Below are 229020 nucleotides of genomic sequence, written 5' to 3' on the forward strand. Positions count from 1 at the left end.
GGCTGCACATGCGCTGGGCATCGGTGCCGCGCGACCCCTCCAACGGCATGCCAGTGCCGACGGCGCGCACGCCGGATGATTTTGCCGAACGCTGGTTCGCCGAACAGAACGATTTTCTCGGTGACCCGTTTTCATCGCATGTGAACCCGGTGTTCTGGCACTTTCATGGCTGGATCGACGACCGCATCGAGGACTGGTTCCACGCTCACGAGCGGCTGCACCCGGGCGAGGTACGGCGCCTGGAAGTCAATGGTGTGCCATGGTTTGCGCCAGGGCGCTGGGTGGAGGTGGCTGACCCGTGGCTGGGGCCGGATACCCATGGCTGCTCGACGGTGCCGGGTTTGCGGCCCGGGCGCAGTGTAGAGATGGACCCGGAGACCATGAAGCTGGCCTTGCGCATCATCTACAGCGATGACGATGTGCTCGACAAGCTGCGGCCCAAGGTACCGCAGCGGCCGTGGTATGCGCGCAACCTGAAGGTGGCGCAGCGCTCGCGTTGATTGGGGGCGCTCTGCGCCCCTTTCGCGACACAAGGCCGCTCCCACATGACGGCGCATGGCTTGAACCTGTGGGAGCGGCCTTGCGTCGCGATGGGCTGCGCAGCAGCCCCGGAAGGCAACGCGATTTACTGCCCGACCTGCCACCCACCCCCCAATGCCTTGTACAACGCCACGCTACCCTGCAACCGGGCCAGGCGCAGTTGTGCCTGCTGGTCCTGCGCCACATACAAGGTGCGCTGGGTCTCCAGCACGCTCAACAGCGTCTCCGCTCCCGCGCCATAACGCTGCTGCGCCAGGTCGAACGCCAGCCGCGCCTGCTCCACCTCTTCATCCTGCCACTGCCGCTGGCGGTCCACGCCCTGGATCGCATTGAGCGCTTTCTCGACATCGGCAAAAGCGGCCAGGATGCTGCTTCGGTAGGTCTCCAGCAACTCCATCTGTTCAGCCTCGGCCAGTTCACGCGCGGCACGCAGCCGGCCGTTGTTGAAGATGGGCGCGACCAGGCCGCTGGTGAGGGTGTAGTAGGAGCTGTCGAACAAATGGGCAAAGGTATTGGCGCCAGCCCCCAGGCTGGCCCCGAGGGTGAGCTTGGGCAGCATGGCGGCGCGGGCGACCTGCACGTTGGCGCTGGCGGCGGCCAGCCGTGCTTCTGCCGCGGCAATGTCCGGGCGGCGGGTGAGCAGCTCGCTGGGCACACCGCTGCCAATGGCGGGCCATTGCAGGGTGTTGATCGCGTCCTGGCTGGTGGGTAGCGACTGCACCGGGTCGCCGAGCAGGGTAGCCAAGGTGACCCGGCTGTCTTGCCACTTCTGTTCCAGTAACGGCAGCTGGCGTTGCTGCGCGGCCACCAGGCTGCGCTGCTGGGCCAGTTCCAGGCGCGTGGCGGACCCGCTGCGCTGGCGTGCCTCGACCAGGCCCAGCACGTCCTGGGCATTGCGCAGGTTGAGGCGGGCAATGCGCAACTGTTCCTGCAAAGTCAGGCCCTGCAGGTAACTGTCGGCCACCGCGCTGACCAGGGTCAGCGCCACGGTCTGGCGGTCGAAGCGGCTGGCATCCAGGCTGCGCAGGGCGCTGTCACGGGTCGCCCGCAGGCCGCCCCAGAAGTCGATTTCGTAGCTGGCGCTGAGCTGCATGTCGAACGAGGTGCTGGTGGGCTCGCTGCGGCTGACATCCAGCTGGTCATAGCCGTCACCGTGCAGCAGGCGTTGGCGGCTGCCGTCCAGGCCCAGCTTCAACTCCGGCAACAGCGGCGCGCCGGCAATGACCGCGCGGGCCTGGGCCTGGCGTACCCGCGCCGTGGCGGCAGCCAGGTCATGGGCATTGTGCAGGGCGTGCTGTACCAGGCGGTCGAGCTCGCTGCTGGCGAAGGCTTGCCACCACTGTGTCGTTGGCAGTTGTACCGAGGGTGATGCGGCCTCGCCTTGCCAGGCGGATGGCGCGGCGATGCCGCTGGCGGGTGTTGGCGGCGTGCTGCAGGCGGCGAGGCATACGCATAAGGTCAACAGGCTGATGCGGCTAGGCAGAGTCATGGGTTATTCGCTGGTAAGGGCTTTGACCGGGTCGAGGCGGGCGGCCTTGCGCGCTGGCATGAAGCCGAACACGATGCCGGTGACGACGGCGCAGGCGAAGGCGCCGAGCATGGCGGGCAGGGCAAAGGCCACCGCCACTTCGGCCAGCATCAGGCCGCCACCGATGGCCAGGGCCAGGACGATGCCGGCCAGGCCGCCGACCATCGACAGCATTACCGCCTCGCTGAGGAATTGCCGCAGGATGTCGCGCTGGCGCGCACCAGTGGCCATGCGGATGCCGATTTCACGGGTGCGCTCGCGCACCGTCATCAACATGATGTTCATCACGCCGATGCCGCCCACCAGCAGCGAGATCGCGGCGATCGCCCCCAGCATCAGCGACAGGCTGTTCTGCGTGCGCGCCTCGGCCTGGATCAGCGCCGCGTCATTGGTCAGCTCGAAGTCCTGGCGGCCGTTGTGGCGCTGGCGCAGCAGCTTGTCGATGGCCGCTTCGGCCTCGTTGACCCGCGTGGAGTCCAGGGCGGCAACGGCGATGTAGTCTGGGTCGCGCTGGCCGAACAGGCGGATGGCTGCGGCGGAGTAGGGCACCACGATGCGCCCGTCGCTGTCCTGGTCGCCAGAGCTGGCGCCCTTGCTGGCCAGGATGCCGACCACCTGGAACGGCACATTGCCGATCAGCAGGTACTGCCCCAGCGGGTCGCGCCCAGGGTCGAGCATCTTTTCCCGCACTTTCTGGCCGATCACCGCCACCGCGGCAGCATTGGCTTCATCGGCATCGGTGTAGAAGCTGCCTTGCACCGCCGGCCAGTTGAAAATCTCGGGGAACCCGGTGTTGTTGCCACCCACATAGAACCGCTGGCTGTTGTTGCCGTGGCGCACCATCATCTTTTCGCCGATCACCGGCATCACGTGCTTGACCTGCGGCAGTTGGCCGATGGCAGCGACATCGTCGAGGGTGATGGTGCCGGCCTGCTCGCCCAGGCTCGCCGGCTTGCCGTTCAGGTAGAGGACGTTCGAGCCGAAGGCTGCCATCTGCGCCATGACCTGGCGCTTGCTGCCTTCGCCCACTGCCAGCATCACCACCACCGAGGCCACGCCGATGACGATGCCCAGCAGGGTCAGGGCGGTGCGGAAGCGGTTGACCCACATCACCCGCCAGGCCGCCTGCAGGGCTTCGAGCAATTCGCCTTTCCACGCCCCGTGCAAGGTCGCGCCACGGTCCAGGCGCTGGCGCAGCTGGTCGGCCTGCAGCCCGCGGCCGTTGTCGACCGTGGGCTTTTCGGCGGCCGAATCGCTGATGATCAGGCCGTCGCGAATTTCGATCACGCGCTGCGCCCGCGCCGCGACGTTGCGGTCATGGGTGATCAGGATGATCACGTGGCCCTGGCTGGCCAGCTCGTCGAGCAACGCCATCACTTCGGTGCCGCTGTGGCTGTCGAGGGCGCCGGTGGGTTCGTCGGCGAGAATGATATGGCCGCCATTCATCAACGCCCGGGCAATCGACACCCGTTGTTGCTGGCCGCCAGACAACTGGTGCGGGCGGTTGCCGGTGCGGCTGGCCAGACCCAGGCGACCGAGCAGGGCGCTGGCACGGGCGTGGCGTTCGCTGGCGGCAAGGCCGGCATAGATGGCCGGCATTTCGACGTTTTCCTGGGCCGAGCCCGAGGGGATCAGGTGGTAGCCCTGGAACACGAAGCCGAACGCCTCGCGGCGCAGCCAGGCCAGTTCGTCGCTGCCCAGTTCGGCCACATCCTTGCCGGCGAAGCGGTAGCTGCCGGAAGTGGGGCGGTCGAGGCAGCCGAGGATATTCATCAAGGTCGACTTGCCGGAGCCGGAGGCGCCGACGATGGCGACGAACTCGCCGGGATGGATGCGCAGGCTGATGCCATGGAGGATATCGACCTTGGGCGTTTCGACGCCGCCGTAGGATTTACGGATGTCGACCAGCTCGATCAGGGGTGTGCTCATTCAACCTCCGCTGACGCCAGGGGCGCCGATCACCAGGCGTTCGCCTTCGTTGAGGCCGTCCAGCACCTGCACGCGCAGGCGGTCGCTGAGGCCGGTGCGTACCTGGCGCTGTTCCACCTTGCCGTCGCGGGTCAGCACATGCGCCAGGCGCAGGCCATCGCCGTCGTCCAGCGCGGCCAGTGGCACGGTCAGCACCTGGCTGGCTTTGCCTGCGACAAAGAACACCTGCGTGGTCATCTCGGCCATCAGTGCGCCGTCCGGGTTGTCGACATCCAGCAGCACGCTGTACTGCACCACCTGGCTGCCGGCACTGCCATTGCTGACGCTGGCCGGGCTGCCGCCACCCTGACTGGCCTGCTCCAGGGGCTTGGGCGGGATCGGCAGCACTTGCCGCACGGTGCTGGTCCAGCGGCGCTTGCCGCCGGCCAGGGTGGTGAAGTAGGCGGTCATGCCCGGGGTGACCTTGCCGATGTCGGCCTCCGACACCTGGGCCCACACGGTCATCGGCGAGAGCTTGGCGATGCGCAGGATCAACGGGGTTTGCTGTTGGGCATTGAGGGTTTGCCCCTCACGGGCATCCACCGCCACTACCGTGCCGTCCATCGGCGCGTAGATGCGCGTGTAGCCCAGCTCGGCCTCGTCGCTGCGCAGGCTGGCCTGGGCCTGGCGGATCTGCGCCTGGAACATGTCGATGCGCGCCTGGGTGACCTTCAGCTGTGCGGCGGCCGTTTGCACGTCCTCGTCGCGGGTGGCACCGGCGGCGGCCAGGTCCCGTTGGCGTTTGAGCTGCTGCCGGGCCAGTTGGAACTGTGCGCGTTGTTCTGCCAGCTGGGCCTTGAGGTTGTCGATCGAGTAGCGGCCGGCATCCAGCCGGGCCTGCTGGGTCGAAGGGTCGATCTCGACCAGCAGCTGGCCTTTGCGCACCGTGTCGCCGACCTCCACATGCAGGGTGTGGATCTGCCCCGACGCCTGGGCACCGACGTCCACGTAGCGCCTTGGTTGCAGGGTGCCCAGTGCGGTGACGCTGCTTTCGATGTCGGCGCGGGTCACGGCAACCGTGCTGAGCGGCTGTGCGCCGTAGGGCAGGGCCTTCCAGGCCAGCAGGCAGCCCAGGCCGAGCAGGCCCAGGCTGCTGAGCAGGAGCCGGCGACGGGTGTTGGTTAAAGGTCTCATGCAGACATCCAGCCGAGGGGGTGCCAGATAGACGAAAGCGGCAGAAGGGGATTTAGCGCAGTGAGTTTGGCGCGGTCTGTGTAGGAGCGGCCTTGTGTCGCGAAAGGGGTGCGAAGCGCCCCCAGGATCTTCGCATCACTGCAGATTGCCGGGGCCGCTTTGCGGCCCTTTCGCGACACAAGGCCGCTCCCACAGACGGGCGCATACACTTGGGGTGGTGGCGGTGTTGCTCCATGCACCTTGTTGCTGAGAATAATTATAATTTGTAAGATCGCACGCTGACATCACTCGGTCCCGCGTTGCTGCCTGAAAGGGCTTTCTGGCATAGGCTGGCAGGACGATCTCAGGTAACGTCGTGGAACATTACTATCGCGAACTGGTGGGCTTCCTTTCCGCGCGCCTGGGCAATCGTCAGGCCGCCGAAGACGTGGCGCACGATGCCTACCTGCGGGTGCTGGAACGCACCGACGCCGAGCGCATCGAGCACCCGCGTGCCTTCCTTTACCGCACCGCGCTCAACCTGGTGGTCGACCGCCACCGGCGGCATCAGGTACGCCAGGCCGAGCCGCTGGAGGTGCTGGACAGCGACGAGCGCTGGCATACCCCGGCGCCGACCCACGACATGCAGCTCGACCAGCGCCTGGCAATGATGCAGCGCGCGCTGGATGAGCTGAGCAAGGTCTGCCGCGACTGCTTCCTGCTGCGCAAGCTCGAAGGCCTGTCACACCAGCAGATTGCCGAGCACCTGGGTATTTCCCGCAGCCTGGTGGAGAAGCACATCGTCAATGCCATGAAGCACTGCCGGGTGCGCATGCGCGAGTGGGAATCCTGATCGCCGGGTTGAATGCAGATGAAAATTCCGTCAGTCGATCACTTGATTTCCACGGTTTTCCAGACTTCTATCAAATAAGACCCCTGCCAGGCGTAGCCTTGGCAGCAGCCGTTACTGGCGCAGTATGGTCATGGAGCCTACCCATTACCCAACTGCCCAGGTCCCGCCATGGCCAACAAGACCCTGCGCATCCTCATCGCCGACGCACACCCCTGCCAGCGCCTGCAACTGGAGCGGCTGCTCAACGGCCTGGGCTACTACCGGATAGCGCCAGTGGACAGCTTCGAGGAGCTGCAGCGCCTGGTGCTGAGTGCCTTGCAGCCTTTCCACCTGCTGTTGGGCAATATCGAGCTGGCCAGCCATGTCGGGGTCGACCTGGCGCGCTTCTGTCGCGTCAGCACGCAGATCCAGCACGCCCTTCTTTATCACTCTACCCAGTTGCAAGTGCCCTTGGTGCCGCAGACCGAGCGCCAGGCCGTCAGCCTGAGCCTGCCCCAGGTGCCCGACAACGAGGCACTGGAGGCGTTCATGGCGATCATCGATACGCCGCTGCTGGTCGGCAAGCTGCCGCTGCCGGGCGCCATGCCGGCTGCCACGGTGCGGCCACGGCCGAAGGCCAATTTCGTCAACACCATGTTCAACCGCTAAAGCCGCAGCGGGCAGGGCAAGGGGGCAGCTATTTGCTATCCTCTTGCCCTTTGCCGATTTGCGGACCCTGCCATGACTGCCATCGATACCGCTCGCCCGCCCCGGTTCAGCCGCGGCGACCACCGGACCCTGGGACTGGCGGCGTTGGGCGGCGCGCTGGAAATCTACGATTTCATCATCTTCGTATTCTTTGCGCTGACCCTCAGCCAGCTGTTCTTCCCGCCCGAGATGCCCGAATGGCTGCGCCTGCTGCAAAGCTTCGGAATCTTCGTCACCGGCTACCTGGCGCGGCCGCTGGGCGGCATCCTGATGGCGCACTTCGCCGACCACCTGGGGCGCAAGCGGGTCTTCAGCCTGAGCATCCTGATGATGGCCCTGCCGTGCCTGTTGATCGGGGTGATGCCGACCTACGCCGACATCGGCTATGCCGCGCCGCTGATCCTGCTGGCACTGCGTATCCTGCAGGGCGCGGCGGTGGGTGGCGAGGTGCCGAGCGCTTGGACTTTCGTCGCCGAGCACGCGCCAGCCGGGCGGCGCGGTTATGCCTTGGGCTTCCTGCAGGCCGGCCTGACCTTTGGCTATCTGCTGGGGGCACTGACCGCGACCTTGCTGGCGCAAGTGTTCACCCAGCAGGAAATCCTCGACTACGCCTGGCGCTACCCGTTCCTGCTCGGCGGGGTATTCGGCGTGATCGGCGTGTGGCTGCGTCGTTGGCTCAGCGAAACACCGGTGTTCCTTGCCCTGCGCGCGCGCCAGGAGCAGCCGGTGAGCTTCCCGCTGCGGCGGGTGCTGGGCGAACACCGTCGGGCGTTGATCCCGGCGGCGCTGCTGACCTGCGTGCTGACTTCCGCCGTGGTGGTGCTGGTGGTGATTACCCCGACAGTGATGCAGCAGCGCTTCGGCATGAGTGCCGGGCACACCTTTGCCCTTAGCAGCGTGGGCATCGTCTTCCTCAACATCGGCTGCGTACTGGCCGGGCTGCTGGTCGACCGTGCAGGCGCCTGGCGCGCACTGATGTTCTACAGCCTGTTGCTGCCGGTGGGCATCGGCGCGTTGTATGCCAGCCTGGTGGGGCAGTGGGGCATGACCTGGCTGGCCTATGCGCTGGCGGGCCTGTCCTGCGGCGTGGTGGGCGTGGTGCCGTCAGTGATGGTCGGGTTGTTCCCGGCCGAGATCCGCGTGTCGGGCATCTCCTTTACCTATAACGTGGCCTACGCGCTTTGGGCCAGCACCACACCGCTGGCGCTGATTGCGCTGATGCCGTGGAGCCCGTGGGTGTGTGTCGGCTTTTGTCTGGTCATGGGCACGGTGGGTTTGCTGACGGCCTTGTATTTCGGGCGTCGGGAGCCATTGGCGTTTGTGGCAGAGCCGATGCCGATCATGTGCGGTGACAAATGAGCCGGTAACGGCCGTAGGGCATTGAGGCAGACTTCCGGGCGGGGGTTATTGGAATAACCTATTAGCCAAATTTAACCTGGAAGGTTAATTTCTCATGGAAAAGAGAACGCCTCATTGCCCGCTGGAGCGGGTAAAAGCCCTGGCTGCGGCAAGGCGCATCAGCCCTACGGGCGCTGCATTGAGAGGCGCCAAGGCGCTGGGAATGGATTTTCCGTGCATGCTTGAGGTGATCACCAGCTTGAAGCGCACTGATTTCTACAAGAGCATGACCAGCCATATCGATCATCGGGTTTGGCAGGACGTGTATCGCCCGCTTACAGCAATTGGGTACGTTTATCTGAAAGTGTCCGTGGTAGACGACGTGCTCATCGTGTCTTTCAAGGAGTTGTAATCATGAGATGTCCAATATGCGGCGGCTCGGAGCTTGCACCTGACATTCAGGGCATGCCCTATAGCTACAAAGGAGAGATGACCGTCATCCCTGACGTAAGTGGCGATTACTGTTCTGCATGTGGGGAATGTGTGCTGAGCCATGATGAAGCCATGCGTGTCAGTCACCTGATGACGGCATTCGAGCGCCAAGTCAACGCAACCGTTGTGGATCCTTCCTTTATTGCCTCCATACGCAGGAAGTTCGACCTCGACCAGCGTGAAGCGGGGGAAATTTTCGGTGGTGGGGTCAATGCGTTCTCCCGTTATGAAAACGGCAAGACCACGCCGCCAGTGGCGCTGGTGAAACTGCTCAAGCTGCTGGACCGACACCCTGAACTGTTCGAGGAAGTCAGGACTGCATAATACGATTGCCTTGCCCTGTCTCGTTTCCGGAATGACGCGGACTTTGTAGGAGCGGCCTTGTGTCGCGATGGGCTGCGCAGCAGCCCCGACGGTTTGCGCTGGAGCATAGGTCGTGGGGCTGCTGCGCAGCCCATAGCGACACGAGGTCGCTCCTACACGGGCCAGTACAGCCAGAACAGGTAAAACAAAAAGCCCCCGGCTCGTGAGAACGGGGGCTTTTCGTTAGCGCAGGGGCCTTACATGTTCGGGTAGTTCGGCCCGCCTGCGCCTTCAGGGGTGACCCAGGTGATGTTCTGGGCCGGGTCCTTGATGTCGCAGGTCTTGCAGTGCACGCAGTTCTGCGCGTTGATCTGGAAGCGCTTGCTGCCGTCTTCCTGAGTGACCACTTCGTACACGCCCGCCGGGCAGTAGCGCTGGGCCGGCTCGTCGTACAGCGGCAGGTTGCTGGCGATCGGCACGTTCGGGTCGGTCAGCTTCAGGTGGCAGGGTTGTTCCTCTTCGTGGTTGGTGCTGGAGAGGAATACCGAGCTGAGCTTGTCGAAGCTGAGCTTGCCGTCCGGTTTCGGGTAGTCGATCTTCTGCGACTCGGCCGCCAGCTTCAGGCAGGCGTAGTCCGGCTTGGTGTCGTGCAGGGTGAACGGCAGCTTGCCGCCGAACCAGTTCTGGTCCACATAGTTGAACGCAGCGCCCAGCAGCGGGCCGAACTTGTGCATGGCCGGGCCGAAGTTGCGGCTGGCGAACAGCTCCTCGTACAGCCAGCTGGCCTTGAAGGCGCTGACGTAACCGTTCAACTGGTCACCGCCTTCGCTGCCGGCGATCAGTGCGTCAGCCACCGCTTCGGCGGCGAGCATGCCGGACTTCATCGCGGTGTGGCTGCCCTTGATCTTGGCGAAGTTCAGGGTGCCCAGGTCGCAGCCGATCAGCGCGCCGCCGTTGAAGACCATCTTCGGCAGCGAGTTGAAGCCGCCCTTGCAGATGGCACGGGCACCGTAGCTGATGCGCTTGCCGCCTTCGAGATATTGCGCCATCACCGGGTGGTGCTTGAGGCGCTGGAATTCGTCGAACGGCGACAGGTACGGGTTGGCGTAGGACAGGTCGACGATCAGGCCGACCACCACCTGGTTGTTTTCCAGGTGATAGAGGAACGAACCACCGGTGTTGTCCTTGGCCATCACGTCCAGCGGCCAGCCGGCGGTGTGCACCACCAGGCCTTGCTCGTGCTTGGCCGGGTCGATTTCCCAGATTTCCTTCAGGCCGATGCCGTAGTGCTGCACATCGGCTTCGCTATCCAGGTTGAAGCGCTTGATCAGCTGCTTGCCGATGTGGCCACGGCAGCCTTCGGCGAACAGGGTGTACTTGCCACGCAGCTCCATGCCAGGGGTGTACATGCCGTCTTTCGGGTTGCCTTCGCGGTCGACGCCCATGTCGCCGGTGACAATGCCGCGCACCACGCCGTTTTCATCGAACAGCGCTTCCTGGGCGGCGAAGCCCGGGTAGACTTCCACGCCCAGGTTCTCGGCCTGCTGGGCCAGCCAGCGGCACAGGTTGCCCAGCGAGATGATGTAGTTGCCCTGGTTGTGCATGGTCTTGGGCACGAACAGGTCAGGCACCTTGGTCGAACTGCCGGCATCCTTGAGCACGTAGATGTCGTCACGCTTCACTTCGGTGTTCAGCGGCGCGCCGAGCTCTTTCCAGTCTGGGAACAGCTCGTTCAGGGCACGGGGTTCGAACACCGCGCCGGAGAGGATGTGGGCGCCGACTTCAGAGCCTTTTTCCACCACGCAGACGCTGATTTCGCTACCGGCTTCGGCGGCCTTCTGCTTCAGGCGGCAGGCGGCGGACAGGCCCGCCGGGCCGGCGCCGACGATGACCACGTCGAATTCCATGTATTCGCGTTCCACTGGTTCTCTCCTACTCATCAAGGCTCGTGCTGTTGCTTTGTCTTATGGGTGCGCGGGGCATTCGCAGCGGTTCTACGCAACGGCGGAACTGTAGCTGGGCAAATGACGGACTACACCGTTTTGTCTTGGCCGCGCATTATATCTACACCACTTGGCGGGTCCAATACAAACGTTTGTTTGAATTTGCCGCAGGCCAGTAAAATCACAGGAACGCGGCTGGAGGGTGACCGATTTGCCGTATTGACCGGATTGGGTGTTACGGTCAAGATACGAGCGGTTTTACGTTCGCCGTAGGCTTGCAGCCGGGCGCAGGTACACCTCTAAAGACCAGGTGTGGAGCAGGGTTTTGCGGCCTTGGGCCGGTTTGTAGTGGAGTTTACACGCCACGACAGAAAATGACCCGTGAGTATTTGTCGCAAGAGTCCGGACAAGACTGTTCGGTCACTGTGAAGTTACCGCCTCCCGGTACGTTTTTAGAGGTGCCCTTGTACCCACGCGCATCGCAGGGCTCTGCCCCTGGCGACTATCTATTCACCGGAGAGTAACGAGGAATCCATGAAGGTTCTTGTAGCTGTCAAACGAGTGGTCGACTACAACGTCAAGGTTCGCGTCAAGGCGGACAACTCCGGCGTCGACCTTGCTAACGTCAAGATGTCCATGAACCCCTTCTGCGAAATCGCCGTGGAAGAAGCCGTACGCCTGAAGGAAAAGGGCGTCGCGTCCGAGATCGTCGTCGTTTCCGTCGGCCCGACCACTGCCCAGGAGCAACTGCGTACCGCCCTGGCCCTGGGTGCCGACCGTGCCATCCTGGTCGAAGCCGCTGACGAACTGAATTCCCTGGCTGTGGCCAAGGCGCTGAAAGCCGTTGTCGACAAAGAGCAGCCTCAGCTGGTCATCCTCGGCAAGCAGGCCATCGACAGCGACAACAACCAGACCGGCCAGATGCTGGCTGCGCTGACCGGCTTCGCCCAGGGCACCTTCGCCTCCAAGGTGGAAGTGGCTGGCGACAAGCTGAACGTCACCCGTGAAATCGACGGCGGCCTGCAGACCGTTGCACTGAACCTGCCGGCCATCGTCACCACCGACCTGCGCCTGAACGAGCCACGCTACGCGTCGCTGCCGAACATCATGAAGGCCAAGAAGAAGCCGCTGGAGACCGTTACTCCAGACGCGCTGGGCGTTTCCCTCGCCTCCACCAACAAGACCCTGAAGGTTGAAGCCCCGGCTGCCCGCAGCGCTGGCATCAAGGTCAAATCGGTGGCCGAACTGGTCGAGAAGCTGAAGAACGAAGCGAAGGTAATCTAAATGACTATCCTGGTTGTCGCTGAATACGAAAACGGTGCCGTAGCCCCGGCCACCCTGAACACTGTTGCCGCTGCCGCCAAGATCGGTGGTGATGTGCACGTGCTGGTCGCAGGCCAGAACGTGGGCGGCGTTGCCGAGTCCGCAGCCAAGATCGCTGGCGTTGCCAAGGTGCTGGTTGCCGATAACGCTGCCTACGCCCACGCCCTGCCAGAAAACGTTGCGCCGCTGATCGTCGAGCTGGCCCAGGGCTACAGCCACGTGCTGGCCCCGGCCACCACCAACGGCAAGAACATCCTGCCGCGCGTTGCCGCGCTGCTGGACGTGGACCAGATCTCCGAGATCATCTCGGTCGAGTCCGCCGACACCTTCAAGCGCCCGATCTATGCCGGTAACGCCATTGCCACCGTGCAATCGAGCGCTGCCATCAAGGTCATCACCGTGCGTACCACCGGCTTCGACGCCGTGGCCGCCGAAGGTGGTTCGGCTGCCATCGAAGCCGTTGGCGCTGCGCACAACGCCGGCATCTCGGCCTTCGTTGGTGAAGAGCTGGCCAAGTCCGACCGCCCAGAGCTGACCGCTGCCAAGATCGTCGTTTCCGGCGGCCGTGGCATGGGCAACGGTGACAACTTCAAGCACCTGTACAGCCTGGCCGACAAGCTCGGCGCTGCCGTCGGTGCCTCGCGCGCCGCGGTCGACGCCGGCTTCGTGCCGAACGACATGCAGGTCGGCCAGACCGGCAAGATCGTTGCGCCACAGCTGTACATCGCCGTCGGTATCTCCGGCGCGATCCAGCACCTGGCCGGCATGAAGGACTCCAAGGTGATCGTGGCGATCAACAAGGACGAAGAAGCGCCGATCTTCCAGGTAGCCGACTACGGCCTGGTCGCTGACCTGTTCGAAGCGGTTCCGGAGCTGGAAAAGCTGGTCTGATCCGCTTGCTTCACTTATAAAGAACCCGGCCCTCGTACAGGGGGCCGGGTTTTTTTGTGGTCAGTTCCGACCCAATCGCCGGCAAGCCAGCTCCCACAGGTACAGCGCAGTTCTCAAGGGCGTTGCTGTAACGGTGGGAGCTGGCTTGCCGAAAGCAATACAAGGAGTGAGCAATGGTGCTGCGTAAAGCAGGCAGGGTGCTGGCTTGCATGGCGGTGCTGGTTTCGCCGCTGGCCATGGCGGCAGGCAAGTGCGAACGCCTGGTGGCAACCGGCAGCCCTGATGCGCCGCCCTATTCGTGGCAGGACCCGAACGACCCGAAACACCTGATCGGCGCCAACGTCGATCTGCTGCGCCAGGTGGCTGGCGAGCTGGGCGTGAAGGTGGAGGTGCTGAGCGCCGGTCGTCGTGACCAGGCGCTGGAAGAAGTACGTAGCGGGCGCATGGACCTGCTGCTCGACACCCCCATGCAGGTGGAGCAACTGACTGCGCTGGACTACATCCACCCACCCCTGCAGCTCAACGAATACCTGGTGTGGACGCGTCACGACGCCACGCTGGCATTCGAGGGCCCGGCGGACCTGGCCCAGTACCAGGGCAGTTTGTCCGAGCGTGCGCGGCTGACCCCGGCCTTTACCGCTTTCGCCAAGGCGCAGCTGAAACTGGTGCCGGCACAGAACCTGACCCAGGCATTCCAGAAGCTGGTGCTCGGCCAGGTGGATTATGTGCTCGCTGGCCGCTATTCGGGCATGGCCATGGCCCAGAGCCTGGGCATGAGCAATGACCTGATCGCCCGCGGCCTGCCGGTGGATCGGCCGGGCCTGTACCTGGCCCTGTCGCACAATTCGGCTTGCAATGACAGCTGGTTGCGTGGGCAATTGGCGAAAAAACTGACAGAATTGCCGATCTCCGGAGCATCCGAGGCCGTGCTGCAACGTAATGTCGAGCGCTGGAAAGCGCAGCTGCAGGTGCCGTCGGACGCCCCCAAACACTAGGAAGATTGCGTGAGAACCCAACCACTAATCCTTGCCCTGGCCGTGCTCGGCCTGGCTGGCTGCGCCAACGATCCGGCCCCTAACGAGCAGATGCGCATTTCCGAACAGGCACTGGAGCAGGCCAGGGCCGTCGGTGCCACCGAGCAGGTCGATGCGCTCAAGCTGGCTGAAGACAAGCTGGCCCGGGCCAAGGCCAACATGCTCACCGAAGACTACCGCGATGCGCGCATGCGTGCCGAGCAGGCCGAACTGGATGCGCGCCTGGCCGAGGCCCAGGTTCTGAACCAGAAGAGTGAAGAGCAGCTGCAACTGCTGCAGTCGCGGGTTCAGCGCCTGCGCAAGCAGTTGGAGGTGCAGCCATGATCCGTCGTGTGCCATTGGCCGCGCTGGCAGTGCTGGCGCTGGCGGCCGGTTTGCAAGGTTGCGCCAGCCAGCGCAGCAGCGCAGCGCTGGATGATGCCACTGCAGCTTTCCAGAAGGTCAAGGATGATTCCAATGTGTTGCGCAGCGCGCCGCGTGACGTGATTCGCGCAGGCGAGTCGCTGGCCCGTGCCGAGCGCCTGTCCAGCTACATCGGCACCGGTGCCGACGTGCGCCATTACGCCTACCTGAGCCAGCGCTACAGCGAAATTGCCAGCGAGCATGCCAAGCTGGCGCTGAACCAGGAACGCCAGGCCAAGCTCGACCTGGAGCGCCAGCGCCTGCAGCTGGCCCTGCGCGAGGCCAAGCTGGCCAGTGTTCAGCAGCAGGGCAAGTGGGTCGAGTCGCAGATCGCCGCGCTGGCCTCGGAGCAGGCCGACCGAGGTCTGGTGATGACCCTGGGGGACGTGCTGTTCGACACCGGCCGGGCCGACCTGAAGAATTCGGCCAGCCGTACCGTGCTCAAGCTGGTGCAGTTCCTCCAGCTCAACCCGCGCCGGGTGGTGCGGATCGAGGGCTATACCGACAGCACCGGCCCGGCGGAGGACAACCTGAAGCTGTCGCGTGATCGGGCGCAGGCCGTGGCCGACATGCTGGTAGACCTGGGCATCGACGAGAAGCGCCTGCAGGTCGAGGGCTATGGCGACCAGTACCCGATCGAGGCCAATGCCTCGGAGCGGGGCAGGGCGCAGAACCGTCGGGTGGAGATCGTGTTCTCCGATGACAAGGGCAAGCTGGCGCCAGCACGCTGACTGCTTGGCGGCGCGGGGGATGGCACCGGCTTTGCCGGTGTTCGCGGCTAAAGCCGCTCCCACAGGTACAGTGTTAACTTCAAGGTATGCACAGTACCTGTAGGAGCGGCCTTGTGTCGCGAAAGGGGCGCAAAGCGCCCCCGGCTTTTCGTCGGCATACCCAGGCTTGATCGTTTCCATGGCTGTCACGCAACTGTATTGTTGACTATCCTGCGATCTGTCCCAGTACACTTTGCAACTGTTACGGTATCCTCTACCGTCAGTGAGCGACACAAGAACAACGAGCCCGTCCGCGCGTCGAGAGCCAGCCATGACCAACCTGCTGTTGTACCAGCGTATCGCCCAGCAACTGGCCGATGACATCCGTCGTGGTGTCTACCAGCCAGGCGAGCGGGTACCCTCCGTGCGCAAGATGAGCGCCCAGCTCAATGTCAGCCATGCCACGGTGCTGCAGGCCTATGCCAATCTCGAAGACCAGGGGCTGATCCGTGCGCGGCCGCAGTCCGGCTACTACGTGCACCAGACCCCGGCCCTGACCGCGCAGACCCCGGACATCGCCCGGGTCGAGCGCCCCGGCCTGGTCACCCGCGCCAGTATCATCCAGCAGGTACTGACCGAGGCGCGCCGTGATGGCGTGTTCCCGTTCGGCGCCGCGGTGCCGCACGTCGACTACCTGCCGGTCCGTGCCTTGCACCAGCAGATTGCCAAGGTCACACGCTTCCACAGCCCGCGTGCCTTCAGCTACATGTTCAGCCCCGGTTTCGAGCCGCTGCGCCGGCAGATCGCCATTCGCATGCGTGATGCCGGTGTGCTGGTCGACCCGCGTGAAGTGATCGTGACCCATGGCTGTGTCGATGCGCTGCAGATGTCGCTGCGCGTGCTGACCCGCCCCGGCGACCTGATCGCCGCCGAATCGCCCACCTATTACGGGCTGCTGCAACTGGCCGACCTGCTGGGCCTGAAGGTGATCGAGATCCCCAGCGACCCGTCCACTGGTATCAGCCTCGAAGCGCTGCAGCTGGCGGCCAACCAGTGGTCGATCAAGGCCCTGGTTCTGACTGCGCGCCTCAGCAACCCGCTGGGTGGCACTGTCCCGGAAGAGCGGCAGAAGCAGTTGCTGCGCCTGGCGTCGGACTTCGATATCCAGATCGTCGAGGATGACATCTATGGCGAGCTGATGTTCGAGCAGGGCAAGACCAAGGCGCTCAAGGCATTCGACCGGCTGGACCGGGTGATCTATTGCTCGAGTTTTTCCAAGACCCTGTCCCCCGGCGTGCGCGTTGGCTGGATGATCGCCGGGCGCTATCAGGACGAGATCCAGCGCCTGCAAACCTTCACCACCCACTCGGCCTGCAGCGTGACGCAGATGGGTGTGGCGGCCTACCTGGAAAATGGCGGCTACGACCGGCACCTGCGTTACATCCGCCAGGAGTACCGCAAGAACCTCAGTGCCTACCAGCTGGCGGTGCAGCAGCACTTCCCCGAGGGTACCCAGATGACCCGGCCGACGGGCGGTTTCATCCTGTGGGTGAGCCTGCCGGGGCGGGTCAATACCCAGGAGCTGCATGTGCGCGCGCTGGAGCAGGGCATCAGTATTGCGCCGGGGCTGATCTTCAGCAACACCGAGCAGTTCAACCACTGTATCCGGCTTAATTGCGGTATACCCTGGAACAAGGAAGCCGAGCGCGCGGTGATCACGCTCGGTTTGCTGGCCCAGCAATTGTGCCGGGAGCCAGCAGCGGCACTTTTGTAGGCTTGCCACGCGCCCGTGGAACAGGGAGCATACGCACTTTTCCTGCCAGTCTGTCTATTTGCCATGAATGCTTTGCGCCGTTTTGCCCTGATCTTGTGCCTTGTACCGCTCGGCAGTCTGGCTGGTGTTGCCCAGGCTGCGCAGCCGGCAGGCCAGGCGCAGGCGGCGCCGGTGCAGAAAGCCAAGCCGGTGCAGAAAGCCGCAGCCAGGCCAGCGCACAAGCAGCCTGCAAAAAAAGCCGGTAACAGCAAGGCCAGGCCGGCGCGCAAGCAGGTGAGCAAGGAGGTTGCCAAGCCGCTACCCAAGGCGAAGCTGGACCTCAGCCTGCCGGCCGATATGGTCGATGACCTTGAGCCGAATGTGGGCAGCCCTTCGCCGATACAGCGACGCAAGCCTTTGCTGCCACCCATGTTCACTGAAAAGCCGGAGGCCAGCGATAGCCCGTTCCAGCTCAATGGCCGGTTGATCAGCAACGAAATGCAGCTGCAGCTGCGCAATGACAGCCGTCGCGACGTGGAAGGGGCGGCCATCGATTTCGAGTACCGCCAGTAGCAGGTGAACTGACTGCCGGGTCACGGCAGATTTCATCATGCCAGCAATTTCAAACGCCTGTTTGAGCGGTTACTATCCAGGGACGTTCGTCCCGTTTTGTTCCAGGGAGTCCTGATTTTGGTGAATAGCCATGAATTGCCGTGAGGGCTGTGGTGCCTGCTGCATCGCCCCGTCCATCACCTCTGCGATGCCGCGCATGCCCAATGGCAAGCCGGCTGGCGAGCGCTGCCTGCACCTGACCGTCGACAACCTCTGCGACCTGTTCGGCAAGCCCGAGCGGCCGGCAGTGTGTGGCGGTTTCAAGGCGGATGTGGAGGTATGCGGCAGTGATCGTGACGAGGCCATCAGGATTCTTGGTTGGTGGGAGCAGATGACGGCGGCGTGACAGGCTGGATCTTCGACAACAAGGATAAACATGATGAGATCGTTCAAGCGTATTGCTCTGCTGTGTGGCATGGGTGTTCTGCTGTCGCCCGCGGCCTGGGCCGAAAACTGGCAGGTGGCCAAGGACGAGGAGGGGATCAAGGTTTCCCTCAGTGAAGTGGCCGGTTCCAAGTACAAGGCCTATCAAGGCGTCACCGTGATCAAGGCGCCGCTGGCCAAGGTGCAGGCGTTGCAGGAGGACGTGGTCGGGGCTTGTGCATGGATTCACGAATGCAAGTCGCAGAAGCTGCTCAAGCACGAAGGTGACCAGAGCTGGACCTACACCCAGTTCAATACGCCATGGCCGGTCACGCCGCGGGACTCGGTATTGCATGTGACCACGGTGAAGGGGGCTGATGGCAGCCTGGTGCGCAACCTGAAGGAAGAGCCGACCTACGTCCCGGAAGAGAAGGGCTTTGTGCGGGTGGCGAAGGTCGAAGGCTTCTGGAGGCTGGTGCCCAAGGGTGACAGCACGGAAGTGACCTATCAGGTGCACACCGAGCCGGGTGGTAGCGTGCCGGCGATGGTGGCCAACAAGTTCGTGGTGGATGCGCCGTTCAATACCCTGAAAGGGTTGCGAGAGCGGGCTGAGAAAAACTGAGGCATTGTGTCACTTGTGCCGGCCTCTTCGCGGGTAAACCCGCTCCCACAGGTATCCCGCAAACTTTCGGGCCTGTGGGGTCCCTGTGGGAGCGGGTTTACCCGCGAAGAGGCCAGCACAGGACGAATAAAAAAGGCTGCCCGAGGGCAGCCTTTTTGCGTTCGGCTATGGAAGCTTACTTGCGGTCCTGCAGCGCAACGATGTCGCGCTTCTGCTCGCCGGTGTACAGCTGGCGCGGGCGGCCGATCTTGTACGGGCTGGAGAGCATTTCTTTCCAGTGCGAGATCCAGCCCACGGTACGGGCCAGGGCGAAGATCACGGTGAACATGCTGGTCGGAATGCCGATCGCCTTGAGGATGATCCCCGAGTAGAAGTCGACGTTCGGGTACAGCGAGCGCTCGATGAAGTACGGATCGGTCAGGGCGATCTCTTCCAGGCGCATGGCCAGTTCCAGCTGCGGGTCGTTCTTGATGCCCAGCTCGCGCAGGACTTCGTCGCAGGTCTGCTTCATCACGGTGGCGCGCGGGTCGCGGTTCTTGTACACGCGGTGACCGAAGCCCATGAGCTTGAACGGGTCGTTCTTGTCCTTGGCCTTGGCGATGAACTTGTCGATGTTCGAGACATCGCCGATTTCATCGAGCATGGTCAGTACCGCTTCGTTCGCACCGCCGTGGGCCGGGCCCCACAGTGCGGCGATACCGGCGGCGATACAGGCGAACGGGTTGGCACCCGACGAACCGGCCAGACGAACGGTAGAGGTGGAGGCGTTCTGCTCGTGGTCGGCGTGGAGGATGAAGATCCGGTCCATCGCCTTGGCCAGCACCGGGCTGATCGGTTTGATCTCGCACGGGGTGTTGAACATCATGTGCAGGAAGTTTTCCGCGTACGACAGGTCGTTGCGCGGGTACATCATCGGCTGGCCCATGGAGTACTTGTAAACCATCGCGGCCAGGGTCGGCATCTTGGCGACCAGGCGCACCGCGGAAATTTCGCGGTGTTGCGGGTTATTGATGTCCAGGGAGTCGTGATAGAACGCCGACAGGGCGCCGACCACGCCGCACATCACCGCCATCGGGTGGGCGTCGCGGCGGAAGCCGTTGAAGAAGGACTTCAGCTGCTCGTGAACCATGGTGTGGTTCTTCACGGTGCTGACGAACTGGGCCTTCTGCTCGGCATTCGGCAGTTCGCCGTTGAGCAGCAGGTAGCAGGTTTCGAGGTAGTCGGACTTTTCGGCGAGCTGCTCGATCGGGTAGCCGCGGTGCAGCAGGATACCTTTGTCGCCGTCAATGTAGGTGATCTTCGACTCGCACGAGGCAGTCGCCATGAAACCAGGGTCGAAGGTGAAGTGACCAGTGGCCCCCAACCCGCGGACGTCGATTACATCAGGACCAACGGTGCCGGTTAAAATGGGCAGCTCGACGGGGGCAGCGCCCTCGATGACCAACTGCGCTTTTTTGTCAGCCATGTGGCCTCCTATTAATGCTTGAAATCATCAGACAGACCCCCCACGCAGGGCCCGCACCACTATAGAGGGATAAATTCAGATGTCAATTTGCCTAAAGGCTTGTTGAAACAGGCATTGAGGCCTGATTTTTCGCGAAATTCTCGCCCATTTACGCCTTTTGTGCGTTAAAGGCAATGCGCTATTTGGGCTACCCCGTCACGTTGTCATAAGCAGCCTAACTGTCTATACTCGCAACCCGACCGCCAGGGGCTTGCAAGCCCGAACTGCTGGGGGTCGCCGTTCCCTGGGTGGTGGGTACCTGACCAGTACACTTACCAACAACTTTGCCCTGATTCGCTAGGGGCTCTTCAGTGTGAAAAAAGCCGTGAAAAGCCAACGACCTGTAAACCTAGACCTAAGGACCATCAAGCTCCCCGTCACTGCGTACACGTCCATCCTGCATCGTATCTCCGGCGTCATCCTGTTCCTTGGCCTTGCCATCATGCTTTATGCACTGGGCAAGTCGCTGGGTTCCGAGGAAGGCTTTGGTGAGGTGAAGGCGTGTCTGACCAGCCCGCTGGCCAAATTCGTGACCTGGGGCCTGCTATCCGCCCTGCTTTATCACCTCGTGGCAGGTGTACGTCACCTGATCATGGACATGGGCATCGGTGAGACGCTGGAAGGCGGCAAGCTGGGCTCGAAAATCGTGATCGTCATCTCCGTGGTGCTGATCGTTCTGGTGGGAGTTTGGGTATGGTAACCAATGTCACGAACCTGTCGCGTTCGGGCCTCTATGACTGGATGGCGCAGCGCGTTTCTGCGGTCGTTCTCGCGGCTTACTTCCTCTTCCTGATCGGCTACGTGGTCGCCCACCCAGGCATCGACTACACCCAGTGGCATGGTCTGTTCTCCAACAACGCGATGCGGATCTTCAGTCTGCTGGCCCTCGTTGCCCTGGGCGCTCACGCCTGGGTCGGCATGTGGACCATTGCAACCGACTACCTGACGCCAATGTCGTTCGGCAAGTCGGCAACTGCGATTCGTTTCCTGTTCCAGGCGGTATGCGGCGTTGCGATGTTCGCTTACTTCGTCTGGGGTGTGCAGATTCTCTGGGGTATCTGATCCATGGCTAGCATTCCAACCATTTCCTTCGACGCCATCATCATCGGTGGCGGCGGCGCCGGCATGCGCGCAGCGCTGCAGCTGGCTCAAGGCGGCCACAAGACTGCCGTGGTCACCAAGGTCTTCCCGACCCGTTCGCACACTGTATCCGCCCAGGGCGGCATCACCTGCGCCATCGCTTCGGCCGACCCGAACGACGACTGGCGCTGGCACATGTACGATACCGTCAAAGGCTCCGACTACATCGGTGACCAGGACGCTATCGAATACATGTGTCAGGAAGGCCCGGCTGCGGTCTTCGAGCTGGACCACATGGGCCTGCCGTTCTCGCGTACCGAAACCGGCCGCATCTACCAGCGTCCGTTCGGTGGCCAGTCCAAGGACTTCGGTAAAGGTGGCCAGGCCGCCCGTACCTGTGCTGCTTCCGACCGTACCGGTCACGCGCTGCTGCACACCCTGTACCAGGGCAACCTGAAGGCAGGCACTACCTTCCTCAACGAGTACTACGCTGTTGACCTGGTGAAGAACCAGGACGGCGCGTTCGTCGGTGTGATCGCAATCTGCATCGAAACCGGCGAAACCATGTACATCAAGTCCAAGGCCACCGTTCTGGCCACTGGCGGTGCCGGTCGTATCTACGCCTCCACCACCAACGCCCTGATCAACACCGGTGACGGTATCGGCATGGCGCTGCGTGCAGGCGTGCCGGTGCAGGACATCGAGATGTGGCAGTTCCACCCGACCGGCATCGCCGGCGCCGGTGTACTGGTTACCGAAGGTTGCCGCGGTGAAGGTGGCTACCTGATCAACGCCCACGGCGAGCGCTTCATGGAGCGTTACGCGCCGAACGCGAAAGACCTGGCCGGCCGCGACGTGGTTGCCCGTTCCATGGTCAAGGAAATCATCGCCGGCAACGGCGTGGGCCCGAACAAGGACCACGTGCTGCTGAAGCTGGACCACCTGGGCGAGGAAGTGCTGCACAGCCGCCTGCCAGGTATCTGCGAGCTGTCCAAGACCTTCGCCCACGTCGACCCAGTCGTCGCGCCGGTCCCGGTCGTACCGACCTGCCACTACATGATGGGCGGCGTTGCCACCAATATTCATGGCCAGGCCATCACCATGGACGCCGAAGGCAAGGACCAAATCATCCCGGGTCTGTTCGCAGTGGGTGAAGTGGCGTGCGTATCGGTCCACGGTGCCAACCGCCTGGGCGGCAACTCGCTGCTCGACCTGGTGGTATTCGGTCGTGCCGCTGGCCTGCACCTGGAAAAATCGCTGTCCGACGGCGTGGAATACCGCGACGCCAGCGACACCGATATCGATGTTGCCCTGAACCGCCTGAACAAGCTCAACGAGCGTACCACTGGCGAAGACGTTGCCAGCCTCAAGCGCGAGCTGCAGAGCTGCATGCAGAACTACTTCGGTGTATTCCGTACTGGCGAATACATGCAGAAGGGTATCGAGCAGCTGGCCGGCCTGCGTGACCGTATCGCCAACGTCAAGATCAACGACAAGTCCCAGGCCTTCAACACCGCGCGTATCGAAGCGCTGGAGCTGCAGAACCTGCTGGAAGTCGCCGAAGCTACCGCCATCGCGGCCGAAGCCCGTAAAGAGTCCCGCGGCGCCCACGCCCGTGAAGACTTCGAAGACCGTGACGACGAAAACTGGCTGTGCCACACCCTGTACTACCCGGGTGAGAAGCGCGTTGCCAAGCGCGGCGTCAACTTTGCGCCGAAGACTGTTCCAGCCTTCGAACCAAAAGTCCGGACTTACTAAGGGTGGCTGCTATGTTGAAAGTCGAAGTTTATCGTTACAACCCGGACACCGACTCGGCGCCCAAAATGGAGTCGTTCGACGTCGATACCGGCGGCAAGGACCTGATGGTTCTCGATGTATTGGCGCTGATCAAGGAAAAGGACGAAGGTTTCTCGTACCGTCGCTCCTGCCGTGAAGGCGTTTGCGGTTCCGACGGCATGAACATGAACGGCAAGAACGGCCTGGCCTGCATCACCCCGCTGTCGGCGGTGGTGAAGGGCAACAAGCTGGTTCTGCGCCCGCTGCCGGGTCTGCCGGTCATTCGTGACCTGGTCGTCGACATGAGCATCTTCTACAAGCAGTACGAGAAGGTGAAGCCGTTCCTGCAGAACGACACTCCTGCGCCGGCCATCGAGCGTCTGCAGTCGCCGGAAGACCGCGACAAGCTGGACGGCCTGTACGAGTGCATCCTGTGCGCTTGCTGCTCGACTTCCTGCCCATCGTTCTGGTGGAACCCGGACAAGTTCCTGGGCCCGGCCGCACTGCTGCAAGCCTATCGCTTCCTGGCCGACAGCCGTGACACCAAGACCCAGGAGCGCCTGGCGTCCCTGGATGACCCGTTCAGCGTATTCCGCTGCCGCGGGATCATGAACTGCGTCAACGTTTGCCCGAAAGGTCTGAACCCGACCAAGGCAATCGGCCACGTACGTAACATGCTGCTGCAAAGCGGCACCTGATACAAAGTGTTGTACCTGCAGTAAGCCGAGGTGCGGGTGGTGAGCCCGCACTGAGGTAAAACCCGAACAAGGGCCCACAAAGCCCGCGTTCATTACCTATGAAGATATGAGACCAGCAGGGGCTTTCCGGGCTGGTACCCGGAAAATCAGCAGGATCCAAGTGGCGTGGTTCAGTCGCTGTATTCGGACTTTTCCAGGTTTGCTGTGGCTCTCGCCGATCAGTCCCCTAACCGAGGGTGACCAAGCATGCAAGAAAGCGTGATGCAGCGCATGTGGGAAAGCGCCCACCTTTCAGGTGGTAACGCTGCATATGTGGAAGAGCTTTATGAGCTCTACCTGCACGACCCTAACGCTGTGCCAGAAGAGTGGCGCACCTACTTCCAGAAGTTGCCCGCCGACGGCAGCACCGCTACCGATGTATCGCACTCGACAATCCGCGACCATTTCGTACTGCTGGCAAAGAACCAGCGCCGCGCCCAACCGGTATCCGCCGGGAGCGTGAGCAGTGAACACGAGAAGAAGCAGGTTGAAGTTCTGCGACTGATCCAGGCCTATCGTATGCGCGGCCATCAGGCTGCCAAGCTCGACCCGTTGGGGTTGTGGCAGCGTCCTGCGCCCGTAGACCTGTCGATCAATCACTACGGCTTGACCAATGCCGATCTTGATACGACCTTCCGTGCCGGCGACCTGTTCATCGGCAAAGAGGAGGCGAGCCTACGCGAGATCTTCGAGGCGCTCCAGAAGACATATTGTCGCACCATTGGCGCCGAGTTCACCCACATCGTCGATTCCGAGCAGCGCAGCTGGTTCCAGCAGCGCCTGGAAAGCGTGCGCGGCCGTCCGGAGTTTTCCGCTGACGTGCAGGCCCACCTGCTCGAGCGCGTGACCGCCGGTGAAGGCCTTGAGAAATACCTGGGCACCAAGTACCCGGGCACCAAGCGTTTCGGCCTCGAGGGCGGCGAAAGCCTGATCCCGATGCTGGACGAGATGATCCAGCGTTCCGGTTCCTACGGCACCAAGGAAGTCGTGATCGGCATGGCCCACCGTGGCCGCCTGAACGTTCTGGTCAACACCTTCGGCAAGAACCCGCGCGAGCTGTTCGACGAGTTCGAAGGCAAGAAGATGAACGAGCTGGGCTCCGGTGACGTGAAGTATCACCAGGGCTTCTCCTCGAACGTGATGACCCCGGGTGGCGAAGTGCACCTGGCCATGGCGTTCAACCCGTCCCACCTGGAAATCGTCTCGCCAGTGGTCGAGGGTTCGGTGCGCGCCCGTCAGGACCGCCGCAACGACACCGTTGGCGACAAGGTACTGCCGATCTCGATCCACGGCGACGCAGCATTCGCCGGCCAGGGCGTGGTCATGGAAACCTTCCAGATGTCGCAGACCCGCGGTTTCAAGACCGGCGGTACCGTGCACATCGTGATCAACAACCAGGTTGGTTTCACCATCAGCAACCCGCTGGACGCGCGCTCCACCGAGTACGCCACCGACGTTGCCAAGATGATCCAGGCGCCGATCCTGCACGTGAACGGGGACGACCCGGAAGCCGTGCTGTTCGTGACCCAGCTGGCCATCGACTACCGCATGCAGTTCAAGCGTGACGTGGTCATCGACCTGGTCTGCTACCGCCGCCGCGGCCACAACGAGGCCGACGAGCCGAACGGCACCCAGCCTTTGATGTACCAGCAGATCAGCAAGCAGCGCACCACGCGTGAACTGTACGCTGAGGCGCTGATCCAGGCCGGCCGCATCGATTCCGAGCGCGCCCAGGCCAAGATCGACGAGTACCGCAACGCGCTGGACAACGGCCTGCACGTGGTGAAGAGCCTGGTCAAGGAGCCGAACCGCGAGCTGTTCGTCGACTGGCGTCCGTACCTGGGCCATGCCTGGACCGCGCGTCACGACACCCGCTTCGACCTCAAGACCCTGCAGGAACTGTCGGCCAAGCTGCTGGAGATCCCGGAAGGTTTCGTCGTCCAGCGCCAGGTCGCCAAGATCTACGAAGACCGTCAGAAGATGCAGGCCGGTGGCTTGCCGATCAACTGGGGTTATGCAGAGACCATGGCCTACGCCACCCTGCAGTTCGAAGGTCACCCGATCCGCATGACCGGCCAGGACATCGGCCGTGGCACCTTCTCGCACCGTCACGCGGTGCTGCACAACCAGAAGGACGCCAGCACCTACGTACCGCTGAAGAACCTGTTCCCGGGCCAGCCTCAGTTCGAACTGTACGACTCCTTCCTGTCGGAAGAAGCGGTACTGGCCTTCGAATACGGCTACTCGACCACCACGCCGAACGCGCTGGTGATCTGGGAAGCCCAGTTCGGTGACTTCGCCAACGGTGCGCAAGTGGTGATCGACCAGTTCATCACCAGCGGCGAGCACAAGTGGGGCCGTCTGTGCGGTCTGACCATGCTGCTGCCACACGGTTATGAAGGGCAGGGCCCGGAGCACTCCTCTGCGCGCCTGGAGCGTTACCTGCAGCTGTGCGCCGAGCACAACATCCAGGTCTGCGTACCGACCACCCCGGCCCAGATCTACCACCTGCTGCGTCGCCAGGTCATCCGTCCGCTGCGCAAGCCGCTGATCGTGCTGACGCCGAAGTCGCTGCTGCGCCACAAACTGGCCATCTCGACCCTGGAAGACCTGGCAGAAGGCTCGTTCCAGACCGTGATCCCGGAAATCGACAGCCTCGATCCGGCCAAGGTCGAACGCCTGGTCCTGTGCGGCGGCAAGGTTTACTACGACCTGCTGGAAAAACGCCGTGCCGAAGGCCGCGACGACATCGCCATCGTGCGTATCGAGCAGCTGTATCCGTTCCCTGAGGACGACCTGGTCGAAATCCTGGCGCCTTACACCAACCTCAAGCATGCGGTCTGGTGTCAGGAAGAGCCGATGAACCAGGGCGCCTGGTACAGCAGCCAGCACCACATGCGCCGTATCCTGGGTCGCCACAACAAGGCACTGGTCCTGGAATACGCCGGCCGCGACGCTTCCGCCGCGCCAGCCTGTGGTTACGCATCGAAGCACGCCGAACAGCAGGAAAAACTGCTGCAAGACGCCTTCACTGTTTAATGCCTTCGCGCACCTGAAACCGAATTTAAGGAAACACAGATAATGGCTATCGAGATCAAAGCCCCAACCTTCCCGGAATCGGTTGCCGATGGCACCGTTGCCACCTGGCACAAGCAGCCGGGCGATGCCGTCAAGCGTGACGAGCTGATCGTCGACATCGAGACCGACAAGGTCGTCCTGGAAGTACTGGCCACCGCCGACGGCGTGCTGGGTGCCATCGTCAAGGGCGAGGGCGACACCGTCCTGTCCGACGAAGTACTGGGTTCGATCGTTGAAGGCGGTGCTGCCGCTGCTGCACCAGCTGCCGCCCCGGCCGCTGCAGCCCCGGCTGCCGCTGCTGCCGACGCTGGCGAAGAAGACCCGGTTGCCGCCCCGGCCGCGCGCAAGCTGGCTGAAGAGAACGGCATCGACCTGGCTACCGTTGCCGGCACCGGCAAAGGTGGTCGCATCACCAAGGAAGACGTCGTCGCTGCCGTCGCCAACAAGAAGTCGGCGCCTGCTGCAGCTGCCAAGCCTGCCGCCGCTGCCGCTGCTGCCCCGGTTGTCGTTGCCGCTGGCGACCGCACCGAGAAGCGCGTGCCGATGACCCGCCTGCGCGCCAAGATCGCCGAGCGTCTGGTCGAAGCCCAGTCGAGCATGGCCATGCTGACCACCTTCAACGAAGTCGACATGACCGAAGTCATGGCCCTGCGTTCGAAGTACAAGGACCTGTTCGAGAAGACCCACAATGGCGTACGCCTGGGCTTCATGTCGTTCTTCGTCAAGGCCGCCACCGAAGCCCTGAAGCGCTTCCCGGCTGTCAACGCCTCGATCGACGGCAACGACATCGTCTACCACGGCTACGCCGACGTCGGCGTTGCCGTGTCCAGCGACCGTGGCCTGGTGGTACCGGTACTGCGTAACGCCGAGTCGATGAGCCTGGCGGAAATCGAGAACGGCATCGCCACCTTCGGCAAGAAGGCCCGTGACGGCAAGCTGGCCATCGAAGAGATGACCGGCGGCACCTTCACCATCACCAACGGTGGTACCTTCGGTTCGATGATGTCGACCCCGATCGTCAACCCGCCGCAGGCCGCCATTCTCGGTATGCACAACATCATCCAGCGCCCTATGGCCATCAATGGCCAGGTGGTGATTCGCCCGATGATGTACCTGGCGCTGTCGTACGATCACCGCCTGATCGACGGCAAGGAAGCGGTAACCTTCCTGGTCACCATCAAGAACCTGCTGGAAGATCCGTCTCGCCTGCTGCTGGACATCTAACCCTCTGGCTGCGTACCGTGCCGGCCCTGGCTTCGCAGGAAGCCATGCCGCGCGGTCCGCGGCTTGTAGCTTGTAGCTGATAAGGAATCTTTTATGACCCAGAAATTCGACGTAGTGGTGATTGGTGCAGGTCCTGGCGGCTATGTGGCTGCCATCAAGGCCGCACAACTTGGTCTGAAGACTGCCTGTATCGAGAAGTACACCGACGCCGAGGGCAAGCTGGCCCTGGGCGGCACCTGCCTGAACGTAGGTTGCATTCCTTCCAAGGCGCTGCTGGACAGCTCCTGGAAGTACAAGGAAGCCAAAGAGAGCTTCAACGTCCACGGTATCTCCACTGGTGAAGTGAAGATGGACGTCGCCGCGATGGTTGGCCGCAAGGCTGGCATCGTCAAGAACCTGACCGGTGGCGTTGCCACCCTGTTCAAGGCCAACGGCGTTACTTCGATCCAGGGCCACGGCAAGCTGCTGGCCGGCAAGAAAGTCGAAGTCACCAAGGCTGACGGCACCACCGAAGTCATCGAAGCCGAGAACGTGATCCTGGCTTCCGGCTCGCGCCCGATCGACATTCCGCCGGCTCCGGTCGACCAGAACGTCATCGTCGACTCCACCGGCGCCCTGGAATTCCAGGCCGTGCCGAAGCGCCTGGGCGTTATCGGTGCTGGCGTGATCGGCCTGGAGCTGGGCTCGGTATGGGCTCGCCTGGGTGCTGAAGTCACCGTTCTGGAAGCCCTGGACACCTTCCTGATGGCTGCCGACACCGCCGTGTCGAAAGAAGCCCAGAAGACCCTGACCAAGCAAGGCCTGGACATCAAGCTGGGCGCGCGCGTCACCGGCTCGAAAGTCAACGGCAACGAAGTCGAAGTGACCTACACCGACGCCAACGGCGAGCAGAAGATCACCTTCGACAAGCTGATCGTCGCGGTCGGCCGTCGCCCGGTGACCACTGATCTGCTGGCCGCCGACAGCGGCGTGACCATCGACGAGCGTGGCTACATCTTCGTCGACGACTACTGCGCTACCAGCGTGCCGGGCGTGTATGCCATCGGTGACGTGGTACGCGGCATGATGCTGGCCCACAAGGCCTCGGAAGAGGGCATCATGGTGGTTGAGCGCATCAAGGGCCACAAGGCCCAGATGAACTACGACCTGATCCCGTCGGTCATCTACACCCACCCGGAAATCGCGTGGGTCGGCAAGACCGAACAGGCCTTGAAGGCCGAGGGCGTTGAGGTTAACGTGGGCACCTTCCCGTTCGCGGCCAGCGGCCGTGCGATGGCTGCCAACGACACCGGTGGTTTCGTCAAGGTCATCGCCGATGCCAAGACCGACCGCGTCCTGGGTGTACACGTGATTGGCCCATCGGCTGCCGAACTGGTGCAGCAGGGCGCAATCGCAATGGAATTCGGCACCAGTGCCGAGGATCTGGGCATGATGGTCTTCAGCCATCCGACCCTGTCCGAAGCGTTGCATGAAGCAGCGCTGGCAGTGAATGGCGGCGCCATTCACGTGGCCAACCGTAAGAAGCGTTAATTATAAGAAACCACGGCGGGCTGCCCGTCGTGAGTCTTGCGTGCATGACTCACCGCGGAAAGTCCGCCGGACCGGATCACACGGGAAAACCCGGGGTCAACGGTCACAGGTGGTGCGGCGCCAGTGATGGCGCAGCGCCGAAGCGCAGTACCTAACGAAGACGGTAAAAAGCATGAATCTTCACGAGTATCAGGGTAAGCAGCTGTTCGCTGAATACGGCCTGCCAGTTTCCAAGGGTTTCGCTGTCGATACCCCTGAGCAAGCTGCAGAAGCCTGCGACAAGATCGGCGGGAACGAGTGGGTGGTAAAAGCCCAGGTTCACGCGGGTGGTCGCGGTAAAGCGGGCGGCGTCAAGCTGGTTCGCAGCAAAGAAGACGCCAAGGCGTTCGCTGCACAGTGGTTGGGCAAGAATCTGGTCACCTACCAGACCGATGCCAACGGTCAACCCGTCTCCAAGATTCTGGTCGAATCCTGCACTGACATCGCCAAAGAGCTGTATCTGGGCGCTGTAGTCGATCGTTCGAGCCGCCGTATCGTGTTCATGGCTTCCACCGAAGGTGGCGTGGACATCGAGAAAGTCGCTCACGAAACGCCTGAGAAGATCCTCAAGGCCACCATCGACCCGCTGGTCGGCGCTCAGCCGTTCCAGGGTCGCGAGCTGGCATTCCAGCTGGGCCTGGAAGGCAAGCAAGTTCAACAGTTCGCCAAGATCTTCGTTGGTCTGGCCAAGCTGTTCAAGGATCACGACCTGGCCCTGCTGGAAGTGAACCCGCTGGTGATCAAGGCCGACGGCGACCTGCACTGCCTCGATGCCAAGATCAACATCGACGCCAACGCCATGTACCGTCAGCCTAAGCTGAAAACCTTCCACGACCCGTCGCAGGACGACGCCCGTGAAGCCCACGCTGCCAAGTTCGAACTGAACTACGTTGCCCTCGAAGGCAACATCGGCTGCATGGTCAACGGTGCTGGCCTGGCCATGGGTACCATGGACATCGTCAACCTGCACGGCGGCAAGCCGGCCAACTTCCTCGACGTTGGCGGTGGTGCTACCAAAGAGCGCGTTACCGAAGCGTTCAAGATCATTCTGTCCGACAGCAATGTCGCGGCCGTTCTGGTCAACATCTTCGGCGGCATCGTTCGCTGCGACATGATTGCCGAAGGCATCATCGGTGCAGTGAAAGAAGTCGGCGTGAAAGTTCCGGTCGTCGTTCGCCTTGAAGGCAACAACGCCGAACTGGGCGCTAAAGTACTGGCAGAAAGCGGTTTGAACATCATTGCGGCAACCAGCCTGACCGACGCTGCTCAACAAGTTGTCAAAGCTGCGGAGGGCAAGTAATGAGCGTCCTGATCAATAAAGACACCAAAGTCATCTGCCAGGGCTTCACCGGCTCGCAGGGTACTTTCCACTCCGAACAGGCCATCGCCTACGGCACCAAGATGGTCGGCGGCGTAACCCCAGGCAAGGGTGGCACCACCCACCTGGGCCTGCCAGTGTTCAACACTGTGAAAGAAGCTGTGGAAGCTACCGGCGCTGACGCTTCGGTCATCTACGTTCCGGCTCCTTTCTGCAAGGACTCGATCCTGGAAGCTGCCTTCGGCGGCATCAAGCTGATCGTGTGCATCACCGAAGGCATTCCTACCCTGGACATGCTGGATGCCAAGGTCAAGTGCGACGAGCTGGGCGTGACCCTGATCGGCCCTAACTGCCCAGGTGTCATCACCCCGGGCGAGTGCAAGATCGGCATCATGCCAGGCCACATCCACCTGCCAGGCAAGGTCGGTATCGTTTCGCGTTCCGGCACCCTGACCTACGAAGCTGTGAAGCAGACCACCGACGCCGGCTTCGGCCAGTCGACCTGCGTCGGCATCGGCGGTGACCCGATCCCGGGCTCCAACTTCATCGACATCCTGAAGCTGTTCCAGGAAGACCCGAAGACCGAAGCGATCGTCATGATCGGCGAGATCGGCGGTTCGGCTGAAGAAGAAGCTGCGGCCTACATCAAGGCCAACGTCACCAAGCCTGTCGTTTCCTACATCGCTGGTGTTACCGCACCTGCGGGCAAGCGCATGGGCCACGCTGGCGCCATCATCTCCGGCGGCAAGGGCACTGCGGACGAGAAGTTCGCCGCCCTGCAGGACGCTGGTGTGAAGACCGTGCGTTCCCTGGCTGACATCGGCAAGGCCCTGGCCGAGCTGACTGGCTGGGAAGTCAAAAAGTAATACTGCTACACCCCCCACGCGCACAGAGGCCACCTTCGGGTGGCCTTTGTCGTTTCTGGGGGGGGGTATTCCTGTGCCGGCCTCTTCGCGGGCTTGCCTGCTCCCACAGGAGATCTCCACATTCCGGGCCTGTGGTGATCCCCTGTGGGAGCGGGCAAGCCCGCGAAGAGGCCGGTACAGGCAACATGGATTTTTCGATGAGTTTGATAGGAATTTTCACGCAGACGAATGTTTCAATCCGAGGATAATTCTCGCTGTCCTCGGTCGCACAGACGACAAACATGTACGCACATCGGACAAGCAGCACTGTGCCAGTGCGTTTGACTGACAAAACAGTTACATTACGCGTTCACTCTGTGCCCGTACCCCAAAAGGGAACGACACGCTAAACGGGTCTGGCCTATCAAGCCGGGCAGCATTTCCCCTCATCCAAAGGGAAATCCCCTCTCGAATCCCGATTTCAGCAGTGTGGTACTACCTTAAATGAAAGTTCTCAAAGGCCAGGATATCCTGGCGCTTGGCTTTATGACGTTTGCGCTTTTCGTGGGCGCTGGCAACATCATCTTCCCGCCTATCGTCGGTCTGCAGTCTGGCCCGCACGTATGGATGGCGGCCTTGGGCTTCCTGGTTACCGCCGTGGGCCTGCCGGTCATCACCGTGGTCGCCCTGGCCAAGGTCGGCGGCGGCATGGATGCCCTGAGCAGCCCGATCGGCAAGTTCTTCGGTGGCCTGCTGGCGGCCGTGTGCTATCTGTCGGTTGGCCCGCTGTTCGCCACCCCGCGCACCGCGACCGTATCGTTCGAAGTGGGTGTTGCGCCGCTGACCGGTGAAAGCCCGTTGGCGCTGTTCATCTACAGCCTGGTGTACTTCCTCGTGGTACTGGCCGTGTCCATGTACCCAGGCAAGCTGCTCGACACCGTGGGCCGCTTCCTGGCGCCGTTGAAGATCATCGCCCTGGCGGTGCTGGGCATCGCCGCCTTCGCGCTGCCTGCCGGCACCATTGGTGACGCGCAGCCGGCCTATGCCGCCGCAGCGTTCTCCAAGGGCTTCTCCGATGGTTACCTGACCATGGACACCCTGGGTGCCCTGGTGTTCGGTATCGTCATCGTCAACGCCATCCGCTCGCGCGGTGTCGAGTCGCCGAAGCTGATCACCCGCTATGCCATCATCGCCGGCCTGATCGCCGGTGTCGGCCTGGCCCTGGTGTACATCAGCCTGTTCCGCCTGGGTGCAACCAGCCACGATATCGCAGCTGACGCCACCAACGGCGCGGCGGTACTGCATGCCTATGTGCAGCACACCTTCGGTTCGCTGGGCAGCGGCTTCCTCGCTGTGCTGATCGCGCTGGCTTGCCTGGTGACCGCGGTTGGCCTGACCTGCGCCTGCGCCGAGTACTTCAGCCAGATGCTGCCGCTGTCGTACCGCGCCCTGGTGGTGATCCTGGCGGGCTTCTCGCTGCTGATCTCCAACCTCGGCCTGACCAAGCTGATCATGTTCTCGATCCCGGTGCTCACCGCGATCTACCCACCGTGCATCGTGGTGGTCGGGCTCAGCTTCGTGAAGGACCTGTGGAACTCGCCAACCCGCATCCTGGCGCCAGTGATGCTGGTGTCGCTGCTGTTCGGCATGGTCGATGCGATCAAAGGCAGCGGCATTGCCCACGTGCTGCCGGACTTCATGGCCCACCTGCCGTTGAGCGACCAGGGCCTGGCCTGGCTGGTGCCTTCGGTGGTGACCCTGGTTGGCGCCGTGGCCTGCGACCGCATGCTCGGCAAGCCGCGCGAAGCGCTGGCCTGATAGTCGAAGCCTGAGGGCGGCACCGGCCACAAGCCAAAGGGTGCTCGCCAAGGGTGGAAACTCAAAAGCCCCGCATCCGAAAGGATGCGGGGCTTTTTGTTTGCATGTTCGGCCACCTGGCACAAGTTTCTCGGCTGACGCGATCAGTTGTAGGAGCGGCCTTGTGTCGCGATGGGGTGCGAAGCGCCCCCATGATTTCAGCTTCGCAGCATGTATTGCCGGGGCTGCTTCGCACCCCATCGCGACACAAGGCCGCTCCTACAACCGATCGCGTCTGGTTTCACTGTTCAGGTGTGCCTTTTGCCGCTTGCCAGCGTCGAAATCCGGTCCCTATCCTTCAGGTATCTGGCCCTCCCGGGAACCCTGCATGAACTTCATCCAAAGCAACTTCAACAACCTGTTGGCCATCGCCTGGTTCGCCCTGTGCTGGGGCGGTTACACCCGTTATGCCATCTGGAAGGGCCGCGACACCGCGTGCCTGGCCAGCGTGCTGCACCTGTACCGCGAAGACTGGATGCGCCGCATGCTGCTGCGCGACAACCGCATTGCCGATGCCAGCGTGATCGGCAATCTCGAGCGCAACGCCTCGTTCTTCGCCTCCAGCACCCTGATCATCCTTGCCGGTATCCTCACCGTGCTTGGGGCCTCCGACCGGGCGCTGTCGCTGCTGGCCGACCTGCCGCTGGTGCAGCAGACGTCCCAGGGCATGTCGGAGATCAAGCTGCTGTGCCTGGCCATGGTCTTCGTCTATGCCTTTTTCACCTTCAGCTGGTGCATGCGCCAATACAACTTCGCCGCAGTGCTGGTGGGTTCGGCGCCGATGATTGGTGAACGGCTGGTCAATGAACTTGAACGCAAGGCATTCGCCTCGCGGGCGGCGCGGGTGCTGTCGCTTGCCGCCAACCAGTTCAACCTGGGCCTGCGTTCCTATTACTTCGGCATGGCCATGTTGAGCTGGTTCATCAGCCCATGGTTGTTCATGGTCATGAGTGTCGGGGTAGTGCTGATTCTGTACCGCCGCGAGTTCCATTCGGATGTGTTGGATGTGATGGTGTTCACACCTACCGAAAGTGTTTCGATCGAACCCGCCAAGGAAAACACCGTTTCTGGAACCTGAAACGTTTAATCCATAAGTTTCAGGCACAAAAAAACCCGACAATGTCGGGTTTTCTTGTTTTAGCCGATTACTGCTTGGCAGGTTCGGCTGGAGCAGCTGGGGTAGCTGGAGCGGCTTCCGGAGCCGGAGTAGCCGGAGCGGCTTCTTCGGCGGCCTTCTGCTCGGCTTCGGCCTGATCTTTGGCGGCTTCGGCGTTTTCCTTGGCAGCCTCGTTCATTTTATCCTGAGCTTCGCCCGCTTTTTCCTGGGCTTGCTCGGCGTGTTGCTGTGCGTCCTGGGCTTTGTCTTCGCTCGCTTTATCGCAAGCGGCCAGGCCCATGGCAGCGGCCAGCATCAGAGCAAAAGCAAAAGGTTTACGCATGGGGGTGTTTCTCCTTGGTGGAATAAGTGACTTGTTCCTTCGAGTGCAACTACGCGGAATAAGTTCCGCGAAGATTACACATATATAACGCCCCGTTCTATATAGACTTTTTAACGATTTTATGCCGCTGCGGCAATGCGCAGGGAAACAGCCAATGAGCGATTCAACCTTGATGGCCATGGCCGAGCGTTTTCTCTCGGCCCTGAAACATTGTCAGTTGTTGCAAATGCGCGTGGCGCAAACCAATGCCGATGGCATGACCCTGGTGCTGCCCTGGTCACCGGCGATCGTCGGCAACCCGCAGACCGGCGCCGTGCATGGCGGCGCGCTGACCACGCTGATGGACACCACCTGCGGCATGGCCACATTGTGCGTGCTGCCGCGCTTCGAGGTGTGTCCGACACTGGACCTGCGCATCGACTACATGCACCCGGCAGAGGCCGGCAAGGACATCTACGGCCATGCCCAGTGCTACCGGGTCACCCGCGATGTGATCTTCACCCGTGGCACGGCCTACCAGGACGACCCCGCCCAGCCGATCTGCCAGGTGGTGGGCACGTTCATGCGCCTGGGCCAGGAGATCAAGGGTGGCATCCGTTTCGGCAACAGCCTGAAGGAGGGCGGGGCATGATTCCGCACGAGGTTCGTCAACAGCTCAACGCCGCCCACGCAGTGGGAGACTATCGGCCTTTGCTGGCACTGATCCCCTATGCCGGCCTGATCGGCATCGAATGCGAGCGCGAGGGCGATGACCTGCTGTTCCGCCTGCCGGCCAGCCAGGACAACATCGGCAACCCGCTGCTGCCGGCCATCCACGGCGGGGTGATCGCGGGCTTCATGGAGCTGTCGGCAGCGCTGTACCTGCTGATCTTCAGCGAGAGCGCGAGCATTCCGAAGATCATCGACTTTTCCATCGATTACCTGCGCGCCGGGCACTTTCGCGATACCTACGCCCAGTGCCAACTGTGGCGCCAGGGCCGGCGGGTGACCAATGTGGCCATCACCGCCTGGCAGGGTGACAGGCAGTCGCCGATCGCTACGGCTCGCGCGCATTTCAAGATCGAACCGGAAAAGCCCTTGAAATCATCCGGGCAGCCCCCATCTGCATGACATCCGCCGCTAACGCAGGCCAACCTGGCCGCGAGGCGTCAACTGCCATCAGATCGGAGTTTTGAAGACCATGAGTGTGGAGACTCAAAAAGAAACGCTGGGCTTCCAGACCGAGGTAAAGCAGCTGCTGCACCTCATGATCCATTCCTTGTATTCGAACAAGGAGATCTTCCTGCGTGAATTGATCTCCAACGCCTCCGACGCCGCCGACAAGCTGCGTTTCGAGGCCCTGGCCAAGCCAGAGCTGTTCGAAGGCGACGCCGACCTGAAGATTCGCCTGAGCTTCGACAAGGACGCCGGTACCGTGACCCTCGAGGACAACGGCATCGGCATGAGCCGCGAAGACGTCATCGCCCACCTGGGTACCATCGCCAAGTCCGGCACCGCCGACTTCATGAAGAACCTCACTGGTGACCAGAAGAAGGACTCGCACCTGATCGGTCAGTTCGGTGTGGGCTTCTACTCCGCGTTCATCGTTGCCGACAAGGTCGACGTATACAGCCGCCGTGCTGGCCAGCCGGCCGCCGAAGGCGTGCACTGGTCGTCGAAAGGCGAGGGCGAGTTCGAAGTCGCCACCATCGACAAGCCACAGCGCGGCACCCGCATCGTCCTGCACCTGAAGAAGGACGAGCAGGAGTTCGCCGATGGCTGGCGCCTGCGCAACGTGGTCAAGAAGTACTCCGACCACATCGCCATGCCGATCCAGCTGCCGAAGGAGCAAGCTGCCGCCGAAGGCGAAGAACAGCCGGCCGAAGAGTGGGAAACCGTCAACCGTGCCAGCGCCCTGTGGACCCGTCCGCGTACCGAGATCAAGGACGAGGAGTACCAGGAGTTCTACAAGCACATCGGCCATGACTTCGAAAACCCGCTGGCCTGGAGCCACAACAAGGTCGAAGGCAAGCTCGAATACAACTCGCTGCTGTACGTGCCGGCCCGCGCGCCGTTCGACCTGTACCAGCGCGAAGCGCCACGCGGCCTGAAGCTGTACGTGCAGCGCGTGTTCATCATGGACCAGGCCGAGTCGTTCCTGCCGCTGTACCTGCGCTTCATCAAGGGTGTGGTCGATTCCAACGACCTGTCGCTGAACGTGTCGCGTGAAATCCTGCAGAAGGACCCGATCATCGACTCGATGAAGACCGCGCTGACCAAGCGCGTGCTGGACATGCTGGAGAAGCTGGCGAAGAACGAGCCCGAGCAGTACAAGGGCTTCTGGAAGAACTTCGGCCAGGTGCTGAAGGAAGGCCCGGCCGAAGACTTCGCCAACAAGGAAAAGATCGCCGGCCTGCTGCGCTTCGCTTCCACCCAGGACGACAGCGGCGAGCAGAGCGTCGCCCTGGCCGACTACCTGGCACGCGCCAAGGAAGGCCAGGACAAGATCTACTACCTCACCGGCGAGTCGTATGCGCAGGTCAAGAACAGCCCGCACCTGGAAGTCTTCCGCAAGAAAGGCATCGAAGTGCTGCTGCTGACCGACCGTATCGACGAGTGGCTGATGAGCTACCTCAACGAGTTCGACGGCAAGGCCTTCGTCGACGTCGCCCGTGGCGACCTGGACCTGGGCAAGCTGGATTCGGAAGAAGACAAGAAGGCCCAGGAAGAAGTCGCCAAGGACAAGGAAGGCCTGGTCGAGCGCCTGAAGGGCGCGCTGGGTGACAGCGTGGCCGAGGTGCGCGTGTCGCACCGCCTGACCGACTCGCCGGCGATCCTGGCCATTGGTGAGCAGGACCTGGGCCTGCAGATGCGCCAGATCCTCGAAGCCAGCGGGCAGAAGGTGCCGGAGTCCAAGCCGATCTTCGAGTTCAACCCGACCCACCCGCTGATCGAGAAACTGGACAACGAGCAGAGCGAAGACCGCTTCGCCGAGCTGTCGCACATCTTGTTCGATCAGGCGGCCCTGGCGGCCGGTGACAGCTTGAAGGACCCGGCGGCTTACGTTCGTCGCCTGAACAAGCTGCTGGTCGAGCTGTCTGCTTGAGTTGATGCATAGGAAAGCCCGCTTCGGCGGGCTTTTTTCATGGCGAGCATATTGATGACGAGTGCCAAAGGAGTGCTTGATGAGCAAAGTAATCGTCGAATCGCTGGTCTATCACCTGTCCGGCAAGGCGTATGAAAGCCGCCTGGTCTACGAGCCGGGCGCGCTGGGGCGGCCAGGCCTGGTGATGGCGCCGAACTGGATGGGTATCGGCGAAGGTGCCGAGCGCATCGCCAAGGAGGTGGCCGAGAAGGGCTATGTGGTGCTGATTGCCGACCTGTACGGGCAATCGGTGCGTCCGTCCAACGCCGACGAGGCCGGCGCGGCGATGATGCCGTTGAAGAACGACCGTGGCGAGCTGCGCAAGCGCATGCAGGAAGCCCTGGCGCAACTGGTGGGGCAGTCGAAGGCGCTGCTGGAGCCGGGCAAGGTCGGCACGTTTGGTTTCTGCTTTGGTGGCTGCTGTGCACTGGAGCTGGCCCGTACTGGCGCCGATTTGCGTGCGGCGGTGTCGTTCCATGGCACGTTGGACACGCCGAACCCGGAAGATGCCAAGCGCATCAAGGGTTCGGTGCTGGTGCTGCACGGCGCTTCCGACCCACTGGTGCCGAAGGAGCAGTTGCCGGCGTTCGAGGAGGAGATGAACGCGGCCAAGGTTGACTGGCAATTGCTCAGCTATGGCGGCGCGGTGCACTCGTTTACCGACCCGAGTGCCAATGTGCCGGGCAAGATGCAGTATGACCGGCGTACCTCGGAGCGGGCGTTCCGCTCGATGCATAACCTGCTGACCGAAGTGTTCCAGCGCTGAGATTGCACGGGGCTGCTTTGCAGCCCATTCGCGGCACAAGGCCGCTCCTACAAAGGTCGCGCAAGCCATGAGTTACGCGATTCCCTGTAGGAGCGGCCTTGTGCCGCGAATGGGCCGCAGAGCGGCCCCAAAATCACCTAGGCAATTCGATCCTCGAGGTTTCCCCCGGCACCACCGGCCAATCCCCCGCAGCCCACTTGGCCCGGGCCTGTTCGATCAGTTCCACATCACTGGCGACAAAGTTCCAGTTCATCCGCCGCGGCCCATCCAGAGGCGCGCCACCAATCAGCACCAGCTGGCACTCACCTTCCGCATACAGTGTCACCTCTTCGCCCTCCGGCAGCACCACCAGGCTGCACGCCTCCACCTCCTCATCGTTCATCAGCAATTCGCCATCCAGTACGTATAGCGCCCGTTGCGCATGCTCATTCGGCACCTGCAGGGTAGTCGCCGGCTGCATCTGCACATGCGCGTAAAGGGTAGGGGAGAGCACCGGCACCGGCGACTCCAGGCAGAACCCGCTGCCGGCAATCATGCAGATGCGCACCCCCAGGCTGTCGCTGACCGGCAGGCTTGCCGCCGGGTGGTGGCTGTAGCTTGCCGGGCCTTGTTCATGTTCGCGTGGCGACGCCAGCCATACCTGCAGCCCGTGCAGGCGTGAGCCATGGGCCAGGGCATCTTCAGGCGTGCGCTCGACATGGGCCACGCCGCTGCCTGCGGTCATCCAGCTGACGTCGCCCGGCAGCACCCGCTGTGCCGAACCGAGGCTGTCCTTGTGCAGGATTGCCCCTTCGAACAGGTAGGTAAGGGTCGACAGGCCGATATGCGGGTGCTGGCGGATATCCATGCCATGCCCCGGGGCATAGTCTGTTTCGAGCATGTGGTCGAAAAACACGAACGGGCCGACGCTGCGGCACTGGGCCGACGGCAGCGGGCGCAGGATCGGCTGGCCCTCGACCGATTCGGCACGTGGGCGGATGACCAGGGGGCTGCTCATGGGAAGGCTCCAGGCAAGGTGGAAATGCCCCAAGCATAGCGGTTTGCCCGCTGCGGCTGAACCGTCTCGTTGGCTGGCCGGTCTAGAGGTGTGGTACCCGGAAAAGGAAGCTTCATCATGATCGTCAGAGCGCTGGCCTGCGTGCTGTTATCCACCTGGCTGTGCCAAGCGGCGCAGGCGCGCGACTACCGCTACAGTGATGCCCACCTGCACTACGTCGACTTCTTCCAGGAAAGCGAAGGCATGCCCGCGCTGATCAAGGCCATGGATGCCGCCGGTATCGAGCAGTCGATGATTTCCGGCGTGCCGGTGGCCAAGAAGTGGCACGAAGACGAGCCCAAGCGCCCGCGCTATTACGCTGGGGATGACGCCGAAGCCTACTGGTACAGCGCCACCGACACCTACGTGGCCGCGGCGTTGCAGCAATTGCCCGACGAACAGCGCAAGCGCTTTCATCCGTTCCTGGCCGGCTTCAATCCGGTGGACAAGAACGCCGCCAGCCATATCGAGCGCATGCTCGATCTGTATCCGGGGCTGTGGCAGGGCATTGGCGAGGTGTTCACCCGCCACGATGACCTGACGGCACTGACCAGCGGTGACACGCCGCGCGCCAACAACGAAGCCATGACGCGTATCTACCACCTGGCGGCCGAGCGCGACCTGCCGGTGCTGCTGCATTCCAACATCACCTCCAAGCGCGAGCGCAACCCGCTGTACCTGGCGGAGATCGAAGAGCCGCTGCGCAATCACCCGCACACGCGGTTTATCTGGGCGCACGCCGGCAGCAGCATGGAGATTCACCGGCACCAGACGCAGATGGACTTTCTGCTGCCGGTGCTGACGCGGTTACTGGAGGATTACCCGAATCTGTATGTCGATTTGTCGTGGAGCGTGCTGGAGCCTTATCTGCTGGATGACCGGGGTGTGCCGCGCAAGGAGTGGTTGGCACTGGTCGAAAGGTTCCCGGAGCGGTTCATGCTGGGTTCGGATGTGGTGGGGCAGTTTGGTAGCCTTGGGGAGCAGATGCATGGGTTCAGGCCGTTTCTGGATGCATTGCCGGAACAAGTTGCCAACAAGGTGGCCAGGGAGAATTTTCTGGCTGTGTTGCCTAAGCAATAGTATCTCGCCTGTGCCGGCCCTTTCGCGGGTAAACCCGCTCCCACAGGTACAGCGCCAGTTTCAAGAGCAGCGCGGTCCCTGTGGGAGCGGGTTTACCCGCGAAAGGGCCGGTACAGACGATACAAATGAAAACGCCCCGAACCAGTCGGGGCGTTTTCGTTTACCGCAGCAGCGTCTTACTTGCCTTCCCAGCGCTTGAGCACCAGGGTGGCGTTGGTGCCGCCGAAGCCGAAGCTGTTGCTCATGACCGTGTCGATCTTGGCGTTTTCTTCGGTCTTGCGCAGGATCGGCAGGTCTGCGACCTCCGGGTCCAGCTCGTCGATGTTGGCGGAGCCGGCGATGAAGTTGTTTTCCATCATCAGCAGGCAGTAGATCGCCTCGTGTACGCCGGCAGCGCCCAGCGAGTGGCCCGACAGGCTCTTGGTCGAGCTGATCTTCGGTGCCTTGTCGCCGAACACGGCGCGAACGCCCTTGATCTCGGCAACGTCACCGACCGGGGTCGAGGTGCCGTGGGTGTTCAGGTAGTCGATCGGGGTGTCGACGGTCGACAGCGCCTGCTGCATGCAGCGGATGGCACCTTCGCCGCTCGGGGCAACCATGTCGTAGCCGTCGGAAGTGGCGCCGTAGCCGACGATTTCCGCGTAGATCTTGGCGCCACGGGCCAGGGCGTGTTCCAGCTCCTCGACCACCACCATGCCGCCACCGCCAGCGATGACGAAGCCATCACGGTCGGCGTCGTAGGCGCGCGAGGCCTGCTCCGGGGTTTCGTTGCGCTTGGTCGACAGGGCGCCCATGGCATCGAACAGGAACGACTGGCTCCAGTGCTCTTCTTCACCGCCACCGGCGAAGACGATGTCCTGCTTGCCCCACTGGATCTGCTCCAGGGCGGTGCCGATGCAGTGTGCCGAAGTGGCGCAGGCCGACGAGATCGAGTAGTTGATGCCCTTGATCTTGAACGGGGTGGCCAGGCACGCCGAAACGGTGCTGCCCATGGTGCGGGTAACGCGGTACGGGCCGACGCGCTTGACGCCTTTCTCGCGCAGGGTGTCCAGTGCTTCCATCTGGTTCAGGGTCGAGGCGCCGCCGGAGCCAGCCACCAGGCCGGTACGCGGGTTGGAAACCTGCTCTTCGGTCAGGCCGGCGTCCTTGATCGCGTCCTGCATCGCCAGGTAGGCGTAGGCAGCAGCGTGGCCGACGAAGCGGTAGACCTTGCGGTCGATCAGTTCTTCGAGGTTGAGGTCGATGGACCCGGAAACCTGGCTACGCAGCCCCATTTCCTTGTATTCCGGGTTGTAACGGATACCCGGACGGCTGTTGCGCAGGTTTTCGGTGACGGTAGCTTTGTCATTGCCCAGGCACGATACGATGCCCAGACCAGTGATAACGACGCGGCGCATGCGAATAACCCTTAGAAATTGTCAGTGGAGGTGAACACGCCGACCCGCAGGCCTTCGGCAGTGTAGATCTCGCGGCCGTCGACGCTGACCGAGCCATCGGCGATGGCCATGTTCAGCTTGCCCTTCAGGACGCGCTTGATGTGAATGTTGTAAGTGACTTTCTTGGCTTCCGGCAGTACCTGGCCAAAGAACTTCACCTCGCCCGAACCCAGGGCGCGACCGCGGCCCGGCAGGCCCTGCCAGCCGAGGAAGAAACCTACCAGCTGCCACATGGCGTCGAGGCCCAGGCAGCCCGGCATTACCGGGTCGCCTTCGAAGTGGCAGGCGAAGAACCACAGGTCCGGATTGATATCCAGCTCGGCGACCAATTCACCTTTGCCGTACTTGCCGCCTTCTTCGCTGATATGGGTGATGCGATCGACCATCAGCATGTTCGGCGCGGGCAGTTGCGCATTACCTGGGCCGAACAGCTCACCGCGACTGCAGCGCAGCAGGTCTTCCCGAGTAAAGGCGTGTTGTTTGGTCATGCGAGCTCCTCAATAACCCCCTGCGGCAGGGGATGAATCTTCCCGGCCGGCCCGATACGCATCGCGTCCGAGACGGCAGCCTACAGGTAGACTATTGCGTTGTGGTGAAAGTCACAGTGCACCCGGTGAAAGAAGTACAGGTGTGCACTGAAACGTCTATTTTCAGGTCCGATGAAGGTCCTGTCCAGTGTTTAAGACTGCCGCACTTTAGCATTTATCGCCAGTCGCGGTTGTCTGACCAGGTAGCCAGCGCTGCAGCACACGCTGCAGTTCGGTGCGGCGCAAGGGTTTGCTCAGGTAGTCGTCCATGCCGGCTGCCATGCAACGCTCGCGGTCGCCCTGCAAGGCGTTGGCGGTCAGGGCGATGATCGGTAGCCTGGCGCCGTTGGGCAGTTGGCGGATACGCCGGGTGGCTTCATAGCCGTCCAGGTGCGGCAGGCGGCAGTCCATCAGCACGGCGGCAAAACGCTGCCGGCTGACCCGTTCGACCGCCTCCAGGCCGTCCTCGGCCGTGCATACCGCCAGCCCCAGGCTACGCAGCATGGCCTCGATGACACTTTGGTTGACCGGATTGTCCTCTACCAGCAGCACCTGATCATTGTCGGCCACCGCCGGCGGCGCAGCGCTTGGCAGCGTCAGCGATACCGGGGCAGGGCTGGCCAGGGCCAGCGGCATCTCAAGGGTAAAGGTCGAGCCCAGGCCTTCACGGCTTTCGCCGCGGAGCTTGCCGCCCATGCGTTCGGCCAGGGTGCGGGCAATCGACAGCCCCAGCCCGGTGCCGCCATAGCGGCGGGAAATCGAGCTGTCGGCCTGCTGGAAGGCGACGAACATCATTTCCAGGCGCTCGTTGTCGATGCCGATACCGGTGTCGCGCACGCTGCAGGTCAGCCAGATCAGCTGGCGGTCGAGCACCTGCCAGTGCGCCTCGACCTGTACCTGGCCGCGTTCGGTGAATTTCAGCGCATTGCCGACCAGGTTCAGCAGGATCTGGCGGATGCGCGTGGGGTCACCGTTCACCTGCAGCTGCTCGATACCCGCCGGCAGTTGCAGGTGCAGGGCAAGGCCGCGCTGCTGGGCGCTGTGCTGGAACGACTGGACGCTGCTGGTGATCAGCTCGCCCAGGTTGAAGTCGATGTGTTCCAGTTGCAGCGCGGCGCGTTCGATGCGCGAGAAGTCGAGGATGTCGTTGATGACCTTGAGCAGGTGCCCGGTAGACTCGCTGGCCACAGCGGTGTACTCGGCCTGTTCGCTGTTCAGCTGGGTGGTTTCCAGCAACTGCAGCATGCCCAGCACGCCATTCATCGGCGTGCGCAGCTCGTGGCTCATCATCGCCAGGAAGTCCGATTTGGCGCGGTTGGCCTGTTCGGCCTCCTCGCGGGCCTGGATCAGCTCGGCAATGGCCTGCTTCTGTTCATTGCTGGCCTGCTCCAGGGCGTGGGCCAGGTTGTTGATGTGGCGTGCCAGGTGGCCCAGTTCGCTGTCATCGACCACCGGCAACAGGGTGTGGTACTCGCCCTGCTGGATGGCCTTTACCGCATGCCCCATGTCGCTGATCGGCTTGGCCAGGCTCAGGGCCAGGCGGCGCGCCAGCAGGAAGGTGAACAGCAGGGCGAACAGCGCGAGGATACCGGCCTTGATCACGATTTCCTGCTGGCGCTGGCTGAAGGCGTCATCGGACATGCCGACGATGACCCGGCCCAGGTAATCGTCGCCGATGGCCGGGGTGGTGGCCTTGCCCTGTTGCAGGAAGTCGCTGTCCAGGCGGATCTGCTGCAGGCGGATGGGCGCCTGGAACACTTCGACACGTTGCGCGCGGTTGGCGCTTTCGTCGGACTGCTCCACGTACACCAGGATGTGGTTGCGGCTGTCCTGCACCTCGAGGAAGCGCACGTGGGGGATGCTGAGCGTGGCGCGCATCAGGCCCTCGAGCACTTCGTTGTTGCCCGAGATCACCCCGTATTCCGAGGCTGGCGCCAGCTGGTTGGCGATCAGTTGCCCGGTGTGGTTCAGTTCCTGGCGCAGGTCCTGGATACGCACGAAGGTGAAGAAGCTGATCAGCAGCAAGGTCAGCAGCAGGGCAGGGCCGAGGCTGATGATCTGGGTGCGGGTGTGGATGTCCCAGCTCAGGCGCTTGCTCATGGGGTGGGTTCTCCTTCGGCCAGGGCCTTGGCGGCGGCGTTCGGATCGATCGGTTCAAGGCCCAGGGCGCGCGCCACCTGCTGGTTGCCGCTGACGCCGAAGCGTACCGGGTACAGGCTGCGCGGCCAGCGCGCCGGTGGCTGGTCGAGCAACTGGTCGAGCACCGCCAGCCAATCGTCCTGGTCACTGAAGGTGCTGGCCAGGGCGCCGGCGCGGACAAACCCGGCGTTCGGGCCGATCAGCGCCATCTGCCGGCCATAGCTGCTCAACAGCAGGTTCTTCGCAGTCTTGGAGTTGAACAGGTCGGCATCGTCCAGGCCCAGCAGCACGTCACTGTTGGCCAACAAATGTTGCAGAGGGCGGCTGTCGCGCGGGTCTGGCCAATCCTGGGCAATGATCTCCAGGCCCAGCGCGCGGGCGGCATGGCGCAGCTCTTCGAGCAGAAAGCTGCTGTGCTCGCCGTACAGCACACCAATGCGCTGGGCCTGCGGCAGCAGGTAGCGCGCCAGGCGCAGCTGCCGGCCCAGCGGCGGGTCGCTCCACAGCAGCGTGAGGAACGCGGGCCGCGACTTTCCCAGGCGCTGTTCAGCCTGTACCCGGCTGACCCTCATGGCCAGGGCCGGCGGGCCGGCGGTTTCCCCAAGGCGCCATTCCAGTGCGGCGTTGTCCAGCAAGATCAGGCGCTGGTCAGCCTTGAGCTTGCCCGGGGGTGGCAAGTCGGCGGTGGTCTGGAAATGCACGTGATCGTGCGGCCGTCGGCTTTCCAGCGCAGCGACGAAACTGCGAATGCCGGGCTGGTCTTCCGCGCCTACCAACACGATTTCGCTGGCGGACAGCGGCCCCATCGGCCACAGGCACAACAGCAACAGGCGCAGCAGCAGGGCCATCAGAACTCCAGCTCCGCGCTGACGCTCAGGCGGTGGCGGCTGTCGTAGCGGTTCTGGATTGCCGTGGTCGGCTCATCGTCCAGGCGCTGTTGCCACAGCGCCGCCAGCTCCAGGTTGCTGCCATGCACCCGGAAGCGCTTGGCCAGGCGCAGGTCCAGGCGCTCGTAGCGGTAATGGTTGAGCGCATCGTCGCCGTAATAGAACAGCGCACTGGACCAGCCGTCGCCCCACTCGCGCATCCACCCGGCCGAGCCGCTGTTGCGCGCGCTGAGGCGGCGGTCGGCGGGGTTGCTGGCCCAGGCATCCACGTAGGCGTAGGTAAGGCGCAGGCGGTCGCGCAGGGTCGGGCGCCAGTCCAGTTGCGCCTCGCTGCCGCTGAAACGGGCCTTGTTGGCGTTGCTGGCGATGTACTGGTTGTTCTTCAGGGGCTCGCTGATCATTCCGGTGATCTCGTCGTAGAACAGCTTCACATCCATGTTCAGGTCGATGTCGCTGAAGTAGCCGTTGTAGCCCAGCTCGCGCGAGCGCATGCGTTCCTGGTCGAGGTCGCCCGGGCCACGGGTCTTGACGAAGTATTCGCCGTTTTGCAGGCCGAACGCGTCCGGGGTCAGGTTCTTGACCGTGTAGCTCCAGTTGACGTTGTTCTCGAACATGTCTGGCGAGCGTACGGCCTCGGAATACACCGCACGCAGGCCGTGGCGCGGGGTGATCAGGTAGTTGATCGCCACGCGCGGGGTCAGCGAGCTGCCGGACAGGCGCGAGTCCTCGAACATGGCACCGCCCTGCAGGATCCAGTGCTCGTCGGCGCGCCACTCCAACTGGCCGAACAGGCGCCAGGTCTGGTCGTCGATGCTGCCGTTGAAGTAGGTCTGCGAGTCGGCACGATCATAGCGGTAGTTCATGCCGCTGAGCAGACGCAGGCTGTCGGTCAGGCTCAGTGTGTCCTGGATTTCCAGGTCGTAGCGGGTTTCGCGGGTGCTCTGGTCGACGTCGCCGCAGACCACGTTCTTGCCGCCCTTATAGTTCCACTGGTCCTTGATTACATCGACCAGAGCCTGCTCCTCGGGGTTACTGCTGGGGGGCGGGTTGTTGGCGCCGCGTGCCACCAGCTCGGCGTAGTTGGGGTTCATCTGCCATAGACGGGTAAGTTCGGGGCTGAACGACAGAGCCGCATCGCAGGCGCGCCAGACCTGCTTGCGGTCGAAATGCTGGGCCGAGCCCTGGACGTACAGGCTATGCTCGGGATTTAAGTCAATGTTCCAGCGTATGGAGCCGGCATAATCCTTAGCATTGACGTCGGCGTTGTCGCCCCGCTCGGTTACATAGGGGAACACCGGCTGATAGGTATAGGGCCGCTGATTACTGCCTTCCTTTGCCGCCAGTTGCCATTCCAGGGTCTGGTCGATCGCCAGGCTGTGGCTGGCGTTGATATTGAAGCGGGTCAGCCGGCGGCTGTCGCGGTAGTCCTGGCCGAACTGGTTCTCGTCGAAGCCATCGTCCTGCTGGCCGGACAGCGACAGGCGCATGTCGCCGCCATCCCAGCCGAAGCCGTGGCTGGCGTAGAAATCGTTGATGCCGTCCTGGCCGCGGGTCATCTTCAGCCGCGTGCCATGGCTGTCGGCAGGGTTGCGGGTAAGGATGTTGACCACCGCCATCAGCGCGTTGGCGCCATAGCTGACCGTGTTGGGGCCGCGGAACACCTCGATGCGCTCGATATCCTCCATGGCCAGGGGGATGTCGCTCCAGTCCACCGTGGCCAGGCCGGCGCGGTACACCGAACGGCCATCGATCAGCACCTGCATGCGCCGGGCATCGTTGACGTTGCTGCCGTGGTAGTTGACCGTGGGTTGGTTGCCGGCGTTGTAGCCCACCATCATGCCCGGCACCAGGCGCAGCAGCTCGGGGATGTCGCGGGCACCGCTGGCGCGAATCAGCTCGCTGTCGAGCACGGTCATGCTGCCCGGGACTGCGGCGGGGGATTGTTTCAGGCGTGTGGCGGTCAGAACCTGCGGCAGGTCCGTGTTGTCGATGAACAGGTCATCGGCCACGGCCGGGCCACCGAGCAGGGCAGTCAGTATGAGCAGGCGCGGGTACGGGGGCGTGCCAGGGAACACAAAGCGGCCTTGTATCAGGATTGAAACAGGCATGGTAACCGACCGTGGGGGTTTTGCCAGTGATCTGCTCTACCTGTCGGGCCCTTTCGCGGGCACGCCCGCTCCCACAGCCGCTCTGAAGGACTGCGCTATCCCTGTGGGAGCGGGCGTGCCCGCGAAAGGGCCGGTACTGACACTGGTTCTGTAGCAGGCGAGCCGTATAATGGCCGGGTCGCCACTTAACTTTTGGCTTTAACGGATTGGATATGACTGAACAGCAACCTGTTGCAGTTCTGGGAGGCGGCAGCTTCGGCACCGCCGTGGCGAACCTGCTGGCAGAAAACGGTGTGCCGGTGCGCCAATGGATGCGCGACCCGGAACAGGCCGAGGCCATGCGCGTCAATCGCGAGAATCCGCGCTACCTCAAGGGCATCCGCCTGCACGACGGCGTCGAGCCGGTCAGCGACCTGCTGGCCACCCTGCAGGCCAGCGAGCTGATTTTCGTCGCCCTGCCATCGAGCGCCTTGCGCAGCGTGCTGGCCCCGCATGCCGAGCTGCTGCGCGGCAAGGGCCTGGTCAGCCTGACCAAGGGCATCGAAGCGCAAAGCTTCAAGCTGATGAGCCAGATCCTCGAGGAAATCGCCCCCGAGGCTCGCATCGGCGTGCTGTCCGGCCCCAACCTGGCCCGTGAAATCGCCGAGCATGCGCTGACCGCCACGGTGGTTGCCAGCGAGGACGAAAAACTGTGCCAGCAGGTGCAGGCCGTGCTGCATGGGCGTACCTTCCGCGTCTATGCCAGTGCCGACCGCTTTGGCGTCGAGCTGGGCGGGGCGCTGAAGAACGTCTACGCCATCATCGCCGGCATGGCGGTGGCCCTGGGCATGGGCGAGAACACCAAGAGCATGCTGATTACCCGCGCCCTGGCCGAGATGACCCGCTTCGCCGTCAGCCAGGGTGCCAACCCCATGACCTTCCTCGGCCTGGCCGGTGTCGGTGACCTGATCGTCACCTGCTCCTCGCCCAAGAGCCGCAACTACCAGGTCGGCCACGCCCTGGGCCAGGGCCTGAGCCTGGAGCAGGCGGTCAACCGCCTGGGCGAAGTGGCCGAAGGCGTCAACACCCTCAAGGTGCTCAAGGCCAAGGCGCAGGAAGTGCAGGTGTACATGCCGCTGGTGGCTGGTCTGCATGCCATCCTGTTCGAAGGCCGCACGCTGAACCAGGTGATCGAGCACCTGATGCGTGCCGAGCCGAAGACCGATGTCGATTTCATTTCCATCAGCGGTTTCAACTGAGCCTTCAGCGGCTCTGACAACAGCAAGGAGCAACACATGAACGATACGCCCGAACGCGCCCAGCGCGAGTCGATCATCCTGCGGGTCCTGTGGATGGTGGTGTTCCTGGTGGTCTGGCAGCTGGCCGAGCTGCTGCTCGGTGGCCTGGTGCTGGTACAACTGATCTACCGCCTGGTGTACGGCGCCCCCAGCGCCAGCCTGATGAACTTCGGCGACAGCCTGAGCCAGTACCTGGCGCAGATCGGCCGCTTCGGCAGCTTCCACAGCGACCAGAAGCCCTGGCCGTTCGCCGACTGGCCGGCACCGCGTGCCCCGGAAGGCGAGGTGCCGCACGCGGTGGCTCCGGCCCCGCACCCGGTGCGTGACGAGGAGCCCAAGCTGTGAAGCTGTGGGTGCTGCGCCACGGTGAAGCGGAGCCGCGGGCCAACAGCGATGCCGAGCGCCGACTGACCGCCCATGGTCGCGAGCAGGTGCTGCACAGCGCCGCCCGCCTGCTGGGCCAGCCACTGCAGGCGATCATCGCCAGCCCTTACGTACGCGCCCAGCAAACGGCCGCCCTGGTGCATGACACCCTGGGCTTCGCCGAGCCGGTGCGCACCGTGCCCTGGCTGACGCCGGACAGTGATTTGCAGCAGGTTATCGGCGAAATCGAGCGCCTGGGCCTGGAGCATGTGCTGTTGGTCAGCCACCAGCCGCTGGTGGGTACCCTGGTCGGGGCGTTGCAGCATGGCCACCAGCAGCAACCGGCAGGCATGAGCACTGCAAGCCTGGCGGAGCTGGAAGGGGACTGGCCGCTGGCTGGGTTGATGACCCTTCAGGCGATCAACTCGCCGGCCTGAGCACAACATTGCTCAGGCTACCTCAGTCTCTTGTAGGAGCAGCCTTGTGCTGCGAAGAGGCCGGCAGGGCAAAAGCTCTTCTCCGGCAGTAATGGCCTCTTCGCAGCGCAAGGCTGCTCCTACAGGCCCTATGCATGGCTTGAAGGCGGTGCCGGCTCCCGCAAGCCTGACCTGATAGCCCTCGCCGATGACCTTTCCGGACGTTGCCGAACTGCCCCGCGATACCGACAATGGGCCATCATCCCCCATCCGGACCCGGCGCCATGTCGCAGCAGATCTTCTTCGCCCATGCCAACGGTTTCCCCTCGGCCACCTACGGCAAGCTGTTCGCCGCCCTGGCACCGGACTACCAGGTGCAGCACCTGGCCCAGCACGGCCACGATCCGCGCTTTCCGGTGGACGACAACTGGCAGAGCCTGGTCGATGAACTGCTGCATCACCTGGCCCGGCAGGACCAGCCGGTATGGGGCGTCGGCCATTCGCTGGGCGGGGTATTGCACCTGCACGCAGCCTTGCGCTGCCCCGAGTACTACCGCGGCGTGGTGATGCTCGACTCGCCGGTGCTCACCCGCGCCGACCAGTGGCTGCTGCGCACCGCCAAGCGCTTCGGCTTCATTGACCGTATCACCCCGGCTGGCCGCACCCTGGGGCGCCGCGAAACCTTCAATGACCGCGACAGTGCCCGGGACTATTTCGCCGGCAAGTCACTGTTCCGCCATTTCGATCCCGAATGCCTCGATGCCTACATAGAGCACGGCCTGCAGGCGATGGAGCAGGGGCTGCAGCTGCGCTTCGACCCAGCCACGGAAATCAGCATCTACCGCAGCATCCCGCATACCAGCCCTGCGCCCGCGCGGCAATTGCAGGTGCCGCTGGCCATGGTCCGTGGCGACCGCAGCAACGTCATTCGCCGCCACCACACACTGGCTGTGCGCGGCATGCCCAGGGGCGAGTTCCACAGCGTGCCGGGTGGCCACATGTTCCCGCTGGAGCGGCCAACCGACACCGCCAGCCTGATCAAGGGGCTGTTCGACCGCTGGAGCCAGGCATGAGCGCGCAGGTCGAGGAAATCCGCCTGAGCCTGGGCCATATCGAACTGGCGGCGCACCTGTTCGGCCCCGAGGACGGGCTGCCGGTAATCGCCCTGCATGGCTGGCTGGACAACGCCAACAGCTTCGCCCGCCTGGCGCCGCAGCTGAAAGGCCTGCGCATCGTCGCCCTGGACCTGGCCGGGCATGGTTACTCCGAGCACCGGCCGCTCGGCGCCGGCTATGCCCTGGCCGACTACGCCCATGACGTGCTGCGGGTGGCCGAGCAGCTGGGTTGGCAACGTTTCGCCCTGCTGGGCCATTCGCTGGGGGCAATCATTTCCGTGCAACTGGCTGGCGCGCTGCCGGAGCGGGTCAGCCATCTGGCCCTGATTGACGGCGTCATCCCGCCGACCGGCGCCGAGCAGGACGCCGGCGAGCGGTTGGGCATGGCACTGCAGGCCCAGTTGCGCCTGGATGGCAAGCGCAAGTCGGTGTACACCACACTGGAGCAGGGCGTGCAGGCGCGCATGAAAGGCATGGTCGCGGTCAGCCGCGAGGCAGCCGAGCTGCTGGCCCAGCGTGGCCTGATGCCGGTGCCCGGCGGTTACAGCTGGCGCAGCGACAGCCGCCTGACCCTGCCTTCGCCAGTGCGCCTGAGCGAGGCCCAGGCCATGGCCTACGTGCGCCGGGTAAGTTGCCCGGCGCGCCTGGTGGTGGCTGCCGACGGCATGCTGGCCCGCCACACAGGGTTGCTGGAGCAGCTACCCTTCGAGCAGGTGGCGCTGCCCGGTGGCCATCACCTGCACCTGAACGATGAGCAGGGCGCGGCCCTTGTCGCAGACTGTTTCAATCGCTTCTTTGGCTTTGCTTGACTTGCACCGGACAAGTGTCGAGGCTTGGCGGGTTGAACAGGGAGACAACCATGCAACTGCCAGACATCCTGGAGCTTCACCTCGGCGCTGAGCGCCGCCTGGTTCGCCAATGAGCGCGCCTGTTGCCATCCGTAATGCCTTCGCTGCCTGCCTGGTGTTCGCCAGCCCCGTTTTGTGGGCCGGCAGCCTGCCGGTACCGGTGGACGCCAAGGTGGTCGACCAGCGCCCGGCCGTGGAGCAGGAGCGTGTCTACCCCATGGGCCCGCTGCGCAAGATCAGCGGCCGCCTGCGGGTCGAGGACAAGGTCGAAAGCCGTGGCCAGGTCAGCTCGGTAACCTACGAACTGCCGGTCGAGCGTACCGCCCGCGAAGCCTTCACCAGCGCTCGCGAAGCACTGCAGCGCGACGGCGGCTACCCGCTGTTCTGGTGCCAGGGCCGCGATTGCGGCGAGGCCAGCCTGTGGGCCAATGATGTGTTCGCCAATGCCCGCCTCAACGGCGGCGACGAGCAGCAGGCGTTCATCCTGCTGCGCCGCTCGGCGGAGCAGGCCGATACCCTGGTCGCGCTGTACAGCGTCACCCGCGGCAACCGCCGCGCCTACCTGCACGTGGAAGAGTTCGTCGCCGGCAGCCCGCTGGGCGAACTGCTGCCGACCGCCGCCACGGTGCTGCGCGAAATGCGCGACACCGGCAAGCTCGACTACCCTGACCTGGCCGCACCGCAAGACGCCTGGGCGAACCTGTTGGCCCGCAGCCTGAACCTCGACAGCACCCTGCGTGCCAGCCTCAGTGGCGCCCAGGCTGAAGCCTGGCGCGAGGCCTTGGTCAAGGCGGGGGTGCGCAATGGCCGCCTCGAAGTCGGTAGCGCGCCTACCGACGGCCTGCACCTTGAACTGATCCGTTGAACGGGCACCACCATGGCTAACAATGACCGCTTGCTGGTCCAGATTCTGCTGCTGGCGCTGCTGGGTGCCGGCCTGTGGGTAATGGCACCTTTCATTTCAGCGCTGTTGTGGGGGGCCATCCTGGCCTTTGCCAGCTGGCCGTTGATGCGCTTGCTGACGCGTGCGCTGGGCGGGCGCGAAACCCTGGCGGCCAGCCTGCTGACCACTGCCTGGATCCTGATCGTGGCGCTGCCGCTGGTGTGGCTGGGGTTCAACCTGGCCGACCACATTCGCGATGCGACGGCGTTCGTGCGTGACGTGCAGGTGGACGGCCTGCCCGATGCTCCGGCGTGGCTGGGTGGCATCCCGTTGGTTGGCGAGCGCCTGGTCAGCTGGTGGCAATCGCTGGACCAGCAGGGCGCGGCCTTGCTGGCCTCGGTCAAGCCGCACCTGGGGCAGGTGGGCAACTGGTTGCTGGCGCGCAGCGCGCAGATCGGCAGCGGCGTGCTGGAGCTGACCCTCAGCCTGGTATTCGTGTTCTTCTTCTACCGCGATGGCCCGCGCTTGTCGGCGTTCGTCCTGCGCTTGCTGCACCGCCTGATGGGCGACCGTGCCGAGTACTACCTGGAGCTGGTCGCCGGTACGGTGCAGCGGGTGGTCAACGGGGTGATCGGTACAGCCGCCGCGCAGGGCGTGCTTGCATTGATCGGCTTCCTGATTGCCGGTGTGCCCGGGGCCATTGTGCTGGGCCTGGTGACCTTCATGCTCAGCCTGATTCCCATGGGCCCGCCACTAGCATGGATTCCGGCCACCGGCTGGCTGGTATGGAAAGGCGAATACGGCATGGCGGTGTTCCTGGGAGCCTGGGGCACCTTCATCATCAGTGGCGTGGACAACGTACTCAAACCGTACCTGATCAGCCGTGGCGGCAACCTGCCGTTGGTGATCGTGCTTCTGGGCGTGTTCGGCGGCCTGATCGCCTTTGGCTTCATTGGCCTGTTCATCGGGCCGACCTTGCTGGCGGTCGGCTACAGCCTGCTGCTGGACTGGAGCCGCAACGCCGTCCCGCAGCCGCCTCAGCAGTAAACCTGTACTGGCCTCTTCGCGGGTGAACCCGCTCCCACAAGGATCTCCACAGCCCGGGAGAGCGGTGCGGTCCCTGTAGGAGCGGGTTTACCCGCGAAGAGGCCGGTTCAGGCAACCTCAACTCCCGATCTTTACGCCTTCTTTATCGCCATCCCCACCTCCCAGTCTCGCCCCTTTACGCCCCTCGCTCGGACAATTTCCCCAAAGCGGCCCAAGCCGCACTACGGGGAGAACCACACATGAACATGCTCGACGGGCTGTCACTGCTGCTGGCAGTGGCATTGGCGTTTTATCTGCTGGTGGCGCTGCTGCGCGCCGATCGCAGCTAGGGAGTGGCCATGCACAGTTACGACTTCGCCTTGCTGTTGGCATTTTTCGCCATCGTGCTGCTGCCGGCACCCTGGCTCGGGCGGTTCTACTTCAAGGTCATGGAAGGCCAGCGCACCTGGCTGTCGCCCCTGCTGGGCCCGGTCGAGCAAACCTGCTACCGGCTGGCGGGCGTGCGCGCCGACCAGGAACAGAACTGGCAGCAGTACACCCTGGCCCTGCTGGCCTTCAACCTGGCCGGGTTCCTGCTGCTGTTCGCCGTGCTGCTGTTGCAGGGCTACCTGCCATTCAACCCGCAGCATCTGCCCGGCCAGGAATGGTCGCTGGCGTTCAATACCGCGGTCAGCTTCGTCACTAACACCAACTGGCAGACCTACAGCGGTGAGGCGTCGGTCAGCTACCTGAGCCAGATGCTCGGCCTGACCGTGCAGAACTTCGTCAGCGCCGCCACCGGCCTGGCCGTGCTGGTCGCCCTGTGCCGCGGCATCGCCCGGCGCAGCGCCACGACGCTGGGCAACTTCTGGGTCGACATTACCCGCGCCACCCTCTACGGCCTGCTGCCGCTGTGCCTGCTGCTGGCGTTGCTGCTGGTATGGCAGGGCGTACCGCAAACCTTGGCCGACTACGCCCACGCGGTCACCCTGCAAGGCACCGAGCAGACCATCCCGCTGGGCCCGGCCGCCAGCCAGATCGCCATCAAGCAGCTGGGTACCAACGGCGGTGGCTTCTTCGGGGTCAACTCGGCGCACCCGTTCGAGAACCCCACGGCCTGGAGCAACCTGTTCGAGGTGACTTCGATCATCCTCATTCCGGTGGCGCTGGTGTTCACCTTTGGTCACTACGTGAAGGACCTGCGCCAGAGCCGCGCCATCCTCGCCTGCATGCTTGCCCTGTTCCTGATCGGGGGCAGCACGGCGTTGTGGTCCGAGTACCAGCCCAACCCGGCCCTCGAGGGCGCGCAGGTACAGCAAAGCGCCCCCATGGAGGGCAAGGAAAGCCGCTTCGGCACCACCGGTTCGGTGCTGTGGACAGTGACTACCACCTCTGCCTCCAACGGTTCGGTCAATGCCATGCACGATAGCCTCAACCCGCTGACCGGCATGGTGGCGATGGTCAACATGATGGTCGGTGAGGTGATCTTTGGCGGCGTCGGTGCAGGGCTGTACGGCATGCTGCTGTTCGTGCTGATCGCGGTGTTCCTGGCCGGGCTGATGATCGGCCGCACCCCGGAATACCTGGGCAAGAAGCTGCAGGCCCGCGAGGTGCAGTTGCTGGTGGCGACCCTGCTGGTGATGCCGGTCGGCGTGCTGGTGCTCGGCGCCATCGCCGCCAGCCTGCCGGGCCCGGCGGGTGCGGTCAGCAACCCGGGTGCGCATGGCTTCAGCCAACTGCTGTACGCCTACACCTCGGGCACGGCCAACAACGGCTCGGCCTTTGCCGGCTTCGGTGCCAACACGGTGTTCCACAACCTGATGATCGGCCTGGCCATGCTTGTCGGCCGCTTCGGCTACATCCTGCCGGTGCTGGCGCTGGCCGGCTGCCTGGCGGCGAAGAAAAGCGCGCCCCAGGGGCTGAACAGCTTCCCCACCCATGGCCCGCTGTTCACCGGCCTGCTGCTGGTCACCATCCTGCTGGTCGGTGGCCTGACCTTCCTGCCGACCCTGGCCCTTGGGCCGATCGCCGAACACTTGAGCCTGGGTTTTTGAGGACCGACCATGAACATGCCCATTCCTGAAGTACAAACTCGGCATAGTGCCAAGGACCAGACCCGCTTCGCCGCGTTGTGGCGCCCGGCGCTGGTGCAGGCATTCGTCAAGCTCGACCCGCGCCAGCTCAAGCGCTCGCCGGTGATGCTGGTAGTCGCCCTGACCGCTGTGCTGACCACCGTCTTGTGCTTCGCCCCCGGCAGTGGCGTGAGCACCGGCGTTGCCGTGCAGATCGCCCTGTGGCTGTGGTTCACCGTGCTGTTCGCCAACTTCGCCGAGGCCCTTGCCGAAGGCCGTGGCAAGGCCCGCGCCGACAGCCTCAAGGCCGGTAGCCAGGGCCTGACCGCCCAGCGTCGCAAGCGCGATGGCAGCTACGAGACCGTCGCGGCCAGCGCGCTGCGCAAGGACGATGTGGTGCGCGTGGTGGCCGGCGAAATGATCCCCGGTGACGGCGAGGTGCTCGAAGGTATCGCTGCGGTCAACGAGGCCGCCATTACCGGCGAGTCCGCGCCGGTGATCCGCGAGTCCGGCGGCGACCGCTCGGCGGTGACCGGCAATACCCGGCTGGTCTCCGACTGGTTGTTGATCCGCATCACCAGCAACCCGGGCGAATCGACCCTCGACCGCATGATTGCCCTGGTCGAAGGCGCCAAGCGGCAGAAGACCCCGAACGAGATCGCCCTCGACATCCTGCTGATCGGCCTGACCCTGATCTTCCTGATCGTGGTGGTGACCCTGCAGCCGTTCGCCCACTTTGTCGGTGGCAGCCTGCCGCTGATCTTTCTCGCCGCATTGCTGGTAACGCTGATCCCCACCACCATTGGCGGCCTGCTGTCGGCCATCGGCATTGCCGGCATGGACCGGCTGGTGCGGCTGAACGTCATCGCCCGCTCGGGCCGGGCGGTGGAGGCGGCCGGTGACGTGCATACGCTGATGCTCGACAAGACTGGCACCATTACCTTCGGCAACCGCCGCTGCAGTGCGCTGCACGCGGCACCGGGCATCACCGCCCGCGAGCTGGGGGAGGGCGCCTTGCTGGCCTCGCTGGCGGACGACACCGCCGAGGGCAAGTCGATCGTCGAGTACCTGCGCCAGTTGCATGACTTCGTCGAACCGGCCGCCGGGCAGTTCGAGGCGGTGGCGTTCAGCGCCGAGACGCGCCTGTCGGGTATCGACTTGCAGCAGCACCGCTACCGCAAGGGCGCCGTCGACGCCGTGCTGGCATTCGTTGGCATGCAACGCCTGGAAATGCCCCTGGCGCTGGCCCGTGAAGTGGAGCGCATTGCCCAGAGCGGCGGCACACCGTTACTGGTGTGCATCGACAAGCGCCTGCTCGGCGTGATCCACCTCAAGGACGTGGTCAAGCCCGGCATCCGCGAGCGCTTTGCCGAGCTGCGCAAGCTGGGCATCCGCACGGTGATGGTGACCGGCGACAACCCGCTGACCGCTGCTGCCATCGCTGCCGAGGCCGGCGTGGATGACGTGCTGGCCGAGGCCACGCCAGAGAAGAAGCTGGCGCGCATCCGCCAGGAGCAGAACGACGGCCGCCTGGTGGCCATGTGCGGCGACGGCGCCAACGACGCCCCGGCCCTGGCCCAGGCGGACGTGGGCATGGCCATGAACGACGGCACCCAGGCCGCGCGCGAGGCGGCCAACATGGTCGACCTGGACAGCGACCCGACCAAGTTGCTGGATGTGGTGCAGGTCGGCAAGGAGCTGCTGGTGACCCGCGGCGCGTTGACCACCTTCTCCATCGCCAACGATGTGGCCAAGTACTTCGCCATCCTGCCGGCGCTGTTCGCTGCCATCTACCCGCAGCTGGGCGTGCTCAACCTGATGCACCTGGCCAGCCCGCAGAGTGCGATTCTGTCGGCCATCGTGTTCAACGCGCTGATCATCATCGTGCTGATCCCGCTGGCGCTGCGCGGCGTGCGGGTGCAGGCGGCCAGTGCGGCGCACCTGCTGCGGCGCAACCTGCTGATCTACGGGTTGGGCGGCATTGTCGTGCCGTTTGCCGGGATCAAGCTGATCGACCTGCTGCTCAATGCCCTGCACCTGGTCTGAGGAGGCCACCATGAATGCTTATGTACGCCCGGCATTGAGCCTGGCCCTGTTGATGACCCTGGTGACCGGCGCGATGTATCCGCTGGCGGTGACCGGTATTGCCCAGGTGGCTTTCCCCAGCCAGGCCAATGGCAGCCTGGTACGCGATGACTGGGGCCAGGTGCGCGGTTCGGCGCTGATTGCCCAGGATTTCCAGGGCGATGGCTGGTTCCACGCGCGGCCATCGGCAGGCGCATACGCCACCGTGGCCAGCAGCGCCAGCAACCTGTCGCCGAGCAACCCGGCGCTGGCCGAGCGGGTCAAGGGCGATGCGGCTGCGTTGTACCAGGCGCAGCAGGGGCCGGTGCCCCAGGCGCTGCTCACCACCTCGGGCAGCGGCCTCGACCCGCACCTGCCGCCGGAGGCCGTGGCCTACCAGATCCCGCGGGTGGCGGCGGCACGGCAGTTGCCGGTGGAGCGCTTGCAAGGCTTGCTGGAAGAGGCCACCCTCCACCCATTGATCGGCCCGCCGGTGGTCAATGTGCTGGCCTTGAACCAGGCACTTGAGCATCTGGGCCACTGATATCGGGGCCGCTTTGCGGCCCTTCGCGGGCTTGCCCGCTCCCACAGGTACAGCGCAGCTTCCGAGTATTGCGATCACCCTGTGGGAGCGGGCAAGCCCGCGAAGGCCTGCAAAGCAGGCCCAAAAGAGGCTGCAGGACGCCGCCACACCAAAGGATGAAAGATGAGTGACTCCGCCCGCGCAGACGCGCTGTTGGCTACCCTCCCGCGAAGCGGCCGGGGGCGGTTGAAGGTGTTCCTTGGCGCCGCCCCGGGCGTCGGCAAGACCTTCGCCATGCTCCAGGCCGCCCACGCCCAGCAACGCCAGGGCGTGCAGGTGCTGGCCGGGGTGGTCGAAACCCATGGCCGTGCCGAAACCGAGGTATTGCTCGCTGGCCTTCAGCAGCAGCCCCTGCTGCGCAGCCAGTACCGCGGCGTCACCCTCGAGGAAATGGACCTCGACGGCTTGCTCAAGGCCGCGCCGGCCCTGGTACTGGTCGACGAACTGGCCCACACCAATGCGCCCGGCAGCCGCCACGCCAAACGCTGGCAGGACGTACAGGAACTGCTGGCCGCCGGCATCGATGTGTACACCACGGTCAACGTCCAGCACCTGGAAAGCCTCAACGACAAGGTCCGCGACATTACCGGCGTGCAAGTGCGCGAAACCCTGCCGGACTGGGTACTGCAGGAAGCCTTCGAGCTGGTGCTGATCGACCTGCCACCCCGTGAGCTGCTCGAACGCCTGCGCGAAGGCAAGGTGTACGTGCCCGAGCAGGCGCGGGCCGCCATCGATGCGTTCTTCTCGCAAACCAACCTTACCGCCCTGCGCGAACTGGCCATGCAGACCGCCGCTGCCCAGGTGGATGCCGACCTGGCCCACGGTTATCGCCAACGCGGCCAGGAAGCCCCGGCCCTGCGTGGGCGCTTGCTGGTGGGCGTGGATGGCGACGACCAGGCGGAACGTTTGGTGCGCCATGCCAGCCGCGTGGCGCAACGCCGCCACCTGCCCTGGAGCCTGGTGCACGTGGACAACGGCCGCCTGCGCGACGAAACCGCACGCCAGCGTCTGCAAGCTGCCCAGCAACTGGCCGAACGCCTGGGCGGGGAGGTGGTACTGCTGCGTGCCGGCGAAGTGGTGCGCACGCTGATCCAGCATGCCGCCGAACGGCGGGCCAGCCTGGTGCTGGTCGGGCAGTCCCGCGACCGCCTGCGCCGGCGCCTGTTCGGTGCCGGTGTGGCCGCGCGGCTGCTGCGCGAAAGCCACGGCCTGGAAATCAACGTGCTGGACCGCGACGCGCAGCCGCAAGCGCCGCGTTCGGCGGTGCGGCGGGTGTGGGTCTGGCGCCATTACCTGCTGGCGCTGCTGGCAACGGTCATGGCCGCGGGCCTGGCCTGGGCGGTGTCGAGCGTGCTGGCCCTGCCCAACATCTCGCTGGTGTTTTTGGCCGCGGTGTTGCTGGTGGCGGTGCGCAGCAGCCTGGGGCCTGCGCTGGCCTGCGCGGTGCTGTCGTTCCTGACCTACGACTTCCTGTTCATCCCGCCCAACCTGTCGTTCAGGATCCAGCGCGAAGAGGACGTGCTGACCCTGGTGTTCTTCCTGTTGATGGCAGCACTCACCGGCAACCTGGCTGCCCGTCAGCGCCGCCAGTTGCAGGCGCTGCGCGAGACCCAGGCGCAGACCAGCCAGTTGCTCGACCTGTCGCGCCGGCTGACCGTGGCCACCGACCGCCAGGCGGTGTTCAACGCCGCCGGCCAGCACCTGGACGGTTGGCAGGACATGCAGGTGTGCCTGCTGGAGCGCAATGTCGAAGGCCAGTTGCAGGTGGCCAGCGGCGAAGCTCATGCCTTCAGCGATAACGAACGCGCCGCCGCAGAATGGGCCTGGCAGCACGGCCAGGCCGCCGGTCATGGCAGCGACACCCTGCCCAATGGCCGCTGGTGGTGGTGGCCGCTGGCGGTGGATGAACAGCCCCTGGCATTGCTCGGGGTGCGCCCACGTTCCGGCCAGCCGCTCAGCGACCCGCGCCGGCGCCTGCTCACCGCCCTTGGTCAGCCACTGGCCCAGGCCCTGGCCCGCGCGCGCCTGGCCGAACAGCTGGAGGCCGCGCGCCTGCATGGTGAAACCGAGCAGCTGCGCAGCGCCTTGCTCGCGTCCGTTTCCCATGATTTGCGCACCCCGCTGACCGCCATGCGCGGCAGCATCGACAGCCTGCTGGCGCTGGGCGAGGCGATCCCCACCGCCGACCGCCGCGAACTGCTGGAGGGTACCCGCAACGAGGCCGAACGCCTCGACCGCTACATCCAGAACCTGCTCGACATGACCCGCCTGGGCCACGGCGGCCTCAAGCTGGCCCGCGACTGGGTGGCCCCGGCCGACATCGTCGGCAGCGCGCTCAACCGCCTTCGCGCGATGCTGGCGCCGCTGCGGGTACACACTGATGTGCCGGCCGAGCTGCCGTTGCTGTTCGTGCATGCGGCGTTGATCGAGCAGGCCCTGGTCAACGTGCTGGAAAACGCCGCGCGCTTCTCGCCAGCCAATGGCCGGCTGGAGCTGCAGGTGTCGGTGCAGGACGCCCGGTTATGCTTTGCCGTCAGCGACCAGGGCCCCGGCATTCCCGTGGAAGACCGCGAGAAGATCTTCGACATGTTCTACACCGCCGCTCGCGGCGACCGCGGCGGGCAGGGCACCGGCCTGGGCCTGGCGATCTGCCAGGGCATGATCGGCGCCCATGGCGGGCAAATCCTGGTGGGTGAAGGCATCGATGGCCAGGGCACCAGCATCACTTTATGCTTGCCGCTGCCTCCTCAACCTGAAACCGAAAGCGAAACCCCATGAGTCAGTCCGCCACCCTTCTGGTCATCGACGATGAACCGCAGATCCGCAAGTTCCTGCGTATCAGCCTGGCCTCGCAAGGCTACAAGGTGCTCGAGGCCGCCACCGGCACGGAAGGGCTGGCCCAGGCGGCCTTGGGCAAGCCGGACCTGGTGGTGCTTGACCTGGGCCTTCCGGACATGGACGGCCAGCAGGTACTGCGTGACTTGCGCGAATGGAGCGCGGTGCCGGTGCTGGTGTTGTCGGTGCGCGCCAGTGAAGTGCAGAAGGTCGATGCGCTGGATGGTGGCGCCAATGACTATGTGACCAAGCCGTTCGGCATCCAGGAGTTTCTGGCGCGGGTGCGCGCCTTGCTGCGCCAGGTGCCGCAGGCCGGTGGCTCGGAAGTGGCGGCCAGTTTTGGGCCGTTGATGGTGGACTTTGCCTTTCGCCGGGTGACCCTGGATGGCGTGGAAGTGGCGCTGACCCGCAAGGAGTATGCGCTGCTGGCGCAGCTGGCCGGGCACCCGGGGCGGGTGATTACCCAGCAGCAACTGCTCAAGGATATCTGGGGGCCTACCCATGTGGATGACACCCATTACCTGCGGATCGTGGTCGGGCATCTGCGGCAGAAGCTGGGCGATGACCCCACGGCACCGCGGTTCATCATCACCGAGCCAGGGGTGGGATACAGGTTGGTGGCGCCGACCATGTAACCCCTGAGGGAGCGGGCGTGCCCGCGAAGAATCCAGCGCGATGCATGGCACCGGCTGCGCCGGTGTTCGCGGGCATGCCCGCTCCCACAGGGTCCCTGCTAATTCAATGAGTCATGTGCAGTCCAAGAGAGATTGCCCAGCCCTTTGGGCTGCGCTGTCGCGTAGAAAACTGAATTCGCAAGCGGCCCGCGTACCCTGTGGGAGCGGCTTTAGCCGCGAAGAATCCAACGCGGTGCATGGCACCGGCTGCGCCGGTGTTCGCGGCTGAAGCCGCTCCCACAGAGTCCCTGCTAATTCAATGAGTCATGTGCAGTTCTATGAGAGCTGGCATGCCGGCGATGGGGCCAGAGCAAGCAGCGCAAGACAGTAAGCTCAGGGGGCGGTTCTCGACTCCAGATCCATTTCCGCTGGCCACGCTACTCGGGGTGCCAGGCGCAGGGCGAACTCACACCAGAGCACATCGTTGTGATCCTTGGGGGGGCCGGGTGGTGGCAGGGCTGAGGGGCCTTCCTGCATGTAGGTGCAGATGTAGGCCCAGGCATGCTGGTCGGCACCCATCGTACTCAGGTGAAAACGGTCGATGACGTTGTTCGTGCCCGGCGCGACGATGGGCAACATGACACCCCATTTGAAAATGACCCCACCGTTTGGCAGGGCGCCGGTTTGTGACCAGCGCTCGGCGCGGACTTGGGACCAGTCGTAACTGACCGGCACGACCTTGCCTTTGTCGAAGGGGTTCCACCATTGGCGTTTGAAGTTGTAGGCGTAGATTTTCTGGCGTGCACGGTTGAACCTGATGGGTAGGTCGCGAGGGGGGCATATATCAACTTGGTATCCAAAAAATGTACACCAGACGCCAAGGAGCAGTACAAGAATTCCAATGATGACTAGCTCTATGCTGCCAATACTCCAGCTTTTGAAGATCATGTGAGGAACCTGCAGCGTAAATATGGCCGCAGGTACGGAGAGTGCCGAGAGGATACCTCTAGGTGAAATAGGAGACCGAGGCACTTCAAGGTAAATCGTATCTTGATGGTTTGGTATCTGCCTGCCCAAATTCCTGTCAACGGCTGGAGGAGTGGCTGGGCCAGGCAGATCCTCCTTCCAGCCAGCGCAAGGAGGGACTAGTAATGGGGAGGCCAATTGAGGTGCTCCAAAGATCTGATGTTGTTCTCTGTCATTGTTATCTGTGCTCGAGCTGACTTGTAATCAGGACCAGGCCAATAAACAAGGCAAGTCCAGCTTCCATTGATAAGCGTTCAGTAGAAAGCCTACGGCCACCGTACTGCTATCACTGATGACTGTTTCACTTTCCCTCTGTTCCAACCTCAGGGGGCGGTTCTCGACTCCAGATCCATTTCCGTTGGCCACGCTACTCGGGGGGCCAAGCGCAGGGCGAACTCACACCAGAGAATATCGTCATGGTCTTTAGGTGTGCCGGGCGGGGGTAGTGCCGAGGGGCCTTCTTGCATGTAGGTGCAGATATAGGCCCACGTAAGCTCATCGGTACCCATCATACTCAGGTGGAAACGATCGATAACATTGTTCGTGCCCGGTGCGACGATTGAAAGCATGACGCCCCATCTGACAATGAGCCCACTTCTGGTTTGTGCCCACAATTCAGCTCGGACTTGCGACCAGTCGTAACTCACGGCTGCGATTTTGCCCATGTCGAAAGGATTCCACCACTGGCGCATAAAGTTGTAGGCGTAGATTTTTTGGCGGAGGCGGTTGAATCTGATAGGTTCGTCGAGTGGTGGCGTAGTATCAATAAGAATTCCTGTGGCAACTCCCCAGGTTATCAGCATGAGCTCAAGGGTCGAATATATTATGGATTCTGGATTTTTGATGTCGAGTGAGGAGAGCATTAAATAAATATTGAGCGTGAGTGGAATGCATAGTATCACGGTAAGTATTGAGCTTGCACATCGCGGTGTAGTGCTTTGTCGGGCGATCTCTAAGTAGATTGCACACTGATGATTCGGTGCTTGTTTTTTCATGAGGGGTTCTACAGTAGGCGACTCACAAGGTGTGGGTAGGTCCTTTATCCAGCGTGGGCTAGGTGGATTTAATAGTGGGCGATTCATATTGTCAGAGGTCCTTGATTTTTATTTTATTTTCTTTGATCTCCAGGCGTGCATTACCTGTATCGTCATTTTTATTCGGGCGATAATCTAAGATGAATTTGATGTCGCGAATGTGGTGGTTGTCATGCAGCGGTAAGGAATATTGGGTGGTAAATACTCCTCGTTCGCTGTCGAATTTGCTCAGGTGTCGTTTGCCATTGTCAAGTGGAAAAATATTTACATTGCTGGGTTGTGTGATCGTTAGTGCGGAGTTTGGTGCGCTCTCGCCTGAGAGGATTATTGTGTTTTCGTGTAACCCGGATTGATAAAGATGTAATTCCCAGCGGTAGTAAGATCGGTTGGTTTGATAGTTTGGTAAGGTAAAGTGGAAGTCGAGCATGAAAACTGCAGGTACCGCGTGACCATCGCTAATGATCGTTCCTTCCGGAGCGGCAGTATCAAGATGAACATTCGATGCCAAGCTAAGGTTGACTCTAGCATCTGCCTGGACACCAAGAGTTGCGGCATTGAGAGCTCCAATCGCAGCGTCAAGATGCTCGGCTTCGGACCACGCACGTTGCGCTGTTGGAATGCCCCATCTACAGCGCCTTGACCATAGCTCCGTAGGCGTTGACTCTTTCCGTTTTGCTATTGTGGCTAATGTGTATGTGGCCAGTACTAGCACTATCGTAATGCCAAGGGGGCCGAGCAGAGCGGCTTTTCCGAATGCCACAGCTACTCCAGAAAGTGTCGATAGAAACGCTGTTGCGCTGGCAATACGATATTTTGATGAGGCCGTATTGTCGCCATTTTCAATTGTGCGGAAAGTTGCAAAGGCATACTGGGCTCCATCCATGAGGCCTGCCATAGCTGTGATGGCACCACCATACCTGGCTAATTTGCTTGCCAACGATGAATTGGTGATTGTTCCAGGCCATTCTGGATTGGGACGTACCAGCGCTATGGTGAAACCTGCTGTTTCAACACTTGCCCCAAGTACCCCAAGCGATGATGACCAGATTGTTGCGAGCACCTCCGGGTTGTTTGTATTTGTTTCATGCAGCGCTCGATAGTTCTTGCCCAGGCTGTCCTGCTGAAACCATATACTGCCCAAGGTAAGGAGCAGGCCTACACTTCCGGTACTAGTCGCCGCATCCCGCATGCTGCGCATAGCATCACTCGCCATGTTTTGTGCGGCTATCGAGCTGATTTTCAAACCATCGGAAACCTGCGCACGCAGCGTACCCGCACCAATCGCAACATTGCGTACCAGCGCCCCGACGCCGCCGGCTGCACCCTCGCGCAACTGCACCAACCGCGCCTGCAAACTCTCGGCGCTTTCCAACGTCCAGAGCATCACCTCGATCATCTGGCTACGGTTACCCGCTGCCGCAATATTGATCGCGCCACTCAGCACCATGGCCCGCACCTTGCGGCCCAGTGGGTCACGGAACTGCTTGTCTACCTGCTGCAGAAACGCATCGGTCCGCGCCTCCAGGGCTTCATTGAGCAGGCTCATGTATTCGCCCACTGTCAGCGACACCCGCAGCGGCGTTACCTGCTGCCCCGCAAACAGGGCAAACGCCGAGCGATGCACATGGCCGATCAGGGTCTTGGTCCGTTCACTCAGGTGCTGGCTGAGCGCATTCCCGGCGCTGTTGGTCGCGGCCAGCAACTGGCCAACGGCATCCTGTATCGGCTTGATCATCAGCAACTGGCCATCGGCGGTACCGGCGATGCCCTTGATGATGTCGTACACCTTGCCGAAGTCGTCCCCGGACAGCGCGCTGGCCACCTGCTGCATCAGCTTCTGGTTCTTGGCCAGTAGTGCCTGGTAAAGCAGGCTGCGGTCGTCTTCCAGCAGCTGCTGCCAGATATGCTGGGTGATCCCGAGCGGCTGACCCTCCTGCGGCAGGGTTTCAGTGGGCCCGCCGGCCAGGCAGGCGGCCATCATCTGGATGAAGTACTCCACCGAAACAGGGGAGGTCGCGTCATAGTCGTAGTAGCCGATCTGCTGAAACGCCCGCTTGGCATAGTGCCGCGCATACAGATCGCCAACCTGGTCGATCATCGACTGCCAGTTTTTCAGTTCGCGGTCGTAATCGGCCTGGAACGCGGCGCGGGCGCTTTCGTCGTAACGCTCTTCCAGCCGCTCGCGGGCGTCCTGCTGCTTGCGCGCGGTGTTGCGTTCGGTCTGCGCGTCGATGTCCATCGGCGGCAGATAAGCCTTGGCCGCGATCGGGCTGTCGTTCCATTGCTCGACCTGCCGGGCTTCCCGCTGCGCGTCCTCGGCACCCTGCACGGCCGCCATGGCAGCGTGCAATTCGCGGATGCCCAGTAGTGCTTGCGAGGTGAAGTATTCGAAGTGCCGCTGCGGCTGCGCCCGCCATTCCTGCAGGGCCTGCACCCAGCCAGTGCGTTGCGCGTTGAGCTCCATGACCATGCCGACCGGGTCGGGCAGCGTCAGCGCCAGCAGGCCATTGGGCAGTTGTTCCTGCTGGATGACATTGCGCACATGCGTGCGGGTTTCATGCCAGCGGCCCAGGCGGCTGTAAAAGCCATGAACGCTGGTAAACCTGGCAGAGGAAAAGGTGGAAAACTCCAGCACCTGTTCCAGGCCGAAGCGGAAGCTGTCGGTCATGGCGATGCCGAGGCTGGCAGGGTCGTTGCGTGCGGTGTTCAGGTCCACCTCGACGAAGCGGGCGAGGGTGCCCGGGTCACTGTCGGCGATGCCTTGCCGATAGCGGTCGAGTACCGCACGGGGCCAGGGGTCGTTGGCGAAGGCGATCCAGGCCTTGCGGTAGAGCAGGGTATCGATGTTGATGAACGAGGCGATTACATCGTGGCCTTCGGTGGCGCATGCCTTGGGTAACGACCTGGGTGGCCCGAAGGGCATCTGCGATACCGGAAAGCGCTGCAAGGTACCTTCCGCCGCTACCTCGTAGGCCTGCCAGATTTCCTGGTCGAGCAGTACGTAGACATAACCCTGGCGCAGGAGGCGCAACTGGTCGGTGTGCATCGGGTGGAAGATGATTTCGCTATCGTCTGCCAGGCGATAGGGGCGCCCTGTATCCGGGCGCGGGGCGTAGGCCTCGCGCAGCAGCAGAATTGGCAGGCCGGAGCGTTCGCAGGCATTACAGGTGCCGTAGGTGTTGGGGATCTCTTCCTGCATGGCGATGTGGATGGCTTTGCTGATGCTCATGAGTAACTCCTTGCCTTCGGCAGGCCGGCGACGATGTGCGACCAGGTGCAGTCGTCGTAGCTGGCGAAGCGGTCCGCCAGGCGTTGCTCGCCGGCCGCTGCCTTTTCCACCTCGTGCTGGATGGTCGGGTGCTGAAGGAGCAGTGGGTGGATCATGAGCATGTGCAGGCTCATGCACTGGATATCGGCGCGGTCGCGCAGGCCCTGCTTGAACGCCTTGAGGATCAGGTTCATGGCATGGGTGGGGGCGTTTTCCGGCAAGCCTGAGGAACCTGCGAAGTGCCAGGGTGCATGGGGATGCTGCACGGCACTCAGGCGATGCCAGGCGCCGAGCAGTTGAATGATCTGTGGTGCGACGTGCTGGGTCGCCCTTACGGCCTCGGGGACGGCCAGTTCGCCAGCCATGGGTTCTCGCTCGAATACCTCGCAACTGCCACAACCATCGGGATGTAGCCAGCTGCGAACAGGCCCGAGGACTTCGCCTGCGTTTTTCAGAGTCGCGCGCAGCAGCGCCAGCCGCACGGGTTCGAACCAGCCGGTGATACCGTGCGGTTCTGGTTGACGCAGCACCTGACACTGCTGGCTGATGTGCTGGGCGATGAGGTCGGCGGGTTGATCGCTGATCAGCCAGCCACACACGTAGTGCCAGGTAGCTGCCGATTCACGAGCGGCGCAGGTCGCGCTTAATGGGGCAAGGGCTGTGGGCGCATCGCCGGGTTTGGCGAGCCGCACCAGAGCTGGCCAGCACTCAGGATCCTGCACCAGCCCGCTGCAGTCGACGCGCGTTACGGCATCACTACCCAGCGCTTCGCTGAGGGCAGCGATGGCCAGCGGGTGCTCAGGCGGGCAGCCGGCGAATGGGTCCAGTAAAAGGTAGAGGGCCTCTTCTGGTTGGCGCTGCTGGTTGGCGAAGTGATCGACCGACTGCACGTAGCCCTGCGCGGACTGGCTCGACATGAGAAGTTCCTTTTCTTCTTGATGGCGAGCAGAAACCTAACGGGGAATCAATGCCGCAGGTAGTTATTGGCTTCCTAACCAGTTGTAGGATTTTTCGCTTTCGGACGAGGCAGTCGTATTGCTCAGGACCTCGGGGATTCTGTTTCAAAGCATTGGCGCATCACGTCAAGGTAACGCCGGGCGCCCAGGCCCAACGGGCGCGACTTGACCCAGATGATGTCCACCCACAAGCGCAACCGGCTGGCCATGTTGTCGAAGCGCACCTCCGCCAGCGCGCCCGAAGCAATCAATGGCTCGACCAACGGCTGCGGCAGGTAGGCCCAACCGAGCCCCGATTGCACCAGGTCCAGCGTGGCCAGGTAGCTGTCGGTCAGCCAGATGCGCCGCGACAGCACCATGCGCGGGTCCGACCCGGTGGCCTTGCCCGAAGCCACGATGATTTGCCGCTGTTCGGCGAAAGCCTCTTCCGGCAATGGCATGCCGTTGTTCTGCCCGGCTGGATGGCGGGGGGAGGCGACGGCCACCAGCAACTGGCTGCCGGCTTCCAGGAATGACTCGCGCTCGTCGATGCCAGGCCGTTCGAAGACCAGTGCCAGTTGCACGCTGCCGTCATGCAGCAGGCGGATGGCTTCTGCCTGGGTGGCCGAGCGCACTTCGATTTCCAGGCTGGGAAATTCCTGGGCGAGGGTTTCCAGCGGCTGGCTCCAGCGGCCGGTCTGCAGTTCGGGGGCCATGGCGATGGTCAGGCGCTTTTCCAGGCCCTTGTGCAGTTGCAGGGCCTGGGCGTCGAGCAGGTTGAGCTGGCAGATCACCTGCCTGGCCTGGGGTTCCAGGGCCAGGGCGGCACTGGTGGGCAAGGCTTTGCGCGTGGCCCGGTCGAACAGCACCAGGTCCAGCTCAGCCTCCAGTTGGGCGATGGCCATGCTCACGGCCGAAGGCACACGCCCCAGCTTGCGCGCGGCGGCAGAGAATGAGCCTGCCTCCAGCACCGCGAGGAAGATTGCCAGGGAGTCGCTGGTAAAGGCCATTGTCAGTAAACCTGATGACGAGGGAGTGTTATGGAAGAAAATTATGGGGCTTTTATTTGAGAATGCACCAGGGTGCCGAGCGGTTCGGCGGGGGATTGTCAGCGCCTGTGAGATCGAGCGCCGCCCGCGCGGCGCTTCGCAGCACAAGGCTGCTCCTACATTTGTTTCGGGCCAGTAATGCCTGTACCAGTGCACGCGACCGCCTTGTTTGCCCGACACGATATCGAGGTGGACACCAAGGGGCCGCGCGCCCTCGCCTCAGGATTTATTGGCCCGAAACAAATGTAGGAGCAGCCTTGTGCTGCGAAGCGCCGCGCGGGCGGCGCTCGATCTCACAGGCGCTGAAAAACCAAAGCCAAGCACCTACAGCCCTTCACCCAGCACCCGATCAATGCTGTCGACAAAGTAGTCCACGCTCGCCCGGGTGGTGCACATCGGCGGCTTGATCTTGAGGATGTTCAGGTAATCACCGGTCGGCTGCATGAAGATGCCCAGGTCACGCAGGCGGTTGCACAGGGCCATGGTTTCCTCGGTTGCCGGTTCCAGCGTTGCGCGGTCGCGCACCAGTTCCAGCCCCAGGTAGAAGCCCGAACCATGTGCCGCGCCGGCCAGCGGATGCTTGTCCACCAGTGCCTGCAGGCGCGCCTTGAAATAGCGCCCGGTGTCGCGGGCGTTGTCCCACAGGCCTTCTTCCTGCATCACATCCAGCACCGCCATGCCGATGCGGCAGCTGACCGGGCTGCCGCCGGCCGAGGAGAAGAAGTAGCCCTCGGCCTCCAGCGCTTCGGCGATCTCGCGGCGGGTGATGACTACGCCCAGTGGCTGGCCGTTGCCCATGCCCTTGGCCATGGTGATGATGTCGGGCACCACGCCCTGTTCCTCGAAGCCCCAGAAGTACTCGCCCAGGCGGCCATAGCCGACCTGCACTTCGTCGGCGATGCACACGCCGCCCCGGGCGCGGACCTTGGCATAGGCCTCGCGCAGGTAACCCGCCGGCAACGAAATACCACCGGCATTGCCGTACACCGGCTCGCAGATGATGCCCGCCAACTGGCGGCCACGGGCGTCGAGGTCGGCCAGCTTGGCGTCGACGTCGCGCAGGTAGTCGGTGGCGCTGTCGGCGCCACGGAAGCGGCCGCGGAAGGTGTTCGGCGCCTCGACCGGGTGCACCCAGTCCGGGCGGGTTTCCAGGGCCAGCGGGTTGTCGGCGATGGAAGTGGAAATGGCATCGGTGGCCACCGACCAGCCGTGGTAGGCCTCCAGCACGCTGAGCAGGTCGCGCCCGCCGCTGTAGGCCCAGGCCAGGCGAATCGCCAGGTCGTTGGCTTCGGTGCCGCTGTTGACCATGAACACCCGGTCGAAGCCTTCGGGTGCCAGCTCCAGCAGGCGTTCGGAGAACTCGGTGATGGCCGCGTAGTGGAAGCGCGAGTTAGTGTTCAGCAGCGACCACTGCCGTGCCGACTCGGCGACCATGCGCGGGTGGCCGTGGCCCAGCACCGCGACGTTGTTGAGCATGTCCAGGTACGAGCGGCCCTGCATGTCGATCAGGTAGTTGCGCCAGCCGCGTTCGATGTGAGGCGGTTGCGCGTAGTAGTGCTTCTGCGAGCGGGCGAAGCTGGCATCGCGGCGGGCCAGCAGGGCCTGTGGGTCGGGCAGCGGCTCGGCATTGCAGTCGAAGCCCAGCAACGCAGCTGGCGACGGGCACAGGGCCAGCCAGGCGGTCGCCTGGGATGGGGTGGCGAAGAACGGCGGCTGAATGCCGCTATCCAGGCACAGCTGCACGCTGAGGAAGCCACAACTGCTGCCCAGCGACTGGCCTTTTTCCACGGCCTGGCCATCTGCAGGCGCGTCTTCCAGGCCTTGCAGCCACAATGCCCAGTGCGCGCTGCGCAGGCAGCCTCGGCCGTCGCCATGGCGCTGCCAGGTGCCGGCATCTGGCGCTTGCACCAGGCTGCCGTTGGGTACATGCAGCTCGACGCCCAGGGCACAGGTGGCGGGCTCTTCGGGGCGGTCGATATGGGTTTGCGACAGGCGATACTGCCCGTGCAGGCTGCAGGCGGGGGCCGGTTGCGTGGTCAGCAGGTGCTGGTCGAAGCCTGGTTGCTCCCAGTTGCCCGCCTCGCAATGCTCGCTGAGCACGCCCAGGTCGATGCGCGTCACAACTTGCCCATCCAGTTCCGGGAGCAGGGGGGCGCAGCCGCTCAGGTCCGGCGTGGCAGGCTGCAAGCCCGCAGCCTGCAGGATGGCCGCTTCCATCAATGCGAAAGGTACGGCGGTGGCCGTGTCGAAGATTTCCCATTCATGGGCGATGTTGTCGCGGGTGTACTGGTTGCCAGGGTCGACGGCGAGCTGTTGCTCGCTGCTCAGCACCAGCACGGCGGCGCGGTTGAGCACCAGTGGCCACAGCGCCCGCAGTTCGGCTTCGCTCAGAGGGTAGAGCGCTTGGTAGGCACGCACGGCCGGCAGGATGCGCAGCGGGTCGCCCTCAGCGTGGTGCAACAGCGCCGCGCAGGTCACCGACAGGTCGGCGATGCGCCAGGTGCGCAACAGGTCGCCGAAATCGATCACCCCTTGCAGCTGCCACTGGCGCTCGCCATCGCGGGCCCAGACGGCGTTGTCGTCGGTGATGTCCAGGTGCACGGCCTGGCTTGGCAGCTGGTCGACCAGCGGCGCCAGGTGCTCGGCGGCCAGCTGGGTGGCCTGCTCGATGCGGGCGCGTTGCTCGGCGTTGCCCAGCACGGGCAGCAGGTGCTGGATCAGTGCCTGGGCATGTTGCGGGTCCCATTGCAGGGTGCGCGTCAGGCCCGGGTGGTCGAAAGTGGCCAAGGCCTTGTCCAGCCGCGCGCAGAGCCCGCCGAGCTCGGCCATCAGGCGTGGTTCCATGTGCTTGAGGCGGGTCAGTGGCTGGCCGTCGATGTAGTCGAGCAGGCGCATGCGCAGCGGTTGCCCGTCTATTTCCAACGCCAGCAGCATCTGGCCATCGCTGGCCGGGCGCACGGCGGGCACTGGCAAGCCCTGTTCGCGCAGGTAGGCCAGGGCCGCGTGCTGGGCCTCGAGCTCCAGCTGGGCGTAGCTGCCGTGGCAGGCCTTGAGCACGAAACGGCCTTGTGGTGCGTCTACACGGAAGTTCAGGTCCTGTTGGCTGCCCAGTGCCGTCAGGTTGCCGGCAATGCCGTAATGCGTTTGCAGCACGGCATGTGCCTGGGCTTCGCCGAGTGCAGGGCTGGGCAGGCCGGAGCGCTGGATCAGCGTGGTCAGGGCAGGGGAGGCGGGCTGGTGTTGTGGGCTGGACATGGGGCTCTACCGTTGCTGCTGGGGTTGACGGTGGAGAATTTATGCCCGATCTGGCTGATGATGGAAGACGATTGTTGTCAGAAAATTTGATGATGGCTTTCGAACCGACCTGCCTGTACGCCTTTACATTAAATTATTCTCTGCCAATAATTATTGGTATTCAATAATTTCGGATAAAGCCATGATCGACATCTTCCCGCGCCGTGAACTGGCTGCCGACATGGCCAGGCAGCTGTTGAAACCGTCCGCCCTGGATATCGGCTTGAGATCAGGGCTGTTTTTCTCCGGGCTGCGCAGGACTGGCAAAACCACCTTTTTAAAGAACGACTTGATCCCTGCCCTGGAGGAAATGGGTGCATTGGTGATCTATGTCGACCTCTGGAGTGATACCCAGACCAGCCCGGTCGTGCTAGTCCTCGCCGCAGTGCGTAAAGCCCTTGCTGATCTTCAAAAACCTACCTCGGCTTTCTTGCAGAAACTCAAGGCCCTGCGTGGCGCGGAGGTCGAAGTGGCTGGGCTGAAGTTTGGTTTCAACCTGGAAACCTTGGGCACAGAGGGCGGTGTCACACTTGCGGAAGCGCTGACCGAGGTCGTGGACCAGGCCAGGACTGACGTCGTGCTGGTCGTCGACGAGGTGCAGCAGGCAATCACAACCGAGGACGGCCAACAGATGATGCTGGCGCTCAAGGCTGCGCGCGATGCCATCAATCCGCGCCCGAACACGCCAGGGCACTTCCTGTTCATCGGTACCGGCTCTCACCGGGCGATGGTCAACGAGTTGACCGCGCGGCGTAACCAGGCTTTTGCCGGTGCCACAAACGTGCCGTATCCGGTGCTGGACAGGGACTATGTCGAATTCTGGCTCAAGCGGCTCGCAAAAGATGGCCTGGGCAACTTGCCGTCGCTGGATGTCGCGGCACAGGCATTCAAAACGCTGGGCAGCAGGCCCGAGGAGTTCATTCGTGCACTTCGGCAGTTGGTTCACTCACCTGCGTCCGGGATGGGGCCGGATGAGGTGCTGCCGGTAATCGCATCAACGCTGCGTTCGGCGGCTGCTGACCTGGAACTGATGAAAGTAGAGGAGCTGGGCGTCCTGGCTGAGGCGATTTTTGCCCGGATCGCATCGGTCGAAGGCGATGCGCGTGGGGTGTTCTCCAACGAAGCGGCGGCCGAGTATTCGAAGTCTGTGGGGCGTGAAGTGCGTGTCGAAGAGATACAGCCGGTTGCCAACGAACTGCTGGCCGCTAACCTGATCATGCGTCGGGGGCATGGGCTGTATGGGGTGACCGACCCCTTTGTACAGGAGATCTGGCGCGAGCGGCAGGAGTTGTTGGGCCGGCTCTGAGCTGCATCAGCCTAGGCCTGCTGGCGTCGGATCCATCAGCGCCTTGGCTATCGCACTCAGGTAGTGGGCAGCCCAGATCATCATCGGCTTCTCGACAGTGAATTGGGTGTATTCCGTGGTCATTTTGAATCCCCTGAAAATTCTCGACTACCTGGACCGGCCTCTTCGCGGGCACGCCCGCTCCCACAGGTACTGCGCAAGTCTTGAAGCCTGTGGTGGCCCTGTGGGAGCGGGCGTGCCCGCGAAAGGGCCGGCCCTGGCTAAAACTGTCCAACTTTTCGGTGGCAGTCCAGGGATAGCGCATGGCTTGAAGCCGGCGCGGTCGGGGTGGGAGCTGGCTTGCCGGCGATGGGCTGCGCAGCAGCCCCTAAAAGTTAACTAGCCGCATCCACTTCCAAGAACGCCGCCTCCAGCAACTGCCGGGTATATGGATGCTGCGGCGCATGGAAGATCGCCTGTGCATCCCCTTGTTCCACCACATGCCCATGCTTGATCACCATCAACTGGTGGCTCAACGCCTTGACCACCGCCAGGTCATGGCTGATGAACAGGTAGGTCAGGTTGTATTTCTGCTGCAGATTGCGCAGCAATTCCACCACTTGCCGCTGCACCGTGCGGTCCAGCGCCGACGTAGGTTCATCCAGCAGGATCAGCGCCGGCTTCAATACCAACGCCCGGGCAATGGCAATGCGCTGGCGCTGCCCACCGGAAAACTCATGCGGATAGCGATGCCGCGTGCGTGGGTCCAGCCCCACTTCCTCCAGGGCCGCAATAATCGCTGCCTCCTGTTCCTGCGCCGTGCCGATGCGGTGAATGCGCAACCCTTCGCCGACAATGTCCTCCACGCACATGCGCGGGCTCAGGCTGCCGAACGGGTCCTGGAACACCACCTGCATTTCCCGGCGCAGCGGGCGCACGGCCTTCTGGTTCAGCCCTTCCAGATCCTGCCCATGAAAGCGAATGCCGCCCTGGCTGGAGATCAACCGCAAGATCGCCAACCCCAAAGTCGACTTGCCCGACCCGGACTCGCCGACAATCCCCAGCGTCTGCCCTTGCGGCAAGCTGAAGTTGATCCCGTCCACCGCCTTCACATGGTCGACCGTGCGCCGCAGCAGCCCCTTCTTGATCGGGAACCACACCTTGAGGTCATCCACCTCCAGCAATGGCGCGCCCACCGGGTTGTGCGCCGGCAGCCCGCTGGGCTCGGCATTGATCAGCATCTGTGTGTAGTGGTGCTGCGGGGCGCTGAACAGCCTGGCGCATTCGGCCTGCTCGACAATCTGCCCGTGCTGCATCACGCACACACGGTGGGCGATGCGCCGCACCAGGTTCAGGTCATGGCTGATCAGCAGCAGGGCCATGCCCAGACGCGCCTGCAGTTCCTTGAGCAGTTCGAGAATCTTCAACTGCACGGTCACGTCCAGCGCCGTGGTCGGCTCGTCCGCAATCAGCAGTTCCGGCTCGTTGGCCAGGGCCATGGCGATCATCACCCGCTGGCGCTGCCCGCCAGACAATTCATGTGGCAGGGCCTTCAGGCGCTTGCGTGGCTCGGGAATGCCGACCATCTCCAGCAGCTCCAGGGTGCGCGCCGTGGCCTCCTTGCCGGTCAGGCCCTTGTGCAGCAGGAGGATTTCGTTGATCTGCTTCTCGATGCAATGCAACGGGTTCAGCGAGGTCATCGGCTCCTGGAAGATCATCGCAATGCGGTTGCCGCGAATGCGCTGCATGGTCTTCTCGTTCTGCTGCAGCAGGTCCTTGCCCTCGTAGCGGATGCTGCCGCTGGGGTGGCGGGCCAGGGGGTAGGGCAGCAGGCGCAGGAGCGAGTGCGCGGTAACCGATTTGCCCGAGCCACTCTCGCCCACCAGTGCCAGCGTCTCACCCTTGCGGATGTCGAAGCTGATGCCGTTCACAACGCGGTGGGCCTGGTCCCCGGTGACGAACTCCACCGCCAGGTCGCGCACTTCGATCAGGTTCTGTTCACTCATGTCACTTCCTCGGGTCGAAGGCATCGCGGGCGGATTCGCCGATGAACACCAGCAGGCTCAGCATCAGCGCCAGCACGGCGAAGGCGCTGATGCCCAGCCATGGGGCCTGCAGGTTGGACTTGCCCTGGGCCACCAGCTCGCCCAGCGACGGTGCGCCCGGCGGCAGGCCGAAGCCGAGGAAGTCCAGGGCGGTGAGGGTGCCGATGGCGCCGGTGAGAATGAACGGCATGAAGGTCATGGTCGAGATCATGGCGTTCGGCAGGATGTGCCGGTACATGATCGCGCCGTTGCGCATCCCCAGGGCGCGGGCTGCGCGCACGTATTCCAGGTTGCGCCCGCGCAGGAACTCGGCGCGTACCACGTCCACCAGGCTCATCCACGAGAACAGCAGCATGATGCCCAGCAACCACCAGAAGTTGGGCTGCACGAAGCTGGCGAGAATGATCAGCAGGTACAGCACCGGCAGGCCCGACCAGACTTCCAGGAAGCGTTGCCCGGCCAGGTCGACCCAGCCGCCATAGAAGCCCTGCAAGGCGCCGGCGATCACACCGACGATGGAACTGAGCAGGGTCAGCGTCAGGGCGAACAGCACCGAAATGCGGAAGCCGTAGATCACCCGCGCCAGCACGTCGCGACCCTGGTCGTCGGTGCCCAGCCAGTTGTCCGCCGACGGTGGGGCCGGGGCGGGTACGCGCAAGTCGTAGTTGATGCTCTGGTAGCTGAACGGGATCGGTGCCCACAGCACGAAGCTGTCTTTCTTCTCCAGCAGTTCGCGGATGTACGGGCTCTTGTAGTTGGCTTCCAGCGGGAATTCGCCGCCGAAGGTGGTTTCCGGGTAGCGCTTGAACGCCGGGAAGTACCATTCGCCGTCGTAGCGCACGGCAATCGGCTTGTCGTTGGCGATCAGCTCGGCGCCCAGGCTCAGGCCGAACAGGGTCAGGAACAGCCACAGCGACCACCAGCCACGGCGGTTGGCCTTGAAGCGCTCGAAGCGCCGGCGGTTGAGGGGGGACAAGGCCATTTCAGTGCTCCCGGCTGGCGAAGTCGATGCGCGGATCGACCAGGGTGTAGGTCAGGTCGCCGATCAGTTTCACCACCAGCCCCAGCAGGGTGAAGATGAACAGGGTGCCGAAGACCACCGGGTAGTCACGGTTGATGGCTGCCTCGAAACTCATCAGGCCGAGGCCGTCGAGGCTGAAGATTACCTCGATCAGCAAGGAACCGGTGAAGAAGATGCCGATGAACGCCGAAGGGAAACCGGCAATCACCAGCAGCATGGCATTGCGGAACACATGGCCGTACAGCACCCGTGGCCGGCTCAGGCCCTTGGCCTTGGCGGTGACCACGTATTGCTTGTTGATCTCGTCGAGGAAGCTGTTCTTGGTCAGCAAGGTCATGGTGGCGAAGTTGCCGATGACCAGCGCGGTGATCGGCAGCACCAGGTGCCAGAAGTAGTCCAGCACCTTGCCGGTGGTGCTCAGCTCGTCGAAGTTGTTGGAGGTGAGGCCGCGCAGCGGGAACCAGTCGAAGTAGCTGCCGCCGGCGAACAGCACGATCAGCAGGATGGCGAACAGGAACGCCGGGATGGCATAGCCGACGATGATCGCCGAACTGGTCCACACGTCGAAATGGCTGCCGTGGCGCACGGCCTTGGCAATGCCCAGCGGGATCGACACCAGGTACATGATCAGCGTGCTCCACAGCCCCAGCGAAATCGACACAGGCATCTTCTCGATGATCAGGTCGATGACCTTGGCATCGCGGAAGAAGCTGTCGCCGAAGTCCAGCCGGGCGTAGTTCTTGATCATGATCCACAGGCGCTCGGGCGGCGACTTGTCGAAGCCGTACATGCGTTCGATCTCGGCGATCAGTGCCGGGTCCAGGCCCTGGGCGCCACGGTAGTTGGAGCCGGCCACGGACACTTCGGCACCGCCACCGGCAATGCGGCTGGTGGCGCCTTCGAAACCTTCGAGCTTGGCGATCATCTGCTCGACCGGGCCGCCGGGGGCGGCCTGGACGATGATGAAGTTGATGATCAGGATGCCGAACAGGGTCGGGATGATCAGCAGCAGGCGGCGCAGGATGTAGGCCAGCATGTTATTCGGCCTCGTCCGCAGTGGTTTCGCTGACGGCCGGGGTTACGCCGGGCTTGATCCACCAGGTGTCGATGCCGATGTCGTACTTGGGCGAGACGTCCGGGTGGCCGATGTGGTTCCAGTAGGCCACGCGCCAGGTCTTGATGTGCCAGTTGGGGATCACGTAGTAGCCCCACAGCAGTACGCGGTCGAGGGCCCGGCAGTGGTCGATCAGGCTCTGCCGCGAATCGGCATTGATCAGCTGTTCCACCAGCTGGTCGATGGCTGGGTCGCGCAGGCCGATGAAGTTGCGGCTGCCGGGGTTGTCGGCGGCGGCACTGGACCAGAACTCGCGCTGCTCGTTGCCCGGCGAGTTGGACTGCGGGTAGCCACCGACGATCATGTCGTAGTCGCGCGAACGCAAGCGGGTGATGTACTGGGACACGTCCACCCGGCGGATGTTCAGTTCGATGCCAAGGTCGGCGAGGTTGCGCTTGAACGGCAGCAGGATGCGTTCGAACTCGGTCTGTGCCAGCAGGAACTCGATGCTCACCGGCTTGCCCTGGGCGTCGACCATCTTGTCGTCGACGATTTTCCAGCCGGCTTCCTGCAGCAGCTTGTAGGCCTGGCGCTGCTGTTCGCGGATCATGCCGCTGCCGTCACTGACCGGGTTGCGGAAGGCTTCGCTGAATACTTGCTCGGGGACCTTGCCACGCAGCGGTTCGAGGATTCTCAGCTCGTTGGGGCCGGGCAGGCCGCGGGCGGCCATTTCCGAGTTTTCGAAGTAGCTGCCGGTGCGGGTGTAGGCGCCGTTGAACAGCTGCTTGTTGGTCCACTCGTAGTCCAGCAGCAGGCTCAGCGCCTGGCGCACGCGCACGTCCTGGAACACCGGGCGGCGGATGTTGAAGATGAAGCCCTGCATGCCGGTGGGGTTGCCGTTGGGCAACTCTTCCTTGATCAGGCGACCATCGCGTACGGCGGGTACGTTGTAGGCGGTGGCCCAGTTCTTCGCGCTGACTTCCAGCGCATAGTCGAACGCACCAGCCTTGAGTGCTTCCAGGGCGACGGTGGTGTCGCGGTAGGAGTCGAAGGTCATGACGTCGAAGTTGTAGAAGCCGCGGTTGATCGGCAGGTCCTTGGCCCAGTAGTCCTTGACCCGCTCGTAGCGCACCGAGCGCCCGGCCTTGACCTCGGCGACCTTGTACGGGCCGCTGCCCAGCGGGATTTCCAGGTTGCCGCGGTTGAACTCGCGGCTTTCGTACCAGTGCTTGGGCAGTACCGGCAGTTGGCCGAGAATCAGCGGCAGCTCGCGGTTGTTCTTGTGCTTGAAGGTGAACAGCACCGTCAGCGGGTCTTCGGCGACCACTTCAGCGACGTCGGCGTAGTACTGGCGGTACAGCGGCGCGCCGTCCTTGATCAGGGCATTGAAGGTGAACACCACGTCGTCGGCGCGCATCGGGTGGCCGTCGTGGAAGCGTGCCTCGGGGCGCAGGTAGAAGCGCACCCAGCTGTTGTCCGGGGCCTTTTCGATCTTGCCGGCCACCAGGCCGTACTCGGTGAACGGCTCGTCCTGGCTCTGGCGCATCAGGGTGTCGTAGATGCTGCCGATGTTCTCGGCCGGCACGCCCTTGTTGATGAACGGGTTGAGGCTGTCGAAACCGCCGAAGCTGGACTGGCGGAAGGTGCCACCCTTGGGTGCGTCAGGGTTGACGTAGGCGAAGTGCTTGAAGTCGGCGGGGTACTTGGGTGGCTCGTCGTACAGGGTGAGCGCATGTTGCGGCGCGGCCAGGGCGGGAAGGCTCAGGCAGGCAAGCAACAGGCTGCCGGCCAGCCGGCGCAGTCGGTGCGTTGGCGTCATTGGGCTTTCTCCGAAGTCTTGATCCACCAGCTGTTCAGCCCAAGGGTGTAGGGCGGCGTGGTGACGAAGGCGAACCGGTTGCGGTAGGCCAGGCGATGATTGTCGAGGTACCAGTTGGGGATCATGTAGTACTGCCATGAGAGCACGCGGTCCAGGGCGCGGGCGGCGGCGACCTGGTCATCGCGGGTACGGGCGGCGAGCAGGGTGTCGAGCAGATGGTCGACCACCGGGTCCTTGACCCCAGCATAGTTCTTGCTGCCCTTGGTGGTTGCCTGGCTGGAGTGGAAGTACAGCCACTGTTCGAGGCCCGGGCTCAGGGTCTGGTTCAGGGTCATCAGAATCATGTCGAAATCGAACTGGTCCAGGCGTTGTTTGTACTGGGCGCGGTCCACGGTACGCAAGCGCGCATCGATGCCGATGCTGGCCAGGTTTTCGACATACGGTTGCAGGATGCGTTCAAGGTTGGGGTTTACCAGCAGCAGCTCCATGCGCAGCTGCTGGCCCTTGCTGTCGACCAGGCGCTGGCCGTTCAGCTTCCAACCGGCCTCGGCGAGCAGGCCGAGGGCCTGGCGCAGGGTCTGGCGGCTGATGCCGCGGCCATCGGTCTGGCTGACCTTGTAGGGTTCGCTGAACAAGCTGGCCGGCAACTGGTCACGGAACGGCGCCAGCAGCAGCCACTCCTTGCCGGTGGGCAGGCCGGTAGCGGCGAATTCGCTGTTGGGGTAGTAGCTGGTCGAGCGGCGGTAGGCGCCGCTGAACAGCGCGCGGTTGGTCCACTCGAAGTCGAGCATCAGCCCCAGCGCCTGGCGTACCCGTGGGTCACTGAAGGTGGCCCGGCGGCTGTTCATGAACAGGCCCTGGGTTTGCGTGGGGATGCGGTGCGGGATCTGCGCCTTGATCACCTCGCCCCGGCGCACGGCCGGGAAGTTGTAGCCGTTGGCCCAGTTCTTCGCCTGGTGCTCGATATAGATGTCGAACTCGCCGGCCTTGAACGCTTCGAAGGCGACCGTGGCGTCGCGGTAGAACTCGTATTCCACGCGGTTGAAGTTGTATTTGCCACGGTTTACCGCCAGGTCCTTGCCCCAGTAGTTCTTCACCCGTTCGAACACCAGCCGGCGCCCAGGCTGGACCTGGGTGATGCGGTAGGGGCCGCTGCCCAGCGGGGGCTCGAAGGTGGTGGCCTTGAAGTCGCGCTTTTGCCAGTAGTGCTTGGGCAGCACCGGCATTTCGCCCAGGCGCAGGATCAGCAGCGGGTTGCCGGCGCGCTTGAACACGAAGCGAATGCGCAGCGGGCCGAGGATGTCAACCCGCTGCACTTCCTGCAGGTTGGTGCGGTAGATCGGGTGGCCATCCTTGAGCAGCGTGCGGAAGGAGAAGGCCACGTCTGCCGAGGTGATCGGCTTGCCGTCATGCCAGTGGGCTTCCGGGCGCAGGTTGAACACTACCCAGCTGCGGTCCTCGCTGTACTCCACCGAGCGGGCGATCAGGCCGTAGCTGGAGGTCGGCTCGTCGCCGGACGGGTCGTACTGGCCGGTGCCGACCATCAGCGGCTCGTTCAGCTCGCTGATGCCGTATTGCTGGAAATTGGGCGTGGTAATCGGGCTCGACCCCTTGAAGGTGTAGGGGTTGAGGGTGTCGAAGGTACCGAAAGCCATGGCCCGCAAGGTGCCGCCCTTGGGCGCTTGCGGGTTGACCCAGTCGAAATGGGTGAATGTGGCTGGGTACTTGAGCGTGCCGAACTGCGCGTATCCGTGGCTTTCGCTCACCATCGCGGCTGCGGGAAAGCTCAAGGCCAGGCTGAGTGACAGCAGGAGGGGACGTATCAAGTCGGCATCCGATCCAGAGGCGTTGGGCTTTGATCGGGGTACAGTAACAGCTTGGTGGGGTTGGAAAAAGAGAGGTTTTGAAGGTGGGGTTGGCGGGCGTGCCTGCTTCTGTCCAATGGGAATGACGCGGTAGCTGTAGGAGCGGCCTTGTGTCGCGATCGGGCTGCGTAGCAGCCCCAGCGATATCGGCATCACCTTCAATAATCTGGGGCTGCTGCGCAGCCCGATCGCGACACAAGGCCGCTCCTACAGCCACCGCGTCAATGCGGCAGGCGGGGATCAATGCGAGAGGTAGACGGTGAGGGTCTGGCCTGGCTTCAGGGCATGGCCGCTGCGCGGGTTCCAGCGTTTGAGGTGCTTCATTTCCACGTTGAAGCGCTTGGCCACCAGGTACAGCGAATCGCCCTTGCGTACCTTGTACTGCGTGGAGCGCTGCCCGGAGGCGGCTACCCGATTGCCAGCAGCGCTTGGCGCGCTGCCACCGCGCAGGGCCAGGACCTGGCCAGCGCGCACGCTGTTGCCGGAGAGACGGTTCCAGCGCTTGATGTCCTTGACCGAAACGCGGTTGGCCTTGGCGATGGCGCCCAGGTTGTCGCCGCGCTTGACCCGGTAGCTGCGCGCCGCCACCGGGGCCTTGGCTTCGGCCACGGCGCGGGCGAACACCGCCTTGTTCGGCTGCAGGCTGACCAGTTGCTCGGGCTTGAGGTTGGACAGGCTGTCGCTCAGCAGCTGCGCCTTGGCGGTGGGTACCAGCAGCTGCTGCGGGCCATCCACGGTCATGCGCTTCTTGAATGCCGGGTTGAGCTGGATCAGCTCGTCTTCGTCGATGTTGGCGAAGGCCGCTACCCGCGACAGGTCGAGGCGGTCGTTGATGGCCACCGCCTCGAAGTAGGGTTCGTTGGCGATCGGGTTCAGGTTCACGCCATAGGCTTCCGGCGTGAGTACCACCTGCGACAGGGCCAGCAGCTTGGGCACGTAGTCGCGGGTTTCCTGCGGCAGCGGCAGGTTCCAGTAGTCGGTGGGCAGGCCGAGCCGTTCGTTGCGCTCGATGGCGCGGCTGACCGTGCCTTCGCCGGCGTTGTAGGCAGCCAGGGCCAGCAGCCAGTCGCCGTTGAACATGTCGTGCAGGCGGCTGAGGTAGTCGAGCGCGGCGTTGGTCGAGGCGGTGACGTCGCGACGGCCATCGTAGAAGTTGGTCTGGCGCAGGTTGAAGTGGCGGCCGGTGGACGGAATGAACTGCCACATCCCCGCGGCATGGGCGCGCGAGTAGGCCATCGGGTTGTAGGCGCTTTCGATGGCTGGCAGCAGGGCCAGCTCCAGTGGCATGTCACGTTCTTCGAGGCGCTCGACGATGTAGTGCAGGTAGAGGCTGCCACGCTCGCCGGCGCTTTCGATGAAGCTTGGGTTGCTGGCGAACCACAGGCGCTGCTGCTCGATGCGCGGGTTGACGTCGATGTTGTCCTGCAGGGCAAAGCCCTGGCGCATGCGTTCCCACACGTCCTGTGGTGCCTGCTCGGCCGGCTTGACCAGCAGTGGTGAAGGCTTGTGCTTGATCCGCGCCTGGTAGTTGTGCGCGCGAACGCTATCGGATTCGTCGAGCTGACGGGTGCTCTGGCAGCCCACCAAAGTGGCGGCCAGGGCCAGCGCACTGATTTGGGCCAGGCGCGTCAGGGCGACGGAATGAGAGGTTCTGCGGCTACGGGAAGACATCGGCTGACACAGGTTTCCGGGCGAAAAATTTCGGCGATTCTAGAAACCGCTCCGGGCCTGGTCAACCTTTGACCATCGCTTGCGATATATCTTGAGGTTATCAGAAGGTGTCCTTCCAAGACCTCAAGGCAGCAAAAACAGCGACATGCGAGGGGTTTGAATGTCCCTTCCATTCGTCTGCTTTTTGTTTAACTAATGTTTCAGAGGTGCGCAGGAAGGGGTTGGTCAGGCGCTCCAAACCGATCGTTGATGGCAATGTGATGCGATTGTCGGCACGCAAACGGGTAACGTCCTCGAACCGCTGCTGAACGTGCGGGTTGCCAGGTTCCACTGCCTTGGCGAAACGCAGGTTGCTCAGGGTGTATTCGTGGGCGCAGTACACCTCGGTCTGCTCTGGCAGGGCTGCCAGGCGGGCGAGGGCTGGCTGCATCTGTTCGGGGGTGCCTTCGAACATGCGCCCGCAACCGGCGGCGAATAGCGTGTCGCCACTGAACAGCACCGGCGTTGCCGGCTGGTCGCTGAACAGGGCGATATGCCCCAGGGTATGGCCGGGCACGGCCAGCACCTGGAAGGTCACGCCAAGCACGGTCACCTGGTCACCTTCGTCCAGCGCCAGGTCACGGCAGGGAATGCGCTCGTGGGCCGGGCCGCAGACCCGCGCGCCGGTCAGTTGCTTGAGCCGTTCCACGCCGCCGACGTGGTCGTTGTGGTGGTGGGTGACCAAGATGTCGCTCAGTACCCAGCCGGGGTTGGCCGACAGCCAGCGTTCCACTGGGCCGGCGTCACCCGGATCGACCACCGCGCAGCGGCGTTTGGCAGTATCCTGTAACAACCAGATGTAATTGTCGGAGAAAGCGGGGAGAGCATCGATCTGTATCATGGTGCGGATCCGATTCGCCTAGCGTGGCACATGAAGGCATCTTATCCGCGATGGCGCGGTGCGAGAACCTTCGAGGGAGAGCGCAATGACCGACCAAGCCTTTGCCCAGGCCGACCCGGACTGGGTCAAGCTGATCAGCCTGGCCCGTGAGTGGTTCAACGGCCCACTCGGCCAACTGATGCTCAAGGAGGAGGAAAAACTGCTGGAAGAAGAGCTCGGGCGCTTCTTCGGGGGTTACCTTGTGCACTACGGGCCCTGCGCCGAGCCACCGCCCAGCGCGCCCCAGGTGCAGCGCAACGTGCGCCTCGGTGCGCCGCTGCCGGGGGTGGAGATTGTCTGCGAGGAGCAGGCCTGGCCGCTGAGCGAGCACGCCGCCGACGTGGTGGTGCTGCAGCATGGCCTGGATTTCTGCCTTTCGCCCCACGGCCTGCTGCGCGAGGCGGCCAGCGCGGTGCGCCCTGGCGGGCACCTGCTGATCGTCGGGATCAACCCCTGGAGCAGCTGGGGCATGCGCCATTTCTTCAGCCACGGCGCCTTGCGCAAGGCCCGTTGCATCTCGCCGTCACGGGTGGGCGACTGGCTCAACCTGCTGGGCTTCGCGCTGGAGAAACGCCGCTTCGGGTGCTATCGTCCGCCGCTTGCCTCACCGGCCTGGCAGCAGCGCCTGGCGGGCTGGGAACGGGTGGCCGGCGGTTGGCAGGGCTCCGGTGGCGGGGTGTACCTGCTGGTAGCGCGCAAGATGGTGGTGGGCCTGCGGCCGTTGCGCCAGGAGCGTCGCGAGCCGATGGGCAAGCTGCTGCCGCTGCCACTGGCCAAGGTGAACCGCGCGGCGGCCAACCCGGATACTGAAAAGCACTGAACATGAGTGGTACATGAGCGAAAGCGTCGAGATGTTTACCGATGGTGCCTGCAAGGGCAACCCTGGCCCTGGCGGCTGGGGCGTCCTTATGATCTACAAGGGCGTCGAGAAGGAACTGTGGGGCGGCGAACGCGAAACCACGAACAACCGCATGGAACTGATGGCCGCGATCCAGGGCTTGATGGCGCTGAAGCGCGAATGCGAAGTGGTGCTGACCACCGACTCGCAGTACGTGATGAAGGGCATCAACGAATGGATGACCAACTGGAAGAAGCGCGGCTGGAAAACCGCGGCCAAGGAGCCGGTGAAGAACGCCGACCTGTGGCAGCAGCTGGATGAGCAGGTCAACCGCCACAAGGTGACCTGGAAGTGGGTACGCGGGCATATCGGCCACCCCGGCAACGAACGCGCCGACCAGCTGGCCAACCGTGGGGTCGATGAGGTGCGCGCCAAGCGCTGAGCTGGGGTACAATTCCGGCCTTTGTAACTGATGCAAGTTGGAGCGCCCCGCGTGGAGCAGCAGCAAGATAAACGGTTCGTCATTCTCGATACCGAAACCACGGGTATGCCGGTCAGCGAAGGCCACCGGATCATCGAGATCGGCTGTGTCGAGGTCATCGGCCGGCGCCTGACCGGGCGGCACTTCCACGTCTACCTGCAGCCGGACCGTGAGAGTGACGAGGGCGCCATCAACGTCCACGGCATCACCGATGCCTTCCTGGTCGGCAAGCCACGCTTTGGCGATGTTGCCGAGGAGTTCTTCGAGTTCATCCAGGGCGCCACGCTGGTCATCCACAACGCGGCGTTCGACGTTGGCTTCATCAACAACGAATTTGCCTTGCTGGGCCAGCAGGACCGCGCGGACATTTCGCAGCACTGCACCATCCTCGACACCCTGCTGCTGGCGCGCTCGCGCCACCCGGGGCAGCGCAACAGCCTGGATGCGCTGTGCAAACGCTACGACATCGACAACTCGGGCCGTGAGCTGCACGGCGCATTGCTCGACTCGGAACTGCTGGCTGACGTCTACCTGGCAATGACGGGTGGCCAGACCAGCCTGTCGCTGGCCGGGCATGGTGCAGAGGCCGGGGATGAAGGGGCGGGTGCTGGTGGCAGCGAGATTCGCCGTATTACCGGGCGGGCGCCCGGGCGGGTGATCATGGCCAGTGCCGAGGAGCTGGAGGCGCATGCCGAGCGCCTGGCGGCCATTGCCAAGTCGGCGGGTGGGCCATCCATGTGGCAGGCTCTGACCGAGACACCTGCTGGCTGATCTTCCGCCTGCTCCGGCCTCTTCGCGGGCTCGCCCGCTCCCACAGGTACTGCACAGGCCTTGAGCCTGTTGGAAATCCTGTGGGAGCGGGCAAGCCCGCGAAGAGGCCGGTCCTGGCCACACAGGTTCTACTACCCTGAAATGGACGCCATGTCCTTCGGAGGTAGCCACCTGATGTACAAGGACCTCAAGTTCCCCATCCTCATCGTGCACCGCGCCATCAAGGCCGACAGCGTCGCTGGCGAGCGTGTGCGGGGCATCGCCGAGGAACTGCGCCAGGACGGCTTTGCCATCCTCGCCGCCGCCGACCATGCCGAGGCCTGCCTGGTCGCTGCCACCCACCACGGCCTGGCCTGCATGCTGATTGCCGCCGAGGGCGTCGGCGAGAATACCCACCTGCTGCAGAACATGGCTGAGCTGATCCGCCTGGCCCGCCTGCGTGCTCCCAACCTGCCAATTTTCGCCTTGGGCGAACAGGTGACCCTGGAAAACGCCCCCGCCGAAGCCATGAGCGAGCTCAACCAGCTGCGCGGCATCCTCTACCTGTTCGAAGACACCGTGCCGTTTCTTGCGCGCCAGGTGGCGCGTGCCGCACATATCTACCTCGACGGCCTGCTGCCGCCGTTCTTCAAGGCCTTGGTGCAGCACACCGCGCAGTCCAATTATTCCTGGCATACCCCGGGCCACGGCGGCGGCGTGGCCTATCGCAAAAGCCCGGTGGGCCAGGCCTTTCACCAGTTCTTCGGGGAAAACACCCTGCGCTCGGACCTGTCCGTTTCCGTGCCGGAGCTGGGCTCGCTGCTCGATCACACCGGCCCCTTGGCCGAAGCCGAAGCCAGGGCCGCGCGCAACTTTGGCGCCGACCACACCTTTTTCGTCATCAATGGCACCTCCACGGCCAACAAGATCGTCTGGCACGCCATGGTCGGCCGCGACGACCTGGTGCTGGTGGACCGCAACTGCCACAAGTCGGTGGTGCACGCGATCATCATGACCGGTGCCATTCCCCTCTATCTGTGCCCCGAGCGCAACGAACTCGGGATCATCGGCCCGATCCCGCTCAGCGAGTTCAGCCCCGAGGCGATCCAGGCGAAGATCCAGGCCAACCCTCTCGCCCGTGATCGCGGGCAGCGCATCAAGCTGGCGGTGGTGACCAACTCCACCTACGACGGCCTGTGCTACCACGCCGGCTTGATCAAGCAGACCCTGGGCGCCAGTGTCGAGGTGCTGCACTTCGACGAGGCCTGGTTCGCCTATGCGGCGTTCCACGAGTTCTTCACCGGGCGCTATGCCATGGGCACGGCCTGCGCGGCAGACAGCCCGCTGGTGTTCAGCACCCATTCCACCCACAAGCTGTTGGCCGCGTTCAGCCAGGCCTCGATGATTCATGTGCAGGACGGGGCCAGGCGCCAGCTGGACCGTGACCGCTTCAACGAAGCGTTCATGATGCACATCTCGACCTCGCCGCAGTACAGCATTCTCGCTTCGCTGGACGTGGCCTCGACCATGATGGAAGGGCCGGCCGGGCGTTCGCTGCTGCAAGAAATGTTCGACGAGGCGCTGAGCTTTCGCCGTGCCCTGGCCAACCTGCGCGAGCACATCGCCGCCGACGACTGGTGGTTCAGCATCTGGCAGCCGCCGAGCGCCGAAGGCATCCACCGCCTGGCCGCGCAGGACTGGCTGCTGCAGCCGGGGGCGGAGTGGCATGGCTTTGGCGAAGTGGCGGACGACTATGTGCTGCTCGACCCGCTGAAGGTGACCCTGGTAATGCCAGGCCTGAGCGCGGGCGGTGCGCTGGGCGAGCATGGCATCCCGGCCGCAGTGGTCAGCAAGTTCCTCTGGGAGCGAGGGCTGGTGGTGGAGAAAACCGGCCTGTACAGCTTCCTGGTGCTGTTCTCCATGGGTATCACCAAGGGCAAGTGGAGCACCCTGCTCACCGAGTTGCTGGAGTTCAAGCGCCACTATGACGGCAATACCGCCCTGAGCAACTGCCTGCCGAGTGTGGTGGCTGCCGATGCCTCACGCTACCAGGGCATGGGCCTGCGCGACCTGTGCGACCAGTTGCATGGCTGCTACCGCGCCAATGCCACGGCCAAGCAGCTGAAGCGGCTGTTCACGCGCTTGCCGGAGGTAGCTGTGAGCCCGGCCCGGGCCTATGACCAGATGGTGCGCGGTGAGGTGGAGGCGGTGCCGATCGAGGCGCTGCTGGGGCGGGTGGCGGCGGTGATGCTGGTGCCGTACCCGCCTGGTATTCCGTTGATCATGCCGGGGGAGCGGTTCACCGAGGCGACCCGCTCGATTGTCGATTACCTGGCGTTCGCCCGGGCGTTCAACCAGGGCTTCCCAGGTTTCGTCGCCGATGTGCACGGCCTGCAGAACGAAAGCGGCCGCTACACGGTGGATTGCATCAGGGAATGCGAATGATCTCGACGCCGCTGCGCGCCAGTTCGAAGCGGTTTTCACCCAGGTGGTTCACCTTGTCGCCGATGGCCAGGCGATAGGTGGTGATGGGGGCGCCCAGCGTGCTGCCGTCGGTTTGCAGGGTCGATTCCTGGAACTCGTGCACGGGGTAGATGCGGCCTTCGGCGTCACGGGCGTGGAATTGGCCGACCATTACTGCTGCCATTTGGGTGGAAACCTCTGAATTACGTGGGAAATGTCTGCAGGCATAGACCGTGGAACAGCGTCGGAAGTTTTCGCCCCGCGGAAAAAAAACCAAAGCGCCGAGGAACGGTCATCTATAACTACAACGTCCCTTTACCCAGCAGAGGTTGGAAATTGCCATGAGCCAGGTGTATTCGGTAGCAGTGGTCGTCGGTAGCTTGCGCAAGGACTCCTACAACCGCAAGATCGCCCGCGCACTCTCGGAGCTGGCGCCGTCCAGCCTTGCCCTGAAGATCGTCGAGATTGGCGATTTGCCGTTGTACAACGAGGATGTCGAGGCCGAAGCACCGCCGGAAGCGTGGAAGCGTTTTCGCGACGAGATCCGCCGCAGTGATGCGGTGCTGTTCGTTACCCCGGAGTACAACCGCTCGGTACCTGGCGGCCTGAAGAATGCCATCGATGTGGGCTCGCGGCCCTACGGGCAAAGCGCCTGGAGTGGCAAGCCGGCGGCAGTGGTCAGTGTGTCGCCTGGGGCCATTGGTGGCTTTGGTGCCAACCATGCCGTGCGCCAGTCGCTGGTGTTTCTGGACATGCCGTGCATGCAGATGCCCGAGGCCTACATTGGCGGCGCGGCTAGCCTGTTCGAGGATTCGGGCAAGCTCAATGACAAGACCCGACCGTTCTTGCAGGCGTTTATCGACAAGTTCGCTTCCTGGGTGAAGTTGAACAGGGCGGTTTGACCTGCCTTGAGCAATCATCGCTGAGCGCACGAACCCTGTAGGAGCGGCCTTGTGTCGCGAAAGGGCTGCGCAGCAGCCCCAGGATTTCAGCTTCGCAACATAAATTGCCGGGGCTGCTGCGCAGCCCTTTCGCGACACAAGGCCGCTCCTACAAAAAGCTGTGCGCAGCGGATTAGCGGAAGCTGTAGGAAACCCCGGCATACACGCCAAAGCCTTCGCCCGGCGTCGAACGGGCCTCATCCTTTCCAGCATCGTTGTAGCCAGGTGTCACCGTCGCCGCATAACGCTTGTTGGTCAGGTTGCGCAGGTCCAGCCAGGTCTGCCAGTCCTGCTTCGGTGAATCCCAGCCCAGGCGTGCGCCGAGCAGGGCATATTCATCGGCGTGGTAACTGTTGGCGTAGTCCACCTGCACCTTCGACGCCATCTGCGTATTCACCCCGGCGTAGAAACCGCTCGGCCAGTCATAGCGCAGCTCGGCCTGGTAGTAGTGCATCGGAATGCCCGGCAGGCGGTTGTCGCCGAACTTGTCGTCATCGCGGTAGTGGAAGTCACTGAAGGTGTAGGCCTGGCGCAGGCTCAGCTTGCCAGTACCGGCACGCTCCCAAAGGGTGCTGTCGAGGCCGGCTTCCACGCCCTGGTGCACGGTCGGGCTGGCGTTGAATTCCGAAGTGAAGTTGGGCACCACTTCCACGGCCAGCAGTTCATGGCGCACCTGCGAGTAGTACCAGGCCAGGTCCCAGCGGCCAAGCGCCGAATCGCCACGCGCGCCCAGCTCCAGGGTCGTGGCGGTCTGGTTCTGCATCTCGATCGGCTGGATCTGCTTGCCGCCTACTTTGGGCGAGCTCCAGATCAGCGACCACGGGTGAGGTGGCTCTACCGAGCGGCTCAAGTTGCCATACACCTGCAGGTCCGGGCTGATGTCATAGCGCAGCCCCACGCGTGGCGCATAGTCCCAGTCGTGCATGCTCACCTTGCCACCCTCGGCAGGGTAAGTGACATCACTTTCACGACGGGTATAGATCATCGCCAGGCCTGTGGTCAGCCACAGGTTCGGTACCAGCTCCAGGTCATTGCCCACATGCAGCACGGTGTCCGAGCCCTGGTAGGTGAAGTCGCGGGTGCGCTCACCGAACACGTCGCCCGTGCGTTCGAACTGTGAAGCACCGCTGTTGGGCAGGTGCTTGGTGGTGCGCCAGCCGACGGTGGTCTTGCTCTCGTGGCCGAACAGGGTATCGCGGCGGAAGTAGTTCAAGGTGCCGCTCACATCGGTATAGGCCACCTTCAGGCGCATCGGGCCTTCGCGCAGGTCCATCGGGTAGTCGTGGTAGACCAGGCCAGCTTCCAGGCGCGCATCGTCGTCGAGGTAGAAGGTGGTCTTGTTGCCCACCCAGGTACTGCCCGGTTGCGGGCGGCTGTCGTCGCGGGCCAGGTAGGCTGGGTTCGCGGCGCGGGGGTGGTGCTTGATCTGCTCCTTGGTCAGGCGCCCGGCCAACTCGTTCTCGGTTTCCCGGTAGCGCAGGTAGAAGCGGGTTTCCAGGTTCGGGTTGAAGCGGTAGCCGACGTTGGCGGCAACCCCCTTGGCGCTGCCGCTGCTGTGCGCCTGGTAGCCGTCATATTCCGAATCGGTCAGGGCCACGTAGTAGTCGAGGTTGCCCAGCACCTGCCCCGAGCTGATGTGCCGGTGCTGGTAGCCGCGGCTGCCGACTTCGTAGCGCACCTGCAGCGGCGCGGCGTCGTAGCCGGTGTGGGTGACGTAGTTGATTGCACCGCCAAGGGCGAGCGACCCGTGGTCGAAGCCGTTGGCGCCGCGCAGCACTTCGGCACGGCTCAGCCACAGCGGTTCGAACAGCTCGTAGGGTGTACCGCCCGGGCCGGTCAGGGGCAGGCCGTCGAACATCGTGTACACCCCGGAACCGTGGGCCCCCGGTGCGCGGTTGATGCCCGAACCGCGGATCGACAGCTTGATGCCATCGTTGCCCGCTGATTGGGCGAATACCCCGGGCTGGTAGGCAAGTACATCCTGGTTGCTGGCAACCCGGCCTTGCCCTACACGCTGCATGTCCACCAGGTTGCTGGCGCCCAGCACTTGGTGCAGGCGTTCGCTGGCGGCGGTCAGGTCGTTCTGCTCCTCATCGGTGATCAGCACCTGGCCCAACTCGACCGAAGGTGCCGCCAGGGCGGGCTGGGAGGCAGCGAAAGCAGCCAGCAGGCCGAGGCAGGATGGTGGGGGCAAAACGCAACGCATTGTACGACTCCAGGCGAAAGGCGAATGGACAACGGCGTTGAGACGAGCGAAATGCCGCTTGGAGCACGAGGAAAGTCGACAAATATCGCGCAACCTTCGTCAGACGGTTTTGTACGAAAGTTCTTTACAAGCCGTAGCGATGGAGCAGGGCGACCTGCGCTTCGTAAGGTGATTGCAGACCGGCAGCGATGCCTCGCTCAATCACCCGTGGAGTTCAAACATGACTGACAACGCACGACACTCGCAGCAACCCCTGGCGGACGCCCCGGTTCGCCTGACGCCACGTGAACGGCAAGTGCTGTTGTGGTGTGCCTACGGCAAGAGCTCGTGGGAGATTGGCCAGATCCTGGAATGCAAGGAATCGACGGTGAACTTCCATGTGTCGAACATCCTGCGCAAGTTCGATGTGCCCACGCGGGTGGCTGCGGTGATCAAGGCCATTCGCTACGGCATGCTGGCCGAGCAGTGAGGGGGTGAAGCATGGGCAACGATCCTCGGTTACCGCGTTTTGCCGACTGCCATGACCCGTTCTGGCCACGGGTGGACCTGGGCAGGCTGCGTGAGCGCCTGAACCTGCAGCGGCCTGTCAGTGAGGCTGCGCTGGAGGTGGCCGCACGCTGCGCCGCCATCGACGCGGCACGCGAATTCGCGTGCTGGCGCGCGGTGTTGCGAGAACGTGGCTACAAGCGCCTCGAGGATGTGGCCGGGCATGACCACGGGCGTGCATTGCGGGTGTGCTACATCCGCTTTGTCGAAGCCGCGGTCATGCATAACCTGGACTCGACCGCCTACCTGCCCGCTGCACACCGAGGGGCTGCCCATGACTGAAGAAACTGTTTTCGACAGCCTGGCCCCGGCGCTGGTGGAGTTGCTGGGCGTGGATGGCAATGTACTGTTCGCCGCGCTGTTGGGGGCTTTGCTGGTGAGCGCGGCGCGCGACCGGTTGATCACCAACAAGGCCAGGCGCCTGACGCTGGGCAAGAAACTGTTGCTGGTGTTCGTGACCGTAGGGGTGGGCCACCTGTTCGAGCCGCTGGTCTCGTCACTGGTGCCCCTGCTGAGCCGTGGCATGGCGGGTTTCGTGGCAGCCGTGGTGGTGATCCCCATCAGCCTCAAGGTGATGGTCTGGCTGGATACCCTGGACCCGCGCGAACTCATCCAGCGCTGGCGCCGCCGGGGTTAGCCGCTGGCGGCATTGGGCGAGCGACTGGTCAGCGCGCTCAATTGCCGTTCCAGCTGCTGGATGCGTTGCTTGTCCTGGACCAGCAGGAGAACAGCCTGACGATCGGCAAGCGACAAGGTGCGCAGGCGCGCGAGCATGTCCTGTTCCCAGCCTTCTTCGTCCAGGCCTGCGCGATGTCGTTCGGGTTCACCCAGCAGAAGCCAGTCCAGTGAGCATGCGTATTGCCTGGCGATGTCTATGCAAAGTGAATAAGGAATGCTGTCGCGCACCTTCCAGCTGCTCAATGTCTGCGGGCTGATCGAAAGCGCTCTGGACAGCTCGGCGTCAGATTCCGTAGCGGTCAGAAGCTTCAGCCTGGCCAGCACCGAAGCAAGTACGTGGGTACTCATAACAAATATCCATGACTGGTTTAATGATATTCCATGGGCTTAAACTACTCGTTATGAATACAGCCCTGCGTTTTAAGGAGCGTTCCTGCAATGAGAAGCATCAAACTGAAGAATACACCTATATATGCAGCCAATACTGACAAAACCGGACGACTATTCTCACAGAAGGTAAGCCTGAACAATGCTTGCAGGTACTTGCCGTGAGTACATACAAGCTGGTTTGCCCGCATTGCCACAGCCGGATGCGCATACGCACCAGCGAAGGGCGTCATATTTTCCTGCGGATCGCCTATTTGCAATGCACCAACGAGGCATGTGGCTGGTCGGTGCGCGCCGAGTTCGAAATGACCCATGAACTCTCGCCCAGCGGCATGCCCAACCCGGAAGTGTACCTGCCTTCGGCCAATGGTGATTTACGCAAGGCAGCGCTGCCGGGGGCCGCCCAGGACAACTCTGGTGAATGAGCCTTAATGCTCACGGATAAAAAGCGCGCAGATAAAAAAACACCCCGCATGAGCGGGGTGTCTTGTTTTGCCGGGGCGATCAGCCGATCAGTTGCAGGCCGGCTTGCTGGACCATTTCCAGCAGCGGTTGCGGGTACACACCCAGCACGAAGGCAAGAATGGCGATGGCCAGCAGCATGACGCCGCCGGTGCGCTGTTCCCACTTCAGGGGGGCGTCGTGGCGACGCAGGTTTGGCTCGACCAGGTACAGGGTGACCATGACGCGCAGGTAGTAGTAGACACCGATGGCGCTACCGATCACCAGCGCACCGACCAGCCACCACAGGTGCGACTCGACGCCAGTGGCAATGATGTAGAACTTGCCGATGAAGCCGGCGGTGAGCGGGATGCCCGCCAGCGACAGCATCATCACCGTCAGTACCGCAGTCAGGTACGGACGGCGCCAGAACAGGCCGCGGTACTCGTACAGTGCATCGGCGTCACGGCCGCCGTAAGGCGAGGACATCAGGGTGATGACGCCGAAGGCGCCCAGGCTGGTGATCACGTAGGTGACCAGGTACACGCCCATGGCTTCCAGGGCCAGGCCCTTGCTGGCGACCAGGGCGATGACCAGGTAACCGAAGTGGGCGATGGACGAGTAACCGAGCAGGCGCTTGAGGTTGCTCTGGGTCAGTGCCAGCAGGTTGCCGATCAGGATCGAGGCCACGGCAATCACCGCCAGCACGGTGCTCAGCACGCCGCTGCTGGCAGCAGGGGAGAGCATGAACAGGCGCACGACCACGGCGAACACCGCAACCTTGCTGGCGGTGGCCAGGAAGGCGGCGACCGGTGCCGGGGCGCCTTCGTACACGTCTGGGGTCCACAGGTGGAACGGTACCAGCGACAGCTTGAAGGCCAGGCCGACCAGCATCATGCCCAGGCCCAGCTGGGCCACCAGGCTTGGCATGCTGGTGGCGGCCAGGGCCTTGCCGATCTGGTCGAAGCTCAGGCTGCCGGCGTCGGCGTACAGCAGGGCCATGCCGAACAGCAGGAAGGCCGAGCCTGCGGCCGACAGCACCATGTACTTGATGCCGGCTTCCAGCGAGCGCTTGTTGAAGAAGGCATACGCCACCAGGCCGTAGACCGGTACCGACAGCAGCTCCAGGCCGATGAACAGGCCGGCCAGGTGGTTGGCGCTGACCAGCACCAGGCCACCGAGGGCCGACATCAGCAGCAGCAGGTACAGTTCTTCACGGTTGCCCGGGAAGCCCTTGGAGCCTTCGCCGAGGTAGGCGTGGGCGAGGGTGACGCAGGCCAGCGTCGCCACCAGGATGATCGCCATGTACAGGCAGGCGAACTTGTCGATGGTGATCAGCGGGGTGACCGCCAGCGGCGCAACCTTCAGCGCCGGCAGGATCGACAGCAGGGCCAGGTTGAGGCCCACGGTGGACAGCAGGAAGGTCTGCGAGTGGTTGCGCTTCCAGGCGATCGCCAGCATCACCACCACCGTGGTGATGGTGGTGATCAGCATCGGCGCCAATGCGATGAAGTGTTGAGTGGTGAATTCCATAGCGCTCTTACCGGGCCGAAGCGAGTTGAGTGAAAGCGGAACCGAGCCACTGCTGCACACCACTCATGGTGGCGGCAGAGGTGTCGAGGAACGGCTGCGGATACACGCCCAGCAGGATCAGCAGTACCGCCAGACCCAGGACCATGATCAGCTCGCGACCGTCCATGCCGGCCAGCACGGTGTCGGTCTTGGCCGGGCCGAAGTAGGCGCGGTGGATCATGATCAGCGAGTACACCGAACCGAACACCAGGCCAGTGGTGGCGATCACGGTGATCCACGGCACGCTGGCGAAGCTGCCGATCAGGATCAGGAACTCGCCGACGAAGTTGCCGGTACCGGGCAGGCCCAGGGAGGCGGCGGCGAAGAACAGGCTGATGGCTGGCAGGTAGGCGATGCGGTGCCACAGGCCACCCATCTGGCGCATGTCACGGGTGTGCAGGCGCTCGTACAGCTGGCCGGCCAGGATGAACAGCGCGGCAGCGGACAGGCCGTGGGCCAGCATCTGGATCACCGCGCCTTGCAGGGCCTGCTGGCTGCCGGAGTAGATACCGATCAGCACGAAGCCCATGTGCGAGACGCTGGAGAAGGCGACCAGGCGCTTGATGTCGGTTTGCGCGAAGGCCAGGAAGGCACCGTAGAAGATACCGATCAGGCCCAGGGTCATGGCGATTGGCGCGAACTCGGCCGAGGCGTTCGGGAACAGCGGCAGGGCGAAGCGCAGCAGGCCGTAGGCCGCAGTCTTCAGCAAGATACCGGCCAGGTCCACGGAGCCTGCGGTCGGTGCCTGGGCGTGAGCGTCAGGCAGCCAGGAGTGGAACGGCACCACCGGCAGCTTCACCGCGAAGGCGATGAAGAAGCCCAGCATCAGCAGGTACTCGGTACCGGCTGGCAGTTCGGCCTTGAGCAGGTCGCTGTAGTTGAAGGTGATCACGCCGGTGTTGGTGTAGTTGACCAGCACCAGGCCGAGGATCGCCACCAGCATGATCAGGCCGCTGGCCTGGGTGAAGATGAAGAACTTGGTCGCCGCGTAGATCCGGGTCTTCTTGCCGTCCGACGAGCTGTGACCCCAGAGCGCGATGAGGAAGTACATCGGCACCAGCATCATTTCCCAGAAGAAGAAGAACAGGAACAGGTCCAGGGCCAGGAACACACCGACCACGCCGCCGAGGATCCACATCAGGTTGAGGTGGAAGAAGCCGACGTGACGCTGGATCTCTTTCCAGGAGCACAGTACCGACAGCACACCGAGCAGGCCGGTGAGCAGGATCATCAGCAGCGACAGGCCGTCGAGGGCCAGGTGGATGCTGATGCCGAAGCGCTGGATCCACTGGACTTTGTATTCCAGGGCCCAGGCAGGCTCGGCGCCCGGTGCGGGGGCCAGGGTGTAGTCGCCGTTACCCCACAGCCACAGGCCGATGCCGAGCAGCAGGGACATGGTCAGCAGCGCGATCCAGCGCGGCAGGGTGGCGCCGAAGCGCTCACCCAGCCAGCACAGGAAGCCGCCGATGAAGGGGATCAGGATCAGCCAAGGCAAAATCATGACGGGTTCGTTTCCTTTTGCAGGGTCGCAAGGTTCACAAGGTTCATGGTCATACCGCGGCCACTACCACAGCGCCGAGTACCAGCACTGCGCCAACGGCGATCGAAGCGGTGTACCAGCGCAGCTGGCCGGTCTCGGTCTTGCTCATGGCGACGTGGCCGCCGCGAGCCAGGCGAGGGATCAGGCCGATGCTGCGGTCAACCGGGTCCTTGCGCAGGATGTGGCTGATCAGCAGGTAAGGTTTGACGAACAGCTTGTCGTAGATCCAGTCGAAGCCCCAGGCGGCGAACCACCAGGCCGACAGGACACGACCGATACCGCTGTTGGCGACGGCGCTGACGAAGCGGCGCTTGCCCAGGAACAGCAGGGCCGACAGCAGGATACCGGCGATGGCGATGGCGCCCGAAGTGAGCTCCAGCGCGTGCTTGGCTTCGCCACCTGCGTGGCCGGCGCTTTCAGGCAGCACGCCTGCCAGCGGCGGGGTGATCCAGGCGCCGACGAAGGTCGACAGCACGATCAGCACGCCCAGCGGCAGCCAGTGGCTGATACCGTGGCCAGCGTGGGCTTCGGTCTTGGCTTCGCCGTGGAAGGCGATGAAGATCAGGCGGAAGGTGTACAGCGAGGTCATGAACGCACCGACCAGGCCGGCGTACAGCAGGCCGGTGTTGCCGCTGGCGAAGGCTTCCCAGAGGATCTCGTCCTTGGAGTAGAAGCCCACGGTCACGATAGGCAGTGCAGCCAGGGCAGCGCCACCGACCACGAAGCTGGCGTAGGCCAGCGGCAGTTTCTTCCACAGGCCGCCCATTTTGAAGATGTCCTGCTCGTGGTGGCAGGCAACGATCACCGCACCGGAGGCAAGGAACAGCAGGGCCTTGAAGAAGGCGTGGGTCATCAGGTGGAAGATCGCCGCGTCCCAGGCGCCAACGCCCAGGGCCAGGAACATGTAGCCGATCTGGCTCATGGTCGAGTAGGCGAGGATACGCTTGATGTCGGTCTGCACCAGCGCGGCGAAGCCGGCCAGTACCAGGGTCACGCCACCGACCACGCCTACCAGGTGCAGGATGTCCGGCGCCAGCAGGAACAGGCCGTTGGTACGGGCGATCAGGTACACGCCCGCGGTCACCATGGTTGCCGCGTGGATCAGTGCGGAGACCGGAGTAGGGCCGGCCATCGCGTCGGCCAGCCAGGTCTGCAGTGGCAGCTGGGCCGATTTACCGACCGCACCACCCAGCAGCATCAGGGTTGCCAGCACCATCCAGGTGTCGCCAGCCTGGAACTTCTGCGGGGCCAGCACCAGCAGTTCCTGCACGTTCAGGGTACCCAGCTGGACGAACAGGATGAACAGGCCGATGGCCATGAACACGTCGCCGATACGGGTGACGATGAATGCCTTGAGTGCCGCGTTACCGTTGTTGCGGTTGCTGTAGTAGAAACCGATCAACAGGTACGAGCACAGGCCCACGCCTTCCCAGCCGAAGTAGATGAACAGCAGGTTGTCGCCCAGCACCAGGAACAGCATGCTGGCGATGAACAGGTTGGTGTACGCGAAGAAGCGCGAGTAGCCGGCTTCGCCACGCATGTACCAGGAGGCGAACAGGTGGATCAGGAAGCCGACACCGGTGACCACGCCGAGCATGGTGACCGACAGGCCGTCCAGGTACAGGGTGAAGTTCGGCGCGAAGCCGTCCACCGACATCCACTGCCACAGCAGCTGGCTGTACGCGCCGCCTTCAGGCGGGGCGACGTTGAATTGCCAGATGACGTAGGCGGCGGTGGCGGCCGAAAGGCCTACCGAGCCGACGCCGATCAGGGCGGACAGGTTCTCCGAGAACCGCCCGCGCGAGAACGACAGCAGCAGGAAGCCGACGAGGGGGAAGACGAAAGTCAGGAAGAGAAGGTTCATCCGCGCATCTCACTGGCAGCATCGATGTCGAGAGTGTGGAAGCGGCGATACAGCTGCAGCAGGATGGCCAGGCCAATGCTGGCCTCGGCGGCTGCCAGGCTGATCACCAGAATGAACATCACCTGGCCGTCGGGCTGGACCCAACGGGCACCGGCGACGACGAACGCCAGGGCAGAGGCGTTCATCATGACTTCCAGGCTCATGAGCACGAAGAGGATGTTGCGGCGGACCATCAGGCCAACCAGACCTAAGCAGAACAGGATGCCGGCGACTGCCAGACCATGCTCGAGAGGGATAGCACCCATGATTTACTCCTTCGCCTCGTTGCGGCCCAGGTGGAAGGCGGTGACGGCCGCGGCCAGCAGCAGCATCGAAGCCAGTTCGACCACCAGCAGGTAGGGGCCGAACAGGCTGATGCCGACTTCTTTCGGGCCCACGGTGGTACCGCTGATGCCGGCGCCGCTCGGGGTGACGAACAGCACGTACAGCAGCTCCAGCAGCAGCAGGGCGGCGAGGATCACCGGCCCGGCCCAGATACCAGGCTTGAGCCAGCCCCGTTCCTGGGCGACCGAAGCCGGCCCGAGGTTGAGCATCATCACCACGAACACGAACAGCACCATGATGGCGCCAGCGTAGGCGATCACTTCCAGGGCGCCGGCGAACGGCGCACCCAGGGCGAAGAAGATCATGGCCACGGAAATCAGCGAAATGATCAGGTAAAGCAAGGCGTGCACGGGGTTGGTGCCGGTCACCACCCGAAGGGTGGAGACCACGGCGATCCCGGATGCGAAGTAGAAAGCGAATTCCATCTTTCTGTCCTTATGGGAGCAAGCTCTTCACGTTGATCGGCTCGGCTTCGTTCTGTGCAGAGCCCTTCGGCTTGCCAGCGATTGCCATGCCGGCAACACGGTAGAAGTTGTAGTCAGGGTTCTTGCCGGGGCCGGAGATCAGCAGATCTTCTTTCTCGTACACCAGGTCCTGACGCTTGAACTCGGCCATTTCGAAATCCGGAGTCAGCTGGATCGCGGTGGTCGGGCACGCTTCTTCACACAGGCCGCAGAAGATGCAGCGCGAGAAGTTGATGCGGAAGAACTCCGGGTACCAGCGGCCGTCCTCGGTCTCGGCCTTCTGCAGCGAGATGCAGCCGACCGGGCAGGCCACCGCGCAGAGGTTGCACGCTACGCAGCGCTCCTCGCCATCGGGGTCGCGGGTGAGGACGATGCGGCCGCGGTAGCGCGGCGGCAGGTACACGGGCTCTTCGGGGTACTGCAGGGTGTCGCGCTTGCGGAACCCGTGGGAGAACACCATTGCCAGGCTGCGCAGCTGGGTGCCGGTGCCCTTAACGATGTCGCCGATATACTTGAACATGGGTCAAATCCTCACTGGGCCGCGACGGCTGGCGTGTTGTAGAGCACGATCGCAGCGGTCACCAGCAAATTGATCAGGGTCAGCGGCAGGCAGAACTTCCAGCTGAAGTCCATCACCTGGTCATAGCGTGGGCGCGGGATCGAGGCGCGCAGCAGGATGAACAGCATGATGAAGAACGCGGTCTTCAGCGCGAACCACAGGAACGACAGTTGCGGCAGGATGCCGAACGGGCCGTGCCAGCCGCCGAAGAACAGGGTTACCAGCAGCGCCGAGATGAGGATGATGCCGATGTACTCACCGACGAAGAACATGCCCCATTTCATGCCGGCATACTCGATGTGGTAGCCGTCGGCCAGTTCCTGTTCCGCTTCTGGCTGGTCGAACGGGTGACGGTGAGTCACGGCGACGCCAGCGATGAAGAAGGTGCAGAAGCCGAAGAACTGCGGAATGATGAACCACAGGTTCTGGGCCTGGTATTCAACGATGTCGCGCATGTTGAACGAACCCACCTGCACCACCACGCCCATCAGCGCCAGGCCCAGGAACACTTCGTACGACACGGTCTGTGCCGAGGCACGCAAGCTGCCCAGCAGGGCGTACTTGTTGTTCGACGACCAGCCGGCGAACAGCACCGCGTAGACAGACAGGCCGGCCATGGCGAAGAAGAACAGCAGGCCGATGTTCAGGTCGGCGACGCCCCAGGTCGGGGTGATCGGGATGACCACGAAAGCGATCAGCAGGGCGCTCATGGCCACTACCGGTGCCAGGGTGAAGATCACGCGGTCGACGAAGGGCGGGTTCCAGTCTTCCTTGAAGAACATCTTCAGCATGTCGGCAGCGATCTGGAACATGCCGAACGGGCCGACGCGGTTCGGACCGTAACGGTCCTGCCACCAGCCCAGCAGGCGGCGCTCGACGAAGCTGAGCAGCGCGCCGCAGACCACCACCGCCAGCAGGACCACGATGGCCCGCAGTACGGTCAGGATCACATCGATCACTTCGGGGGTGAACCAGCTCATTGTGCTGCCTCCTGCAGACCTTCGACGGATGCACCGAAGATGGCAGGCGGAATGCCGGCCAGGCCTTTCGGCAACGCGACCAGGCCAGCGCCCAGCTCTTCATTGATACGCAGCGGCAGGCGCAGGGCCACACCGGCAACGTTCAGGCTCAGCAGGGCACCGTCGTTGACGCCCAGGCGGTCGGCTTCGGACTTGGCCAGGGCCACGTAGGCTGCCGGGATGCGCTCTTGTACCGGGGCGGCGCGCGAGGAGCTTTCTTCGCTGCCGAACAGGTGGAAGAACGGCACGGCAGTCCAGGTGCCACGGGCCGGGTTGAAGGCGCCCGGAATGGCGTTGAACCAGTGCAGGCGGTCGCCTTGCGATTCGATCAGGCGAACGCCCGGGTCACCGGCACGCAGGTGGCCACCGACCTCGTCCTGGAACTTGTTCCAGGCTTGCGGCGAGTTCCAGCCCGGCGACCAGGCGAACGGCACCTGCTGGCGCGGTTCGGCCGAACCCGAGTAGCCTTCCATGGAGAAGGCGAACGCGGTGTCCCTGTCTTGCGGGGTACGCGGCTCGTGCACGCTGATGTTGGCGCGCATGGCGGTACGGCCGGAGTAGCGCAGCGGCTCACGGGCCAGTTTCATGCCCTTGATGCGGAACGCGGCGCTTGGCGCGGCGTTGACGATGCCGGCCAGTTGCGGGGCGGCTTCGGCGCAGGCGCTGGTGACGTGGTCCAGCTGGGTCCAGTCGACCGGCTTGTTCAGCAGGGTGGCACGCAGGGCGTGCATCCAGCGCCAGCCTTCGTGGATCTGGATGCTGCTGTCCAGGTATTGCGGGTCGAATACCTGGAAGAAGCGCTGGGCACGGCCTTCCTGGCTGACCAGGGTACCGTCGCCTTCGGCGAACGAGGCGGCCGGCAGCACCAGGTGGGCGCGGTCGACAGTCGGGGTTTTCGAGTGGTCGGCAACGATCACTACCTTGGCCGCGGCCAGGGCTGCATCGACCTTGGCGGCCGGTACGCGGGCGTACAGGTCGTTTTCCAGCACGACGATGGCGTCGGCCTTGCCGCTGATGACCGCGTCCAGCGCGGCATCGACCGACTCGCCACCGAGCATGGCCAGGCCGAGGCTGTTGGCTTCAGGCACCACCAGGCTCAGCGAGCCGTTCTTCTCGCGCAGTTTCAGCGCCTTGGCGATGTTGGCGGCGGCTTCGATCAGCGCCGGGTCGGCCAGCGAGGTACCGGCCACGACCAGTGGGCGCTTGGCCGCGACCAGGGCGTCGGCGATGCGCTGGGCCAGGGCTTTCGCTTCGGCGTCCAGGCCTTCTACGGCAGGGGCGCTCGGGTCGATGGCGTGGGCCACTGCGAAACCGATGCGGGCCAGGTCGGCCGGGGCGGCGTGCACGCATTCTTCGGCAACGTCGTCCAGCTTGGTTTCAGCCAGCGAAGCGATGAACAGCGGGTACAGCGCGTGCTGGCCGATGTTCTTCACGGCGGCGTCGAGCCACGGCTGCACCTTCATCGCTTCGGCCATGGCCTCGGCCTTGCCCTTGGTGGCCTGGCGCACGGCCAGGGCGACGCGGGCAGCGGTCTGGGTCAGGTCTTCACCGAGCACGAACACGGCGTCGTGGTCTTCGATGTCGCGCAGGGTCGGCACCGGCAGCGGGCTGTTGTTCAGCACGTTCAGGGCCAGGCGTACGCGGGCCAGTTCACCGGCTTCCATGCCCGAGTAGAAGTACTCGGCACCGACCAGCTCACGCAGGCCGTAGTTGCTTTCCAGGCTGGCGCGTGGCGAGCCGATACCGACGATGGTACGGCCGCGCAGCAGGTCGGCGGCCTTGTCCAGGGCGGCGTCCAGGCCCAGCTTGGTGCCGTCGGCCAGGTGTGGCTGGCGTGGGCGATCCTTGCGGTTGACGTAGCCATAGCCGAAGCGGCCGCGGTCGCACAGGAAGTACTGGTTGACCGAACCGTTGAAGCGGTTTTCCACCCGACGCAGTTCGCCGTAGCGCTCGCCCGGGCTGATGTTGCAGCCGCTGGAGCAGCCGTGGCAGATGCTCGGGGCGAACTGCATGTCCCACTTGCGGTTGTAGCGCTCGGAGTGGGTCTTGTCGGTGAACACGCCGGTCGGGCAGACCTCGGTCAGGTTGCCGGAGAATTCGCTTTCCAGCACGCCGTCTTCGACGCGGCCGAAGTACACGTTGTCGTGGGCGCCGTAAACGCCCAGGTCGGTACCACCGGCATAGTCCTTGTAGTAGCGCACGCAGCGGTAGCAGGCAATGCAGCGGTTCATCTCATGGGCGATGAACGGGCCGAGGTCCTGGTTCTGGTGGGTACGCTTGGTGAAACGGTAGCGGCGCTCGTTGTGGCCGGTCATTACCGTCATGTCCTGCAGGTGGCAGTGACCGCCTTCCTCGCACACCGGGCAGTCGTGCGGGTGGTTGGTCATCAGCCATTCGACGACGCTGGCGCGGAACGCCTTGGACTCTTCATCGTCGATGGAGATCCAGGTGCCGTCGGAGGCAGGGGTCATGCAGGACATGACGATACGACCGCGGGTGTCGTTCTCGTCGGTGTATTGCTTGACCGCGCACTGCCGGCAGGCGCCAACGCTACCAAGCGCCGGGTGCCAGCAGAAATAAGGGATGTCGAGGCCGAGCGACAGACAGGCCTGTAACAGGTTGTCTGCACCGTTGACTTCGAGCGCTTTGCCGTCTACGTGGATAGTGGCCATTGTTCAAAGTTCTTCGTTGGCCCGCGTGAGCGGGCGTGGCTAATGGAAATCGGTGAGCTTGTGACACGCCACGATTTCTCGGGCCTGCCGGCAAGCTGGCGAGTGGCACGGACCACCCGCCTTAATCATCTTGTTATGCGCCGACCACGATCGGCTTCGCCAGGTTCGGACGCAGTGCATCGCCAGCACCAACTGGAGCGACACCTGCCTCGAATTCCGAGCGGAAGTATTTGATGGCACTGCCCAGCGGCTCGACGGCACCTGGTGCGTGAGCACAGAAGGTACGGCCAGGGCCGAGGAAGTTGACCAGGCCCAGCAGCGTCTCGATGTCTTCGGCGCGGCCCTGGCCTTTTTCCAGTGCGCGCAGCATCTTCACGCTCCACGGCAGGCCGTCACGGCATGGAGTGCACCAGCCGCACGACTCGCGGGCGAAGAACTCTTCCATGTTGCGCAGCAGCGAAACCATGTTGATGCTGTCGTCCACCGCCATGGCCAGACCGGTACCCATACGGGTGCCGACCTTGGCGATGCCGCCGGCGTACATCTGCGCGTCAAGGTGCTCGGGCAGCAGGAAGCCGGTACCGGCGCCGCCTGGCTGCCAGCACTTGAGCTTGAAGCCGTCGCGCATGCCGCCGGCATAGTCTTCGAACAGTTCGCGGGCGGTGACGCCGAACGGCAGTTCCCACAGGCCCGGGTTCTTCACCTTGCCGGAGAAGCCCATCAGCTTGGTGCCGTGGTCTTCGCTGCCTTCGCGGGCCAGCGACTTGTACCAGTCGTTGCCGTTGGCGACGATGGCCGGGACGTTGCACAGGGTTTCGACGTTGTTCACGCAAGTCGGCTTGCCCCACACGCCAACGGCCGCAGGGAAGGGCGGCTTGGAGCGCGGGTTGGCGCGGCGGCCTTCCAGCGAGTTGATCAGTGCGGTTTCTTCACCACAGATGTAGCGGCCGGCACCGGTGTGCACGAACAGCTCGAAATCGAAACCGCTGCCGAGGATGTTCTTGCCCAGCAGGCCGGCGGCCTTGGCTTCCTCGATGGCGCGGTTGAGGTTTTTCGCTGCGGTGGTGTATTCGCCACGCAGGAAGATGTAGCCACGGTAGGCCTTCAGGGCGCGGGCGCTGATCAGCATGCCCTCGACCAGCAGATGGGGCTGTTGCTCCATCAGCATGCGGTCCTTCCAGGTGTTCGGCTCCATTTCGTCCGCGTTGCACAGCAGGTAGCGGATGTTCATGGATTCGTCTTTGGGCATCAGGCCCCACTTCACGCCAGTGGGGAAGCCTGCACCACCGCGGCCCTTGAGGCCGGAGTCCTTGACGCTTTGCACGATGTCGTCGGCCGACATCTGCGCCAGCGCCTTGCGGGCGGCAGCGTAGCCGTTCTTCGATTCGTACTCGGCAAGCCAGACCGGCTCGCCGTCGTCACGCAGGCGCCAGGTCAGCGGGTGGGTTTCGGCCGTGCGCGCGATGCGGTTGGCCGGGCCGAAGGAAGTAATGGTCATACGTAACCCTCCAGCAGTTTGGAAACGCCAGCCGGCTGCACGTCACCGAAGGTGTCGTCGTCGATCATCAGCGCCGGGGCCTTGTCGCAGTTGCCCAGGCAGCACACCGGCAGCAGGGTGAAGCGCCCGTCGGCGGTGGTCTGGCCCAGGCCGATGCCCAGTTCGCTTTGAATCTGGCTGACCACGGATTCATGGCCGCCGATGTAGCAGACCATGCTGTCGCACACACGGATGATGTGGCGGCCGACCGGCTGACGGAAGATCTGGCTGTAGAAGGTGGCGACACCTTCGACGTCGCTGGCCGGGATGCCCAGTACTTCGCCGATGGCGTGGATGGCGCCGTCCGGCACCCAGCCACGTTCCTTCTGGACGATCTTCAGGGCTTCGATGGACGCCGCGCGCGGGTCCTCGTAGTGATGCATTTCGTGCTCGATGGCCGAGCGCTCGGTTTCGCTCAGGGCGAAACGGTCTGTCTGGATAAGCGTGCTGTTCATGCTTAGCGGTCCACGTCAGCCATAACGAAGTCGATACTGCCCAGGTACGCAATGAGGTCGGCGACCATGCTGCCTTTGATCACCGAAGGGATCTGCTGCAGGTGCGGGTAGCTCGGGGTACGGATCCGGGTGCGGTAGCTCATGGTGCCGCCATCGCTCGTCAGGTAGTAACTGTTGATGCCCTTGGTCGCCTCGATCATCTGGAACGACTCGTTGGCCGGCATGACCGGGCCCCACGAGACTTGCAGGAAGTGCGTGATCAGGGTTTCGATGTGCTGCAGGGTGCGCTCTTTCGGCGGCGGCGTGGTCAGCGGGTGATCCGCCTTGTACGGGCCTTCCGGCATGTTGCGCAGGCACTGGTCGATGATGCGGATACTCTGGCGCATCTCCTCGACACGGACCATGCAGCGATCGTAGGCATCGCCGTTGTGGGCCAGCGGTACTTCGAACTCGAAGTTCTCGTAGCCGGAGTAGGGGCGGGCTTTACGCAGGTCGAAGTCGCAACCGGTGGCACGCAGGCCGGCACCGGTGGTACCCCAGGCCAGGGCTTCCTTGGTGTTGTACGCGGCAACGCCGATGGTACGGCCCTTGAGGATGCTGTTCTGCAGGGCCGCCTTTTCGTACTCGTCGAGGCGCTTGGGCAGCCATTCGACGAAGTCCTTGACCAGCTTGTCCCAGCCGCGCGGCAGGTCGTGGGCGACGCCACCGATGCGGTACCAGGCCGGGTGCAGGCGGAAACCGGTGATCGCTTCGATCACGGTGTACGCGCGCTGGCGGTCGGTGAAGGTGAAGAACACCGGGGTCATGGCGCCGACGTCCTGGATGTAGGTACCCAGGAACAGCAGGTGGCTGGTGATACGGAAGAACTCGGCCAGCATCACGCGGATGGTGTCGACCTTCTGTGGCACCTTGATGCCGGCCAGCTTTTCGACCGCGAGCACGTACGGCAGGTTGTTCATTACCCCGCCGAGGTAGTCGATACGGTCGGTGTAGGGGATGAAGCTGTGCCAGGACTGGCGCTCGGCCATTTTCTCGGCGCCACGGTGGTGGTAGCCGATGTCCGGTACGCAGTCGACGATCTCTTCACCGTCCAGCTGCAGGACGATACGGAAGGCACCGTGCGCGGAAGGGTGGTTGGGGCCGAGGTTGAGGAACATGTAGTCCTCGTTGGCGCCTTGGCGCTTCATGCCCCAGGCTTCCGGGTTGAAGCGTGCCGATTCCTCTTCAAGCTGCTGCTTGGCCAGGGTCAGGCTGTAGGGGTCGAACTCGGTGGCGCGGGCCGGATAGTCCTTGCGCAGCGGGTGGCCTTCCCAGGTGGGCGGCATCATGATGCGGCTGAGGTGCGGGTGGCCGGCAAAGTCGATGCCGAACATGTCCCAGACTTCGCGCTCGTACCAGTTGGCGTTCGGCCAGATACCGGTCACGGTCGGCAGGTTCAGGTCGCCTTCGCTGAGCGACACCTTGATCATCACATCGCTGTTACGCTCGATCGACAGCAGGTGGTAGAACACGCTGAAGTCGGCAGCTGGCAGGCCGCGGCGCTGGGTGCGCAGGCGCTCGTCGACGCCGTGCAGGTCGTACAGCATGCTGTACGGTTTGGCCACGCCGCGCAGGAAGCTGAGCACTTCCTTGAGCTGCTCGCGCTTGACCCACAGCACGGGCATGCCGGTGCGGGTTTCCTGGGCGACGAATGCTTCGGCGCCAAAACGGTTGTGCAGTTCGACGACCACATCCTGGTCGTCAGCCTTGTAGGGCGGAATGAAAATAGCGTTGTCCGCTGTCATGGTCTCGGTCGCTTTGGGTCAACGTTAAGAATGAAGCCAGGCCGCCGGCTCCAGGGGAGCGGGCGGCAGGTCGCTGGATCAGACTTCGTCGGGGCTGCGCAGGTTGGTTACTGCAATGCGCTGCTCACGACGCAGGTCTTTCTGGGCTGGCATCTCGGCACGGTAAATACCTTGATCACCAACAACCCAGGAAAGCGGGCGTCGTTCTTGGCCGATCGACTCCTGCAGCAGCATCAAGCCTTGCAGGAAAGCCTCAGGGCGTGGCGGGCAGCCAGGCACATAGACGTCCACGGGGAGGAACTTGTCGACCCCCTGAACGACCGAGTAGATGTCGTACATGCCGCCGGAGTTGGCGCACGAACCCATGGAGATGACCCATTTCGGCTCGAGCATCTGCTCGTACAGGCGCTGGATGATCGGCGCCATCTTGACGAAGCAGGTACCGGCGATGACCATGAAGTCGGCCTGACGCGGCGATGCCCGGATGACTTCGGCGCCGAAGCGGGCGATGTCGTGGGGTGCCGTGAAGGCCGTGGTCATTTCCACGTAGCAGCAGGACAGGCCGAAGTTGTACGGCCAGAGGGAGTTCTTGCGGCCCCAGTTGACCGCGCCACGCAGCACATCTTCAAGCTTGCCCATGAAGATGTTCTTGTGGACCTGGTCCTCCAGCAGTTGATCGGTGACGGTTTCCCGTTCACCGACCGGGTACTGCTCGTTGGGCGCATCCGGATCGATTCTGGTGAGATTGTATTGCATGCCAAAGCCTCATTGTTTCAGCTTCGCTTGCCGCTTGCGGCGACCTTCGGGAGCCCAATCAAGTGCCCCGACGCGCCATAGGTAGACAAGACCAGCCAACAGAATTGCTATGAAAACGAGTGCTTCGACGAATCCGGTCCAGCCGCTTTCGCGGACGGACACAGACCATGCAAAGAGAAAGAGGGCTTCGATATCGAAGATCACGAACAGCATCGCGACCAGATAGAATTTGGCGGACAGGCGCAGGCGGGCGCTGCCGACGGGCAGCATGCCGGATTCGAAGGGTTCGTTCTTGGCGCGGCCCCAGGCCTTGCTACCGAGCAGGCTGGACAGGCCGAGCATGAAGGCGCACAGGCCGACGACACCCAGGAGGAAGATGGCAAAGCCCCAGTTGTGGGCGATGAGTCCTGCCGAATCGGACATGCTAGAGATCCTTATACAGAGACCCAGCTCTGCAGTCTGAAATAAGTGTAGAGCGGCGACTTGGTGTCGCACATGCAGTGACCAAATGTCGCAGCTGAATCAATCGCGCTGATTTTATGGGTAAACCCCGTGCAAGTAAAATTTCTGTCGCAAATTTATTCGTAGGATTAAGTACAAAAGCCGCTTGTAACTGGCTGAAAGCCTTGAGATTCGGGCATTGCGTGCGGTTTTGTTAATTATGTTTCTTGCGACGGGTAACGAATTGCAAGTTTCGTAATGATAATTGATATCATTTGACCTGATGCCTGATATTTCCCCTGTTCTGCGTCTTGTAAAGTTCATCTGGCGATTCCCCCTACTTGCAAATGCGAAAAACGCCTGTTCTAGCAGCTTTCGACACCGCTTGCCCCGCTCTGGGTCAATACTTTATCGATTGAGCGATGACTGGCTGATGAAGCGATCGCCCACTGGCCGAGCCAGTAGGTGAGGATGATCAGGTACGGCGCGGCGGCGAACGGGCTGACGAAGCGGTCGATACCGATCAGGCTGTCGGAGAGCACGAACAGGCAGGCGCCGAGCGCGGCGAGCCCGCCACAGGCCAGGGCGCGCCAGAGCATGGCGCTGATGGCCAAGGCATAGAGCACGACCGGGATCAGTAGCGGGCCGAGGCCGTGGCTGGCCAATACGCCGAGCAAAGTGATGCCGGTGATGGCGCTCAGCAGCAGTGCGGGCAGGGCTGGGCGGAGGGTCTGGCTGCAATAGGCGCGCAGGTAGGCCAGGTGAGCGCAGAGGAAGGCAGCCAGGCCGAACACGAACAGGTCGGTGGGGATGGCCAGCAGGATGTCGCCGAGTACCGAGAATGCCAGGCCGAGGGTTATCCAGCGGCGATAAGGTGTGGCGGGAGCACTGCGCAGCCAGGCGATCAGGGCCAGTACCGGGATCGGTTTGGCCAGCAGGGCGAGCAGGGTGTTGTCGCTGGCCAGTGCATATATATAGAGGGCGGCGGCGACCAGGGCGAGAATCATCAGGTGGCTTGGACGAAGCATGGGCGGTCCTTGCGGCTGTGCTGCCTCAAGCATAGACCTGATCGTGGGTTTTGCCGGTGATGCCTTTGGATTGTGTTGGGGCTGTCATGGGCTTGATGAAAGGAATGTGGCGCCTGTGAGACCGAGCGCCGCCCGCGCGGCGCTCGATCTATGCAACACCGCAAAAACCAAGGCAGGCACCTCGCCGCCCTGACGCAACCGGGCGCAGAACACCTGAGATGTCGGATTTCGAAGATACCCTGATCCAGGCCACCGACTACGCACTGTGCGCGGCGACCGTGGTGCATCAGGCCTTGCTGCTGCAGCCCAAATCACCGGCATCGATCCTGATGATGACCTCGATGCATGAGCTTGAGGCGCTGCGGGCTTTGCTTGAGTCGGCATTGATCCAGGTGCAGATGCCTGCTGAGCCTCGGACTTTGCACTGAGGCTTGAGTGATGTGTTGTCTGGGCGGGCCTCTTCGCGGGTGAACCCGCTCCCACAGGATCACCACAGTCTTCAAGGCTTGCACAGTCCCTGTGGGAGCGGGTTTACCCGCGAAAGGGCCCGTCCAGGCAGTCGAGAATTTTCAGGGGATTCAAAAATGACCACAGAAGACACCCAATTCACTGTCGGCAAGACCACGTTCTACCAAGGCGAAAACGGCACCCACCCACTGTTCCGCATCGAGCCAGGCATTCCCTGTCGAGACGCCCGCGAGCAGTCCTCGGCGGAACTGGGCATGAAGCACTGAGGTAGTGCAGGGCTTCGCGATTGCTTTGTAGGAGCGGCCTTGTGTCGCGAAAGGGCCGCAGAGCGGCCCCGGGATTTAAGCATCGAGGCAAAAAATGCTGGGGCTGCTTTGCAGCCCTTTCGCGACACAAGGCCGCTCCTACAGGGTTCGTGTATTTCTGGGTACAGACCAAAAAGAAAGGCCCGGGGCTTCAACAAGCCTCGGGCCTTTCTTCAACAGCAACCCACTATCAGTGGAATTGCTCTTCCTCGGTCGAACCGGTCAGTGCAGTCACCGACGATGCGCCACCCTGGATCACGGTGGTCATGTCGTCGAAGTAGCCAGTGCCCACTTCCTGCTGGTGCGCCACGAAGGTGTAGCCTTTGTTGGCGTCAGCGAACTCCTGCTCCTGCAGCTTCACGTAGGCGGTCATGTCGTTGCGGGCGTAGTCGTGCGCCAGGTTGAACATGCCGTGCCACATGTTGTGAATGCCGGCCAGGGTGATGAACTGGTGCTTGTAGCCCATGGCCGACAGCTCGCGCTGGAACTTGGCGATGGTCGCGTCGTCCAGGTTCTTCTTCCAGTTGAAGGACGGCGAGCAGTTGTACGACAGGATCTGGTCCGGGTACTCCTTCTTGATCGCTTCTGCGAAGCGGCGGGCTTCGTCCAGGTCCGGCTTGGCGGTTTCGCACCAGATCAGGTCGGCGTACGGTGCGTAGGCCAGGCCGCGGGCGATGGCCTGGTCGAGGCCGGCGCGTACCTTGTAGAAGCCTTCACGGGTGCGCTCGCCAATCACGAACGGCTGGTCGTACGGGTCGCAGTCGCTGGTCAGCAGGTCGGCGGCGTTGGCGTCGGTACGGGCCAGGATGATGGTCGGCACGCCCGATACGTCAGCTGCCAGGCGCGCGGCCACCAGCTTTTGCACGGCTTCCTGGGTCGGTACCAGCACCTTGCCACCCATGTGGCCGCATTTTTTCACCGAGGCCAGCTGGTCTTCGAAGTGCACGCCGGCGGCGCCTGCTTCGATCATGTTCTTCATCAGCTCGTAGGCGTTCAGTACGCCACCGAAACCGGCTTCGGCGTCGGCCACGATCGGTGCGAAGTAGTCGATGTAGCCATCGTCGCCCGGGTTCTTGCCAGCTTTCCACTGGATCTGGTCGGCGCGGCGGAAGGCGTTGTTGATGCGCTTGACCACGGTCGGTACCGAGTCGACCGGGTACAGCGACTGGTCAGGGTACATGGACTCGGCGGAGTTGTTGTCGGCGGCAACCTGCCAGCCGGACAGGTAGATGGCCTGGATGCCGGCCTTGACCTGCTGCACTGCCTGGCCGCCGGTCAGGGCGCCCATGCAGTTGACGAAATCTTTTTCTGGGCGGAAGGACGGGTGGGCACCTTCGGTGACCAGCTTCCATAGTTTTTCTGCACCCAGGCGGGCCAGGGTGTGCTCCGGCTGCAGGGAGCCACGCAGGCGAACGACATCAGCGGCGGTGTAGGTACGGGTCACGCCTTTCCAGCGCGGGTTCTCGGCCCAGTCTTTCTCGAGGGCTGCAATTTGCTGTTCGCGTGTCAGTGCCATGGAAATAAACCTCGTCGCATCGATCTTGGGGTAATTGTGCTGATGCTCGGAGCAGATCAGGAGCTGGCGGCTGTCCTGTTCGCAGGAGTGCGGCGGCGAACGCGAAGGCTCGAAGGGGAAGGGTGTGCAGGCCAGGCGAAAGGGTGCTCCGGCAGGTTGGCTCGTGGTTGCCTTGCTGCGGTGCTACGCGGTTGCCAGTACTGCGGTGATGCGCTTCCGTCCCTCGGGACAACTTCTTCGTTGCAGTCGCAATCCCGTCGAACCGCCTTGTGGGCCGTATAGACACGAGACGCCTCCAGGGGTGGGAGGAGTGCGCCTCGAAGGCCCTTGCCAGGGCCCCTGATTAGCGGGAGCGAGGCCATCATGCCCTTGGGAAAAAGACCCTGTCAAATGTTTTGTAGTGGTTTTTTTCACTTACTACATCTTTGGTCTAATGCGACTTGGCAGTCAGTTTCAAGGCCTTTGGTCGAGGCCTTGAATTGCCTGGGATCAGTCGAGAAGGTCGACTTTGACACGCAAAGTCATGTTTTCACCCCGTTGGGTGCTGTAACTGTGGCTTGACGCGCTACGGTCGGCTTGGCTCTGCTGGTTGTAGCCGGCCAGGGTGATCCATTCTCCGAGCTTGCCGGTGATTGTCGTGTCGGTGCTTTGCACTTTCACTACATCAGTACGTTCCTGGCTGATGCGATCATTATTGGTGCTTATTTGCAGACGAACCGTATCGCCACTCAAGCTGGGCGTGACGTAGAAACCCTGGGTCACGTTGCGGTATTCGGTATTGCTCTGGATGCGCCCGTACCCGTCGGTGCTGGTGCTGGTGATCGGGATGCTCTGGCCGACCTGGATCAGCGCCGGCTGGCCTTCGCTGGCCTGAATCTGCTGCATGCCGCCGTCACGGTTGCTGGTGCCGTAGTGGATGACACGTGCGTTGCCACGGTTGTCCTGGAAGTTGCTGTCGTTGTTGTCGACGCTGATCAGCAGGCGCTTGGGTGCGGTGTCCAGCTGTTGCAGCAGGGTGCGCAGGTCGTCGATGCGCTCGGGGCTGGCGTTGACGATCAGCTTGTTCTCGAAGGCGCTGACCGTGCCATCCTTGGCGATGAATGCCTGGGCGGCAGGTAGCAGTTCGGCGCTGCTGCGGTGTTGTAGCGGCAATACCTCGGTGGCGGCCTGGGCGGTGAGGCTGGCGGCCAGCAGCAAGGCGGCGAATAGGGGGCGTAGCGGCATGTCCATGATCTCCGCAGGTGGAATGGACATGATGGCAAATTTACTGACTTCCTGCCGGGTCTGGATCATGTCGATGATGGGGAAGTGGCTACGAAAGCACCTGGGGCGAGACGGCTGTCCGCCATAGCTGAACCTTTGATCTTTCCCGTCAGTCGCATTCACAGGGAGTGAGTGGGGCTGATGGCATGAAGCGTGGTCTGATCCTGTTGTTATGGCTTTGCAGCCTTGGTGCCGAGGCTGCAGCTGATTCGTTGCGCATCAAACAGCTGCAGCGTTGTGGCGACCTGTTTGGCGATGGCCAGCAGCAATGGTGCCTGCGCGCCGAGGGGCTCGGGGCGCAGCTGCCGACGGTCTGGCTCGGTGGTGCGCGGCTGCCGACAGCCGATTTCGAGCGGCAAGGTGACCGGCTTACGCTGAAATTGGCCAAACAAGCCCTGCGCAGTGCTCCGCTGTGGCTGGAGGACGGCGAGCGCACCAGCAACCCGGTTTGGCTGACCCGCCAGCGCAGCCATGTTGTGGCCGCCGGGCCTGATGAAGTGGCGAAGAACATGGATGGCCTCACCACCTATGTGGACCTGGTAAGCCTTTTGATCGAGGAAAAACATGATGGCCTCGGCGAAGCCCGACGGATCGCCGGGAAGTACGGCGCCCAGGTCGTGGGTGCCATACCGCCGCTGAATGTCTACCAGTTGCGCTTGCCGGTGGGTGACCTGGTGCAGCGCGACGCGATGATCCTGCGCATGGGCAGTGAAGTCAGCGTGGATGCAGTGATTGTCGAGGAGTCTGCCCCGGAGCGTGGCGAGGAAGGCAGCGGGCGTGACGCCCTGGCCATCGATCAGGCGGATGAGTGGGCCGCCAACCGCTTCATGGACGCGCTGTACTACTACCAGCGGCGAGTTGCCGCTTCCAGCTTGCCGGTGCAACCGGTGCGGGTCGGGGTAATCGAGCGAGAGGTGGACTTTGACGCGCCAGGCTTCAGCCATTATCGAGGGCGCTGCGAGCAGGCGCAGACATGCCTGTATGCGCGCGACGGTGATCGCCCAGGCAGTCACGGCAGCCATGTGGCCGGTATCCTGGCGAATCAGGATGAAGGCTTTTTGCCAAAGCTGGGCAAGCACAGTCCTGGCTTCGAGGTGATTGTCGAGCGCAACTCGGATGCTGGTATCACCGCCAACATCGCTGCATCGGTGAACCTGGTCGAGGATGGGGTGCGGGTGTTGAACTGGAGCTGGGGCATCCATCGGGTAGGCGCGCGCGATGTCAAAGGTGACGAAGTCGATTCGCTGGTGCGTTCCGGGCTGGCCATGAGTGGCTATGAGGAACTGCTCGAGGAGTTCTTCCTGTGGCTGCGCGCCGAGCACCCTGATGTGGTGGTGGTCAACTCGGCGGGTAATGGTGCGTCCTGGTCGGGTACCGATGAATATCGCCTGCCATCGTCGTTCATCACCGAACAATTGCTGGTGGTGGGCGGGCACCAGCGCAGTGACAAGTCAGTGGCGGTCGAACACCCTGGCCATGTGCGCAAGCGCCATAGCTCCAACATCGACATGCGCGTGGATGTCAGTGCGGCGGCCTGCATTCGCCCGGGTGCGGGCACTGCGCATTGTGGCACGTCGTACGCAACGCCGCTGGTGACTGCAACCGTGGCGACGATGCTGTCGATCAACCCGGCGCTGACCCCCGAGCAGGTGCGCATGCTGTTGCGGTGCAGCGCCTTGACCCTGGGCACCGAGCAGGATTTCGAAGCGATGGACGCCGAGGACCTGACGGCGCCGATCCTGCCGTCTGAGCGTGGCGGCCAACTGAACCACCCCGACCTGGGGCGTTCGGCGCGCCTGGACATGCAGCGCGCTCTGGACCTGGCCGTGCAAAGCCGGGAGCGGGTGCGCTGAACGGTGGCCGCTGCCAGACAAATTCCGTAACATCGCGCCCGCTTGTTTTCGATCCGTCCATCCGGACTGCACCACAGGATGCCCATGAAACCCGCCCGACTTCGCGCCGACGTGCTCGCCGGCCTGACCACCTCATTCGCCCTGGTGCCCGAGTGCATCGCCTTTGCCCTGGTGGCTCACCTCAACCCGCTGATGGGCCTGTATGGCGCCTTCATCATCTGCACCCTGACGGCGCTGTTCGGTGGTCGGCCGGGGATGATTTCCGGTGCCGCCGGCTCGATGGCGGTGGTGATCGTTGCGCTGGTGGTGCAGCACGGTGCGCAGTACCTGCTGGCCACGGTTTTGCTGGGCGGCGTGGTGATGATCCTGTTCGGCTTGCTACGCCTGGGCAAGCTGGTGCGGTTGGTGCCGTACCCGGTGATGCTCGGCTTCGTCAACGGCCTGGCGATCGTCATTGCCATGGCCCAGCTGGAGCACTTCAAAGAGGGCGGGCACTGGCTCGGCGGTACGCCGCTGTACCTGATGATCGGCCTGGTGGCGCTGACCATGGCGGTGGTCTACGTGCTGCCGAAGTTGACCCGTGCGGTGCCGCCAGCGCTGGTGGCGATCCTTGGCGTTGGTTTGCTGGTGTACCTGCTCGGCCTGCCCACGCGCACCCTGGGCGACATGGCGCGCATCGCCGGTGGCCTGCCGCAGCTGGCCCTGCCGGACGTGCCGTGGAACCTCGAGACCCTGAAGATCATCGCCCCCTACGCGGTGCTGATGGCCATGGTCGGCCTGCTGGAAACCCTGCTCACGCTCAACCTGACCGATGAAATCACCGAGAGCCGTGGCTACCCGGACCGCGAGTGCGTGGCACTGGGCGCGGCCAACATGGTTTCCGGCCTGTGCGGTGGCATGGGTGGTTGCGCGATGATCGGCCAGACGGTGATCAACCTCAGCTCCAATGGCCGTGGCCGGCTGTCAGGTGTGGTGGCCGGGGTGATGGTCTTGCTGTTCGTGCTGTTCCTGTCGCCGCTGATCGAGCGTATTCCGCTGGCGGCGCTGGTCGGGGTGATGTTCGTGGTGGCGCAGCAGACCTTTGCCTGGGCGTCGTTGCGGGTGCTGCACAAGGTGCCGCTGAGCGATGTGCTGGCGATCATTGCCGTGACCGTGGTAACGGTGCTCACCGACCTGGCGGTGGCGGTGCTGTTCGGCATCGTCATCGCGGCGGTGAACTTTGCCTGGCAGCATGCGCGGGAGCTGTATGCCGACAGCCATGAGGATGCGGAGGAGGGCAAGCATTACCAGGTGCATGGCACGCTGTTCTTTGCCTCGACTACGGTTTTCCTGAACCAGTTCGACCCGGCTAACGACCCGGCCAAGGTGACCCTGGATTGCCAGCATTTGAGCTTTGTCGATTATTCGGCTATTGCGGCGTTGAAGACCTTGCGGGAGCGGTATGCGAGGGCGGGCAAGCAGTTGCGGGTGGTGCATCTGTCCGAGCGCTGCAAGAAGCTGCTGAAGCGGGCTGGGGAGCAGCACTGAGAAGGGTTGTTGCCTGTGCCGGCCTCTTCGCGGGCGCGCCCGCTCCCACAGGGATCGCATAACCCTTGTGGGAGCGGGCATGCCCGCGAAGAGGCCGGTGCAGGAGAAGGTTTTATTCCCCGCGGTTCTTCTTGACGATGGCATCGGCAATGCTCGCCGGTGCCTCGGCATAACGGGTGAACTCCATCGAGAAGCTGGCCCGGCCCTGGGTCATGGAGCGCATCGAGGTGGCGTAGCCGAACATCTCGCCCAGCGGCACCTCGGCACGGATCACCTTGCCGGCCGGCGTTTCGTCACCGTCCTGGATCATCCCGCGGCGCCGGCTCAGGTCGCCGAGGATGTCACCCTGGTACTCCTCCGGGGTCACCACCTCCACCTTCATCACCGGCTCCAGCAACACCGCCCCACCTTTCTGCGACAGCTGCTTGGTGGCCATCGAGGCGGCGATCTTGTAGGCCATTTCGTTCGAGTCGACATCGTGGTACGAGCCGTCGAACACCGCTGCCTTCAGGTTAATCAGCGGGTAGCCGGCCAGCACGCCGTTCTTCATCTGCTCCTCGATGCCTTTCTGGATAGCCGGGATGTATTCGCGTGGTACCACGCCGCCAACGATCTCGTTGATGAACTCCAGGCCTTCCTTGCCCTCGTCGCCGGGGGCGAAGCGGATCCAGCAGTGGCCGTACTGGCCTCGGCCGCCGGACTGGCGGACGAAGCGGCCCTCGATCTCGCAGGTGTTGCGGATTTTCTCGCGGTAGGCCACCTGCGGCTTGCCGATGTTGGCCTCGACGTTGAACTCGCGGCGCATGCGGTCGACGATGATGTCCAGGTGCAACTCACCCATGCCCGAGATAATGGTCTGGCCGGTCTCCTCGTCGGTGCGCACACGGAATGACGGGTCCTCCTGGGCCAGCTTGCCCAGGGCGATGCCCATTTTTTCCTGGTCGGCCTTGGTCTTGGGCTCCACTGCCACGGAAATTACCGGGTCGGGGAAGTCCATGCGTTCGAGGATGATCGGCTTGTCCATGTCGCACAGGGTGTCGCCGGTGGTCACGTCCTTCATGCCGATCAGCGCGGCGATGTCGCCGGCGCACACATCCTTGATTTCAGCCCGCTGGTTGGCATGCATCTGCACCATGCGGCCGATGCGTTCCTTCTTGCCCTTTACCGAGTTGAGTACCGCGTTGCCGGAGCTGAGCACGCCGGAGTAGACCCGGGCGAAGGTCAGGGTGCCGACGAACGGGTCGGTGGCGATCTTGAATGCCAGGGCCGAGAACGGCTCGCTGTCGTCGGCGTGTCGCTCCAGGTGCTTTTCTTCGTCATCCGGGTCGGTGCCCTTGATGGCCGGGATCTCCGACGGGGCGGGCAGGTAGTCGATGACCGCGTCGAGCATCAGCGGCACGCCCTTGTTCTTGAACGACGAGCCGAGGATGGTCGGCACGATTTCATTGGCGATGGTGCGTTGGCGCAGTGCGGCCTTGATCTCGTCGATGCTCAGTTCCTCGCCATCGAGAAACTTCATGGTGAGCTCGTCATTGGCTTCGGCGGCGGCCTCGACCATGTGCGCGCGCCATTCGTCGGCAAGCGGCTGCAGCTCGGCGGGTATGTCTTCTTCGCGGTAGCTGGTGCCCTGGTCGGCATCGTTCCAGTAGATGGCCTTCATCTTCACCAGGTCGATCTGGCCGATGAAGTTCTCTTCGCTGCCGATGGCCAGCTGGATCGGCACCGGGTGGTGGCCCAGGCGCTGGTCGATCTGCTTGACCACGCGCAGGAAGTCGGCGCCCTGGCGGTCCATCTTGTTGATGTAGGCCAGGCGCGGCACATGGTACTTGTTGGCCTGGCGCCATACGGTCTCGGACTGCGGTTCGACCCCGTCCGCGCCGCTGAACACCACTACCGCGCCATCGAGCACGCGCAGCGAGCGTTCCACCTCGATGGTGAAGTCGACGTGGCCCGGGGTGTCGATGATGTTGAAGCGGTACTTGTGGGCGAACTGCTTGGTCGAGCCCTGCCAGAAGGCAGTGGTCGCCGCCGAGGTGATGGTAATGCCGCGCTCCTGCTCCTGGGCCATCCAGTCCATGGTCGCGGCACCATCGTGCACTTCGCCCATCTTGTGGTTGACCCCGGTGTAGAACAGGATCCGCTCGGTGGTCGTGGTCTTGCCGGCGTCCACGTGGGCGACGATACCGATATTGCGGTACAGCTCGATGGGCGTTGTACGGGCCATGGCGGACTACCTGCGGATGAGCGGATTCTCCCACGGTAGCAGAACGGGAGAATCCTGCTTTACCGCCGGGCCGTCAGTCGGCCTGGGCTTGCAGCAGCCACTGGCCATCCACTTCGCGGGCCAGGCCGCTGGCAGGCAGCAGGGCCAGCAGGCGCGTGTGCAGGGCGGCCTCGGTGAAGGTCTTGAGGGTGGCCAGGTCCAGTGCGCCGATCAGGTTGAGATCGGCCTTGGTGTACGACAGCCAGGCCTTTTTCAGGGCCTGGGCGACGTCGCTGCCGGAGGTGCTGGCAAAGCGGCGGTGCCATTGGCGGCCGTCGAAGGTGAAGGTGTGGGCGTAGCTGTAGGTGCCTTGGTCGCCACCTTCGGTACAGCGATGGCAACGGCACGGGCCTTCGCCGAAGGCGTTGCGCAGGTAGCTGTTGAAGTCCACCACGGGCTTGAGGGACAGGCGTTTGTCGACCTCGAACAGGTCGGCGATCAGGGGTTCTTCGGCGCTCACTCGGGATCCTCGTGTGGTGTGGCGTGCATCGGCGGGCACCCTAACAGATCGGGGCATTCAGATCACCTTTTGCAGGCCCGGCCTCTTCGCGGGCTCGCCCGCTCCCACAGGGACCGCACATTGCCCAAGGCGTGCGCAGTACCTGTGGGAGCGGGCGTGCCCGCGAAGAGGCCGGTAGAGACAATGGAGATCACCTGCCGTACTCTACGCGCCCATACGCCTACACACCCACAGAGGTAACCCGCTTGAGCACCAAGTACCCGTACATCGCCACCATCACCGTCAGCGCCGAAGACCGCGGCGGCGACGCCGAGGCCTCGGAAAACCCCAACATGCGCGTTGGCCTGGAAGCGGTGACCGAAACGCTGAAGAAGGTGCATTTCGTCGGTACGCTCGCAGCCCCCGAAAAGAACGCCACGCACATCTGCGTGACCCTGGAGAACGGCCTGACCTACTACGGCCCGATCGTCAACGGCCACGCCGAACTCGAAGGCGGCTGGATTGCCTTCGAGTCCGACATGCTCACCCCGCAGGAACTGGGTCTTTAAGCCCCCGTTCTTCTCAGGCGCCCAGCTCCGCCAGGCACTGCTCGAGGATATCCAGGCCCTCCTCGAGCACTTCGGCCTCGATGGTCAGCGGTGCCAGCAGGCGGATGATGTGCCGCGCCTTGCCGCTGGGCATCAGCAACAGGCCCTTGGCCCGCGCCGCGTCCATCACCTTGGCCAGTTGCGCCGGTGCCGGGCTGCCGTCGGCATTGACGAACTCGATCCCGCGCATGGCGCCGACGCCGGTCAGGCGGCCGAGGAACGGGCTCAGGCCCGAGGCCTTCCAATGCTCGAAGCGGTGCACGATTGCCTGCTCCTGGCGTTCACCCCAGGTAGCGACGTTCTCGTCGGTCATCTGCGCCAGGCTGGCCAGGGCCGCTGCGCAGGCGATCGGGTTGCCTGAATAGGTGCCACCCAGGCCGCCCTTTGGCAGCGCTGCCATCAACTCCTTGCGCCCGACCACCGCACCCAGCGGCATGCCGCCGGCAATGCTCTTGGCCAACAGCAGCAGGTCGGGCTCGATGCCCAGACGCGGGAAGGCGAAGCGCTGGCCGGTGCGGCCGAAGCCCGACTGGATCTCGTCGATGATGATCAGGATGCCGCGCTCGTCGCAGAAGCGGCGCAGGGCCTGGGCGAAGGCTGGGTCAAGGGCGAGGAAGCCGCCTTCGCCTTGCACCGGCTCGAAAATGAACGCCGCGACGTCCTCCACTGCCAGCTCGACGCTGAACAGGCGGTCCATGGCCTTGAGGGCCTGTTCGCAGGTAACCCCGGTGTCGGCGCTGGGGTAGGGCAAGTGGTACACCGGCCCCGGCAGCTCACCGACCCGCTGCTTGTACGGGGCGACCTTGCCGTTGAGGTTCAGGGTGGCCAGGGTGCGACCGTGGAAGCCGCCGTCGAAGGCGATGATGGCGCGTTTGCCGGTGGCACCACGGGCCACTTTCAGGGCGTTCTCCGCAGCTTCCGCGCCGCTGTTGGTGAGCATGCCGGCCAATGGGTAGCTGACCGGTACGAATTGGCTCAGTTGTTCCATCAGCGCCAGGTATGGGCCGTGGGGGGCTGCGTTGAAGGCGTAGTGGGTAAGGCGAGCGGCCTGGGCCTGGATCGCCTCGACCACGGCCGGGTTGCAGTGGCCCAGGTTGAGTACACCGATACCGCCGACGAAGTCGATGTAACGTTTGCCGTCAGTGTCCCAGACTTCGGCATTACGGCCATGGGAAAGTGTGATCGGGTGAACGATGGCAATGGATTGGCTGATACTTTCCTGGTTCATGGGCACGCGGACCTTTGTTCGAATTTCTTATTATCCAAGCGTGTTGGCAGGTTATTCCGCAAACGAATTATTCGATTGCGGTCATTCCATGGATTCTTGATCTTGGCTGATTTTGTATTGCTAGCACGGGCCTCTTCGCGGGTGAACCCGCTCCCACAGGTACGGCGCCACGCTTGAAAGCGTGCGATCCCTGTGGGAGCGGGTTTACCCGCGAAGAGGCCCGCCCAGGTGATATCACTCCCCCTCGGCCACCCGCTCCCGAATCCACTGCACGAAGTCCCTGACCTTGGGCACTTCGGCCGCATGCTCGGCATGGGCGATGAAGTGCCGGCCATTGCTCGCCACCGGGTGGTCCCAGGCCACCACCAGTTTGCCCTCGCTCAGCTCTTCGGCCACCAGGTAGCGCGGAATCAGGGCGATGCCGCAGCCGGCAATGGCCGCGCGGATGCACAGGTAGAACGTGTCGAAGCGGGGCCCGTGGTAGCTGTTCTGGCTATGCAGTCCCAGCCCCAGGAACCATTCGTGCCAGGCCTCCGGGCGCGACACGCACTGCAGCAGGCGGTGTTCGGTCAGCGCCTGGGCGCTGTCGAACCGGTGGTTGGCCAGCAGCTGCGGGCTGCACACCGGCACCACTTCCTCGCTGAACAGTTCGATGCAGGTTGCCCCGGGCCAGGTGCCCTGGCCGAAGAAAAACGCAATGTCGGCCTTGGCCTGCACCAGGTCGAACGGCTCCAGCTCATTGCGGATATCCAGGTGAATGCGCGGGTAGCGGTCGCCAAAACCCTTCAGCCGGGGTACCAGCCAGCGCGCGCCGAAGGTGGGCTGGGTGGCGATGCGCAGCACTTCGGTCTCGTCGCCATAGCTGAGGATGTAGCGGCTGGAAATGTCGATCTGGGTGAGGATCTTGTTCACTTCGGTGAGGTACAGCGCGCCGGCCGGGGTCAGGTGCAGGCGCCGGCGAATGCGCTGGAACAGCGAGTGCGACAGCATGTCCTCGAGCTGCGCCACCTGCTTGCTGACGGCGCTCTGGGTCAGGTGCAGTTCCTGGGCCGCGCGGGTGAAGCTGAGGTGGCGGGCGGCCGCTTCGAAGCACTGAAGGGCGGTGGTCGAAGGCATCAGGCGTTTGGACATGACGGGCAAATACCGAGCAAAAAAGGAAGGAGTTCATTCCATAACGGAATCATGTGTTTCGAAAAGGTCGTTTGTTGACCCCGGCCTATAGATTAATACTGACCTGGATCAACGATTACAACCGGTCGTGTGAAGAGGAGGTCAGTACCCGCTTCCGGCATCTGCAAAACAACAACAACGAACATCAGAAATTTATAAGAATTCTGCTCCAGTCTTCAGCCGCCCCGCTGCGGCCGACCCATTCGAGGGTTCTTCATGGCTTCGCTACACAACAACAAACAGCGCTCCCTGCAGCACGGTCTGACGTCCCGTCAGGTATCCATGATCTCCATCGCCGGCATCATCGGTGCCGGCCTGTTCATCGGTTCCTCCAACGCCATCGCCACCGCCGGCCCGGCCATCCTCATCTCCTACGCCATGACCGGCCTGCTGGTCCTGCTGGTGATGCGCATGCTGGGCGAAATGGCCATCGCCAACCCCAACAGCGGCTCGTTTTCCACCTATGCCTCCGAAGCCATCGGCCCTTGGGCGGGCTTTACCATCGGCTGGTTGTACTGGTGGTTCTGGGTACTGATCATTCCGGTCGAGGCCATTGCCGGCGCCGACATCCTGCATGCCTACTTCCCTGGCGTGCCGTCGTGGCTGTTCGCCTTCCTGATCATGCTGGTGCTGTCGGGTACCAACCTGATCAGCGTGAAGAACTTCGGTGCCTTCGAGTACTGGTTCGCGCTGGTCAAGGTGGTGGCGATCATCGCCTTCATCGTGGTCTGCAGCCTGGCGGTGTTTGGCGTCTGGCCGCTGGCCGAGGTGTCCGGGGTCAGCCGGTTGTGGGATAACGGCGGCTTCATGCCCAACGGTTTCGGCACCGTGCTCGGTGGCGTGCTGATCACCATCTTCTCGTTCTTCGGTGCCGAAATCGTCACCATTGCCGCTGACGAAACCGCCAACCCGAAAGACAAGATCCGCCGCGCTACCAACCTGGTGGTGTACCGCATCGCCATCTTCTACCTGGCGTCGATCTTCCTGGTGGTATCGCTGGTGGCGTGGAACGACCCGGGCCTGAAAGCGGTAGGTTCGTTCCAGCGCGTGCTGGAAGTGCTGAACGTGCCGGGCGCCAAGCTGCTGGTGGATATCGTGGTGCTGGTGGCCGTGACCAGCTGCATGAACTCGGGCCTGTACACCGCGTCGCGCATGCTCTATTCGCTGGGTGCCCGCGGCCAGGCGCTGAGCGTTACCAAGCGTATTTCCGGCTCTGGCGTACCGACCGTGGCGGTCATCTTCTCGACCTTGGCCGGCTTTGCCGGGTGCTTCGTCAACTATGTGTTCCCGGGCAAGGTATTCGGCTTCCTGCTGTCCACCACCGGCGCCATCGCCTTGCTGGTGTACCTGGTGATTGCCGTGTCGCAGCTGCGCATGCGGGCCCGTGCCGAGCGTGAAGGGCGGCCGCTGGAGCTGAAGATGTGGTTGTTCCCATGGCTGACCTGGCTGGTGATCGGCACCATCGTCATGGTGCTGGGCTACATGCTGTTCAGCGATGCCTACCGCTACGAGACGCTGATGACCGCCGGGGTGACCGCGTTCATCCTGCTGGTTTCGCTGACCCAGCGGCGCGCCAGGGTGGTCGCCCAGACGGCCTGATGTTTCTGCTTTAATGTGGGGGCGTTGCGCGCCCCCCATATCAATAAGCACAGGAAGCGTATGAACGACCACTCCCTTTCCCTCCAGGCCCTCGCCGCCCCCGACGGCACTTGCTACGGCTGCGGTTGCTCCCACCCCAGCGGCCTGCACCTGCAAAGCCACTGGGACGACGACGGCATCCACCTGGTGTGCCGGCACGCGCCCGACAGCACCTTCATCGGCTGGCCCGGCCTGGTCTACGGCGGGCTGCTGGCGATGCTGGTCGACTGCCACTCCAACTGGACGGCAATAGCTTACCACTACCGCAACGAAGGTCGCGAAGCGGGCAGCCTGCCGCGCATCGACTGTGTCACTGGCAGCCTTGGCCTGAACTACCTCAAGCCCACGCCCATGGGCGTCGAATTGTTGCTCAAGGCGCGTGTGGAAGGTGAAGTAGGGCGCAAGACCCGGGTGCTCTGCGAAGTCTGGGCCGACGATGTGCTGACAGTGACTGCCGACTCGGTGTTCGTTCGCGTCGATACCGAAAAGCTCAAGCTCAAGGCCCACGGCCAGGCCTGAGCCGCCGGTGCTGATGAGTGGTCGGTGATGGTCAGCGGCCGGGGATGTCTCTAGAGTGAGAGGTTCATTCCCTAGGCAAGGTTGATCATGACCGATCTCAGTGCTTTCCCCATTACCCGCAAGTGGCCCGCCAGACACCCCGAGCGCCTGCAGCTGTATTCGCTGCCGACGCCCAACGGCGTCAAGGTGTCGATCATGCTCGAAGAGATTGGCCTGGCCTATGAGCCGCACAAGGTCAGCTTCGACAACGATGACCAGCTGAGCCCCGAGTTCATCTCGCTCAGCGCCAACAACAAGATCCCCGCCATCCTCGACCCCAATGGCCCGGGCGGCCAGCCGCTGCCGCTGTTCGAGTCGGGGGCGATCCTGCAGTACCTGGCGGAGAAGAGCGGCCAGTTGCTCAGCCAGGACCCGGCCCAGCGTTACCAGACCTTGCAGTGGCTGATGTTCCAGATGGGTGGCATCGGGCCGATGTTTGGCCAGGTCGGGTTCTTTCATTTCTTTGCTGGCAAGGAATACGAGGACAAGCGCCCGCGGGACCGTTATGTCAACGAGTCCAAGCGCCTGCTCGGTGTTCTGGACCGGCATCTGAAAGGCCGGGAATGGATAGTCGACGAGTACAGCATCGCCGATATCGCGATCTTCCCGTGGGTGCGTAACCTGGTTGAGCGTTACAACGCCCGAGATTTGGTCGGCTTCGATCAGTTCAAGGAAGTGCAGCGGGTGCTGGCGGCGTTCCTCGAGCGGCCGGCCGTGCAGCGGGGCCTGAGAATCCCAGGCTGATCAGGCAACACTGGCCTTATGTGCATGCACCGGCCATTGTAGGAGCGGCCTTGTGTCGCGAAAGGGCCGCAAGGCGGCCCCGGGATTTCAGCACTGATGCATAAATCGACGGGGCTGCCTTGCAGCCCTTTCGCGACACAAGGCCGCTCCTACAAGGGGCGTATCCCAGCTTTTCAGAAAATGTGGTGCAGCAGCCAGTACAGGCTGCCGGCCAACAGCATCGCTGCCGGCAAGGTCAGCACCCACGCCATCAGCAGGTTGACCAGCGTGCGCTTCTGTATCCCCGACCCGTTGGCCACCATGGTTCCGGCCACCCCGGAACTCAGCACGTGGGTGGTCGACACCGGCAACCCGAACATATCCGCCGCACCAATGGTGCACATTGCCACCACTTCGGCCGAAGCCCCTTGGGCATAGCTGAGGTGGGTCTTGCCGATCTTCTCGCCTACCGTCACCACGATGCGCCGCCAGCCGACCATGGTGCCAAGCCCCAGTGCGATGGCCACGGCCACTTTCACCCACAGCGGGATGTAGCGGGTGGCGTCGTCCAGCTGGGCCTTGAACAGCAGCACCTGGCTGCGCGTGCCTGCGTCGAACACTACCAGCTGGCTCTTCTCGATCAGGCGGATGGCTTCGCTGGTCAGGTACATGTCGTTGCGCACGTTGGCCATGGCTTCGGCCGGTACCCGCTTGAGAGAGCCATAACCTTTGACCTCTTCGCCGATCATGCCGGTCAGTGCCGCCAGCGCCGGTATCAGTTGCGGGTTGGCCCTGGGCTCGGCAATGAACGTGGTCAGCACTTGGCGTGGGTCGGCCGGTGCTGCTTGCGGGGCGCCGCGCACCAGTGCCTGGCGGGTTACCTCGGCGACCGCGGAAAACTGCAAGGCCTGTTCATTGGGCATGGTCTTGTTCAATGCGTAAGCCATCGGCAGGGTGCCAACCAGAATCAGCATGATCAGGCCCATGCCTTTCTGGCCGTCGTTGGAGCCGTGGGCAAAGGACACCCCGGTGCAGGTCAGGATCAGTACGCCGCGAATCCACCACGGTGGTGGTGTCTGGCCTTCCGGCGCCTGGTACAGCGCCTTGCGCTTGACCAGCGCGCGCAGGGCCAGCAGCAACAGGGCGGCACAGGCAAAGCCGATCAGTGGCGAGAACAGCAGGGCATAACCGACCTTGCTGGCCTGGGCCCAGTCCACGCCGCTGGTACCGTCGCGCCCGTGCATCAGCGCATTGGCCACGCCCACGCCGATGATCGAACCGATCAGGGTGTGCGAGGATGAGGCCGGCAGGCCCAGCCACCAGGTGCCGAGGTTCCAGATGATCGCCGCCAGCAGCAGGGCGAAGACCATGGCGAAGCCGGCCGAGGAGCCGACCTGCAGAATCAGCTCCACCGGCAGCAGGGCGATGATGCCGAACGCCACCGCGCCACTGGAAAGCAGCACGCCGAGGAAGTTGCACAGCCCGGACCAGACCACGGCGACGGGGGCAGGCAACGAGTGGGTGTAGATGACGGTGGCCACTGCGTTGGCGGTGTCATGGAAGCCATTGACGAACTCGAAGCCCAGGGCAATCAGCAACGCCAGGCCCAGCAGCAGGAATGGCGTGACCGTGGTGATTACCGTGCCGCTGGCCGTCACATCCTGCTTCAGGCTCCAGGCGGTGTAGGCGATACCGGCCAGCAGCAGGCCGAAGAACAACACCAGGGTGGCTCGCCCGGGCTTGTGGGCAAGTTGCGGGCGGGCATCGCGTTGGGCCAGTTGCGGCAGGCTGGCCAGTGAAGGGGTTGCCATGGTGGCTCCGGTCGGGGTGGGGCAAGGGTGCCGAAGGCCTTGAGCATAGAAACAATTCGTAACCAGGCCGTGACCTCGATCAATGATTTATCTAGGCTCAAGACGGACGGTAGTGGCAGGAGAAACCCATGATTCGCTGCAAGCGTGTCTACGATGCGGTTGAGCAAGACGACGGTCAGCGCGTGCTGGTCGATCGCCTGTGGCCGCGTAACAAGCGCAAGGACGACCTGCACGGGCAGTGGTTGCGCGAAGTTGCACCCTCGGATGAGTTGCGCAAGGCGTTTCACCAGGGTGAAGTGGATTTCGCCGGCTTCACCAAGCGTTACCAGCAGGAGCTGGCAGCCCACCCCGAGCACTGGTACCCGCTGCTGGACCTGGCCGGAAAGGGCACGCTGACATTGCTTTATGCGGGCAAGGATACCGAGCACAACAATGCCCGGGTGTTGGCTGAATGGCTGGAGGACGAACTGGATCGCCGTGGGCCCGGCAGTTCGCCCGTGTGCTATGCCCAATGAGCGATAATGATTTATCGGGACTGTGCTGACCCCTGTAGGAGCGGCCTTGTGTCGCGAAAGGGCCGCAAAGCGGCCCCAGCAATTTTGCAGGAATGCGAAGACCCTGGGGGCGCTTCGCACCCCTTTCGCGACACAAGGCCGCTCCTACAAACGACAGTGCAAGAGCTGCCAGACCAGAGAACCCATGCCTCTACAACTGACCCCCGCCAACGACTCCCACCGCACCTTCGCCCGCGACCTCACGCGCCGCGCCATGCTGCCGTACTACCGCGAATACGACCTGCTGTGGCTAGAGGAAGCCTTCGACGAAGCCTGGGGCTGGCGCGAGCAGTGGCTGGTGACCGAAGGCGACGCGGTACTCGGCTTCTGCAGCCTCAGCCAGGACCGCCAGGCGCTGTTCATCCGCGAGTTGCACCTGCTACCCGAACACCGTGGGCGTGGGGTCGGCAGCTGGGTGCTGGAGCAGTTGGCACTGTGGGCCCGCCAGCGGCACCTGCCGCTGCTGCGGTTGATGGTGTTTCGCAGCAACCCGGCGCGTGTGCTCTACCAGCGCCACGGCTTCGTCGAAATGGGTGAGGACGAATGCTTTGTGCGCATGCAGCGCACGATCGACTAATAGCTCAATGATGGCTTGTCGCGACTGGTGAGCATCGGCATAGTGAACCCAGGCGTTCACGGCCGCCTGCAGGTGGGTAGGCCGTACATGAGTGTGATCAGGGATAAGGAGCCCCCCATGAATGGAATCGGTCCGCGGCTGCGGGAAGAGCGTGAGCGTCTGGGGATGACCCAGCGCGTGTTTGGCGATATCGGCGGGGTCGAACCCAATGCCCAGGGCAAATACGAGAGTGGTGAACGCTCGCCGCGGGTCGATTACCTGGCGGCATTGGCAACCCGGGGCGTGGATGCACTCTATGTGCTCAGCGGTATCCGCACCCCGGCACCGCTCGAGGGGCTGAGCGCCGATGAGTCCGGTTTGCTGGGGGCTTTCCGGCAGTTGTCGTGCGACGATCAGGCGGCACTCTGGCACTTGTTGCGGCGTTTGACCAACAACGACAAATCCCGGCAGACAGTGAGGCCGCTTACGGTTGAACGTCAGGTGTTTCTGACAGAAGGAATGCGTTAGGTCCGCCGTGAAAAATTTTGTTAAGGTGGCGGGATCCAATCGCCCTGCTGACGAGGTGTGTGCTTGATTAGGGTCTTAGTGGTCGACGATCACGATCTGGTACGAACCGGTATTACACGCATGCTGGCCGACATCGATGGCCTGCAGGTGGTGGGTGAGGGCGATTCGGGCGAGTCGGCGCTCAGGCTGGCCCGTGAACTGAAGCCGGATGTGGTGCTGATGGACGTGAAAATGCCCGGCATCGGCGGCCTGGAGGCCACCCGCAAGCTGCTGCGCAGCCACCCGGACATCAAGGTGGTTGCCGTGACCGTGTGCGAGGAAGACCCGTTCCCCACGCGCCTGCTGCAGGCAGGCGCTGCTGGCTACCTGACCAAGGGTGCCGGCCTTGACGAAATGGTCCAGGCCATCCGCCTGGCCTTCGCCGGCCAGCGCTACATCAGCCCCCAGATTGCCCAGCAGATGGCGCTGAAGCCATTCCAGCCACAGGGTTCGCCGTTCGATGCCTTGTCGGAGCGGGAAATCCAGATTGCCCTGATGATCGTCGGCTGCCAGAAAGTGCAGATCATCTCCGACAAGTTGTGCCTCTCACCCAAGACCGTCAATACTTACCGTTATCGGATCTTTGAAAAACTCTCGGTCACCAGCGACGTCGAACTGACCTTGCTGGCCGTTCGCCACGGTATGGTCGACGCAAGCCTGTAAAACCTCATGTCCCAAGTTTTCGATGCCAGCGCATTCCTGGCTACCTGCAGTGGTCGCCCGGGCGTCTACCGGATGTTCGACGGCGAAGCCCGGCTGCTTTACGTGGGCAAGGCCAAGAACCTCAAGAAGCGCCTGGCCAGCTATTTCCGCAAGACCGGCCTGGCGCCCAAGACCGCCGCGCTGGTGGCCCGCATCGCCCAGGTCGAAACCACCATCACCGCCAACGAAACCGAGGCGCTGCTGCTGGAGCAGAACCTGATCAAGGAGTGGCGGCCGCCGTACAACATCCTGCTGCGCGATGACAAATCCTACCCCTACGTGTTCCTTTCCGACGGCGAGTTCCCGCGGCTGGGCATTCACCGTGGGGCGAAGAAGGCCAAGGGCCGCTACTTTGGCCCGTACCCCAGCGCCGGCGCCATTCGCGAAAGCCTCAGCCTGCTGCAAAAGGCCTTTTCGGTGCGCCAGTGCGAAGACAGCTACTACGCCAACCGCACCCGGCCATGCCTGCAGTACCAGATCAAACGCTGCAAAGGGCCCTGCACGGGCCTGGTGACCGCTGAGGAATATGCCGAGGACGTGCGCCACTCGGTGATGTTCCTCGAAGGGCGTAGCCAGCAACTGGGCAACGAGCTCAATGCCGAGATGGAGAAGGCCGCCATGGCCCTCAATTTCGAGAAGGCCGCCGAATTGCGCGACCAGATCGCCTTGCTGCGGCGCGTTCAGGACCAGCAGTACATCGAAGGCGGCAGCGGCGACGTCGACGTTATCGCCGCCTTCGTCAACCCTGGTGGCGCCTGCGTACACCTGATCAGCGTGCGCGGCGGGCGGGTGCTGGGCAGCAAGAATTTCTTCCCGCAGGTGGGCATCGAGGAGGAGGTGGCCGAAGTGATGGCCGCGTTCCTTTCCCAGTACTACCTGGGCAATGCCGAGCGCGAATTGCCGGGTGAACTGATCGTCAACGTGGTGCACGAAGACTTCGCCGCCATCAGCGAAGCCCTGCAGACCTTGCGCGGTCGCGAGCTGACCATCAGCCACCGGGTACGCGGTACCCGCGCCCGCTGGCAGCAGCTGGCGGTGACCAACGCCGAGCAGGCGCTCAATGCCCGCCTGGCCAACCGCCAGCACATGGCCGCACGTTTCGAGGCCCTGGCCGAGGTGCTGGGCCTGGACGAGGTGCCGCAGCGCCTGGAGTGTTACGACATCAGCCATTCCAGCGGCGAAGCCACCGTGGCCAGCTGCGTGGTGTTCGGCCCCGAAGGCCCGCTCAAGTCCGACTACCGCCGCTTCAACATCGAAGGCGTCACCGCTGGTGACGACTACGCCGCCATGCACCAGGCCCTGACCCGCCGTTACGGTCGCATCAAGGATGGCGAGGGCAAGCTGCCCGACGTGCTGCTGGTGGACGGCGGCAAAGGCCAGCTGAACATGGCCCGTGACGTGATGCAGGAGCTGGGCTTCAGCGACTTGACCCTGCTTGGCGTGGCCAAGGGCGTGACGCGCAAGGCCGGTTTCGAAACCCTGTACCTGAACGACGTGCACCATGAGTTCACCCTCAAGGGCGACTCACCGGCCTTGCACCTGATCCAGCAGATCCGCGACGAGGCCCACCGTTTCGCCATCACCGGCCACCGCGCCCGCCGCGGCAAGGCCCGCCGGGTGTCCAGCCTGGAGGATGTGGCCGGGGTAGGGCCCAAGCGCCGGCGCGACCTGCTGAAACATTTCGGCGGCCTGCAGGAGCTCAACCGCGCCAGTGTCGATGAAATCGCCAAAGCACCCGGCATCAGTAAAAAGCTTGCCGAGTCGATTTATGCCAGCCTGCATAGCGAGTAGAATGCGGGCTCAACTTGCGGCCAGTCGTACCGATGAATATTCCAAACCTGCTCACCGTTCTACGCGTCCTGCTCATCCCGATCTTCATCCTGCTGTTCTATGTGCCCTATCACTGGAGCTACATGGCCGCCAGCAGCGTGTTCGCCGTTGCCGCCGCCACCGACTGGCTGGACGGCTACCTGGCGCGCCGCCTGCAGCAGAGCACGCCGTTCGGTGCCTTCCTCGACCCTGTGGCCGACAAGCTGATGGTGGCGGTGGCCCTGGTGCTGCTGGTGCAGACCCACGCCAACTTCTGGCTGACCCTGCCGGCCGCGGTGATCATCGGCCGCGAGATCGTGGTTTCGGCGCTGCGCGAGTGGATGGCCGAGCTGGGCGCGCGGGCGCATGTGGCGGTGTCCAACCTCGGCAAGTGGAAAACCGCGGCACAGATGCTGGCGCTGGTGATCCTGCTGGGCAACCCGCCAGCGGTGACCTTCTGGGTAATCCTCGGTTACGCGCTGCTGCTGGTGGCGGCGGGGCTGACCCTGTGGTCGATGGTGCACTACCTGCTGGCCGCCTGGCCGCACCTGCGCGAAGGCTCTGAGCAGAAATAAAAGTTTTTTTGAATCAAGGGGTTGACGCTGTTTTAGAAATCGCTAGAATGGCACCCATCACGACGCGGGAATAGCTCAGTTGGTAGAGCACGACCTTGCCAAGGTCGGGGTCGCGAGTTCGAGTCTCGTTTCCCGCTCCAAATATAGATTTACAGGGTTCCATGGGAATCTGTAAATCATTGAAAAAAGACGCTTCGGCGTCTTTTTTCGTTTCAGTCAGATCCATCAGGATCCGTGGGCATTCGGGCCTTTCCAGGCTTTGTACGAAATCCCAAATAACCCAATCACCGCCCCTCGAACGCTGAAACTTTGCAGAGTCCCCCCGCATCGACGGAAAGGCATTCTGTGATGGCTAAGCGTTACGAATACTCGGACGAGGTGTGGGGTGTGGTCTCCGAGCTCTTCATCAAGCCCCAGCTGCCACTGGCCCAGCTGTTAAGAGGAGTGTGATGCCTGCTTGAAGTACGCAACCCGCTCATCGGTCCTGGACTGACTGAAAGAATTATATTTGTTGCCTCTGTTGTTGGATGTTGACTCGCCGATTACCCTGTTCGTGTTTAAAAGTTCTCTATGAAGTACCGCTTTTTGTCCCCGAGCGTGTCCATATGTGAGATCTCTAGTTGTGCTTGTTATAGTGATTGGTAGAGCTTTATTCTCGAGTCATCCAGCGGAAAAAATTCTTCTGATAACTCATAGAGGCGCATGACCCAAAAGTTGTCCTCCTTGGCCATGGCTTTGCTGTCTATTTCGGAATAAAATTTTTGAAGTGTGGCGATCTGCTTGTTGGTATCTAATATTTCAATGCTCATTATTCTGGTTGTTAGGTTTATAAATAGGTTGTGAAAGGTTGTGAAGAGGTTTATTGTTGAGTTGCAATATGTGGTGTTGGTCAGTTCGTCGTTTTCAAACATGTATCCGATGGAGGAGTCCTCTGTATTGACAAAAAAACATCCGGTGAAGTCGTGTCCAAAGAATGCAAGGTGCTTATGCAGGGTTGGGATGTGGTATAGCGTATTGTAGAACTCTGCTTTGTTGTTTTTGTAGGGTGGCAATAAGCAGGTTTTGCTTCGTACGTCGGAAAGTACGGGGGATTTATTAATTGCACCACTTTGCATCTTGGTGTATTGGGCTTGGAATTTTGCGAAAGGAAGTTCCATGTTTTTCTCCTGCGGACAGGTGGTTTTATTTGGCGGTAACAGACATACTGCTGGATGTCTGTTGATCGCCCTTTCGCTTAGTGGGAGGTTTCCCAAAATTTGGCGCCCTCTGCGTCGGCTATTTTCTCCATAAACTCCGATAATGATCCCGCTGCTTTTATCCATTCGTGTCTGTGGTCAAGAGGTGTGCAGGCCAAAATTTCACCATTTTTGGTAAGTATTAATAATTCGGAGTCGCCATAAAATCGGCCGACGACGAAGTCGCCTGCTAGTGTTTCATCGCTTCGGGTATGTCGCAGTTTTTCAGTTTCGGTGATGGATTCTTCCGGGGTGAGCATTTCGATCCCCCATTGTCCATATAGGTTATCTTTAAAGAGTTCGGATTTTTTGCTGAGTCGCCATAGTGCTAAGAGTTCATTGGGGAAACTGTGTGCAAGGTCAGAAATTTCTCTATCGCTGAGTCCGCTTGAAAAAGTGCAGGCTAGAAGGAATGGGCACTTTTCTTTATGATGGTAGGCTATTTGTGGTGATGACCATTTGATTTTTAGTCTGCTAATTACAGTGGTTAATTTGTTAGAGCTCATTGTAGTTTCGCCAGAATGTGTTGAAGAGTTCTTGGTGCGTCTTGCGCTGTACGGGTACTAAATTCCAGAAAGTATTGTCACCACCGTATTCTCTTGGCTTGATATGGTGAATGTCGTACTCTGCCCACCCGCCTCTTGGTGTTGCATATCCTTTATCATACCAGTCTTTGATGAATGCGCCACGTTCGGTTGCGCCCCATGAGACTCGATCAGCGGTTGGAATCTTGCCGCCAATTTGGGTGGGGAATGGTATGCTGCGACCAGTCCTGGGGTCAGTAACTTTCGGGTAAAGCCTAAGTGTCGCTCGGAGGCGGGCGACCAAGCTCGATATTGAGATTCCAGATCTATTGCAAGAGAGACCTAACGGGTCAATCCAGTTTATTGAGTTTGGGGCGTATTTATAGAGGTTTAATCCGCCGAGCAGGCCTAGTGGGTCTGCTTGCGTGAAGCTTCCAGTTGAAGGGTCGTAGAACCTATAGGTGTTGTAGTGAAGATTGATTTCACGATCGAAATATTGCCCTTGGTAGCGTAGATTCTGCTCTCTTGTTTGCCTTTCAGCTGTCCATTCGCTGCGTGATTCACCCCATCCGAAAAAATCACCTCGCCATATAACGTTGCCCTTGGTGTCGGTGAGCTGTGCTGGTAGTCCATTCTGATTGGTGTGGAAGTACTCTAGCTCTGCGTTGCCAGACTTGCCGTTAATTCTGGCTATAGGTTCGTAGCTACTTGAATTGGCATAGACATACAAGCTGATAAGGCCGTTTTGCGCCTCTTGCAGCATGCGTAACCCCTGCCAGTGAAACAAGACCCGTCGCAGTGGTTCTGAGTGGCCTCTTTGATAAACATCCTTACTGATTCGCCTTCCCAGAGGATCGTAGCGGAACACAATACGTTCGCGCTCACCGCTGCGGTACTGGTCTACGGATATCAGGCGTTGTTCGGCGTCGTACTCGAAGTATTGTACCCAGTTACTTCCTATCTTTTTTTCGCACAATCGCCCAAATCGGTCATAGCGGTAGCGCTTGTCCTGATAGACCAGCACACGGTTGTGCTTGATCAGGCCGTGGAGCTTCGGTCCGTCGAATAGGTTGCCAGCCTTGTCGTACTTGAAATCCTCAACCTGTGTCGCTCGCCAGTTGGGGCGAGACTGGTGAGTACTCTGTAGCTGCTCGTTCGGGTCGTAGCCATAACGGTTGCTACCGGTGTAGCTCTTGCCTGTGTTAGGTGAACGATGAAAATGGCCAATAATCTGCTCAAGATGCGCGATGTCATCAGCTGCAATGTCGCCAAAGCTACTACGTTGGGTCTGGGTCAATACCTCAGCAATCAGGTTGTCTCTGTTGTCATAGCGGTAACTCTTCTCCAGCAACGGCAGCACTTCAACCGAAGCATCGCGATAGTGAATGGCCTTGCTGCTCAGTCGCCCGCTCTGGTCATAGCGGGTACGTGTGATCAGGCTTCCCTGGGTGCGCAATACTTCGTCGTGCACCGCATCGCGCTCGAAGTCACTGATGACCCGGCCGTTCAGGTTGATCTGATGAAGGTGCCCACTGCCGTAGTGCAGGTAGTTCAGTTGTCGCTGGTCAGGCAGTGTCAACGTCTGCAGATTGCCCAGTTCGTCATAGCGGTATTGCAGCAGCCCGGCACTGTTGGTTTCGCTGAGCAACTGCCCGTTCGCGTCATAGGTGTAATCAAGCTGCTGTTGCTCACCCTGGTTGTCCGTGAACGTGATGGACAACAGGTTGTCGGCGGTGTCGTAGCTGTAGTCGGTGATGCCATCCTCGGTGCGTTTGCTCAGCAGGCGGCCAACGGCATCACGTTGGAAATCATGGCGAATCGAAGTGGCCCGTGTCGGCGGGGCGTTGTCGGAGAGGGGTGGCTGTTCGTATGAAGAGGGGACATGGGTTAGGCTGGTGACACCGTCGAGTGTGTCGTACTCGTATATCCGGCCACTTCCATCCAGATCTTGTTGTGCCACCAGGCGGTCAAGTTTGTCCCAGCCAAACGTGTAGGACTCTTCATTCTCGTTGGTGAGTTGCAGCAGGCGACCATAGGCGTCGTAGCGAAACTTCACGCTGTACCCCATGGCATCGGTGCGCTTGACCAGGCGGCCGCTGCGGTCATAGCGAAACTGCAAGATCTTTTGCGCAGGATCGATGTAGCGCGTCAGCTGGCCGGCGGTATCAACTTCGTAGCGGTCGATACGACCATCGGGTCGTTCGCTTTCTATGAGATAGCCGCGAGCGTCATAGCGGAAGTGGGTCTGCTCTCCCCGGGCATTGATGCTTTCGCTCAGGCGGCCATGCAAGTCGTAGTGGTACAGCGTCTGGTTGTTGCTGCAGTCGCGATAGCTGAGCAACTGGCCACGGGTGTTCCAACCCAGGTGCTTGGTCTTTTCGAGGGCATCGGTGACGCGGGTAACACGACCTTCCGGGTTGTATTGATACTGCGTGCTCCGGCCCAGTGGGTCCTGCTCCCACAGCAAATTGCCATGAGCATCGTAGCCGTAGCGCCGGGTACGTCCTGCTCCGTCTGTGACCTGAACGGGCAAGGCCCAGTGGCGCAGATAGCTTATGCGTTCGCTTCGCCCAAGCGGGTCACGTGTCTCGATCAGACGCCCGATATCGTCATAGCTGTATCCCCACTCGCCGCCCTGCGGATCAGTTCGTTTGACCAACTGGCCGGCGACGATCTCTGCTTGCCAGCAGTTCCCAAGTGCATCGACATGCTTGTAAACGTCGTACAGCGGGCCCCAGAAATAGTGGTCTATACGTCCCAGTCCGTCTGTTACGAGGGTTTCGCCTTCTTCGAGGTTATACTCGAACTTGTACTCCTCCCCATCGCTACCCCAGTGGCGAACCACCCGCCATTCGTGGTCAGGTTGCGGCTCAAGCAAAGGCGGCAGGCGATAGGGTGTTCCGTCCGCCCGTCTTGGTGTAGGACGTTTTTCAGGAATGGTGTAGCGTGCCCATGCGTACTCGCGGACGGCGCCGCTGGCCAGTTGGTGACGCTTCAGATAGCCCTCTTCGGTATAACCGAAGTTACGCACCACCTGGCCCGTTGCATCCAGAACCTCTTGCAACTGCCCACTGTCGGTATAGCCGTAGCTGACCAGCAGCTCGTTCCGCTCGATAGCGGGCTCACCGTTATTTGACAGGAAGAGCCGCGACACCTTGCATACGCGCCTTGTATGCGCAGCATCATAGTGAAGCTGGACAACCGTCTGGCCGTACTTGTCATAGAGTGCTTGAAGGCGACCTTGTTTGTCGTAAAGCACATCTATGTAATTGAGATTGCGGTCGCTCAGCCTGATGAGTCTTGAACGACTGGGCTCGTGCGGGTCGACATCAAAAACCTTGTAGCGCCCCTCATGAATGTCCTCGACAACCGTTTGGCCATCCTCCAACTGGAAGAAAGCCAAGCCGTCCACAACACTGACAAAGGCATCGCCGGCGCGCAGGCGCCCGAGTTCCAGGCGATTGCCTTCTTCATCGACGTAAATCCACAACTCGCCGCCTTCAGGATGCGGGACGCGGACCAGTTCAACTTCATAAGGAACACTCCAGCCCTTTCCGAACAGGCCGCCGGTGCGTAAGTCTCTACTGTCGTAACTACGAGCCCATTGGATTCCCAGCAAGCCAGGTAAGTTGAAATCAACATCCTCTGGACCGTCCTGGAACTTGCTACCCGTGGCGACCGCAACGGGGTTGCCCAATTTACAACCTTTGATGCGCCCAAAACGTCGTGAAATGAGTATGCCCGCAATAATCCCGGTAAACATCGCAACCTTGCTCTTGCCATTGCGAATATCCCGAACCGTCGCTGTCCCGCCGCCAATGCGCACATTCGGCGATACTTTCTCATTCACATCGATCGTGGCATCGCAGGTGGTCTTGTCACCCGATCGCGCTGCAGGCTGGCCGTTGATGAAGACTTTGTCCGACCCTTGCGCAATATGGTTTTCGGGCAAAGGCGGGTGGCGGCTGCATGAAATCTTGTCCTGCTCTTTGGATTCCGCGCCGGGGTCCTTTGGCGTGGTGACGGGCGGGTTGAAGATGTCGCGTATCGCCATGCCCAGCCCCACCACCGGGAGCAGGTAGGGCACCGCCGCCATGGCCATGGAGCCCACGTTCTCCAGAATCGAAGGCTCTGCTTGCTCTGCGTCGGCCGCTCCCCCTCCTGGCGGCCCTGTGATACCGGCTGCGCGAGCGGCGGGCTTGCTGTTGACGAACACGTTGTGTGACCCGCTTTCGATCTTTCCATAGGGGTCGGGTGCATCCACGCTGTTGCCAAGGCTGTCGCAAAAGCGGGAGATGGCATCGCCGACAGTCTGGTCTTCACCGACCGAAAGGGTGCTCATCGCACCGACCGCCACTCCCGCAACGGCGGCGATGGCGATGCCAGCTGCGCCCCCCGTCGCGACAGTACCGACAACGGCCAGGCTGATAGCGGCAGCCACGGCGGCGGTGGCTGCGGCATAAATGACGGCCTCTGCAACTGCACTGACCATTTCGGCGATCAGGGACGGATGCAGTATTTCATCGCCCATGCGGGCGGCGTGAACGATCTGCGCCATGGCTTGCAAGCTCCAAAAGTTCTGAATGAGGTTGACCTGGGTGGTGAAGGGGTCAGGTGAATCGGAGCTGTTGTTTGATTGCGCGCCAGTGCTCGATGTCGTCGCTGCTCAAAGGGCTTGGCTTGCTGTAGTTGATCACCAGCAGACGGTGCTGACCTGGAATCATGCAGGCGGCCTGGAGCTGGAAATTGGGCTTGTCCCCCACCTTGAATTCAATGGCCATTTCGCGGGCTTCGACGGAGTGTTCACCGCCCCCCAAACGCGCGATCTTCGTGGGTGTGATGGTCATTGCCCCGGACTTTTTTCGCAGCATCCGCAGTTGGTCATCGATGGCTTGGTCCAGGGTCTTGTCATTGGCGACGGGGCTGCGCGCCATTACCAACGTGGTGTCTCGGGCACGAAAGCGCAGCATGTTGAGCGTGAGGTCTTCAGGTGCTTCCTCGCCTAGATTGAGGATCAGGTCGTGAGTCAGGTATTCCGTCATTGCTGGAGTCCTTTCAGGAGGTCTTTACGTACGGGCAAGTGCAAGCAGCTACTTGAAATGCCCATCCACATCGGCTTTCAGTGCACTGCTATCGCGTCCATCCGCTGCGGCACCTGCCGCTCCGCCCTCAGGGTTGAGGTCGAGCTTCGCTGCGGGCGTGTTGATCTGTCCGGTCTGTTGCCCGGTGAGGTTGAAGGTCTCGCAGGTGATATTGAGCGTGCCGTTGGCCTGCATCTCGATCAGTGTCTTGCCGCACTTGAGGCGCAGGGTGTTGCCTGCTTCGATCTCGTAGTCGCCGGCGATGAGGTCGTTTTTGCCGCCGCCGACTTTCAGCGTGTCGTTGGCCTTGACGACGCGCAGGCGATTGCGTCCGATGGCAACGGACTCGTCCTGGCCAATGCTCTGGGTGCGATCAACACCGACGGTGAGAGACTGGTTGTTGTTGACCTGGGTGTTCTGGTCCTTCTGGGCATGGATGAACACCTCTTCCTTGCCCAGTTCGTCCTCAAAGCGCAGCTCATTGAAACCATCGCCCTTGTGGGTCTGGCTCTTGATGGTCATGCGGGTCTTGTGGTCGGGCAGGTCGTAGGGCGGGAGCTGATCGCCGCAATAGGTACGCCCGGTAATCATCGGCTGGTCGGGGTCACCGTTGACGTACTGGATGATCACGTCCTGGCCAATGCGCGGGATCGCCATCGCGCCCCAGCTGCCACCGGCCCAGCCTTGCGACACACGCACCCAGCAGGAGCTGAACTCGTTGTTCTGGCTTTCACGGTCCCAGGGAAAGCTGACCTTCACCCGGCCCCACTCATCGCAATAGATTTCTTCTCCCTTCGGGCCGACCACGGTAGCCATGTGCGGGCCATCAACGCGTGGTTTTGATAGTGGGGCAGGGCGCCATTCGGTCCGGCCGGGGACCAGCACGGCGGTCTGCTCGTAGTGCGTGCTTACATCTGCGCTGGCGGCTTCTTCCTGCAGGCTGGTGAATTGTTTGCCTTTGTGGGTAACCGTGTTCACTCGCCAATGCGCGTTGAGGTCGTCACGTGAGTGACCTGTCAGGGTGAAGCTCAGGCCCGGTTGCAGGCGAACATCGTCACCCTCAACCTCGGCAATACGCACATCGTGGCGCAACGCAGTGATGCGGTTTTCGGTGAACGGCTTGCCTACCGCATCGCGTTTGTAACGGCCTGGGTAATCGAAGAATTCGTACTCTTTGGACTGATGCTCCAGGAAGGGCCCGGCAGCTCTGTGTTCCTGGCGGTAGGCCGGGTTGGTAAAGGTGTAGTCGCGCTGTACCTGGCGAGCGGTGCGCACCTGTTCGCTGTAGCGCAAGCGGCGAAGGCACGGCATGGCTTGATCGCCACCGCCGGTGGCTTGGTACAGCACGCTGTCAGGGTCTACAGGCTCGTCGGCATCAAAAAAGCCCTCGTCGTCATCCTCGGCCTTGATGGTCCCATGGCTGATCAAGCCGAATGATTGCAGCCGATCGGTAATGATCAGCTTGTGCAGCTTGTCATTGTGCGCAAAGCGGTAGACGAAGCCTTCTTCAGCAGCCAGGCGGGTGATGAACGCCAGGTCCGTCTCACCGGCCTGAACGCAGAACTCGCGGACCTGATGGTCCATGCTGGCGCGCAGTTCGTACTGGTTGATGCCCTGGCGCTGGAGCATCAGCTCAAGAATTTGCGGGACAGTCTTTTGCTGGAAGATGCGCCAGTTCGAGCGCAGGTCGGCCCGGGCCAGCTGGGGCTCGACCAGCGCGTGATAGTAGGTGCGGTAGAAGCCGCTTTCAGCCTGGCTGAATCGGCTGACCAGGCCGTGCACGTAACGCACCGGGCGTTCGCCGTTCCAGATGGTAAAAAGTACGGGCTTGTCGAGCAGGTGGCCGAAGTCGATATCGTTTTCGAAGCTGATGAGTTTCAGCTCCAGCTCGAAGGGCATGCTGATCCCCTCTCGGAGTTCGAACGACACCACTTCGAATTCAGCTTTTCCAACTAAGGGCTGGAAGCTGAAACGCAAATCAGATTGGCTAGGCATAAGCAATCCTTGTCCGCCGTCTGAAGTAATACAAAGTCCGGGCAGGTATACCCACCCGGAGCATTCGTAAATATCAGGCGGCGGGTGCGCGCCAGTCGTCAGACCCTTCGGTATTGGCCACATCGTGCGCCCAAGTGATCTTTCGATAGGTCAGCGCAACCTCGATCAGCTGCGTGTAGTTTTCGTTCTCCTTGTCTTGAGCGTGGGGTAACACGGTGTTGATGCTGACGATGGTGGCGTCTTCGAGTTTGGTCGTGAAGAAGTGCTCCTGTTTGCCTTCCATTGAAGTGCGGTACCAGTTGACTTCAACGGTCGGCAGCATTTCGCCAGTGGCCAGCGCTTGATACATCAGAGGCGTGGCCTTGTTCAGCGAACTGGTGAACTTGAGCGGCTTGTGCACGCGCTGACCGGTGGGTTGGCCGTTCTGCGGATCAGTAGGCGTGGTCACCTCATGCTGGATTTCCTGAACCAGGATTTCATCTTCATGGCCTTCCTGGTAAACATTGCCGACGGATTCAGCGGTGAATGCGCCAGCAGTGATGTTGCCTTGAGTTTGACCAATGATCTTGATGTAAGCGGGTGTTGGCATGGCAGTTTCTCCTGCGTCCATGTGGATATAAACACGCGCACCCAGGGTGGCGTGGCCATCGGGAACGATGGGCTTGTCAACGAAGCAAACGCTTCGCTAATTCCTTGAAATCAGTTGAGCCGTTTGTGGGCTCGCTACTGCTGCAAGATGCCGTTCAGCGACTCCAGCACCTCGGTGGTAATGAGGTGCAGGCGGTAGCTGTAGATGCCGTAGGCCACCGCCATGGCGAGGGCGGAAATGACCAACGGACTCCACCACGGCCATTGCCGGTTCATGCGGAAGTTGCTTGGGGCGACGTTGGTGTACGGATCGCAGACGGTCTCCGGCGTAGGGCCGCGCAGCTCGCGAATGATCCCGTGCAGTTGATGTATCAGTGCGTTGAGGGATTCTTCGCCCTTCGGCGCGATGGCGTACTTGCCCTTCAAACCGAGGCAAAGCGCGAAGTACATGAACTCCAATACGTCCTGGTAACGTTTGGGTTCCTGCATGAGGCGCGACAGTACGGTGAAGACTTTCTCTCCACCCCAGGTTTCGTCGTGGAAGATGCTGAGCAGGGGTTCCTGGCTCCAGCAGCTGGTTTTACCCCAAGGCCTGTCCATCACAGCTTCATCGATGAAAAGGCAAAGACCGTATGAATACGCCAGCAACTGAGCGGGCTCGTAGCCGTGCTGGCGCATCTCTTCTCGCACGTTTTCGATCTGGTTGCGCACCTGCTGGTGCACCTCCTTGATGTTGGGCAGCGCATCCAGTGTGCGCAGGCGTATCACCAGGCCGAACAGCGGCGCGGCTGCATCCAGCATCAGGTTGTCGTAGCCGCCACGTAGCTGGAAGTCTGGGTCTGCCGGGTAGCCTTCATACACTGGTTCTGCCTTCGGCTTTCGCTCAGCGCCATCAGCCGCTGTCGGTGCGGGTGAGTCGTTGGACAACGACGCCTCGAGCATCGCGTGCAGTTGCTCGCTTTCGACCTGTTCGGCATCAGTTGGGGGGCTGTTTTCTTGTTTCATCTCATTCACTCCTGATCGCCCAGAACTGCAGTTCCAGCCCCGGGAACTCCCCCGCGACATGGATACCGAATCCACTGGATGCCTCCATGCCCGCCCAAGCCGGGGAACGACGGTCCAGCTCGAAGTAGGTGAAGCCTGCATGGAAGGGCAGATCCCGAGGAGCCACGGGCAGCGGCACCAGTGGAATACCTGGAAGCTGCAGCGGCACGACCTCGTTCAACGACTCCAGCGAGACGACCTTTGCCTTCTGCACGAACATCCGACGCAATGTCTGAGGCGGCATGTGGGCTCGCACTGCCAGAATGAAGTCGGCCTCGTCGATCAGGCGGCGATCCTCCAGCGTGGTTGTCAGCAAGCCGTACTCCAGCGTCTCCAGCGGCAGCGAAACGGCGCGGGGTTGCAGCACCGTGCTCAGTGCCCGGCGTAGCGTGTCCTCCAGCGGCTTGAAGGAGGTGCGCAGCGCGGTATGGTGATAGGCGGGGTATTCCTGCGGCAGCCGGCTCTCGTCGGTAAACGTCACGAACTCGCCACAGGCCTGGCTCATGCACAGGTACAACTGTTCGGGGTGGGTCTGCCCTTGCCTGGCCAGATGCTGGAAGCATGGCCACCAGCGGTTCATGGCCTGCAGCAGGTTGAAGTCGCGAATGTCGGCGATGCCGGACTGCCCTGAGGCGCCAATGCGGGCGGCGAGGTTGCGCGCACGTTCGCGCAGGGAGTTGGTGATTTCTTCCAGATACCGTTGCAGCGCGGGTACGGCGCGCACTGAAACGCTGGTGGGATAGAAGCCTTCATCCAGTTGCAGGCTGCCATCGGGGCGCCGTTCCAGAATGCGCGTCACGGCCAGGCGGGTGTAGGCGCTGCTGTCGTCGGCCTTGCGTTTGAGCTGCAGGTTGGGCACCGCCAGGTCAACCTGCACCAGGTCACCGTCGGCGCTGTGCGTGTCCTTGATTTCCAGGGCCTGGGCGCTGTAACGGAAGTTGGCGGGGTTATCGGGCCAGCTCACCTCACGGCCACCTTCGGTGCGCAGCGGCAGGCACAAGTAGATCTCGCTGTCCTTCGCGCCGTCGTCTTCGATTTCCAGCGGTGGCGGTGGTGGCAGGTCTGCAGGGATATCGAACACCGTGCCGTCCGGCATGATGCCCCGTGCACGGGTGATGGCGACCTTGCCCAGGCTCAGATACTCGTCGTTCAACTGCAGCTCGCTGAAGCCATAGAAGGCTGCGTTCAGGCTGCCAAGACGTTGATGCAGGGCCGCTTCGGCGGCACGGGCGGCCTGTTGGAAATGCTGCGGTTTGACGAACAGGCCTTCCGGCCACAGCACAGGGTTACGTGAACTCATGAGCGCTCCATGTCAGCGTGAGTAAGCGAGAAGGGCAGGGTTACAGGCGCCATCAGTCTTCCTCCTTGAGCAGGAGCTGCGTGTCGTTGAGCAACACCGACAGGATGATCTGGTGCCCGCGGGGCGGAATGCGCAGCACCTGGCTCCAGGTGGCGTTTTCCTGATTCCGGTAGTCGGCGATCACCGCGACGAAGCGGGTTTCGGCCTCGATGGGCGCAAAGGGGATGAACTTGAACTGGCCAGGGCGCAGCAGGTAATCGTCATCGCGTATGTAGGTGCTGCGCAGCGCCTCGGCAGGGTCCTTGTCCAGCAGTTCGTAAACGCTGTTGCGCAAGAGAGAGTCGTCGCGCAGTTGCAGGATCTTCACGGCCATGGGCGTAGCGACGGGCTCGGCGGCCACGGTGGTGGTGCGCGGCAAGGTCAGCACCACGGTCGGGTCGTCGTAGCTGCCCGGGGTACTTTCTTCCATGGGGGAGCGCGTTGGATCCTCGCCATCGTCAACTGGCGAATCGACTGGCGACATGGCCGGGAATTGTTCCAGCAGGTACTCGAACAAGGCTCCGACTTTCTCGGTCAGCACGTAGGGGTCGCCTGCGCTCAGGCTGACCGCGTAAGGGCTGGGCTCCACAACCGGCCCGGGCTCGGGCGCCACCTCAAGGCTGTTCGGGTTGCCATTGAGCGTTGGGCTGGCGTTGATGCTGAACGCGACCTGGGTGGGGTGTTCCCCGGGCGGTCCGATGGGCAATGAGGGGTCCATCACCACCTGGCCAATCTTGCTCAGGGACGTGCAACCCGAGAGCCCGATCAGCGCCGTCAGCAGGCCGGCCACGCATGTTGGACGCATCATGGGCGTTCTCCTGCAATCAGGCGTTCCAGTGGGCTCTGCTGCGCTGGCGCTGCCTCTGTGTCCAGTGCCGCCAAGGGGTCGTTGCCCATGCCCGGTTCGAATGCCGAGCAGATGTCCGCGACTGTCTCGGGGGCGGCTGCAGCGGCCTGACAAGCCTCGGGTGGAACATCCAGCAACCAGTGATCAAGGGTTCTCTGTTCAGGGCTGAACAGGTCCTCCAGTGAGCGTGCATCGGCCTGCGCAAGCTGGGCCCGCAGCCGATAGGCGCCAATGCGCAACTGGTCACCCTCGAGCAGCCGCCTGGCGGTAAGCGACCCCAGGCTGTGGAGGCTGTCGTTCAGGTAGGTACGCTGACAGCGATCGATGACGCAGAAGCTGCCCTCGATCCAGCGGATCTCGCAATGGATCGGTGCAACGGTCTGGTCACGGTCGTTGATCTGCCAGGTGGCCTTCGCGCTACCGATGGTGCCGCCTGTGCAATCGAACTGATGTCGGGCAGTGACGTTGTGTTGCAACTGATCCAGGTTGGTGATGCTCAAGGTCAAAGTGCTCATGAGCGCCCCCGGAACCGCACCACAGGGCTGCCCTGGCCGTGACGGTCATCGACGAAGCTGGTCCAGCCCAGGTAGGCACCCAGGCTACGGTGCAGGCAGAAGGGCGGCAGTGCGTTCTGCTTCAGGCGCAGCTCCAGGTCGTAGGCCAGGCCATCACGCAGCAGGAAGTCGATCAATGCCCGTAATCGGCCGAAGTTGATGCCGCTGGGCAGCAGGTCACGCAATTGCGCTGGGTCGAGTTCGCTGATCACGATGGTGAACTTGCTGCTGCGTGTTCGCGTGCGGCTGCCCACCATGAAAGTGCTGCCCAGTTCGCCGTTGCTGCGGCCAAGGCTGACCAGTTGCCTGGTGGCAGTGGGGACCGAGCGGGTTTCGAACTCGCGGATCTGTACCTGCTTCAAGTCGAAGCAGTGGGCGATGATGCCGGCGACCGTGCCCGGCGCACGGCTGCGGCTGGCAATGACGCCGGCGAAACTGAGCAGCCGGCTCCACGGCAGTGCCGTGTCCCCGCGCAACTGTCTGTCATTCAACCCGAGCAGGGCAAAGATGTACTGGGAGAACCCATCGGTAGCTCCCGGCTGAAAGCGGATGTAGTAGCGATATTTACGCCAGATGCGATGCAGCAGGCTGAGCAGGTAGTGGTTGAAGAAATCGAAGAACGCCGGCCGCACACCGATGCCCTGTGCATGCTCGTATGCCACCTGCTCCAGGTAATAGGTGGGCAACGGCGAGTCGGTGCCATGCAAGCCCATGAAGGTGGTGCACACGCGATAGCGGTCAGCTTCCCCGGGCATGCGTTCGACCTTGTATATGTCGGAAACCGGGAAACTCAGCCGCGGGTCACTGGCAAGCCGCACCCTCAGCCGGGTGGCCTGATCTGGCCAGCGTGGTTCCAGGTCATCCCCGTGCAAGCCGTGCAGGCGTTCCAGCAACTGGAAGAAGTTGTACTGGTGCGCCTCGGCGAACAGCTTGTCGGCTAGATCAGCGGTTGTTTGCCGGTCTGGATTGGCCATGTGTAGTGCTCGTTGTTGGTGGTGTTGATCACTTCCAGTTGGTGGAAGGAATTGATGCTGGCGTACAGGGCGAAGAAGTGCGCGAGCACGCAACCGAACAGGTACAGGTCGCCTTCGCAGAGGAATGCGCTTTGATCCAGCTTCAGCCGCGTGCGCAAGCCACGAATGGGCTGGCCCTTGATCAGCCAGTCCAGCGGCTCTGTTTGCACATCACGGATGCCATCGAGGCGTTTGCGGGTGGTGCGTGTCTGCTGGATGTCGTGCAAGGCCGCGAAGTCGTAAGCGCGGATGACCGCTTTCAGCGGCTCGGCCGAGAGCAGCGACAGGTAGTTGAGCGACATGTTGGAGATCAGGGCCCATTGCAACTGGCCATCCAGCACCGGCCGGTAGGGGCGGGTGGGGGCGCGGATGTTGGTATAGGTGGCCAGGGGCGGCGTGATTTCGGTGAGCACGTTGATGTCATCGATGCCCAACGCCAGCGGCAGGTCGCGGTTGGTGCAGGTCAGGTCGATGGACGCTGTTTCCAGCTCGCCAATGTAGGCGTTGGCATCGGCGCGCACGAAAGCGATGCGATGGGTGACGCCATCGCCGCGCAGGGAGTCCTCGAGTGTGTAGCGGTAGTACAGCGCCGTGCGCCCTTGCACATGCTCGATCTCATGGGCGAACGACTCGAAGGGGCGGAAGGTTCTCAGGTGCTCACCGGTACTTCCGTCAGTCGTGGTGCGGGTGCTGATGACCCGATCGACACTGAAGATTTCATAGGCGTGCCGCTCCTTGCCTCTGGGCACAAGCTCGACCTGGGCGGGCCGGCTGGACAGGTCGATGGGCTCGGCGCTGTGGCTGAGCAGGTTCACTGCCGGGGTGCAGAACAGGCTGAAGTCTGCTTTGCCGACACGCAGCGAATCCGGTAACTGTCGGGTGAAGTGAAATTCGAGGCCGACCCGCTGAGTCGCTTGATCAGGCCAGATTTTCTCCAGGCCGGTGATGCTGACGAAGTGGAAACGCTCGGGAAATACGAAGTACTCCTGCAGGATCCGGTAACCGTCAAAGACGTTCTGTGGGTAAGGCAGCAGCGCTTCGTCCGGGCTGAAGCCTGGGAACACGATGCTGCTGGCCGGCAGCCGGCGTACCCCACCATTGACTGTCACGCAGACATGCTTGAGGTATTGAGCGATCCACAGGTACAGCGTGCGGGCAGTTTGGGTGTCACCGCTCAGGTGAAAGTCGAGGCTGGCGCAGCCCAGGGTGTTCAGCGGCCGCTCGACCAAGGTTTGCAGGCCGATGCGAACCACCGAACTGTCGAGTGTCTGGGTTGCGTTCACCGACTCGATCTCGAACGGGTGAATGTCCACCGCCGTGCAGGTGCGGAATTCGCAGGGCACCCCATCCACGGGGCTGGAGAACAACCGCGAGCCTTTGGCGATGGGTTGCGACTGGCTTAGCGCTTGCTTGCGCGGCGTGAACTGGATGATCGTGGCGCTCGGCAGGGGCCGCAGGTAGTTGGGCCACAGCAACTGCAGCATGGGGTGCGTCAGCTCGGGCAGGTCGTCCTCCAGCTTGAGCCGCAGTTTGGCCGTGAGGAATGCAAAGGCTTCCATCAGGCGTTCGACATCCGGGTCGCTGCCACCCTTGCCGAGCAGGCGAGCAAGTTGTGGGTTGTCCTGGGCGAAGTCGTTCCCCAGTTCATGGAGGTAACGCAACTCTTCGCTGAATCGGTCCTTGAGTGACATAGGTCACCTCACTCGGGTGTGGCGGTTATGGCCATTGACCAGCAGCTCCAGTTGCAGCTGCTCCGTGTGGTTGTTGACCTGCACGTGGCAGTCCAGCCTGAAATGCAGTTCCAGCGGGGCATGGCAATCGGGGACGGCCTTGAGCGCGCGCACATGCACACGCGGCTCAAAGCGCTGAATGGTGCGGCGGATGTCCGCGCTCACCTGTTTCAGCAGGTCGCCACTGCTTGCGTCGTGCCCGTTGAAGTCACTCAGGCCCAACTCAGGGCTGCTTTGTGAGCAACCCTGGCGAGCATTGAGCAGCGTTTCCAGGTGGCGCTTGATGGCGGCGAACTTCTGGGTAGCGTTCTCTTGCCTGGAGGGCATCCGGCTTGCGAGTTGATCCGTCACCAAGCGGTCGAAAAATCCACTCATTGGGTATCAAGCCGACCGACCAGGGAGATCTCGAAATTCGCCCCCATGTACTTGAAGTGCGGGCGCACGGCGAGCGAGACCTGATACCAGCCCGGGTCGCCGGCAACGTCCGACACCTCGACCCTTGCAGCACGCAATGGGCGACGGCTGCGCACATCGGCTGACGGGTTCTCCTGGTCGGCGACGTACTGCCGGATCCATTTGTTCAGTTCGGACTCAAGGTCCTTGCGCTCCTTCCAGCTACCGATCTGCTCGCGCTGCAGCACCTTGATGTAGTGGGCCAGCCGGTTGACGATGAACAGGTAGGGCAGCTGGGTGCCGAGCTTGTAGTTGGTTTGCGCTTGCAGGCCTTCCGGGGTCTTGGGGAAGTTCTTCGGCTTCTGTACCGAGTTGGCCGAGAAGAACGCGGCGTTGTCGCTGTCCTTGCGCATGGTCAGGGCGATGAAGCCCTCTTCGGCCAGCTCGAACTCCTTGCGGTCGGAGATCAGGACTTCGGTCGGAATCTTGGCCTGCAGCTGACCCAGTGACTCGTACAGGTGCACCGGCAGGTCCTCGACGGCACCACCCGACTGCGGGCCGATGATGTTCGGGCACCAGCGGTAGCGGGCAAAGCTGTCATTGATGCAGCTGGCCAGCAGGAAGGCGGAGTTGCCCCACAGATAGTTGTCGTGCCGCCCGGCGATGTCCTCGTCGTAGGTGAAGCTCTGGACCGGGTTTTCTTGCGGGTGATAGGCAGAGCGGAGCATGAATCGCGGCCCGGTCAGCCCGGTATGACGGGCATCCTCGCTTTCACGGAACGCACGCCACTTGGCATGCCGGGGGCCGGCGAAAATGTCCTTGATCTCCTTCAGATTGGGCAGCTCTTCAAAGCTGCTCAGGTTGAAGAACTCAGGAGAGGGCGCCGCGAGAAAAGGGGCGTGTGCCATGGCACCGACCGAGGCCATGTAACTCAGCAGCTTTATATCGGGAGAAGAGGGGCCGAAGCTGTAGTTGCCAACCATCGCAGCAACGGGTTCACCACCAAATTGGCCATAACCTGCGGTGTAAACATGCTTGTAGATGCCGCTGCAAGTGATGTCGGCGGCATTCTCGAAGTCATCGAGCAAGTCATCTTTGCTGACATGCAAGACTTCAAGCTTGATGTTCTCGCGGAAGTCGGTTCGGTCAACCAAAAGTTTGAGGCTGCGCCACGCGGATTCAAGTTGCTGGAACTCGGGCTGATGCAGGATTGCATCCATCTGCCTGCTGAGCACCCGATCCAGTTCAGCGATCATCTGGTCGACGCGATGTTTGTTGATGAGTTGATCAGGGTCATGACTTTTAAGGATTTCGGCGATAAAAGCAGATACACCCTGGCGAGCGACTTGATAGCCCTCTTGAGTAGGTACCAACTTGGTTTCTGCCATGATCTGGTCGAGCAGGGTGGCGTTGCTCAGTGTTTCGGTTGTTGTTTCAACCGCGACGGTCGTGCTGTTTTGCTTTGGCATGGGGACGCTCCGTTGTCTCAGTCTTCTTTTGGCGCCTCGAGCACCAGGTCAAGTTCTTCTGCCAGTTGTTTGCGTGCCTGTTCGTTGTTCAGCAGGTGCTGCAGTTGCTTGCGGAACGTGGGCACGTTGCCCAGTGGGCCTTTCAGTGCGACCAATGCCTCGCGAAGCTCCAGTAGCTTGTTCAGCTCCGGTACCTGGCGGGCGATGCTGTCTGGCCCGAAATCATTGATGGACTTGAACTGCAGGTTGACCGCCAGCTCTGCGTCGGGGGCAGTGCTGAGCATGGATGGCACGGACATGGCGAGGCTGACATCGGCGTCGTTCAACACATTATTGAAACTGTGTTTGTCGATTCGCATGATCGAACGGTCTTCCAGCGCGCGGGCATCATCCAGGCCGAAATCGCCCAGTACCAACATCTTGTGCGGCAGCTCCACCTCGGCTTGTTCGCCGTCGGTGGCTGGTACGTACTTGATGTTTATGCGTTCTTTGGGTGCAACGGAGCCTGAGCTTTTACTCATGAGTTTCAGCCTTCGTGAAGTTTGAATATATGTAGGAAGCGTCCTACAAAGTTATGTTTAAATTAAACGTAATTGGCTTCTCGCTATGTGCGTGTAAAAAACCATGCACCGAAAAAATATTGTGCGTCGAGCGTGAAAGTGTAAGGAAATATTTGGTTGTGAATATTGTTTTGTCTGTACTAGCCTTTGTTTCGTTTCGATGCTCCACTATCCAGTAATTGTATTTGATGACTACTGTTGAGGCGTGACTGGCCAGTCGGGTAGCGCTGTTGCCGTATTTGATGAGTGAGTGAAACCAATGATTGTCCGCTATGCATATGGCGTTGGGCTTTCGATGTTGCTCTCCCTGGCGCCAAGTTTGGCAAGCCAGACCAGGGACTGCCCGCAGATAGTCTCCAACGTCGAACGCCTGGCTTGTTTCGACCAGGCCGCTGGCACCCCGGCGCATGTGACGAAACTGCAATGGTCCGCGCCGGAGCAGGATTCGCCCACGCTGCGTCGTGTGATGACCCATGAGGCGGGGCGGCCGCCGGAGGAGCTGACGTTTCGCCTCGAAAAAGGGGATGACGGGCTGATGATTTCGGCGCCCGCAATCGCTTCGGTCGCACCGTACCCCTACCTGGTGATCAGTTGTGTGCAGAACATTTCCAGGTTGCAACTGGTTACCGCACAACCCATCGATGCCGGCCGGGTGATGGTGCGATTGCAGGGGGAGCGTGGCTCCACTCTCGCTACCCCCTGGCAGGTGACGGAGAACGGCCAGGTGCTTGACGCTGGCAGGGGCTTGCCGGGCATCGAGCAGATCAAGCCACTGATCGGGGCCCATCGCATTCAGGTCGAAAGCGACAACCCAGCCGTTGATGGGCTGGTTTTCGACGCTCAGGGGCTGGACCCACTCATCGATGAGGCGCGCAAGGCATGTCGCTGGTAGCAGAGGTCACCGCACAGGAAATTGCCCGGTTGCTTGCGCCCATCGACGCGCAGAACCCTGCCGGCCTGTTCGATGTGGAGAACGAAACCTACCAGGCCATCGACCAGGAAATGGTCAAGCTGGGTGGGTTGCAGGAGCCTTCCATCGACTGGGCGTATATCGAAGAAGCGTCCCGCCAGTACCTGGGCCAAGAGTGCAAGCACCTGCGCATCGTCGCCCACCTGGGTGTCGCTTGGCTGCGCAGCCAGTGCTGGGAGCGCTGGGGTTTTACCCTCGCACTGCTGGCCGGCATGGTCGAAGCCTATTGGGAAAGCGCATACCCGAAACCGGGCCCCAAAGGGTTCCTCGGCAAGCGCAAGCTGGTTGGCCTGATGCTCAACCGTTTGCTCGTGGCGTTGCCGCGCCTGGACCGCTTCACGTTCAGCCCCGCGCACGCCGCGGCGGCTCAGGGCGCGTTGCAACGCCTGCAACAGCAGCGGGAAGCAGCGCAGCTCGATGAAGCGGCCCTTGGCGAACTGGAGTGCCTGCTACGCAAGCACACGGAACTTTCAAACGGCCTTGCCGAGCCCACCACGGACAAGCCCCCTGCAAAGGGCATCAAGTCTGCGCCCCTGGCCGAGGTCATCGCCACGCCAATGCCCCGTGTGTCGTTGGGCAACGAGCGGGAATCACGAAGGGCCATGCTGACCATGGCCGAGCTGATCAATCAACAGGACCCGTACGATCCTGCTGGCTACCAGTTGCGTCGGTTCGGCTTGTGGGCGCACATCCAGACGCCGCCTCAAACCAGGCAGGGCAACCGCACGGAGCTGATGGCGGTGCCGCAGGACATTGCCGGGGACTATGAAGATGCCATTGCCGCTACTGCAATCGACGCGGCCCTGCTGCAGCGGATCGAAAAGAGCGTGACGGCTTGCCCCTACTGGATTCGCGGCAGCTTTCTGGCCGCGAGCGCCGCCACGCGGCTGGCGATGGGCGAGGTGGCTGAGGCCATTCGCGCTGCGACCGCGCGGTTCGTGCAGCGCATGCCCGCGTTGCAGCAGTTGTGCTTCAGCGACGGCAAGGTATTTGTCGATGACCAATGTCTGGCGTGGCTCAGGGGGGCGCAAGGGCAATCCGATTCGGACGCAGCCTCTCAGGAATTCGCCACGTTGCGAGAGGAGCTGGCCTGCCAACTGGAAACCAGCGGCGTGGAAGCGGTGTTGCTCAGGCTGCAGGGCATGCAGGCGGACTTCCGCAGCCTGCGTGAGCGTTGCCATACCACGGTGATCGCGGCTGATCTGCTGGCTGCTCGGGGCGTGTCCTGGTTGGCCCAGGACTTGTGCGCAGGCGTTGCCCGAACGATGCAGGAAACCACCGCCAGCGCCTGGGAGCCTGAGGTGTTTCAACGCCTTCAGCAGTACGCGTGCACGGTCCATCACGGGCTGATTGGAACAAGGAACGGGAGTCAGGATGAATCAAATGTGGAAGCATCTTAAACGTTGGGGCTTGCCCCTGCTGGCCCGCATCGGCCTGGCCATGCCGCTGCTGCTCGGGCTGGGTGCCGCATTGATGCTGGTTGCAATCTGGTGGCTCGGCCCGCAATGGGTCTGGCGCGAGCAGCAGCCGCTGGCTAGCGTGGCGCATCGTGGCTTGGCCAGCCTGGCGCTTGTATTGGTGCCGCTACTCTGCTGGCTTGTGGTGCTGCGCAGGCGTTTTCGCCGTTTGCAGGCCGAACGCAAGCAGGCGGTGGACGCTGAACTGGACAACGTGTTGCCTTTCGTCCAGGCACAGGAGAAAGCCTTGGACCAAGGGCTGGCACGCTATCTGGACAATGCGGGTGGCAGGCGTGCCTTGTACCGGCTGCCGTGGTATCTGGTGGTGGGCGACCAACAGGCCGGCAAGACCAGTTTCATCGACCGTACCGAACAGAGTTTTTCCCTGACCCGCATCGACAAGGCACAAGCGCGAGGCAGGCAAGCGCAGGTGCTGGCTTATCCGATAGGCTGGTGGGTCAGCAACGATGCGGTGATCATCGACCCGCCGGGCGCTTTCGTCCGTCAGGAATCGTTGGCAGGCTCATCAGCCGAGGAGTCGGACACGTCGAAAGCACCACCCGCCACCTCGGCCAGGTTGTGGGAACACATGCTGGGCTGGCTGGTGCGTAACCGAAGCCAGAGAGCACTCAACGGCTTGCTGTTGGTCGTTGACCTGCCTGCGCTATTGCATGGCACGCCTGAGCAACGTGTCGCCTTGGCGCATGTGCTACGCACGCGGCTGTATGAAGTGAGCAGTCAGTCGGGCTCGCGCTTGCCGCTGTATGTGGTACTGGCCAAATTCGATCTGCTGGACGGTTTCGACCAGCTTTACGCTGGGCTTCCCGCCGCCATGCGGGAAAACATGCTGGGCTTCACCTTCAAACTGGATGCGGTCGGCACGTTCGATGCCTGGCTGGATGAATATGGCGATCATTACGATCGGTTGATCAGGCAATTGTTTGAACAGGTAGTGGACCGGCTCGATGTATTGGGCGGTGCGCCATTGCGAGTTCGCTTGTTCTCGTTGCATGCCCAGTTGATCGGGCTGCGTCCGATACTGTTGGCCTTCCTGAAAGAAACCCTCGCAAGTGACCGCTTCACCACGCCTGCCTTGGTACGCGGCGTGTACTGGTCTTCGGTCTTGCAGCAGGGCGACATGCTCAATGCGTTCGTGCGTGAGGCGGCACAGCCGTACAAGACCGAGTTTCCGCTGCGTGAAGGCAAGGCGCAGGGGCAGGCGCTGGTCTACTTCATTCAGCACGCCTTCCGGCGAGTCATCTACCAGGAGGCCGGCCTTGCCGGGGACAACATCAGGGTAGCGCGCAACAAACGTCGGTTGCTCTGGGTGGGTTCTGCAGTAGGCGTGCTGGCCTTCAGTGTCTCCATCGCCAGTTGGCAACGCTACTTTGACATCAATGGCACCAAGGCCGCCAATGTGCTCGCCAAGAGCAGAGAGTACAGTCATCACGAAGTGGACCAGCGTCTGGACCCCACCGGGCGCAACCTGCTGGAGCCGCTGGACCAGATACGCGATGCCGTGTCGGTGTTTGGCGACTATCGTGCCGCGTGGCCGGGTGTTTCCGACCTTGGCTTGTATCAGGGGCGCGCCATTGGCCCTCGCGTCGACGAGGCCTACCTGAGCCTGCTCTCCAGGCGCTTCCTGCCAGCCTTGGCCAGCGGTGTGATCGATGCCATGGACGCTGCGCCGCCGGGCAGCGAACAGCAGATGGCTGCGCTTCGGGTTTATCGAATGCTGGAGGACCGCCAGAGCCGCCGCCCCGAATGGGTCGAGGACTGGATGGCCCGCCAGTGGCAACAGAAGTTCCCCGGGCAGGGGCAATTGCAACGCGACCTCATGCGGCACCTGAAGTATGCCTTGGCCTATGCCGATACCGAACTTCCGCAGTACAGCCAGCGTATGGCACAGGTGCAGCAGGTGCTGCGCAAGGTACCACTGCCAGAGCGGGTCTACGCGAGCCTGAAACAGCAGGCTGGCGAGCAGTTGAATGCCGGCCTGGACCTGCGTCATCAGGTGGGGCCAGCGTTCGATGTGGTGTATCAGTCCTCACCCGGCTTCAGGCAGGGGGAGGGTGTCCTGATAGCGCCAATGCTCACCGCCAAGGGCTTCAAAGAGTACTTCGAGCCACGTAGTCAGCGGTTTGCAGAGATGGCGATGATCGACCAGTGGGCACTGGGCGAGCGCGACCAGCTCGATTACTCGGATGCCGACCGGGAGGCGCTGGGCGAGCGGCTACGTAACCTGTACAGCGCCGATTTCATTGACAGTTGGCGCCGTGCCTTGAACGCCTTCTCGGTGGCCGACTTCCGCGACCTGGATCATGGTGTCGCGATCATGCAGCAGTTGACCGGGCCAGCAGCACCCCTGCATCGGTTGCTGGACACAGTGAGGGACAACACTTCGCTTTCATCAGCCGTTGTCGCTGAGGCAGCCGGGGAGGTCGAAGCGTTGCAGCCGACAAGTGGCAGGCCTGATCAACAACAGGCCTGGGCCATTCAGCGGGCCTTTGCCGGGCTGAGTGCCATGCTGCAGGCAACCGGTGAGAAACCCAGCTACTACGACGAGACCCTTGCTGCCATCGCGGCCGTGCACGACTACGCCAAGGCGGTGCAGGACAGCCCCGACCGAGGCAAGGCCGCGCTGCAGGCCGTGCATCAGCGATTCTCGATGACAGGGCAAGACCCCATCGGCACCCTGCAGCGGGTGGCCACCGGCTTACCGGAACCGATCAACCACCAGGTCAGAAAAATGGCCGATCAAACAGCACAAGTGCTGAATGTCGAAGCCCTGCGCGAATTGGAGCGACGCTGGGACGCCGAGGTGTACAGCTTCTTCCAGCAGCGCCTGGCAGGGCGCTACCCCTTCGTCGTGAAAGCTCCCGACGCTTCGCTGGACGACTTTGAAGCCTTCTTCGGGCCGAAGGGGCGGCTGCAGCAGTTCCATGATCAATACCTGAAGGTCTTCCTGAGGGATAACCTCGAAGCCCTGCAGGCCGGCCAGCAGGGGCAGTCACTGATCCGCAGTGATGTGCTCGAACAGCTGGAGCGGGCAGATCGTATCCGTGAGACCTTCTTCGATCAGCGCGGCAACCTCAGTGTGCAGTTCAGCATCGAGCCGTTGGGCCTGAGTGCTAACCAGCGTACAAGCTTGCTGGACCTGGACGGTCAATTGATTCCCTACACCCATGGCCCGAGCCAGATCACCGGTATCGTCTGGCCCAATACCTTGGGGCAGCAGGTGCGCAGCAACCTGACCTTGCTCCGGCAGAACGGGAACAGCAGCAGCCTTGAGTACCGTGGCCCCTGGTCGATGTTCCGCTTGCTCAGCCGTGGCTCGCTCAATGGGCGCACGGCGACCAGCGTGGACCTGAGCTTCAGGGCCGGCGATGGCGTGATGCGCTACAGGCTTAACGCGCAGAAAGCCTTCAACCCTATAACGCAGGAGCCTTTCAAAGGTTTCCAGTTGCCACGAGGGTTGTTGCAGAAGTCGCCCAAGCTGGGGCCGACCACGCAGGCCAGCTTGTGAGGGTTGGCTTGGGAGTACGGTGCGAACCCGTCACCCATTGCGCTGGCGCCGCCAAAGTTGCGTCGACAGCAGTTGAAGGCGTTCGGCCAGCTTGGCGACGTGGGCGGCAGTGGTGCGACTCTGGTTGCTGGCAAGCACGCTTTTCTGGGTGGTTTGACTGATACCGGCGAGGTTGCACTGGATGCTGTCACCCACCGCGCTCTGCTCCTCTACAGCGGCAGCGATCTGCACACTCATGCCGCTTATCTCATCGACGCGCTGGGTGATCCCGTCCAGCGCCCGGGCGGCCAGCAGTGCCTGCTCGACGCTGACACCGGCCTTGCTGTGGCTGCGCTGCATCGCAAGTACGGCATCCCCGGTGGAGCGTCGCAAGGTATCGATGGTGCCCTGGATGTGCGCGGTAGATTGCTGGGTTCGCGAAGCCAGCCCGCGCACCTCGTCGGCGACCACTGCAAAACCGCGGCCGGCCTCGCCGGCGCGGGCAGCCTCGATGGCGGCATTGAGGGCAAGCAGGTTGGTCTGTTCGGCGATGCTTTGAATCACCTCGAGTACGCGGTCAATTTCATTGCCATGCTGTTCCAGTTGATGAATCACCATGCTGGTCTGTTGCACCTCGTTGGCGAGGCTATCAATGTGCTGGCGGGTCTGCTCGACCAGTTGGTGGCCGCGGTCGGATTCCTGGTTGGCCAGGTTCGCGGCGCTGGCGGTGAGCTGAGCGTTGCGCGCCACCTCCTGCACACTGCTGGCCATCTGGGTTATGGCGCTGGCTACCTGGGCAGTTTCCCCCTGCTGGCGGAGGGTCGCGCAATTGTTGTTGTCCACTGCAGACACTAGCTCTTCGGCTTCCTTGCTCAACTGGCGGGACGAATCGGCAATGCGTCCGACTATTGCCCGGGTCTCGGCTTCGAGCATTTGCAAAGTGAAATCGATCTGGCCAAATTGGTCGCGGCGGCCACTGTAGAGTATCTGGCTCAGAGGGTTGTCGGCGATATTCCTGGCTTTTCGGGCAAGGGCGTCGAGGGGGCGCAGGCTGAAGCGCAACAGGCCGCCGAGCAGCAAGCTCGATAGCAGCATGGAGAGGGCAGCATGGCTCCAGGACAACGCGCCCAGCAAGCCCAAGGCCGCAAAGCACAGCAGGTTCACGCCAGTGCTGACAAGTGCCAGGCGCATGCCGACGGACAGCCGTGACATACGCAGGCAGTTGGTCTTTCTACCACTACGCAACTGTGCATAGAGATGTTCAGCAGCCTCCACCAGCGCTTTGGCCGGTAGCGTGCGAACCGATTGGTATTCCACTGTTTCGCCATTGCGCTGCATCGGCGTGACGTAGGCGCTGACCCAGTAGTGGTCACCATTCTTGCAGCGATTCTTTACCAGCCCCATCCACGAGCGCCCATCCTTGAGTGTCTGCCACATATGCGCAAAAGCTTCTGGCGGCATGTCCGGGTGGCGCACGATGTTGTGATTGATGCCGAGCAGTTCGGCTTCACTGAACCCGCTGATGTTGATGAAGTCGGGGTTGACGTAGGTGATGGCGCCCTTGGGGTTGGTTGTTGAAAGAATGTTCGCGTTTGCGCTGAATTCGACGGCACGACCACTGACCGGAAGATTGGTTTTCATTGTTTTTCTCCTGAACTGATGGGTACCCGCCGGGTAACTGCGCTCCCCTCGAAACGGTCTTCTGTGCTGAGCAGATGTTGTACCTGGGCGGCAGGTTGTGGCCGACTGAACCAGTAGCCTTGGGCGTAATGGCAGCCTTCACCCACCACGAATTCGAGTTGTGCCGAACTCTCGATGCCTTCGGCCACTACTTCCAGGCCAAGGCTACGGCCGAGAACGATGATCGCCTGGCTGATCGCGCTCTGTTTGTTCTCGTAAGGAACGCCGGTGATGAAGCTCTTGTCGAGCTTGAGGATGTGCAGCGGAAAGCGTGTGAGGTAGCCAAGCGAGGAGTAACCCGTGCCGAAGTCGTCCAGCGCCAGCAGAACACCAAGGCTGGTCAACTCATGCAGGCAGGCCAATGTGCCGATGTCGTCATGCATCAATTGGCTTTCGGTGATCTCCAGGATCAGGCTGGCGGGAGGCAGGCCGCTTTCTTGCAGGATATCGATCAGCCGGAGGGTGAAGTCGGCTTGTTGCAATTGGGTGCTGGAAATGTTCACCGAACAGCGCAGGCGCTCATGCCCGGCCAGTTGCCAGGCTCGGGTCTGCTGACAGGCCTGGCGCAGTACCCATTCGCCGACGCGGATGATCTCTCCCGACTCCTCCAGCGCAGGGATGAACTCCAGTGGCGAGATCAAGCGTTCGCCATGGCGCCACCGCAGCAGCGCTTCGACCCCGGTCACCAGCGGTGTCCCTTGGTCCAGGCGATAGATCGGTTGGTAGTACAGTTCGAATTCATTCTGTTGCAGTGCCTGGCCTAGCGCGGACTCCAGTTCCAGATGCTGCTGTGCGGTGTCTTGCAATGTTTCGTCGTAGTGGGCGAAGCGCGCCTTGCCGGCAGACTTGGCTCGGTAGAGGGCAAGGTCGGCAGCCTGCAGCACATCCAGGGCTTTGCCATTGTCGTGCAATGGCGCGATACCGATGCTGGCGCTGACCACCAGGGTACGACCGTCCATGTGCAGCGGTTGATGCAGGTTGTCGAGGATGCGCTGGGATATCTGCTCGGCGTCGCGGTCGCAGGTGAGGTCGTGAAGCAGGACGATGAATTCGTCGCCGCCGAAGCGGAACAGTTGGTCAGTGGGGCGCAGGGATTCTTTCAAGCGCACAGCCACTTCCACCAGCACGCGATCACCGACGTTGTGGCCGAGGCTATCGTTGATCAGCTTGAAGCGGTCCAGGTCGATGAACAGCAACGCCTCGTAGTCACCGCCCTTGCGCTGCTTCCTGAAGGTCTTCTGCATCTGCTCGTCAAGCCGGATGCGGTTGGCCAGGCCGGTCAACGGGTCGTGCTGGGCGGTATGTTGGAGGCGCTGCTCGGCATCCTTGCGTGCACTGATATCGGACTGCGAGCCAGCCATGCGTAGCTCGCCAGGGGTGGTCATTTCGGCGACCCCCCGCACGAGGACCCAGATGTAGTCACCGTTGTGCTTGCGGATACGGTACTCATGGTGAACGGACGATGTCTGCCCTTGTAGATGGGCATCGATGGCATGGCGAAAATCCGGCAGGTCATCCGGGTGCACGCGGCCGAACCAACTGGAACTGCTCTCGCCGATGCTATCCCGGCTGAGGCCGAGCATGCTGGCCCAGCGCTCCGAGACGTAAAGCCGATCCTGGTCGACGTGCCAGTCCCACAGCCCGTCGTTGGCACCGCGTAGCGCGCGGGCAAAGCGAGCCTCGCTATCTTCCAGCGCCTTGTGCTGGGCCACACTGTAGGTATCGATGGCCAGTGTCATGTCGAAGAACACCGCCTTCAACAGGCTTGAATAGAGCGTGGCATTCGGGCTGTCGCCGAACACGCTTTCCAGCATGTCGTCGAGGTACAGCCGATAGCTGCCGAGGTACCACTTCAGTTCCAGGCCGATCTGCTGGTGGATCACGCCGATTCGCAGGCGGCCGTTGACGTAGGTTTCATCGTAGGGGCCGCCCCACAGGCACTGGTAGTACTCGGCCTGGCTCTGCTTCAAACGGGCGGTGACCTCCGGTGTGCGAAGCAATGCAGACGGCGTGGAGAATTCCGCCAGGTGACGGTACAGATGGTCGACGAAAGCCTGCTGGGACGGGGCCATGTACTGAGCTGCCGCACCTAGTCGCCTGGCGTCTTCGGCGCTCCAGTCGAGAAAGCGAAAGCGTTCGGCAATCTCCGCGTGATCGAGACGGATACGCTTGAGCAATTCCTCGAGGTCTTTTGTCACCTTCATTCGCATCCCCCGGTGTTGGTGAAGATTCCTTTCCGCTGAACCAAAAAAAAGCGCCGTGGCAACAAGTTCTGCTCAAGAACTTGTTGCCACGGCGCTTCGTCTTTCAGGCCTATTATCCTGCTCGGCAAAGCCGGTTCCCGCAGGGCGGAACCTGGTGATGGCATATTCACATCATTGGGGATCTTCCGACAATTTATCCAGCAATGCAACCAAGCGTCGCCGCAGCAGCCCCAGTTCGCGGGATTTGAAGGCGTGCCGGGTCTGTTCGAGAACCTCGGTGGCATCCAGCAAAGCGGCCTGTACCTGCCCAGCCGAGCCCAACTTTGCTTCACCGAGCCAGCGGCAAAGCGGTACGGCGCTGCAATTGCCAGGCGTACTCAGTACCTCGCAATCGGGTGCTATGGGTGCCAACAGCTGGCGCAATTGATCGGCCAGTTCAAGATTGTTGCAGATAATTCTGGTTGCCGGGTTGGACTCGCTCATCAAACTGCATTCCCATATGTTTGGTGTGCTGTTTACAACACCGCCTATAGCGTTTGATTGATTCAGGTCAATGCTGAAACCTTTCCACTTTCAATCCTGAAGCCTGCGCTGCAGGACGAGTTGTGCGGGTGTTGCACAAAAGGTCTCAAGTCTTTCGAAATATGACTTGGACGGTCTTGTTGGGTGGCGCATAGCATTGCAGCCACTGGAGTTCACAACCGACTCCCCCATCAGGAAAATGCATATGAACCTCAAATCCCTTATCACCAACCCGCTGGGCTTCGGTACCGCCCCACTAGGCAACATGTTCCGTAATGTGCCTGAAGACGAAGTACAAGCTACCGTCGATGCCGCCTGGAACAACGGTGTGCGCTACTTCGACAGCGCCCCGTTCTACGGTGCCGGCCTCTCTGAAATCCGTCTGGGTAACGCCCTGGTCGGCCGCCCACGTGACGAATACGTGCTCAGCACCAAGGTCGGCCGCATCATCCTCGACGAACTGGAAGACCCGGCAGCCCGTGAACTGGGCGAAAAAAGCGGCCTGTTCGAGCACGGCAACCGCAACCGCATCGTCAACGACTACAGCGCCGACGCCACCCTGCGCTCCATCGAGGATAGCCTGCGCCGCCTGAAGACCGACCGCCTGGACATCGTCTGGATCCACGACATCGCCCAGGACTTCTACGGTGACGAATGGCTCAGCCAGTTCGAAACCGCCCGTACCGGTGCCTTCCGCGTACTGACCCGTCTGCGTGAAGAGGGCGTGATCAAGGCCTGGGGCCTGGGTGTTAACCGAGTCGAGCCGATCGAGCTGACCCTCGACCTGGACGAAGCCCGTCCGGACGGCTTCCTGCTGGCCGGCCGCTACTCGCTGCTGGACCACGACCGCGCACTGCAACGCGTCATGCCGCAAGCGGTGGAGCAGGGTGTAGGCATCGTCGTGGGTGGCCCGTACAGCTCGGGTGTCACCGCCGGCGGCGAGCACTTCGAATACCAGAAGGCCAACGCGACCGTGCTGGCCAAGCTGGAGCGCATCCGCGCCGTGGCCCGTGCTCATGGTGTGGATGTGAAGGCGGCCGCCCTGCAGTTCGCCCTGGCCCACCCGGCCGTGGTCTCGGTGATCCCGGGCTCCACCCGTCCGGCGCACGCCAACGAAGACCTCGCCGCCCTGAGCAAGGTGATCCCGATGGCCTTCTGGAACGACCTGCGCCAGCAAGGGCTGATCAACGCCCAGGCCCCGGTACCTGCTGTTTAAACCGATGTTGCAGGGCCGCTGCGCGGCCCTGCCTACCCGAATCAATGGGGCCACGCCCCGGGAGAATCATCATGGCAACTGCACAAGCTTCCATCACCCTGGCAACCGATGCCAACCGCGTTTGGCAACTGATTGGCGGTTTCGACGCGCTGCCCGACTGGCTGCCGTTCATCCCCGAAAGCGCCCTGAGCGAAGGCGGCCGCGTACGCACCCTGAAGAGCGTGGCTGGCGACACCATCATCGAGCGCCTGCTGGACTTCAACGAAGCCGGCCGCAGCTACAGCTACACCATCCTCACGGGCCCGGCGCCGGTGCGTGACTACCAGTCGACCCTGCGCGTGGTGGCTGAAGGTAGCGGGTCTCGTGTGGAATGGTCCGGGTCGTTCGTGCCGGTGGGTGTCAGCGATGCTGAGGCAACTGCGTTGTTCGCTGGCATCTATGAAGATGGCCTGGCGGCGCTGAAGAAAGGGCTGGAAGGCTAAGCGTTTTTCTGGAAGGACTTGCCCGGCGATAGTGTCAGGATTCGAATCCCGAGACGTCGCTGGGGTCCGGCTATCAAGTCAGCAGAAGGCTGGATATCACCAGAACTCAATGACAAGGGAAAAGCCCTACAACTCTATCGGAAGTTTCGCTGCCCGGTTCGGGTTGTACATCTTCAGGGTGTCGCTACCATCAGGGCTCGGCGCTTCCATGGAGATTCCAGTGACTATTTCCGGCAATACAAGAAGGCGGGGTTGGTAGCGTGAATCAGCCCTTGGGTTCGCTCAGTAGCTTTCTGCGCTCGGCCTTGCTGATTCTATTGTGTCTATTGGGCGTATTCCCTCTGGATGTGATCCTGCCGTCATTCCCGGCGCTCGCAGGCGAGTTTCACGTCGAGCCACAGCAGATAGCCTACTCGGTGAGCTTCTTTGCGTTTGGTGTCGCCTTGGCGCAAATCGTGATCGGGCCATTGTCGGATGGCATGGGGCGCAAGCGGTTGTTGCTCGCTGGGCTAGGGGTGTCCATTGCAGGGGCAGTGGGTTGTGTACTTTCAACCCGCTATGAGACGTTCATGGCGTTCCGTTTGTTGCAGGCCCTGGGTTGCGGGAGTTTCGTGCTGGGCCAGGCGCTCGTGCAGGATCTGTATAGTGGTAGGCAGCGCAATGCCATGCGTATCCTGCTGACCAGCGCAAGTGGGCTGTTCATCTCGTTGTCACCGGTCGCAGGCGCTTTTCTCCAACAATCCTTTGGCTGGAAGGGCAGCTTTACGGTATTCGCTTTCATCGCCGTGATCGTTTCATGCCTGTCATATGCATTGCTGCAGGACACGCCTGAATCGCGAGGCCGTACTTCGGGCATGCGCAGCTATTGGGTCATGCTGCGTGATACGACCTATCTTGCGCACTCCCTGCTGGCCAGCCTCGCGTTTGCCTGCCATTTTTCCTTCATCGTGGTCGCGCCATTGGCGTTGATGGACCGCCTGGGGCTGACGCCATATCAATTCTCGGTGGTATTTATCGCCTATGGGCTTGCGTATATCGCTGGCGGAGCAGCTGCGACCTACTTGAACAATCGTGTAAGCCCGCAGGTTCAGATCAAGACAGGATTCCTGCTCATAGCTGCCGGGGGCATCACGCTGTTGGTCTGGGAGCAGGTAGCGGGACTGACGGTGGCGGGTCTTCTGCTGCCGATGATCATCTGCACGACCGGGACAACGCTGGTGCGTCCTGCTGCGACGACCCAAGCCCTGGCGCGTTACCCGCAGCAAGCCGGTGCGGCAGCGTCGCTGAATACGACATTGATGTTTGCAGGTGGTGGTTTGGCTGGCAGTCTTGTTGCTGGTGTCGAAAGCGAACTGCCGATGAGCCTGGGGCTTCTGTTCCTGGGTGTCAGTTTAGGCGGATGGCTACTGCTTGCATGCCTGACGGAAACGCTGACCAGCACTCGAACGTGATAACAAACGAGCCATCCGCGGTGAAAACGATAACGGTGTAGCGCAGGTGTTGATCAGGCCCAGAAACCAAACAGCACCAACGCCGCCACGCCTAGCCCGACCGCAACCGAACAGCTGCCCAACGTAAAGCACGCCAGCCGTATAACAATTTCTCATCAAGTCTTTTCCGGAAATGTCGCTGTATACAGCTTGAATTCCTCCGTACTGACGCTGCTCTTGGGGTTTGCTGTAGAAGCTCGATCCAGGCGTAGAGGCTGTGAACAGACATGCCCAGGCGCTGGGCAACATCGGCGACAGGCTTGCCTTTCTCGGTCCTTGCTTGACCGCTTCGATCTTGAATTCTTCAGGGTAACGCTGACGACTCATGGCACCTCCTCTTTGGGTCTCATTATGAGGCTTGGAGGTGTCTACGAAACCAGGGGTGATTCAGTTTGATGGGCGCTCGTTCCCATCGAATTGGCAGTTGTCATCAGTTTCTCATCAAGATTGTTCGGTGGGTCTTCAGCATAGTGACTGAGAATCTATTCCGGGTGATTGTGATAGTGGTAGCTGAAGTGGGGGCGGGCGAAAAACCAGACTCGATTTTAACCCTGAGGGATTGGTGTGCCCTTGTGCAGTCTGGTGAGCAAGTTATTCGTATTAGCAATGGCTCTGACGTTCTGTGTCTGGCGCATCGAAAGGGTTCGGCTTTCTTGTGTCTGGCGCCAGGGTGGCAGGGCTTGCTGGTTCTACGCCCGGGGTTGCAAGTGCTCAGTGGCAGTGCCTGGGTGCTGCCGTTGTCGCAAACGAATCTTTTCAAATTGCAGCTGTTCATCGACCAGGGGGGCGTGCCTGAGGTGCGACCTGCTCCAGGCGAGCCCTGGGCCGCGTTGAGCGAAGGTCGTGGCCAACGGCGAGCGGCGCCGGCACTGGAGTCCTGGTATCTCACCCTTGCGTTGCAAGATGACGCTGCCTATCGGGCTTTTGCCCGTCATCTGCGCAGCAGTGAGCATTATCAGTTGCTTGGTTTTTTGCTGGAGCAAAGTTACGGCGGTGAAAAGCTCCAGGACCTTGCTGGTCGCTATGGCGTATCGGTCTCACACTTTAGAAGACTTTGCCGTCAAGCCCTGGGTGGTGCAGCCAAGTCCGAGTTGCGGGGGTGGCGTACGGCACGAGCGCTTTTGAGTATGGCTGAAGGCGCGACCTCTCTGACCGACGTTGCCTTGGAGTTTGGCTATGCCTCTTCCTCGCATTTTTCTAAAGAGATTCGAGAGCTGGTCGGAATTGCGCCGAGTAGTTTGATCGATATAACCGGCCTGTCCGGCGAATGAACTCATGAAGTTTAAAAGTATGTGTCCGCGAGCTGTCACGCTCGTGCTTTGTTGCATGTTGCCGATGGCTTCATCGGTTGCCTCTGTTCGTGCTGGAGAGGGTTATGTGGCTCGTCAGGAAGGCCTGCGCACGTTCTTCGATGCACTGTCAGCGTCCTTGGGTAAACCGGTCATCCTCAGCAAAGCAGCCGCTCGGCGCACCATCAGTGGCGATTTTTCGCTCGCCGCACCGCAGCAGACGCTGGAGCGCATTGTTCGTCAAATGGCGCTGATCTGGTACAGCGATGGTCAGACGTTGTATGTCTATGAGGCGGCCGAAGCGAAGAGTACCGTCATCTCGTTGAATACCATCACTGTCCAGAAGCTGGAGGCCTTCCTGCGCAACTCTGGTTTGCGCGATGCCCGATACCCTTTGCGCCACGATGGATTGCGGACCTTTTACATTTCCGGCCCGCCGATCTATGTCGACCTGGTGGCGCAGGCCGCGCAATTCATGGACAACCAAAGTGCCGGCTTGCAACTCGGACAGCAGCGCATTGGCGTTATCAATTTGCGCAATACCTTCGTTGCAGATCGCAATTACGAGTTGCGTGACCAAAGCATCACGGTACCAGGCATTGCGACGGCTATCGAAACGCTGCTCAAGGGGGAGAAACGTGGTGTCGACGCGGTGATCAACAAGGACGGAGAAGGGCGTCCGGGTGGCATGCCGAGCTTTCCATTGGAGGGGTTGGGTGTTCCCGAGTCCGTATCTTCCGACACGACTACGCCGCGGATCATCGCTCGTGATCTGGCTGTCGGGAATATCCGCGTAGTAGCCTATCCCGATACCAATAGCCTGTTGGTCAAGGGGCTCCCGGAACAGGTGCTTTTTATCGAGAATCTGGTTGCTGCGCTCGATGAGCCAAAGCGCCATGTCGAGCTCTCCCTGTGGATCATCGACCTGCAGAAGGACGATCTCAATGAGTTGGGCGTCGACTGGAAGGGGTCGTTCAAGGTTGGCTCGAAGGTGGCAGCATCGCTCAACGGCGGCTCGCTGAGCACGCTGGATAGCACTTCGTTCATGGCTGCCATTTCGGCGCTGGAAACCGACAACCGCGCCCGGGTGGTTTCGCGGCCAGTCGTGCTGACCCAAGAAAACGTTCCGGCGATTTTCGACAATAACCGTACGTTCTATGCGCGGCTGATCGGTGAGCGCAGTGTTGAGCTCGAACACGTCACTTACGGCACCTTGATCAGCGTCTTGCCACGGATATCAGCTTCCGGAGAAGTTGAAATGGCACTCAATATCGAGGACGGCAGTGTGGTCGACTCGACCACGGAGTCGTCCGCGATCGACGCGTTGCCGACGGTTGGCCGAACGCGTATCAGCACAGTTGCCCGGGTGCCTCGAGGCAAAAGTCTGCTGGTAGGCGGCTTCACCCGTGACGAGAGTGGAGAGGTGATCAAGCGTATTCCGGTACTGGGGCATATTCCTTATCTGGGGAGGATGTTCAGCTATCGCCAGACCCGTGAATCCAACACGGTTCGGGTGTTTCTGATTCAACCTAAAGAGCTCGACAGTCCGTTGGAACCAGGCGCTATGCAGATTGGTTCGCAGGTGATCGGCAAGGTGGCCCGTGACCCGGCCGACCGCGCGGTGCTGCGCGCGCTGGAGCGCTGATATGGCTGCTATTGGCGCAGTGCTGCCGCGCATACAGATGCCGCGCACGCATCAGGGCAGCGAGCCCCAGGCAAAGGTCGTTGAAGCGCCAGACGACGATGCTTCTCCAGCAGCCAGCGTCCAGCGATTCGTTGAAAACAGCGATGAGATGGCGGCGTCCCTGCGTTCGCAGTTTCGCCGTAGAGGCGATTTCGGCGACAAGTTCGAAGGCTTGGCAGATAGCTTCGAGCGGGTTCTGGATGAAGATGTGATTCCCAAGGCTCGGCAAATACAGTCGCTGGCCAAGCTTGCCGAGCGCAGCATCGAATGGCTGCTGGCACAGGCCCGGGGGCTGTTTCCCGATGACAGCGATCTGGTGCTGGTACTGCGCCAACTGTTGCGGGAAAAAGTGATGGCCGAGGCGACTCGCTGGCGTCTGGAGGCGCTACTGCAACAGGTGCTCGTTCAGTCGCCACCCAGGCGTTTGAAGGCTGGTATCAATTCGGCACTCAAAGCCAAGATGTTTGGCAAGGTGCTGGTGTTGCGGGCGGCCTTGTTGCGTGACACCTATCGCGCGTTCCTGGAGTCCGAAGGCGGCCCGCTCGAGTCCTATGAGGACTGGATAGCCCTCTACGGTTATCAGCACCGTGGCTCTGTCCTGGAGTTCATCGAGGCTGCGTTACTGACGGACATCGATGCCCAGGACCCCAGTTGTTCACGCGACGAGTTTGGCCAGTTGCTGAAAAAACTGGGTGACCTCAAGCGTCTGCGTTCGGTTGATGTCGTGTTCATCCACGGGCTGCTCGTACACGAGCTGGTTTGCCAGCATAACGCCAGCGAGCCGGACTGGTTGGTGTTCTTGTTGGGGCTGTTGCAGTTTCCCGACGAGCTCGACTCGTTGCTGTCAGGTCTCTTTGGGGAGCGCTTGTTGTTGGTTGAACACCAAGAGCGCGCGCAACTGCTGCAACTGTTGCGACTGGCCTGCCTGGCGCTGCCGCTGGAGCTGTTTGGCGATGACGAGGCACTGGCGCGCATCGCAGCGCAATTCACGCATTTGGCCGACCTGGTGTTTGCCCATGAAACCATCGAGCGACATGCCGCATTGACGGCTCGTTTCGCCTCCTGATCTTGAAGGTCGGTACTTATCATGCTCGATAAATTCCTGCGCAATGTCACTTCTCGCCCCGAGCTGCTGATCCTGGCCCTGATGGTGATGATCATCGCCATGCTGATCATTCCATTGCCGACGCCGCTGGTGGATTTTCTGATCGGTCTGAACATCGTCATTGCGATCCTCGTCTTCATGGGGTCGTTCTACATCGAGCGGATCCTGAGTTTTTCCACCTTTCCCGCGCTGTTGCTGATCACCACGTTGTTCCGTCTGGCGTTATCGATCAGTACCAGCCGGCTGATCCTGGTGCAGGCCGATGCTGGTGAAATCATCGCGTCTTTCGGCGAGTTTGTGATTGGCGACAGCCTGGTGGTGGGCTTCGTGATCTTCGCGATTGTCACCATCGTGCAGTTCATCGTCATTACCAAGGGTTCCGAACGCGTGGCGGAAGTGGCGGCGCGGTTTTCCCTCGACGGCATGCCGGGTAAGCAAATGAGCATCGATGGCGACCTCAAGGCCGGTGTCATCGATGCCAAGGAGGCGCGTGAGCGGCGCAGTACGCTAGAGCGCGAAAGCCAGTTGTACGGGTCCTTCGATGGCGCCATGAAGTTCATCAAGGGCGATGCGATCGCCGGGATCATCATCATCTTCGTCAACTTTCTGGGGGGGATCGCAATCGGTGTCGGGCAACTGGGAATGGACATGTCCGAGGCGCTGTCGACCTACACGTTGCTGACTATCGGTGACGGCCTGGTAGCGCAGATTCCCGCGCTGTTGATCGCCATTGGTGCAGGTTTCATCGTGACCCGTGTCAACGGAGACGAGGCCAACCTGGGGCGCAACATGATGACCCAACTGCTGGGGCATCCTTTTGTGCTGGGTATCACTGCCTTGCTGGCGGTCGGTGTGGCGATGCTGCCAGGGTTCCCGGTTGCGGTGTTTCTGATCATCGCCAGTGCGCTGGTGGCATTGCTGTTCTTTCGCTACCGGCTGGAGAAGAAAAGCTCGGGTACTGCCCCCGTTGTGTCTTTGGCGGGTGAAGAGGGGGAACCCGAAAGCGAGTTGGGCCTGATCGAGAACGTCGATGACATGGCCACCGAAACCGTCGCCTTGATGCTGCTGGTGCCAAGCGCTCGCGTCGAAGCGCTACGCGAGGCTCGATTATGTGAGCGTTTTCGCAGCCAGTTCTTCATCGATTACGGTATCCGGATCCCCGAACCCCGATTGCGCGGTGCCGACTCACTGCCGATTGGGCAAGTCGCGGTGTTGATCAACGAGGTTCGTGCAGACCAGTTCGATATCCACTTCGACCAGCTACGTGTTGTCGATTACAAGCCAGAGCTTGAGCATCTCGGCCTGGACTTGACCAGGGGCGTCGACAGCAATAAGCAAACCAGCGTATGGGTGCGCAGCAGCGAGCGCGAAAAACTGCAGAACCTGGGGCATCATTTGCGTACGGCTCATGACGAATTCTATCGCTGTCTGGTAACCCTGCTGGCTCGCAATATTTCGGAGTTTTTCGGGGTGCAGGAGAGCAAGATCCTGCTCGACGAGATGGAAGCGCGCTACCCGGACCTGGTCAAAGAGGTCTATCGCCATGCCCCGGTACAGAAAGTCGCTGAGCTCCTGCAACGCTTGGTCGCCGAGCGTATCTCGGTGCGCAACATGAAACTGATTCTTGAAACGCTTGCTCACTGGGGCTCGCGCGAGAAAGACGTGATTGTGTTGGTCGAGCATGTGCGCGGCGGCCTGGCGCGCTACATCAGTAACAAATTTGCCAACGGCAATGAACTGCGCGTTCTGCTGCTCTCGCCGGAGTTCGAGGACGTGGTGCGCAAGGGTATCCGCCACACCTCTAGTGGAAGCTTCCTCAACCTGGAACCCTCCGCCAGCGAAGAGCTTATGGACCGATTGGCAGTCGGGCTCGATAGCCTGCACATCCCTCAGAAAGACATGGTCATCCTGGCCTCGGTGGATGTGCGGCGCTATATCAAGAAACTGATCGAGGGCCGTTATCGGGAACTGGACGTGGTGTCGTTTGGCGAGATTTCCGACGCCATTTCAGTGACTGTGCTCAAGACCCTTTAGGAGAATGCACTATGCAACTGCCAATCAGTCGGCCATCGCTGGAACGCCGTGCTGCCCACCCGTTGCGTTTGAATGGTCCCCTTCTCGAAGCGGCACTGCACGATGTGGTGATCGGCGAAGTATGCGAGGTGCGCGGAAACTGGCGGGACACTGCGGTGAGCGCTCGCGCGCAAGTGATCGGCTTCAGCCCCGATGCGGTATTGCTCAGTTTGCTGGGTGATGCGCGAGGGTTGTCCCGTGAATCGCTGATCGTGCCTACCGGTTCATTGCTCAGCCTGTATTGCAGCGCTGCCATGCTCGGTAGTGTGATCGACCCCCAGGGGCGGATAGTCGAACGTTTGGCCCCCGGCGATGCATTCGATGGTCGCGATTGTGCAGTGGATGCCGCTCCTCCGGCCTACCACGAGCGTCGCCCGGTAAGCCAGCCGATGGCCACCGGCGTACGGGCGATCGATGGCCTGTTGACGTGCGGCATTGGTCAACGCATCGGCATCTTTGCCGCGGCGGGATCAGGCAAGACGTCGTTGATGAACATGTTGATCGCCCACAGCGAAGCCGATGTGTTCGTCATCGGGCTGATCGGAGAGCGGGGGCGGGAGGTCACCGAGTTTGTCGAGACGTTGCGTCATTCGGATAAATGCACGCGGTGTGTGGTGGTGTACGCGACCTCGGACTTCTCCTCGATCGACCGCTGCAATGCAGCATTACAGGCAACGGCAATCGCCGAATATTTCCGTGATCAAGGCCGGCAGGTGGTTTTGATGCTTGATTCGATGAGCCGGTATGCCCGTGCTCGCCGCGACCTCGCGTTGGCGGCGGGTGAGGCGCCGGCGCGGCGCGGTTATCCCGCTTCGGTGTTCGACTCCCTGCCGCGTTTGCTGGAACGTCCGGGCGTGACCGTCAACGGGAGCATCACCGCGTTCTACACCGTACTGCTGGAAAGCGACGATGAACCTGACCCTGTTGCCGAGGAGATTCGCTCCATTCTCGATGGGCATATCTACCTGAGCCGCCAGCTGGCCGCCAGCGGTCATTTCCCGGCAATCGATGTGCTCCGTAGTGCCAGTCGGGTGGCGCATCAAGTCACCGGACACGATGTTCAGCAACTGGCGGCCAACACCCGCAAGGTGTTGCGCCGCATCGAGCAGCTGCAGGTATTGCTCGATTTGGGGGAATACCGATCCGGGGAAAATGCGGCTAACGATCAGGCCATGGCCTGTCGCGAAGCGTTGATGGCGTGGCTTTGCCAGGATTTGAGCGAGAGATGTGCGCCTCAGGCCGCGCTGGAGAGCCTGCATGGTCTGCTTGGCTAGTGTCCGGCGGCTGCTGGAATTCAGCGACTACCAGCAGCAGGCGTGTGAGCGAGGGCTCGATCAGGCCTTGCGCGCATTGGCTTCGCTTCAGCGTGAGTTGCAGGCGATCGAGCAGCAGGCTCTGGGGCTCGATGAGCTCATGACAAGTCAACGTCCCGAGGACCTGCGGTTGAGCCATGCGCAGTTGCTGGCCCTGTTGCGGCGTCAGGCTGTCATTCGGCGGCAGATCGGTAACCTGGCGCTGGAGCGCATCCGCGTGATGGACCAGCACCAAGAGGCGGTTCAAGGGGTCGAGCGTTTGCAACGGCATATCAAGGCGCTGCAGAGAAAGCATATGAAGTACCAGAGTCTGGAGCAACGTTTGCTGGGCGAGCGTCGTTCACGTCTGTGGCGCCAGGAAGAACGTGACATTGATGAACTATTGGTGAATTGGAAATGAGCGTAGTGCGCCCTCTTGTAGTGGCAGTCCGCCCGGTCAAAGATTTTTTACCCTCCGATGAGCTCGGCCATGAAGTTCAACCGCACGTCTCTGAAGACCGTAAGGCACTGGACGACTTGCCGCAGGGCGCGCTTGTAATGTTGGCGCAGTTGCAGCCACTGCGCGAGCTCCCGCTAAAGCCATCGCTGGCAGCGCTGCGCCCAGAGGCCGAGACTGAGTCCAGGTCGGCCAAAGTATCGGTGGAACAGACGATACATGTGTCAATGAAGCAGCCTTCCGTGCCTTCATCGCCGGCACGGGTTGATGCTCGACCTGCCTTGAAGGCTACGCGTTTACCGATCGCTGCGCAGGTGCTTGTTCAGGCGTCCGTTGCCACTGCGCTCGCCACACCCGTTCAGGCTGCCATCGATGCGTCGGCCCAGCAGAAAGTTCCATCGTCGTCTACCCGCTTGCCGGTCGCCATGCGGACACAGGAGCTTGATCGGACCACTGTTGTCAGTGCGCTCTGGGCCTGTGATCGAGCTGTCGCCGACAGAGCGGTCAAGCAGGAAACGCCTCAAGCCTTACCGGCGCAACCACTGCCTTTGCTGGAAAAGTCACTGCATTTGCACCGCGTAACGCACTCGGCGGTGGCTGCCAACCCGACATCTGAACCGAAGCCGGCGCCTGAAGCCAGCACTGCCCAAGAGGGTAGGGGCTATCTTCAGGTGCCCTTCAGCAAAGGTAATGCTGTGGGTCTGATCACGGTCAGCAAGGCGGGCGGCGAACGCCCCGAGCAGTTGTTGCTCAATCCAGACAGCTCGTTGGTTTCCAGCTATTTGAGCGACAACCTGGCGCAGGTGCCGGATCCGCGTTGGCGTTTGGCTGATCAGCAGAGGCATGAACACCGTGACCGTCATCAGCAGGAGCGAGCGGAGGAGGAGTTCGAAGAGGAGAGCCGTCAAACGCTTGGAGATACAGGGGAGCAGGGAGGGCAGCAGGCGTGACCTCCACCCTGTTGTTGCGCTGCGTTGCGCCACTTGATTATGAGCGGCGCCATGCCGTGGCCCGCTGGCAGCGTGAGGGGCACCCTGTGCGGTTGAGCCAACCCTCGCCACAGACACGTTATCTAGCCTTCTGGGCCCAAGGTTGCCACGGCCTCTGGCAAGGCATGATCGGGGCTCGCGAGTGGTTGCACGCCGTGGCTCCGCAGTGGTCGCAATGGCTGCTTCAAGAGGGCACAGGCCAGGAGGCTCTGGAACTGTTCTCGGCGGTCAGCCGGCCCGTCGAAGTTGCGCCCGAGCTGCTGGACTACCAGCGCCTGTTCGCGTTCGAGCTCATTCAGGGAGAGGCGCTGCAAGGGGCTTGTCTGCCCTGCATTGCAACGCCCCAGAGCGACGTGTGGGTCGTGGAAGGGCCGAGCCAGCGCAAGGAGGCTTCGCGCCCGCTGCAAGCCTGGTTGCAGGCCGTGCCGCAGGTCCTGCGAGTCGTGCTCGGTAACAGCGAGCTGGCTCGGTTGCCCTATCGGCAACTGGCGATGGGCGATGTGCTGGTCATCGCCGAGCAAACCCGACAACTCTTCATGGCCGACCTGTGTATCGGCCAGTTCACCTTTGTCAAGGAAGGTCTGCACATGCAACTCCCCCCTCCGGATAACCTTTCGCCGGCCGCTCCCAGCGTGCTATCGGAGCTGCCGGTCAAACTTGAATTCGTACTGGGCGAACTCACCCTGAGCCTGGCTGCGCTCAACGCATTCATCGAGGGCCAGGTGCTGCCCCTGGAATCCACGGCCTTGAGCAACGTTGAAGTTCGTGTCGCTGGCAAGTGCATTGCTGTGGGTGAGCTGGTCCAGCTAGGCGATCGCCTGGGCGTCGAGCTGCGTGAGGTGGGGCGGGGCACGGGTAATGAATGACGTTTCAATGATCGGGCTGTTGGCAGTGGCTTCGTTGTTGCCATTCCTGATTGCCGCGGGCACCTGCTATATCAAGTTCTCGATTGTCTTCGTTATCGTACGCAACGCTCTGGGCTTGCAGCAGGTGCCATCGAACATGACCCTCAACGCCGTTGCACTATTACTGGCGATGTTCGTCATGAGCCCCGTGGTGCAACAAGGTTATGACTATTACAAGGAAAACCGGGTTGAGTTCACCAATATCGATGCGGTGGTGGCGTTCCTCGATAACGGCCTGGGCAGTTACCGCGAATACCTGACCAAGTACACCGACCCAGACCTGGCGCAGTTCTTCGAGCGGGCGCAGATCGCGCGCGAGAACCCGAATGCCGTCGATGGCGCGTTCGATGAAAAGCTGAAACCCTCGTTGTTTGCGCTGCTGCCAGCCTATGCACTGAGCGAAATCAAAGCCGCCTTCAAGATCGGTTTCTATCTGTATCTGCCCTTCGTCATCGTCGACCTGGTGGTCTCCAGTATCTTGCTTGCCCTGGGCATGATGATGATGAGCCCGGTGATCATCTCGGTACCTATCAAGCTGGTGCTGTTCGTTGCGCTGGATGGCTGGGCCCTGCTTTCTACCGGACTGGTTGGGCAGTACCTGTCCCTTGCTCAGTGAGGATCCGCGATGAATGATCTGGTGTTTGCCGGCAACAAAACCCTGTACCTGATATTGGTTCTGGTGGCCTGGCCGATCATCGTCGCCACGCTGGTGGGGTTGCTCATCGGCCTGTTTCAGACCGTGACCCAGCTTCAGGAGCAAACCTTGCCCTTTGGCTTCAAACTGCTGGCGGTGTCGGTCTGTCTGTTTCTGCTTTCTGGCTGGTACGGTGAGACGTTGCTGGGTTTCAGTCGGGAAGTCATGCGCCTGGCCCTGAAGTGAATCGCGATGAACGTAAGCCTTTTTTTTGACCTGCATGGCTGGCTGGCCGGTGCAATGGTTTGCTTCGCTCGCCTGGCACCGGTTTTTTTCATGTTGCCGTTTCTCAACAGTCGCGCACTGACCGGAGCACCGCGAAATGCCGTGATCGTGCTGGTTGGCATGGCGCTCTGGCCTTATACCGCTGGCACGTTGCCGCGCCTGGACTCGCTTGGCTTCTACGGGTTGTTATTGCGAGAGGCCGGCGTGGGCGTGATTCTCGGCTGCCTGTTGTCCTGGCCGTTCTGGGTGTTGCACGGCATGGGCAACCTGATCGATAACCAGCGCGGAGCGATGTTAGGGAACACGATCGATCCGGCCAACGGCGACGACACCTCGGAATTGGCGAATTTTCTCCAGCTGTTCGCGGCAGTGATTTACCTGGAGGGTGGGGGAATGGCCTTGCTGGTGGAGACTCTGAGCCACAGCTACCAACTCTGCTCGCCGGTATTCGGATGCGAACTGCGGATTGAGCCGTTGCTCGGCCTGATCGATCCGTTAATCAGCAAAATGCTGATTATCAGCGCGCCGGTGGTGGCGACCTTGTTGCTCACCGAGGCGCTGCTTGGTCTGCTGGCGCGTTTTGCACCGCAAATGAACGCGTTTTCGGTGTCGCTCACTGTCAAGGGAGCCATCGCGTTACTAGTGTTGCTTCTGTATTTCAGTGCACACCTGCCTGACGAAATACTGCGCTTGGCCTCCAAGCCGGATCAGCTGGTGGACTGGATCGTACCACCGCAGGCCCGCTGATATGTCCAGCGCCTCGAAAACTGAAAAACCCACGGCCAAGAAGCGTCGCGACGCGGCGAAAAAGGGCCAGACCTTCAAGGCCAAGGATCTCTCCAGTTCCTGCCTGATGCTATGCGCGATCATCTACCTGACGAGCAATGGCACCTTGCTGGAGCTTATAGAGGTTTATCGGCGCATCATCGCTTCGGGTTTTGCTGCCGATCAGCAGCGTTATGCCGCTGAACTCGGGGTGCTGTTGCTCAAGGTCGTGGCCCCGCTGATCGTTGTGTGCTTTCTCGCCAGCGCCTTGCCCACGTTGCTACAGACCGGTCTGGCTATTGCCAGCGAGGCCCTGAAACTTAACTTCGGAGCACTGAACCCGGTTAACGGTTTCAAAAAGCTGTTCAGCCTCAGAACAGTAAAGGATTCCATTAAATCCCTGTTATATCTGGGTAGTTTTGTCATTGCCTTCTGGATGGTCTGGCTGACCCAGCGGCATTTACTGTTTGCACAACTCCATGCGAAACCTGTCGACCTGTTCCCGATCTGGGGGCATTTGTTGCTGGTGCTGGCGCTGGCTTTTCTGGGCTGCATAGTGCTGGTCGTCTTGCTCGATGCGCTGTGTGAGTACTGGCTGTACATCAAGGATCTGAAGATGGACAAGCAGTCGGTCAAGCGCGAGCACAAGGAGCAGGAAGGCAATCCGGAAATCAAGGGGCGGCGGCACGCGCTGCACCAGGAACTGCTATCCGAGCAAATCAAATCCGACATTCGTGGTTCGCGAGTAATTGTCGCCAATCCCACACACATCGCCGTGGGTATTTACTTCCGTCCGGAAGTCACAGTGATGCCGTTTATCTCACTGATGGAAACCAACCAGCGGGCATTGGCCGTGCGCAAGTACGCGGCTGAAGTAGGCGTGCCGGTGATCAGTGACATTGCCCTGGCCAGACGCATCTTCAAGACCCATCAGCGCTACACCTTCATACAGATGCAGGAAATCGAAAACGTCCTGCGACTGCTGGTCTGGCTCGAGCAGGTCGAGCAGGCCTGAGGGGCTCCTGCGAAGCCGAATGCAGGCATGAGTGATTCACGTACACCACGATGAGCGGTTTGTGACGGCGCCCCTTGCCTTCAGCTGGCTCAATAGCCCTGTCAGCACCGCTGAAGAAACATTCAGGAGTAAGTAGTCATGAGTAGTCGAAAACATACAGAGCAGGAAGAGGACCGGATTGCCGAGCATGTGATGCAGGCCGTACTTGATGGTGCATCGCTCAAAGAGCTGCGCGGCGTCAGTACCGAGCAGATGGATGGCCTCTACGCCTTTGCCTATGAGTTCTATGAGCAGGGGCGTCTGGACGATGCGGAAAAGTTTTTCCATTTTCTCTGTATCTACGACTTCTATAACGCGCAGTACTGGATGGGGCTGGCGGCGGTGCATCAGCTCAAGCAGAACTATCAGAAAGCGGTCGATCTGTATGCCGTGGCTTTTGCCCAAGGAAAAAATGATTACCGCCCGATGCTCTATACCGGCCAATGCCAGCTGGCGCTGGGTAAAGCCGGTAAGGCCAAGTTGTGTTTTGAGTATGTCATCGAGCATGTTCAGGAGCCGGGTATGCGCGAGCAGGCTCAGGCTTACCTGAATGCGTTGACCACTATCGACGCTGATCATGCGGAGAAAGAGTTGTAATGGATATCAGGGCTTTGTACTCACGCCTATCCCCAGAAACGCTGGCCCGTCAGGCCGGCAGGGAACGTTATGCCGAAGCGGCGAGTAAAGCGGCCAACACCAAGGCCTGGCAGCGCGCTGCCGATACGGCATTGGCCAACCTGCAAGGTGTGAGCTACGCCGCTCAGTCGCAAGGTGGCAACACTGCTGCGCCAGGGAGGCCGCTTCTGGCTTCGCCACTGCCAAGTGCTGAGCGTGCGAAAAAGGGGTCTGAAGACAGGTTCACCTTGTTGATGGCCTCGCTCATCAACCTGCTGGGTGACGTCAGCCTGGAGTCACTCAAGTCGCGCATGGAAATCCTCAGGTCGGCAGCCAAGGCCAGCGCTGAGGGCAACAAGGCATTATCAGACGATTATCTGAGTGCGCTGGCGGAATTGAACGCGGCTGTCGCCTATGCGAGCGCATCCGAGGAAGAGCTCTCCGCAGCCAAGGCTAAAGTCGACAGCGCGCAAAGGGCGCTGGCCGATGCTGAAACGGCGCTGTCGAAAACCGAGCCGGGTACGCCCGAGCATGCAAAAGCCTTGGCGGCCCGTGATCTGGCGCAAGGCAACTTGACCGCCACCCAACAATTACTGAGCAAGGCCGAGCTGAAGTATCTGGCCGCAGTCAAGGTGGCTGGAGAGGCGGGCAAAAAGGCTGAGGCCCTGGCCAGGTCGGTGGAAAACGCGGGGCTGGGCGACAAGCCGGTGCTCGATGGCATGAAGCGTCAGCTGAACGCGGCTGCGACCATGGTGTTGCTGATGACACGTTTTGCAGAGTTGATGGGCGAAAGCGCTGAAAACAAGATTGAAGCGGAACTGGAGTTGTTCCGCAGCATGCAGGCGGCACGTCAGGAGTACCTGGAGAAAAAGTCTGAAGAGTACCTGGAGCAAGTGCGTAAAGCCGAAGCTGCCAGCAAGGCGGCGGGGTGTATCGGCAAGATTCTGGGCGCTGTGCTGACCGTGGTCAGTGTTGTCGGGGCTGCCTTTACGGGCGGAGCCAGTCTGGCGCTGGCAGCGGTCGGTGTGGGATTGATGGCAGCGGACATGGTAGTCAAGGAGTTGACCGGGGTGTCGTTCATGGAGAAGGCCATGAAGCCTCTGATGGACAATATCCTCGGCCCGATGATTCAGGGCATCGGTAAGGGGATTGCCGATCTTCTGAAGAAGGCCGGCGTCGATGCGGCGTCGGCCGATATGGCGGGGATGATCATGGGCGCAATCGTTGGTGCCGTGGCCATGGTCGCGGTACTGGTGGTTGTCGCGGTCGTTGGCAAGTCCGCTGCGGGCCGGGTCGCCAGTGCGATGGGCAACATGTTCGGCAAATTGGCCAACAAGATGACGCCACAAATGCTCAAGCAGGCAGCACGGGCGGTGAGCAATGGTTTTTCCAGTGTCATGACCAAGGCCCGTTCCAGCATAGGCCTCAAGTCGGATGCAATCTCCCTGGATATGTATGCATCGCGTCTGGCTGCTTCAGTGGCAGTCGTAGAGGCGGGTGGTGTCGCTGCCCAGTCCGCGTTGGAAACCAAGTCGGGTATTCACCAGCGCAACGCGGCGCAGCACCTGGCCGACTTCCAGTTCGCCAAGGTTATCTCCGAAGAGCTGAAGAACTATCTGAACGACATGGTCCAGCTCTTCGAACAGTCCATGAAGGCCAAGGATAACGCCATCAAGCAAGCCTTCAGCATCCAGGACAGTATCAACAGCAGCAGCTTGAACATGGCACGCAACATTTGATTCAACAGGGTCAGCACTCATGGATTTTTCAATCAGTAGTCGTTCCACATCGGTAAGCAGCCTTGAGGTTGCAGAGGTCGCAGGTAAGGTCGTCAATCAAAAGCAGCCGTTGTCGATCAGCAGTATCAGTGGACGGCTTGATGCGCAGGTGTTGATGTCTCGGCACACTCAGGCTGTCGAAGCAATGACGGCTCAGCAGTTGAATCAGCACCTGGCTACCTCGGGGTTCAGCGAGAGCGAAAGCCAGGCGATGATGGGCTTGTTTTTTGCCACTGTGCTCCAGCAGGAGAAAGAGGGGGCCGAAGGTGCGGTGAAAGATCCGGTGGCGGACCTGTTGTCGTTCGATCCCGCCGCGTGGGAAAAACATATCGGTGTGTTGGTGGCGTCGATTGTCGCGCTCAATGTCGCACGCAAATCGAGCGCGGAAATGAGCGGCAAGTTCACGCAGATGGCTTATGAGGCCGCCACTGCACAAGGTGTTGCAATCATGGCCGGTGGTGAGGCCGCGATGTGGGCTGCGGTCAGTGGTGCGGTCGTTGCCACCACCATGGCCGTCGCAGGTGCCGGGTTGTCCTTGCGCGGGCAGAGCCAGAAGCATACTGATATCAAGATCAAACAGTCGGCTGCGGCGAAGTTCGATGCGCAGGCCCACCAGATGCGCGTTGACTTGGAAATTGACCCGAGCAAGCGGGCAGTCCTTGAGTCGAAGATTCGTGAGGCTGTGGACCAGGCCACGGAAGCGCGCATGAAAAGTGCTCTGCAGGCAAAAACATACGAGCGCAACCTGACTGTTGGCGGTGCCACCAGTTCCATGGCGATGATCATCAGCTCCGGGTTGTCCGCCATCCTGCGTTTGCAAGAGTATTCAGAGCGTCAGCGCGAAGTGCTGCATCAGTCCGAGCAGGGGCTGAACAAGGCGGTCAGTGATGTTGCCAACCAGAGTGTCAATGAAAATACGGCGCTGCTCAGCAAGATACTCGACGCCATCCAGCAGTTGGTCGACAGCCGTGGCTCTACCCTGAGCGCAATCGCCTCTGTACGCGCCTGAGCAGGAGATGAATCATGGAAATTGTCACTAGGTCCTGCCCTGCCATTGCGCTGCGTATCGATCAGCCTGCGGATGAAAAGGTTGGCGGTCATGAGGTCGATCATCGTCCGCTGCCGTCGGCGGCTGAACGTTTTACGCAGTCGTTGGTGTCTCGGTTAGGTGGAACGGTGCTCGGGAAAGTAAAGCCCAGTCAGGTTCAGGGGCATTTGCTGGAAGCCGAGTTACGCAAGTGGGCAGCTCTTGCGCACCCTGCTAGCCCCAACATCCAACAGTGGAAGGATGAAACGCTCAAAAAACTAGGCGATTTGCCGTTGGCGCCAGAAGCTGTTCGGAATACGTTGAGCCCGTTCAGTGGCAGCGCCGATTTCTTTGAGCAGTTGCTGGCGATGATCGGTTTTATCAAGGGCGAATACCTGGAGATCTACGAAGCGCTGCTGACCAAATACTCGGACTTCTACAAGGCATTCAACGAAACCATCATGGCGAAGATGGGGGACTGGATAACGGGCAAGTCGGACGGTAAGGAGGTCGAAATCAGCGGGGAATTGCGCGCTGCGTTAGAAGCGCTGCGTAATAAGTATCAGCAAGCCCCGGATGGCGTCCTCTATCCTGTTTCGGGGTCTGCGACACAGGAACAGGCACAGAAGTGGGCCAAGGCCTTGGGGTTGCCCGATTCATGTGTGCAGCCTGATGGCCAGGGTGGTTATCGAGTGATGATGGACTTGTCACCGCTGGATGCAATGATCGCAGCAGCCCCCAACGGTACCGTGAAGTGGGATACCGCGAAATTCCAGGCTTGGCAAACCGGGTTTAATAGCCAGGAAGGCGATTTGAAGAACCAGCTACAGTTATTCACTACCAAGTATGGTAGCGCCAACTCGTACCACGAGAATTTCAACAAGATTCTCTCGTCACAATTGAGCCAGTATGCAGAGATGCTCAAGGCGATCGCGAGCGGAATTGGTTGACAACGACGTAAAGGTGACCTTGGCTATGGCAATGCGAAATGAAGCGAATGATGAAGCTTGAAATAGACGCCCTCATCATCGCGATACTCGCCGATACACTCGTGGTCGATGTCGAGACCGTTACCTCAAACGCTCGCTTGGTGGAGGACCTTGGTGCGGATTCGTTGAATTTTCTGGAAATTGCTCTGGAGATCAACCACTTTCTGGGTGTTGAGCTGTCTCCAGAGGGCTTAACCGGTATTCGTGAGGTGGAGGATCTTTATCGCTTGGTTCATCAGGCAATCGCTCAGGCATCCGTCTAGTCCCGCTCTGTAAGTACGTACCGGTAAAGGCGCGTAGTTATTGCTCGGCAACATTACCGTATGGCATGCGCTGCCGACTCAATGATGAGCAGGGCGTTCGCTTGGGTATTGCTGGTTATTCTCCAGTGAATTGTAGAAAAATCGTAAATATCATTGGGATCAGTTTCCCTATAGTTGATCACTCACGCCGGGGCGCGGGTTTGATTTGCCAATGTCACGGTATATCCAACGCATTGGGGGAACTACGTTATGGAAGGGGGAACTGATCAATGGCCAAAGCGCTCGTTTGCTTTTGGCCAATGCATCCTGCAGGAAGATGGGTTGCTTCTGCGTGACGGTACCGGGCTGCACATTCCACCCAAGGAGTTGCATGTACTACGGCTATTGCTGAGTACGGCGGGTTCGCTGGTGCTCAAGGACTGGTTGCTCGACCAGGTGTGGCCCAGCTGCAACGTGGCCCAAGAGTCCCTTACCCGCTGCATTTATGCACTGCGCAAGTTGCTGGGGCGTGAGAATGGCTACATCAAGACGGTCTATGGCAAGGGTTATCGGTTTGTAGGGGAGGTGGTCGAACGAACGGTCTTGCCATCCTCCCCGTCATCGGTGCCCGCGTCATTGGCCTTGCCGTTGCAGGTGCAGGATGATGAGCGTGGCCTGGAAATGCAGTGCGAACTGGTTCGCCGACTGGCCGCCGCATTCGGCGAAAGCCTTAGTGTGATGCCGACGGGACAGACAGCTAATGCGCAAGCTTCAGATGATTGCCAGGCCATAGTCGAGCGAATGACGCCTGATTGTTATCTCAGTGTTCGTTGTATTGACGGGGCCGACCGCAGGGCGTTGTTGGTCGAGTTGGTTCGTGGTCGCGATCATGGATGTCCGTGGAAGTAATGTAACTCATCTTGGTCTTGACCTTTGAATTTGTTGTTTAGTTGATCAGGGACGACAGTTTTTCCCGTGGATTGCGGGATCGAGGCTGGTCAGCGACTTTTATATAGCCGGGTTCTGATTGTCTGTATCAGGCTTTCCTCATAATCTGATCAGGATTGTCTATATGCTACTCCCTATGATCGCTTGCAAGTAGAAGCGTTAAGCACTTTTTATTTTGATAGACCGGGTGGTGAACAGCATGCAGGACTCTCCTGCAACGCAATGCGTCCTGAGGGTGTTCAGTGGCCCGCTGCAGGGTTGTGAATTTGTTCTGGCGCAGCGGCGTACTCTTTTCGTCGTGGGTCCCGAGGCAAGGTTTTGCACAGCAGAGCATCCGTTGAGTGTTCCGGAAGATGCGATCTACATTCCGCTGGAGTGCGATGGCCGCAACTTTGAGGTTTTGCTTGACGATAATGACTGCTCGGGATGTGTCGTTCGCATCTTGGGCGACGAAGGTGCGGTTGAGCGCCTCATTCCATTCCAGTCACTGGAAAATATATCGGGGCTGCCAATCGCCGTGCGCCCATTCGATGAAGTGTGGCGTGGCGAGTTGCTGGAACAGAAACCGTTTGTGCTCGCAGAGCCCGAGCAGGCTCGAACGTCCATTTTCGTCTCGCGGCGAGTGGTTGTTGGGGCGGTGCTGGTGATAATGGTCGGGTTGGCGATTTTCGGTGGGTACGCTTCTCGGCATACACCTGTGTCGAATGTTGAGGCGCTGATTGCCGGGGGCAACAGCAGCATGGTCGTCATTTACGGCCGCGACCGGGCGATTTACGTCTTCGCCGACTCCGAGCGTGATGCCGCGTGGGGAAGGCAGGTATTGGTGCGCAATGGGTACTCGGCGACACAGGTGATGACCACATACGACGAGCGCCGCCGTTTGGAGAGTCTGGTGTCCAACCTTGCTCCGCAACTCGCCTATCACCGTATGGATCTCAGTGATCCGGTTGTTCCGCGATTGTTGATCAGTCGTCAACGCAGCCTGCTGGCACCCGGATTGCGGCGTCGCCTGGAGAGCGCTTTGATCGCAGTCGCACCCTACGTTCGCGAAATAATGATCGTACAAAGTGACGATGACGAACTCCTGCATCTGGCCGAGCAAGGCTTGCAACGCTTGGCATTGCCCTTTACTCGGCACAAACATGCTGACGGTGTGACCTTTACAGTCGAGGGCAGTCTTGAGGACGCTGAGTTACAGGCCCTGGGTGACTTTGTCGCAGCGTTCGATCGGCAATGGGGTGAGCGGTACGTTCATTTCGCGATCGAGCTCAAAGATGACTGGCTCAAGGGCAAGTCGTTCCAGTATGGCCCCCAGGGCTACATCAAGATGACGCCGTCATCCTGGTACTTTCCTAAACCTCTTTGATAATAACGGTTGATATATGAGTACGGTTTCAAATCCCATTGAGTTTCATGATGATTTCCTGGGCCGACAGGCTCAGAGCTTCGAGGACGGCGCTACCGGTCTCAAAACCAAACTCGATGAGGCACTGGCCGCATTGCATGAAGATGCGTCGGACCCCACGCTATTGGCGGCCTATCAGGCTGCATTCTCTTCCTACAATGTGTTCCGTAACGCTGCGACCAATACGATCAAGGGCTTCAAGGAAATTGACACGGCGATAGTTTCCGCCGCGCGTTAAGTCTCGCGTTTCCGCTCGGCTGGCAGGTATTTCGTATGTCAGCCGGCACTGTTCTTGTGGGGTTCCTATGTTTGTTTCTTCCCTGACGTCAGTGAACCTGAGCCCGCTTCGGATGGCCGAATTGGCGCGTCCCGAGCCTGGCTCAGTGGTTTCCCTGGAGGGTCGTTTGATCGAGAGTTTCGCCAGCTCCGCTGTGGGCACCGAGCGTGATCATGCAAGGATCAATGCCATGCTCAAACGCCCGGATATCACCAACCCGGAAGTGTTGAGCGAATTGCAGCTGCTCACTGCGCAGTACAACATAGATGTCTCTTTACTCAACGTCCTGGTCCGTAAAACGGTGACTACGGCCGAAACCTTGTTGCGTTCGTCATGAGGGTTTTTGCCTGGCTTGCGCTGATCAGCCTGATGCTGGTTGGCTGTCGACAACCGAGTTTGCTCGAAAGGCTTGACCAGCAGCAGGTCAATGAAGTGATTTCGGTACTGCAGCGCAATAACATCACTGCGACCAAAGTGGATAACGGTAAGGCCGGATACTCGGTGCAGATCGCGCAAGCGGATTTCGCGGCGGCGGTCGACCTGTTGGCCCTGTATTCGCTGCCCTCCAAGCCGCGTGTCGAAATCGCCCAGATGTTTCCTGCGGACTCTCTGGTCGCTTCGCCGCGAGCCGAGAAGGCGCGTCTGTACAGTGCGCTGGAGCAGCGCCTGGAGCAGTCGTTGAATACCCTGGAGGGTGTGGTTTCAGCACGGGTACATGTGAGTTACGACCTGGAGACCGGAGAAAGCGGGCGCAAGGTTGCGCCCATCCATGTCTCGGCGTTGGTGGTGTATGAGCGTGACAGCGAGCCACAGCTACTGATTAGCGATATCAAGCGTTTTCTCAAGAACAGTTTCTCGGCCGTGGACTACGACCATATCTCGGTGGTCTTGTCCAAGCGGGCTTTAATTCAGCATACCGCCCCCTTTCCGGAGCCTCGCGCCTACGCGTTTACCTGGCTCTATGGCGTTTTCGTCTTAGGCATCCTGGCTGCGCTAGGGTACTGGGTCATGCGGTATCGACAGTCGAAAGAGATCGAGCATGCTTCGCGGAACTGAAGCGCTGCGCGCCGTCCTCCAGCAGCCGCTGGACTATCTGCATCCTCACCGGGGTGTTATGCCAGCGCTGTTTGGCGAGCCGGCAGCCCGGGCGTTGCTCAATCAATCGTTGCTAAAAGGCTTGAAACTCAGTTGCCCCGACCCGCAGCAGATCGAGCGCAATCCATGGACTGATTGTTGGGTCGCGCATTGGCGGGATTTGCCAGCAATCGCTCGCCTCATGGGGGCGCATCTGCTGTGGCCGCAACTGGCTCGCGGGGCGCGCATGCGTCAGCTCGATGCGTCGACAAGAGCCTTCGCCCGTATCGAGCTGGGTAATCGGCCAACGGTCGCGATCTGCGAAGCGCAAGCACTTGAACCGTCGCTCGACGCCCTGGGACTCGCTGCCTTGACAGCCTGGCGTCACTACATCCCGGAGGCGCTCATGCAGCGTCTGTTCTTGCAGTTCTCGCCGCGAGTGGTCGAGGTGCAGCAAACCTTGCCGATACTGGCGCCGAATTCGTCACTTTTCATCCTGGCGGTACAACATGCTCGAATCCATCAGAACGCTTGCTGACATTCCTTCGACGGATGCCCTCCTGCTGAGGCATGAAGAGCGCACTGCTGCGCGCAATTGCCGGTTGTTGATGCAGCAAGCCCGCGAACGAGCCAAGGCCTGTATGGCAGAAGCGCAACAAGACGCAGACAGTGTTCGTGCGAACGCCTTTCAGGAGGGGTATGCCCAAGGCGTGCTGCAAGCCGCTGCTGGCGTGAGCGGGCTTTTAATGCAGTCGCGAGTGATGGCAAGCGCGCTACAGGCGGAATTGGTACAGGCCGCCCGGTCATTGCTGGGGGATTTGCTGATGGACGACCGTCTGCTCGATGAACTGCTGCAGCGCTGGCAGGCGGAATGGGCAGGTCAAGGGCGAGAGCCGCTGCAGATTATCCTGCCACTGCGGTGCAAAGCCCAGCAGGTGGAGCTGAAAAGCAAGTTGAAGGGCTTGGGAGTCGACAGTGTGGATATCCGTTTCCATGCCCAGGAACGTTACCTGTTTCGCTTGGCGGATCAGGTGGTCGAGCTCGACATCGGCGCCACACAGGAACGCCTGTCGCCGCGCCTGATCGCCCAGCTCAAGCAGTTGCCGGAGAGCGTGCGCCAGCTCGACGAAGCGTCGAGAAGCTTTTTTATCAGTTGGGCTGCCGCCCTCGACAAGGAAGGTTCTAGCCCGCTTCATGTTTTGGAGTTGGATAACGGCAATGATCATTGATAACGCCTCGCCCACAGGCGCCGGCCAGGCCCCGCGCCGAGGCACCGAGACGATTGTGCCCCTGGATCGGCGTATGGGGCTTCAAAGCGCGGAAACCAGCGCTGATCCGGATCCTGAGTTTGCTCAGTTCTACGATGAGTTCATGAAGTGGATAGCGTCCACGACACCCTCGCCGGGCGGTATTCAGGGTTACTTGAAACAATACGCGAATGCCGGTGGGGAGTTGCCTTATAAAACTACGCAAAAGCAGATGGATGTATTGACGCAGGTGATGGTGCGGATGAAAGAGCAGGGCTTGGAAGAAAGTGCGACTTACAAGGAAATAAGAGTTGCGCTGGTGTCGGTTGCCTCAACCGGTATGTTCGTCAAAGAGTTTATGCAGGAGGTGTTCAAGCCTTCTGAGGATGACGACAGTCGCGAGAATATCGGTTGGTAATGATAGGTTCGTATATTAAGTGAGTGATCAGCCGTTTAAGGATTCTTCGAACAAGTTGCAGTTAAAAATCGCCTGACCACCTGATCCGGGTCGCCCACGAGCCAGATGAGCGTTTCCGACTTCGAGTAAAGATGGAGTGAGTCGCAAGTCCTCGCTAGCTACCTGACCTAGCTTGGGGGATGGTACTCAATACCTAACGGAAGGTAACAGGTTCGTGCGGTGGGGGTGATACTCGTTATCTATGTGAATATAAATGTAATGGTGGGTGGGTAATGGAACATTTAAATGGCGTGTATGACCCTGTGCGGGTGGAAGTAGAGTGCGAAATCAGTAAGCTGTTGGATGTTCTAAAAGAGCAGCATCAATTGAGTAATATTAATTTCTATGATCTCAGTGAGGTTGCTCTGCGCTTGGAAAGTGGGGATTTTTTTTATCTGAAGTATGAGTGTGATCTAGAGAAGCTAGTGCTTTTTTTTAAAATAGTAATGCCGATGCCTCTTACTGATAAGGAGTTGGGCGAACTGGCTGAGCTACCTTGTTACTTCGAAATAAATTCAAGTGGTGATGTACTGTCTCTTGAAGATAATGTTCTGGTGTATTACAGAATCATTAATTCAAGCGATATTTGTACTGGTCTGCTGGGTGAGGTGTTTATGGGCTTGTTGAAGGGGTATATAAGTTTAAATGCTTGTCTTGGTCGTCGTTAATGTTGGGATTAAAGTAGAGGGTGATGTCTATGTATGGTATCAATAGAGCTGCAGTTGTTATGTGTGCGCTCTCCGCTAAGAGTTCCGAGGCGGAAGACAGAGGCGTTCTGAGAAATGCTAGCGTAATAACATCTGCTCAAGCCAAAGAACTGAGGCAGGTGATGGATAGGTTGAATTTACATACCTCAAGTCCGCGTGAGGGAAGGCCTGTATTTTTACAACCTGTTTCGTTCGCCAGCGTATTGCCGTCTAAAAGTATGGAGGCGATAGTTGGGCGTGGTCAGGTTAACGTGGAGGCGAATGTTTTTGACCAAGATCCCTATAGAACAACGGCAGAAAAAAATAGAATTATTGAGGTGGCCATTGGCAAGGGGTTGGCGACCAGTGACAGGCTTAACGCGATAGCCAAGGCGATTAGGTTGAATTCTGGTGCGCCTATGAGGTTTGGGGATTTTACGCCTGAACAGCAAGAAAGGATTCGGCATGAAAGTAAGAATATTGGTGGGGCAAAGGAACTCATTGCTGATAAAGACAATTTGGACGCCCACGTGCTAGCGACACTGATAAAGGCTGAAGACGAGATCTATAATGTCCCAGGGATGGAAAGGCGGCAGTGCATGTTTAATCATGTGCGAACTCCAGATAATCCAATCTTTCCTTGGAACTCGCATCGGTTTGATTTGGAAATATGGAAGGTCAACAATCCCATTCAGTATCCGGCAGGTGTGGCCAACTTGATAGCGGATAGATGGAATGACTTGGTTGCCAGCAAAGGCGATGAACCAAATTACTTTAAAGACACATTCGGAATTGCTGATCATCGTGACGGGATTCTGCACATTTTACAGGGCATGGAACCGTCCGCGCGCAAGGCCTTGTTTGAAACCCTGAATGTTAGTTGGAGCACAGAGACATTCACCGATGACGAGGCCAACTCTAGGGACAGTAACCCCTTGGGAAGTCAGTTTCGTCAACATACTACAGGGGGGTTGTCCAATGTGGTTAGGTGGTCAGATACAGAGGACAAAAGTGTCAACCAATGGGTGCTTGATGCAGTCGCACACGGCAAGCCTGTTCTCTCTGGTCCTAGCGGGCATACCCTACGGTATTTGAATCACTACGCCATGTGTCGTGAACTGTTGAGCTATGACAAGGATATTGATATCAGTCAGATTCCCACACTTGAAGAGGCTCGACTGGTGATGTTGGGCAATCTACTTCCTCCGAAGAATCATCACTCTTACCATGAAATCATGCTCGCTTCTGTCGGTGTCTTTGATGGTGAGGCAGCATTGGGGTATAGCAATAAGTTAAACTACGATGACCTGAAGTCAACATCCATCGGTAGTGAAATTTTAGCCAGTGTCTTGAAGTAGTGCTGTATAGTTAAAGGGGCGCTGGCGTGACCGGAGTCATGCCAGTCCCGGACTTGTAAAATATGATGGGTTTTCTGCGGGTGGAGATTTTAATCGTTCCCTTGGTCGTCTGAGCTTTCGCTGTCTGTGTCAAGCGAAAAGCAGGTTACTACCGGTGCTCCATAAGACTGAAGTGTTTCTTGGTGTAGTATAAAACCATCTCTGATTTTTAACGCCTTTTTCAATGCTTCATGAGCGTCGCGACTGTGTAAGGCATGCAGTGCCAGGTGTTGTACTTCGTGTTTGAATGCCATCCCAATCCGCTCGGAACTACGCCATAATACAAATTTGTTATTTTTGGGGTCGAAAACGCCACCGTTGGTACTGCTGTGTTCAACTTCTTTGCATACGGCGCAGGGCACAAATCTTCCTGCCATATTTACAATTATGTGTTGTCCTGCTTGCAAGTCTAATTTAGCAATAGCTTCGTCGTAGATGATGTCGGCAGATTTGGCTAAGTATTCTTCAATGGTCTGTTCTGCATGCATCGTCTCGGTTACACCTTCTGGTAGGTAGGGCTTCGATTCCATGTTCTGGGGAGGAGAATGGACCATGATGTGGCTAGAGGCGCCGAAGCGTTTGATGTCTTCGAAAACCTTGAAAATCGTCAAGAAGCCGGCTTTGCATTGTAATGCGATGGTTGACTTGGTCAAATTGGTGCCAGGGCGGATACCTCTGTCGTGAATAATTTCCGTATGAGCCTTGCTTATTGTCGTGAGCACAGAGTGGAGGGAGGCGAAGGTCTCCATAAGCTTCCTATGGTGTCTGGCACGTCTGGCGCTTAACACTTTATCCCAGTCTTCCCTTTCATGAGGTTGAACGCGTTCCTGGGCAGATTTAAATAGGCCGCTGTCTGTCAAGGCAATGCGGAGCGCTTCTTGAATCTTGTCTGTGTGGAAATTGGATGAGAGATGCAGTAAATTGCAGAATACACTTGCCTGAACTTCAAGCGGGTTGCTGTTTAGTTTCAGGTTCATCGCAGTGTTCACTGCGAGTGATATTTGCCGCAATGCTTGGTTTAAACGGTCATACCCTTGATATTTTTTGGGGGGAGGCGGGGAGATATTTTTGCGAATTAACGTGTTCGCCACCGTATGATTTATATAAAAGGCTGGGCGACTCTCAGCGATGTTGTGGTGTTTTAGGTTTGTGCCCAGATCTCCTTTTTCTCCAAATACAATTAGTGTAGTAATGTCATTCAGGTTAGTTTTTTCTTGATCCGATACCATCGTGGTATTGGCGAATACGCTGATAGGCGTCTTGCTCCTTGTTGTCGCTTCTGTGAGCGAGGCAGAGCGTTGAGTAGTTATGGTATTGAGCATGCTTTGCAAGGGAGGCTCCAATATTATTGTGTGGGTATAGCTATCTAGGCTCTGTACGAAAACCAAAGAAACCCAATTGGCGCCCTCCGGAAGCTGAAATTCTGTAAGGTTCCTGGCCATCTACGGACAACCCGTCATCCCGATGCGCTCAATGAAGGGCAAAACTCACCCCTGGCTTACCCAGACTGTTTGATCGGCCCAAATACCGACAGCACAACATCATTGAGCGCATGTTTGGCTGGCTGAAAGAGAACCGCCGCATCGTGACACGCTTCGACAAGCTCGCAAAAAGCTATGCAGCAATGGTCTCACTGGCTTGTTCCATGCGGTGTTTGCGACATCTCTTTTCGTACAGAGCCTAAGCAATAACTCAGCATCGTGCACAGGTCGGCATTCGACATGCTTTGGCCATGCCGATGGCTTGATCCGAGGTTTAATTACGAGTGCGCCAATCCGCTATCTGTTGCGCAGAGGCGTGGAACTCGACGCTAGGTGCAGGCGATTCCACATCGGGATGTTGCTGGCGTAGCGTCTCAAGGACCTGCGCATGGCTCTGACGGAACTGCGCGAGCTTCTCAGAACCCTCTGGGCTGCAGCGCTCCGCTACCTTCTCCATCCGTTGGTACAGGTCAGGCTGATGCGTCGCGACGAGATTGCTGGGGACATAGGGGGTGTTGGCTGCGGCAGCCTCGGCAATAGGGAAGGTTTCCGCAAAAGTGTGGTACCCGCCAAAGTTCATGAAAGCGGCAATACCCAAGCCGGCAGGCAGTGCAAGTGCCGCATTGCCGTAAATGGATTCCGGGTTCAGCGTATTGAGCGCCAGCAGAATATCGCAGGTACCTCCTGATTGTGCCCCCGCAGAGGGTAGCCCTTGAAGATTACTCTCCATCGCGAACGTGCCAAAGACCTGCCAGCGATTAATGCCGGTGCCATGTAGCATCGCGTATTGGTCCAACATGTCGGTCAGGCCTAATTGTGTATAGGCTTCAGGCACATTTTCCATATCTGTCTCCGACATTGTGAAGGGACGGGTCAGGTCGGCAATCGGCGCCCCTTCACGAGCTATGGCATTAATATTCTGATTGCGCTCGCCTAGCACTGCACGCAAGGCAGCTTGCTCGAAGCCATCAGGATCGGCGGTATTTTGCACTACCAGACCAAAACCCAAGCCCAATTTGGCCGCATCCTCATATACCCCCTTAACCGGGCGTCGCACTCCGCCTACTTCCACCATCGGCATCCGTTCGCTGCGGGCTCGACTTAGCGGGCTGTCGAAGGCTGGTGTACGGGTCTTGCTTGAAAACTCCTTAAACCGATCGGCGAAGTCGTTTGCCTGGGCATCAAAGCCTGCTTCCCGCAGCAGGGCCGCGCACGCCGCGCTATTGGCTGCCTTATGCTGCGCATGAAGTTCAGGCTGCTTAAGGTGTTCTACTGGGTTCATCAACTGCCAGACGGTAGTGCCAAAAGCGCTCAGGGAGCGGATCTTCGTCAGAAACTCGACATGACTCTGTTTGCCGGTTCCATCGAGCAGGCCCTGTAGTGGCGTGCTCAAAGTGTCCAGCAGCCATGGCTGCAGCGCTTGGTCGGAGCTCATCATTCGGCCGATCTGATCGGACTGCGCCGACAAGGGCGCGATAGACGCCTGCAATACGTCGCGCAGAAGCTGCTCCCGTCCCTGGTAATAGACGAGCGTTCCTCCAGCTTGGCTCTGCTCGCTAAAACCATGCCGCAACAAGGTGGCGAGCATCAGGGCTTGCTGGTCGAACACATCGCCTACCTTGCCCGGATGGCCCAGCAAAGACATGCTGGCGCCCGCCTCAAAGAACTTGCTGTTGCTAATCGCTTGCTTTTGCGCATCTGATAAGGTCACGGCTTGCGGGCTGCTCTTGGCCACGCTTTCCGGTTTGCCTTGGGAGTCCATACCAAAGATGGCATTCAAAGATGGGCCGGATCTGCAAATAAACATGAGAATTTTTCTTATCGGAAGTGAGCTTCACATCCTGTCTTGAAGGGAGCGGTCGCGCTTGCAAAATGCGCCCATCCTATTTTGTGACACTTCAAGGGGGAGTAAGGTCTTGACCCGAAGTCACGATGTGTACGAACCAGGGAGAAGAGGTTGGCACAGCGGTTGGATTGGATATGTCACAGCGGGCGATCAATACCGTGCTGTTGAACCTGAGTCGGGAACGCAGCGTTCCTTCTGTCCTGATGTTTTGCCCTGTGTAGACGAGAGTGCCCTCGAGCACTTCGACGGCAGTGTGGTAACCCAGCCCAACTAAAAGGCACTGGCACCTGTCGCACGAGCATAGCGCTGCGCTTTGGTTTGCCAATTAGGTTTCACGTGAAAACCTGAGACTCTGAGGTTGGCGGCCCGCTTTCCGTCGAGTGGTGATCAGGCCCACAACCCGAACAGAACCAACGCTGCTACACCAAGCCCGAGCGCAACCGAGCAGCCGCCCAGTGACAGCGCGGCCCGGCCTTGCCGGTACCAGCCGTCATGGCCCAGTTGCCGTGCCGGCGCCAACAGGCTGCGCCAACGCAGTTCAGTTTCGTGAAACGCCTGCAGGTTCGCCGTATCCGCATCCAGCCAGCGACGAAAGTCGATCCGCTCGCACGCCGTCACCTGTGGGCTCTGCAAGCGCACATACCATTGCCCGGCAACACTCGCCAGCACATCCCGGCGCGAGCGACCGGCCTGCAGTGCCTGGTCCATGTGCCGCTCGATGCTCGCCAATGGCAGATCGAGGCGGGCGGCGATGCTAGCGAAGTCCAGTTGGTCGAGGCGGTTGAGCAGGAATACTTGTTGCACACGCCGTGGCAGGCGTTTCAGGGCGTACAGCAGGGCGTCGTCGGCATGATGTTCGGCAGCAGGGTTTGGGTGCTCAAGGGGCAGCAGCAGACGGGTCATGGACAGCTCCTTGCTCTATGGAGGGGGAGGGATGGGGGCATCTTCCGTGATGCGTGATCAGCGTAGGCGAAACGAGATTGATTCTCAAGTGCTGATTCCGCAAAGTTTTGTAATGAGCGTTCACGCCCTGAAACACCTTTGCTATCATGCGCGCCATCACGATCTTCATTAGCCTGAAGAGCCAAAAAAAAGACCCAGCAAAAAGCTGGGTCAAAAACCGTGATTAGCCTGATGAGGAGATAATCTGAGAGCGACCTAAGCTCCAGGTTATCCAGCAGATCTCGCGATCAGCTGAGTGCAATAATAATCGTTATCATTTGCCAGTCAAATGAATTTTCGCTAATCCGGTAAAAAAGTTTTACCGGTGCGCTTCCTTGTCCCGGCAATCGGGGCCTTCGCCGTTACCCGGCCATCACGTTCTCTCCCTTCTTTCTTGTTTACAAACCCGATTCCACGGTGCGTTTGTGCTCGAGCAGTGCGCGCGCCATGTCCATCATGTGCATCAGGGCAAAGGTCAGTTCGCGCTGGCTGCCGTGCTGGTGGGTGGCGGTTTCCTGCGCGGTGGCGGCGGCGCAGCGCAGCAGGGCGATGGCGTGTTCCTGGGCCTGGTCGCCGGTTACACCCTCGTGCAGGGTCCAGATCCTGTTGTCCAGGGTGGGGCGCGGCGGGTTGGGGTTGAGGTAGTAGTCGAGGGCGCGGCGGGCGGCTTCGCTGTCGAGATCTGTTTCGTCGTTTTTCGGTGGTTTCATCCTGATACCTGCTAACACCAGTAGGGAAAGGGTTCAGGTCGATACTAATACCTAAAGTATTTTTGTGCTTTCCGATAAATAATACTGAATGTTTATTGAGCGCTAGAAGGCAGTCCGTATCGTGCCAGCGATGAATATGGATAAATGGATTGCCCTCGTCCGTGACCGGATGGAGGAACTAGGACTCACTCAAGAACAGCTTGCCGAGCGCGTTGGCGTGTCGCAAGGCAGCGTGGGGCATTGGGTGAACAAGCGGCGTCAGCCGAAGATCGAGTCGATGAATCGCACATTCGTCGAGATTGGCATGCCCCATTACAACGTCAGCCTACAGTTGCGCATTGTTGGTCAGGTTGGCGAGGAGCGTGGCATTTACGAGGTCGATGACTCTGATGATGACTTGGACCTCATGCAATACATCGTGTGCTTCCGCTACCCGGTGCTGGGCTGGGATGAGCTAGGTATCGCAGATGGGGAGGAGCCAGGTGTGTTCGAGCAGACGGACTACCTGGCCCAAGGCAAGGCGTTCTGGCTGACTGTCGAGAATGATGCGATGAGTGCCGCCAGTGGCCGCAGTGTGCCGCAGGGCATGCGGATGTTGGTGGACCCTGGGGTAGATGCCGAGCCAGGGCGTCTGGTTATCGCTCGTCAGCCGGGCAAACCGGCGATTTTCCGTGAGCTGGCGGAGGAAGGTGGGCAACGGTACCTGAAGGCACTCAACAGCAACTACCCGGCGCTGTTGTGTGAGGAAGGCTGCGAGTTTCTGGGTGTGGTCGTGCGAGTGCATGGCTCCTTCTAGATTGCCGGGGCTGCTGCGCAGCCCTTTCGCGACACAAGGCCGCTCCCACAAGTACCGCACCAACCTCAGGGCATGCACCGTACCTGTAGGAGCGGCCTTGTGTCGCGAAAGGGCCGCAAAGCGGCCCCCGGGACTCTTACTCCGCCAGTTCGACCAGCACCGTCCCTTCGCTGACCATATCCCCTTCCTGGCAGAACAACGCCTTCACTGTGCCGCCATGCGGCGCGCGAATGCTGTGTTCCATCTTCATGGCCTCCAGCACTACCAGCGCCGTACCTGCTTCCACCACCTGCCCAGGCTCCACCAGCACCCGCACGATGCTGCCGTTCATGGGCGCGCCCAGGCCGCCCTGGTGGCTGTGGCTGGCCTCGGCCTCGGCAATCGGGTCGAAGGCTTCGATGGCATGCATCTCGCCATCCCACTGCAAGTACAGCGTGCCACCGCGGCGGATCGCCAGATGCTGGCGACGCACGCCAGCCTGGTCATGCACCAACTGCTCGCCCACTAGTTGCCAGGTAGACGCAGCGCTGCGTTCCAGGGCAACCGCCTGGTCCTGCCCGCCACTCGCCAGGTGCAGGCTGCTGCGCGCCGGCAGGCCCAGGCGCAGGCCGTTGCGCTCGGCCCACGGCGAACTGCGGTCGTCCTCCCGCTGGTGTGCGGCCTGGCCCTGCAACCAGGCCTCGGCCGCGGCTTCCCAGAAGCCTGCCGGCAGCGCTTGAGGCGCAGGCAGCAAAACCTCCTGGTGACGCGGAATGAAGCCAGTATCCAACTCCGCTGCGGCAAACGCCGGGTGGGCGAGAATGCGCCGCAGGAAGGCGATGTTGGTCTTCAAGCCGCCAATGGCAAACTCGTCGAGCATGGCCAGCAAGCGCAGGCGTGCCTGTTCGCGGTCTTCGCCCCAGGCGATCAGCTTGCCCAGCATCGGGTCGTAGAACGGCGACACCACATCACCTTCGTTGACCCCGCTGTCCACCCGTCGCCCTTCGCCGGCTGCCGACTCGCGGTACAGCGCCAGCTTGCCGGTCGCGGGCAGGAATTCGTTGGCCGGGTCCTCGGCATACAGGCGCACTTCGATGGCATGGCCGATCAGCGGCACCTGTTCCTGGGTGATCGGCAGGGCCTCGCCGCAGGCCACGCGAATCTGCCAGGCCACCAGGTCGAGCCCGGTAATGGCCTCGGTGACCGGGTGCTCCACCTGCAGGCGGGTGTTCATCTCCATGAAGAAGAACTCGCCACGGGCATCGAGCAGGAATTCCACGGTGCCGGCACCCACGTAGCCGATGGCCTGGGCCGCGCGTACTGCCGCTTCACCCATGGCCCGGCGCAATTCGGCTGACAGGCCTGGCGCAGGGGCTTCTTCCACCACCTTCTGGTGGCGGCGCTGGATCGAACAGTCACGCTCGTTGAGGTACAGGCAGTTGCCGTGCTGGTCGGCGAATACCTGGATTTCCACATGGCGCGGCTTGAGCACGTACTTTTCCACCAGCATGCGCGCATCGCCGAACGACGATTGCGCCTCACGCTGGGCCGAGGCCAGGGCGTCGGCCAGCTGGCTTTCTTCTTCGACCACTTTCATGCCCTTGCCACCGCCGCCGGCGCTGGCCTTGAGCAGCACCGGGTAGCCGATGCGTTCGGCGGCGGCGCGGAAGGTGTCCAGGTCCTGGGCTTCGCCGTGGTAGCCCGGCACCAGTGGCACGCCAGCGGCTTCCATCAGTGCCTTGGCCGCCGACTTGCTGCCCATTGCGTCGATGGCGCTGGCCGGTGGGCCGAGGAAGATCAACCCGGCCTCTTCGATGGCGCGGGCGAAGCCTGCGTTCTCGGACAGGAAGCCATAGCCCGGGTGGATGGCCTGGGCGCCGCTGGCCTTGGCTGCGGCCAGCAGCTTGTCGACCAGCAGGTAGCTTTCGGCAGCCTTGGTGCCGCCGAGGTCGACGCGGATATCGGCTTCGCGGCTGTGCCGGGCATCACGGTCGGTGGCGCTGTGCACGGCCACGGTAGTCAGGCCCATGGCCTTGGCGGTGCGCATTACCCGGCAGGCGATTTCGCCGCGGTTGGCGACCAGCAGGGTGGTCAAAGCGGGGCGGCTCATGGGCGCGGCTCCTTCTTGTCGTCGGTTTGCCAGGCGGGGCGGCGTTTTTCCAGGAAGGCGCGCAGGCCCTCCTGGCCTTCGGCGCTGACGCGGATGCGGGCGATGGTGTTTTCGCAGTAGCGGCGCAGGGCCGGGCTGAGTTCACCGTCGTCCACTTCACGCAGCAGGTCCTTGGTGGCGCGCAGCGCTTGCGGGCTGTTTTGCAGCAGGTTGCTCACCCAGGTTTCGACCTGGGCGTCCAGTTCGCTGGCCGGGTAGACCTCGGCCAGCAGGCCTAGCTCGCGGGCCCGCACGCCGCTGAAACGCTCGGCGGTGAGGGCATAGCGGCGCGCGGCACGCTCGCCGATGGCCTTGACCACGAACGGGCTGATCACTGCCGGGGCCAGGCCGATGCGTACTTCCGACAGGCACAGCTGGGCGTCTTCGGCGCCGATGGCCATGTCGCAGCAGCTGATCAGGCCCAGCGCGCCACCAAAGGCCGCGCCTTGCACCACGGCCAGGGTCGGCGCCTTGAGGCGGTGCAGGGCATACATCAGCTCGCCCAGCTCGCGGGCATCATCCAGGTTGGTGTTGAAGTCCAGCTGCGCCGACTGCTGCATCCAGGCCAGATCGGCGCCGGCGCTGAAGTGCCGGCCGCGGCCGCGCAGCAGCACGAAGCGCAGGCTGGTGTCCTCGGCCAACTGGTCGAGGGCGACGATCAGTTCGCGGATCATCAAGGCGTTGAAGGCGTTGTTCTTGTCCTCGCGGCTCAGCCACAGGGTGGCGAAACCGCGCGGGTCGCGGATCACTTCGAGGGTGCTGAAATCGCTCATGGGTCACATCCGGAAAATGCCGAAGCGGCTCTGTTCGATCGGTGCGTTCAGCGCGGCGGACAACGCCAGGCCGAGCACGTCGCGGGTCTGTGCCGGGTCGATGACACCGTCGTCCCACAGGCGGGCGCTGGAGTAGTAGGGGTGGCCCTGGTGCTCGTACTGGTCAAGGATCGGCTGCTTCAGCCGGGCTTCGTCTTCGGCGCTGAACGGGTGGCCACTGCGCTCGCTCTGTTCGCGCTTGACCTGGGCCAGCACGCCGGCGGCCTGTTCGGCCCCCATCACGCCAATCCGCGCGTTGGGCCACATCCACAGGAAGCGCGGGTCGTAGGCGCGGCCGCACATGCCATAGTTGCCGGCGCCGAAGCTGCCGCCGATGATCACCGTGAACTTCGGCACCTGGGCGCAGGCCACGGCAGTGACCAGCTTGGCGCCGTGCTTGGCGATGCCGCCTTCTTCGTATTTCTTGCCGACCATGAAGCCGGTGATGTTCTGCAGGAACAGCAGCGGGATGCCGCGCTGGCAGGCCAGTTCGATGAAGTGCGCGCCTTTTTGCGCGGCCTCGGCGAACAGGATGCCGTTGTTGGCGAGGATCGCCACCGGGTAGCCGTGCAGGTGGGCGAAGCCGCACACCAGGGTGGTACCGAACAGCGCCTTGAACTCGTCGAACACCGAGCCGTCGACCAGGCGCGCGATCACCTCGCGCACGTCGAACGGTTGCTTGGCGTCGGCCGGCACCACGCCATACAGCTCATCGGCGGCATACAGCGGTGCCACCGGGGCCAGGCGCTGCAGCTTGCCCAGCTTGTGCCAGTTGAGGTTGGCCACGCTGCGTCGGGTCAGGGCCAGGGCGTGTTCGTCGTTGTCGGCATAGTGGTCGGCCACGCCGCTGGTGCGGCAGTGCACATCGGCGCCGCCGAGGTCTTCGGCGCTCACAACCTCACCGGTGGCGGCCTTTACCAGTGGAGGGCCGGCGAGGAAGATGGTCGCTTGCTGGCGCACCATGATCGCTTCGTCGGCCATCGCGGGCACGTAGGCACCGCCGGCGGTGCACGAGCCCATCACCACGGCAATCTGCGGAATGCCCAGTGCGCTCATGTTGGCCTGGTTGAAGAAGATCCGCCCGAAGTGCTCGCGGTCGGGGAACACTTCGTCCTGGCGTGGCAGGTTGGCGCCGCCGGAGTCCACCAGGTAGATGCACGGCAGGCGGTTCTGCAGGGCGATGGTCTGCGCACGCAGGTGCTTCTTCACCGTCAGCGGGTAGTAGGAACCGCCTTTGACCGTGGCGTCGTTGGCCACGATCATGCATTCCACGCCTTCGACGCGGCCGATGCCGGCGATCACGCCCGCAGCGGGCACGTCTTCGCCATATACCTCATGGGCAGCCAGTTGGCCGATTTCGAGGAACGGCGAGCCCGGGTCCAGCAGGCGGTCGATACGCTCGCGCGGCAGCAGCTTGCCACGCGAAGTGTGCCGCTCCTGGGCCTTGGGCCCACCGCCCTGGGCCACTTGGGCGAGCAGGCCGCGCAGGGCCTGGACCTGTTCGAGCATGGCCGCGCTGTTGCCGGCGAACTCCGCCGAACGCGGGTTGATCTGGGTGTGCAAGGTAGCCATGTGCGCCCGTCCCTTGTGCTCAGCGGGTTTCGTTGAACAGTTCGCGGCCGATCAGCATCCGGCGGATTTCGCTGGTGCCGGCACCGATCTCGTACAGCTTGGCGTCGCGCAGCAGGCGGCCTGCCGGGAATTCGTTGATATAGCCGTTGCCGCCGAGAATCTGGATCGCCTCCAGGGCCATTTGCGTGGCGCGCTCGGCGGTGTACAGGATCACCCCGGCGGCGTCCTTGCGGGTGGTCTCGCCACGGTCGCAGGCCTGGGCCACGGCATACAGGTAGGCGCGGCTGGCGTTGAGCTGGGTGTACATGTCGGCGATCTTGCCCTGGATCAGCTGGAACTCGCCGATGCTCTGGCCGAACTGCTTGCGGTCGTGAATGTAGGGCACCACCAGGTCCATGCAGCTTTGCATGATGCCGGTCGGGCCGCCGGACAGTACCACGCGCTCGTAGTCCAGGCCGCTCATCAGCACGCGCACGCCACCATTGAGCTGGCCGAGGATGTTTTCTTCCGGCACTTCGACGCCGTCGAAGAACAGCTCGCAGGTGTTGGAACCACGCATGCCCAGCTTGTCGAACTTGTTGCTGCGGCTGAAGCCTTTCCAGTCGCGCTCGACGATGAACGCGGTGATGCCGTGCGCACCCTTGTCCAGGTCGGTCTTGGCGTAGATCACGTAGGTGTTGGCGTCCGGGCCGTTGGTGATCCAGGTCTTGCTGCCGTTGAGTACGTAGTGGTCGCCGCGCTTTTCCGCGCGCAGCTTCATCGATACCACGTCGGAACCGGCGTTGGGCTCGCTCATGGCCAGGGCGCCGATGTGCTCGCCGCTGATCAGCTTGGGCAGGTACTTGAGCTTCTGCTCGTGGCTGCCGTTGCGGTTGATCTGGTTGACGCAGAGATTGGAGTGGGCACCGTAGGACAGGGCCACCGAGGCCGAGCCACGGCTGATTTCTTCCATCGACACCACGTGGGCCAGGTAGCCCAGGCCGGCACCGCCGTATTCTTCCGGCACGGTGATGCCCAGCAGGCCCATGTCGCCGAACTTGCGCCACATGTTGGCCGGGAACAGGTTGTCGTGGTCGATTTGCGCGGCGCGCGGGGCCAGTTCGGCGGCGACGAAGGTGCGCACCTGGTCGCGGAGCATGTCGATGGTTTCGCCCAGGGCGAAGTTCAGGGTGGGGTAATGCATGCTGGGGGCACCTTCTTGTTCTTGAAATTGGGTAACACCGTAGCTCAAGGGCTATCCACCGGCCCTGTGGGAGCGGGTTTACCCGCGAATACGTCAGCAGGGCCACCGTCATTGCCTGGATGATCGCATTCGCGGGTAAACCCGCTCCCACAGGGTCGGTGGTGCGCCGACAAACCCGATGTCGTTTTCACCTTTACGTTAACGTAAACCTGCATGCGCTCACTGTCAATCGACTCATCACCTTTACGTAAACGTAAATCTGCGCCAGAGTATTCCCGCTTGCTTCAGTCGTGCCCAGAACAACCACAAGAAGGGACACCCATGAGTCAACCAAGCTATACCCGCGGTCGCCAGGACCAAGCCTTGCTGACCCAGACCATCGGCCAGGCCTTCGACGCCACCGTGGCCCGTTGTGCCGACGGCGAGGCCCTGGTGTCGCGCCATCAGGGCCTGCGCTACAGCTGGCGGCAGTTGGCCGAGCAGGTCGAGGTGCATGCTCGTGCCCTGATGGCCCTGGGCGTGAACACCGGCGATCGGGTCGGCATCTGGTCGCCCAACTGCGCCCAGTGGTGCATCCTGCAGCTGGCCAGCGCCAAGGTCGGCGCGATTCTGGTCAACATCAACCCGGCCTACCGCGTGGGCGAGCTGGAATACGTGCTGCGCCAGTCCGGTTGCCGCTGGCTGGTGTGTGCCGACGCTTTCAAGACGTCCGACTACCACGCCATGGTCCAGGAGCTGGCGCCGGAGCTGGCCAGTGCCACCCCGGGTGAAATGGCCAGTGAACGCCTGCCCGAAATGCGTGGTGTGGTCAGCCTGGCCGCCAACCCGCCGGCAGGCTTCCTGCCTTGGCAAGCGCTGGCCGAGCGGGCAGGGCAGACCTCCGTCGAGGCTTACGCGAAGCGCCAGCAAAGCCTGCAGTTCGACCAGCCGGTGAACATCCAGTACACCTCCGGCACCACCGGCGCACCGAAGGGCGCCACGCTCAGCCACTACAACATCCTCAACAACGGCTTCATGGTCGGCGAAAGCCTGGGCCTGACCGCACGTGACCGCATGGTGATCCCGGTGCCGCTTTACCACTGCTTCGGCATGGTCATGGCCAACCTCGGTTGCATCACCCACGGCAGCACCATGATCTACCCCAACGACGCCTTCGACGCCGAGCTCACCCTGCGCGCCGTGGCCGAAGAGCGCGCGAGCATTCTCTATGGCGTGCCAACCATGTTCATCGCCATGCTCGACCACCCCGCGCGCGCGCAAATGGACCTGTCGACCCTGCGCAGCGGCATCATGGCCGGCGCCACCTGCCCGATCGAGGTAATGCGCCGGGTCATCGATCAGATGCACATGGCCGAAGTGCAGATTGCCTACGGCATGACCGAAACCAGCCCGGTGTCGCTGCAGACCGGCCCGGACGACGACCTGGAGCTGCGCGTGACCACCGTCGGCCGCACCCAGCCGCAGCTGGAGAACAAGCTGGTGGACGCAGACGGCTGTATCGTCCCGCGCGGCGAGATCGGCGAGCTGTGCACCCGCGGCTACAGCGTGATGCTCGGCTACTGGGACAACCCCCAGGCCACGGCAGATGCCATCGACCCGGCCGGCTGGATGCATTCGGGCGACCTGGCGGTGATGGATGAGCACGGCTACGTGCGCATTGTCGGGCGCAACAAGGACATGATCATTCGCGGCGGCGAGAACATCTACCCGCGTGAACTGGAAGAGTTCTTCTACACCCACCCGGCGGTGGCTGATGCGCAGGTGATCGGCATCCCGTGCAGCCGTTATGGCGAGGAAATCGTCGCCTGGATCAAGCTGCACCCGGGGCACAGTGCCACGGTCGAGGAACTGCAGGGCTGGTGCAAGGCGCGCATTGCACACTTCAAGGTGCCGCGGCATATCCGCTTTGTCGACGAGTACCCGATGACGGTGACCGGCAAGGTGCAGAAGTTCCGCATGCGGGAGATCAGTGTGGCGGAGATATCGGCTTTAACTGCTGGTTGATGTATTGATGCTGCCGGCCTTTTCGCGGGTGAACCCGCTCCCACAGGTACAGCGCCGCGTTCGAGGTCGGCGCGGTCCCTGTGGGAGAAGTTCCGCATGCGGGAGATCAGTGTGGCGGAGATATCGGCGGTTACTGCTGGTTGATGTGCTGATGCTACCGGCCCTTTCGCGGGTAAACCCGCTCCCACAGGTACAGCGCCGCGTTCGAGGTCGGCGCGGTCCCTGTGGGAGCGGGTTCACCCGCGAAAGGGCCGGTCCTGCCTATGTCGATCCTGGTCTACCCTTAAGCCTTCACTGGTGGTTCCTGGCTCGGCGGGTCGCCCACCGTCGGCGGCACGGTCGGCTTGATCGGCAGCTCGTCCGGGTCTTCCTCCGGCACGGGCGGCGGCAGGCTCGGGTCGTCGATGTTGGGATCGGGAGTCTCCGGTGGAATGGGAATGTTCATGGCCTGACCTCGCTTGGGTAATTGAAGAGGTGCTGCAGGCTTCGACCCCTGGCAGCTGCCGTTCGCTCAATTTTTTTGAACCCCACGCCTGTGCCCGGCTCTGAACCCTTACCGCCACCAGCCTGAGGGAGCAAGGTCCGATGTCACGAAACGAGCCCTTCGAAAGCGTGCCCATGGCCAACGATCACCCGGACCAGGCCATCAGCCTGTCCCAGGCGCTGCTGGCGCCGCGCATCGTGATCGAAGACACCCAACCCGTGCTCGAAGCCGGCACCTTCGCCGCCAAGGCCATCAGTGGCCAACCGGTGGCGGTCAGCAGCAAGGTCTACAGCGACGGCCACGACCGCCTGGCCGTGATGCTCAACTGGCGCCAGGCCCACAGCCGGCGCTGGCATTGCATACCCATGCACTCGCCGGGCAACGACCTGTGGCTGGCCGAGTTCACACCCACCGAACTGGGCCCGCACCTGTTCAGTATCGAGGCCTGGATCGACCCGTTCGCTACCTATTGCCACGACCTGGAGAAGAAGTACCACGCCGGTGTCGAGGTTCGGCTGGAGCTGGAGGAAGGTCGATTGATGCTGGGCAAGGGCATCGAGCTGTGCAACGGTGCCCTGCGCGAGGAGCTCCAGGCCTTGCAGCAGCGCCTGCCCACGCTGAATGCCGACGATCAGGTGGCGCTGTTTCTCGACCCCGCCACCGCCCGCCTGATGAGCGATGCCGAGCACCGCAGCTACCTGGCCCGCAGCCGTGAATTCCCCGTCGATGTCGACCGCCCGGCCGCGCAGTTCGCCAGTTGGTACGAGCTGTTCCCGCGCTCGATCACCGACAGCCCCGAGCGCCACGGCACCTTCAATGATGTGCACGAGCGCCTGCCGATGATCCGCGACATGGGCTTCGACGTGCTGTACTTCCCGCCCATCCATCCCATCGGCATGCAGCACCGCAAGGGCCGCAACAACGCCCTCACGGCGGAGCCCGGCGACCCGGGCAGCCCGTATGCCATCGGCAGCGCAGAAGGCGGCCACGAGGCGATTCACCCGCAGCTGGGCAGCCGCGACGACTTCCGCCGCCTGGTGGCAGCAGCGGCCGAGCATGGCCTGGAAATCGCCCTCGACTTCGCCATCCAGTGCTCCCAGGACCACCCCTGGCTCAAGGAGCACCCCGGCTGGTTCAGCTGGCGACCGGACGGCACCATCCGCTATGCCGAGAACCCACCGAAGAAGTACCAGGACATCGTCAATGTCGATTTCTATGCACCCGAGGCCGTGCCGTCGCTGTGGCTGGCCCTGCGCGACGTGGTGGTCGGCTGGGTCGAGGAGGGGGTGAAGACCTTCCGCGTCGACAACCCGCACACCAAGCCACTGCCGTTCTGGCAATGGCTGATCGCCAATGTGCGCAGTCGGCACCCCGAGGTCATCTTCCTCGCCGAAGCCTTCACCAAGCCGGCGATGATGGCCCGCCTGGGCAAGGTCGGGTACGCGCAGAGCTATACCTACTTCACCTGGCGCAACCACAAACAGGAACTGCGCGAGTACTTCGAGCAGCTCAACCAGCCGCCATGGAGCCAGTGCTACCGGCCCAACTTCTTCGTCAATACCCCCGACATCAACCCGTACTTCCTGCACACCTCCGGCCGTGCCGGCTTCCTCATCCGCGCGGCGCTGGCCACCATGGGTTCCGGGCTGTGGGGCATGTACTCGGGCTTCGAACTGTGCGAAGGCACACCGCTGCCGGGCAAGGAGGAGTACCTGGATTCGGAGAAGTACGAAATTCGCCCACGCGACTTCAGCCAGCCCGGCAACATCATTGCCGAGATCGCCCAGCTCAACCGTATCCGCCGGCAGAACCGCGCCTTGCAGACCCACCTGGGCGTGGCGTTCTTCAACTGCTGGAACGACAACATCCTGTACTTCGCCAAGCGCACGCCCGAGCGCGACAACTACATCCTGGTGGCAATCAGCCTCGACCCGCACAACGCCCAGGAGGCGCATTTCGAGCTGCCGCTATGGGAGCTGGGGCTGGATGACAACGCCGAAACCCTGGGTGAAGACCTGATGAACGGCCATCGCTGGTCGTGGTACGGCAAGACCCAATGGATGCGCATCGAACCCTGGCATCTGCCGTTCGGTATCTGGCGCATCGAAAAGGCCCGTTAGCCAGGTACACGCCATCCCCTGTGGGAGCGGGCGTGCCCGCGAAGCAGGCGCCGCGGAGCATGGCACCGGCTTCGCCGGTGTTCGCGGGCACGCCCGCTCCCACAGGATCGTGTCAAGTCAGTTGCTTGTGCATTGGGGCCAGAGCAACCAGGAATTGAAAGGAGTCGCACATGGCCAAGCGTTCCCGCCCGGCAGCCTTCATCGACGACCCGCTGTGGTACAAGGACGCCGTCATCTACCAGCTGCACATCAAGTCGTTCTTCGATTCGAACAACGACGGCATCGGCGATTTCGCCGGCCTGATCAGCAAGCTCGACTACATTGCCGAGCTGGGCGTCAACACCCTGTGGCTGCTGCCGTTCTATCCCTCGCCACGCCGCGACGACGGCTACGACATCGCCGAATACAAGGCCGTGCACCCCGACTACGGCAACCTGGCCGATGCCCGCCGCTTCATCGCCGAGGCACACAAACGCGGCCTGCGGGTGATCACGGAGCTGGTCATCAACCACACCAGCGACCAGCATCCCTGGTTCCAGCGCGCCCGCCATGCCAAGCGCGGCAGCAAGGCACGGGACTTCTACGTGTGGTCGGATGACGACCAGAAGTACGACGGCACGCGCATCATCTTCCTCGATACCGAGAAGTCCAACTGGACCTGGGACCCGGTCGCCGGCCAGTACTTCTGGCACCGCTTCTATTCGCACCAGCCCGACCTCAACTTCGACAACCCGCAAGTGCTCAAGGCAGTGATCGGGGTGATGCGCTTCTGGCTGGACCTGGGCGTCGATGGCCTGCGCCTGGACGCCATCCCCTACCTGATCGAGCGTGACGGCACCAACAACGAGAACCTTGCCGAAACCCACGACGTGCTCAAGGCGATCCGCGCCGAAATCGACGCCAACTACCCCGACCGCATGCTGCTGGCCGAGGCCAACCAATGGCCCGAGGACACCCGCCCGTACTTTGGCGAAGGCGAGGGCGACGAATGCCACATGGCCTTCCACTTCCCGTTGATGCCGCGCATGTACATGGCCCTGGCCATGGAAGACCGCTTCCCGATCACCGACATCCTGCGCCAGACCCCGGAAATCCCCGCCAACTGCCAATGGGCGATCTTCCTGCGCAACCACGATGAGCTGACCTTGGAAATGGTCACCGACCGCGAGCGCGACTACCTGTGGAACTACTACGCTGAAGACCGCCGCGCCCGCATCAACCTGGGCATCCGCCGCCGCCTGGCGCCGTTGCTGCAGCGTGACCGGCGGCGCATCGAACTGCTCACCAGCCTGCTGCTGTCGATGCCCGGCACGCCCACCCTGTACTACGGCGACGAACTGGGCATGGGCGACAACATCTACCTGGGCGACCGCGATGGTGTGCGCACGCCCATGCAATGGTCGCCGGACCGCAACGGTGGTTTCTCCCGCGCCGACCCGCAGCGTCTGGTGCTGCCGCCGATCATGGACCCGCTGTACGGCTACCAGACCGTCAACGTCGAAGCCCAGGCCAACGACCCGCACTCGCTGCTGAACTGGACCCGGCGCATGCTGGCGGTGCGCAAGCAGCAAAAGGCCTTCGGCCGCGGCAGCCTGCGCACCCTAACGCCGAACAACCGGCGCATCCTCGCCTACTTGCGCGAGTACACCGACGGCGATGGCAATACCGAAGTCATCCTGTGCGTGGCCAACGTTTCCCGCGCCGCCCAGGCGGCTGAACTGGAATTGTCACAATACGCCGACAAAGTACCGGTGGAGATGCTCGGCGGCAGCGCCTTCCCGCCAATCGGGCAACTGCCGTTCCTGCTGACCTTGCCACCCTACGCCTTCTACTGGTTCCTGCTGGCCAGCCACGACCGCATGCCCAGCTGGCACATCCAGGCCACCGAGGGGTTACCCGAATTGACCACACTGGTATTGCGCAAACGCCTGGAAGAACTGCTGGAGGCCCCCTCCAGCGATACCCTGCAAAGCGCCATCCTGCCGCAGTACCTGCCCAAGCGGCGCTGGTTCGCCGGCAAGGAAGGGCCGATCGACCAGGTGCGCCTGTGCTACGGCGTGCGTTTCGGCACGTCGACCACACCGGTGCTGCTTAGTGAAATCGAAGTGCTCAGCGATGGTGTGGCCAACCGCTACCAACTGCCGTTCGGCCTGCTGCCCGAAGAGCAGATCAGTACCGCGTTGCCACAACAGCTGGCCCTGTCACGGGTGCGTCGTGCCCATCAGGTTGGCCTGATCACTGACGCCTTCGTTCTCGAGCCATTCATCCGCGCGGTGCTGCGTGCCTGTGAGGGCGGCATGCATCTGCCTTGTGGCAACGGCGAGGGCGAGCTGCGCTTCGAAAGCACGCAGCAGTTGGCGGGCCTGGCGTTGAACGACGAAAGCAGCGTGCGCTACCTCAGCGCCGAGCAGTCCAACAGCTCGGTGGTGATCGGCGACCAGGTGGTGCTCAAGCTGATTCGCCGGGTCAACCCGGGTGTGCACCCAGAGCTGGAAATGAGTGCCTACCTGACCGCCGCAGGCTTTGCCAACATTTCGCCGCTGCTGGCCTGGGTCAGCCGGGTGGATGAGCAGGGTGCGCCACACCTGCTGATGATCGCCCAGGGCTACCTGAGCAACCAGGGCGACGCCTGGGCCTGGACCCAGAACACCCTGGAACGGGCCATCCGCGACCAGATGGAGCCTTCCAGCCTCGACGCCGATGCGCACACCGATGCACTGGCCGAACTCACCGGCTTTGCCGCCTTGCTCGGCCAGCGCCTGGGCGAGATGCACCTGCTGCTGGCTGCACCGACCAATGACGAGGCCTTCCAGCCACGCCCGAGCGATGCCGACGACAGCGAACGCTGGAGTGCGCAGATCAGTGCCGAACTCACCCATGCCCTCGACCTGCTGGCCCAGCACCGCGACAGCCTCGACAGCGAAAGCCAGGCGCTGGTCGACGACTTGCAGCAACAGCGCGACGGCCTGGCCCAGCACATCGCCAACCTGACCCGCCAGGCCCAGGGCGGCCTGCTGATGCGCGTGCACGGCGACCTGCACCTGGGCCAGGTGCTGGTGGTGCAGGGCGACGCCTACCTCATCGATTTCGAAGGTGAACCGGCCCGGCCGCTGCAAGAGCGTCGGGCAAAACACAGCCCGTACAAAGATGTCAGCGGCGTGCTGCGATCCTTCGACTATGCTGCTGCCATGATCTTGCGCAGCGCGTCTGCGGTCGACCTTTCCGACCCGGCGCGCCAAGCCCGGCAACGGGTTGCCAGGCAGTACCTGCACCAATCGCGGCATGCCTTTGTCGAAGCCTATGGCCTGGCCACCGCGGCCATGCCTCACGCCTGGCAACAGGCCGAGGGCGAGCGCGCCGCACTGGAGCTGTTCTGCCTGGAAAAAGCTGCCTACGAAATCACATACGAAGCCGAGAACCGTCCGAGCTGGCTGGCCGTGCCTTTGCATGGCCTGCATGGACTGATCAGTACCTGGGGAGAGTCATAGATGAATGCAACCACGCGTGAAAACGGCGGCCTTCGGCAACGGGACCTCGACGCCCTGGCCCGCGCCGAGCACGCCGATCCATTTGCGGTACTCGGCCCCCATGGCGACGGCGCGGGCGGGCAGGTGGTCCGCGCCTTCCTGCCCACTGCCCTGAATGTGCGCATCCTGGCACGGCATGACGGGCGCGTCCTCGCCGAAATGGAGCAGGGCAGCCTGCCGGGGCTGTTCACCGCGCACCTCGATGAGGCACACCCGTACCTGCTGCAGATCGGCTGGGCCGGTGGCGAGCAGGTCACCGAAGACCCCTACAGCTTCGGCCCGCAACTGGGCGACATGGACCTGTACCTGTTTGCCGAAGGCAACCACCGCGACCTGTCCGGGCGCTTCGGCGCCCAGCCTATCCAGGTCGATGGTGTCGACGGCGTGTGTTTCTCGGTGTGGGCGCCGAACGCGCGGCGGGTGTCGGTGGTGGGTGACTTCAACAACTGGGATGGCCGCCGCCACCCCATGCGCCTGCGCCACAGCGCCGGGGTGTGGGAGCTGTTCGTGCCGCGCCTGGGCGTGGGCGAAACCTACAAGTTCGAGGTGCTGGGCAAGGACGGCATACTGCCCCTGAAGGCCGACCCGTTGGCGCGTGCCACCGAACTGCCGCCAAGCACCGCCTCCAAGGTAGCGGGGGCGCTCAGCCACGACTGGCAAGACCACGACTGGATGGCGCAACGCGCGCAGCGCCATGCCTACAGCGCGCCGCTGTCGATCTATGAGCTGCACCCAGGGTCGTGGCGCTGCGAGCTGGACGAGGCGGGCGAGGTGGGGCGCTATTACAACTGGCGCGAGCTGGCCGAGCGCCTGGTGCCGTACGTTCAGGAGCTGGGCTTCACCCATATCGAACTGCTGCCGATCATGGAGCACCCGTTCGGCGGTTCCTGGGGCTACCAGCCGCTGTCGCTGTTCGCGCCCACCTCGCGCTACGGCAGCGCCGAGGACTTCGCCGCCTTCATCGACGCCTGCCACCAGGGCGGCATTGGCGTGCTGCTCGACTGGGTGCCGGCGCATTTCCCCACCGATGAACACGGCCTGGCGCGTTTCGACGGCACCGCCCTGTACGAATACGACAACCCCCTGGAGGGCTACCACCAGGACTGGAACACGCTGATCTACAACCTTGGCCGCAACGAAGTGCGCGGCTTCATGATGGCCTCGGCGCTGCACTGGCTGAAGCACTTCCACATCGATGGCCTGCGTGTCGATGCAGTGGCCTCGATGCTGTACCGCGACTATTCGCGCAAGGCCGGCGAATGGGTGCCCAACCGCCACGGCGGGCGCGAGAACCTGGAGGCCATCGACTTCATCCGCCACCTCAACGGCGTGGCGGCCCACGAGGCCCCGGGCGCGCTGATCATCGCCGAGGAATCCACCGCCTGGCCCGGCGTCAGCCAGCCGACCCAACAGGGCGGCCTGGGCTTTGCCTACAAGTGGAACATGGGCTGGATGCACGACACCTTGCATTACATCCAGAACGACCCTGTGCACCGCACTTACCATCACAACGAGATGAGCTTCGGGCTGATCTATGCCTATTCCGAGCACTTCATCCTGCCCATCTCCCACGATGAAGTGGTGCACGGCAAGCATTCGCTGATCGACAAGATGCCCGGCGACCGCTGGCAGAAGTTCGCCAACCTGCGTGCCTACCTCACCTTCATGTGGGCGCATCCGGGCAAGAAGCTGCTGTTCATGGGCTGCGAGTTCGGCCAGTGGCGCGAGTGGGACCACGATGGCGAGCTGGACTGGTACCTGCTGCAGTACCCTGAGCACCAGGGCGTACAGCGCCTGGTCGGCGACCTCAACCGCCTGTACCGCGAGGTGCCGGCATTGCACGAGCAGGATTGCCAGCCACAGGGCTTCCAGTGGCTGATTGGTGACGATGCGCAGAACAGCGTGTATGCCTGGCTGCGCTGGAGCAGCAGTGGCGAGCCAGTGCTGGTGGTGGCCAACTTCACCCCGGTGCCGCGCGAGGGGTATCGCATTGGCGTGCCGTTTGGCGAGCGCTGGCAGGAGCTGTTGAACAGTGACGCAGAGCTGTATGCCGGGTCCAATGTCGGCAACCTGGGGGTGGTGGAGAGTAACGAGATTGCCAGCCATGGCCAGCCGCAGTCGCTGGCCCTGAACCTGCCGCCGCTTGGGGTTCTGATAATGAAACCAGCCTGATGTGTTGCTTGTACTGGCCTCTTCGCGGGTAAACCCGCTCCCACAGGTATTGCACAAGCTTCAGACCCTGTGCGGTCCTTGTGGGAGCGGGTTCACCCGCGAAAGGGCCGACCCTGCCTACCACCGCATCCGCACCCCTAGGCTGCCAATCAACCCATTCAGATCATTGTCGTCCACGTCACTGCTGTAATCGGCACTGACAAACAGCGCTACCGAGGGCGTCACCCGCGCCACCAGCCCCAACCCCAGTTCCACGGTGGTCGAGTAGCGCGAGCTGGAGATCTTGTCGACCTGGTCCAGCTTCACCTCATCGGCATTGCTGAAGTCATACCACACGTTGGTCCGCACATAGGGTTCGATCGGCATGCCGCGTACTTCATAACGCCCGGACAGCCTGGCACCGACCCGGCCGCTCCAGCTCGGCTGGCTGTCGAAGGCCTGCAAGGTCTCTTCCTGCGCCCGGCTGCCGGGGAAGAACTGCTGGTTGATCAACTGCGCCTGCGGCTCGATCACCCAGCCGCCACCCAGGCCGATGGGGATGCCGCCTTCCAGCGAGAAGGTCATCGCGTGGCCGCTGTCGTCCAGTCGCTGGCCGTTCTCGCCACGGCCATTGACGTCGATGCGCGAACCCATGGCCACGGCATCCAGGTGCCAGCCCTGTTCATGGGTCATGCTCCAGTAAACCCCCAGGCTTTCACCGCTGAGGTTCACGGCGTTGCGTTGCTTGTCGCCCAACAGCCGGCGCATGCCGTTGAAGCTGGTCTGCAGGTTGTTTTGCCCCACGAAGATCCCCGCGCGGTGCACATTGCCCGCTGCAGTTTCACGCACGAACAGGTCCGGGCCGATCGTCAGTTGCTGGCTGGGTGCCTCCAGCTGGTCCGGGGGCTGCGCGCCACCGCGCGTGGTGGTGGGGAAGAACTGCGCCCACTGGCTGGCGACCAGGTCCGGTGCAGCCTGCCCATGGCGCTCGCTCATCTTTTGCGAGAACGCATTCAAGGTACCGATACTCAAGCCACTGGCGCTGACCGGGTCGAGCGACAGCTGTGGTACTGCCGGTTGCTGCAGGAAACCGGGCGAGGCCGGGTCGTCCTGCAGTTCATACGCGATAGTTTCCACCGGGGTTGCCAGAAGCAGCGACGTGGAAACCGCGTAGAAAATGCTGTCGAAGCGCAAGAGGTTCGAGGTGCTTTTCATGGCGGATCTCCTTTGTTTTTGTGTTACAGCCCTAGGACCTGGCCTGTTGTCACGAGCTGTACGGCAAAAACAGTGGGCGACCCAAACCAGCACGCCAGGCTTTCGCCAGCGCGCACGAAGGCGCGAGCTAGAGGCCCGGCGCGAGATCTTTACTGCTTGATATGTTCAGCTAAGGAGAGGCCGCCGCTTGCGTCAAGAAAGTGTGAAGGAAGTGTTCAGGATCCGTGGTTTTGTTCAACGTGTTGAATCTTTTGATAAATCTGCGAGCTATAGCGGGGTTCGCTATTTGTCGTGGCATGGCTATGAAGAATGATTGCTAAGCCTGACTTCGACCGACAACGGCAGGTGGTCCGACAGGTGCGACCAAGGTTTGTGCCCCAGAATCCGCGGCCCATGGCTTTCGGCGTTGCGCAGGTAGACACGGTCCAGGCGCAACAGTGGCAGGCGCGCAGGATAGGTGCGGGCCAGATGCCCATGGTGGCGCTCGAAGGCCTCGTGCAGGTCACGCTGCAGGCCCAGGGTGCGGTTGCCGTGGGATTTCCAGTCGTTGAAATCGCCGGCGATGATCACCGGGGCCTCGGCGGGCAAGGACTCGAGCAGCTTGCGCAGCAGTTGCAGTTGTTTCTGGCGATGGCTTTCCAGTAACGACAGGTGCACGCAGATGGCATGCACCTGGTGCTGGCCGGGCACGTCGAGGATGCAGTGCAGCAGGCCACGTCGTTCGGGGCCGGTGATCGACACGTCGAGGTTGCGATGTTCGATGATCGGGTATTTGGACAGTAGCGCGTTGCCGTGGTGGCCGTCGGGGTAGACCGCGTTGCGGCCGTAGGCGAAGTCGCTCCACATGCTGTCGGCGAGGAACTCGTACTGAGAAGTCTGCGGCCAGCCGGGGTAGCGCGCGGCGTGGCGGTCGTGGCTGCCGAGCACTTCCTGGAGGAAGACGATGTCGGCCTGGGTGCTGCGCACCGCCTCGCGCAGTTCCGGCAGGATGAAGCGCCGGTTGAAGGCGGTGAAGCCCTTGTGGGTATTCACCGTCAGCACCTGCAGCCGCTTCACGGCCGGGGCCTGATTGACACTGGCGAAACCTTTACTGCCGGCTTCGGGGTTCACGGTTACTCCTCGGTCAACGGGTTTGCGCGGATCCTTGTAGGAGCGGCCTTGTGTCGCGATCGGGCCGCGCAGCGGCCCCGTTTGTCAGCACCAAGGCAAGAATAGCTGGGGCCGCTGTGCGGCCCGATCGCGACACAAGGCCGCTCCTACACAAGGGACACATACCAGCGGGTTCAGGTTCACTCCTCATCACGCTGCAACACCATCAGCAGCAACGATCGCCCCTTCACCTCGAACGTGCTGTCGAACTGCAGATGCTGCCCCTTGCGCAGCTCTGGCCGGTCGGTATCGACCAGGCAGCTCCAGTAATCCCCTTCGGGCACCGTCGGCAACTCGAACGGAACGATGTCATGGTGGGCATTGACGATCAGCAACACGGTGGCCTCGGCGCCTGGCCGGGCAATGCCGCTGACCTGGGCACGGCCATCGATCAGCATGCCCAGGCAACGCCCGTGCGGGTCTTCCCATTGATCCACGCTCATCTCGTTGCCATCCGGTGCCAGCCAGGTCACGTCCTTGACGCCGATCGCCTCATTGTAGTCGCCCACCAGAAAGCGCGAGCGGCGCAGTACCGGGTAGGCCAGGCGCAGGCGGGTCAGGCGCTTGACGAAAGCCAGCAGCTCTTTGCCCTCCTGGTCCAGGTCCCAGTTCACCCAGCCGATCTCGCTGTCCTGGCAATAGGCATTGTTGTTGCCGTGCTGGGTGCGGCTGAACTCGTCACCAGCGACGATCATCGGCGTGCCCTGGGCCAGCAGCAGGGTTGCGAAATAGTTGCGCATCTGGCGCATGCGCAGGGCATTCACGGCCGGGTCGTCGGTTGGCCCCTCGACACCGCAGTTCCACGACAGGTTGTTATCGGTGCCGTCCTGGTTGTTCTCGTCGTTGTCTTCGTTGTGCTTGTGGTTGTACGACACCAGGTCGCGCAAGGTGAAACCGTCGTGGGCGGTGACGAAGTTGACCGAGGCATAGGGGCGCCGGCCACGGTTGTTGAACATGTCCCCCGAGGCGGTCATGCGCGAGGCAAAGTCGGCCAGTTGGCCTTCGTCGCCTTTCCAGAAGGCGCGCACGGTGTCGCGGAAGCGGTCGTTCCACTCTGCCCAGCCCGGGGCGAAGTTGCCCACCTGGTAGCCGCCCGGGCCGCAGTCCCAGGGCTCGGCAATCAGCTTCACCTGGCTCAGCATCGGGTCCTGGCGGCAGGCGACGAGGAAACCGTGGCGTTCGCTGTAGCCGTCGTGGTAGCGGCCAAGGATGGTCGCCAGGTCGAAGCGGAAGCCGTCCACGTGCATTTCGCCGGCCCAGTAGCGCAGCGAGTCGGTGACCAGCTGCAGCACGCAGGGGTGGCTCAGGTCCAGGGTGTTGCCGGTGCCGGAATCGTTGATGTAGTAACGCTTGTCATCCGGCATCAGGCGGTAGTAGGAGGCGTTGTCGATACCGCGCATCGACAGCGTCGGGCCGCGCTCGTTGCCTTCGGCGGTGTGGTTGTAGACCACGTCGAGGATCACCTCCAGCCCGGCGTCGTGCAGGTGCGCGACCATTTCCTTGAATTCGGCGATCTTGCCGCTGGCCAGGTAGCGCGGGTGGGGGGCGAAGAAGGCGATGCTGTTGTAGCCCCAGTAGTTGTTCAAGCCCTTGTCCAGCAGGTGCTGGTCGTTGACGAAGGCGTGAATCGGCAGCAGCTCGATGCTGGAAACGCCCAGCTCCTTGATGTGCTTGAGCAACTCGTCATTGGCCAGGCCGGCGAAGGTGCCGCGCAGTTCTTCCGGTACCGCCGGGTGGCGCATGCTGATGCCACGGGTGTGGGCCTCGTAGATGATCGTGCGCTCCCAGGGGATCAGCACGCGCTGGTCGCGGCCCCAGGTGAAGGCAGGGTCGATCACCTTGCACTTGGGCACGAACGGCGCGCTGTCGCGCTCGTCGAACGACAGGTCGCCGTCGGGGTGGCCGATGGTGTAGCCGAACAGTGCTTCGGACCACTGCAGGCTGCCGACCAGTTGCTTGGCATACGGGTCGATCAGCAGTTTGTTGGGGTTGAAGCGGTGGCCGTTCTCCGGCTCGTACGGCCCGTGCACGCGGTAGCCGTAGACCAGCCCTGGGTGCGCGTCGGGCAGGTAGCCGTGGTAGATCTCGTCGGTGTATTCGGGTAGCTCGATGCGTTCGATTTCGTGCTCGCCGGTGGAGTCGAACAGGCACAGCTCGACCTTGGTGGCGTTGGCCGAGAACAGGGCAAAGTTGACCCCAAGGCCATCCCAGGTGGCGCCGAGGGGGAAGGGCAGGCCCTCGCGGATACGCGACGGGGCGACAGAGCGGGTTTTCTTCGGGGTGCGGGGGCTCATGGCGGTCCTCTGTGGCCGTGGTGGTGGAGGGAGCTGCGTAGGCCTGTACCGGCCTCTTCGCGGGTGAACCCGCTCCCACAGGTACACCGTCATCCTCAGGCCTGGCGCTATCCCTGTGGGAGCGGGTTTACCCGCGAAGAGGCCGGTGCAGGCTCAACCGGCAGCCGGCTTTTTCACCGCCCGGGGTTTCTTCACAGCCACGGCCTTCTCAACCGGTTCAGCGGCTACCTTAGGCTTGGCCGGCGCCCGCTTGCGCGGCGCCGCCTTGGGTGCCAGCGCCTCGGCTTCGGCCAGCTTGCGCGCCATGTCCCAATGGCGTTCTTCCTGGCCGGCGGGCTTACCCTCAGATTCCCAGATCTGGTAGGCAAATTCGCGGATACGCTTTTCATCAACACTCATCATGACGCTCCTGATGCTCAAGATTGTTGTATCAGCAGGTTGACCGGAAACTCCGCCAGCACGGCGCTCAACATCAGCTCCTTGGAAGAGCTGACCGCAGCACTGGGGAAAAGTCCCGTCGAGTTGGCAGGCGACAAGGCAAACGGCAGGCTTACCCGGGTGTCGTCCCAGTTCTGTGCCGGGATCAGGGGTGTCGGTGCACCTGCCAGCAGGGTACTGGCCAGGCGTGGCGCGATGATGACGGCCCGTTCGCCTTCGCCAAGGCGGGCGAACGCCACCACCTTGTCGGCATGCCGGCCATGCACGGTCAGCGGCAGGTAGGCGCCACGACGGAACAGCTCGGCATGGGCCTGGCGGCAGTCCAGCACCCGGGCGATCAGCGCCTGCTTGAGGCGGCCGTCGCGCCAGTGTTCCAGCAGCTCGGCTACCGGCGTTGCATCGTCCAGGGTGCGACGCCGGCAAGCGTAGTCCACGGCGCGGCGGTTATCCGGGTCGACCAGGCTGAAATCCCAGTATTCGTTGCCCTGGTACAGGTCCGGCACGCCCGGCGTGGTCATGCGCAGCAGGGCCTGGACCAGGCCGTTGAGGGCACCGGGGCAGGCCAGCAGATGGGCGGCATCGGCCAGCGATTTGCGCAGCTGCTGGTTCTCGCCGTCCAGCAGCAGGCCGTCGATGTAGCCGGCACAGGCGTTTTCATATGCTTCGTTCGGCGCGCTCCAGCTGCTGCGCAGCTTTGCCTCGCGCAGGGCCTTCTGCTGCCACTGGCGGATGCGTTCGGCGTACTGTTGCAGGGCGTTGTCATCGTGCAGGTCGAGGTCCAGCGGCCAACTGCCAAGCAAGGTCTGCAACAGCATCAGCTCGTCGCCGGGGCTGGGCGCCGGGCCGTCATCCAGTTGCGTGCGCAACGGCGTGGCCAGCTCGCGCCAGTGTTCCATGCGGCTGGCCAGCCACGGGCCGCGCTCGCTGAGCACGGCCAGGCGCGCACGGGTGTCTTCGCCGCGCTTGTGGTCATGGGTGGCGCTGGCCAGCAGGTTGTCGGGGAAGTCACGCAGGCGCCGCTGGGCCTCGTTGTGGAAGTGCTCGAGCGGGGCGCTGAAACGCTCGGCATCGAAGCCCACATCGTTGCGCGACAGCAGCCGCGCGCTGCGGTAGAACGCGGTGTCTTCCACGGCCTTGGCGGCACTGGGCGCGGTCAGTTGCTGAAAGCGCACGCAGGCGTGGCGCAGCTGCTTGCGTGCCCGGCCTGCTGGCAGGCTGCGCCAGGCTTGCCCGCCCAACCATTGTTGCAGGTGCTCAAGAAGCGGCCAGTCGGCTTCGCCCAGGTCCTGCCGGGCATTGGCCAGGGCCTGCTGGAAAAACCCTTCGTCTTCTGCCGGGCGCCCGCAGGCACTGAAGTAGGTGCGGTACACCGGGTAATGCGCCACCAGTGCCTGCAAGGCACGGCGGATCGCGCCCAGGGTCAGGTCGCGGGTCATCAGGTCGTTGCGCGCCACCTGCAACAGCGCCTGGGCCACCGACTCGCAGTCGCCGGCCAGGCTGGCATTGAGCACCAGGTGGCGGGCCTGACGCACTTCTTCGGGGAAGTCGGGGCGTTCGCTCACATTGGCCCACAGCTCGGTCAGGGTTGCTTCGCCCGCCGGGTCGTGCTGCAGCAGCGAAACCTGGTTCATGAATTCATAGCCGGTAGTGCCGTCGGTAAGCCAGTCGCGGTGCAGGTGCTCGTTGGCGCCGAGGATCTTCTCCACGTAGATCGGGAAATGCTCCAGGGCGGCGTTCAACGGCCGCCGTGCCAGCAGGCCATCGACCCGTCGGCGCAGCTTGCGGCAGTAACCGCGCGGGTCGGCCAGGCCGTCGATATGGTCGATGCGCAGGCCGTCCACCAGGCCGCGCTCGATCAGCTCGAACAGCTTGGCGTGGGTGGCCTCGAACACCACCGCGCGTTCCACCCGCAGGCCGCCCAGCTCGTTGATGTCGAAGAAGCGCCGCCAGTTGATGTCGTCGGCGGCGGTACGCCAGCTGGCCAGGCGGTAGGTCTGGCGCTCCAGCAGCAGGTGCAGGCGCTTGAAGCCGTTCTCGCTACGGCTGTCGAACGCCACCAGGGCCGATTCGAGGTCGGCGCCTTCGCCTGCCAGGCGCGCCAGTTCGGCTTGCAGGGGCAGGGCGTCGGCCAGCGGCGTGGCCGATGCGTTCAACGCGGTGAAGCGTTCGGCCAGGGCCTTGAGCGCCGGCTCCGGGCTGAGGGCGAGAATCCAGCCATAGTCGACCGGGCAGATCGGGAAGCGGTGTTGGTAATGGGCGACCTGCAGCAGCCCATGGTGCTTGTCGAACTCAAGCGGTATCTCGCCATTTTTCAGCGCCACGCCATAGTCGCTGGCGAGGAACGGCAGCAGCAGCTGACCGGCCAGCAGCGGGTCGCTGGAGTGCCACTGGATGTCGAAGAATTCTGCATAGAGGCTGCGCCGGCCCCAGGCCAGCAGGCTCTGCCACCAGGGGTTGTCGGCACCGCCCACGGCCATGTGGTTGGACACCGTGTCGAGGATCAGCCCCATGCCGTGCTGGCGCAGGGCGGCAACCAGCCGTTCCAGCGCCGCTTCGCCGCCCAGCTCGGGGTTGACGCAGGTCGGGTCGACCACGTCGTAGCCGTGGCGCGAACCGGCGCGGGCCTTGAGGATGGGCGAGGCATACAGGTGGCTGATACCCAACTGGGCGAAGTACGGCACCAGCGGCACGGCGTGATCGAGGGTGAAGTCACTGTGAAACTGCAGGCGCAGGGTCGCGGTCAGCGCTTTCATCGGTCACGCTCCCAGGCTTGTTCGCGGGCCTGGGCCAGCAGTTCCAGGCGCCGCGCGGCGTCTTCGTCGTCGAGCAGTTCACGTACCGGCCGGGCGAAGCGTCGGCGCCAGTTGGGGTGGCCGGAGGTGGTGCCCGGCAGGTTGGGTTGCTCGTCGCAACCCAGCAGGTCTTCCAGCGGCACCAGCACCAGCGGTGCGCGAGTGTGGCCAACGTAACGGATGGCAGCGTCGATCAGCGCGTCGTTGTCCGGCAGCGTGCCGTAGTTGGCCTCCAGGGTGCGGCGCAGGCCGTCGTGCTCCTTCTGCCGCTCGTGGCGCCAGTGCAGTTCGGTGGCCGCATCGATCAGTTGCAGGCGGTGGCTCCAGTCGATGTCGCGGTTTTCCAGCCAGCCGGCCAGCGGCGCCAGGTCGTGGGTGCCGGTGGTGGCCAGGGCGTTGTCCGGCCAGTCGAGAATCGGCTTGAAATGGCCGGGCTGGGTCTGCTCGAAGGGCAGCACGCGCATGCCCAGCACGGCCTTGGCCGCCAGTTGTTCGCGCAGGCCGTCCGGCACGGTGCCCAGGTCTTCGCCGAGGATGATTGCCTGGTGGCGCACCGACTCCAGCGCCAGCAGGCGCAGCAGGTCGTCCAGCGGGTAGTTGAGGTAGGCGCCTTCGCTGGGCTTGGCTCCCTGCGGGATCAGCCACAGCCGGCGCAGGCCCATGACATGGTCGATGCGCAGGCCGCCGGCGTGGGCGAGGTTGGCCCGCAGCATTTCGATGAAGGCGCGGTAGCCGTTGCGCTTGAGGCCTTCGGGCGAGAAGGCGCAGATGCCCCAGTCCTGGCCGGCACGGTTGAGGATGTCGGGCGGTGCACCCACCTTCAGGCCTGCCAGCAGCTCGTCCTGGCGGCTCCAGGCCTGGCTGCCGGCACCGTCGGCGCCCACCGCCAGGTCAGCGATCAGGCCCACCGCCATGCCGTTGCCGCGCGCTGCTTCCTGGGCGCGTTGCAGGCCCCGTTCGGTCAGCCATTGGCAAAAGGCATGGAACTCGACCTTGGCCGGGTAGGCGTTGGCGAAGGCCTCCACTTCCGGGTGGTACGGGTCGTGCCAGGCCTTGGGCCAGTGGCGCCAGTCGGCGCCCAGGCCATGCTCCACGGCCTGGGCCTGCAGCACCTCGAAGCGGCAATGGTGCTCCAGGGCCTGGCCACCGGCTTCGCGGAAGCTGTCGAAATCCTTGCGCAGCGGGTGGTCGCCCTGGCTGAAGCCCTGGTACAGGGCTTCGAGCAGGCGCAGGCGGGCGCTGGCGGCACGCTGCCAGTCAACCAGCGGGCCTTGCTCCAGGTCTTCCAGCTGTTGCTCCAGGCCGCAGGTTTCGATGGCCACGCGCACCTCCCGCTCGCCCAGCAGCGCGGCAGGGCTGGCGTAAAGGGTGTTGAGCAACAGGCGGCTGGAGGGCGAGTAGGGGCTGTAGTGCGTCTGGTCGATGGCCGACAAGGCGTGGATCGGGCTGATGGCCAAGGCATCGGCACCGCGCTCGGCGGCCGCGCGGGCCAGTTGTTCCAGGGCCAGGCAGTCGCCGTAGCCACCATCGCCGGGGCGGCGCAAGCTGTACAACTGCACCGCCAGGCCCCAGCAGCGCGGTGGCGGCTGCTGCACGCGGTCTTCAAGGCTGTGGCAGCGTGGCGGGGCCACGGCCACGGTGAAGCGGCGGCTGTCGATTTCCACCTGGTGGTAGCCGATGGGCAGCGCTCCGGGCAGGCGGGCCTGGTCGTCAAGGCTGAGGGTGAGGGCGCTGTGGTCCTCCAAGGTGCAGTGCGCGACGCTGGCGGCGCTGAAGTAGCGCGCCAGTGCCAGTGGCTGGCCGAGGTCGGCGGTCAGCAGCGGCGGCAGGTGCTCACTGTCTTCGGCAGCGTCCACGGCGCGCAGGCTGGCGGCAATGGCGGCGTCATCGCTGGCCGGGTGGCCAAGGCCTTCAAGGATGTTGCGCAGTACCTCGTCGCTGACACGCTGGGGCCGGGCATTGGCGTCGATCCAGTCGCGGCTCAGCCCGACGCGGGTCGCCAGGCGGTGCAGGGCGGTTTCGCTCATGGGCGCTCCAGGGCAGGGGGAAGCAGGCTGACCACGCAGCTGTAGGCGGCCAGGTGGGTATCGGGGTGCCGGGTGTCGCTGCTGTCGAACAGGCGGTTGGCCGGCGCGGGCAACTCGACCCCCTGTGGGGTGGCGGCCAGGTTCAGGTCGATGCGCAGGGTGGTGCCATTGCCCAGACGCCAGCGTGCGGTCAGGGCCTTGTCGCCGTGTACTTCGGCGCCCAGCGCGCGGCTGCCGGGCAGGTGCGGGATCACATGGCGGCGGCGCAGTTCGAGCAGGTGCTGGTACAGGCCGTGCCAGCCGGCGATCACTTCCTTGCCTTGCGGGCGGGAGGCCTCGAAGGTCTGTTCGGCGTTGGGGTCGGGGATGCGTTGGCGCTGCTCGGGGTCGGCGAAGGCGGTGAAATGGGCGAACTCGCCGCGCCGGCCTTCGCGCACGGCGTCGGCCAGTTGGTCATGGAAGTCGGTGAAGAACAGGAACGGCCGGCAGCTGCCATCGTCATCGCCCATGAACAGCAGAGGGATCATCGGTGCCAGCAGCAACAGCCCGGTGGCCGCCCGCAGCGCCTGCGGTGGGCACAGGCGGGTCAGGCGCTCGCCCAGGGCACGGTTGCCGACCTGGTCATGGTTCTGCAGAAACAGCACGAAGGCGCTGGGTGGCAAGTGCGCGCTGGGCTCGCCGCGGGGCGTGCCATGGCGGTTGGCCTGGCCCTGGAACACGAAACCTTCGGCAAGGCAGCGGGCCAGCTGGTCGATGGGGCGCTGCTGGTAGTCGGCGTAGTAGCCTTCGGTTTCGCCGGTGAGCAGCACATGCAGGGCATTGTGGCCGTCGTCGTTCCACTGGGCGTCGAAGCCTTGCTCCAGCAGGAAGGCCTGGTTGTGCTCGTTCTCCAGTACCAGCCATACGTGGCGGCCGGGTTCCACCGCCGCACGTACCCTTTGCGCCAGCTCGACCAGGAAGTCGGGCTGGTCGATGGCGTGCACGGCATCCAGGCGCAGGCCGTCACAGCGGTAGTCGCACAACCACATCAGGGCGTTCTGGATGAAGTACTCGCGCACCTGCGGGCGACGGAAGTCGATGGCTGCGCCCCAGGGGGTCTGCCGGTCTTCGCGGAAGAACGGGCTGGCGTACTGGTGCAGGTAATTGCCGTCGGGGCCGAAGTGGTTGTACACCACATCGACCAGCACCATCAGCCCGTGGCCATGTGCCTGGTCGACCAGCGTACACAGCTGCTCGGGGCTGCCATAGGTGTTTTGCGGCGCATAGGGCAGCACGCCGTCGTAACCCCAGTTGCGCTCGCCAGGGAACTGCCCCAGCGGCATCAGCTCGACGGCGCTGATGCCCAGCTCGGCCAGGCGCGGCAGTTGCCGGGCGACCCCGGTGTAACCGTCGAGCAGGCCGACATGCAGCTCCTGGATGACCGCTTCGTGCCAGGGCCGGCCTTGCCAGGGGTGTTGCCAGGCATAGCTGGCCACATCCACCACCTGGCTCGGCCCCTGCACGCCATCGGGCTGGTAGCGCGAGGCCGGGTCGGCCACCTGCAGTGCACCATCGATACGGTAGTGGTAACGGTCACCGGCCTGGCACGGGGCCACGCCGGTGAACCAGCCATCATCGTCGGGCAACAGCTCGATGGCCGGCTGCTGCTCCAGTTCCACGCTCACGCTGCGCGCATCCGGGGCCCAGAGGGCGAAGCGCGCCGACGTGGCGTCCAGCAGGTGTGCGCCATGTCTGTGCATCTTCGATTCCCCGTTCAGTAGTGGCTGTGCTGTGCCTGCTTGACCAAGTCTTCGTACAGGCGTGCGTAGGGTTCCACGGCCTGGCACCAGTTGAACGGTTGGGTCATCGACAGGCAGCGCATGGCGTTCAGCAGGTCCTTCTTGCCGTATACGTAGAAGGCGCGGCTGAGTGCCTGGCGATAGCTCTCGACGGTGGACTCGTTGAACAGGAAACCGGTGACGCCGCACTCGATGGTGTCGGCCAGGCCGCCAGTGTTGCGCGCCACCGGCAGCGAGCCGAAACGCTGCGCGTACATCTGGCTGAGGCCGCATGGCTCGTAGCGTGACGGCATCAGCAGGAAGTCGCTGCCGGCGAACATGCGTCGGGCATCGGTTTCGTTGAAGCCGATGCGTACGCCGATACGGCCCGGGTGGCGTAGCGCCAGTTCGCGCATGGCCTGCTCTTCTTCCGGCTCGCCACGGCCGATGATCGCGATCTGCCCGCCTTGCTCGACGATGTAGTCGGCCACACCCAGGGTCAGGTCCAGGCCCTTCTGGTAGACCAGGCGCGAAACCACGGCGAACAGCGGGCCTTCGGAGGGCTGCAGTTTGAACAGCTCGCGCACTTCCTGGGCATTGCGCGCCTTGCCTTCCCAGTCGTTGATGCTGAAGTTGTGCTGCAGGTGCTTGTCGGTGGCCGAGTCCCAGCTTTCGTCGATGCCATTGGGAATGCCGCCGAGCAGGCCTTGCTGGGCCTTGCTGGCGAGGAAGCCGTCCAGGCCGCAGCCGAATTCCGGGGTGGTGATTTCCCGGGCATAGGTGGCGCTGACCGTGGTGATGTGGCTGGCGTAGGCCAGGCCGGCCTTGAGGAACGACAGCTTGCCGTAGAACTCCATGCCTTCTTGCTGCATGGCGTGCTCGGGGATCGCCAGTTCCGGGCTGCAACCGCGGCTGTACACGCCCTGGTAGGCCAGGTTGTGGATTGTGAACAGGGTTGGCGTACTCAGCCCGCGCCAGTGCATGTAGGCCGGAGCCAGGCCGGCGGGCCAGTCGTGGGCGTGCACCACTTCGGGCTTCCAGTGGATCCTGCCTTCGCCGGCGGCGATTTCGGCGGCGGCCAGGCCCAGGCGGGCGAAGCGGATGTGGTTGTCGGGCCAGTCGCGGCCGTTGTTGGCGCCATAGGGGGTGCCGTCTCGCTGGTACAGTTCGGGGCAGATCAGCACATAGATGACCAGGCCGTCGGCCATGTCCATGCGCCCGATCTTGCACGGCGGCAGGGCGGCGTGGCCACCCAGTTCACCGACGATGTGGATGGGGTTGTCGCTTTCCATCACCTGGCGGTAGCCGGGGATCAGCACCCGCACATCGTGCAGGTGCGCCAGGGCACGGGGCAGGGCTGCAGACACGTCACCCAGGCCACCGGTTTTCACCAGGTCGGCGATTTCCGAGGTCACGAACAAAATCTTGCGCTTGTTGCGGTTGTGCTGGCGCTGGGCGCCGGGTGCCTTGCCTGTCGTGGCGAAGTCCGGGGTGAGCGGTTCGCGGTTGTCCGGGTTGAATGAATCTACGTGAGGCTCGACAGCGGCACTGATCATACTTCTCTCCGTCCCTATGCTTGGCCGGGTGCTGGCACCCGTGGCGATGTTTCGTGTTGGTTCTCTCTGATTCTGGATTCTGCGTAGTGCGTTCCATGCCCCAGGGTCGTGCGCGCAGGCACGGCGCGATCGGCATTCCGGCCGAAGGCGATTGCGCTGGTTGGGGTGTGTGGGCCGATGCTGGGAAGTCCCTTTGCGTTTGGCCTACTTAGTTCCTGACCTGCCCGCGTTCCGGAAAGTTCGACTTTTTTTCGTCACTCTTCCGTTGAGCAAATGGCGGGCCGAAACCCGAGTGTAGGAGAGAAAGAGATAAAAAGGTGACCCGCTGGTCACTATTGTCATGCCGCGGAATAGACGCAAACGTTGGCGTTTGTGACCGGAGGTGAAAAGGGGCGGACGGGGGATGGGGATGGTGCGCCAAATTGTGGCTTTCAAGTGCTGATGCACCAGAGTTGGGCGCAAGGCAGATATTGGACTCTTTCGCAATCTTCGTGGGAGCGGGTGTGCCCGCGAAGAGGTCGGGCCTGGAAAAGAGGATTCAGAGAGAGACAAGCAGGGTGGGAGCCATTCAGCCCCCACAAGAAGAAGGTAGAATCAGAGGCTGACAGCTTTGTCTTCAGCGCGCTGTTGTGCCAGCAGCAGGTTCAGTTGAGCGACCTGCTGGCGCAGCTGGTCACGTTCGTCCTTCAGTTTACGCAGCTCATCACGGCGCACGGAGACATAGAGGGTCTGGGTTGGGGTTGCAGGCATCAAGGTACCCATGAGCACACCTCGCGGTTTTGGCTGGTGACAAGTTAAAGCGTAGACGCTTCACGCGGGCGCATTCTGAATTCTTTTGCAAGTCTTGGGAACTTTTTTGTTTATCGTGGTCTCGCCGTTCGTCGCTGAACCCTCGATCGGTTCGCTGGACTAATCTGAAAAGCTGGATTGTGTTGTCATTTATTTCGAAAGGGGAGCATCGGCTCATGCAACTGGGAATCATCGGGCTGGGCCGCATGGGCGGCAATATCGCAAGGCGCCTGATGCGCGCCGGCCACCGCACCGTGGTACACGATCGCAACCGTGAGGCCATCGTTGGCCTGGAGGGCGAGGGTGCCCAGGGTGCGCACGACCTCGGCGCACTGGTGCAGAAGCTGAAAGCACCGCGCGCGGTGTGGGTCATGCTGCCCGCCGGCGAGCCCACCGAGCAGACCATCGCCCAGCTGGCCGAGCTGCTGGAGCCGGGCGATGCGATCATCGACGGCGGCAACACCTTCTACAAGGACGACATGCGCCGCGCCGCCGAGCTGGCCAAGCGCGGGCTGCATTACCTGGACGTCGGCACCTCGGGCGGTGTGTGGGGCCTGGACCGTGGCTACTGCATGATGATCGGTGGCGAAAAGGACGTGTTCGAGCGCCTGGAGCCTCTGTTCAAGGCGCTGGCCCCGGGCGTGGGTGACATCCCGCGTACCCATGGCCGCAGCGGCGAGCACCAGCGTGCCGAACACGGCTACATCCACGCCGGCCCACCCGGTGCCGGGCACTACGTGAAAATGGTGCACAACGGCATTGAATACGGCCTGATGCAGGCCTATGCCGAAGGTTTCGACCTGCTGCGCAGCAAGGGCGGCAACGAACTGCCGGAAGACCAGCGTTTCGACCTGAACGTGGCCGAAATCGCCGAAGTGTGGCGGCGTGGCAGCGTGGTCACCTCGTGGCTGCTCGACCTCACCGCCGATGCGCTGGTGGCTGACCCGCAGCTGTCGCAGTTCAGTGGCTCGGTGTCCGACAGTGGTGAAGGCCGCTGGACCATCGACGCCGCCGTCGAGCAGGCGGTGCCGGTACCGGTGCTGTCCAGCGCGCTGTTCGCCCGCTTCCGCTCGCGCCAGCAGCAAGGCACCTATGGTGACAAGATTCTCTCGGCCATGCGCCTGGGCTTCGGTGGCCACGTCGAGAAAAAAGCCGAATGACCAAACAGAGCATTCCGGCCGCTCCGCCATGTACTCTGTTCCTGTTCGGCGCCAATGGCGACCTGGTCAAGCGCCTGCTGATGCCGGCGCTTTACAACCTCAGCCGTGACGGCCTGCTGGACCGCAACCTGCGCATCGTCGGTGTCGACCACAACCCGGCCACTGCCGAGGAATTCGCCGAGCGCCTGCATGCGTTCATGGTCGAGCGTGACAAAGGTGGCGAGGGCACGGCCAAGTGCCTGGATGAGAAGCTCTGGGCACGCCTGGCCAAACGCCTGGATTACCAGACCGGCGATTTCCTCGACCCGGCCACCTACCAGGCCCTCGCCAGGCGCATCGACACAACCCGCCACGGCAACGCCATCTTCTATCTGGCGACCTCGCCGCGCTTCTTCCCCGAAGTGGCGCAGCGGCTGGGGCAGGCCGGGCTGCTCGACGAATCGGCCGGCGGCTTTCGCCGGGTCGTGGTGGAAAAGCCCTTCGGCACCGACCTGGCCAGCGCCGAGGCGCTCAACGCCTGCCTGCTGAAGGTGATGGGCGAGCGGCAGATCTACCGCATCGACCATTACCTGGGCAAAGAGACGGTGCAGAACATCCTGGTCAGCCGGTTCTCCAACGGCTTGTTCGAATCGTTCTGGAACAACCACTACATCGACCATGTGCAAATCACCGCCGCGGAAACCGTCGGCGTCGAGACCCGTGGTGCGTTCTATGACAGCACCGGGGCGTTGCGCGACATGGTGCCCAACCACCTGTTCCAGTTGCTGGCGATGGTGGCCATGGAACCCCCGGCCGCGTTCGCCGCCGATGCCGTGCGCAGCGAAAAGGCCAAGGTGGTCGGCGCCATCCGCCCATGGTCGGTGAAGATGGCCCTGAAAAACTCCGTGCGTGGCCAGTACAGTGCCGGCAAGCAGGGGCGCAAGCAGTTGCCCGGCTACCGCCACGAGGCCAACGTCGCGGCGGATAGCCAGACCGAGACCTATGTGGCGCTGAAGGTGATGATCGACAACTGGCGCTGGGCTGGCGTGCCGTTCTACCTGCGCACTGGCAAGCGCATGAGCGTGCGTGATACCGAAATCGCCATCTGCTTCAAGCCGGCGCCTTATGCGCAGTTCCGCGAGTCGGAGCTGGAGCGGCCCAAGCCCAATTACCTGAAGATCCAGATCCAGCCCAACGAAGGCATGTGGTTCGACCTGCAGGCCAAACGCCCCGGGCCGGAGCTGGTGATGGAGAACGTCGAGCTGGGCTTTGCCTACAAGGACTTCTTCAAGATGACCCCGGCGACCGGCTACGAGACGCTGATCTACGACTGCCTGACCGGTGACCAGACCCTGTTCCAGCGGGCTGACAACATCGAGAACGGCTGGCGCGCGGTGCAGCCGTTCCTCGATGCCTGGGCCCAGGGCGGCGAGGTGCACGAGTACCCGGCCGGTGAAGACGGGCCCGAGGCCGGCAATGAATTGCTGGCGCGGGACAAGCGCGAGTGGCACCGCTTGGGGTGAGTTTTTTGTAGAGCCTGTGCCGGCCCTTTCGCGGGCACGCCCGCTCCCACAGGTATTGCACCGCCTTCACGGGCTGTGGTGCACCTGTGGGAGCGGGCATGCCCGCGAAGAGGCCGTCACAGGCAACCACACAAAGGAGCCCCAATGCCTGCCCACATCGAAGACTATGCCCTGCTGGGCAACTGCCGCAGCGCCGCCCTGGTCAGCCGCGATGGCTCGCTCGACTGGCTGTGCCTGCCACGCTTCGACGCCCCCGCGGTATTCGCCGCACTGCTGGGCAACGAGGAAAACGGCCGCTGGCGCCTGGCCCCCTGCGACCCGGTCGAACACAGCAGCCGCCAATACCTGGACGACACCCTGGTGCTGGAAACCACCTGGGTCACCGCCACCGGCCGCGCCCGTGTGCTCGACTTCATGCCGCTGGGCGAGGCCAACGCGCTGGTGCGCATCGTCGAGGGCCTCGCTGGCGAAACCAACTTCGAAATGGACCTGGTCATGCGCTTCGACTACGGCCGCAGCGTGCCCTGGGTGGAACGGCTCGACCCGCTGACCCTCAGCGCCGTCGCCGGCCCCGACCGGCTGATCCTGTGCAGCACCGTCCCCCCGCATGCCCGTGACCAGCACACCGTCGCGCGCTTTCGCGTTGGCGCGGGCGAACGTCAGGTGTTCAGCCTGCGCCACCAGCCCTCGCACCTGCCAGTGCAGCCCGGTTGTGATAGCGACGAAGCGCTGGCGCAGACCATCGACCAATGGCAGGCCTTCGCCGCCCGCTGCCCACAGGTGGGCCCATACTCCGCCCTGGTGCGCCGCTCGCTGCTGACCCTCAAGGCCATGACCTACGCGCCCACCGGCGGCATCGTAGCCGCCGTCACCACCTCACTGCCCGAGCGCATCGGCCACGAGCGCAACTGGGACTACCGCTTCTGTTGGCTGCGCGACGCGACCATGACCCTGCTGGCCTTCATGAACCTCGGCTACTTCGACGAAGCCCAGGCCTGGCGCGAGTGGCTGTTGCGCTCGGTGGCCGGCAACCCCGAGCAGATGCAGATCATGTACGGCCTGGCCGGTGAGCGCGACCTGCAGGAATACACCTTACCGTGGCTGGCCGGTTACGAACACTCGCAACCGGTGCGGGTGGGCAATGCAGCGTCAGCGCAGATGCAGCTGGACATCTACGGCGAACTTGCCGATGCCATGACCCAGGCAATCAAGGGCGGCTTGCCCCGCCACCCGCGCAGCGCCGCCATCGCCCGCTCGATCCTGCCTTACGTAGAGCGCATCTGGCGCCAGCCGGACGAGGGCATCTGGGAAGTGCGCGGCGGTCGGCAGCAGTTCGTGCACTCCAAGGTCATGGCCTGGGTGGCCTTCGACCGTGCCGCGGGGCTGGCCGACACCACCGAGGAAGGCCGCGAGCGCGGGCGGCATTACCGCCAGGTGGCTGACGAGATTCGTCGTGAAGTGTGCGCGCAGGGCCTGGACCCCAGCGGCCGCTTTTTCGTCCAGGCCTATGGCTCGACCGAGATGGATGCCAGTTTGTTGCACATCGCCCTGACCGGCTTCCTGCCGGCGGATGACCCACGCTTCTTGCGCACGCTCGAACAGGTCGAGCAGCGCCTGCTGAAAAACGGCCTGCTGCTGCGCTATGACAGTGACCGCTGCAGCGACGGCCTGACACCCGGGGAGGGCAC

Annotated in this window: 193 protein-coding genes, 1 tRNA gene and 5 pseudogenes (2 of these 199 running past the window's edge); 111 read left to right on the top strand and 88 right to left on the bottom strand. The window is 62.2% G+C overall.

Annotation, left to right across the window (positions count from 1 at the left end):
* On the top strand, positions 1-500 hold the 3' portion of the coding sequence (pvdP, locus tag ABIB24_RS08120) for a pyoverdine maturation tyrosinase PvdP (protein WP_354316295.1). The gene continues 1120 nt to the left of window position 1, outside the view; the window shows 500 of its 1620 coding nt (coding positions 1121-1620); its start codon lies beyond the left edge, outside the window; it ends in the stop codon at positions 498-500.
* 125 nt (positions 501-625) lie between these two features.
* Here the strand turns inward: pvdP and ABIB24_RS08125 are convergent, their stop codons facing one another.
* Genes ABIB24_RS08125 through ABIB24_RS08135 form a run of 3 tightly spaced genes read right to left on the bottom strand, consistent with a single transcriptional unit; the run spans position 626 to position 5170 of the window.
* The gene (locus tag ABIB24_RS08125; protein WP_274120803.1) at positions 626-2029 is read right to left on the bottom strand and encodes an efflux transporter outer membrane subunit; all 1404 of its coding nucleotides are present in this window, start codon (positions 2027-2029) and stop codon (positions 626-628) included.
* Between the two features lie 3 nt (positions 2030-2032).
* Positions 2033-3997 (bottom strand): MacB family efflux pump subunit, encoded by a 1965-nt coding sequence (locus ABIB24_RS08130; protein ID WP_354316296.1) that lies wholly within the window; start codon positions 3995-3997, stop codon positions 2033-2035.
* Positions 3998-5170 (bottom strand): efflux RND transporter periplasmic adaptor subunit, encoded by a 1173-nt coding sequence (locus tag ABIB24_RS08135; protein WP_137164467.1) that lies wholly within the window; start codon positions 5168-5170, stop codon positions 3998-4000.
* Positions 5171-5525: 355 nt separating this feature from the next.
* Between ABIB24_RS08135 and ABIB24_RS08140 the strand changes: the two genes are divergently transcribed.
* From ABIB24_RS08140 to ABIB24_RS08160, 5 genes are all read left to right on the top strand, one after another.
* On the top strand, positions 5526-6002 hold the full coding sequence (locus tag ABIB24_RS08140) for a sigma-70 family RNA polymerase sigma factor (protein ID WP_075045852.1): 477 nt from the start codon (positions 5526-5528) through the stop codon (positions 6000-6002).
* Between the two features lie 168 nt (positions 6003-6170).
* Positions 6171-6650 carry a histidine kinase gene (locus ABIB24_RS08145; RefSeq protein ID WP_075045851.1) on the top strand — a complete coding sequence of 160 codons (480 nt, stop codon included), beginning with the start codon at positions 6171-6173 and terminating at the stop codon, positions 6648-6650.
* 72 nt (positions 6651-6722) lie between these two features.
* The gene (locus ABIB24_RS08150; RefSeq protein WP_274078365.1) at positions 6723-8048 is read left to right on the top strand and encodes an MFS transporter; all 1326 of its coding nucleotides are present in this window, start codon (positions 6723-6725) and stop codon (positions 8046-8048) included.
* A gap of 94 nt (positions 8049-8142) precedes the next feature.
* Positions 8143-8439: a type II toxin-antitoxin system MqsR family toxin gene (locus tag ABIB24_RS08155; RefSeq protein ID WP_137164465.1), complete on the top strand. Its 297-nt coding sequence runs from the start codon at positions 8143-8145 to the stop codon at positions 8437-8439.
* Positions 8440-8441: 2 nt separating this feature from the next.
* Positions 8442-8843 carry a type II TA system antitoxin MqsA family protein gene (locus ABIB24_RS08160; protein WP_137164464.1) on the top strand — a complete coding sequence of 134 codons (402 nt, stop codon included), beginning with the start codon at positions 8442-8444 and terminating at the stop codon, positions 8841-8843.
* Between the two features lie 236 nt (positions 8844-9079).
* Here ABIB24_RS08160 and ABIB24_RS08165 read toward each other — a convergent pair whose 3' ends face one another.
* On the bottom strand, positions 9080-10762 hold the full coding sequence (locus tag ABIB24_RS08165) for an electron transfer flavoprotein-ubiquinone oxidoreductase (protein ID WP_075045849.1): 1683 nt from the start codon (positions 10760-10762) through the stop codon (positions 9080-9082).
* 537 nt (positions 10763-11299) lie between these two features.
* On the opposite strand from ABIB24_RS08165, the gene ABIB24_RS08170 reads away from it, so the two are divergent.
* The 9 genes from ABIB24_RS08170 to ABIB24_RS08210 all read left to right on the top strand — a co-directional run bounded on the left by ABIB24_RS08170 (position 11300) and on the right by ABIB24_RS08210 (position 18475).
* Positions 11300-12049 carry an electron transfer flavoprotein subunit beta/FixA family protein gene (locus ABIB24_RS08170; protein ID WP_025339979.1) on the top strand — a complete coding sequence of 250 codons (750 nt, stop codon included), beginning with the start codon at positions 11300-11302 and terminating at the stop codon, positions 12047-12049.
* Positions 12050-12979, top strand: a complete 930-nt coding sequence (locus tag ABIB24_RS08175) for an electron transfer flavoprotein subunit alpha/FixB family protein (RefSeq protein ID WP_025339978.1) — start codon at positions 12050-12052, stop codon at positions 12977-12979.
* A 173-nt stretch (positions 12980-13152) separates the two neighbouring features.
* On the top strand, positions 13153-13974 hold the full coding sequence (locus tag ABIB24_RS08180; RefSeq protein ID WP_075045848.1) for a substrate-binding periplasmic protein: 822 nt from the start codon (positions 13153-13155) through the stop codon (positions 13972-13974).
* Positions 13975-13983: 9 nt separating this feature from the next.
* Complete coding sequence (locus ABIB24_RS08185) at positions 13984-14337, top strand: DUF4398 domain-containing protein (protein WP_023661849.1); 354 nt, start codon at positions 13984-13986, stop codon at positions 14335-14337.
* Positions 14334-15146 carry an OmpA family protein gene (locus tag ABIB24_RS08190; protein WP_085614447.1) on the top strand — a complete coding sequence of 271 codons (813 nt, stop codon included), beginning with the start codon at positions 14334-14336 and terminating at the stop codon, positions 15144-15146. The genes ABIB24_RS08185 and ABIB24_RS08190 overlap by 4 nt, the downstream gene beginning before the upstream one ends.
* 310 nt (positions 15147-15456) lie before the next feature.
* A complete protein-coding gene (locus tag ABIB24_RS08195; protein WP_025339975.1) occupies positions 15457-16899 on the top strand; it encodes an aminotransferase-like domain-containing protein in 1443 nt (480 codons plus the stop codon).
* Positions 16900-16962: 63 nt separating this feature from the next.
* A complete protein-coding gene (locus ABIB24_RS08200) occupies positions 16963-17451 on the top strand; it encodes a hypothetical protein (RefSeq protein WP_075045847.1) in 489 nt (162 codons plus the stop codon).
* A 130-nt stretch (positions 17452-17581) separates the two neighbouring features.
* Entirely contained in the window at positions 17582-17836 is a 255-nt protein-coding gene (locus ABIB24_RS08205) for a YkgJ family cysteine cluster protein (protein ID WP_025339973.1), read from the top strand.
* A 33-nt stretch (positions 17837-17869) separates the two neighbouring features.
* Positions 17870-18475 (top strand): START domain-containing protein, encoded by a 606-nt coding sequence (locus ABIB24_RS08210; RefSeq protein ID WP_137164836.1) that lies wholly within the window; start codon positions 17870-17872, stop codon positions 18473-18475.
* A 175-nt stretch (positions 18476-18650) separates the two neighbouring features.
* On the opposite strand, the gene gltA is transcribed toward ABIB24_RS08210, so the two are convergent.
* Positions 18651-19940, bottom strand: a complete 1290-nt coding sequence (gene gltA / locus ABIB24_RS08215) for a citrate synthase (RefSeq protein WP_013973445.1) — start codon at positions 19938-19940, stop codon at positions 18651-18653.
* A 352-nt stretch (positions 19941-20292) separates the two neighbouring features.
* Between gltA and sdhC the strand changes: the two genes are divergently transcribed.
* From sdhC to ABIB24_RS08270, 11 genes are all read left to right on the top strand, one after another.
* The gene (gene sdhC / locus ABIB24_RS08220; RefSeq protein ID WP_012315350.1) at positions 20293-20679 is read left to right on the top strand and encodes a succinate dehydrogenase, cytochrome b556 subunit; all 387 of its coding nucleotides are present in this window, start codon (positions 20293-20295) and stop codon (positions 20677-20679) included.
* Positions 20673-21041, top strand: coding sequence for a succinate dehydrogenase, hydrophobic membrane anchor protein (gene sdhD / locus ABIB24_RS08225; RefSeq protein WP_003254214.1), 369 nt, complete (start codon positions 20673-20675; stop codon positions 21039-21041). Before sdhC ends, sdhD begins: the two co-directional genes overlap by 7 nt.
* Before the next feature lie 3 nt (positions 21042-21044).
* On the top strand, positions 21045-22817 hold the full coding sequence (gene sdhA, locus ABIB24_RS08230; RefSeq protein ID WP_286919042.1) for a succinate dehydrogenase flavoprotein subunit: 1773 nt from the start codon (positions 21045-21047) through the stop codon (positions 22815-22817).
* Between the two features lie 11 nt (positions 22818-22828).
* Positions 22829-23533 carry a succinate dehydrogenase iron-sulfur subunit gene (locus ABIB24_RS08235; protein ID WP_016711649.1) on the top strand — a complete coding sequence of 235 codons (705 nt, stop codon included), beginning with the start codon at positions 22829-22831 and terminating at the stop codon, positions 23531-23533.
* Positions 23534-23779: 246 nt separating this feature from the next.
* The gene (locus tag ABIB24_RS08240) at positions 23780-26611 is read left to right on the top strand and encodes a 2-oxoglutarate dehydrogenase E1 component (protein ID WP_274078361.1); all 2832 of its coding nucleotides are present in this window, start codon (positions 23780-23782) and stop codon (positions 26609-26611) included.
* Between the two features lie 42 nt (positions 26612-26653).
* Positions 26654-27874: a 2-oxoglutarate dehydrogenase complex dihydrolipoyllysine-residue succinyltransferase gene (gene odhB / locus ABIB24_RS08245; RefSeq protein WP_025339969.1), complete on the top strand. Its 1221-nt coding sequence runs from the start codon at positions 26654-26656 to the stop codon at positions 27872-27874.
* A 93-nt stretch (positions 27875-27967) separates the two neighbouring features.
* Entirely contained in the window at positions 27968-29404 is a 1437-nt protein-coding gene (gene lpdA, locus ABIB24_RS08250; RefSeq protein WP_013973439.1) for a dihydrolipoyl dehydrogenase, read from the top strand.
* Between the two features lie 172 nt (positions 29405-29576).
* Entirely contained in the window at positions 29577-30743 is a 1167-nt protein-coding gene (gene sucC / locus ABIB24_RS08255; protein WP_003254205.1) for an ADP-forming succinate--CoA ligase subunit beta, read from the top strand.
* Entirely contained in the window at positions 30743-31627 is an 885-nt protein-coding gene (gene sucD, locus ABIB24_RS08260; protein ID WP_004376004.1) for a succinate--CoA ligase subunit alpha, read from the top strand. The genes sucC and sucD overlap by 1 nt, the downstream gene beginning before the upstream one ends.
* A 483-nt stretch (positions 31628-32110) precedes the next feature.
* Positions 32111-33424, top strand: coding sequence for a branched-chain amino acid transport system II carrier protein (gene brnQ / locus ABIB24_RS08265; protein ID WP_075045845.1), 1314 nt, complete (start codon positions 32111-32113; stop codon positions 33422-33424).
* A 367-nt stretch (positions 33425-33791) separates the two neighbouring features.
* Complete coding sequence (locus ABIB24_RS08270; RefSeq protein ID WP_025339967.1) at positions 33792-34541, top strand: DUF599 domain-containing protein; 750 nt, start codon at positions 33792-33794, stop codon at positions 34539-34541.
* A gap of 67 nt (positions 34542-34608) precedes the next feature.
* On the opposite strand, the gene ABIB24_RS08275 is transcribed toward ABIB24_RS08270, so the two are convergent.
* On the bottom strand, positions 34609-34902 hold the full coding sequence (locus ABIB24_RS08275) for a hypothetical protein (RefSeq protein ID WP_015271093.1): 294 nt from the start codon (positions 34900-34902) through the stop codon (positions 34609-34611).
* 154 nt (positions 34903-35056) lie between these two features.
* Between ABIB24_RS08275 and ABIB24_RS08280 the strand changes: the two genes are divergently transcribed.
* The 4 genes from ABIB24_RS08280 to ABIB24_RS08295 all read left to right on the top strand — a co-directional run bounded on the left by ABIB24_RS08280 (position 35057) and on the right by ABIB24_RS08295 (position 38792).
* Positions 35057-35533 carry a PaaI family thioesterase gene (locus ABIB24_RS08280; RefSeq protein WP_075045842.1) on the top strand — a complete coding sequence of 159 codons (477 nt, stop codon included), beginning with the start codon at positions 35057-35059 and terminating at the stop codon, positions 35531-35533.
* Positions 35530-36012: a PaaI family thioesterase gene (locus ABIB24_RS08285; protein WP_025339965.1), complete on the top strand. Its 483-nt coding sequence runs from the start codon at positions 35530-35532 to the stop codon at positions 36010-36012. The genes ABIB24_RS08280 and ABIB24_RS08285 overlap by 4 nt, the downstream gene beginning before the upstream one ends.
* A 70-nt stretch (positions 36013-36082) precedes the next feature.
* The gene (htpG, locus tag ABIB24_RS08290; protein ID WP_025339964.1) at positions 36083-37987 is read left to right on the top strand and encodes a molecular chaperone HtpG; all 1905 of its coding nucleotides are present in this window, start codon (positions 36083-36085) and stop codon (positions 37985-37987) included.
* 79 nt (positions 37988-38066) lie between these two features.
* Positions 38067-38792: a dienelactone hydrolase family protein gene (locus ABIB24_RS08295; RefSeq protein ID WP_085614439.1), complete on the top strand. Its 726-nt coding sequence runs from the start codon at positions 38067-38069 to the stop codon at positions 38790-38792.
* A gap of 133 nt (positions 38793-38925) precedes the next feature.
* Here ABIB24_RS08295 and ABIB24_RS08300 read toward each other — a convergent pair whose 3' ends face one another.
* Complete coding sequence (locus ABIB24_RS08300) at positions 38926-39789, bottom strand: pirin family protein (RefSeq protein ID WP_137164459.1); 864 nt, start codon at positions 39787-39789, stop codon at positions 38926-38928.
* Between the two features lie 117 nt (positions 39790-39906).
* On the opposite strand from ABIB24_RS08300, the gene ABIB24_RS08305 reads away from it, so the two are divergent.
* Positions 39907-40908, top strand: coding sequence for an amidohydrolase family protein (locus tag ABIB24_RS08305; RefSeq protein WP_137164458.1), 1002 nt, complete (start codon positions 39907-39909; stop codon positions 40906-40908).
* Between the two features lie 176 nt (positions 40909-41084).
* Here the strand turns inward: ABIB24_RS08305 and fabB are convergent, their stop codons facing one another.
* From fabB to ABIB24_RS08330, 5 genes are all read right to left on the bottom strand, one after another.
* A complete protein-coding gene (fabB, locus tag ABIB24_RS08310; RefSeq protein WP_013973429.1) occupies positions 41085-42305 on the bottom strand; it encodes a beta-ketoacyl-ACP synthase I in 1221 nt (406 codons plus the stop codon).
* An 11-nt stretch (positions 42306-42316) separates the two neighbouring features.
* Positions 42317-42832: a 3-hydroxyacyl-[acyl-carrier-protein] dehydratase FabA gene (gene fabA / locus ABIB24_RS08315; protein ID WP_003251509.1), complete on the bottom strand. Its 516-nt coding sequence runs from the start codon at positions 42830-42832 to the stop codon at positions 42317-42319.
* 207 nt (positions 42833-43039) lie between these two features.
* Positions 43040-44971 (bottom strand): ATP-binding protein, encoded by a 1932-nt coding sequence (locus ABIB24_RS08320; protein WP_274078359.1) that lies wholly within the window; start codon positions 44969-44971, stop codon positions 43040-43042.
* Entirely contained in the window at positions 44968-45858 is an 891-nt protein-coding gene (locus tag ABIB24_RS08325; protein WP_025339960.1) for an ABC transporter substrate-binding protein, read from the bottom strand. Before ABIB24_RS08325 ends, ABIB24_RS08320 begins: the two co-directional genes overlap by 4 nt.
* Complete coding sequence (locus ABIB24_RS08330) at positions 45858-48005, bottom strand: TonB-dependent receptor plug domain-containing protein (RefSeq protein WP_354316299.1); 2148 nt, start codon at positions 48003-48005, stop codon at positions 45858-45860. The genes ABIB24_RS08325 and ABIB24_RS08330 overlap by 1 nt, the downstream gene beginning before the upstream one ends.
* Before the next feature lie 212 nt (positions 48006-48217).
* Here ABIB24_RS08330 and ABIB24_RS08335 point away from each other — a divergent pair, with 212 nt between their 5' ends.
* The 13 genes from ABIB24_RS08335 to ABIB24_RS08395 all read left to right on the top strand — a co-directional run bounded on the left by ABIB24_RS08335 (position 48218) and on the right by ABIB24_RS08395 (position 62122).
* Positions 48218-49243: an NAD(P)H-dependent glycerol-3-phosphate dehydrogenase gene (locus tag ABIB24_RS08335; RefSeq protein WP_025339958.1), complete on the top strand. Its 1026-nt coding sequence runs from the start codon at positions 48218-48220 to the stop codon at positions 49241-49243.
* A 36-nt stretch (positions 49244-49279) separates the two neighbouring features.
* Positions 49280-49627, top strand: a complete 348-nt coding sequence (locus ABIB24_RS08340) for a DUF4389 domain-containing protein (RefSeq protein WP_354316301.1) — start codon at positions 49280-49282, stop codon at positions 49625-49627.
* A complete protein-coding gene (sixA, locus tag ABIB24_RS08345; RefSeq protein WP_354316302.1) occupies positions 49624-50082 on the top strand; it encodes a phosphohistidine phosphatase SixA in 459 nt (152 codons plus the stop codon). The genes ABIB24_RS08340 and sixA overlap by 4 nt, the downstream gene beginning before the upstream one ends.
* A 263-nt stretch (positions 50083-50345) precedes the next feature.
* A complete protein-coding gene (locus ABIB24_RS08350; protein ID WP_085592762.1) occupies positions 50346-51134 on the top strand; it encodes an alpha/beta fold hydrolase in 789 nt (262 codons plus the stop codon).
* Positions 51131-51985, top strand: a complete 855-nt coding sequence (locus tag ABIB24_RS08355; protein WP_354316304.1) for an alpha/beta hydrolase — start codon at positions 51131-51133, stop codon at positions 51983-51985. The genes ABIB24_RS08350 and ABIB24_RS08355 overlap by 4 nt, the downstream gene beginning before the upstream one ends.
* 109 nt (positions 51986-52094) lie before the next feature.
* Positions 52095-52889: a DUF4892 domain-containing protein gene (locus tag ABIB24_RS08360; protein WP_025339954.1), complete on the top strand. Its 795-nt coding sequence runs from the start codon at positions 52095-52097 to the stop codon at positions 52887-52889.
* A 12-nt stretch (positions 52890-52901) separates the two neighbouring features.
* Positions 52902-53954 carry an AI-2E family transporter gene (locus ABIB24_RS08365; protein WP_013973419.1) on the top strand — a complete coding sequence of 351 codons (1053 nt, stop codon included), beginning with the start codon at positions 52902-52904 and terminating at the stop codon, positions 53952-53954.
* A gap of 239 nt (positions 53955-54193) precedes the next feature.
* A complete protein-coding gene (gene kdpF / locus ABIB24_RS08370) occupies positions 54194-54283 on the top strand; it encodes a K(+)-transporting ATPase subunit F (protein WP_003251485.1) in 90 nt (29 codons plus the stop codon).
* A 9-nt stretch (positions 54284-54292) separates the two neighbouring features.
* Positions 54293-55987, top strand: coding sequence for a potassium-transporting ATPase subunit KdpA (gene kdpA / locus ABIB24_RS08375; protein WP_354316306.1), 1695 nt, complete (start codon positions 54293-54295; stop codon positions 55985-55987).
* Positions 55988-55996: 9 nt separating this feature from the next.
* Complete coding sequence (kdpB, locus tag ABIB24_RS08380; protein ID WP_274078353.1) at positions 55997-58051, top strand: potassium-transporting ATPase subunit KdpB; 2055 nt, start codon at positions 55997-55999, stop codon at positions 58049-58051.
* Between the two features lie 10 nt (positions 58052-58061).
* Positions 58062-58613, top strand: a complete 552-nt coding sequence (gene kdpC, locus ABIB24_RS08385; RefSeq protein ID WP_354316307.1) for a potassium-transporting ATPase subunit KdpC — start codon at positions 58062-58064, stop codon at positions 58611-58613.
* 162 nt (positions 58614-58775) lie between these two features.
* Entirely contained in the window at positions 58776-61430 is a 2655-nt protein-coding gene (locus tag ABIB24_RS08390; RefSeq protein WP_354316308.1) for a DUF4118 domain-containing protein, read from the top strand.
* Entirely contained in the window at positions 61427-62122 is a 696-nt protein-coding gene (locus tag ABIB24_RS08395; protein WP_025339949.1) for a response regulator, read from the top strand. Before ABIB24_RS08390 ends, ABIB24_RS08395 begins: the two co-directional genes overlap by 4 nt.
* A gap of 372 nt (positions 62123-62494) precedes the next feature.
* Here the strand turns inward: ABIB24_RS08395 and ABIB24_RS08400 are convergent, their stop codons facing one another.
* The 6 genes from ABIB24_RS08400 to ABIB24_RS08425 all read right to left on the bottom strand — a co-directional run bounded on the left by ABIB24_RS08400 (position 62495) and on the right by ABIB24_RS08425 (position 72668).
* Positions 62495-63049, bottom strand: a complete 555-nt coding sequence (locus ABIB24_RS08400; protein ID WP_274078351.1) for a DUF6708 domain-containing protein — start codon at positions 63047-63049, stop codon at positions 62495-62497.
* Positions 63050-63450: 401 nt separating this feature from the next.
* Entirely contained in the window at positions 63451-64122 is a 672-nt protein-coding gene (locus ABIB24_RS08405; protein ID WP_256220402.1) for a DUF6708 domain-containing protein, read from the bottom strand.
* 91 nt (positions 64123-64213) lie between these two features.
* Positions 64214-67390: a T6SS effector BTH_I2691 family protein gene (locus tag ABIB24_RS08410; RefSeq protein ID WP_354316309.1), complete on the bottom strand. Its 3177-nt coding sequence runs from the start codon at positions 67388-67390 to the stop codon at positions 64214-64216.
* A complete protein-coding gene (locus ABIB24_RS08415) occupies positions 67387-68346 on the bottom strand; it encodes a hypothetical protein (RefSeq protein ID WP_274079489.1) in 960 nt (319 codons plus the stop codon). Before ABIB24_RS08415 ends, ABIB24_RS08410 begins: the two co-directional genes overlap by 4 nt.
* Positions 68347-68468: 122 nt before the next feature.
* Positions 68469-69374, bottom strand: a complete 906-nt coding sequence (locus ABIB24_RS08420) for a LysR family transcriptional regulator (RefSeq protein ID WP_025339945.1) — start codon at positions 69372-69374, stop codon at positions 68469-68471.
* Between the two features lie 363 nt (positions 69375-69737).
* Positions 69738-72668 carry an aminotransferase gene (locus tag ABIB24_RS08425; protein WP_354316310.1) on the bottom strand — a complete coding sequence of 977 codons (2931 nt, stop codon included), beginning with the start codon at positions 72666-72668 and terminating at the stop codon, positions 69738-69740.
* 181 nt (positions 72669-72849) lie between these two features.
* Between ABIB24_RS08425 and ABIB24_RS08430 the strand changes: the two genes are divergently transcribed.
* Entirely contained in the window at positions 72850-74013 is a 1164-nt protein-coding gene (locus ABIB24_RS08430) for a P-loop NTPase fold protein (RefSeq protein WP_023661223.1), read from the top strand.
* Positions 74014-74019: 6 nt separating this feature from the next.
* On the opposite strand, the pseudogene ABIB24_RS26810 reads toward ABIB24_RS08430, so the two are convergent.
* From ABIB24_RS26810 to gloB, 8 genes and pseudogenes are all read right to left on the bottom strand, one after another.
* Positions 74020-74106 (bottom strand): annotated as a pseudogene (locus ABIB24_RS26810) (DUF3077 domain-containing protein); the annotation flags it as partial.
* A 281-nt stretch (positions 74107-74387) separates the two neighbouring features.
* Complete coding sequence (locus ABIB24_RS08435) at positions 74388-75998, bottom strand: ABC transporter ATP-binding protein (RefSeq protein ID WP_038409989.1); 1611 nt, start codon at positions 75996-75998, stop codon at positions 74388-74390.
* A gap of 1 nt (position 75999) precedes the next feature.
* Entirely contained in the window at positions 76000-77019 is a 1020-nt protein-coding gene (locus ABIB24_RS08440) for an ABC transporter permease (protein ID WP_354316311.1), read from the bottom strand.
* A gap of 1 nt (position 77020) precedes the next feature.
* A complete protein-coding gene (locus ABIB24_RS08445) occupies positions 77021-78094 on the bottom strand; it encodes a microcin C ABC transporter permease YejB (RefSeq protein ID WP_009686399.1) in 1074 nt (357 codons plus the stop codon).
* 1 nt (position 78095) lies between these two features.
* On the bottom strand, positions 78096-79931 hold the full coding sequence (locus ABIB24_RS08450; protein WP_354316312.1) for an extracellular solute-binding protein: 1836 nt from the start codon (positions 79929-79931) through the stop codon (positions 78096-78098).
* The gene (locus ABIB24_RS08455; RefSeq protein WP_354316313.1) at positions 79928-81757 is read right to left on the bottom strand and encodes an extracellular solute-binding protein; all 1830 of its coding nucleotides are present in this window, start codon (positions 81755-81757) and stop codon (positions 79928-79930) included. The genes ABIB24_RS08450 and ABIB24_RS08455 overlap by 4 nt, the downstream gene beginning before the upstream one ends.
* 279 nt (positions 81758-82036) lie before the next feature.
* A complete protein-coding gene (locus tag ABIB24_RS08460) occupies positions 82037-83467 on the bottom strand; it encodes a lytic transglycosylase domain-containing protein (RefSeq protein ID WP_046615577.1) in 1431 nt (476 codons plus the stop codon).
* Positions 83468-83567: 100 nt separating this feature from the next.
* Positions 83568-84347: a hydroxyacylglutathione hydrolase gene (gene gloB, locus ABIB24_RS08465; RefSeq protein ID WP_354316314.1), complete on the bottom strand. Its 780-nt coding sequence runs from the start codon at positions 84345-84347 to the stop codon at positions 83568-83570.
* A gap of 85 nt (positions 84348-84432) precedes the next feature.
* Here gloB and ABIB24_RS08470 point away from each other — a divergent pair, with 85 nt between their 5' ends.
* The 4 genes from ABIB24_RS08470 to ABIB24_RS08485 all read left to right on the top strand — a co-directional run bounded on the left by ABIB24_RS08470 (position 84433) and on the right by ABIB24_RS08485 (position 88900).
* Entirely contained in the window at positions 84433-85206 is a 774-nt protein-coding gene (locus ABIB24_RS08470; protein ID WP_085664609.1) for a class I SAM-dependent methyltransferase, read from the top strand.
* A 13-nt stretch (positions 85207-85219) separates the two neighbouring features.
* On the top strand, positions 85220-85666 hold the full coding sequence (gene rnhA / locus ABIB24_RS08475) for a ribonuclease HI (protein WP_003261021.1): 447 nt from the start codon (positions 85220-85222) through the stop codon (positions 85664-85666).
* 51 nt (positions 85667-85717) lie between these two features.
* A complete protein-coding gene (dnaQ, locus tag ABIB24_RS08480) occupies positions 85718-86476 on the top strand; it encodes a DNA polymerase III subunit epsilon (RefSeq protein WP_085590408.1) in 759 nt (252 codons plus the stop codon).
* 174 nt (positions 86477-86650) lie between these two features.
* Positions 86651-88900, top strand: coding sequence for an Orn/Lys/Arg family decarboxylase (locus ABIB24_RS08485; RefSeq protein WP_313666659.1), 2250 nt, complete (start codon positions 86651-86653; stop codon positions 88898-88900).
* Here ABIB24_RS08485 and ABIB24_RS08490 read toward each other — a convergent pair.
* On the bottom strand, positions 88884-89102 hold the full coding sequence (locus ABIB24_RS08490; RefSeq protein ID WP_003261019.1) for a hypothetical protein: 219 nt from the start codon (positions 89100-89102) through the stop codon (positions 88884-88886). The genes ABIB24_RS08485 and ABIB24_RS08490 overlap by 17 nt on opposite strands.
* Positions 89103-89259: 157 nt before the next feature.
* Here ABIB24_RS08490 and chrR point away from each other — a divergent pair, with 157 nt between their 5' ends.
* Positions 89260-89820 carry a class I chromate reductase ChrR gene (chrR, locus tag ABIB24_RS08495; RefSeq protein WP_137164440.1) on the top strand — a complete coding sequence of 187 codons (561 nt, stop codon included), beginning with the start codon at positions 89260-89262 and terminating at the stop codon, positions 89818-89820.
* Between the two features lie 172 nt (positions 89821-89992).
* Here the strand turns inward: chrR and ABIB24_RS08500 are convergent, their stop codons facing one another.
* Positions 89993-92065 (bottom strand): TonB-dependent receptor family protein, encoded by a 2073-nt coding sequence (locus ABIB24_RS08500; protein ID WP_313666645.1) that lies wholly within the window; start codon positions 92063-92065, stop codon positions 89993-89995.
* Between the two features lie 220 nt (positions 92066-92285).
* On the opposite strand from ABIB24_RS08500, the gene ABIB24_RS08505 reads away from it, so the two are divergent.
* The 3 genes from ABIB24_RS08505 to ABIB24_RS08515 are packed head-to-tail and all read left to right on the top strand — an operon-like array spanning position 92286 to position 93248.
* Positions 92286-92534: a helix-turn-helix domain-containing protein gene (locus ABIB24_RS08505; protein ID WP_003261017.1), complete on the top strand. Its 249-nt coding sequence runs from the start codon at positions 92286-92288 to the stop codon at positions 92532-92534.
* Positions 92535-92545: 11 nt separating this feature from the next.
* A complete protein-coding gene (locus ABIB24_RS08510) occupies positions 92546-92893 on the top strand; it encodes a head completion/stabilization protein (RefSeq protein WP_313666642.1) in 348 nt (115 codons plus the stop codon).
* On the top strand, positions 92886-93248 hold the full coding sequence (locus ABIB24_RS08515; RefSeq protein WP_313666639.1) for a hypothetical protein: 363 nt from the start codon (positions 92886-92888) through the stop codon (positions 93246-93248). Before ABIB24_RS08510 ends, ABIB24_RS08515 begins: the two co-directional genes overlap by 8 nt.
* On the opposite strand, the gene ABIB24_RS08520 is transcribed toward ABIB24_RS08515, so the two are convergent.
* A complete protein-coding gene (locus ABIB24_RS08520) occupies positions 93245-93637 on the bottom strand; it encodes a helix-turn-helix domain-containing protein (protein ID WP_313666637.1) in 393 nt (130 codons plus the stop codon). The genes ABIB24_RS08515 and ABIB24_RS08520 overlap by 4 nt on opposite strands.
* Positions 93638-93837: 200 nt before the next feature.
* Here ABIB24_RS08520 and ABIB24_RS08525 point away from each other — a divergent pair, with 200 nt between their 5' ends.
* Complete coding sequence (locus ABIB24_RS08525; RefSeq protein WP_085614415.1) at positions 93838-94101, top strand: Ogr/Delta-like zinc finger protein; 264 nt, start codon at positions 93838-93840, stop codon at positions 94099-94101.
* Between the two features lie 79 nt (positions 94102-94180).
* On the opposite strand, the gene nuoN is transcribed toward ABIB24_RS08525, so the two are convergent.
* From nuoN to ABIB24_RS08595, 14 genes are all read right to left on the bottom strand, one after another.
* Entirely contained in the window at positions 94181-95650 is a 1470-nt protein-coding gene (gene nuoN / locus ABIB24_RS08530; RefSeq protein ID WP_025339926.1) for an NADH-quinone oxidoreductase subunit NuoN, read from the bottom strand.
* 7 nt (positions 95651-95657) lie between these two features.
* Complete coding sequence (gene nuoM / locus ABIB24_RS08535; RefSeq protein WP_015271056.1) at positions 95658-97190, bottom strand: NADH-quinone oxidoreductase subunit M; 1533 nt, start codon at positions 97188-97190, stop codon at positions 95658-95660.
* Positions 97191-97239: 49 nt separating this feature from the next.
* Positions 97240-99093, bottom strand: a complete 1854-nt coding sequence (gene nuoL, locus ABIB24_RS08540) for an NADH-quinone oxidoreductase subunit L (protein WP_025339925.1) — start codon at positions 99091-99093, stop codon at positions 97240-97242.
* Positions 99090-99398 (bottom strand): NADH-quinone oxidoreductase subunit NuoK, encoded by a 309-nt coding sequence (gene nuoK, locus ABIB24_RS08545; RefSeq protein WP_003251446.1) that lies wholly within the window; start codon positions 99396-99398, stop codon positions 99090-99092. Before nuoK ends, nuoL begins: the two co-directional genes overlap by 4 nt.
* 3 nt (positions 99399-99401) lie before the next feature.
* On the bottom strand, positions 99402-99902 hold the full coding sequence (nuoJ, locus tag ABIB24_RS08550; protein WP_003261007.1) for an NADH-quinone oxidoreductase subunit J: 501 nt from the start codon (positions 99900-99902) through the stop codon (positions 99402-99404).
* A gap of 10 nt (positions 99903-99912) precedes the next feature.
* Positions 99913-100461 (bottom strand): NADH-quinone oxidoreductase subunit NuoI, encoded by a 549-nt coding sequence (gene nuoI, locus ABIB24_RS08555; protein ID WP_003251442.1) that lies wholly within the window; start codon positions 100459-100461, stop codon positions 99913-99915.
* 11 nt (positions 100462-100472) lie between these two features.
* Entirely contained in the window at positions 100473-101480 is a 1008-nt protein-coding gene (gene nuoH / locus ABIB24_RS08560) for an NADH-quinone oxidoreductase subunit NuoH (RefSeq protein WP_003251440.1), read from the bottom strand.
* Positions 101477-104191 (bottom strand): NADH-quinone oxidoreductase subunit NuoG, encoded by a 2715-nt coding sequence (gene nuoG, locus ABIB24_RS08565; protein WP_137164436.1) that lies wholly within the window; start codon positions 104189-104191, stop codon positions 101477-101479. Before nuoG ends, nuoH begins: the two co-directional genes overlap by 4 nt.
* A 133-nt stretch (positions 104192-104324) precedes the next feature.
* On the bottom strand, positions 104325-105689 hold the full coding sequence (nuoF, locus tag ABIB24_RS08570) for an NADH-quinone oxidoreductase subunit NuoF (protein WP_354316316.1): 1365 nt from the start codon (positions 105687-105689) through the stop codon (positions 104325-104327).
* Positions 105686-106183, bottom strand: a complete 498-nt coding sequence (gene nuoE / locus ABIB24_RS08575) for an NADH-quinone oxidoreductase subunit NuoE (protein ID WP_003251433.1) — start codon at positions 106181-106183, stop codon at positions 105686-105688. Before nuoE ends, nuoF begins: the two co-directional genes overlap by 4 nt.
* Before the next feature lie 2 nt (positions 106184-106185).
* On the bottom strand, positions 106186-107967 hold the full coding sequence (gene nuoC / locus ABIB24_RS08580; RefSeq protein WP_013973384.1) for an NADH-quinone oxidoreductase subunit C/D: 1782 nt from the start codon (positions 107965-107967) through the stop codon (positions 106186-106188).
* A gap of 78 nt (positions 107968-108045) precedes the next feature.
* A complete protein-coding gene (locus tag ABIB24_RS08585) occupies positions 108046-108723 on the bottom strand; it encodes a NuoB/complex I 20 kDa subunit family protein (protein ID WP_003251429.1) in 678 nt (225 codons plus the stop codon).
* A gap of 9 nt (positions 108724-108732) precedes the next feature.
* Positions 108733-109146, bottom strand: coding sequence for an NADH-quinone oxidoreductase subunit A (locus ABIB24_RS08590; RefSeq protein WP_003251427.1), 414 nt, complete (start codon positions 109144-109146; stop codon positions 108733-108735).
* 383 nt (positions 109147-109529) lie between these two features.
* On the bottom strand, positions 109530-110192 hold the full coding sequence (locus tag ABIB24_RS08595) for a lysoplasmalogenase (RefSeq protein WP_289514659.1): 663 nt from the start codon (positions 110190-110192) through the stop codon (positions 109530-109532).
* 218 nt (positions 110193-110410) lie between these two features.
* On the opposite strand from ABIB24_RS08595, the gene ABIB24_RS08600 reads away from it, so the two are divergent.
* Complete coding sequence (locus tag ABIB24_RS08600; protein WP_085614412.1) at positions 110411-110620, top strand: hypothetical protein; 210 nt, start codon at positions 110411-110413, stop codon at positions 110618-110620.
* A 156-nt stretch (positions 110621-110776) separates the two neighbouring features.
* A pseudogene (locus tag ABIB24_RS08605) lies at positions 110777-110914 on the top strand (DUF3077 domain-containing protein); the annotation flags it as partial.
* Between the two features lie 241 nt (positions 110915-111155).
* Here the strand turns inward: ABIB24_RS08605 and aceA are convergent.
* Entirely contained in the window at positions 111156-112481 is a 1326-nt protein-coding gene (gene aceA, locus ABIB24_RS08610) for an isocitrate lyase (protein ID WP_013973380.1), read from the bottom strand.
* A 489-nt stretch (positions 112482-112970) separates the two neighbouring features.
* Positions 112971-113735, bottom strand: coding sequence for a secretin N-terminal domain-containing protein (locus tag ABIB24_RS08615; protein ID WP_274078687.1), 765 nt, complete (start codon positions 113733-113735; stop codon positions 112971-112973).
* 155 nt (positions 113736-113890) lie between these two features.
* Between ABIB24_RS08615 and ABIB24_RS08620 the strand changes: the two genes are divergently transcribed.
* Positions 113891-115597, top strand: a complete 1707-nt coding sequence (locus ABIB24_RS08620; protein ID WP_354316318.1) for a S8/S53 family peptidase — start codon at positions 113891-113893, stop codon at positions 115595-115597.
* Positions 115598-115681: 84 nt separating this feature from the next.
* The gene (locus tag ABIB24_RS08625; protein ID WP_025339918.1) at positions 115682-117124 is read left to right on the top strand and encodes a SulP family inorganic anion transporter; all 1443 of its coding nucleotides are present in this window, start codon (positions 115682-115684) and stop codon (positions 117122-117124) included.
* 112 nt (positions 117125-117236) lie between these two features.
* Here ABIB24_RS08625 and fusA read toward each other — a convergent pair whose 3' ends face one another.
* Entirely contained in the window at positions 117237-119348 is a 2112-nt protein-coding gene (fusA, locus tag ABIB24_RS08630) for an elongation factor G (RefSeq protein ID WP_137164432.1), read from the bottom strand.
* Positions 119349-119421: 73 nt separating this feature from the next.
* On the bottom strand, positions 119422-119847 hold the full coding sequence (locus tag ABIB24_RS08635) for a hypothetical protein (RefSeq protein WP_274078689.1): 426 nt from the start codon (positions 119845-119847) through the stop codon (positions 119422-119424).
* Positions 119848-120092: 245 nt separating this feature from the next.
* Here ABIB24_RS08635 and ABIB24_RS08640 point away from each other — a divergent pair, with 245 nt between their 5' ends.
* Positions 120093-120395 (top strand): hypothetical protein, encoded by a 303-nt coding sequence (locus ABIB24_RS08640; protein WP_013973376.1) that lies wholly within the window; start codon positions 120093-120095, stop codon positions 120393-120395.
* Between the two features lie 13 nt (positions 120396-120408).
* Here the strand turns inward: ABIB24_RS08640 and ABIB24_RS08645 are convergent, their stop codons facing one another.
* Both ABIB24_RS08645 and gcvA read right to left on the bottom strand, forming a co-directional pair.
* Entirely contained in the window at positions 120409-121662 is a 1254-nt protein-coding gene (locus tag ABIB24_RS08645; RefSeq protein WP_274078690.1) for a 2-aminoadipate transaminase, read from the bottom strand.
* A gap of 234 nt (positions 121663-121896) precedes the next feature.
* Positions 121897-122793, bottom strand: a complete 897-nt coding sequence (gcvA, locus tag ABIB24_RS08650) for a transcriptional regulator GcvA (RefSeq protein WP_354316319.1) — start codon at positions 122791-122793, stop codon at positions 121897-121899.
* 255 nt (positions 122794-123048) lie between these two features.
* Between gcvA and ABIB24_RS08655 the strand changes: the two genes are divergently transcribed.
* The 3 genes from ABIB24_RS08655 to ABIB24_RS08665 all read left to right on the top strand — a co-directional run bounded on the left by ABIB24_RS08655 (position 123049) and on the right by ABIB24_RS08665 (position 125772).
* Positions 123049-124431, top strand: a complete 1383-nt coding sequence (locus tag ABIB24_RS08655; protein WP_025339914.1) for an amino acid permease — start codon at positions 123049-123051, stop codon at positions 124429-124431.
* A gap of 60 nt (positions 124432-124491) precedes the next feature.
* The gene (locus tag ABIB24_RS08660; RefSeq protein WP_354316320.1) at positions 124492-124989 is read left to right on the top strand and encodes a PaaI family thioesterase; all 498 of its coding nucleotides are present in this window, start codon (positions 124492-124494) and stop codon (positions 124987-124989) included.
* An 87-nt stretch (positions 124990-125076) separates the two neighbouring features.
* Positions 125077-125772: a glutathione S-transferase N-terminal domain-containing protein gene (locus ABIB24_RS08665; protein WP_354316321.1), complete on the top strand. Its 696-nt coding sequence runs from the start codon at positions 125077-125079 to the stop codon at positions 125770-125772.
* A gap of 173 nt (positions 125773-125945) precedes the next feature.
* On the opposite strand, the gene ABIB24_RS08670 is transcribed toward ABIB24_RS08665, so the two are convergent.
* Positions 125946-127562, bottom strand: coding sequence for an inorganic phosphate transporter (locus ABIB24_RS08670; protein WP_354316322.1), 1617 nt, complete (start codon positions 127560-127562; stop codon positions 125946-125948).
* A gap of 128 nt (positions 127563-127690) precedes the next feature.
* Here ABIB24_RS08670 and ABIB24_RS08675 point away from each other — a divergent pair, with 128 nt between their 5' ends.
* The 7 genes from ABIB24_RS08675 to ABIB24_RS08705 all read left to right on the top strand — a co-directional run bounded on the left by ABIB24_RS08675 (position 127691) and on the right by ABIB24_RS08705 (position 132465).
* Positions 127691-128077, top strand: coding sequence for a DUF488 domain-containing protein (locus tag ABIB24_RS08675; RefSeq protein ID WP_350012589.1), 387 nt, complete (start codon positions 127691-127693; stop codon positions 128075-128077).
* A 184-nt stretch (positions 128078-128261) separates the two neighbouring features.
* Positions 128262-128693, top strand: coding sequence for a GNAT family N-acetyltransferase (locus ABIB24_RS08680; RefSeq protein WP_025339910.1), 432 nt, complete (start codon positions 128262-128264; stop codon positions 128691-128693).
* 117 nt (positions 128694-128810) lie between these two features.
* Complete coding sequence (locus tag ABIB24_RS08685) at positions 128811-129200, top strand: helix-turn-helix domain-containing protein (protein ID WP_025339909.1); 390 nt, start codon at positions 128811-128813, stop codon at positions 129198-129200.
* Positions 129201-129263: 63 nt separating this feature from the next.
* The gene (gene gacA, locus ABIB24_RS08690; protein WP_015271036.1) at positions 129264-129902 is read left to right on the top strand and encodes a response regulator transcription factor GacA; all 639 of its coding nucleotides are present in this window, start codon (positions 129264-129266) and stop codon (positions 129900-129902) included.
* A gap of 6 nt (positions 129903-129908) precedes the next feature.
* Positions 129909-131732 (top strand): excinuclease ABC subunit UvrC, encoded by a 1824-nt coding sequence (uvrC, locus tag ABIB24_RS08695; protein ID WP_013973365.1) that lies wholly within the window; start codon positions 129909-129911, stop codon positions 131730-131732.
* A gap of 32 nt (positions 131733-131764) precedes the next feature.
* Positions 131765-132325: a CDP-diacylglycerol--glycerol-3-phosphate 3-phosphatidyltransferase gene (pgsA, locus tag ABIB24_RS08700; RefSeq protein ID WP_025339908.1), complete on the top strand. Its 561-nt coding sequence runs from the start codon at positions 131765-131767 to the stop codon at positions 132323-132325.
* 64 nt (positions 132326-132389) lie between these two features.
* A tRNA-Gly gene (locus ABIB24_RS08705) sits at positions 132390-132465 on the top strand.
* 489 nt (positions 132466-132954) lie between these two features.
* Here ABIB24_RS08705 and ABIB24_RS08710 read toward each other — a convergent pair.
* From ABIB24_RS08710 to tssB, 15 genes are all read right to left on the bottom strand, one after another.
* The gene (locus ABIB24_RS08710) at positions 132955-133482 is read right to left on the bottom strand and encodes a hypothetical protein (RefSeq protein ID WP_354316323.1); all 528 of its coding nucleotides are present in this window, start codon (positions 133480-133482) and stop codon (positions 132955-132957) included.
* Positions 133483-133559: 77 nt separating this feature from the next.
* Positions 133560-134066 carry a hypothetical protein gene (locus ABIB24_RS08715; RefSeq protein WP_354316324.1) on the bottom strand — a complete coding sequence of 169 codons (507 nt, stop codon included), beginning with the start codon at positions 134064-134066 and terminating at the stop codon, positions 133560-133562.
* On the bottom strand, positions 134056-138642 hold the full coding sequence (locus ABIB24_RS08720; RefSeq protein WP_354316325.1) for an RHS repeat-associated core domain-containing protein: 4587 nt from the start codon (positions 138640-138642) through the stop codon (positions 134056-134058). Before ABIB24_RS08720 ends, ABIB24_RS08715 begins: the two co-directional genes overlap by 11 nt.
* A 52-nt stretch (positions 138643-138694) precedes the next feature.
* Positions 138695-139126 (bottom strand): DcrB-related protein, encoded by a 432-nt coding sequence (locus tag ABIB24_RS08725; RefSeq protein ID WP_025339904.1) that lies wholly within the window; start codon positions 139124-139126, stop codon positions 138695-138697.
* Between the two features lie 48 nt (positions 139127-139174).
* Positions 139175-141160 carry a type VI secretion system Vgr family protein gene (locus tag ABIB24_RS08730; protein WP_137164422.1) on the bottom strand — a complete coding sequence of 662 codons (1986 nt, stop codon included), beginning with the start codon at positions 141158-141160 and terminating at the stop codon, positions 139175-139177.
* A 73-nt stretch (positions 141161-141233) separates the two neighbouring features.
* Positions 141234-141749, bottom strand: coding sequence for an Hcp family type VI secretion system effector (locus ABIB24_RS08735; protein ID WP_025339902.1), 516 nt, complete (start codon positions 141747-141749; stop codon positions 141234-141236).
* A gap of 134 nt (positions 141750-141883) precedes the next feature.
* Positions 141884-142753, bottom strand: coding sequence for a type IVB secretion system protein IcmH/DotU (icmH, locus tag ABIB24_RS08740; RefSeq protein WP_137164421.1), 870 nt, complete (start codon positions 142751-142753; stop codon positions 141884-141886).
* A gap of 1 nt (position 142754) precedes the next feature.
* The gene (gene tssK / locus ABIB24_RS08745) at positions 142755-144092 is read right to left on the bottom strand and encodes a type VI secretion system baseplate subunit TssK (RefSeq protein ID WP_025339900.1); all 1338 of its coding nucleotides are present in this window, start codon (positions 144090-144092) and stop codon (positions 142755-142757) included.
* Positions 144093-144144: 52 nt separating this feature from the next.
* Complete coding sequence (gene tssJ / locus ABIB24_RS08750) at positions 144145-144939, bottom strand: type VI secretion system lipoprotein TssJ (protein WP_354316326.1); 795 nt, start codon at positions 144937-144939, stop codon at positions 144145-144147.
* On the bottom strand, positions 144936-145493 hold the full coding sequence (locus ABIB24_RS08755) for an FHA domain-containing protein (RefSeq protein WP_137164419.1): 558 nt from the start codon (positions 145491-145493) through the stop codon (positions 144936-144938). The genes tssJ and ABIB24_RS08755 overlap by 4 nt, the downstream gene beginning before the upstream one ends.
* Positions 145490-146506 (bottom strand): type VI secretion system baseplate subunit TssG, encoded by a 1017-nt coding sequence (tssG, locus tag ABIB24_RS08760; RefSeq protein WP_354316327.1) that lies wholly within the window; start codon positions 146504-146506, stop codon positions 145490-145492. Before tssG ends, ABIB24_RS08755 begins: the two co-directional genes overlap by 4 nt.
* Positions 146470-148236, bottom strand: a complete 1767-nt coding sequence (gene tssF, locus ABIB24_RS08765; protein ID WP_039613129.1) for a type VI secretion system baseplate subunit TssF — start codon at positions 148234-148236, stop codon at positions 146470-146472. The genes tssG and tssF overlap by 37 nt, the downstream gene beginning before the upstream one ends.
* A gap of 3 nt (positions 148237-148239) precedes the next feature.
* Positions 148240-148650, bottom strand: coding sequence for a type VI secretion system baseplate subunit TssE (tssE, locus tag ABIB24_RS08770; RefSeq protein WP_354316328.1), 411 nt, complete (start codon positions 148648-148650; stop codon positions 148240-148242).
* Positions 148647-150137, bottom strand: a complete 1491-nt coding sequence (gene tssC / locus ABIB24_RS08775) for a type VI secretion system contractile sheath large subunit (RefSeq protein ID WP_025339894.1) — start codon at positions 150135-150137, stop codon at positions 148647-148649. Before tssC ends, tssE begins: the two co-directional genes overlap by 4 nt.
* A 17-nt stretch (positions 150138-150154) precedes the next feature.
* Complete coding sequence (tssB, locus tag ABIB24_RS08780; protein WP_025339893.1) at positions 150155-150658, bottom strand: type VI secretion system contractile sheath small subunit; 504 nt, start codon at positions 150656-150658, stop codon at positions 150155-150157.
* Between the two features lie 298 nt (positions 150659-150956).
* Between tssB and vasI the strand changes: the two genes are divergently transcribed.
* Genes vasI through tssM form a run of 3 tightly spaced genes read left to right on the top strand, consistent with a single transcriptional unit; the run spans position 150957 to position 156650 of the window.
* Complete coding sequence (gene vasI, locus ABIB24_RS08785) at positions 150957-151589, top strand: type VI secretion system-associated protein VasI (RefSeq protein ID WP_075045709.1); 633 nt, start codon at positions 150957-150959, stop codon at positions 151587-151589.
* Positions 151577-153067 (top strand): type VI secretion system protein TssA, encoded by a 1491-nt coding sequence (tssA, locus tag ABIB24_RS08790; protein ID WP_354316329.1) that lies wholly within the window; start codon positions 151577-151579, stop codon positions 153065-153067. The genes vasI and tssA overlap by 13 nt, the downstream gene beginning before the upstream one ends.
* Complete coding sequence (tssM, locus tag ABIB24_RS08795) at positions 153042-156650, top strand: type VI secretion system membrane subunit TssM (protein WP_354316330.1); 3609 nt, start codon at positions 153042-153044, stop codon at positions 156648-156650. The genes tssA and tssM overlap by 26 nt, the downstream gene beginning before the upstream one ends.
* A gap of 30 nt (positions 156651-156680) precedes the next feature.
* Here tssM and ABIB24_RS08800 read toward each other — a convergent pair whose 3' ends face one another.
* The 4 genes and pseudogenes from ABIB24_RS08800 to ABIB24_RS08810 all read right to left on the bottom strand — a co-directional run bounded on the left by ABIB24_RS08800 (position 156681) and on the right by ABIB24_RS08810 (position 160996).
* Positions 156681-157967 (bottom strand): methyl-accepting chemotaxis protein, encoded by a 1287-nt coding sequence (locus ABIB24_RS08800; RefSeq protein WP_394519861.1) that lies wholly within the window; start codon positions 157965-157967, stop codon positions 156681-156683.
* A pseudogene (locus ABIB24_RS26815) lies at positions 157941-158270 on the bottom strand (PAS domain-containing protein); the annotation flags it as partial. The gene ABIB24_RS08800 and the pseudogene ABIB24_RS26815, both read right to left, overlap by 27 nt.
* Positions 158267-160513, bottom strand: coding sequence for a putative bifunctional diguanylate cyclase/phosphodiesterase (locus tag ABIB24_RS08805; protein ID WP_354316331.1), 2247 nt, complete (start codon positions 160511-160513; stop codon positions 158267-158269). The gene ABIB24_RS08805 and the pseudogene ABIB24_RS26815, both read right to left, overlap by 4 nt.
* 171 nt (positions 160514-160684) lie before the next feature.
* Positions 160685-160996 (bottom strand): hypothetical protein, encoded by a 312-nt coding sequence (locus ABIB24_RS08810; protein ID WP_025339888.1) that lies wholly within the window; start codon positions 160994-160996, stop codon positions 160685-160687.
* Positions 160997-161240: 244 nt separating this feature from the next.
* Here ABIB24_RS08810 and ABIB24_RS08815 point away from each other — a divergent pair, with 244 nt between their 5' ends.
* The 3 genes from ABIB24_RS08815 (at position 161241) to ABIB24_RS08825 (ending at position 164184) form a co-directional block, all read left to right on the top strand.
* Positions 161241-162251 carry an aldo/keto reductase gene (locus ABIB24_RS08815; RefSeq protein ID WP_137164413.1) on the top strand — a complete coding sequence of 337 codons (1011 nt, stop codon included), beginning with the start codon at positions 161241-161243 and terminating at the stop codon, positions 162249-162251.
* 71 nt (positions 162252-162322) lie between these two features.
* The gene (locus ABIB24_RS08820) at positions 162323-162733 is read left to right on the top strand and encodes an SRPBCC family protein (protein ID WP_075045688.1); all 411 of its coding nucleotides are present in this window, start codon (positions 162323-162325) and stop codon (positions 162731-162733) included.
* Between the two features lie 260 nt (positions 162734-162993).
* On the top strand, positions 162994-164184 hold the full coding sequence (locus ABIB24_RS08825) for a Bcr/CflA family efflux MFS transporter (RefSeq protein ID WP_137164412.1): 1191 nt from the start codon (positions 162994-162996) through the stop codon (positions 164182-164184).
* Positions 164185-164388: 204 nt separating this feature from the next.
* Here the strand turns inward: ABIB24_RS08825 and ABIB24_RS08830 are convergent.
* Positions 164389-164550, bottom strand: a pseudogene (locus ABIB24_RS08830) (transposase); the annotation flags it as partial.
* 68 nt (positions 164551-164618) lie between these two features.
* Between ABIB24_RS08830 and ABIB24_RS08835 the strand changes: the two are divergent.
* The 27 genes from ABIB24_RS08835 to ABIB24_RS08965 all read left to right on the top strand — a co-directional run bounded on the left by ABIB24_RS08835 (position 164619) and on the right by ABIB24_RS08965 (position 188858).
* Positions 164619-165494: a helix-turn-helix domain-containing protein gene (locus ABIB24_RS08835; RefSeq protein ID WP_249352852.1), complete on the top strand. Its 876-nt coding sequence runs from the start codon at positions 164619-164621 to the stop codon at positions 165492-165494.
* A gap of 106 nt (positions 165495-165600) precedes the next feature.
* Positions 165601-167157 carry a type III secretion system outer membrane ring subunit SctC gene (gene sctC / locus ABIB24_RS08840; RefSeq protein WP_394519827.1) on the top strand — a complete coding sequence of 519 codons (1557 nt, stop codon included), beginning with the start codon at positions 165601-165603 and terminating at the stop codon, positions 167155-167157.
* Position 167158: 1 nt separating this feature from the next.
* Positions 167159-168262 (top strand): type III secretion system gatekeeper subunit SctW, encoded by a 1104-nt coding sequence (gene sctW, locus ABIB24_RS08845; RefSeq protein ID WP_354316332.1) that lies wholly within the window; start codon positions 167159-167161, stop codon positions 168260-168262.
* A gap of 21 nt (positions 168263-168283) precedes the next feature.
* Positions 168284-170335 carry an EscV/YscV/HrcV family type III secretion system export apparatus protein gene (locus tag ABIB24_RS08850; protein ID WP_274120740.1) on the top strand — a complete coding sequence of 684 codons (2052 nt, stop codon included), beginning with the start codon at positions 168284-168286 and terminating at the stop codon, positions 170333-170335.
* An 11-nt stretch (positions 170336-170346) separates the two neighbouring features.
* Complete coding sequence (gene sctN / locus ABIB24_RS08855) at positions 170347-171648, top strand: type III secretion system ATPase SctN (protein WP_038408217.1); 1302 nt, start codon at positions 170347-170349, stop codon at positions 171646-171648.
* Positions 171632-172087 (top strand): SpaM family type III secretion system protein, encoded by a 456-nt coding sequence (locus tag ABIB24_RS08860; RefSeq protein WP_025339850.1) that lies wholly within the window; start codon positions 171632-171634, stop codon positions 172085-172087. The genes sctN and ABIB24_RS08860 overlap by 17 nt, the downstream gene beginning before the upstream one ends.
* Positions 172084-173073 (top strand): SpaN/EivJ family type III secretion system needle length determinant, encoded by a 990-nt coding sequence (locus ABIB24_RS08865; protein ID WP_137164409.1) that lies wholly within the window; start codon positions 172084-172086, stop codon positions 173071-173073. Before ABIB24_RS08860 ends, ABIB24_RS08865 begins: the two co-directional genes overlap by 4 nt.
* Positions 173070-173978 (top strand): FliM/FliN family flagellar motor switch protein, encoded by a 909-nt coding sequence (locus ABIB24_RS08870; RefSeq protein ID WP_025339848.1) that lies wholly within the window; start codon positions 173070-173072, stop codon positions 173976-173978. The genes ABIB24_RS08865 and ABIB24_RS08870 overlap by 4 nt, the downstream gene beginning before the upstream one ends.
* Positions 173971-174633: an EscR/YscR/HrcR family type III secretion system export apparatus protein gene (locus ABIB24_RS08875; protein ID WP_274120741.1), complete on the top strand. Its 663-nt coding sequence runs from the start codon at positions 173971-173973 to the stop codon at positions 174631-174633. The genes ABIB24_RS08870 and ABIB24_RS08875 overlap by 8 nt, the downstream gene beginning before the upstream one ends.
* 9 nt (positions 174634-174642) lie before the next feature.
* On the top strand, positions 174643-174897 hold the full coding sequence (locus ABIB24_RS08880; protein ID WP_025339846.1) for an EscS/YscS/HrcS family type III secretion system export apparatus protein: 255 nt from the start codon (positions 174643-174645) through the stop codon (positions 174895-174897).
* Positions 174898-174903: 6 nt separating this feature from the next.
* Complete coding sequence (gene sctT, locus ABIB24_RS08885; protein ID WP_137164406.1) at positions 174904-175683, top strand: type III secretion system export apparatus subunit SctT; 780 nt, start codon at positions 174904-174906, stop codon at positions 175681-175683.
* Between the two features lies 1 nt (position 175684).
* On the top strand, positions 175685-176716 hold the full coding sequence (locus ABIB24_RS08890; RefSeq protein ID WP_137164405.1) for an EscU/YscU/HrcU family type III secretion system export apparatus switch protein: 1032 nt from the start codon (positions 175685-175687) through the stop codon (positions 176714-176716).
* A 138-nt stretch (positions 176717-176854) separates the two neighbouring features.
* Positions 176855-177352: a type III secretion system translocator chaperone SicA gene (gene sicA, locus ABIB24_RS08895; RefSeq protein ID WP_025339843.1), complete on the top strand. Its 498-nt coding sequence runs from the start codon at positions 176855-176857 to the stop codon at positions 177350-177352.
* Positions 177352-179109 (top strand): type III secretion system translocon subunit SseC family protein, encoded by a 1758-nt coding sequence (sctE, locus tag ABIB24_RS08900; RefSeq protein ID WP_274120743.1) that lies wholly within the window; start codon positions 177352-177354, stop codon positions 179107-179109. The genes sicA and sctE overlap by 1 nt, the downstream gene beginning before the upstream one ends.
* A 19-nt stretch (positions 179110-179128) precedes the next feature.
* Positions 179129-180157 (top strand): IpaC/SipC family type III secretion system effector, encoded by a 1029-nt coding sequence (locus ABIB24_RS08905; protein ID WP_137164403.1) that lies wholly within the window; start codon positions 179129-179131, stop codon positions 180155-180157.
* A gap of 14 nt (positions 180158-180171) precedes the next feature.
* Positions 180172-181125 (top strand): IpaD/SipD/SspD family type III secretion system needle tip protein, encoded by a 954-nt coding sequence (locus tag ABIB24_RS08910; RefSeq protein WP_137164402.1) that lies wholly within the window; start codon positions 180172-180174, stop codon positions 181123-181125.
* A gap of 38 nt (positions 181126-181163) precedes the next feature.
* The gene (locus ABIB24_RS08915; RefSeq protein WP_137164401.1) at positions 181164-181427 is read left to right on the top strand and encodes an acyl carrier protein; all 264 of its coding nucleotides are present in this window, start codon (positions 181164-181166) and stop codon (positions 181425-181427) included.
* Between the two features lie 249 nt (positions 181428-181676).
* A complete protein-coding gene (locus tag ABIB24_RS08920) occupies positions 181677-182315 on the top strand; it encodes a winged helix-turn-helix domain-containing protein (protein ID WP_274120744.1) in 639 nt (212 codons plus the stop codon).
* Between the two features lie 238 nt (positions 182316-182553).
* Positions 182554-183720, top strand: coding sequence for a PrgH/EprH family type III secretion apparatus protein (locus ABIB24_RS08925; RefSeq protein WP_249352884.1), 1167 nt, complete (start codon positions 182554-182556; stop codon positions 183718-183720).
* A gap of 16 nt (positions 183721-183736) precedes the next feature.
* Complete coding sequence (locus ABIB24_RS08930; RefSeq protein WP_025339837.1) at positions 183737-183997, top strand: EscF/YscF/HrpA family type III secretion system needle major subunit; 261 nt, start codon at positions 183737-183739, stop codon at positions 183995-183997.
* Between the two features lie 112 nt (positions 183998-184109).
* Entirely contained in the window at positions 184110-184373 is a 264-nt protein-coding gene (gene sctI, locus ABIB24_RS08935) for a type III secretion system inner rod subunit SctI (protein WP_337993877.1), read from the top strand.
* Positions 184370-185092, top strand: coding sequence for an EscJ/YscJ/HrcJ family type III secretion inner membrane ring protein (locus ABIB24_RS08940; RefSeq protein ID WP_137164398.1), 723 nt, complete (start codon positions 184370-184372; stop codon positions 185090-185092). The genes sctI and ABIB24_RS08940 overlap by 4 nt, the downstream gene beginning before the upstream one ends.
* Positions 185076-185648 carry an OrgA/MxiK family T3SS sorting platform protein gene (locus ABIB24_RS08945; RefSeq protein ID WP_137164397.1) on the top strand — a complete coding sequence of 191 codons (573 nt, stop codon included), beginning with the start codon at positions 185076-185078 and terminating at the stop codon, positions 185646-185648. The genes ABIB24_RS08940 and ABIB24_RS08945 overlap by 17 nt, the downstream gene beginning before the upstream one ends.
* Complete coding sequence (locus ABIB24_RS08950; RefSeq protein ID WP_170978860.1) at positions 185620-186339, top strand: oxygen-regulated invasion protein OrgB; 720 nt, start codon at positions 185620-185622, stop codon at positions 186337-186339. Before ABIB24_RS08945 ends, ABIB24_RS08950 begins: the two co-directional genes overlap by 29 nt.
* Complete coding sequence (locus ABIB24_RS08955) at positions 186329-186775, top strand: hypothetical protein (RefSeq protein ID WP_137164396.1); 447 nt, start codon at positions 186329-186331, stop codon at positions 186773-186775. The genes ABIB24_RS08950 and ABIB24_RS08955 overlap by 11 nt, the downstream gene beginning before the upstream one ends.
* Positions 186776-187047: 272 nt before the next feature.
* Positions 187048-187482, top strand: a complete 435-nt coding sequence (locus tag ABIB24_RS08960; RefSeq protein ID WP_137164395.1) for a hypothetical protein — start codon at positions 187048-187050, stop codon at positions 187480-187482.
* A gap of 23 nt (positions 187483-187505) precedes the next feature.
* Positions 187506-188858, top strand: coding sequence for a hypothetical protein (locus tag ABIB24_RS08965; RefSeq protein ID WP_249352851.1), 1353 nt, complete (start codon positions 187506-187508; stop codon positions 188856-188858).
* Between the two features lie 89 nt (positions 188859-188947).
* On the opposite strand, the gene ABIB24_RS08970 is transcribed toward ABIB24_RS08965, so the two are convergent.
* A complete protein-coding gene (locus ABIB24_RS08970) occupies positions 188948-190228 on the bottom strand; it encodes a hypothetical protein (RefSeq protein ID WP_354316335.1) in 1281 nt (426 codons plus the stop codon).
* Between the two features lie 118 nt (positions 190229-190346).
* Here ABIB24_RS08970 and ABIB24_RS08975 point away from each other — a divergent pair.
* A pseudogene (locus ABIB24_RS08975) lies at positions 190347-190581 on the top strand (IS5/IS1182 family transposase); the annotation flags it as partial.
* A 71-nt stretch (positions 190582-190652) separates the two neighbouring features.
* Here the strand turns inward: ABIB24_RS08975 and ABIB24_RS08980 are convergent.
* The 3 genes from ABIB24_RS08980 to ABIB24_RS08990 all read right to left on the bottom strand — a co-directional run bounded on the left by ABIB24_RS08980 (position 190653) and on the right by ABIB24_RS08990 (position 193876).
* Positions 190653-192158, bottom strand: coding sequence for a hypothetical protein (locus ABIB24_RS08980; RefSeq protein ID WP_354316336.1), 1506 nt, complete (start codon positions 192156-192158; stop codon positions 190653-190655).
* A gap of 453 nt (positions 192159-192611) precedes the next feature.
* Positions 192612-193127 (bottom strand): DUF4880 domain-containing protein, encoded by a 516-nt coding sequence (locus ABIB24_RS08985; protein ID WP_354316337.1) that lies wholly within the window; start codon positions 193125-193127, stop codon positions 192612-192614.
* 437 nt (positions 193128-193564) lie between these two features.
* Positions 193565-193876, bottom strand: coding sequence for a DUF6124 family protein (locus ABIB24_RS08990; RefSeq protein ID WP_025339827.1), 312 nt, complete (start codon positions 193874-193876; stop codon positions 193565-193567).
* Positions 193877-194006: 130 nt separating this feature from the next.
* Between ABIB24_RS08990 and ABIB24_RS08995 the strand changes: the two genes are divergently transcribed.
* Positions 194007-194672: a LexA family protein gene (locus ABIB24_RS08995; protein ID WP_137164391.1), complete on the top strand. Its 666-nt coding sequence runs from the start codon at positions 194007-194009 to the stop codon at positions 194670-194672.
* Between the two features lie 136 nt (positions 194673-194808).
* Here the strand turns inward: ABIB24_RS08995 and ABIB24_RS09000 are convergent, their stop codons facing one another.
* The 4 genes from ABIB24_RS09000 to ABIB24_RS09015 are packed head-to-tail and all read right to left on the bottom strand — an operon-like array spanning position 194809 to position 200367.
* Positions 194809-196761: an acetyl/propionyl/methylcrotonyl-CoA carboxylase subunit alpha gene (locus ABIB24_RS09000; RefSeq protein WP_354316339.1), complete on the bottom strand. Its 1953-nt coding sequence runs from the start codon at positions 196759-196761 to the stop codon at positions 194809-194811.
* Positions 196758-197573 carry a gamma-carboxygeranoyl-CoA hydratase gene (locus ABIB24_RS09005; RefSeq protein WP_025339823.1) on the bottom strand — a complete coding sequence of 272 codons (816 nt, stop codon included), beginning with the start codon at positions 197571-197573 and terminating at the stop codon, positions 196758-196760. The genes ABIB24_RS09000 and ABIB24_RS09005 overlap by 4 nt, the downstream gene beginning before the upstream one ends.
* Before the next feature lie 3 nt (positions 197574-197576).
* Positions 197577-199184 carry a carboxyl transferase domain-containing protein gene (locus ABIB24_RS09010; RefSeq protein ID WP_354316340.1) on the bottom strand — a complete coding sequence of 536 codons (1608 nt, stop codon included), beginning with the start codon at positions 199182-199184 and terminating at the stop codon, positions 197577-197579.
* Between the two features lie 19 nt (positions 199185-199203).
* Positions 199204-200367 (bottom strand): isovaleryl-CoA dehydrogenase, encoded by a 1164-nt coding sequence (locus tag ABIB24_RS09015; RefSeq protein ID WP_354316341.1) that lies wholly within the window; start codon positions 200365-200367, stop codon positions 199204-199206.
* A gap of 321 nt (positions 200368-200688) precedes the next feature.
* Here ABIB24_RS09015 and ABIB24_RS09020 point away from each other — a divergent pair, with 321 nt between their 5' ends.
* Complete coding sequence (locus tag ABIB24_RS09020; protein WP_354316342.1) at positions 200689-202371, top strand: AMP-binding protein; 1683 nt, start codon at positions 200689-200691, stop codon at positions 202369-202371.
* A 283-nt stretch (positions 202372-202654) separates the two neighbouring features.
* On the opposite strand, the gene ABIB24_RS09025 is transcribed toward ABIB24_RS09020, so the two are convergent.
* Entirely contained in the window at positions 202655-202816 is a 162-nt protein-coding gene (locus tag ABIB24_RS09025; RefSeq protein WP_003251307.1) for a hypothetical protein, read from the bottom strand.
* A 140-nt stretch (positions 202817-202956) separates the two neighbouring features.
* On the opposite strand from ABIB24_RS09025, the gene ABIB24_RS09030 reads away from it, so the two are divergent.
* The 3 genes from ABIB24_RS09030 to glgB all read left to right on the top strand — a co-directional run bounded on the left by ABIB24_RS09030 (position 202957) and on the right by glgB (position 210674).
* A complete protein-coding gene (locus tag ABIB24_RS09030; protein WP_137164387.1) occupies positions 202957-204975 on the top strand; it encodes an alpha-1,4-glucan--maltose-1-phosphate maltosyltransferase in 2019 nt (672 codons plus the stop codon).
* Between the two features lie 170 nt (positions 204976-205145).
* Positions 205146-208463 carry a maltose alpha-D-glucosyltransferase gene (gene treS, locus ABIB24_RS09035; protein ID WP_137164386.1) on the top strand — a complete coding sequence of 1106 codons (3318 nt, stop codon included), beginning with the start codon at positions 205146-205148 and terminating at the stop codon, positions 208461-208463.
* The gene (gene glgB / locus ABIB24_RS09040; protein WP_354316343.1) at positions 208464-210674 is read left to right on the top strand and encodes a 1,4-alpha-glucan branching protein GlgB; all 2211 of its coding nucleotides are present in this window, start codon (positions 208464-208466) and stop codon (positions 210672-210674) included. It begins immediately after the preceding gene.
* Between the two features lie 117 nt (positions 210675-210791).
* Here the strand turns inward: glgB and ABIB24_RS09045 are convergent, their stop codons facing one another.
* From ABIB24_RS09045 to ABIB24_RS09085, 9 genes are all read right to left on the bottom strand, one after another.
* Complete coding sequence (locus tag ABIB24_RS09045; protein WP_085692357.1) at positions 210792-211868, bottom strand: autotransporter domain-containing protein; 1077 nt, start codon at positions 211866-211868, stop codon at positions 210792-210794.
* 300 nt (positions 211869-212168) lie between these two features.
* Positions 212169-212978, bottom strand: a complete 810-nt coding sequence (locus tag ABIB24_RS09050) for an endonuclease/exonuclease/phosphatase family protein (protein WP_025339815.1) — start codon at positions 212976-212978, stop codon at positions 212169-212171.
* A gap of 179 nt (positions 212979-213157) precedes the next feature.
* Complete coding sequence (gene glgX, locus ABIB24_RS09055; protein ID WP_274120750.1) at positions 213158-215311, bottom strand: glycogen debranching protein GlgX; 2154 nt, start codon at positions 215309-215311, stop codon at positions 213158-213160.
* A 153-nt stretch (positions 215312-215464) separates the two neighbouring features.
* Positions 215465-215713, bottom strand: a complete 249-nt coding sequence (locus tag ABIB24_RS09060; RefSeq protein ID WP_025339813.1) for a DUF2934 domain-containing protein — start codon at positions 215711-215713, stop codon at positions 215465-215467.
* A gap of 14 nt (positions 215714-215727) precedes the next feature.
* Positions 215728-218502: a malto-oligosyltrehalose synthase gene (locus ABIB24_RS09065; RefSeq protein WP_354316344.1), complete on the bottom strand. Its 2775-nt coding sequence runs from the start codon at positions 218500-218502 to the stop codon at positions 215728-215730.
* Positions 218499-220568: a 4-alpha-glucanotransferase gene (gene malQ, locus ABIB24_RS09070; RefSeq protein WP_354316345.1), complete on the bottom strand. Its 2070-nt coding sequence runs from the start codon at positions 220566-220568 to the stop codon at positions 218499-218501. Before malQ ends, ABIB24_RS09065 begins: the two co-directional genes overlap by 4 nt.
* Positions 220565-222307 carry a malto-oligosyltrehalose trehalohydrolase gene (gene treZ, locus ABIB24_RS09075; protein WP_274078703.1) on the bottom strand — a complete coding sequence of 581 codons (1743 nt, stop codon included), beginning with the start codon at positions 222305-222307 and terminating at the stop codon, positions 220565-220567. Before treZ ends, malQ begins: the two co-directional genes overlap by 4 nt.
* Before the next feature lie 14 nt (positions 222308-222321).
* Positions 222322-223881, bottom strand: coding sequence for a glycogen synthase GlgA (gene glgA, locus ABIB24_RS09080; RefSeq protein WP_075045668.1), 1560 nt, complete (start codon positions 223879-223881; stop codon positions 222322-222324).
* A gap of 594 nt (positions 223882-224475) precedes the next feature.
* A complete protein-coding gene (locus ABIB24_RS09085; protein WP_015270996.1) occupies positions 224476-224643 on the bottom strand; it encodes a DUF6026 family protein in 168 nt (55 codons plus the stop codon).
* 164 nt (positions 224644-224807) lie between these two features.
* On the opposite strand from ABIB24_RS09085, the gene gnd reads away from it, so the two are divergent.
* The 3 genes from gnd to ABIB24_RS09100 form a co-directional block, all read left to right on the top strand.
* Positions 224808-225830 carry a phosphogluconate dehydrogenase (NAD(+)-dependent, decarboxylating) gene (gene gnd / locus ABIB24_RS09090; protein WP_170978902.1) on the top strand — a complete coding sequence of 341 codons (1023 nt, stop codon included), beginning with the start codon at positions 224808-224810 and terminating at the stop codon, positions 225828-225830.
* The gene (zwf, locus tag ABIB24_RS09095) at positions 225827-227332 is read left to right on the top strand and encodes a glucose-6-phosphate dehydrogenase (protein WP_137164378.1); all 1506 of its coding nucleotides are present in this window, start codon (positions 225827-225829) and stop codon (positions 227330-227332) included. Before gnd ends, zwf begins: the two co-directional genes overlap by 4 nt.
* Positions 227333-227476: 144 nt before the next feature.
* On the top strand, positions 227477-229020 hold the 5' portion of the coding sequence (locus ABIB24_RS09100; RefSeq protein WP_274078704.1) for a glycoside hydrolase family 15 protein. Its footprint extends 253 nt past the window's final position; 1544 of the gene's 1797 nt are visible here — the first part of the coding sequence; the start codon lies at positions 227477-227479; its stop codon lies off the right edge, out of view.

The sequence above is a fragment of the Pseudomonas sp. UYEF17 genome, assembly GCF_040546125.1.
Taxonomy (GTDB): Bacteria; Pseudomonadota; Gammaproteobacteria; order Pseudomonadales; family Pseudomonadaceae; genus Aquipseudomonas; species Aquipseudomonas putida_Z.

Excerpts from the sequence above, each read along its gene's own strand:
- ABIB24_RS08125 (WP_274120803.1), bottom strand. The coding sequence starts at position 2,029 with ATGACTCTGCCTAGCCGCATCAGCCTGTTGACCTTATGCGTATGCCTC.
- ABIB24_RS08130 (WP_354316296.1), bottom strand. The coding sequence starts at position 3,997 with ATGAGCACACCCCTGATCGAGCTGGTCGACATCCGTAAATCCTACGGC.
- ABIB24_RS08135 (WP_137164467.1), bottom strand. The coding sequence starts at position 5,170 with ATGAGACCTTTAACCAACACCCGTCGCCGGCTCCTGCTCAGCAGCCTG.
- ABIB24_RS08145 (WP_075045851.1), top strand. The coding sequence starts at position 6,171 with ATGGCCAACAAGACCCTGCGCATCCTCATCGCCGACGCACACCCCTGC.
- ABIB24_RS08150 (WP_274078365.1), top strand. The coding sequence starts at position 6,723 with ATGACTGCCATCGATACCGCTCGCCCGCCCCGGTTCAGCCGCGGCGAC.
- ABIB24_RS08155 (WP_137164465.1), top strand. The coding sequence starts at position 8,143 with ATGGAAAAGAGAACGCCTCATTGCCCGCTGGAGCGGGTAAAAGCCCTG.
- ABIB24_RS08160 (WP_137164464.1), top strand. The coding sequence starts at position 8,442 with ATGAGATGTCCAATATGCGGCGGCTCGGAGCTTGCACCTGACATTCAG.
- ABIB24_RS08165 (WP_075045849.1), bottom strand. The coding sequence starts at position 10,762 with ATGAGTAGGAGAGAACCAGTGGAACGCGAATACATGGAATTCGACGTG.
- ABIB24_RS08170 (WP_025339979.1), top strand. The coding sequence starts at position 11,300 with ATGAAGGTTCTTGTAGCTGTCAAACGAGTGGTCGACTACAACGTCAAG.
- ABIB24_RS08175 (WP_025339978.1), top strand. The coding sequence starts at position 12,050 with ATGACTATCCTGGTTGTCGCTGAATACGAAAACGGTGCCGTAGCCCCG.
- ABIB24_RS08180 (WP_075045848.1), top strand. The coding sequence starts at position 13,153 with ATGGTGCTGCGTAAAGCAGGCAGGGTGCTGGCTTGCATGGCGGTGCTG.
- ABIB24_RS08190 (WP_085614447.1), top strand. The coding sequence starts at position 14,334 with ATGATCCGTCGTGTGCCATTGGCCGCGCTGGCAGTGCTGGCGCTGGCG.
- ABIB24_RS08195 (WP_025339975.1), top strand. The coding sequence starts at position 15,457 with ATGACCAACCTGCTGTTGTACCAGCGTATCGCCCAGCAACTGGCCGAT.
- ABIB24_RS08200 (WP_075045847.1), top strand. The coding sequence starts at position 16,963 with ATGAATGCTTTGCGCCGTTTTGCCCTGATCTTGTGCCTTGTACCGCTC.
- ABIB24_RS08205 (WP_025339973.1), top strand. The coding sequence starts at position 17,582 with ATGAATTGCCGTGAGGGCTGTGGTGCCTGCTGCATCGCCCCGTCCATC.
- ABIB24_RS08210 (WP_137164836.1), top strand. The coding sequence starts at position 17,870 with ATGAGATCGTTCAAGCGTATTGCTCTGCTGTGTGGCATGGGTGTTCTG.
- gltA (WP_013973445.1), bottom strand. The coding sequence starts at position 19,940 with ATGGCTGACAAAAAAGCGCAGTTGGTCATCGAGGGCGCTGCCCCCGTC.
- sdhD (WP_003254214.1), top strand. The coding sequence starts at position 20,673 with ATGGTAACCAATGTCACGAACCTGTCGCGTTCGGGCCTCTATGACTGG.
- sdhA (WP_286919042.1), top strand. The coding sequence starts at position 21,045 with ATGGCTAGCATTCCAACCATTTCCTTCGACGCCATCATCATCGGTGGC.
- ABIB24_RS08235 (WP_016711649.1), top strand. The coding sequence starts at position 22,829 with ATGTTGAAAGTCGAAGTTTATCGTTACAACCCGGACACCGACTCGGCG.
- ABIB24_RS08240 (WP_274078361.1), top strand. The coding sequence starts at position 23,780 with ATGCAAGAAAGCGTGATGCAGCGCATGTGGGAAAGCGCCCACCTTTCA.
- odhB (WP_025339969.1), top strand. The coding sequence starts at position 26,654 with ATGGCTATCGAGATCAAAGCCCCAACCTTCCCGGAATCGGTTGCCGAT.
- lpdA (WP_013973439.1), top strand. The coding sequence starts at position 27,968 with ATGACCCAGAAATTCGACGTAGTGGTGATTGGTGCAGGTCCTGGCGGC.
- sucC (WP_003254205.1), top strand. The coding sequence starts at position 29,577 with ATGAATCTTCACGAGTATCAGGGTAAGCAGCTGTTCGCTGAATACGGC.
- sucD (WP_004376004.1), top strand. The coding sequence starts at position 30,743 with ATGAGCGTCCTGATCAATAAAGACACCAAAGTCATCTGCCAGGGCTTC.
- brnQ (WP_075045845.1), top strand. The coding sequence starts at position 32,111 with ATGAAAGTTCTCAAAGGCCAGGATATCCTGGCGCTTGGCTTTATGACG.
- ABIB24_RS08270 (WP_025339967.1), top strand. The coding sequence starts at position 33,792 with ATGAACTTCATCCAAAGCAACTTCAACAACCTGTTGGCCATCGCCTGG.
- ABIB24_RS08275 (WP_015271093.1), bottom strand. The coding sequence starts at position 34,902 with ATGCGTAAACCTTTTGCTTTTGCTCTGATGCTGGCCGCTGCCATGGGC.
- ABIB24_RS08280 (WP_075045842.1), top strand. The coding sequence starts at position 35,057 with ATGAGCGATTCAACCTTGATGGCCATGGCCGAGCGTTTTCTCTCGGCC.
- ABIB24_RS08285 (WP_025339965.1), top strand. The coding sequence starts at position 35,530 with ATGATTCCGCACGAGGTTCGTCAACAGCTCAACGCCGCCCACGCAGTG.
- htpG (WP_025339964.1), top strand. The coding sequence starts at position 36,083 with ATGAGTGTGGAGACTCAAAAAGAAACGCTGGGCTTCCAGACCGAGGTA.
- ABIB24_RS08295 (WP_085614439.1), top strand. The coding sequence starts at position 38,067 with ATGAGCAAAGTAATCGTCGAATCGCTGGTCTATCACCTGTCCGGCAAG.
- ABIB24_RS08300 (WP_137164459.1), bottom strand. The coding sequence starts at position 39,789 with ATGAGCAGCCCCCTGGTCATCCGCCCACGTGCCGAATCGGTCGAGGGC.
- ABIB24_RS08305 (WP_137164458.1), top strand. The coding sequence starts at position 39,907 with ATGATCGTCAGAGCGCTGGCCTGCGTGCTGTTATCCACCTGGCTGTGC.
- fabB (WP_013973429.1), bottom strand. The coding sequence starts at position 42,305 with ATGCGCCGCGTCGTTATCACTGGTCTGGGCATCGTATCGTGCCTGGGC.
- fabA (WP_003251509.1), bottom strand. The coding sequence starts at position 42,832 with ATGACCAAACAACACGCCTTTACTCGGGAAGACCTGCTGCGCTGCAGT.
- ABIB24_RS08320 (WP_274078359.1), bottom strand. The coding sequence starts at position 44,971 with ATGAGCAAGCGCCTGAGCTGGGACATCCACACCCGCACCCAGATCATC.
- ABIB24_RS08325 (WP_025339960.1), bottom strand. The coding sequence starts at position 45,858 with ATGGCCCTGCTGCTGCGCCTGTTGCTGTTGTGCCTGTGGCCGATGGGG.
- ABIB24_RS08330 (WP_354316299.1), bottom strand. The coding sequence starts at position 48,005 with ATGCCTGTTTCAATCCTGATACAAGGCCGCTTTGTGTTCCCTGGCACG.
- ABIB24_RS08335 (WP_025339958.1), top strand. The coding sequence starts at position 48,218 with ATGACTGAACAGCAACCTGTTGCAGTTCTGGGAGGCGGCAGCTTCGGC.
- ABIB24_RS08340 (WP_354316301.1), top strand. The coding sequence starts at position 49,280 with ATGAACGATACGCCCGAACGCGCCCAGCGCGAGTCGATCATCCTGCGG.
- ABIB24_RS08350 (WP_085592762.1), top strand. The coding sequence starts at position 50,346 with ATGTCGCAGCAGATCTTCTTCGCCCATGCCAACGGTTTCCCCTCGGCC.
- ABIB24_RS08355 (WP_354316304.1), top strand. The coding sequence starts at position 51,131 with ATGAGCGCGCAGGTCGAGGAAATCCGCCTGAGCCTGGGCCATATCGAA.
- ABIB24_RS08360 (WP_025339954.1), top strand. The coding sequence starts at position 52,095 with ATGAGCGCGCCTGTTGCCATCCGTAATGCCTTCGCTGCCTGCCTGGTG.
- ABIB24_RS08365 (WP_013973419.1), top strand. The coding sequence starts at position 52,902 with ATGGCTAACAATGACCGCTTGCTGGTCCAGATTCTGCTGCTGGCGCTG.
- kdpF (WP_003251485.1), top strand. The coding sequence starts at position 54,194 with ATGAACATGCTCGACGGGCTGTCACTGCTGCTGGCAGTGGCATTGGCG.
- kdpA (WP_354316306.1), top strand. The coding sequence starts at position 54,293 with ATGCACAGTTACGACTTCGCCTTGCTGTTGGCATTTTTCGCCATCGTG.
- kdpB (WP_274078353.1), top strand. The coding sequence starts at position 55,997 with ATGAACATGCCCATTCCTGAAGTACAAACTCGGCATAGTGCCAAGGAC.
- kdpC (WP_354316307.1), top strand. The coding sequence starts at position 58,062 with ATGAATGCTTATGTACGCCCGGCATTGAGCCTGGCCCTGTTGATGACC.
- ABIB24_RS08390 (WP_354316308.1), top strand. The coding sequence starts at position 58,776 with ATGAGTGACTCCGCCCGCGCAGACGCGCTGTTGGCTACCCTCCCGCGA.
- ABIB24_RS08395 (WP_025339949.1), top strand. The coding sequence starts at position 61,427 with ATGAGTCAGTCCGCCACCCTTCTGGTCATCGACGATGAACCGCAGATC.
- ABIB24_RS08400 (WP_274078351.1), bottom strand. The coding sequence starts at position 63,049 with ATGATCTTCAAAAGCTGGAGTATTGGCAGCATAGAGCTAGTCATCATT.
- ABIB24_RS08405 (WP_256220402.1), bottom strand. The coding sequence starts at position 64,122 with ATGAAAAAACAAGCACCGAATCATCAGTGTGCAATCTACTTAGAGATC.
- ABIB24_RS08410 (WP_354316309.1), bottom strand. The coding sequence starts at position 67,390 with ATGAGCATCAGCAAAGCCATCCACATCGCCATGCAGGAAGAGATCCCC.
- ABIB24_RS08415 (WP_274079489.1), bottom strand. The coding sequence starts at position 68,346 with ATGTCGAGCCAGTCCGCGCAGGGCTACGTGCAGTCGGTCGATCACTTC.
- ABIB24_RS08420 (WP_025339945.1), bottom strand. The coding sequence starts at position 69,374 with ATGGCCTTTACCAGCGACTCCCTGGCAATCTTCCTCGCGGTGCTGGAG.
- ABIB24_RS08425 (WP_354316310.1), bottom strand. The coding sequence starts at position 72,668 with ATGTCCAGCCCACAACACCAGCCCGCCTCCCCTGCCCTGACCACGCTG.
- ABIB24_RS08430 (WP_023661223.1), top strand. The coding sequence starts at position 72,850 with ATGATCGACATCTTCCCGCGCCGTGAACTGGCTGCCGACATGGCCAGG.
- ABIB24_RS08435 (WP_038409989.1), bottom strand. The coding sequence starts at position 75,998 with ATGAGTGAACAGAACCTGATCGAAGTGCGCGACCTGGCGGTGGAGTTC.
- ABIB24_RS08440 (WP_354316311.1), bottom strand. The coding sequence starts at position 77,019 with ATGGCCTTGTCCCCCCTCAACCGCCGGCGCTTCGAGCGCTTCAAGGCC.
- ABIB24_RS08445 (WP_009686399.1), bottom strand. The coding sequence starts at position 78,094 with ATGCTGGCCTACATCCTGCGCCGCCTGCTGCTGATCATCCCGACCCTG.
- ABIB24_RS08450 (WP_354316312.1), bottom strand. The coding sequence starts at position 79,931 with ATGACGCCAACGCACCGACTGCGCCGGCTGGCCGGCAGCCTGTTGCTT.
- ABIB24_RS08460 (WP_046615577.1), bottom strand. The coding sequence starts at position 83,467 with ATGTCTTCCCGTAGCCGCAGAACCTCTCATTCCGTCGCCCTGACGCGC.
- gloB (WP_354316314.1), bottom strand. The coding sequence starts at position 84,347 with ATGATACAGATCGATGCTCTCCCCGCTTTCTCCGACAATTACATCTGG.
- ABIB24_RS08470 (WP_085664609.1), top strand. The coding sequence starts at position 84,433 with ATGACCGACCAAGCCTTTGCCCAGGCCGACCCGGACTGGGTCAAGCTG.
- rnhA (WP_003261021.1), top strand. The coding sequence starts at position 85,220 with ATGAGCGAAAGCGTCGAGATGTTTACCGATGGTGCCTGCAAGGGCAAC.
- ABIB24_RS08485 (WP_313666659.1), top strand. The coding sequence starts at position 86,651 with ATGTACAAGGACCTCAAGTTCCCCATCCTCATCGTGCACCGCGCCATC.
- ABIB24_RS08490 (WP_003261019.1), bottom strand. The coding sequence starts at position 89,102 with ATGGCAGCAGTAATGGTCGGCCAATTCCACGCCCGTGACGCCGAAGGC.
- chrR (WP_137164440.1), top strand. The coding sequence starts at position 89,260 with ATGAGCCAGGTGTATTCGGTAGCAGTGGTCGTCGGTAGCTTGCGCAAG.
- ABIB24_RS08500 (WP_313666645.1), bottom strand. The coding sequence starts at position 92,065 with ATGCGTTGCGTTTTGCCCCCACCATCCTGCCTCGGCCTGCTGGCTGCT.
- ABIB24_RS08505 (WP_003261017.1), top strand. The coding sequence starts at position 92,286 with ATGACTGACAACGCACGACACTCGCAGCAACCCCTGGCGGACGCCCCG.
- ABIB24_RS08510 (WP_313666642.1), top strand. The coding sequence starts at position 92,546 with ATGGGCAACGATCCTCGGTTACCGCGTTTTGCCGACTGCCATGACCCG.
- ABIB24_RS08515 (WP_313666639.1), top strand. The coding sequence starts at position 92,886 with ATGACTGAAGAAACTGTTTTCGACAGCCTGGCCCCGGCGCTGGTGGAG.
- ABIB24_RS08520 (WP_313666637.1), bottom strand. The coding sequence starts at position 93,637 with ATGAGTACCCACGTACTTGCTTCGGTGCTGGCCAGGCTGAAGCTTCTG.
- nuoN (WP_025339926.1), bottom strand. The coding sequence starts at position 95,650 with ATGGAATTCACCACTCAACACTTCATCGCATTGGCGCCGATGCTGATC.
- nuoM (WP_015271056.1), bottom strand. The coding sequence starts at position 97,190 with ATGATTTTGCCTTGGCTGATCCTGATCCCCTTCATCGGCGGCTTCCTG.
- nuoL (WP_025339925.1), bottom strand. The coding sequence starts at position 99,093 with ATGAACCTTCTCTTCCTGACTTTCGTCTTCCCCCTCGTCGGCTTCCTG.
- nuoK (WP_003251446.1), bottom strand. The coding sequence starts at position 99,398 with ATGGGTGCTATCCCTCTCGAGCATGGTCTGGCAGTCGCCGGCATCCTG.
- nuoJ (WP_003261007.1), bottom strand. The coding sequence starts at position 99,902 with ATGGAATTCGCTTTCTACTTCGCATCCGGGATCGCCGTGGTCTCCACC.
- nuoI (WP_003251442.1), bottom strand. The coding sequence starts at position 100,461 with ATGTTCAAGTATATCGGCGACATCGTTAAGGGCACCGGCACCCAGCTG.
- nuoH (WP_003251440.1), bottom strand. The coding sequence starts at position 101,480 with ATGAGCTGGTTCACCCCCGAAGTGATCGATGTGATCCTGACCGTACTG.
- nuoG (WP_137164436.1), bottom strand. The coding sequence starts at position 104,191 with ATGGCCACTATCCACGTAGACGGCAAAGCGCTCGAAGTCAACGGTGCA.
- nuoF (WP_354316316.1), bottom strand. The coding sequence starts at position 105,689 with ATGACCATTACTTCCTTCGGCCCGGCCAACCGCATCGCGCGCACGGCC.
- nuoE (WP_003251433.1), bottom strand. The coding sequence starts at position 106,183 with ATGAACAGCACGCTTATCCAGACAGACCGTTTCGCCCTGAGCGAAACC.
- nuoC (WP_013973384.1), bottom strand. The coding sequence starts at position 107,967 with ATGACAGCGGACAACGCTATTTTCATTCCGCCCTACAAGGCTGACGAC.
- ABIB24_RS08585 (WP_003251429.1), bottom strand. The coding sequence starts at position 108,723 with ATGCAATACAATCTCACCAGAATCGATCCGGATGCGCCCAACGAGCAG.
- ABIB24_RS08590 (WP_003251427.1), bottom strand. The coding sequence starts at position 109,146 with ATGTCCGATTCGGCAGGACTCATCGCCCACAACTGGGGCTTTGCCATC.
- ABIB24_RS08595 (WP_289514659.1), bottom strand. The coding sequence starts at position 110,192 with ATGCTTCGTCCAAGCCACCTGATGATTCTCGCCCTGGTCGCCGCCGCC.
- ABIB24_RS08600 (WP_085614412.1), top strand. The coding sequence starts at position 110,411 with ATGTCGGATTTCGAAGATACCCTGATCCAGGCCACCGACTACGCACTG.
- aceA (WP_013973380.1), bottom strand. The coding sequence starts at position 112,481 with ATGGCACTGACACGCGAACAGCAAATTGCAGCCCTCGAGAAAGACTGG.
- ABIB24_RS08615 (WP_274078687.1), bottom strand. The coding sequence starts at position 113,735 with ATGTCCATTCCACCTGCGGAGATCATGGACATGCCGCTACGCCCCCTA.
- ABIB24_RS08620 (WP_354316318.1), top strand. The coding sequence starts at position 113,891 with ATGAAGCGTGGTCTGATCCTGTTGTTATGGCTTTGCAGCCTTGGTGCC.
- ABIB24_RS08625 (WP_025339918.1), top strand. The coding sequence starts at position 115,682 with ATGAAACCCGCCCGACTTCGCGCCGACGTGCTCGCCGGCCTGACCACC.
- fusA (WP_137164432.1), bottom strand. The coding sequence starts at position 119,348 with ATGGCCCGTACAACGCCCATCGAGCTGTACCGCAATATCGGTATCGTC.
- ABIB24_RS08645 (WP_274078690.1), bottom strand. The coding sequence starts at position 121,662 with ATGAACCAGGAAAGTATCAGCCAATCCATTGCCATCGTTCACCCGATC.
- gcvA (WP_354316319.1), bottom strand. The coding sequence starts at position 122,793 with ATGTCCAAACGCCTGATGCCTTCGACCACCGCCCTTCAGTGCTTCGAA.
- ABIB24_RS08655 (WP_025339914.1), top strand. The coding sequence starts at position 123,049 with ATGGCTTCGCTACACAACAACAAACAGCGCTCCCTGCAGCACGGTCTG.
- ABIB24_RS08660 (WP_354316320.1), top strand. The coding sequence starts at position 124,492 with ATGAACGACCACTCCCTTTCCCTCCAGGCCCTCGCCGCCCCCGACGGC.
- ABIB24_RS08665 (WP_354316321.1), top strand. The coding sequence starts at position 125,077 with ATGACCGATCTCAGTGCTTTCCCCATTACCCGCAAGTGGCCCGCCAGA.
- ABIB24_RS08670 (WP_354316322.1), bottom strand. The coding sequence starts at position 127,562 with ATGGCAACCCCTTCACTGGCCAGCCTGCCGCAACTGGCCCAACGCGAT.
- ABIB24_RS08675 (WP_350012589.1), top strand. The coding sequence starts at position 127,691 with ATGATTCGCTGCAAGCGTGTCTACGATGCGGTTGAGCAAGACGACGGT.
- ABIB24_RS08680 (WP_025339910.1), top strand. The coding sequence starts at position 128,262 with ATGCCTCTACAACTGACCCCCGCCAACGACTCCCACCGCACCTTCGCC.
- ABIB24_RS08685 (WP_025339909.1), top strand. The coding sequence starts at position 128,811 with ATGAATGGAATCGGTCCGCGGCTGCGGGAAGAGCGTGAGCGTCTGGGG.
- uvrC (WP_013973365.1), top strand. The coding sequence starts at position 129,909 with ATGTCCCAAGTTTTCGATGCCAGCGCATTCCTGGCTACCTGCAGTGGT.
- pgsA (WP_025339908.1), top strand. The coding sequence starts at position 131,765 with ATGAATATTCCAAACCTGCTCACCGTTCTACGCGTCCTGCTCATCCCG.
- ABIB24_RS08710 (WP_354316323.1), bottom strand. The coding sequence starts at position 133,482 with ATGGAACTTCCTTTCGCAAAATTCCAAGCCCAATACACCAAGATGCAA.
- ABIB24_RS08715 (WP_354316324.1), bottom strand. The coding sequence starts at position 134,066 with ATGAGCTCTAACAAATTAACCACTGTAATTAGCAGACTAAAAATCAAA.
- ABIB24_RS08720 (WP_354316325.1), bottom strand. The coding sequence starts at position 138,642 with ATGGCGCAGATCGTTCACGCCGCCCGCATGGGCGATGAAATACTGCAT.
- ABIB24_RS08725 (WP_025339904.1), bottom strand. The coding sequence starts at position 139,126 with ATGACGGAATACCTGACTCACGACCTGATCCTCAATCTAGGCGAGGAA.
- ABIB24_RS08730 (WP_137164422.1), bottom strand. The coding sequence starts at position 141,160 with ATGCCTAGCCAATCTGATTTGCGTTTCAGCTTCCAGCCCTTAGTTGGA.
- ABIB24_RS08735 (WP_025339902.1), bottom strand. The coding sequence starts at position 141,749 with ATGCCAACACCCGCTTACATCAAGATCATTGGTCAAACTCAAGGCAAC.
- icmH (WP_137164421.1), bottom strand. The coding sequence starts at position 142,753 with ATGAAACAAGAAAACAGCCCCCCAACTGATGCCGAACAGGTCGAAAGC.
- tssK (WP_025339900.1), bottom strand. The coding sequence starts at position 144,092 with ATGAGTTCACGTAACCCTGTGCTGTGGCCGGAAGGCCTGTTCGTCAAA.
- tssJ (WP_354316326.1), bottom strand. The coding sequence starts at position 144,939 with ATGATGCGTCCAACATGCGTGGCCGGCCTGCTGACGGCGCTGATCGGG.
- ABIB24_RS08755 (WP_137164419.1), bottom strand. The coding sequence starts at position 145,493 with ATGAGCACTTTGACCTTGAGCATCACCAACCTGGATCAGTTGCAACAC.
- tssG (WP_354316327.1), bottom strand. The coding sequence starts at position 146,506 with ATGGCCAATCCAGACCGGCAAACAACCGCTGATCTAGCCGACAAGCTG.
- tssF (WP_039613129.1), bottom strand. The coding sequence starts at position 148,236 with ATGTCACTCAAGGACCGATTCAGCGAAGAGTTGCGTTACCTCCATGAA.
- tssE (WP_354316328.1), bottom strand. The coding sequence starts at position 148,650 with ATGAGTGGATTTTTCGACCGCTTGGTGACGGATCAACTCGCAAGCCGG.
- tssC (WP_025339894.1), bottom strand. The coding sequence starts at position 150,137 with ATGCCAAAGCAAAACAGCACGACCGTCGCGGTTGAAACAACAACCGAA.
- tssB (WP_025339893.1), bottom strand. The coding sequence starts at position 150,658 with ATGAGTAAAAGCTCAGGCTCCGTTGCACCCAAAGAACGCATAAACATC.
- vasI (WP_075045709.1), top strand. The coding sequence starts at position 150,957 with ATGATTGTCCGCTATGCATATGGCGTTGGGCTTTCGATGTTGCTCTCC.
- tssA (WP_354316329.1), top strand. The coding sequence starts at position 151,577 with ATGTCGCTGGTAGCAGAGGTCACCGCACAGGAAATTGCCCGGTTGCTT.
- tssM (WP_354316330.1), top strand. The coding sequence starts at position 153,042 with ATGAATCAAATGTGGAAGCATCTTAAACGTTGGGGCTTGCCCCTGCTG.
- ABIB24_RS08800 (WP_394519861.1), bottom strand. The coding sequence starts at position 157,967 with ATGCAGCGCAATGGCGAAACAGTGGAATACCAATCGGTTCGCACGCTA.
- ABIB24_RS08805 (WP_354316331.1), bottom strand. The coding sequence starts at position 160,513 with ATGAAGGTGACAAAAGACCTCGAGGAATTGCTCAAGCGTATCCGTCTC.
- ABIB24_RS08810 (WP_025339888.1), bottom strand. The coding sequence starts at position 160,996 with ATGAGCGAGTCCAACCCGGCAACCAGAATTATCTGCAACAATCTTGAA.
- ABIB24_RS08815 (WP_137164413.1), top strand. The coding sequence starts at position 161,241 with ATGAACCTCAAATCCCTTATCACCAACCCGCTGGGCTTCGGTACCGCC.
- ABIB24_RS08820 (WP_075045688.1), top strand. The coding sequence starts at position 162,323 with ATGGCAACTGCACAAGCTTCCATCACCCTGGCAACCGATGCCAACCGC.
- ABIB24_RS08835 (WP_249352852.1), top strand. The coding sequence starts at position 164,619 with ATGGGCGCTCGTTCCCATCGAATTGGCAGTTGTCATCAGTTTCTCATC.
- sctW (WP_354316332.1), top strand. The coding sequence starts at position 167,159 with ATGGCTGCTATTGGCGCAGTGCTGCCGCGCATACAGATGCCGCGCACG.
- ABIB24_RS08850 (WP_274120740.1), top strand. The coding sequence starts at position 168,284 with ATGCTCGATAAATTCCTGCGCAATGTCACTTCTCGCCCCGAGCTGCTG.
- sctN (WP_038408217.1), top strand. The coding sequence starts at position 170,347 with ATGCAACTGCCAATCAGTCGGCCATCGCTGGAACGCCGTGCTGCCCAC.
- ABIB24_RS08860 (WP_025339850.1), top strand. The coding sequence starts at position 171,632 with ATGGTCTGCTTGGCTAGTGTCCGGCGGCTGCTGGAATTCAGCGACTAC.
- ABIB24_RS08865 (WP_137164409.1), top strand. The coding sequence starts at position 172,084 with ATGAGCGTAGTGCGCCCTCTTGTAGTGGCAGTCCGCCCGGTCAAAGAT.
- ABIB24_RS08875 (WP_274120741.1), top strand. The coding sequence starts at position 173,971 with ATGAATGACGTTTCAATGATCGGGCTGTTGGCAGTGGCTTCGTTGTTG.
- ABIB24_RS08880 (WP_025339846.1), top strand. The coding sequence starts at position 174,643 with ATGAATGATCTGGTGTTTGCCGGCAACAAAACCCTGTACCTGATATTG.
- sctT (WP_137164406.1), top strand. The coding sequence starts at position 174,904 with ATGAACGTAAGCCTTTTTTTTGACCTGCATGGCTGGCTGGCCGGTGCA.
- ABIB24_RS08890 (WP_137164405.1), top strand. The coding sequence starts at position 175,685 with ATGTCCAGCGCCTCGAAAACTGAAAAACCCACGGCCAAGAAGCGTCGC.
- sicA (WP_025339843.1), top strand. The coding sequence starts at position 176,855 with ATGAGTAGTCGAAAACATACAGAGCAGGAAGAGGACCGGATTGCCGAG.
- sctE (WP_274120743.1), top strand. The coding sequence starts at position 177,352 with ATGGATATCAGGGCTTTGTACTCACGCCTATCCCCAGAAACGCTGGCC.
- ABIB24_RS08905 (WP_137164403.1), top strand. The coding sequence starts at position 179,129 with ATGGATTTTTCAATCAGTAGTCGTTCCACATCGGTAAGCAGCCTTGAG.
- ABIB24_RS08910 (WP_137164402.1), top strand. The coding sequence starts at position 180,172 with ATGGAAATTGTCACTAGGTCCTGCCCTGCCATTGCGCTGCGTATCGAT.
- ABIB24_RS08915 (WP_137164401.1), top strand. The coding sequence starts at position 181,164 with ATGAAGCGAATGATGAAGCTTGAAATAGACGCCCTCATCATCGCGATA.
- ABIB24_RS08920 (WP_274120744.1), top strand. The coding sequence starts at position 181,677 with ATGGAAGGGGGAACTGATCAATGGCCAAAGCGCTCGTTTGCTTTTGGC.
- ABIB24_RS08925 (WP_249352884.1), top strand. The coding sequence starts at position 182,554 with ATGCAGGACTCTCCTGCAACGCAATGCGTCCTGAGGGTGTTCAGTGGC.
- ABIB24_RS08930 (WP_025339837.1), top strand. The coding sequence starts at position 183,737 with ATGAGTACGGTTTCAAATCCCATTGAGTTTCATGATGATTTCCTGGGC.
- sctI (WP_337993877.1), top strand. The coding sequence starts at position 184,110 with ATGGCCGAATTGGCGCGTCCCGAGCCTGGCTCAGTGGTTTCCCTGGAG.
- ABIB24_RS08940 (WP_137164398.1), top strand. The coding sequence starts at position 184,370 with ATGAGGGTTTTTGCCTGGCTTGCGCTGATCAGCCTGATGCTGGTTGGC.
- ABIB24_RS08945 (WP_137164397.1), top strand. The coding sequence starts at position 185,076 with ATGCTTCGCGGAACTGAAGCGCTGCGCGCCGTCCTCCAGCAGCCGCTG.
- ABIB24_RS08950 (WP_170978860.1), top strand. The coding sequence starts at position 185,620 with ATGCTCGAATCCATCAGAACGCTTGCTGACATTCCTTCGACGGATGCC.
- ABIB24_RS08955 (WP_137164396.1), top strand. The coding sequence starts at position 186,329 with ATGATCATTGATAACGCCTCGCCCACAGGCGCCGGCCAGGCCCCGCGC.
- ABIB24_RS08960 (WP_137164395.1), top strand. The coding sequence starts at position 187,048 with ATGGAACATTTAAATGGCGTGTATGACCCTGTGCGGGTGGAAGTAGAG.
- ABIB24_RS08965 (WP_249352851.1), top strand. The coding sequence starts at position 187,506 with ATGTCTATGTATGGTATCAATAGAGCTGCAGTTGTTATGTGTGCGCTC.
- ABIB24_RS08985 (WP_354316337.1), bottom strand. The coding sequence starts at position 193,127 with ATGACCCGTCTGCTGCTGCCCCTTGAGCACCCAAACCCTGCTGCCGAA.
- ABIB24_RS08990 (WP_025339827.1), bottom strand. The coding sequence starts at position 193,876 with ATGAAACCACCGAAAAACGACGAAACAGATCTCGACAGCGAAGCCGCC.
- ABIB24_RS08995 (WP_137164391.1), top strand. The coding sequence starts at position 194,007 with ATGAATATGGATAAATGGATTGCCCTCGTCCGTGACCGGATGGAGGAA.
- ABIB24_RS09000 (WP_354316339.1), bottom strand. The coding sequence starts at position 196,761 with ATGAGCCGCCCCGCTTTGACCACCCTGCTGGTCGCCAACCGCGGCGAA.
- ABIB24_RS09005 (WP_025339823.1), bottom strand. The coding sequence starts at position 197,573 with ATGAGCGATTTCAGCACCCTCGAAGTGATCCGCGACCCGCGCGGTTTC.
- ABIB24_RS09010 (WP_354316340.1), bottom strand. The coding sequence starts at position 199,184 with ATGGCTACCTTGCACACCCAGATCAACCCGCGTTCGGCGGAGTTCGCC.
- ABIB24_RS09015 (WP_354316341.1), bottom strand. The coding sequence starts at position 200,367 with ATGCATTACCCCACCCTGAACTTCGCCCTGGGCGAAACCATCGACATG.
- ABIB24_RS09020 (WP_354316342.1), top strand. The coding sequence starts at position 200,689 with ATGAGTCAACCAAGCTATACCCGCGGTCGCCAGGACCAAGCCTTGCTG.
- ABIB24_RS09025 (WP_003251307.1), bottom strand. The coding sequence starts at position 202,816 with ATGAACATTCCCATTCCACCGGAGACTCCCGATCCCAACATCGACGAC.
- ABIB24_RS09030 (WP_137164387.1), top strand. The coding sequence starts at position 202,957 with ATGTCACGAAACGAGCCCTTCGAAAGCGTGCCCATGGCCAACGATCAC.
- treS (WP_137164386.1), top strand. The coding sequence starts at position 205,146 with ATGGCCAAGCGTTCCCGCCCGGCAGCCTTCATCGACGACCCGCTGTGG.
- glgB (WP_354316343.1), top strand. The coding sequence starts at position 208,464 with ATGAATGCAACCACGCGTGAAAACGGCGGCCTTCGGCAACGGGACCTC.
- ABIB24_RS09045 (WP_085692357.1), bottom strand. The coding sequence starts at position 211,868 with ATGAAAAGCACCTCGAACCTCTTGCGCTTCGACAGCATTTTCTACGCG.
- glgX (WP_274120750.1), bottom strand. The coding sequence starts at position 215,311 with ATGAGCCCCCGCACCCCGAAGAAAACCCGCTCTGTCGCCCCGTCGCGT.
- ABIB24_RS09060 (WP_025339813.1), bottom strand. The coding sequence starts at position 215,713 with ATGATGAGTGTTGATGAAAAGCGTATCCGCGAATTTGCCTACCAGATC.
- ABIB24_RS09065 (WP_354316344.1), bottom strand. The coding sequence starts at position 218,502 with ATGAAAGCGCTGACCGCGACCCTGCGCCTGCAGTTTCACAGTGACTTC.
- malQ (WP_354316345.1), bottom strand. The coding sequence starts at position 220,568 with ATGAGCGAAACCGCCCTGCACCGCCTGGCGACCCGCGTCGGGCTGAGC.
- treZ (WP_274078703.1), bottom strand. The coding sequence starts at position 222,307 with ATGCACAGACATGGCGCACACCTGCTGGACGCCACGTCGGCGCGCTTC.
- glgA (WP_075045668.1), bottom strand. The coding sequence starts at position 223,881 with ATGATCAGTGCCGCTGTCGAGCCTCACGTAGATTCATTCAACCCGGAC.
- ABIB24_RS09085 (WP_015270996.1), bottom strand. The coding sequence starts at position 224,643 with ATGGGTACCTTGATGCCTGCAACCCCAACCCAGACCCTCTATGTCTCC.
- zwf (WP_137164378.1), top strand. The coding sequence starts at position 225,827 with ATGACCAAACAGAGCATTCCGGCCGCTCCGCCATGTACTCTGTTCCTG.